This window comes from Mesorhizobium sp. ArgA1 (genome assembly GCF_053714375.1).
The window spans coordinates 225,564-455,164 of the sequence record NZ_JBSKBQ010000002.1; the positions used below are offsets into that span (position 1 = coordinate 225,564).

202 protein-coding genes, 2 pseudogenes and 1 riboswitch (2 of these 205 cut by a window edge) are annotated in these 229,601 nt (G+C 63.8%); of the genes and pseudogenes, 122 read left to right on the forward strand and 82 right to left on the reverse strand.

Annotated elements, in window-relative coordinates; translation table 11 throughout:
- Positions 1-551: the 5' portion of a methanethiol S-methyltransferase gene (gene mddA, locus ACWGTI_RS08430; RefSeq protein WP_454586678.1), read on the reverse strand. The gene continues 184 nt to the left of window position 1, outside the view; 551 of the gene's 735 nt are visible here — the first part of the coding sequence; the start codon lies at positions 549-551; its stop codon lies beyond the left edge, outside the window.
- Between the two features lie 185 nt (positions 552-736).
- Here mddA and ACWGTI_RS08435 point away from each other — a divergent pair, with 185 nt between their 5' ends.
- Positions 737-1,396, forward strand: a complete 660-nt coding sequence (locus tag ACWGTI_RS08435; RefSeq protein ID WP_454586679.1) for a TetR/AcrR family transcriptional regulator — start codon at positions 737-739, stop codon at positions 1,394-1,396.
- 6 nt (positions 1,397-1,402) lie between these two features.
- Here the strand turns inward: ACWGTI_RS08435 and ACWGTI_RS08440 are convergent, their stop codons facing one another.
- Both ACWGTI_RS08440 and ACWGTI_RS08445 read right to left on the reverse strand, forming a co-directional pair.
- Complete coding sequence (locus ACWGTI_RS08440) at positions 1,403-2,332, reverse strand: DnaJ C-terminal domain-containing protein (RefSeq protein WP_454586680.1); 930 nt, start codon at positions 2,330-2,332, stop codon at positions 1,403-1,405.
- 123 nt (positions 2,333-2,455) lie between these two features.
- Positions 2,456-2,917: an RT0821/Lpp0805 family surface protein gene (locus ACWGTI_RS08445; protein WP_454586681.1), complete on the reverse strand. Its 462-nt coding sequence runs from the start codon at positions 2,915-2,917 to the stop codon at positions 2,456-2,458.
- 40 nt (positions 2,918-2,957) lie between these two features.
- Here ACWGTI_RS08445 and pdxH point away from each other — a divergent pair, with 40 nt between their 5' ends.
- Positions 2,958-3,575: a pyridoxamine 5'-phosphate oxidase gene (pdxH, locus tag ACWGTI_RS08450; protein ID WP_454586682.1), complete on the forward strand. Its 618-nt coding sequence runs from the start codon at positions 2,958-2,960 to the stop codon at positions 3,573-3,575.
- Between the two features lie 9 nt (positions 3,576-3,584).
- Here pdxH and ACWGTI_RS08455 read toward each other — a convergent pair whose 3' ends face one another.
- Both ACWGTI_RS08455 and ACWGTI_RS08460 read right to left on the reverse strand, forming a co-directional pair.
- Positions 3,585-4,337 (reverse strand): crotonase/enoyl-CoA hydratase family protein, encoded by a 753-nt coding sequence (locus tag ACWGTI_RS08455; RefSeq protein ID WP_454586683.1) that lies wholly within the window; start codon positions 4,335-4,337, stop codon positions 3,585-3,587.
- Positions 4,338-4,370: 33 nt separating this feature from the next.
- Entirely contained in the window at positions 4,371-6,140 is a 1,770-nt protein-coding gene (locus tag ACWGTI_RS08460) for an acyl-CoA dehydrogenase family protein (protein WP_454586684.1), read from the reverse strand.
- 653 nt (positions 6,141-6,793) lie between these two features.
- Between ACWGTI_RS08460 and ACWGTI_RS08465 the strand changes: the two genes are divergently transcribed.
- Positions 6,794-7,906, forward strand: a complete 1,113-nt coding sequence (locus ACWGTI_RS08465; RefSeq protein WP_454586908.1) for a glycoside hydrolase family 25 protein — start codon at positions 6,794-6,796, stop codon at positions 7,904-7,906.
- A gap of 60 nt (positions 7,907-7,966) precedes the next feature.
- Here ACWGTI_RS08465 and purD read toward each other — a convergent pair whose 3' ends face one another.
- Positions 7,967-9,253, reverse strand: coding sequence for a phosphoribosylamine--glycine ligase (purD, locus tag ACWGTI_RS08470; RefSeq protein ID WP_454586685.1), 1,287 nt, complete (start codon positions 9,251-9,253; stop codon positions 7,967-7,969).
- A gap of 151 nt (positions 9,254-9,404) precedes the next feature.
- Entirely contained in the window at positions 9,405-10,199 is a 795-nt protein-coding gene (locus ACWGTI_RS08475) for a phytanoyl-CoA dioxygenase family protein (protein WP_454586686.1), read from the reverse strand.
- A 104-nt stretch (positions 10,200-10,303) separates the two neighbouring features.
- On the opposite strand from ACWGTI_RS08475, the gene ACWGTI_RS08480 reads away from it, so the two are divergent.
- Both ACWGTI_RS08480 and ubiA read left to right on the forward strand, forming a co-directional pair.
- Entirely contained in the window at positions 10,304-11,215 is a 912-nt protein-coding gene (locus tag ACWGTI_RS08480; protein ID WP_454586687.1) for a LysR family transcriptional regulator, read from the forward strand.
- A 51-nt stretch (positions 11,216-11,266) separates the two neighbouring features.
- Entirely contained in the window at positions 11,267-12,250 is a 984-nt protein-coding gene (gene ubiA / locus ACWGTI_RS08485; RefSeq protein WP_454586909.1) for a 4-hydroxybenzoate octaprenyltransferase, read from the forward strand.
- Between the two features lie 206 nt (positions 12,251-12,456).
- Here ubiA and ACWGTI_RS08490 read toward each other — a convergent pair whose 3' ends face one another.
- The 3 genes from ACWGTI_RS08490 to ACWGTI_RS08500 form a co-directional block, all read right to left on the reverse strand.
- Positions 12,457-13,023, reverse strand: coding sequence for a DUF6101 family protein (locus ACWGTI_RS08490; RefSeq protein WP_454586688.1), 567 nt, complete (start codon positions 13,021-13,023; stop codon positions 12,457-12,459).
- A 186-nt stretch (positions 13,024-13,209) separates the two neighbouring features.
- Entirely contained in the window at positions 13,210-14,640 is a 1,431-nt protein-coding gene (locus ACWGTI_RS08495; RefSeq protein ID WP_454586689.1) for an FAD-binding oxidoreductase, read from the reverse strand.
- A gap of 18 nt (positions 14,641-14,658) precedes the next feature.
- Positions 14,659-15,624: an L-threonylcarbamoyladenylate synthase gene (locus ACWGTI_RS08500; protein WP_454586690.1), complete on the reverse strand. Its 966-nt coding sequence runs from the start codon at positions 15,622-15,624 to the stop codon at positions 14,659-14,661.
- A gap of 174 nt (positions 15,625-15,798) precedes the next feature.
- Here ACWGTI_RS08500 and ACWGTI_RS08505 point away from each other — a divergent pair, with 174 nt between their 5' ends.
- Entirely contained in the window at positions 15,799-16,269 is a 471-nt protein-coding gene (locus tag ACWGTI_RS08505) for a hypothetical protein (RefSeq protein WP_454586691.1), read from the forward strand.
- A 120-nt stretch (positions 16,270-16,389) separates the two neighbouring features.
- Positions 16,390-16,782 (forward strand): hypothetical protein, encoded by a 393-nt coding sequence (locus tag ACWGTI_RS08510; RefSeq protein ID WP_454586692.1) that lies wholly within the window; start codon positions 16,390-16,392, stop codon positions 16,780-16,782.
- A 122-nt stretch (positions 16,783-16,904) separates the two neighbouring features.
- On the opposite strand, the gene ACWGTI_RS08515 is transcribed toward ACWGTI_RS08510, so the two are convergent.
- From ACWGTI_RS08515 to ACWGTI_RS08530, 4 genes are all read right to left on the reverse strand, one after another.
- The gene (locus ACWGTI_RS08515) at positions 16,905-17,240 is read right to left on the reverse strand and encodes an ATPase (RefSeq protein ID WP_454586693.1); all 336 of its coding nucleotides are present in this window, start codon (positions 17,238-17,240) and stop codon (positions 16,905-16,907) included.
- Positions 17,241-17,361: 121 nt separating this feature from the next.
- A complete protein-coding gene (gene glyS / locus ACWGTI_RS08520) occupies positions 17,362-19,803 on the reverse strand; it encodes a glycine--tRNA ligase subunit beta (protein ID WP_454586694.1) in 2,442 nt (813 codons plus the stop codon).
- 479 nt (positions 19,804-20,282) lie between these two features.
- Entirely contained in the window at positions 20,283-20,960 is a 678-nt protein-coding gene (locus ACWGTI_RS08525) for a DUF4328 domain-containing protein (protein ID WP_454586695.1), read from the reverse strand.
- 82 nt (positions 20,961-21,042) lie between these two features.
- Positions 21,043-21,963: a glycine--tRNA ligase subunit alpha gene (locus ACWGTI_RS08530; protein ID WP_454586910.1), complete on the reverse strand. Its 921-nt coding sequence runs from the start codon at positions 21,961-21,963 to the stop codon at positions 21,043-21,045.
- A 192-nt stretch (positions 21,964-22,155) separates the two neighbouring features.
- On the opposite strand from ACWGTI_RS08530, the pseudogene ACWGTI_RS08535 reads away from it, so the two are divergent.
- Positions 22,156-22,615, forward strand: a pseudogene (locus tag ACWGTI_RS08535) (N-acetyltransferase family protein).
- Between the two features lie 60 nt (positions 22,616-22,675).
- On the opposite strand, the gene ACWGTI_RS08540 reads toward ACWGTI_RS08535, so the two are convergent.
- The 5 genes from ACWGTI_RS08540 to ACWGTI_RS08560 form a co-directional block, all read right to left on the reverse strand.
- Positions 22,676-24,448 carry a tetratricopeptide repeat protein gene (locus ACWGTI_RS08540; protein WP_454586696.1) on the reverse strand — a complete coding sequence of 591 codons (1,773 nt, stop codon included), beginning with the start codon at positions 24,446-24,448 and terminating at the stop codon, positions 22,676-22,678.
- A 191-nt stretch (positions 24,449-24,639) separates the two neighbouring features.
- A complete protein-coding gene (locus ACWGTI_RS08545) occupies positions 24,640-25,056 on the reverse strand; it encodes a DUF1284 domain-containing protein (protein ID WP_454586697.1) in 417 nt (138 codons plus the stop codon).
- Positions 25,057-25,062: 6 nt separating this feature from the next.
- Positions 25,063-25,662, reverse strand: a complete 600-nt coding sequence (locus ACWGTI_RS08550; protein ID WP_454586698.1) for a biotin transporter BioY — start codon at positions 25,660-25,662, stop codon at positions 25,063-25,065.
- 152 nt (positions 25,663-25,814) lie between these two features.
- Entirely contained in the window at positions 25,815-26,483 is a 669-nt protein-coding gene (locus ACWGTI_RS08555; protein WP_454586699.1) for a GntR family transcriptional regulator, read from the reverse strand.
- A 76-nt stretch (positions 26,484-26,559) separates the two neighbouring features.
- Positions 26,560-27,576 (reverse strand): polyprenyl synthetase family protein, encoded by a 1,017-nt coding sequence (locus ACWGTI_RS08560; RefSeq protein ID WP_454573971.1) that lies wholly within the window; start codon positions 27,574-27,576, stop codon positions 26,560-26,562.
- Between the two features lie 200 nt (positions 27,577-27,776).
- Between ACWGTI_RS08560 and ACWGTI_RS08565 the strand changes: the two genes are divergently transcribed.
- The 7 genes from ACWGTI_RS08565 to ACWGTI_RS08595 all read left to right on the forward strand — a co-directional run bounded on the left by ACWGTI_RS08565 (position 27,777) and on the right by ACWGTI_RS08595 (position 32,055).
- Complete coding sequence (locus ACWGTI_RS08565; protein ID WP_454573744.1) at positions 27,777-28,001, forward strand: putative signal transducing protein; 225 nt, start codon at positions 27,777-27,779, stop codon at positions 27,999-28,001.
- Positions 28,001-28,798, forward strand: coding sequence for a tRNA1(Val) (adenine(37)-N6)-methyltransferase (locus ACWGTI_RS08570; RefSeq protein WP_454586700.1), 798 nt, complete (start codon positions 28,001-28,003; stop codon positions 28,796-28,798). Before ACWGTI_RS08565 ends, ACWGTI_RS08570 begins: the two co-directional genes overlap by 1 nt.
- A gap of 119 nt (positions 28,799-28,917) precedes the next feature.
- Positions 28,918-29,775 carry a S49 family peptidase gene (locus tag ACWGTI_RS08575; protein WP_454586701.1) on the forward strand — a complete coding sequence of 286 codons (858 nt, stop codon included), beginning with the start codon at positions 28,918-28,920 and terminating at the stop codon, positions 29,773-29,775.
- 83 nt (positions 29,776-29,858) lie between these two features.
- Complete coding sequence (locus ACWGTI_RS08580; RefSeq protein ID WP_454586702.1) at positions 29,859-30,044, forward strand: hypothetical protein; 186 nt, start codon at positions 29,859-29,861, stop codon at positions 30,042-30,044.
- 26 nt (positions 30,045-30,070) lie between these two features.
- Positions 30,071-30,961: a 4-(cytidine 5'-diphospho)-2-C-methyl-D-erythritol kinase gene (locus tag ACWGTI_RS08585; RefSeq protein ID WP_454586703.1), complete on the forward strand. Its 891-nt coding sequence runs from the start codon at positions 30,071-30,073 to the stop codon at positions 30,959-30,961.
- Positions 30,948-31,502, forward strand: a complete 555-nt coding sequence (gene moaB, locus ACWGTI_RS08590) for a molybdenum cofactor biosynthesis protein B (RefSeq protein WP_454586704.1) — start codon at positions 30,948-30,950, stop codon at positions 31,500-31,502. Before ACWGTI_RS08585 ends, moaB begins: the two co-directional genes overlap by 14 nt.
- Positions 31,503-31,626: 124 nt before the next feature.
- Positions 31,627-32,055 (forward strand): GFA family protein, encoded by a 429-nt coding sequence (locus tag ACWGTI_RS08595; RefSeq protein WP_454586705.1) that lies wholly within the window; start codon positions 31,627-31,629, stop codon positions 32,053-32,055.
- On the opposite strand, the gene ACWGTI_RS08600 is transcribed toward ACWGTI_RS08595, so the two are convergent.
- Entirely contained in the window at positions 32,045-33,019 is a 975-nt protein-coding gene (locus tag ACWGTI_RS08600) for a hypothetical protein (RefSeq protein WP_454586706.1), read from the reverse strand. The genes ACWGTI_RS08595 and ACWGTI_RS08600 overlap by 11 nt on opposite strands.
- Before the next feature lie 191 nt (positions 33,020-33,210).
- Positions 33,211-33,714, reverse strand: a complete 504-nt coding sequence (locus tag ACWGTI_RS08605) for a glycosyltransferase (RefSeq protein ID WP_454586911.1) — start codon at positions 33,712-33,714, stop codon at positions 33,211-33,213.
- A gap of 149 nt (positions 33,715-33,863) precedes the next feature.
- Here ACWGTI_RS08605 and ACWGTI_RS08610 point away from each other — a divergent pair, with 149 nt between their 5' ends.
- Together ACWGTI_RS08610 and ACWGTI_RS08615 are read left to right on the forward strand one after the other, a co-directional pair.
- Positions 33,864-35,018: a PA0069 family radical SAM protein gene (locus tag ACWGTI_RS08610; protein ID WP_352584514.1), complete on the forward strand. Its 1,155-nt coding sequence runs from the start codon at positions 33,864-33,866 to the stop codon at positions 35,016-35,018.
- 155 nt (positions 35,019-35,173) lie between these two features.
- The gene (locus ACWGTI_RS08615; protein ID WP_454586707.1) at positions 35,174-35,872 is read left to right on the forward strand and encodes a ribonuclease HII; all 699 of its coding nucleotides are present in this window, start codon (positions 35,174-35,176) and stop codon (positions 35,870-35,872) included.
- 223 nt (positions 35,873-36,095) lie between these two features.
- Here ACWGTI_RS08615 and ACWGTI_RS08620 read toward each other — a convergent pair whose 3' ends face one another.
- The 7 genes from ACWGTI_RS08620 to ACWGTI_RS08650 form a co-directional block, all read right to left on the reverse strand.
- On the reverse strand, positions 36,096-36,587 hold the full coding sequence (locus tag ACWGTI_RS08620) for a F0F1 ATP synthase subunit B (RefSeq protein WP_454573734.1): 492 nt from the start codon (positions 36,585-36,587) through the stop codon (positions 36,096-36,098).
- Between the two features lie 10 nt (positions 36,588-36,597).
- Complete coding sequence (locus ACWGTI_RS08625; RefSeq protein ID WP_454586708.1) at positions 36,598-37,197, reverse strand: F0F1 ATP synthase subunit B; 600 nt, start codon at positions 37,195-37,197, stop codon at positions 36,598-36,600.
- Between the two features lie 92 nt (positions 37,198-37,289).
- Positions 37,290-37,514 carry a F0F1 ATP synthase subunit C gene (locus tag ACWGTI_RS08630; RefSeq protein WP_006206606.1) on the reverse strand — a complete coding sequence of 75 codons (225 nt, stop codon included), beginning with the start codon at positions 37,512-37,514 and terminating at the stop codon, positions 37,290-37,292.
- A gap of 82 nt (positions 37,515-37,596) precedes the next feature.
- On the reverse strand, positions 37,597-38,355 hold the full coding sequence (locus ACWGTI_RS08635; protein ID WP_454573732.1) for a F0F1 ATP synthase subunit A: 759 nt from the start codon (positions 38,353-38,355) through the stop codon (positions 37,597-37,599).
- A 63-nt stretch (positions 38,356-38,418) separates the two neighbouring features.
- Positions 38,419-38,811 (reverse strand): AtpZ/AtpI family protein, encoded by a 393-nt coding sequence (locus ACWGTI_RS08640; RefSeq protein ID WP_454586709.1) that lies wholly within the window; start codon positions 38,809-38,811, stop codon positions 38,419-38,421.
- Positions 38,812-39,076: 265 nt separating this feature from the next.
- The gene (locus ACWGTI_RS08645; RefSeq protein ID WP_454586710.1) at positions 39,077-40,261 is read right to left on the reverse strand and encodes a cell wall hydrolase; all 1,185 of its coding nucleotides are present in this window, start codon (positions 40,259-40,261) and stop codon (positions 39,077-39,079) included.
- A gap of 138 nt (positions 40,262-40,399) precedes the next feature.
- Positions 40,400-41,698, reverse strand: coding sequence for an MFS transporter (locus tag ACWGTI_RS08650; protein ID WP_454586711.1), 1,299 nt, complete (start codon positions 41,696-41,698; stop codon positions 40,400-40,402).
- A 116-nt stretch (positions 41,699-41,814) separates the two neighbouring features.
- Between ACWGTI_RS08650 and ACWGTI_RS08655 the strand changes: the two genes are divergently transcribed.
- On the forward strand, positions 41,815-42,741 hold the full coding sequence (locus ACWGTI_RS08655) for a LysR substrate-binding domain-containing protein (RefSeq protein ID WP_454586712.1): 927 nt from the start codon (positions 41,815-41,817) through the stop codon (positions 42,739-42,741).
- A gap of 250 nt (positions 42,742-42,991) precedes the next feature.
- On the opposite strand, the gene der is transcribed toward ACWGTI_RS08655, so the two are convergent.
- Together der and ACWGTI_RS08665 are read right to left on the reverse strand one after the other, a co-directional pair.
- Positions 42,992-44,422, reverse strand: coding sequence for a ribosome biogenesis GTPase Der (gene der, locus ACWGTI_RS08660; RefSeq protein ID WP_454586713.1), 1,431 nt, complete (start codon positions 44,420-44,422; stop codon positions 42,992-42,994).
- A gap of 55 nt (positions 44,423-44,477) precedes the next feature.
- Positions 44,478-45,140 carry a tetratricopeptide repeat protein gene (locus tag ACWGTI_RS08665; RefSeq protein WP_454586714.1) on the reverse strand — a complete coding sequence of 221 codons (663 nt, stop codon included), beginning with the start codon at positions 45,138-45,140 and terminating at the stop codon, positions 44,478-44,480.
- 294 nt (positions 45,141-45,434) lie between these two features.
- Between ACWGTI_RS08665 and ACWGTI_RS08670 the strand changes: the two genes are divergently transcribed.
- The gene (locus ACWGTI_RS08670; RefSeq protein WP_454586715.1) at positions 45,435-46,439 is read left to right on the forward strand and encodes a polysaccharide deacetylase family protein; all 1,005 of its coding nucleotides are present in this window, start codon (positions 45,435-45,437) and stop codon (positions 46,437-46,439) included.
- A gap of 25 nt (positions 46,440-46,464) precedes the next feature.
- Here the strand turns inward: ACWGTI_RS08670 and sbmA are convergent, their stop codons facing one another.
- The 3 genes from sbmA to ACWGTI_RS08685 all read right to left on the reverse strand — a co-directional run bounded on the left by sbmA (position 46,465) and on the right by ACWGTI_RS08685 (position 49,301).
- Positions 46,465-47,727, reverse strand: a complete 1,263-nt coding sequence (gene sbmA, locus ACWGTI_RS08675) for a peptide antibiotic transporter SbmA (RefSeq protein ID WP_454586716.1) — start codon at positions 47,725-47,727, stop codon at positions 46,465-46,467.
- 121 nt (positions 47,728-47,848) lie between these two features.
- A complete protein-coding gene (locus ACWGTI_RS08680; RefSeq protein WP_454586717.1) occupies positions 47,849-49,006 on the reverse strand; it encodes a YbfB/YjiJ family MFS transporter in 1,158 nt (385 codons plus the stop codon).
- Positions 49,007-49,097: 91 nt separating this feature from the next.
- A complete protein-coding gene (locus ACWGTI_RS08685) occupies positions 49,098-49,301 on the reverse strand; it encodes a hypothetical protein (RefSeq protein ID WP_454586718.1) in 204 nt (67 codons plus the stop codon).
- Positions 49,302-49,395: 94 nt separating this feature from the next.
- On the opposite strand from ACWGTI_RS08685, the gene ACWGTI_RS08690 reads away from it, so the two are divergent.
- The 3 genes from ACWGTI_RS08690 (at position 49,396) to ACWGTI_RS08700 (ending at position 52,031) form a co-directional block, all read left to right on the forward strand.
- Positions 49,396-50,310: a LysR substrate-binding domain-containing protein gene (locus tag ACWGTI_RS08690; protein ID WP_454586719.1), complete on the forward strand. Its 915-nt coding sequence runs from the start codon at positions 49,396-49,398 to the stop codon at positions 50,308-50,310.
- Between the two features lie 86 nt (positions 50,311-50,396).
- Positions 50,397-51,653, forward strand: a complete 1,257-nt coding sequence (locus ACWGTI_RS08695) for an aminopeptidase (RefSeq protein ID WP_454586720.1) — start codon at positions 50,397-50,399, stop codon at positions 51,651-51,653.
- 24 nt (positions 51,654-51,677) lie between these two features.
- A complete protein-coding gene (locus ACWGTI_RS08700) occupies positions 51,678-52,031 on the forward strand; it encodes a DUF488 domain-containing protein (protein ID WP_454586721.1) in 354 nt (117 codons plus the stop codon).
- A 238-nt stretch (positions 52,032-52,269) separates the two neighbouring features.
- On the opposite strand, the gene ACWGTI_RS08705 is transcribed toward ACWGTI_RS08700, so the two are convergent.
- Positions 52,270-52,605 (reverse strand): ArsC family reductase, encoded by a 336-nt coding sequence (locus ACWGTI_RS08705; protein WP_454586722.1) that lies wholly within the window; start codon positions 52,603-52,605, stop codon positions 52,270-52,272.
- A gap of 169 nt (positions 52,606-52,774) precedes the next feature.
- Here ACWGTI_RS08705 and ACWGTI_RS08710 point away from each other — a divergent pair, with 169 nt between their 5' ends.
- Genes ACWGTI_RS08710 through ACWGTI_RS08720 form a run of 3 tightly spaced genes read left to right on the forward strand, consistent with a single transcriptional unit; the run spans position 52,775 to position 54,176 of the window.
- On the forward strand, positions 52,775-53,344 hold the full coding sequence (locus ACWGTI_RS08710) for a dihydrofolate reductase family protein (RefSeq protein WP_454586723.1): 570 nt from the start codon (positions 52,775-52,777) through the stop codon (positions 53,342-53,344).
- Positions 53,344-53,700 carry an ArsR/SmtB family transcription factor gene (locus tag ACWGTI_RS08715; protein ID WP_454586912.1) on the forward strand — a complete coding sequence of 119 codons (357 nt, stop codon included), beginning with the start codon at positions 53,344-53,346 and terminating at the stop codon, positions 53,698-53,700. Before ACWGTI_RS08710 ends, ACWGTI_RS08715 begins: the two co-directional genes overlap by 1 nt.
- Complete coding sequence (locus ACWGTI_RS08720; protein WP_454586724.1) at positions 53,697-54,176, forward strand: SRPBCC family protein; 480 nt, start codon at positions 53,697-53,699, stop codon at positions 54,174-54,176. Before ACWGTI_RS08715 ends, ACWGTI_RS08720 begins: the two co-directional genes overlap by 4 nt.
- Positions 54,177-54,273: 97 nt before the next feature.
- Here ACWGTI_RS08720 and ACWGTI_RS08725 read toward each other — a convergent pair whose 3' ends face one another.
- Positions 54,274-54,627: a SnoaL-like domain-containing protein gene (locus ACWGTI_RS08725; RefSeq protein ID WP_454586725.1), complete on the reverse strand. Its 354-nt coding sequence runs from the start codon at positions 54,625-54,627 to the stop codon at positions 54,274-54,276.
- Between the two features lie 188 nt (positions 54,628-54,815).
- On the opposite strand from ACWGTI_RS08725, the gene ACWGTI_RS08730 reads away from it, so the two are divergent.
- Positions 54,816-55,520, forward strand: a complete 705-nt coding sequence (locus tag ACWGTI_RS08730; RefSeq protein ID WP_454586726.1) for an SOS response-associated peptidase — start codon at positions 54,816-54,818, stop codon at positions 55,518-55,520.
- 464 nt (positions 55,521-55,984) lie between these two features.
- Here the strand turns inward: ACWGTI_RS08730 and ACWGTI_RS08735 are convergent, their stop codons facing one another.
- The 6 genes from ACWGTI_RS08735 to ACWGTI_RS08760 all read right to left on the reverse strand — a co-directional run bounded on the left by ACWGTI_RS08735 (position 55,985) and on the right by ACWGTI_RS08760 (position 62,039).
- Positions 55,985-57,064, reverse strand: a complete 1,080-nt coding sequence (locus tag ACWGTI_RS08735; RefSeq protein WP_454586727.1) for an ABC transporter ATP-binding protein — start codon at positions 57,062-57,064, stop codon at positions 55,985-55,987.
- A complete protein-coding gene (locus ACWGTI_RS08740; protein WP_454586728.1) occupies positions 57,054-57,662 on the reverse strand; it encodes a cupin domain-containing protein in 609 nt (202 codons plus the stop codon). The genes ACWGTI_RS08735 and ACWGTI_RS08740 overlap by 11 nt, the downstream gene beginning before the upstream one ends.
- Positions 57,663-57,835: 173 nt before the next feature.
- The gene (locus tag ACWGTI_RS08745) at positions 57,836-58,924 is read right to left on the reverse strand and encodes an ABC transporter substrate-binding protein (protein ID WP_454586729.1); all 1,089 of its coding nucleotides are present in this window, start codon (positions 58,922-58,924) and stop codon (positions 57,836-57,838) included.
- 26 nt (positions 58,925-58,950) lie between these two features.
- Entirely contained in the window at positions 58,951-59,775 is an 825-nt protein-coding gene (locus tag ACWGTI_RS08750; protein WP_454586730.1) for an ABC transporter permease, read from the reverse strand.
- Complete coding sequence (locus ACWGTI_RS08755; RefSeq protein ID WP_454586731.1) at positions 59,772-60,659, reverse strand: ABC transporter permease; 888 nt, start codon at positions 60,657-60,659, stop codon at positions 59,772-59,774. The genes ACWGTI_RS08750 and ACWGTI_RS08755 overlap by 4 nt, the downstream gene beginning before the upstream one ends.
- Before the next feature lie 96 nt (positions 60,660-60,755).
- Entirely contained in the window at positions 60,756-62,039 is a 1,284-nt protein-coding gene (locus ACWGTI_RS08760; protein ID WP_454586732.1) for an NAD(P)/FAD-dependent oxidoreductase, read from the reverse strand.
- A gap of 178 nt (positions 62,040-62,217) precedes the next feature.
- On the opposite strand from ACWGTI_RS08760, the gene ACWGTI_RS08765 reads away from it, so the two are divergent.
- From ACWGTI_RS08765 to ACWGTI_RS08785, 5 genes are all read left to right on the forward strand, one after another.
- The gene (locus ACWGTI_RS08765; protein ID WP_454586733.1) at positions 62,218-63,375 is read left to right on the forward strand and encodes a fumarylacetoacetate hydrolase family protein; all 1,158 of its coding nucleotides are present in this window, start codon (positions 62,218-62,220) and stop codon (positions 63,373-63,375) included.
- Positions 63,376-63,763: 388 nt separating this feature from the next.
- Positions 63,764-64,696 (forward strand): substrate-binding domain-containing protein, encoded by a 933-nt coding sequence (locus ACWGTI_RS08770; protein WP_112565674.1) that lies wholly within the window; start codon positions 63,764-63,766, stop codon positions 64,694-64,696.
- Positions 64,697-64,813: 117 nt separating this feature from the next.
- Positions 64,814-65,800 carry an ABC transporter permease gene (locus tag ACWGTI_RS08775; protein ID WP_454586734.1) on the forward strand — a complete coding sequence of 329 codons (987 nt, stop codon included), beginning with the start codon at positions 64,814-64,816 and terminating at the stop codon, positions 65,798-65,800.
- Between the two features lie 5 nt (positions 65,801-65,805).
- On the forward strand, positions 65,806-66,600 hold the full coding sequence (locus ACWGTI_RS08780; protein ID WP_112565680.1) for an ATP-binding cassette domain-containing protein: 795 nt from the start codon (positions 65,806-65,808) through the stop codon (positions 66,598-66,600).
- A 137-nt stretch (positions 66,601-66,737) separates the two neighbouring features.
- On the forward strand, positions 66,738-67,760 hold the full coding sequence (locus ACWGTI_RS08785) for a LacI family DNA-binding transcriptional regulator (RefSeq protein WP_454586735.1): 1,023 nt from the start codon (positions 66,738-66,740) through the stop codon (positions 67,758-67,760).
- A 360-nt stretch (positions 67,761-68,120) separates the two neighbouring features.
- Here ACWGTI_RS08785 and ACWGTI_RS08790 read toward each other — a convergent pair whose 3' ends face one another.
- The gene (locus ACWGTI_RS08790; RefSeq protein ID WP_454586736.1) at positions 68,121-68,702 is read right to left on the reverse strand and encodes a TetR/AcrR family transcriptional regulator; all 582 of its coding nucleotides are present in this window, start codon (positions 68,700-68,702) and stop codon (positions 68,121-68,123) included.
- Positions 68,703-68,944: 242 nt separating this feature from the next.
- Here ACWGTI_RS08790 and ACWGTI_RS08795 point away from each other — a divergent pair, with 242 nt between their 5' ends.
- The 4 genes from ACWGTI_RS08795 (at position 68,945) to ACWGTI_RS08810 (ending at position 74,118) form a co-directional block, all read left to right on the forward strand.
- Positions 68,945-69,205, forward strand: coding sequence for a hypothetical protein (locus ACWGTI_RS08795; RefSeq protein ID WP_454586737.1), 261 nt, complete (start codon positions 68,945-68,947; stop codon positions 69,203-69,205).
- On the forward strand, positions 69,190-72,399 hold the full coding sequence (locus ACWGTI_RS08800) for an efflux RND transporter permease subunit (RefSeq protein ID WP_454586738.1): 3,210 nt from the start codon (positions 69,190-69,192) through the stop codon (positions 72,397-72,399). Before ACWGTI_RS08795 ends, ACWGTI_RS08800 begins: the two co-directional genes overlap by 16 nt.
- A 14-nt stretch (positions 72,400-72,413) precedes the next feature.
- Positions 72,414-73,568 carry an efflux RND transporter periplasmic adaptor subunit gene (locus ACWGTI_RS08805; RefSeq protein ID WP_454586739.1) on the forward strand — a complete coding sequence of 385 codons (1,155 nt, stop codon included), beginning with the start codon at positions 72,414-72,416 and terminating at the stop codon, positions 73,566-73,568.
- Positions 73,569-73,749: 181 nt separating this feature from the next.
- On the forward strand, positions 73,750-74,118 hold the full coding sequence (locus ACWGTI_RS08810; protein WP_454586740.1) for a hypothetical protein: 369 nt from the start codon (positions 73,750-73,752) through the stop codon (positions 74,116-74,118).
- Between the two features lie 37 nt (positions 74,119-74,155).
- Here ACWGTI_RS08810 and ACWGTI_RS08815 read toward each other — a convergent pair whose 3' ends face one another.
- Positions 74,156-75,049, reverse strand: coding sequence for a LysR substrate-binding domain-containing protein (locus ACWGTI_RS08815; protein ID WP_454586741.1), 894 nt, complete (start codon positions 75,047-75,049; stop codon positions 74,156-74,158).
- Between the two features lie 100 nt (positions 75,050-75,149).
- Between ACWGTI_RS08815 and ACWGTI_RS08820 the strand changes: the two genes are divergently transcribed.
- The 8 genes from ACWGTI_RS08820 (at position 75,150) to ACWGTI_RS08855 (ending at position 84,930) form a co-directional block, all read left to right on the forward strand.
- Positions 75,150-75,938, forward strand: a complete 789-nt coding sequence (locus ACWGTI_RS08820) for a HalD/BesD family halogenase (RefSeq protein WP_454586742.1) — start codon at positions 75,150-75,152, stop codon at positions 75,936-75,938.
- 106 nt (positions 75,939-76,044) lie between these two features.
- Positions 76,045-76,737: a GntR family transcriptional regulator gene (locus tag ACWGTI_RS08825; protein ID WP_454586743.1), complete on the forward strand. Its 693-nt coding sequence runs from the start codon at positions 76,045-76,047 to the stop codon at positions 76,735-76,737.
- A gap of 34 nt (positions 76,738-76,771) precedes the next feature.
- Positions 76,772-77,881: a mandelate racemase/muconate lactonizing enzyme family protein gene (locus ACWGTI_RS08830; RefSeq protein ID WP_454586744.1), complete on the forward strand. Its 1,110-nt coding sequence runs from the start codon at positions 76,772-76,774 to the stop codon at positions 77,879-77,881.
- Positions 77,878-79,062, forward strand: a complete 1,185-nt coding sequence (locus tag ACWGTI_RS08835) for a mandelate racemase/muconate lactonizing enzyme family protein (protein ID WP_454586745.1) — start codon at positions 77,878-77,880, stop codon at positions 79,060-79,062. The genes ACWGTI_RS08830 and ACWGTI_RS08835 overlap by 4 nt, the downstream gene beginning before the upstream one ends.
- 312 nt (positions 79,063-79,374) lie before the next feature.
- Positions 79,375-81,039 (forward strand): ABC transporter substrate-binding protein, encoded by a 1,665-nt coding sequence (locus ACWGTI_RS08840; RefSeq protein ID WP_454586746.1) that lies wholly within the window; start codon positions 79,375-79,377, stop codon positions 81,037-81,039.
- A 69-nt stretch (positions 81,040-81,108) separates the two neighbouring features.
- A complete protein-coding gene (locus ACWGTI_RS08845; protein WP_454586913.1) occupies positions 81,109-82,062 on the forward strand; it encodes an ABC transporter permease in 954 nt (317 codons plus the stop codon).
- The gene (locus ACWGTI_RS08850; RefSeq protein WP_454586747.1) at positions 82,059-82,934 is read left to right on the forward strand and encodes an ABC transporter permease; all 876 of its coding nucleotides are present in this window, start codon (positions 82,059-82,061) and stop codon (positions 82,932-82,934) included. The genes ACWGTI_RS08845 and ACWGTI_RS08850 overlap by 4 nt, the downstream gene beginning before the upstream one ends.
- On the forward strand, positions 82,927-84,930 hold the full coding sequence (locus tag ACWGTI_RS08855; protein ID WP_454586748.1) for a dipeptide ABC transporter ATP-binding protein: 2,004 nt from the start codon (positions 82,927-82,929) through the stop codon (positions 84,928-84,930). The genes ACWGTI_RS08850 and ACWGTI_RS08855 overlap by 8 nt, the downstream gene beginning before the upstream one ends.
- 26 nt (positions 84,931-84,956) lie before the next feature.
- Here ACWGTI_RS08855 and ACWGTI_RS08860 read toward each other — a convergent pair whose 3' ends face one another.
- The gene (locus ACWGTI_RS08860; protein ID WP_454586749.1) at positions 84,957-85,865 is read right to left on the reverse strand and encodes a LysR family transcriptional regulator; all 909 of its coding nucleotides are present in this window, start codon (positions 85,863-85,865) and stop codon (positions 84,957-84,959) included.
- A gap of 115 nt (positions 85,866-85,980) precedes the next feature.
- Here ACWGTI_RS08860 and ACWGTI_RS08865 point away from each other — a divergent pair, with 115 nt between their 5' ends.
- The 4 genes from ACWGTI_RS08865 (at position 85,981) to ACWGTI_RS08880 (ending at position 91,782) form a co-directional block, all read left to right on the forward strand.
- A complete protein-coding gene (locus ACWGTI_RS08865; protein WP_454586750.1) occupies positions 85,981-87,636 on the forward strand; it encodes an ABC transporter substrate-binding protein in 1,656 nt (551 codons plus the stop codon).
- A 99-nt stretch (positions 87,637-87,735) separates the two neighbouring features.
- Positions 87,736-88,620, forward strand: a complete 885-nt coding sequence (locus tag ACWGTI_RS08870) for a DUF427 domain-containing protein (protein ID WP_454586751.1) — start codon at positions 87,736-87,738, stop codon at positions 88,618-88,620.
- A 332-nt stretch (positions 88,621-88,952) separates the two neighbouring features.
- On the forward strand, positions 88,953-90,275 hold the full coding sequence (locus ACWGTI_RS08875; protein ID WP_454586752.1) for an NAD(P)H-dependent oxidoreductase: 1,323 nt from the start codon (positions 88,953-88,955) through the stop codon (positions 90,273-90,275).
- A gap of 19 nt (positions 90,276-90,294) precedes the next feature.
- Positions 90,295-91,782, forward strand: coding sequence for a xylulokinase (locus ACWGTI_RS08880; RefSeq protein ID WP_454586753.1), 1,488 nt, complete (start codon positions 90,295-90,297; stop codon positions 91,780-91,782).
- A 194-nt stretch (positions 91,783-91,976) separates the two neighbouring features.
- Here ACWGTI_RS08880 and ACWGTI_RS08885 read toward each other — a convergent pair whose 3' ends face one another.
- Entirely contained in the window at positions 91,977-92,939 is a 963-nt protein-coding gene (locus ACWGTI_RS08885) for a sugar-binding transcriptional regulator (RefSeq protein ID WP_454586754.1), read from the reverse strand.
- Positions 92,940-93,187: 248 nt separating this feature from the next.
- On the opposite strand from ACWGTI_RS08885, the gene ACWGTI_RS08890 reads away from it, so the two are divergent.
- The 9 genes from ACWGTI_RS08890 (at position 93,188) to ACWGTI_RS08930 (ending at position 103,284) form a co-directional block, all read left to right on the forward strand.
- A complete protein-coding gene (locus ACWGTI_RS08890; protein WP_454586755.1) occupies positions 93,188-94,213 on the forward strand; it encodes an ABC transporter permease in 1,026 nt (341 codons plus the stop codon).
- Positions 94,214-94,349: 136 nt separating this feature from the next.
- A complete protein-coding gene (locus ACWGTI_RS08895) occupies positions 94,350-95,288 on the forward strand; it encodes a substrate-binding domain-containing protein (RefSeq protein ID WP_454573685.1) in 939 nt (312 codons plus the stop codon).
- Positions 95,289-95,317: 29 nt separating this feature from the next.
- A complete protein-coding gene (locus tag ACWGTI_RS08900; protein WP_454586756.1) occupies positions 95,318-96,826 on the forward strand; it encodes a sugar ABC transporter ATP-binding protein in 1,509 nt (502 codons plus the stop codon).
- A 110-nt stretch (positions 96,827-96,936) separates the two neighbouring features.
- The gene (locus ACWGTI_RS08905) at positions 96,937-97,701 is read left to right on the forward strand and encodes an SDR family oxidoreductase (RefSeq protein WP_454586757.1); all 765 of its coding nucleotides are present in this window, start codon (positions 96,937-96,939) and stop codon (positions 97,699-97,701) included.
- An 11-nt stretch (positions 97,702-97,712) separates the two neighbouring features.
- Positions 97,713-98,498, forward strand: coding sequence for an SDR family oxidoreductase (locus tag ACWGTI_RS08910; protein ID WP_454586758.1), 786 nt, complete (start codon positions 97,713-97,715; stop codon positions 98,496-98,498).
- A gap of 419 nt (positions 98,499-98,917) precedes the next feature.
- Positions 98,918-99,892 (forward strand): ABC transporter substrate-binding protein, encoded by a 975-nt coding sequence (locus ACWGTI_RS08915; RefSeq protein ID WP_454586759.1) that lies wholly within the window; start codon positions 98,918-98,920, stop codon positions 99,890-99,892.
- 71 nt (positions 99,893-99,963) lie between these two features.
- The gene (locus ACWGTI_RS08920) at positions 99,964-101,037 is read left to right on the forward strand and encodes a quaternary amine ABC transporter ATP-binding protein (protein ID WP_454586760.1); all 1,074 of its coding nucleotides are present in this window, start codon (positions 99,964-99,966) and stop codon (positions 101,035-101,037) included.
- Positions 101,034-103,013: an ABC transporter permease gene (locus tag ACWGTI_RS08925; protein WP_454586761.1), complete on the forward strand. Its 1,980-nt coding sequence runs from the start codon at positions 101,034-101,036 to the stop codon at positions 103,011-103,013. Before ACWGTI_RS08920 ends, ACWGTI_RS08925 begins: the two co-directional genes overlap by 4 nt.
- Positions 103,014-103,020: 7 nt before the next feature.
- Entirely contained in the window at positions 103,021-103,284 is a 264-nt protein-coding gene (locus tag ACWGTI_RS08930) for a hypothetical protein (RefSeq protein ID WP_454586762.1), read from the forward strand.
- Here ACWGTI_RS08930 and ACWGTI_RS08935 read toward each other — a convergent pair.
- Positions 103,251-104,609, reverse strand: a complete 1,359-nt coding sequence (locus ACWGTI_RS08935; protein ID WP_454586763.1) for an NAD(P)-binding domain-containing protein — start codon at positions 104,607-104,609, stop codon at positions 103,251-103,253. The genes ACWGTI_RS08930 and ACWGTI_RS08935 overlap by 34 nt on opposite strands.
- Positions 104,610-104,911: 302 nt before the next feature.
- On the opposite strand from ACWGTI_RS08935, the gene ACWGTI_RS08940 reads away from it, so the two are divergent.
- Positions 104,912-105,625, forward strand: a complete 714-nt coding sequence (locus ACWGTI_RS08940) for a helix-turn-helix domain-containing protein (RefSeq protein WP_454586764.1) — start codon at positions 104,912-104,914, stop codon at positions 105,623-105,625.
- A gap of 153 nt (positions 105,626-105,778) precedes the next feature.
- Here ACWGTI_RS08940 and ACWGTI_RS08945 read toward each other — a convergent pair whose 3' ends face one another.
- From ACWGTI_RS08945 to ACWGTI_RS08960, 4 genes are all read right to left on the reverse strand, one after another.
- A complete protein-coding gene (locus ACWGTI_RS08945; RefSeq protein ID WP_454586765.1) occupies positions 105,779-106,819 on the reverse strand; it encodes a heme-dependent oxidative N-demethylase family protein in 1,041 nt (346 codons plus the stop codon).
- Positions 106,820-106,910: 91 nt separating this feature from the next.
- Positions 106,911-107,876, reverse strand: coding sequence for a PDR/VanB family oxidoreductase (locus ACWGTI_RS08950; protein WP_454586766.1), 966 nt, complete (start codon positions 107,874-107,876; stop codon positions 106,911-106,913).
- Entirely contained in the window at positions 107,873-108,469 is a 597-nt protein-coding gene (locus ACWGTI_RS08955) for a dimethylamine monooxygenase subunit DmmA family protein (protein ID WP_454586767.1), read from the reverse strand. Before ACWGTI_RS08955 ends, ACWGTI_RS08950 begins: the two co-directional genes overlap by 4 nt.
- A 41-nt stretch (positions 108,470-108,510) precedes the next feature.
- A complete protein-coding gene (locus ACWGTI_RS08960; protein ID WP_454586768.1) occupies positions 108,511-109,644 on the reverse strand; it encodes an aminomethyltransferase family protein in 1,134 nt (377 codons plus the stop codon).
- A gap of 169 nt (positions 109,645-109,813) precedes the next feature.
- Between ACWGTI_RS08960 and ACWGTI_RS08965 the strand changes: the two genes are divergently transcribed.
- The 12 genes from ACWGTI_RS08965 to ACWGTI_RS09020 all read left to right on the forward strand — a co-directional run bounded on the left by ACWGTI_RS08965 (position 109,814) and on the right by ACWGTI_RS09020 (position 125,547).
- Positions 109,814-111,220, forward strand: coding sequence for an ammonium transporter (locus ACWGTI_RS08965; protein ID WP_454586769.1), 1,407 nt, complete (start codon positions 109,814-109,816; stop codon positions 111,218-111,220).
- A 15-nt stretch (positions 111,221-111,235) separates the two neighbouring features.
- The gene (locus tag ACWGTI_RS08970; protein ID WP_454586770.1) at positions 111,236-111,454 is read left to right on the forward strand and encodes a hypothetical protein; all 219 of its coding nucleotides are present in this window, start codon (positions 111,236-111,238) and stop codon (positions 111,452-111,454) included.
- Positions 111,455-111,593: 139 nt separating this feature from the next.
- A complete protein-coding gene (locus ACWGTI_RS08975; RefSeq protein WP_454586771.1) occupies positions 111,594-112,490 on the forward strand; it encodes a class II glutamine amidotransferase in 897 nt (298 codons plus the stop codon).
- Positions 112,491-112,494: 4 nt separating this feature from the next.
- Positions 112,495-113,223: a GltB/FmdC/FwdC-like GXGXG domain-containing protein gene (locus ACWGTI_RS08980; RefSeq protein WP_454586772.1), complete on the forward strand. Its 729-nt coding sequence runs from the start codon at positions 112,495-112,497 to the stop codon at positions 113,221-113,223.
- A 6-nt stretch (positions 113,224-113,229) separates the two neighbouring features.
- Complete coding sequence (locus ACWGTI_RS08985) at positions 113,230-114,558, forward strand: FMN-binding glutamate synthase family protein (RefSeq protein ID WP_454573664.1); 1,329 nt, start codon at positions 113,230-113,232, stop codon at positions 114,556-114,558.
- 36 nt (positions 114,559-114,594) lie between these two features.
- On the forward strand, positions 114,595-115,902 hold the full coding sequence (gene glnT, locus ACWGTI_RS08990) for a type III glutamate--ammonia ligase (RefSeq protein WP_454586773.1): 1,308 nt from the start codon (positions 114,595-114,597) through the stop codon (positions 115,900-115,902).
- A gap of 36 nt (positions 115,903-115,938) precedes the next feature.
- Positions 115,939-117,192: a sarcosine oxidase subunit beta family protein gene (locus tag ACWGTI_RS08995; RefSeq protein ID WP_454586774.1), complete on the forward strand. Its 1,254-nt coding sequence runs from the start codon at positions 115,939-115,941 to the stop codon at positions 117,190-117,192.
- Between the two features lie 10 nt (positions 117,193-117,202).
- Positions 117,203-117,478: a sarcosine oxidase subunit delta gene (locus tag ACWGTI_RS09000; protein WP_454586775.1), complete on the forward strand. Its 276-nt coding sequence runs from the start codon at positions 117,203-117,205 to the stop codon at positions 117,476-117,478.
- On the forward strand, positions 117,478-120,459 hold the full coding sequence (locus ACWGTI_RS09005) for a sarcosine oxidase subunit alpha (protein WP_454586776.1): 2,982 nt from the start codon (positions 117,478-117,480) through the stop codon (positions 120,457-120,459). The genes ACWGTI_RS09000 and ACWGTI_RS09005 overlap by 1 nt, the downstream gene beginning before the upstream one ends.
- Positions 120,452-121,075, forward strand: coding sequence for a sarcosine oxidase subunit gamma (locus tag ACWGTI_RS09010; protein WP_454586914.1), 624 nt, complete (start codon positions 120,452-120,454; stop codon positions 121,073-121,075). The genes ACWGTI_RS09005 and ACWGTI_RS09010 overlap by 8 nt, the downstream gene beginning before the upstream one ends.
- Positions 121,076-121,214: 139 nt before the next feature.
- A complete protein-coding gene (locus ACWGTI_RS09015) occupies positions 121,215-123,584 on the forward strand; it encodes a DUF1989 domain-containing protein (RefSeq protein ID WP_454586777.1) in 2,370 nt (789 codons plus the stop codon).
- A 253-nt stretch (positions 123,585-123,837) separates the two neighbouring features.
- Entirely contained in the window at positions 123,838-125,547 is a 1,710-nt protein-coding gene (locus ACWGTI_RS09020) for an APC family permease (protein ID WP_454586778.1), read from the forward strand.
- 59 nt (positions 125,548-125,606) lie between these two features.
- Here the strand turns inward: ACWGTI_RS09020 and ACWGTI_RS09025 are convergent, their stop codons facing one another.
- From ACWGTI_RS09025 to ACWGTI_RS09050, 6 genes are all read right to left on the reverse strand, one after another.
- The gene (locus tag ACWGTI_RS09025; RefSeq protein WP_454586779.1) at positions 125,607-126,962 is read right to left on the reverse strand and encodes an LLM class flavin-dependent oxidoreductase; all 1,356 of its coding nucleotides are present in this window, start codon (positions 126,960-126,962) and stop codon (positions 125,607-125,609) included.
- A 127-nt stretch (positions 126,963-127,089) separates the two neighbouring features.
- Positions 127,090-128,583 (reverse strand): aldehyde dehydrogenase family protein, encoded by a 1,494-nt coding sequence (locus ACWGTI_RS09030; RefSeq protein WP_454586780.1) that lies wholly within the window; start codon positions 128,581-128,583, stop codon positions 127,090-127,092.
- Positions 128,584-128,700: 117 nt separating this feature from the next.
- Entirely contained in the window at positions 128,701-131,841 is a 3,141-nt protein-coding gene (locus ACWGTI_RS09035) for an efflux RND transporter permease subunit (RefSeq protein ID WP_454586781.1), read from the reverse strand.
- Between the two features lie 251 nt (positions 131,842-132,092).
- Positions 132,093-133,232 (reverse strand): efflux RND transporter periplasmic adaptor subunit, encoded by a 1,140-nt coding sequence (locus ACWGTI_RS09040; RefSeq protein WP_454586782.1) that lies wholly within the window; start codon positions 133,230-133,232, stop codon positions 132,093-132,095.
- Positions 133,233-133,287: 55 nt separating this feature from the next.
- The gene (locus tag ACWGTI_RS09045) at positions 133,288-133,893 is read right to left on the reverse strand and encodes a TetR family transcriptional regulator (protein WP_454586783.1); all 606 of its coding nucleotides are present in this window, start codon (positions 133,891-133,893) and stop codon (positions 133,288-133,290) included.
- A gap of 250 nt (positions 133,894-134,143) precedes the next feature.
- Positions 134,144-135,784 (reverse strand): acyl-CoA synthetase, encoded by a 1,641-nt coding sequence (locus ACWGTI_RS09050; protein ID WP_454586784.1) that lies wholly within the window; start codon positions 135,782-135,784, stop codon positions 134,144-134,146.
- A 191-nt stretch (positions 135,785-135,975) separates the two neighbouring features.
- Here ACWGTI_RS09050 and ACWGTI_RS09055 point away from each other — a divergent pair, with 191 nt between their 5' ends.
- From ACWGTI_RS09055 to ACWGTI_RS09065, 3 genes are all read left to right on the forward strand, one after another.
- Positions 135,976-136,953, forward strand: coding sequence for a sugar-binding transcriptional regulator (locus tag ACWGTI_RS09055; protein WP_454586785.1), 978 nt, complete (start codon positions 135,976-135,978; stop codon positions 136,951-136,953).
- A gap of 96 nt (positions 136,954-137,049) precedes the next feature.
- Entirely contained in the window at positions 137,050-139,104 is a 2,055-nt protein-coding gene (locus ACWGTI_RS09060; RefSeq protein WP_454586786.1) for a bifunctional aldolase/short-chain dehydrogenase, read from the forward strand.
- A gap of 211 nt (positions 139,105-139,315) precedes the next feature.
- Positions 139,316-140,386, forward strand: coding sequence for a D-alanine--D-alanine ligase family protein (locus ACWGTI_RS09065; RefSeq protein ID WP_454586787.1), 1,071 nt, complete (start codon positions 139,316-139,318; stop codon positions 140,384-140,386).
- A gap of 52 nt (positions 140,387-140,438) precedes the next feature.
- Here the strand turns inward: ACWGTI_RS09065 and ACWGTI_RS09070 are convergent, their stop codons facing one another.
- The 3 genes from ACWGTI_RS09070 to ACWGTI_RS09080 all read right to left on the reverse strand — a co-directional run bounded on the left by ACWGTI_RS09070 (position 140,439) and on the right by ACWGTI_RS09080 (position 144,109).
- Entirely contained in the window at positions 140,439-141,488 is a 1,050-nt protein-coding gene (locus ACWGTI_RS09070; RefSeq protein ID WP_454586788.1) for a substrate-binding domain-containing protein, read from the reverse strand.
- A gap of 46 nt (positions 141,489-141,534) precedes the next feature.
- A complete protein-coding gene (locus ACWGTI_RS09075; RefSeq protein WP_454586789.1) occupies positions 141,535-142,530 on the reverse strand; it encodes an ABC transporter permease in 996 nt (331 codons plus the stop codon).
- A 67-nt stretch (positions 142,531-142,597) separates the two neighbouring features.
- Positions 142,598-144,109, reverse strand: a complete 1,512-nt coding sequence (locus ACWGTI_RS09080; RefSeq protein WP_454586790.1) for a sugar ABC transporter ATP-binding protein — start codon at positions 144,107-144,109, stop codon at positions 142,598-142,600.
- A 137-nt stretch (positions 144,110-144,246) separates the two neighbouring features.
- Here ACWGTI_RS09080 and mtnK point away from each other — a divergent pair, with 137 nt between their 5' ends.
- The 4 genes from mtnK (at position 144,247) to fba (ending at position 148,765) form a co-directional block, all read left to right on the forward strand.
- Complete coding sequence (mtnK, locus tag ACWGTI_RS09085) at positions 144,247-145,521, forward strand: S-methyl-5-thioribose kinase (RefSeq protein ID WP_454586791.1); 1,275 nt, start codon at positions 144,247-144,249, stop codon at positions 145,519-145,521.
- Positions 145,518-146,612: an S-methyl-5-thioribose-1-phosphate isomerase gene (gene mtnA, locus ACWGTI_RS09090; protein WP_454586792.1), complete on the forward strand. Its 1,095-nt coding sequence runs from the start codon at positions 145,518-145,520 to the stop codon at positions 146,610-146,612. The genes mtnK and mtnA overlap by 4 nt, the downstream gene beginning before the upstream one ends.
- 230 nt (positions 146,613-146,842) lie before the next feature.
- A riboswitch (FMN riboswitch) is annotated at positions 146,843-146,987 on the forward strand.
- Between the two features lie 77 nt (positions 146,988-147,064).
- Positions 147,065-147,538 carry a 6,7-dimethyl-8-ribityllumazine synthase gene (locus ACWGTI_RS09095; protein ID WP_454586793.1) on the forward strand — a complete coding sequence of 158 codons (474 nt, stop codon included), beginning with the start codon at positions 147,065-147,067 and terminating at the stop codon, positions 147,536-147,538.
- A 162-nt stretch (positions 147,539-147,700) separates the two neighbouring features.
- Positions 147,701-148,765 (forward strand): class II fructose-bisphosphate aldolase, encoded by a 1,065-nt coding sequence (gene fba / locus ACWGTI_RS09100; protein WP_023729260.1) that lies wholly within the window; start codon positions 147,701-147,703, stop codon positions 148,763-148,765.
- Between the two features lie 125 nt (positions 148,766-148,890).
- Here fba and ACWGTI_RS09105 read toward each other — a convergent pair whose 3' ends face one another.
- From ACWGTI_RS09105 to ACWGTI_RS09145, 9 genes and pseudogenes are all read right to left on the reverse strand, one after another.
- Complete coding sequence (locus ACWGTI_RS09105) at positions 148,891-150,231, reverse strand: amylo-alpha-1,6-glucosidase (RefSeq protein ID WP_454586794.1); 1,341 nt, start codon at positions 150,229-150,231, stop codon at positions 148,891-148,893.
- 22 nt (positions 150,232-150,253) lie between these two features.
- Positions 150,254-151,294 carry an ABC transporter ATP-binding protein gene (locus ACWGTI_RS09110; RefSeq protein WP_454586795.1) on the reverse strand — a complete coding sequence of 347 codons (1,041 nt, stop codon included), beginning with the start codon at positions 151,292-151,294 and terminating at the stop codon, positions 150,254-150,256.
- Positions 151,295-151,315: 21 nt separating this feature from the next.
- On the reverse strand, positions 151,316-152,161 hold the full coding sequence (locus ACWGTI_RS09115; RefSeq protein ID WP_454586796.1) for a carbohydrate ABC transporter permease: 846 nt from the start codon (positions 152,159-152,161) through the stop codon (positions 151,316-151,318).
- Positions 152,158-153,003, reverse strand: a complete 846-nt coding sequence (locus tag ACWGTI_RS09120) for a carbohydrate ABC transporter permease (RefSeq protein ID WP_454586797.1) — start codon at positions 153,001-153,003, stop codon at positions 152,158-152,160. Before ACWGTI_RS09120 ends, ACWGTI_RS09115 begins: the two co-directional genes overlap by 4 nt.
- A 73-nt stretch (positions 153,004-153,076) precedes the next feature.
- Positions 153,077-154,348, reverse strand: coding sequence for an ABC transporter substrate-binding protein (locus ACWGTI_RS09125; protein ID WP_454586798.1), 1,272 nt, complete (start codon positions 154,346-154,348; stop codon positions 153,077-153,079).
- 84 nt (positions 154,349-154,432) lie between these two features.
- A complete protein-coding gene (locus tag ACWGTI_RS09130; protein ID WP_454586799.1) occupies positions 154,433-155,482 on the reverse strand; it encodes a substrate-binding domain-containing protein in 1,050 nt (349 codons plus the stop codon).
- Positions 155,483-155,793: 311 nt separating this feature from the next.
- Positions 155,794-156,810, reverse strand: a complete 1,017-nt coding sequence (locus tag ACWGTI_RS09135; protein ID WP_454586800.1) for an isopenicillin N synthase family dioxygenase — start codon at positions 156,808-156,810, stop codon at positions 155,794-155,796.
- A gap of 145 nt (positions 156,811-156,955) precedes the next feature.
- Positions 156,956-157,108: pseudogene (locus tag ACWGTI_RS09140) on the reverse strand (ABC transporter permease); the annotation flags it as partial.
- 210 nt (positions 157,109-157,318) lie between these two features.
- Positions 157,319-158,002 carry an SDR family NAD(P)-dependent oxidoreductase gene (locus ACWGTI_RS09145; RefSeq protein ID WP_454586801.1) on the reverse strand — a complete coding sequence of 228 codons (684 nt, stop codon included), beginning with the start codon at positions 158,000-158,002 and terminating at the stop codon, positions 157,319-157,321.
- Between the two features lie 240 nt (positions 158,003-158,242).
- On the opposite strand from ACWGTI_RS09145, the gene ACWGTI_RS09150 reads away from it, so the two are divergent.
- Complete coding sequence (locus ACWGTI_RS09150; RefSeq protein ID WP_454586802.1) at positions 158,243-159,358, forward strand: anhydro-N-acetylmuramic acid kinase; 1,116 nt, start codon at positions 158,243-158,245, stop codon at positions 159,356-159,358.
- Here ACWGTI_RS09150 and ACWGTI_RS09155 read toward each other — a convergent pair.
- Both ACWGTI_RS09155 and ACWGTI_RS09160 read right to left on the reverse strand, forming a co-directional pair.
- On the reverse strand, positions 159,355-159,780 hold the full coding sequence (locus ACWGTI_RS09155; protein WP_454586803.1) for a GNAT family N-acetyltransferase: 426 nt from the start codon (positions 159,778-159,780) through the stop codon (positions 159,355-159,357). The two genes, ACWGTI_RS09150 and ACWGTI_RS09155, sit on opposite strands and share 4 nt — an antisense overlap.
- Positions 159,781-159,869: 89 nt before the next feature.
- On the reverse strand, positions 159,870-161,036 hold the full coding sequence (locus tag ACWGTI_RS09160) for an MFS transporter (RefSeq protein ID WP_454586804.1): 1,167 nt from the start codon (positions 161,034-161,036) through the stop codon (positions 159,870-159,872).
- Positions 161,037-161,084: 48 nt separating this feature from the next.
- On the opposite strand from ACWGTI_RS09160, the gene ACWGTI_RS09165 reads away from it, so the two are divergent.
- From ACWGTI_RS09165 to ACWGTI_RS09190, 6 genes are all read left to right on the forward strand, one after another.
- A complete protein-coding gene (locus ACWGTI_RS09165) occupies positions 161,085-161,624 on the forward strand; it encodes an Lrp/AsnC family transcriptional regulator (RefSeq protein ID WP_454586805.1) in 540 nt (179 codons plus the stop codon).
- 95 nt (positions 161,625-161,719) lie between these two features.
- Positions 161,720-163,132, forward strand: a complete 1,413-nt coding sequence (locus ACWGTI_RS09170; RefSeq protein ID WP_454586806.1) for an SWIM zinc finger family protein — start codon at positions 161,720-161,722, stop codon at positions 163,130-163,132.
- On the forward strand, positions 163,129-164,550 hold the full coding sequence (locus tag ACWGTI_RS09175; protein WP_454586807.1) for a DUF5691 domain-containing protein: 1,422 nt from the start codon (positions 163,129-163,131) through the stop codon (positions 164,548-164,550). The genes ACWGTI_RS09170 and ACWGTI_RS09175 overlap by 4 nt, the downstream gene beginning before the upstream one ends.
- Before the next feature lie 19 nt (positions 164,551-164,569).
- A complete protein-coding gene (locus ACWGTI_RS09180) occupies positions 164,570-165,649 on the forward strand; it encodes an ATP-binding protein (RefSeq protein WP_454573625.1) in 1,080 nt (359 codons plus the stop codon).
- A 4-nt stretch (positions 165,650-165,653) separates the two neighbouring features.
- Complete coding sequence (locus ACWGTI_RS09185) at positions 165,654-167,903, forward strand: DUF5682 family protein (RefSeq protein ID WP_454586808.1); 2,250 nt, start codon at positions 165,654-165,656, stop codon at positions 167,901-167,903.
- A 2-nt stretch (positions 167,904-167,905) separates the two neighbouring features.
- Positions 167,906-169,135 (forward strand): VWA domain-containing protein, encoded by a 1,230-nt coding sequence (locus tag ACWGTI_RS09190; protein ID WP_454586809.1) that lies wholly within the window; start codon positions 167,906-167,908, stop codon positions 169,133-169,135.
- 30 nt (positions 169,136-169,165) lie between these two features.
- Here ACWGTI_RS09190 and tssH read toward each other — a convergent pair whose 3' ends face one another.
- Positions 169,166-171,979, reverse strand: coding sequence for a type VI secretion system ATPase TssH (gene tssH / locus ACWGTI_RS09195; RefSeq protein ID WP_454586915.1), 2,814 nt, complete (start codon positions 171,977-171,979; stop codon positions 169,166-169,168).
- 325 nt (positions 171,980-172,304) lie between these two features.
- Between tssH and tssA the strand changes: the two genes are divergently transcribed.
- From tssA to ACWGTI_RS09280, 17 genes are read left to right on the forward strand one after another with little or no spacing between them, the layout of a single operon-like run.
- Complete coding sequence (gene tssA, locus ACWGTI_RS09200) at positions 172,305-173,483, forward strand: type VI secretion system protein TssA (protein WP_454586810.1); 1,179 nt, start codon at positions 172,305-172,307, stop codon at positions 173,481-173,483.
- 6 nt (positions 173,484-173,489) lie between these two features.
- Positions 173,490-174,029, forward strand: a complete 540-nt coding sequence (gene tssB, locus ACWGTI_RS09205; RefSeq protein WP_454573621.1) for a type VI secretion system contractile sheath small subunit — start codon at positions 173,490-173,492, stop codon at positions 174,027-174,029.
- A gap of 3 nt (positions 174,030-174,032) precedes the next feature.
- Entirely contained in the window at positions 174,033-175,541 is a 1,509-nt protein-coding gene (gene tssC, locus ACWGTI_RS09210; protein ID WP_454573620.1) for a type VI secretion system contractile sheath large subunit, read from the forward strand.
- 49 nt (positions 175,542-175,590) lie between these two features.
- A complete protein-coding gene (locus tag ACWGTI_RS09215) occupies positions 175,591-176,040 on the forward strand; it encodes an Hcp family type VI secretion system effector (RefSeq protein ID WP_023673716.1) in 450 nt (149 codons plus the stop codon).
- Positions 176,027-176,782 (forward strand): type VI secretion system baseplate subunit TssE, encoded by a 756-nt coding sequence (gene tssE, locus ACWGTI_RS09220; protein WP_454586916.1) that lies wholly within the window; start codon positions 176,027-176,029, stop codon positions 176,780-176,782. The genes ACWGTI_RS09215 and tssE overlap by 14 nt, the downstream gene beginning before the upstream one ends.
- Position 176,783: 1 nt before the next feature.
- Complete coding sequence (gene tssF / locus ACWGTI_RS09225) at positions 176,784-178,658, forward strand: type VI secretion system baseplate subunit TssF (RefSeq protein WP_454586811.1); 1,875 nt, start codon at positions 176,784-176,786, stop codon at positions 178,656-178,658.
- Complete coding sequence (tssG, locus tag ACWGTI_RS09230) at positions 178,622-179,665, forward strand: type VI secretion system baseplate subunit TssG (protein WP_454586812.1); 1,044 nt, start codon at positions 178,622-178,624, stop codon at positions 179,663-179,665. Before tssF ends, tssG begins: the two co-directional genes overlap by 37 nt.
- Positions 179,662-181,140 carry a type VI secretion system-associated FHA domain protein TagH gene (tagH, locus tag ACWGTI_RS09235; RefSeq protein ID WP_454586813.1) on the forward strand — a complete coding sequence of 493 codons (1,479 nt, stop codon included), beginning with the start codon at positions 179,662-179,664 and terminating at the stop codon, positions 181,138-181,140. The genes tssG and tagH (ACWGTI_RS09235) overlap by 4 nt, the downstream gene beginning before the upstream one ends.
- Before the next feature lie 3 nt (positions 181,141-181,143).
- A complete protein-coding gene (tssJ, locus tag ACWGTI_RS09240) occupies positions 181,144-181,596 on the forward strand; it encodes a type VI secretion system lipoprotein TssJ (protein ID WP_454586814.1) in 453 nt (150 codons plus the stop codon).
- A 58-nt stretch (positions 181,597-181,654) separates the two neighbouring features.
- Positions 181,655-182,989, forward strand: coding sequence for a type VI secretion system baseplate subunit TssK (gene tssK, locus ACWGTI_RS09245; RefSeq protein ID WP_454586815.1), 1,335 nt, complete (start codon positions 181,655-181,657; stop codon positions 182,987-182,989).
- A 4-nt stretch (positions 182,990-182,993) separates the two neighbouring features.
- A complete protein-coding gene (gene tssL, locus ACWGTI_RS09250) occupies positions 182,994-184,325 on the forward strand; it encodes a type VI secretion system protein TssL, long form (RefSeq protein ID WP_454586816.1) in 1,332 nt (443 codons plus the stop codon).
- 1 nt (position 184,326) lies between these two features.
- Positions 184,327-187,866 carry a type VI secretion system membrane subunit TssM gene (tssM, locus tag ACWGTI_RS09255; RefSeq protein ID WP_454586817.1) on the forward strand — a complete coding sequence of 1,180 codons (3,540 nt, stop codon included), beginning with the start codon at positions 184,327-184,329 and terminating at the stop codon, positions 187,864-187,866.
- Positions 187,848-188,393, forward strand: a complete 546-nt coding sequence (tagF, locus tag ACWGTI_RS09260; RefSeq protein WP_454586818.1) for a type VI secretion system-associated protein TagF — start codon at positions 187,848-187,850, stop codon at positions 188,391-188,393. Before tssM (ACWGTI_RS09255) ends, tagF begins: the two co-directional genes overlap by 19 nt.
- A complete protein-coding gene (locus ACWGTI_RS09265; protein ID WP_454586819.1) occupies positions 188,393-189,496 on the forward strand; it encodes a DUF2169 family type VI secretion system accessory protein in 1,104 nt (367 codons plus the stop codon). The genes tagF and ACWGTI_RS09265 overlap by 1 nt, the downstream gene beginning before the upstream one ends.
- Positions 189,493-190,515 carry a beta-ketoacyl synthase N-terminal-like domain-containing protein gene (locus tag ACWGTI_RS09270; RefSeq protein WP_454586820.1) on the forward strand — a complete coding sequence of 341 codons (1,023 nt, stop codon included), beginning with the start codon at positions 189,493-189,495 and terminating at the stop codon, positions 190,513-190,515. The genes ACWGTI_RS09265 and ACWGTI_RS09270 overlap by 4 nt, the downstream gene beginning before the upstream one ends.
- Complete coding sequence (locus ACWGTI_RS09275) at positions 190,515-191,483, forward strand: DUF4150 domain-containing protein (protein ID WP_454586917.1); 969 nt, start codon at positions 190,515-190,517, stop codon at positions 191,481-191,483. The genes ACWGTI_RS09270 and ACWGTI_RS09275 overlap by 1 nt, the downstream gene beginning before the upstream one ends.
- A 15-nt stretch (positions 191,484-191,498) precedes the next feature.
- Positions 191,499-192,344, forward strand: a complete 846-nt coding sequence (locus tag ACWGTI_RS09280; RefSeq protein ID WP_454586821.1) for a WD40/YVTN/BNR-like repeat-containing protein — start codon at positions 191,499-191,501, stop codon at positions 192,342-192,344.
- Between the two features lie 53 nt (positions 192,345-192,397).
- Here the strand turns inward: ACWGTI_RS09280 and ACWGTI_RS09285 are convergent, their stop codons facing one another.
- The 3 genes from ACWGTI_RS09285 to ACWGTI_RS09295 are packed head-to-tail and all read right to left on the reverse strand — an operon-like array spanning position 192,398 to position 195,504.
- Positions 192,398-192,736: a hypothetical protein gene (locus ACWGTI_RS09285; RefSeq protein ID WP_454586822.1), complete on the reverse strand. Its 339-nt coding sequence runs from the start codon at positions 192,734-192,736 to the stop codon at positions 192,398-192,400.
- Complete coding sequence (locus tag ACWGTI_RS09290; RefSeq protein ID WP_454586823.1) at positions 192,736-193,161, reverse strand: DUF6484 domain-containing protein; 426 nt, start codon at positions 193,159-193,161, stop codon at positions 192,736-192,738. Before ACWGTI_RS09290 ends, ACWGTI_RS09285 begins: the two co-directional genes overlap by 1 nt.
- A gap of 9 nt (positions 193,162-193,170) precedes the next feature.
- Positions 193,171-195,504 (reverse strand): type VI secretion system Vgr family protein, encoded by a 2,334-nt coding sequence (locus ACWGTI_RS09295; protein WP_454586824.1) that lies wholly within the window; start codon positions 195,502-195,504, stop codon positions 193,171-193,173.
- A 272-nt stretch (positions 195,505-195,776) separates the two neighbouring features.
- Here ACWGTI_RS09295 and tagH (ACWGTI_RS09300) point away from each other — a divergent pair, with 272 nt between their 5' ends.
- The 8 genes from tagH (ACWGTI_RS09300) to ACWGTI_RS09335 all read left to right on the forward strand — a co-directional run bounded on the left by tagH (ACWGTI_RS09300) (position 195,777) and on the right by ACWGTI_RS09335 (position 210,222).
- A complete protein-coding gene (gene tagH / locus ACWGTI_RS09300; RefSeq protein WP_454586825.1) occupies positions 195,777-196,802 on the forward strand; it encodes a type VI secretion system-associated FHA domain protein TagH in 1,026 nt (341 codons plus the stop codon).
- A 238-nt stretch (positions 196,803-197,040) separates the two neighbouring features.
- Complete coding sequence (gene tssL / locus ACWGTI_RS09305) at positions 197,041-198,612, forward strand: type VI secretion system protein TssL, long form (protein WP_454586826.1); 1,572 nt, start codon at positions 197,041-197,043, stop codon at positions 198,610-198,612.
- Positions 198,609-202,130, forward strand: coding sequence for a type VI secretion system membrane subunit TssM (tssM, locus tag ACWGTI_RS09310; RefSeq protein WP_454586827.1), 3,522 nt, complete (start codon positions 198,609-198,611; stop codon positions 202,128-202,130). Before tssL (ACWGTI_RS09305) ends, tssM (ACWGTI_RS09310) begins: the two co-directional genes overlap by 4 nt.
- A 156-nt stretch (positions 202,131-202,286) precedes the next feature.
- The gene (locus tag ACWGTI_RS09315) at positions 202,287-203,045 is read left to right on the forward strand and encodes a PP2C family protein-serine/threonine phosphatase (protein WP_454586828.1); all 759 of its coding nucleotides are present in this window, start codon (positions 202,287-202,289) and stop codon (positions 203,043-203,045) included.
- Positions 203,042-205,450: a protein kinase domain-containing protein gene (locus ACWGTI_RS09320; protein ID WP_454586829.1), complete on the forward strand. Its 2,409-nt coding sequence runs from the start codon at positions 203,042-203,044 to the stop codon at positions 205,448-205,450. Before ACWGTI_RS09315 ends, ACWGTI_RS09320 begins: the two co-directional genes overlap by 4 nt.
- Positions 205,451-205,461: 11 nt before the next feature.
- Positions 205,462-205,923, forward strand: a complete 462-nt coding sequence (locus ACWGTI_RS09325) for a DUF1036 domain-containing protein (RefSeq protein WP_436258713.1) — start codon at positions 205,462-205,464, stop codon at positions 205,921-205,923.
- Complete coding sequence (locus ACWGTI_RS09330; RefSeq protein WP_454586830.1) at positions 205,920-208,334, forward strand: M23 family metallopeptidase; 2,415 nt, start codon at positions 205,920-205,922, stop codon at positions 208,332-208,334. The genes ACWGTI_RS09325 and ACWGTI_RS09330 overlap by 4 nt, the downstream gene beginning before the upstream one ends.
- A gap of 274 nt (positions 208,335-208,608) precedes the next feature.
- Positions 208,609-210,222, forward strand: a complete 1,614-nt coding sequence (locus ACWGTI_RS09335) for a caspase family protein (protein ID WP_454586831.1) — start codon at positions 208,609-208,611, stop codon at positions 210,220-210,222.
- 96 nt (positions 210,223-210,318) lie between these two features.
- Here the strand turns inward: ACWGTI_RS09335 and ACWGTI_RS09340 are convergent, their stop codons facing one another.
- Complete coding sequence (locus ACWGTI_RS09340) at positions 210,319-210,855, reverse strand: OmpA family protein (protein WP_454586832.1); 537 nt, start codon at positions 210,853-210,855, stop codon at positions 210,319-210,321.
- 268 nt (positions 210,856-211,123) lie between these two features.
- On the opposite strand from ACWGTI_RS09340, the gene ACWGTI_RS09345 reads away from it, so the two are divergent.
- Positions 211,124-211,687 (forward strand): DUF6931 family protein, encoded by a 564-nt coding sequence (locus tag ACWGTI_RS09345; RefSeq protein ID WP_454586833.1) that lies wholly within the window; start codon positions 211,124-211,126, stop codon positions 211,685-211,687.
- Between the two features lie 33 nt (positions 211,688-211,720).
- Here the strand turns inward: ACWGTI_RS09345 and ACWGTI_RS09350 are convergent, their stop codons facing one another.
- Complete coding sequence (locus tag ACWGTI_RS09350) at positions 211,721-212,362, reverse strand: ThuA domain-containing protein (protein ID WP_454586834.1); 642 nt, start codon at positions 212,360-212,362, stop codon at positions 211,721-211,723.
- Positions 212,363-212,606: 244 nt separating this feature from the next.
- Between ACWGTI_RS09350 and ACWGTI_RS09355 the strand changes: the two genes are divergently transcribed.
- Positions 212,607-213,263: a YjbE family putative metal transport protein gene (locus ACWGTI_RS09355; protein WP_454586835.1), complete on the forward strand. Its 657-nt coding sequence runs from the start codon at positions 212,607-212,609 to the stop codon at positions 213,261-213,263.
- Positions 213,264-213,330: 67 nt separating this feature from the next.
- Here ACWGTI_RS09355 and ACWGTI_RS09360 read toward each other — a convergent pair whose 3' ends face one another.
- Positions 213,331-214,716, reverse strand: coding sequence for an FAD-binding oxidoreductase (locus ACWGTI_RS09360; protein WP_454586836.1), 1,386 nt, complete (start codon positions 214,714-214,716; stop codon positions 213,331-213,333).
- Positions 214,717-214,937: 221 nt separating this feature from the next.
- On the opposite strand from ACWGTI_RS09360, the gene ACWGTI_RS09365 reads away from it, so the two are divergent.
- Positions 214,938-215,978: a LacI family DNA-binding transcriptional regulator gene (locus tag ACWGTI_RS09365; protein ID WP_454586837.1), complete on the forward strand. Its 1,041-nt coding sequence runs from the start codon at positions 214,938-214,940 to the stop codon at positions 215,976-215,978.
- 9 nt (positions 215,979-215,987) lie between these two features.
- Here ACWGTI_RS09365 and ACWGTI_RS09370 read toward each other — a convergent pair whose 3' ends face one another.
- The gene (locus ACWGTI_RS09370; protein WP_454586838.1) at positions 215,988-217,136 is read right to left on the reverse strand and encodes a Gfo/Idh/MocA family protein; all 1,149 of its coding nucleotides are present in this window, start codon (positions 217,134-217,136) and stop codon (positions 215,988-215,990) included.
- A 266-nt stretch (positions 217,137-217,402) separates the two neighbouring features.
- Complete coding sequence (locus tag ACWGTI_RS09375; protein WP_454586839.1) at positions 217,403-218,164, reverse strand: DeoR/GlpR family DNA-binding transcription regulator; 762 nt, start codon at positions 218,162-218,164, stop codon at positions 217,403-217,405.
- Positions 218,165-218,326: 162 nt separating this feature from the next.
- On the opposite strand from ACWGTI_RS09375, the gene ACWGTI_RS09380 reads away from it, so the two are divergent.
- The 10 genes from ACWGTI_RS09380 to ACWGTI_RS09425 all read left to right on the forward strand — a co-directional run bounded on the left by ACWGTI_RS09380 (position 218,327) and on the right by ACWGTI_RS09425 (position 227,326).
- Complete coding sequence (locus tag ACWGTI_RS09380; protein WP_454586840.1) at positions 218,327-219,127, forward strand: aldolase; 801 nt, start codon at positions 218,327-218,329, stop codon at positions 219,125-219,127.
- 3 nt (positions 219,128-219,130) lie between these two features.
- Positions 219,131-220,081: a PfkB family carbohydrate kinase gene (locus tag ACWGTI_RS09385; protein ID WP_454586841.1), complete on the forward strand. Its 951-nt coding sequence runs from the start codon at positions 219,131-219,133 to the stop codon at positions 220,079-220,081.
- Positions 220,082-220,167: 86 nt separating this feature from the next.
- Positions 220,168-221,313: an ABC transporter ATP-binding protein gene (locus ACWGTI_RS09390; RefSeq protein WP_454586842.1), complete on the forward strand. Its 1,146-nt coding sequence runs from the start codon at positions 220,168-220,170 to the stop codon at positions 221,311-221,313.
- 107 nt (positions 221,314-221,420) lie between these two features.
- Positions 221,421-222,668 (forward strand): ABC transporter substrate-binding protein, encoded by a 1,248-nt coding sequence (locus ACWGTI_RS09395; RefSeq protein WP_454586843.1) that lies wholly within the window; start codon positions 221,421-221,423, stop codon positions 222,666-222,668.
- Positions 222,669-222,807: 139 nt separating this feature from the next.
- On the forward strand, positions 222,808-223,704 hold the full coding sequence (locus tag ACWGTI_RS09400) for a carbohydrate ABC transporter permease (protein WP_454586918.1): 897 nt from the start codon (positions 222,808-222,810) through the stop codon (positions 223,702-223,704).
- A gap of 5 nt (positions 223,705-223,709) precedes the next feature.
- A complete protein-coding gene (locus ACWGTI_RS09405; protein WP_454586844.1) occupies positions 223,710-224,552 on the forward strand; it encodes a carbohydrate ABC transporter permease in 843 nt (280 codons plus the stop codon).
- Positions 224,553-224,586: 34 nt separating this feature from the next.
- On the forward strand, positions 224,587-225,408 hold the full coding sequence (locus ACWGTI_RS09410; RefSeq protein WP_454586845.1) for a sugar phosphate isomerase/epimerase family protein: 822 nt from the start codon (positions 224,587-224,589) through the stop codon (positions 225,406-225,408).
- Between the two features lie 4 nt (positions 225,409-225,412).
- Positions 225,413-226,138, forward strand: coding sequence for a ribulose-phosphate 3-epimerase (locus ACWGTI_RS09415; RefSeq protein ID WP_454586846.1), 726 nt, complete (start codon positions 225,413-225,415; stop codon positions 226,136-226,138).
- Positions 226,138-227,166 (forward strand): ROK family protein, encoded by a 1,029-nt coding sequence (locus ACWGTI_RS09420; RefSeq protein ID WP_454586847.1) that lies wholly within the window; start codon positions 226,138-226,140, stop codon positions 227,164-227,166. Before ACWGTI_RS09415 ends, ACWGTI_RS09420 begins: the two co-directional genes overlap by 1 nt.
- The gene (locus tag ACWGTI_RS09425; protein ID WP_454586848.1) at positions 227,159-227,326 is read left to right on the forward strand and encodes a hypothetical protein; all 168 of its coding nucleotides are present in this window, start codon (positions 227,159-227,161) and stop codon (positions 227,324-227,326) included. Before ACWGTI_RS09420 ends, ACWGTI_RS09425 begins: the two co-directional genes overlap by 8 nt.
- A gap of 49 nt (positions 227,327-227,375) precedes the next feature.
- Here the strand turns inward: ACWGTI_RS09425 and ACWGTI_RS09430 are convergent, their stop codons facing one another.
- The 3 genes from ACWGTI_RS09430 to ACWGTI_RS09440 all read right to left on the reverse strand — a co-directional run bounded on the left by ACWGTI_RS09430 (position 227,376) and on the right by ACWGTI_RS09440 (position 228,912).
- The gene (locus tag ACWGTI_RS09430; RefSeq protein ID WP_454586849.1) at positions 227,376-227,567 is read right to left on the reverse strand and encodes a hypothetical protein; all 192 of its coding nucleotides are present in this window, start codon (positions 227,565-227,567) and stop codon (positions 227,376-227,378) included.
- Between the two features lie 65 nt (positions 227,568-227,632).
- Complete coding sequence (locus ACWGTI_RS09435) at positions 227,633-227,908, reverse strand: hypothetical protein (RefSeq protein ID WP_454586850.1); 276 nt, start codon at positions 227,906-227,908, stop codon at positions 227,633-227,635.
- 86 nt (positions 227,909-227,994) lie between these two features.
- On the reverse strand, positions 227,995-228,912 hold the full coding sequence (locus ACWGTI_RS09440; protein ID WP_454586851.1) for a LysR family transcriptional regulator: 918 nt from the start codon (positions 228,910-228,912) through the stop codon (positions 227,995-227,997).
- An 87-nt stretch (positions 228,913-228,999) separates the two neighbouring features.
- Here ACWGTI_RS09440 and ACWGTI_RS09445 point away from each other — a divergent pair, with 87 nt between their 5' ends.
- Positions 229,000-229,601 carry the 5' portion of a DsbA family protein gene (locus ACWGTI_RS09445; protein ID WP_454586852.1) on the forward strand. It continues 49 nt past the right edge of the window, so the window shows 602 of its 651 coding nt (coding positions 1-602); its start codon is at positions 229,000-229,002; its stop codon lies beyond the right edge, outside the window.

Below are 229,601 nucleotides of genomic sequence, written 5' to 3' on the forward strand. Positions count from 1 at the left end.
AGGAGAAAGCCGACATAGATCGGATGCCGGACCCATTTGTAGAAAAGCGGCGTCCTGAACACAGGTTCGGGCAATTTGCTCTTGCGCAAAGCCGCGAAAACCTGGCGCAGGCCGAACAGTTCGAAATGGTTGATCAGGTAGGTGCTGATCAGCAAGACAGCCCAGCCGAGCCAGAACACGCCATGGAGGACGGCGACCCAGAACGGGTTCTCGACCGTCCAGACGGGACCGGGGATCGGCCGCCATTGCCAGTAGAGCAAAAGCAGGATGAGGCTGGCCAAAAGCACATAGGTGCTGCGCTCGGCCACGTGCGGAACAATCCGCGTCCACCAGCGCTTGAACACCGGCCGCGCCATGATGCTGTGCTGGGCGGCGAAAAGGCCGAGCAGCAGTGCGTTGACGATGACGGCTTCGACCGGACTTCCCACGATCCCTGAATCAATCGATTTCGGCACGGCAATGTTGCCGACGAACCCGACCGCATAGAGAAACGAACCGAGAAATATCAGGTATGCGGCAACGCCGTAGATAAGGGTGATTACGCCCGCCATGACTGCCCCTCCATGCAAGCATCAGGATTCGGTCGGTCGACCGAATTCAGGGTCAAAAACCATAAATTTAATAGCGAGTCAACTTGATCGGTCGTTCGACCGAGATATGGTGGCGAGACGCCCGCCCCGGAAGGAGAGTTGATGATCCGCCCAGATTGTGCCGATTCCAGCGGCAGGCACACCGCATGACGGACGCTGTCAAAGCCGCCGCCAAAGCCGCCGTCACGGCCCAGAACAAGACAAAGCGCGACACGCGTGCCGAACTGATTTCGGCAGCCGAGCTGTGCCTCTATCGAGGCGGCTATGCCGACCTGTCGACGCGGCGGGTTGCCGAGATCGCCGGCGTTCCGCTGAGCCAGATCCACTATCATTTCGGCTCCAAGGAACGGCTGTTCCTGGCCCTGCTCGACCATCTGAACGAGGGGCTGTTAAAGCGGCAGGCGGAGACGTTTGCAGCACCGATGCCGCTGTGGCAGCGCTGGGAGCGCGCCTGCGATTTCCTCGATGATGATCTGGCGTCCGGCTATGTCCGGATCCTGCACGAGATGATCGCGGCAAGCCTGTCGAGCCCCGAAATCGCCAAGGCGGTGCGCCGCGACCTGCACGGCTGGTTCGAACTGCTGCAAGGGCTGGCGCAAGAGGCGGAGCGGCGGTTCGGCGGACTTGGACCATTTTCCGCCGCCGAGGTGACCAGCCTGGTCAGCGCCGCCTTCCTTGGCAGCGAGACGATGATCCTGCTCGAGATCGAGGGCCCGCACGTTCCGGTGCGGCAGGCGCTGCGCCGCTTCGGCGAAACCATCCGGCAGATGGAGGAAGCAGCGCCCGACGCCCAATTGGCGAAATGAAACGTGTCAGCCTTTGCGGGCGCGCATCAGCGCTTCGAGATCGCTGTCGCCACCTTCCGGCAGCATGATGCGGACATGGGCGTAGAGATCGCCGTGGCCGCCGGCCTTTTCGGGCAAGCCCCTGCCCTTCAGCCGCAGCACCTTGTCCGAGCTCGACCATGCCGGGACATTGACCGCCAGCCTACCGGTCGGCGTGTCGACCGGAACCTTGGCGCCCAGCACCGCATCGGCCAACGCGACCTCCAGATCGGCATGCAGGTCGCGACCCTCGATGCGGTAGCGCGGATGCCTGCGGATGTGGATCTTCACCAGCGCATCGCCCGGCTGTCCCGGTCCCTGCTCGCCCTGGCCCTTCAGCCGGATAGTCTGGCCGTCTTCGACATAGGCCGGCAGCCTGACCGCGATCTTGCGCCCGTCGGGGAACATCGCGGTCACCTTCTCGGCGGTCGCGGCCTCCTCGATGGACACGTCGAGCGTGACGTTGAGGTCGGCGGCCTGGACCGGCTGGCGGCGATCGCCTGTTCCGGCGCCGCGGGCACCCGAAAAGGCGTCACCGAAGATCTGGCTGAAGATGTCGCTGTTGCCATCGAACGGATCGCCGCCGGGACGGCCTGAACGGAATTCGAAGCGCGAGCCCCCGCCGCCCTGCTGGCGGCGGAAGCCGGCGAACGGATCGCCGCCACCGGCTGCGCCCTCGAAACCCTGGAATTTCGGCTTGCCGTCAGCGTCGATCTCGCCACGGTCGTAAGCGGCGCGCGTCTTCTCGTCGCCGACGACCTCATAGGCCTGGTTGGCGGCTGCAAACCGGTCCTTCGCCTTGGGATCATTCGGGTTCTGGTCCGGATGATGCTTCTTGGCGAGCTTGCGGTAGGCCGATTTTATGTCCTTGGCCGATGCGTTCTTGGCAACGCCCAGCACCTCATAGGGGTCGCGCATGCGTCCTGCCCTGGAAAAAGAGTGAATCCACGTTGTCCCTTATATGCGCTCGCATAGGAAGAAATTCCAGTGTTGCACAGCCATATTGACGGCTGAAATTGTGGCACCAGTAGTGGCTGAAAATCAGAGCGGTTTGAAGTCCTGCATGTGCCAGCCGCCGGCGCCGGCCATGCACAATTGCCCCTTGAACAAAGCGACGCCGTCGAAGCTTTCACGCGAGGCGGTAAAGCTGCGGCAGGTCTGGCCGTTGTCCTGCAGTTCGGCCAGTTCGGTGATGGAGCCGCGCGAACCGGTGTTGGCATTCGCCCAAGGCACGGCCTGGCCGCGAAGCTCCTCTATATCGGCCGAAGAGACCGCATTGCCGATGGTGGTCTGGTCGGAAGCGTTGTCGGCGTCGGCCGATATCGTTTGAGCCGGCGCGCTCGAGGTGACGATGGCACGATCTACTTCGGCTTTTTCCAGGCTGAAGCCGCCGGCGCCGCAGGCGGCAAGCGGCAAGGCGACGATCACGATCACGGCTTTCGATCTGGCCGAAGCGATAGCGCTCCATTGCCCGCTGTCAAAAGCTTGCGCGATACGCAACAATCGGCAACCCCCTGAGATTCGAGACAATTTGAGAAAAACTATGAGTGACACTGAGTTAACAAGTGGTGACTTTACCGAGGCCGCCGAGCCGTTCCGGCTCTTTGCCGCGTGGCTGGAGGACGCCACAAAGAGCGAAATCAACGACGCCAACGGCGTTGCGCTGGCAACCGTCGATGCCGACGGCATGCCGGATGTGCGTATGGTGCTGCTCAAGGGGTTCGATGAAAGCGGCTTTGTCTTCTACACGAATTTCGAGAGCGCCAAGGGCCGCGAGATTCTTGGCAGCATGAAGGCGGCTATGTGTTTCCATTGGAAATCGCTGCGCCGCCAGGTGCGCATACGCGGGCCGGTGGAGATCGTCAGCGACGCCGAGGCCGACGCCTATTACGCGACGCGGCCGCGCGGCAGCCGCATCGGCGCCTGGGCCTCGAAACAGTCGCGGCCGCTGGAAAGCCGCTTTGCGCTGGAGAAGGCGGTGGCCGAATACACGGCGCGCTATCCGATCGGCGACATCCCGCGGCCAAAGCACTGGTCGGGCTTCCGCATCGTGCCGCAGCAAATCGAGTTCTGGCATGACCGGCCATTCAGGCTGCATGACCGCCTGGTCTTTTCGCGCAACGCCGAAGGCGGCTGGGACAAGACGCGGCTCTATCCCTGAGCGGTGGGCTTAGCCCTTCTTGCGCGTCATGAAGGCGGTGAGCGCCACGCGCGCTTCATCGGACGTCAGCTGCTCAAAGAAATGCTCGCTCTCCACCTTGATGCGGGCGAGAAGCTCGTCGCGCGATCCGCGCATCAGGTCGCGGGCGATCTTCAGGGCCTGCGGCGGCTTGGCGGCGATTGCGCCGGCCGCTGCCAGCACTGCGGCTTCGAGAGCGCCTTCCTCGACCACTTCGTAGATCAGGCCGGCGGCCTTGGCGCGCTCGGCGGAAAAGCCTTCGCCGAGCCCGAGCAGCGCGAAGGCGCCCTGGCGGCCGAGGATGAGCGGCGCCAGCAGGCTGGAGCCGGCCTCCGGCACAAGGCCGAGATCGACGAAGGGGGCGCGGAACATCGTGCGCGGCGTGGCGAAGGTCAGGTCGCAATGCAAATTGAGCGTGGTGCCGATGCCGACGGCGATGCCGTCGACGCCCGACACCATCGGCTTTTCCGTCCTGGCCAGCGCCAGCAGGAAGTCCCAGACTTCCGTGCCGCCCTCGCCGCCGGTGGCGATGACCAGGAAGTCGGCGAGGTCGTTGCCGGCCGAGAAGGCGCCCGGCACGCCGAGGAAGACATGGACGCGGACCGCCGGATCGGCATCGCCTTCGGCCAACGCCTTGGACATTGTCGCGTACATGGCACGCGTCAGCGCGTTCTTCTTGTCCGGACGGTTCATGCGGATGATCTGAATGGCGCCCTGGCGCTCGACGAGGATATGGTCTGTCACGGTTTCTTCCCTGATGAACGTCAAGCTGAGTATTCAGGCTGAAATCAGTGTCTTGCCGGCGGCGGCGAGGCTCTCGGCGCCGTCGATGACGCGGTCCTTCAAGGCGCTGGCCTCGCCAAGCAGGTTTTCGGCGAAGAAGCGGCAGAGGGCGATACGGTTCTGCTCGGCAAGCCCGCCACGCGCCAGATAGGCGCCGCCGGCGGCAAGCGAGATCAGCCGGAGATAGGGCGTCGCACCGGCCTGCGCTTCGTCGAGGCGGCCGTCGGCCAGCAGCTTCTGCAGGAAACGTGTTGCTTCGGTGAGATCGTCGAAGGCCCGGTCGAGGGTCTCGGCGCTGCGGCCGAACCCCTGCAGGTTCGAGGTCCGCACTTCATCGGCGACGGCCTTCAGTTCGGCGATGTAGCCATGCACATGCTCGCCGCCGCCGAGCGGCAGTTTGCGCGCCACGAGGTCGATCGCCTGGATGCCGTTGGTGCCTTCATAGATCGGCGCAATCCGGGCGTCACGATAAAGGGCCGCGGCGCCGGTCTCCTCGATAAAACCCATGCCGCCATGGACCTGGACGCCGAGCGAAGCGACGTCGACGCCGACATCGGTGGAGAAGGCCTTGGCCAGCGGCGTCAGCAGATTGGCGCGGTCGCGCCAATGCAGTGCGTCCTCGCCTGTCGAGACACGCGCGAGGTCGATGGCGTGGGCGCAGGAGTAGGAGATGGCGCGCGCGATCTGGGTCAGCGCCTTCATGGTGAGAAGATTGCGCTGCACGTCGGGGTGGTGGACGATCGGCGCCATGCCGGCGCCGGAATAATTCGATGCCTTGCCCTGGCGGCGTTCATTGGCATAGGCGATCGCCTTTTGAGTCGCGGCTTCAGCCACCGCCACGCCCTGCATGCCGACGCAAAGCCTGGCGTTGTTCATCATGGTGAACATGCAGGCGAGCCCCTTGTTCTCCTCGCCGATCAGCCAGCCGATGGCGCCGGGCGTAGCGCCTCCAAAACCGTCGCCATAGATCATGGTGCAGGTCGGCGAGGCATGGATGCCGAGCTTGTGCTCCAGGCCCGAACAGAAGACGTCGTTGCGGACACCGAGCGAACCGTCATCATTGACCAGGAATTTCGGCACCAGAAACAGCGAAATGCCGCGCGTGCCGGCGGGCGCATCCGGCAACCGCGCCAGCACAAGATGGACGATGTTGTCGGTGAAATCGTGCTCGCCATAGGTGATGAAGATCTTCTGGCCGAAGATGCGATAGGTGCCGTCACCGGCGGGTTCCGCGCGGCTGCGTAGCGCCGCGAGATCGGACCCGGCCTGCGGCTCGGTGAGGTTCATCGTCCCCATCCATTCGCCGGATACGAGCTTGGCCAGATATTTGGCCTTGAGCGCTTCGGAGGCGTGCTTGTCGAGCGCCTCGACGGCGCCCATGGTCAGCGTCGGACCGATGCCGAAGGCCATGGCGGCGGAGTTCCACATTTCGAGTGCCGCGACGCCGAGCATGGTCGGCAGGCCCTGGCCGCCGAACTCTTCCGGCCCCGACAGCGCGTTCCAGCCGCCGTCGATCCAGCTGCGGTAAAGCGCTTTCCAGCCGGGCGGCGTGGTAACGGCGGCATCCTTCAGCACCGCCCCGTGCTCGTCGCCGATCTTGTAAAGCGGCGCCACCTCCTCGCTTGCGAAGCGGCCGGCCTCGGCCAGGATGGCATCGACAAGGTCTTCGCCGAGGTCGCCGAACGCGCCGCTGTCGAGCGCCGGCTTGAGGCGGGCGACATGCTTGAGCGTGAACGAAATGTCCTCGACCGGCGCCTTGTACATGCCGCTTTCTCCTCCGCTGCTCGCCCCTCGATCCTAGGACCCGGGACGACGCAAAACCATCCGCCTTTGGGCGGCCTCCGGCCTTCTTTTTACGTAAACGTCAAACTTTGTCACGCAGATTTTGCGACTGAACTTCGTCATCCACGGGCGGAGCGGAAGCGAAGCGGACGCGAAGACCCGAGGATCCATGCCGCGACCTCGCGCACAGGGTGCGAGGGCGCAGAATTCTGGGCCGTGGCAACGCTTCGAAGTCGCGGCATGGATTCTATGGTCTGCGCCGCGTCGCTTCGCTCCTTGCTTCGCCATGGAATGACGAAATCGCGAGGGCTTGGCCAATCTCCCCCCTCGTGGGGGAGATGCCCGGCAGGGCAGAGGGGGGCGCGAAGGAACGCCACCCTTGTTCATTTCCCAACCAATCCGAGGCAAGCGTCGCAACTGTGATCGATTGAGAAGGCGGAGGACAGCGCCCCCCTCTGTCCTGCCGGACATCTCCCCCACGAGGGGGGAGATCGGATTTCACGCCGCCTTCGCTAGTCACGACGAAAGCATTTCCTTAACCATAGCAGTTCACCATCGGTGTTTGGTCAGCGGGGACTCCCTGTTTGAAAACGCCGGCGCATCTTCTTCGCCGCTCAGCGCTCGCTCTCACGGCGATGATGGCGCTGGTATCGGCGGCAAAAGCCTCTGACTTCTCCGAGCCCTGGCGGGATGGCGACCGCGCGCTCGTCGTCGACGCCTATGAATACAATTCCATCGACTGGGGTGAACTTGCCACCGACAAGCGGATCGTCGGCTTCATCAACAAGGCCTCCGACGGGCTGCCGCCGCCCTATTTCTGCTATGGCGACGAGACCACGGTAAAACTCTGCAAGACGCTGTGGAAACGCTTTGCGGTGACGCGTGAGCTGTTCCAGACGCGCAAGGTGGTGGCCAAGGCGCTCGGCCTGAAATGGGGCGCCTATCACCTTGCTCGCCCCGGCAATCCGGTCGAGCAGGCGAACAATTTCATCGATTTCGCCGAACCCGCGCCGGACGATCTGGTGGCCCTCGACCTCGAAGGCAATGACCCAACACAATGGATGTCACTCGAGGATGCCGAGGAATTCGTCCGCCAGGTGCACCGGCGGCTCGGCCGTTTTCCGATACTCTACAGCAACGGCAAGACCGCACAGTATATCGCCGACAACCGCTATCAATATCGGCTCCTGTCGCGACTGCCGCTCTGGTATGCGCGCTACAAGCCCGACATCGACGTGCATTTTCCGATGGGCAACTGGAAGGGCTATGCGCTGTGGCAGTTTTCGGCGCAGGCCAATTGCGGCCGCCTGCGCTGCCCGTACCGTGTCGCCGGCACGCCCAACGACATCGATGTCAACGTTGCCCCGATGGATGCAGCCACGCTGCGCCAGCAATGGCCGTTCGGCGGCCTGGTCAATGTGCCGCCCGACTACCTCGCCTCGATCCCTGTGCCGGTTTCGCGCGAGGCGGGGCTGGCCGGCAAAGTCACCATCACCTACGCCGATGTGGCGACACCGCCGACAGTCGAGGAGATGGTGGCGGTGCTCGGCGCACGCTGGCAGACATTCCGCGCCGCCTTCCACATGCCGGTGGTCAAGACGGTGCCGCGCCGCCCGCACTTCGGCATTGCCGAGTATGTCGCCTGGAAGCGGACCGCGTATCGCTCGGAGGCTCTGCTCGAGGCCGCCTTCTCCCAGGCCGCCGACCCGGTCAGCACCGCTTCGACAGAACTCGTTCGCGAGCGCTGAAATCTTTTTGTTTCTGCGCAATTCCTCAGGGAAAGCGCTTCACACTTTTCCTGGAATTGCCTACCCGGCCGCGCTTGCCTTTTCCCGCGCCACCGCCTGCCAGCCTATGTCGCGGCGGCAAAAGCCTTGCGGCCAATCGATGCGGTCGAGCGCGGCGTAAGCGCGGCCCTGCGCTTCACCGACCGTCTTGCCGGACGCAGTGACGTTGAGCACGCGGCCGCCATTGGCAACCAGCGCGCCGCCATTGATGGCGGTGCCGGCATGGAAGATCTGGACGCCTTCACCAGCGGCTTCGTCCAGGCCGCGGATGACCGAACCTTTTTCCGGCGTGCCGGGATAGCCCCGAGCCGCCATCACCACGGTGAGCGCCGCCTCGTCGCGCCAGCGCACCGAGCTGTGCGCAAGCTGCCCGTCGACGGCGGCATTGAGCAGCACCAGGAGATCGTCCTTCAGCCGCATCATCAGCACCTGGCATTCGGGATCGCCGAAACGGGTGTTGTATTCGATCAGCTTCGGCCCTTTGTCGGTGATCATCAGGCCGGCGAAGAGAATGCCGGCGAAGGGCGCGCCAAGCTCGGCCATGCCGCGCATGGTCGGCTCGACGATTTCGCGCATGGTGCGCTCGATCATTTCAGGCGTCATCACCGGCGCCGGCGAATAGGCGCCCATGCCGCCGGTGTTGGGGCCGGTGTCGCCGTCGCCGACGCGTTTGTGGTCTTGCGCGGTACCGAAGGGAAGTGCCGTGGTGCCGTCGCACAGGCAGAAGAAGCTCGCCTCCTCGCCGGTCATGAATTCCTCGACCACCACCTCGGCGCCGGCCTCGCCAAAGGCGCCGTCGAAACAGGCGTCGAGCGCGGCCCGCGCCTCATCCAGCGTCATGGCGATGGTGACGCCCTTGCCGGCGGCAAGCCCATCGGCCTTGATGACGATCGGCGCACCGACCTTCTCGACATAGGCCTTGGCTGCGGCCAGATCGGTGAAGCGGCCATAGGCGGCGGTCGGGATATCGTATTTCGCGCAGAGGTCCTTGGTGAAACCTTTCGAGCCTTCGAGCCGTGCTGCCCGCTTCGACGGGCCGAAGACGCGGATGCCCTGATCGCGCAGATCATCGGCAATGCCGGCCACCAGCGGCCCTTCCGGCCCGACGACAACGAGGTCGATTGCGTTGTCCTTGCAGAAAGTGGCCACAGCGGCATGGTCGGCGATATCGAGCTTGATCAGTTCGGCCTCGCGGGCGATGCCCGGATTGCCGGGCGCGGCATAGAGCCTGGTCAACAGCGGCGAGGCCGTGATCTTCCAGGCCAGGGCATGTTCGCGGCCGCCGGAGCCGATCAACAAAACGCGCATGCCGATGTCCCTTGTCATTTCACGACAGGGACTGCGCTATTGCGCCGGGCGGCGCGGGTCAAGAGTTTTACCTTGCGCGACGCCGCTTGCGCACGGGAACGTCGCGCCGAGGGCACAACGTTCCCGGCCAGGCTCAGCTCTGGAAGGCGGCTTAGCTGCTGAAGACGACCGGGAACCAATCCTCGCGCAGTTTCTGGCCGGGCTTCATGTCATGGCCGGGATAGGGCGGTGAGGTGCGGCCGGGGCGCTCGACATAGCGCGCATCGTCGCCGACCCAGCGCAGCGACAGCGCCCGGCGCCGCGCCGCGGTCGGATTGCCGCGCGCGCCATGCGCCGTCCTGAAGTCGAACAATATGGCGTCGCCCGGCTCCATCTCCCATTCGAGCACCTTCAGCGACGGGTCGTTGTCGGGGTCGGGCACCGGCAGATAGTCACCGTCGCCGGCATAGAAATTGCTGTCGTCGAGCCAGCGCACCGGCAGGATCATCTTGTTCCATTTGTGCGAGCCGGCGATCAGCCGCAGCGTCGCTTCCTTGACCGGGTCGATCGGGATCCAGAAGCTGACGGTCTGCGTGCCATCGACGAAGTAATAAGGGATGTCCTGATGCCAGGGCGTCGGCTTCTGCGTACCCGGTTCCTTGACCAGCACATGGTCGTGGAAGAACTGGGCGCTGCGCGACTGCATTGCCGCCGCCGCCAGTTCGGCGGCCGGGGAATTGCGCACGACATCGACGAATTCGGGGATGCGCTCCCAGTTGCAGTAATCGTCGAAGAAACTGCCCTTGCCATTGGCGATGTCAGACGCCGTGGCGCTGCGGTTCTGCATGTTGCGCTCGATGCCGGCGGCGATGGTGCCGACCCAGTCCTTGAAGGCGCCGCGTATGCAGACGGCGCCGTCGCGCTGGTAGTCGGCAATCGCTGCGGCGTCGATATGTCTGGCGGCCATGTCATGTCTCCCCTGTTGGATGCCCGAAGTTGGATAACCGACTATCGCAGCCGCACAACATCACGTAAAATAATAACTTCTCATTCCGCTTATAGCTTTAACCTATGAACCTGACACTCACCCAATTGCGCTACCTCGTCGCCGTCGCCCGGCATGGCAGCGTCACCGCGGCCGCCCGGATGCTGAACGTCTCACAGCCGTCGATTTCGGTGGCGATCGACAATGTCGAAGCGACGCTCGGCCAGAAACTGTTCGTGCGCCAGCGCGGCAGCGGCATCGCGCTGACCTCGTTCGGCCGCAGCGCGGTGGCGAAGGCGAAGCAGGTGCTGGCCGAAGCGGACGAACTTGTTGGGCTCGGGATGCGCGATGCCGATGTCGGCGGCGAGCTGGTGCTCGGTTGTTTCGAGGATCTTGCGCCCTATTTCGCGCCGGCGCTGATCCGCACTTTTTCGCAACGCTGCCCGGCGGTCACTGTGGTCGTGCGCGACGAGACCTTCGAGACGCTGGGCCGCCGGCTCGGCGATTCCGCCATCGATCTCGGCCTGACCTACGATCTCGGCCTGCCCTCGCACTTCGCCCGCATCCTGCTGCATGAGCTGCGGCCGCATGCGCTTCTGCCGCAAGGCCACGCGTTGGCCAGCCAGGCGAGCGTCAGCCTGGCGGAGCTGGCGACCCATCCGCTTGTTACCACCGACCAGCCGCACAGCTGGCAGCATATGCTGGACCTGTTTCTGAGCCGCGGCCTGTCGCCGGTCTCGCAATCGACGACGAGTTCATTCGAACTGCAGCGCAGCATGGTCGCCAACGGCTTCGGCGTCGCGGTGAGTTACACAAGGCCCTGTGGCGACAGGAGTTATGACGGCCTGCCGCTGGTCTGCAAGCCGCTGTCGGATCCACTGCCGATGCAGCGCATCATCCTCACCCATGACACAAGCCAAAGGCTGTCGAAAGCCGCGCTGGCCTTCATCGAGGTGGCGAAGGAATGGTTTGCCAGCCACGATGTCTTCACCGCCTGAGCGACGATGCGGCCGCTTGACGGCGCTCGCTGCTGCTGCCACTCCAGCACGATGGAAACCATCCAGTCGAAAGCGGCCCAGGGCCGCGTCGCCGACGCGCCGAGCGGCCATTGGGTCTACAAGATATTGCCGCGCTGGCTGTGGCCCTATGCGCAGCTTGCGCGCTGGGACCGGCCGATCGGCTGGCAATTGCTGCTGTGGCCCTGCTGGTGGTCGGCAGCACTTGCCGCCAGCGCCTATCCCCACCCCACCGACCCGCTGCTGACGCTGCTGCCGGCGCCGTGGTTCTTGTTCCTGTTCTTTGTCGGCGCCGTCGCCATGCGCGGCGCCGGCTGCACCTACAACGACATTGTCGACCAGGACATCGACAACAAGGTCGAGCGGACGCGTTCGCGGCCGCTGCCGGCCGGCAAGGTGACGCGCCGCCAGGCCTGGGCGTTCCTGGTCATCCAGGCCTTGCTGGGCCTCGTCGTGCTGCTGCAGTTCAACGACTTCGCCATTCCGCTCGGCATCGTCTCTCTGGTGATCGTTGCCGTCTACCCCTTCATGAAGCGCTTCACCAACTGGCCGCAATTCGTCCTTGGGCTCGCCTTCTCCTGGGGCGCGCTGATGGGCTGGGCTGTCGAGTTCGGCGATCTCGATGGCCCGGCCATCATGCTCTATATCGGCTCGATCCTGTGGGTGATCGGCTACGACACCATCTACGCGCATCAGGACAAGGAAGACGACGCCATTGTCGGCGTGCGCTCGACGGCGCGGCTGTTCGGCGACAACACCAAGACCTGGCTGGTCGGGCTCTATGGCGGCACGCTGGTGTGCTTTGCCATCGCCTTCGCCTCGGCGCAGGCGCCGGTGGTGGCGCTGGCCGGGCTGATCGCCGCCGGTGCGCATATGGCGCGGCAGATAGCAGTTCTGGATATCGACGATCCCGATCAATGCCTGCGGCTGTTCAAATCGAACAACCAGGTCGGCTGGCTGATCTTCCTCGGCCTGATCGGCGGCGCGCTCTGGGTGGCGCTGAAGCCGCTGGTGTAGTGCCCTTCTCCCCGTTCACGGGGAGAAGGTGGCGGCAGCCGGATGAGGGGCAGCGCAAGCCTTCAAGGTGAGCTAAAATCCACTACAGCGACACCGCGCGGATTCGCGTTTTGAGGTGCTTAACCATTAGAGGCCAGCGCTGCCCCTCATTGTCCTGCCGGACATTTCTCCCCGTATAGGGACGGGGAGAAAGGGCGCTTCACAGCCTACTCTCTTGAAATAATCTCTTCGCCGTCGACGACCAGCCTCAGGCCCAAATCGCCGGCCCTGCGGCGGGCGAGGAAACGCGGGCGGCGCGTGGTCGAAACCCGGCCCTTGCGGCGATCCTTGGCCGGCAGCGCCTTGATGGCGGCGCCCAGCGATTCTTCGAGCGTGCGGGCAATACCGTCGGATTCGATCAGCAGCATCTGCAGCCGGTAAGCATCGGCCCAGGCGCGCCAGTCGGCGGCGACGTCGTCGAGATCGTCGGCCACCAGCAGTGGCACCGACAGCATCGGGTCATTGTGCAGGAGTTCCAGGGTTACCGTGACATTGCCTTCCGGATCCTCCAGCGCGCGGGCGGCGACGCCGCGAAACGCATTGGCGGGCAGCGCGATGATCGCCGGCAGGCCGCTCATCTCGAGCGTGCGCCGGATGACGGCGCCACGCTGGTCGATGGTGAAGGTAACGTCGCCATAATCGTCGCGCGTGGCATAGCTTACCACTTGCGGCAGGCGGAATGGGTCAAGACGCATGTTGCGCCCAGCCCAGACGGGCTTCAGTACACTGTTCATCTACTGCCTTCCTGTGTCTCTCCTGAGAGCCGCTTTCACGGATCCCACCGGGCCAGTTTTCCCAGCCTCGTTATGGCGAAACAGTAGCGCGGGCTTCTTACCTGCGCGCTTAAGAAAGTCGGTTAAATTTTGCTGATCTCGGTGGATGGTTATCGGAATGAGACCAGCCACAAGATGTTGAAAGGATTAGATAACCTTACCGGGATTCATGATGCCGGCCGGATCGAAGGCCGCCTTCACCCGGCGCATCAGTTCGATCGCCATTGGCGGCGCGGTGGCGATCAGTTCATCACGCTTCAATTGGCCGATGCCGTGTTCGGCCGAGATCGAGCCATGGAAGGAGCGCACGACATCGTGCACGGCATGGTTCATGGCGTGGTAGAGGCCGAGAAACGCTTCGTCGTCACCATCCTGCGGCCGGGAGATGTTGTAGTGGAGATTGCCGTCGCCCATGTGGCCGAAGCAGACGACGCGTGCTTGCGGGCTGACCGAGGCGACAGCCCCCGCAGCCTTGGCGATGAACGCAGGGATGGATGCCACCGGCACCGAAATATCATGCTTGATCGAGGCGCCTTCGGGCTTTTGCGAATCCGGCAGCACCTCACGGAAATTCCAGAACGCGTCGCCCTGCGCCAGGCTTGCCGCGATCACCGCATCGCCGACAATGTCTTGCTCGAGGCCCTCCGACAGCACTTCTTCGATCAGCCCTCTGGCGTCCTCAGCCGAACGGCCGGATGACACCTGCGTCAGCACATACCAGGGCCAGTCCTCGGCCAGCGGCCGGGTGACGCCCTGCGCGTGGCGCAACGTGAAATCATAAGGACGCTGGCCGATCAGTTCGAAGGCAGTGAGTGCCGCCCCTGCCCGGTCCATCGCCAGGCTGAACAACGAAAGGGCTGCTTCCGGCGACGACAGGCCGGCAAAGGCGACTTCGCGGCCCTTGGGCTTGGGAAACAGTTTCAGCACCGCGGCGGTGATGATGCCGAGCGTGCCTTCGGCGCCGACAAACAGGTTCTTCAGATCGTAGCCGGTGTTGTCCTTCTTCAGTTTGCGCAGATCGTCGAACACCTCGCCGGTCGGCAGCACCACTTCGACACCGAGGCAAAGTTCGCGCGCATTGCCATAGGCAAGCACGCCCGTGCCGCCCGCATTGGAGGACAGATTGCCGCCGATCTGGCAGGATCCTTGCGCGGCAAGCGACAGCGGAAAGAGCCGGTCGGCGGCATCGGCCGCTTCCTGCAGCGTCTGCAGGATGACGCCGGCTTCGACGGTCACCGTGTTGGAGAACACGTCGATCTCGCGGATACGGTTCAGCCGCGACAGCGACAGCACGATCTCGTGACCCGACGCGTCGGGCACCTGCGCGCCGACCAGCCCGGTATTGCCGCTCTGCGGTACGACCGGCGTTCCAGTCTCGCTCGCCAGCCGCATGATCCGGCTGACCTCGTCGACACTGCCGGGACGCAACACCAGTCCTGTCCTGCCGTGCCACAGCCCGCGCCGCTCGATGAGGTAAGGCGCGATATCGGCCTGGCCACGCAGCGCATATTTGTCGCCGACGATTGCGGCGAAGCGGTCGATGAGGGCGGGATCGAGATCGAAGGGCTGGTCGTTCATGGGCAGAAACTATGGCCCTCAGTCGAGCTTGTCACGGGGGGCGGCGGCGCGAAAGAGCCGATCGTTGATCGCCTCGCCCAGGCCTTCGAACGGGATCGGCTCGACGGCGATCGTCGCCGCGCCACTGCGGTCGAGCTCCTGCAAACAGGCGAACAGATTGCTTGCTGCTTCGCGCAGGTCGCCTGATGCGGACAGGTTGCGCAAGGCGACGGCCGCTTGCCAGCCTTCGGCGCGGTCACCGCCAAAGGCCAGCAAGGCCTCTCCTTTAGCCACGCTTTGCGCATTGAGCCGCACCGCGGCGCCGGGCGCATAGTGCGACGCCAGCATGCCTGGCGCCTCAATCCCGGTCGTCGCGCCGCGCAGCAACTCGGTGCCGACGGCGGCCTCGATGTCGGCCGCGGCAATGCCGCCCGGCCTCAGCAGCCGCACAGTGTCGCCTTCAACCTTGAGAATAGTCGATTCCAGTCCGACCGGGGTTGCGCCACCATCGACCACCAGCCGGATCTTGGCGCCGAGATCGGCCGCCACGGCTTGCGCCGTCGTGGCGCTGATCCTGCCCGAAGAGTTCGCGCTGGGCGCGGCCAGTGGCCGGCCGAGCCTGGCGATCAGCTCGCCGCCGAACCCCCTGGGCATGCGCAGCGCGATCGTATCCAGCCCGGCGGTGACCAGCGGATGGATGCCGTTGCCGGCTTGCTGCGGCAGCACCAGCGTCAGCGGCCCCGGCCAGAACGCCTGGACCAATCGTTCCGACAGCGGGTCGAAGGTGGCAATGCGCTCGGCCATCGCCAGATCGGCGACATGGGCGATCAGCGGGTTGAAGCGCGGCCGGCCCTTGGCTTCGAAGATGCGAGCGACGCCGACGCCATTGGTGGCGTCGCCGGCCAGTCCGTAGACGGTCTCCGTCGGGATGGCGACGACGTCGCCGCCCTCAAGCAGCGCCAGCGCCCGCTCCATCGCTTCGCCGACGGGTAGTATCTCAGCCACTCGCATCACCTCACAGGCGCCGGACCTAGTACGGCAGCGATTTTCGGGCAAGCCGGCGTTGGTGAATTATCAATGCCTAAAATGCTATGTTTCTCCGCAAGCCGGCATCAATCCACTGGGGTTAAGGCTTTCTGGGTCAAGGCTGGCGGCTTGTTGGGCAAGGGGATGGTTTCGATGTCGATGCGTATGCTTGGAGCGCTTGGTTTTACCCTGGCGGCGATGACCGGTGGGGCACAGGCCTCGTCGATCGTCTTTCTCGGCGTCTCGACCTCGACGCCATCGGTCATCAAGGTCGGCACACCCGAACCGATGAAGGTCGCGTCGTCGCCATCGATCGTCGCGCTCGGCGATGCCCAGCCCGACGTGACTTATGAGAATGTCGCGGCGATACCCGAGAAGCCCAGGCATGGCCAGGGCCCGATGATCATTCGCGGCGGCGTCGTCGGCGGCGCCTTCGCCGCGCCGGCTCCCGCCAAGGCGAACGCTGCGGCAGCACCGGCAGCTGAGACGAAGCCTGGAGCTGAGACCGCACCGGCCGGAACTGCTACGGCGTCGAATGGCAAGCCCGAGTCGCAGCCGGCTGCTGCGCCGCAGGCAGCGGCAACGCCACAGCAGCCGAGCCAGGGCGTCGGCAAAGCCGAGTAGGCCATTCAGCTTGACGCCGATCGACGCCCCGGCGCACGATCGGCTTGTCGGCGGCGACCTCAATTTCGCCCATCGGGTTTGGCATGAGCGCGCCGGGTTTCAACTGAGCAAGGGGGTCTCATGAACATGACGAAATCATTGACTGTTGCCGGCCTGTTGCTGGCGTCATTTCTGGGCATTGGCAGCGCGCAGGCCGGTGACGACATGCTGGGGTCCTACGTTGCGCGCATTTCCGATCGCGATCACCACGCCAGCGACGGCTACGAACTGAGCACCGCGGCACAGATGGTGCGGCAGGACCGCGCCAACTGGCACAAGTTCCACCGCCGCGACGCCGACGACCAGGGCGACGACTGGTTCCGCGGCAACGACGACCGCGCGTATCTGGAGCGCATGCTGAAGCGCGGCGGCGCCATGAGTTCCTCGACACGGAACGCCATCGTCAATGGCGAGCCGCTGATCCAGGTCGACGTCTATTCAGACAGCGTGCATGTGAGCATTTTGGAGGATTGACTTCGTCAACCTCGGGAGGACTGACAAAGTCAGCCTCTGGAGGACTGACGGAGTCAGTTCCGAACAAGAAAGGGCGGCGTGTGAACGCCGCCCTTTCTTGTTAATGTCAGTCGCCTGAAGGCTCAGGCCGCTTCTTCCTTGTCGTCGTCGTCCTCGTCGTCGGATTCCTCGGTTTCGTCAGCGCCGCCGGCTTCGGCCTTCACGCTGTCGTCGTCTTCATCTTCGTCTTCGTCGTCTTCCTCGTCCTCATCGTCGTCCGAAGAAGCGGTGGTTTCGGCACCTTCTTCCTCGCCCAATTCGTCGCTGTCTTCGTCATCGCCTTCCTCGTCATCCGACAGGTCGGCGGCCTCGACCGCCGCGGCGGCGGCATGGTCGAGACTATTTTCGGAAGCGGATTCGAGCGCCTCGGGAGTGCCCGAGGTTTCTTCTGTCACTTCGATGTCGTGAGCGGAATTCATGGAAGCCTCCGTGGGGGTTGGGAACATGTCCTTTTTGCCACGGAGAGATCATCGCCATATGACTGTAAGCCGGCTCGAACGGCTGGCGGCGGCGAAAATTTTCTGGGCTTTTCCCCGCCCCTTAGCCAGCTATCTTGGAAAAATCCGCGACCTGATCGGTGGCTGCGCGGATACGGGCGAGCAGCGCCAGACGGTTGGCGCGCACGGCCTGGTCCTCATCATTCACGAGAACACGTTCAAAGAATGAATCAACGGGTTCACGCAGCACGCTAAGCGCCAGCATGGCGGCGGAAAAGTCTTCCTTTTGAATCGCTTCGCCGGCTTGCTTCTCAGCCTGATTCACCGCGGCAAACAGCGACTTCTCGGCCTCCTCGCGAAATAGCGCCGGCTCAACAGTCGCGGCAATGGCCGTTTTCTTCTTCTCCTCGGCGGCCAGAATATTGGCCGCGCGCTTGGTGCCGGCGAGCAGGTTCTTGCCGTCCTCGGTGTCGAGGAAGGAGCCGAGCGCTTCGACGCGGCGCACGATTTGCAGGAGATCGTCCGACTTCGGCGTGATGACCGCATCGATGAGATCGTGGCGGGCGCCCTGATCGCGCAGATAGACCTTCAGACGGTCGTGGAAGAAGGCGAAAAGGTCAGCAATAAATGGCGACAGCGACGCCTCCAATTCCATCATGCGCTGACCGTCGAAGAACTCTCGTTCCTGGTCGGGAGAGCCAAAGGTCCTTGAACGTGCGTCGGCCAGCCCGCCCTTCAGCAAGTCGGAAATCAAGCTTGCTTCCGACAGCAGCTGACTTGTTCCCTTGTAATCGCGGATACGGGAATCGAGCATCGCGACAACACCGCGACTTTCCGCCCCTTCGCCCTGCTGTTCATAGGCGGCGAGTGCGGAGGAGACTGCCGCCGCAATGGCGGTGCCAAGCGAAAGCTTGAGCTTGTTTTCCAGAATGATTCTCACCACGCCCAGTGCAGCGCGGCGCAGCGCATAGGGATCCTTCGAACCGGTCGGCTTTTCATCTATTGCCCAGAAGCCGACCAGCGTATCAAGCTTGTCGGCCAGCGCTACGGCAATCGACACGGGATCGGTCGGCACACGGTCGGATGGGCCCTGCGGTTTGTAGTGTTCCTCGATGGCGGCGGCGACGGACGGATGCTCGCCCTGCAGCAGCGCATACTTGCGGCCCATGGCGCCTTGCAGTTCGGGAAACTCACCCACTGCTTCGGTGGTCAGATCAGCCTTCGCCAGCACAGAGGCCCGCCCGGCGCGCTCGCGCAGGTATTTCTGTTCGGCGTTGAGGGCGTCGGCGGACAGAAGCTTGCCGCCGAAGAATTTCGGCTGCTTCGACAAGCTGTCGGCGATCTCTTGCGCCAGCCGCTTGATCCGTTCCACCCGCTGGCCTTGCGTGCCGAGCTTGGCGTGGAAGGTGACGTTGAGATGGTCGAGGCGGGCCATGCGTTGGTCGAGCGGCTTTTTCAGATCGAGCCCGAACTTTTTCGCTGATGCCTCAAGCTCCACGAGGTCAGGCAGATCGCCCTGGTCGGTACGCCAGAAATAGAGCGCATCCGAGAGGCGCGCGCGCACCACCTTGCCGTTGCCATGCGCAATCTCCTTGCCGCCGTCCCTGGCCTCGATGTTGGCGGTGAGGATGAAGCGGTTGGAGAGGTTTTCGCCATCGCCTTGCGGCCGGGTGACAAAACATTTCTGGTTGGCGCGAATGGTCAGCCGGACCACTTCAGGCGGAATGGCAAGAAAGGCCTGCTCGAATTCGCCCATCAGCACCACTGGCCATTCGACAAGGCCCGACACTTCTTCCAGCAGCCCTTCGTCCTCGACCAGGTCGAGCCCGTTGGCGAAGGCAAGGTTGCGGGCATCGGCCAGGATGATCTCCTTGCGCCGGTCGCCATCGAGCACGACCTTGGCAGCTTCCAGCTTGGTCACGTAATCGTCGAAGCGGCGCACGGTGATTTCGCCGGGCGCCATGAAGCGATGGCCGTAGGTGAGGTTGCCGGAGCGAATGCCGTCGATCTCGAAATCGACCACCACCGGCTCCTCGGTCTCGGGGCCGAAGGTGCACAGGATCGTCTGCAGCGGCCGCACCCAGCGCAGCGAGCCGGGCTTGGCCGAAGCCGGCCCCCAGCGCATCGATGTCGGCCAGGGGAAGCTGCGGATGATGGCCGGCACCAGCTCGGCGATGATTGCTTCCGCCGCCCTGCCCGGCTTCGAAATATGCGCGACGTAGAAATCGCCCTTCTTCGGGTCGGAATGGACATGCGCCTCGGTAACCGAGGCAAGGCCTGCCTTGCGCAGAAAACCCTGCACAGCCTGTTCCGGCGCCGTCGTGGGCGGCCCCTTGATCTCCTCGTGGATGTCCTGCGAGCGCGCGGTCAGACCCCTGACGTCGAGCGCCAGGCGCCGCGGCGTCCAGTATTCGCGCGCCGCCTCATAGGTCAGACCCGCCTCGACCAGACCGTCGGTCAGCATCTTCCTGAGATCGCCCGCCGCCTTGCGCTGCATGCGCGCGGGGATTTCCTCGGAGCGAAGTTCCAGCAACAAATCCGGCATCAAAGTTTCTCCACCCGCATGCCGTTTTCCTGTTTGCGCGTCCTCGCGCCTCCGGCGCTGCGGTCGCACGGCTGGGCCGGGATTTCCTCGGAGCGAAGTTCTTGTAGCAGGTCAGGCATAGGTTCGGCTCGTGCGGGAGAATGGTCGCGCGGGGCATAGCAACTCGGCTGGCCGCTGTCACCCTTTCCAGAAATTTTGACCGTCCTGTCGGGACGGGCGGACCCCACCCGTCCTTGGATCAAAGATTTCCATGAACCAAACGCAGCGCTGAAGCGACCAACGCTCAGGCAGGGATCTATTGGCTGAACGACCATGAAAACGGCATCGAGACTCCTCCAGATACTCGCACTCAGCGCCTGTTTCGCCGCGCAGGTGCATGGCGCCTTCTCGATGCCGGGCGTGCGTCAGGCAATGCGCACGATGGCTGGGGCGAGCGGCCACAGCACGCCTGACGTAACCTACACCGTTTCCCTTTCCGCCTAGGCGGGATCCGGCTGCTCCTCCAGAGCTGCCGCCGGCTGGGCCGTCTGCCGTCGCGAAATATCCTTGACGACCTCCAGAAAGGCCAGGCTCAAGAACACGCTGACGACATCGGAGGCCATCATCGCCAGACTTGCATTCTGCAGTTCCGGGATTTGCTCTGCTTTCATGGTGAGCCGAAATGCGATCCGGTCGAAAATGTTGGAGGCGAGCCAGACGAACCACCAGATCGTCAATATGCCCGGCGCCGACTCTGTCTTCCAGCTTTTCGATCCGCCGCTTGCCCGCCAGATCTCAGCCATCGCCTGATAGGGCTTCCAGAGATTGGCGACGGGGATGAAATACCAGCCGATCGCCCAATTGGGCGTGAACTCCATATCCGTGGCGCCAAGCGCCCTGGCGTTCTTGTTGGCCAGCCTTATCCAGGCAAGAATGCTTATTCCCGCCACCAGCCAGAGAATGACCTGGATGATGCCGACAATCCTCTGCCTGTTGTCGCTCGAATCGGCGGCCGCCGAAACGTCGTAACCCAGGCTTCCAGTTCCGCTGCCGATGTCGACCAGAAGCTGGAACTCGAAATAGCCGGACACGACAGCGATGACATCGACCGCTATGAGGACCCACAAGATGCGGATCACCCAAGCGGTGCTTGCCGAGAAGTCCTTGAAGATGCTCACGTCAGCCCGCTCCTCATCCGCGCCCTGCACAAGCTAGACGCGCAAAGGCCGACGCTCAAGCGGACAGCACCTTATCGGTAGGTCAGGCCGCCAGTCCGCCGGCCTGGGTCATCAGGAACGCCTCGCCGCAGGCTTTCGCCAGATTGCGCACGCGCAGGATGTAGCTCTGTCGCTCGGTGACGGAAATCACGCCGCGCGCATCGAGCAGGTTGAACACATGGCTTGCCTTGATGCACTGGTCATAGGCCGGGAAGACCATGCGGTGCATCGGCAGATTGTCATTCGAGGCCGGGGCGCCGGCCGCGAGCAGCGCCTTGCATTCGGCTTCGGCATCCTCGAAATGCCTCAGCAGCATGGCGGTGTTGGCATATTCGAAATTGTGCCTGGAATATTCCTGCTCGGCCTGCAGGAAGACCTCGCCATAGGTAACCTTTTCGGCGCCTTCGCGGCCGTTGAAGTTCAAGTCGTAGACATTGTCGACGCCCTGCACATACATCGCCAGCCGCTCCAGGCCGTAGGTCAGTTCTCCCGCCACCGGCGCGCATTCGATGCCGCAGACCTGCTGGAAATAGGTGAACTGCGACACTTCCATGCCGTCGCACCAGCACTCCCAGCCGAGCCCCCAGGCGCCCAGCGTCGGGCTTGCCCAGTCGTCCTCGACGAAGCGGATATCATGCAGCAGCGGATCGACGCCGATCGCCTTGAGCGAGCCGAGATAGAGCTCCTGCAGGTTCGGCGGATTGGGCTTGAGGATCACCTGGTACTGGTAATAGTGCTGCAGCCGATTGGGGTTTTCGCCATAGCGGCCGTCTTTCGGCCGGCGCGAGGGCTGCACATAAGCGGCGTTCCAACCCCTGGGGCCAAGCGCGCGCAGCGTGGTTGCCGGATGAAAGGTGCCGGCGCCGACTTCCATGTCGTAGGGCTGCAAAATCACGCAGCCATAGGCGGCCCAGTAATTGTGCAGGGTCAGGATCAGCCCCTGGAACGAACGGCTGGGATGCATATGGTCTGTCGACACGGCGGCCTCGGAAGCGCAAAAATGAAGTCATTCCCTAGTTGCCGGGCCTGCAAGCGTCAAGGCAGCGCCTGCCGCACTGTGCCTTCAGAGGTTGAACGCATTGCTTCCGGCTGGCCCATTGCCGGACGGCGCTGAGCGCCATTTGCTCGGGCAAGTTCCAACGACAAAGGTTCCGCCATGCCCGCCCAGTCCATCGTGCGCCCCCTCACCCGGCAGGATTACGAGCAGTGGCTGCCGCTGTGGGACGGCTACAATGCGTTTTACGAGCGCTCCGGCCCGACGGCCCTGGCAGGCGAGATCACCGCAATGACCTGGTCGCGCTTCTTCGATGCCTACGAGCCGATGCATGCGCTGGTGGCCGAGAGCGAAGGCAAGCTTCTCGGCCTTGTCCATTTTCTCTACCACCGCACCACGACGGCGATTTCGCCGAACTGCTATCTGCAGGACCTTTTCACCACAGAAGCCGCGCGGCAAGGGTATCGGCCGGGCGCTGATCGAAGGCGTCTATGAGCGTGCGCAAGCTGCCGGGGCGGGCCGCGTCTACTGGCTGACGCATGAGACCAACCACACGGCGATGAAGCTTTACGACAAGATCGGCGACCGCTCGGGGTTTGTCGTCTACCGAAAGCTCTTTTGATGCTGTTCTGAAACGAAAACGGGGCTCAGCGAGCCCCGTTTCATCAGACGTATGGCCATTTCACCCTTTCGGCGCGGGCACGACAGGCTTGACCTTCGGGGTTTCCTGCGCGGTGTTGGATTCGATCGGCGGCAGGCCTTTCATCAGCTTCTGCTGCAAGGTGGCCAGCACATCGGGATCGGGCTTCAGGTCGCGCGCCTGGTTCCACTGGAAGGTGGCTTCGAGCTTGCGGCCGACGCGCCAGTAGGCATCGCCGAGATGGTCGTTGAGCACCGGATCTTCCGGCTTCAGCGACACGGCGCGCTCCATTTCGCGCACGGCGTCGTCGAACCGGCCCATGCGGAAATAGGCCCAGCCCAGCGAATCGACGATGTAGCCATCGCTCGGCCGCAGGTCGACGGCCTTCTGGATCATCGCCAGGCCTTCCTTGAGGTTCATGTTCATGTCGACCCAGGAATAGCCGAGATAGTTCAGCACCTGCGGCTGGTCGGGGAACAGTTCCAGCGCCTTGCGGAAGTTCGGCTCGGCCTTCGGCCATTCCTTCAGCCGCTCATAGGCGATGCCGCGCTGGTAGAAGATGTTCCAGTTGGCATTGGTCGGCGTCTTCAACACCGCGGCCGCCTTGTCGTATAGGGTGGCGGCGGAGCGGAAATCCTCCTTCGAGGCATAGACCCCGCCCAGCGCCAGATAGGCGCGCATGTCGTCGGGGTGGGCGTCGACGAAGGCCTTCAGATGGGTGATCGCCTCATCGTGACGGTTGAGATCGGCAAGGTTGAGGCCGAGCTGCAGGTCGGAAAGCTCCTTCAGCGGCGAGGAGGCTGGAATGCGGCGATAGAGCGCAATGGCGCCTTCGCCGTCCTTCAGCTGCTCCGCAACGGCGGCAAGCTGCACCAAAGCGGCGTCGCTGTCGGGCTTCAGCGCCAGCGCATATTGCAGATAGAGGCGCACGAACGGCTCGCCGCCGCCGCGATTGAGCGCGATGGCGAGGTCAAGCAGGATTTCGGACGCGCCTTCCGACGGGCTGGAGACAAAGGGCTCGATCTTGTCGCCCTTGCTGATCTTGTCGCGAAGCGCCTGGATGTCGAGCTTGCCTGGCGCGAAGGCCTCGGCCTTGTCGAGCACGTAGAGCGCCTTGTTCTTGTCGCCCTTGCGCGCCAGGAAAGAGGCATAGGCCTGGGCGTTGCGCATCCATGTCTCGGGCGCGGCACCGCCGGCCGTGGTGTCGGTCAGCGTCGCGTCGTAGAGCGCATCAGCCTTGTCCGACAGGCCTGCGGCATCGGCGATCAGCGCGCGGTGGAAGGACTTGAACAGGCCGAACCAGTCCGGCCCCTGCAGTTTGTCGATGGAGGCCATCGCCCCGGTTGGGTCGCCGGCGCCCTCTTGTGCCCAGCCGGACATGACGCCGGAAATCAGGCGATCGAGATCGGATTCGAGCGACAGCTTGAGCCAGTACTGCGCCTTGGTGAAATCCTTCTTGTGGAAGGAATCGACCGCCAGCGCCAGCCGCGAGAAGCGCTCGACATCGGGAACTTCCTTGAGCTTGTCGGCATAGACAAGCGATTCCTCGAAGCGCCCCTGCGCGATCAACGACAGCATCAGGCTTTGCTGCAGCGAGGTGTCGCCGGGATTGAAGGCCAGCGCCTGCTTGTAATAGGCGATGGCATTGTCGAGGTCGTTGTCGCCTTCGGCGATGCGGGCGGCGAGATAGGCGCCCGAGAAGGAGGTGATCTTGACCGGGTCGGCCGATTCCTTGGCGTAGGCGGGCAGCGGAGAAATCGCCATCCCTGCCACAATTGCCAGCCCCGCGAGCCAGCGCGCACGTCCTTGCCGCATCGTATCCCTTTCAGCCAGACACGACCCGCACACAGGCGGGACCGCCATAGACTCGATGTTTCCGGACAAAGCATGGCCTTTTTGGGGTCAGGCTTCAATCCGGGCCGAATTCACAATCGGGTCACCCGATTAACAAACCATGGCAACGCACGCACTGTCGGATCGGGATAATAGCAGATCAGGGTTGGGAGCTACAGCCTGACATCGCGATATCCGCCTGCCGCAACAATGGTGCACAGGCCTGCCCACTCGCAACCCTGGCAGGCCTCACGCGTCACACCGGCTGAAAAGGCCGCGCGCAAGCTGGCCAACGTTGCCGCGTCGAGGCCGAAGCAGGAACCGGCCCGGATCGGCCGGGCCAGCAGTTTGCCGACGTCGCGTGCCGCCAGCTCGTCCCGGCCGGCGGCGCTTTCGCCCAAACAATGGGATTCGGCCTCGCCGAGCATCGGCCGGCAGATGTCGTCCGGACCGGAGACGATCAGAACATCCTCGCCCCGGCCAAGACGTTTCGCGATCGCGTCATAATTGGCGACGAAGGCTGCGCTGTACCCTTTGCCGACATAGGTCAGCAGACAAAGCAGATGATGGGAGCGCAGCCTGACGGTCATCGGGTCTCAGGACGCAGTTGCGGCCGGTTCTGCCTTGTTGCCCGAAAGCAGCTTGAGTGTCGCGGCGCCGAGCGCCGACTTCAGCAAGCCGCCGACGACGAAGGGCAGGAAGCCGAAGGTGACGGCCTGTTCGAGGCCGATCATGACGGCGAGCCAGGCGGTGCCGAGAACCAGGCAGGCAAGGTTGCCGAGGATCATGGCGGCGAAGGCCAGCATTACCCGGTTGCCGTTCCAGCCGCGCTCGGCCAGCCAGCCGACGAGCGCGCCGACAAGCGGGAAGGCGAAGAGGTAGCCGGCGGTCGGGCCGGCAAAGTGCTGGATGCCGGCGGCGCCGCCCGATAGCACCGGGAAGCCCGCTGCGCCCTCGACGAGCCATGCGGCGATGGTGATGGCGCCAAGCCGCCAGCCATAGAGCGCGCCGATCAGCGTCACCGCGAAGGTCTGCATGGTTACCGGCACCGGCACCATCGGCACTTCGATGTAGGACGACAGCGCCAGAAACAGCGTGCCCAGGACGACGGCTCCGACCTGCCAGCCAAGCGAGCGGGTCTGCAGGCGCAACGGGCTGAAGGATGGCTTGGAGGGCGAAAAGGCGATGTCGGTCATGGCGGCTTCCCTGGTTGATTGTAAATTATAGATAATTTTGTTGTTCGATCTATTATCGAATCCATATTTGCGCAGAGATGGCAACCCCTCGCCCTGAAAAAGGCTTGGAGCCGACCGAAACAGCGATGATCGTAGGTCCATTTCTCGTGCAGCTAGCCGACGATGGCAAAGGCTTCGCGCATCTTGCCTGACGCGGTCTTGACCGGCTTCTGGCCGATCCACTGCACGTGCCGGCCAAGGGTGGCGGCGGCCGATTCGATGTTGCCTTGCCTAAGCGCGCTCAGGATCGCGCGGTGGTCCTGATCGGTGCGGATTTCCCATTCCGAGCGCCAGGCGGCGAACAGGAAGCGGGCGCTTGCCGCATGCAAATCGTCGATGGTCGCGATGAGCCGCGGCATGCCGCAGGGCGCCAGGATCAGCCGGTGGAAGGTGCGGTTGGCTTCCTCCCAGGAGCGGACATCGCGGGATTTGTCGCCGGCCTTTGTGGCTTCCTCGGCAAGGTTGAGAATGGCCGCCGTCAGATGCGGCGCGGCATGGCGGAGCGCCAGAACTTCAAGTGCCGCCCGCATTTCGGCAACTTCCCTGACCTCACCGAGATCGAAAGCGGCAACGCGCACGCCTCGCCTGGGCTCGCCGATCGCCAGCCCTTGCGCCTCGAGACGCCGGAAGGCCTCGCGCACCGGGACATGGCTGGCCTGGAACTCCTCGGCGATATGATCCTGCCGCAGCCGAGCCCCCGGTTCGATCGCGCCCGATATGATGCGGTCGGCCAGCACCTTGCTGATGCGCACGGCGATGGTGTCGTCTGCGGTCTTTGCCATGTTTTATAGATAATTTGACGCACGCCGCTTTGTCGAGACGGCCGCTGTGTGATTTCGCGGCAAGCGCGCTCGACGGTCAGTTCACCCGGCTGATGCAGAAATCGATGACGTCGATCAGTGCCGATTTCTGCGGCGTCGCTTCCAGCGGCGCCAGCGCGTCGCGGGCGATCTCGCCAAAATGGCGGGCGCGGCCGATGGTGTCGGCAATGGCGCCATGGCGGGTCATCAGGCCGATCGCCTTTTCCAGCCCGGCATCGTCGGTGACATTGTCCTCGATGGCGCGCTTCCAGAAGGTGCGTTCGGCCTTGGTGCCGCGCCGGTAGGCGAGGATGACCGGCAGCGTCACCTTGCCCTCGCGGAAATCGTCGCCGACATTTTTGCCCAGCTCCTGGCTGGAGCCACCATAATCCAGCGCGTCGTCGATAAGCTGGAAGGCAAGGCCGAGATTCATACCGTAGGAGCGCAATGCGGCGCGATCGTTGCGCGTCGCCAGCGCGATGACCGGACCAACCTCGGCGGCGGCCGAAAACAGCGCCGCGGTCTTGGCCTTGATGACGGCGAAATGCTCGTCCTCGGTGGTATCCAGGTTCTTGGCGGCGGCAAGCTGCATCACCTCGCCCTCGGCGATGATCGAGGCGGCGCTGGACAGGATGTCGAGCGCTTCCAGCGAGCCGACATCGACCATCATGCGAAACGCCTGGCCGAGCAGGAAATCGCCGACCAGCACGCTCGCCTGGTTGCCCCAGATCATGCGCGCGGTCTTCTTGCCGCGGCGCATGCCGCTCTCGTCGACGACATCGTCGTGGAGCAGCGTGGCGGTGTGCATGAATTCAACCGAGGTGGCGAGCTTGACGTGGCCCTCGCCGGAATAGCCGAACATCTGGGCGGCGGCGAGCGTCAGCATTGGCCTGAGCCTCTTGCCGCCCGACGAGATCAGATGGTTGGCGACCTCCGGGATCATCTCGACGTCGGAGCCGGCCTTGGACAGGATCAATTCGTTGACGCGGCCCATATCGGCGGATGTCAGGTCGATGAGATCCTTGATAGAAGCAGGTTCCCGCTTCCCGTTTTCGATGTTGAGAACGACACCCACCAACAAACACTCCCGTCTTGATCACGCGTGCGACGGCACCCTGGTCCCGCCACAGACTCTAGGGCGGCACATACGGGCACGGCAAGAGGCGAATTGGCGCGGCTTTGGTGACGGCATGTCAGCCCTTAGAGCCGCTCTACGCTTTTCGGCACCATGCCTCCAGCGTTTACATCAACGATACAACCTGCGAACTTCGTCCGATGATAGAACTCATCCGCACCAACGATGCCGTGATCATCTCTTTTGTCGAATCGCTGATGCGCGATGCCGGCATCGTCTTTTTCGTCGCCGACCAGAATATGAGTATTCTCGAAGGGTCGATCGGTCTTTTGCAAAAGCGCGTCATGGTCGATGCCGACCAGGCCGATCAGGCGCGGCGCATCCTGACCGACGCCGGGATTGCCAACGAAATCCGCCGAAAATAATGGCCGTGCCCGGCGCCGCCCCTGTCACCGATACGCCGGCCCACACGGTCGATGCCTTCCATCGCGGCCGCTTCTGGCTGGTGCAGCCCGCGACCGGCCACCGCGCCGGCATGGACGCCATGATGCTGGCAGCGGCTGTACCGTCAACCTTTGCCGGGCGGCTTGCCGATTTCGGCGCCGGCGCGGGTGCGGCGGGCCTGGCGGTCCTGTCGCGCTGCCCAGAGGCGCAGGTCGTGCTTGTCGAACGCTCGACCGAGATGGCAGGTTTCGCGGCAACCACGCTCGCCCATCCCGGCAATGCGCATCTCGGCAACCGCGCTTCTGTGCTGACAGCCGACGTTACACTGTCGGGCCGGGCGCGCACGCAGGCCGGCCTTGCCGATAATTCCTTCGACTTCGTCATCATGAACCCGCCCTTCAACGCCACCGAGGACCGAGCCACACCTGACCCGCTGCGCCGGCAAGCGCATGTCATGGAGGACGGGTTGTTCGAAAGCTGGATCCGAAGTGCGGCCGCCGTCGCCAAGCCGCGCGGCGGCCTGGTCGTCATCGCGCGGCCTGAACAGCTCCGCGATCTCCTCGATGCCTTGTCCGGCCGCTTCGGCGACACCGAGATGCTGGCCGTCCATCCACGCCCGCAAGCAGCCGCAATCCGCATTGTCGTGCGGGCGTCGCTCGGCGCGCGTGGAAAATTGTCGATCCGCCCGCCGCTGATGCTGCATGCCGAGACGGGCGATGGCCCGTCGGAGCGGACCGAGATGATCAACAACGGACTGGCGTCGCTGTTCGGCGATTGATTTTGGGCTGCCGGCGTGTCGCGAGCTACTGCACGCGACATGCATTCGCCCAAAACCGCGGCATTGCCGTTGGCCAGCAAATCCCTACATGCGTTGAAGCCACTGGAGACAGCCATATCGTGAAACGCCTTTTCAACCGCCTGCTGCCGAAATCCTGGCGTTCCAACGTCGTCACCATTCCGGTCATCAGGCTGCACGGCGCCATCATGGCCGGCGGCGGCCAGTTCCGGCCGACCCTGTCGCTCGCCTCCACGGCCGCTCTCATCGAAAAGGCATTCCTGTTCGACGCGCCGGCTGTCGCCATCTCCATCAATTCGCCGGGCGGTTCGCCGGTGCAGTCGCGGCTGATCTTCAAGCGCATCCGCGATCTCGCGGTCGAGAAGAACAAGAAGGTGCTGGTCTTCGTCGAGGATGTAGCGGCCTCGGGCGGCTACATGATCGCGGTTGCCGGCGACGAGATCTTTGCCGATCCATCCTCTATCGTCGGTTCGATCGGCGTGGTCTCTGCGTCGTTCGGTTTTCCCGAGCTGATGAAGAAGATCGGCGTTGAGCGCCGCGTCCACACCGCAGGCCAGAACAAGGCGGTGCTCGACCCGTTCAAGCCGGAGAAGAAGGACGACGTCGAGCGCCTGAAGGCGCTTCAGCTCGAGGTGCACGAGACATTCATCGACCTGGTCAAGGAGCGTCGCGGCTCGAAGCTGAAGGACGATCCGGACCTGTTCACCGGCCTGTTCTGGACCGGCAAGAAAGGGCTGGAGCTTGGCCTCGTCGATGCATTGAGCGACATGCGCACGGTGCTGAAGACCCGGTTCGGCGCGAAAACCCAGCTCAGGCTGGTCACCGCGCCGCGTGGCCTTTTCGGCCGCATCGGCTTGTTCGGCTCGAACTTTTCGGCGCCCGATATTGCTGCCGCCGCCGCCAGCGGCGTGATCGATGCGGCGGAAGAACGCGCAGTGTGGGCGCGCTTCGGGCTTTGAAAAACCAGGGAAAGCGTCTAGCATAACAATCTGTCTGACCCGACCCGGCCGCCTTTGCCGCCTTGCGAGGGAGGAGTTTTGAGATGCCGCAGATCATTTTCTTCGCAGTCGTCGGCGCCGCCGCTTATTTCGGCTACCGCACCTTCATCCGCGAAGCCGAGCGCGTGACCGCCAAGGTGCGGCGCACCGAAAAGCAGGCGGCCAACGGCACCAACGGCACGCTGGTCCAGGATCCGAAGACCGGCGAATACCGCCTGGCCAAGGACTGAGCATCATCCCGCTTGCAGCCGACACTGTGGATGCCGCAGCCCGGACATGGCTTGCGCCTGCCAAGATAAATCTGGCGCTGCATGTCACCGACAGGCGTGCCGACGGCTATCATCTACTTGAAAGCCTGGCCGTTTTCACTCGCTTCGGCGACAGGGTCGAGATCGAGCCTGCCGAGGCCGACCAATTCTCCGTGTCGGGCCGTTACGCGACGTCTGTGCCTATCGACGACAGCAATCTGGTGGTGAAGGCGCGCGAGGCGCTTCGCCGCGAAGCCGGCAAGCAGAGCACGCCGGTTGCCATCCGGCTGGAAAAGAACCTGCCGGTCGCCTCCGGCGTCGGCGGCGGTTCGAGCGATGCGGCGGGGGTGCTGCGCGGCCTTGTCCAGACCTGGGGTCTCGACGTCGGCGAAGCCGAACTGGCGCGGATTGGCCTCACGCTCGGTGCCGATGTGCCGATGTGTCTTGCGGCAAAACCGCTGGTCGCGCGCGGCGTTGGTGACGAGCTGTCGCTGCTGCCGGATTTTCCCGCACTCGCCTTGGTGCTGGTCAATCCCGGCGTCGCCGTCTCAACGCAGGACGTGTTCAACGCACTCGAGAAGCGCGACAACGAACCGCTGCCGCCGCTGCCTCGCAGCTTCGACTTCCATAGCGTCCGCAACTGGCTGGAGATCACCCGCAACGATCTTGAGGCACCGGCGCAGGCGATACAGCCACCCATCGGCAGGGCGCTTTCGCTGCTGAACAGAGCCGGGTCGGGCTTTTCGCGCATGTCGGGGTCCGGCGCGACATGCTTCGGGCTGTTCGAGACCGGCAATGTCGCCAAGCGCGCGGCGGCCGAGATCCGCAGCCGCGAACCGGACTGGTTTGTCGCGGCGACACGAAGCATCGCTTCGGAGGGAACCGATGGCCAGAATTGACGAGAGCCGCCCGTTCATTCCGGTGCGCATCGCGGTGCTTACGGTGTCCGATACGCGCAGCCTCGCCGACGACAAATCCGGCCAGACGCTGGCCGACCGCATCACCGAGGCCGGCCATATTCTGGCTGCCCGCGACATCGTCACCGACGACCGTGAGAAAATCCGCGCCAAGGTGCTGGGCTGGTCGCGCGACAAGGATATCGATGTCGTCATCACCACCGGTGGCACCGGGTTCACCGGCCGCGACGTGACGCCGGAGGCGCTGGAGCCGATCTTCGAAAAGCGCATGGATGGCTTTTCCGAAGTGTTTCATCGCATTTCCTACGACAAGATCGGGACGTCGACGGTGCAGAGCCGGGCGACCGGCGGCGTCGTCAACGCCACCTTCGTCTTCGTGCTTCCGGGTTCGCCCGGCGCCTGCAAGGATGCCTGGGACGGCATTTTGAAGCCACAGCTCGACTATCGCCACATGCCCTGCAACTTCGTCGAGATCATGCCGCGCCTGGACGAGCATTTACGGCGCGGCAAGGCCGGCTCGTAAACCAAGTGCCGGTCGCGCGCCGCCTATCTCAGGCCGAATGACGCCTGGACTTCTCGAAGGGTCATTTCCTGCAGGTCGCCAGGCGGGTAATCTGTCGCCAGGGTGCTTGAGACGGAAAGATGCCATGCGTGCGTACCGCGGCGGTTGCCATTGCGGCAACATCCACCTGACGTTTGAAACCGGGATCGACCCATCGCAGATGGAGATCCGCGCCTGCCAATGCGCGTTCTGCGTCCGGCATGGCTCGCGCGCTGCCGCCGATCCGCAGGGCCGATTGATCGTCACAGTCGAGACCGAGGCGCGGTTGCACCGATACCGGTTCGGATTGCGCACCGCCGACTATCTCATCTGCCGGGACTGCGGCGTCTATGTCGCGGCGGTGACCACCGATGGCGGCGACCCGAGGGCGATCGTCATCGTCAACGCGTTGGACGAACGGCCGCGGTTCAGCCGCGAGCCGGTCGCCATGGATTACGATGCCGAGAGCCGCGAGGGCCGCATGGCCCGGCGGCAGGCGCGTTGGATGCCGGTCGAGATCCGGATCAGCGGATGACCGGTTCGCCGTGGAAGCGGCGGCGCGAGGGCGGCGACACGCCGAAGCCGACTTCCATCATCAGCCGCGGCGTGAGTGACGGCACGGTGCCCATATGGAAGCCGAACGGATCTTCGACAAAGCCGAGACCTGCCTCGCCGGTCAACGTGACCGGGCTGTCGTCGCCATAGACCTTGAGCACCTCTTGCGCCGGATGGCCGACGAGCAGCGTCAGCTGGTGCTTGAGGCTGCGCCGCCTGTGGCTGCCTTTGACATAGACATGCGGACCAGTGCCGGCATCGCAGGGTTTCAGATAGAAGAAAAATTTCAGCATCCGCCAATCGTCGAGATCGAAATGGTATTTGCCGAGCGAGGCGAGGTTCTTGTCGGCATCGGAGGCCTCGCCGGTCGGAAAACTCCACCAGACGCGCGTCGTGATCAGCTTTGCCTGCCCGCCCAGATAGTGCTGGGCGATGTCGTGCAGCAGCGGATCGTTCTGGATCGCGAGTGCCGCGTTGCAGCCGAGGATGCGCTCGAAATAATGGCCACTGAGCAGGGAGCGGCCGAAACGCTTCTCGGCCTCGGCATGATCCCAGGGCATGAATTCGAGCCGGCGGTCGAAATTGCCGAAACACGGCGTGCTCTGTGCAAAGCTGGCGATCTCTTCATGGATTACCTGCGGCAGCACCAGGCCAGAGAACAACCCATCGGTACGCAGCGTTTCGACAATCGATTTGAGATCCACGCCTCTGAACATCGTAGCCCCGGCATTTTGCGCCGGGCGAGCGGCTTTGGCGCCCAGCCAGTGCAGCCTGCGCGCCGGCATGGTGCGGGCCAGCATGAACATCGGCAGCCAGGCCGGGTTCTCGCGCAGGTCGGACAGGTAGGTCGGAATGCGCGCGGCGATGCGGCGGAACAGGCTTCCGTTGCGGGCAATGGCCTCGAGGCTGGCGGTGCCGGATTTGTCAGGGGCGGAAAGGTTCATCAGGGTCCTCAGGTATGAGCGCGGCACCGACGAAATGTCGGCTGCTCACCGCCCAAGCATTACCCAAACCCAATTGTCCCGCATCAGGGGAATGTTATCCCCGCGTCAACTTTTGTGCAATGCACAATAACGACGAGCTAAAATAACAAGTTTGACATCGATCTCGCCCGCCGACGCGGGAGGACAAGACATCACTTGGCCGGAGCCAACCAGATTTCGGCGTCGAGCCGCCTGGTGGCGAGACCGCGCGCGAGGGCTTCGGCGCTGTGCGCGCTCTTCGACAGGGAAGCGGCCTGCCGCTTGCTGATGACCAGTCCGTCGGCCAGCGCTCGGTTTCCCTGGAACATCCGCGCCAGGAACGGCGTGCGGCTGCCGCGGGCGCGGGAAAAGCGCGCCGGCATGGTTTGCCGCGCCGTATGGGCGACAACGTCGTCGATCCAGCCCTCGACAAGCCGTGCGCCCGGTTCCAGCAACATCAGCCAGTCGCCCTTGGCCTGCCTGATCCCGGCGGCAATGCCGCCGGCGACGAAGTGGCAACCGGCATGATCGGCGACACGATGCGTCTGATCGGTCGAGCCGGTGTCGCAGACGATGACGTCGCGCACCACGCCCTCGACCGCGCCGCCGATCAGCGAGGCGAGCGTGCGGGCAAGGCCCTCTTCGTCATCATGGGTTTCGATGAGAACGCTGAGCATTTCAGCGCAATAGCGGAAAGCCTCGCGAAGCGCCAGTTTGGCATCGCGTGGCAAAAAAGTTCTTGCTTTGTTCTCCTCGGCAAAATAGGATTATTTTCATGAACAGAACGATTCGACAGCCAGCCGACAGTCCCTGGGAGAGGGCGAAAATGGAACATATCGTGCGTGCGGACATTGCAGCCTTCGGAGCAGGACGTGCCGAGATGGCCAATGCGATGATCGAACAGAGCGGCATGCGCGTCCGTCCGGACCGCAACCGCGGCCGTTCTGCCGGGATCAACCCGTCCGGCCGGTTCGAACCGGTCAGCCGGCATGTGTTCGACGATGGCTGGAATTCGCTGGAGGAACTGCCGCCGTTCAAGACCGAGGTTCAGGTCGAGAAGCCGCGCACGATCATCACCCGCAACGAATCGCCCGACATCTCCTTCGACCGCTCGATCAATCCGTATCGCGGCTGCGAGCATGGCTGCGTCTATTGTTTCGCCCGACCGACGCATTCCTTCATGGGCCTGTCGCCGGGGCTGGATTTCGAATCGAAGCTGTTTGCCAAGCCTGATGCGGCGCGGCTGCTCGACAAGGAACTGTCGAAGGACGGCTATCAGCCGCGTACCATCGCCATCGGCACCAACACCGATCCCTACCAGCCGATCGAAAAGCAGTACCGGATCATGCGCGAAATCCTCGAAGTGCTGGAGGCGCGCGGCCATCCGGTCGGCATCGTCACCAAATCCCATCTGGTGACGCGCGACATCGACATATTGTCGCGCATGGCCGAACGGGGCCTGGCCAAGGTGGCGCTGTCGGTGACGACGATGGACCGCATGCTTGCCAGAACCATGGAGCCGCGCGCATCGACGCCGACCAAGCGGCTGGAGGCAATAAGGCAACTTTCGGATGCCGGCATCCCGGCGTCGGTGATGGTGGCGCCGATCATCCCCGGGCTGACCGACCAGGAGATGGAGCGCATCCTCGATTCGGCGCGCGCTGCCGGCGCACGTGAAGCCGGTTATGTCATCCTGCGCCTGCCGCTGGAAGTGGCGCCGATATTCAAGGACTGGCTGCTGCGCCACTATCCTGATCGCTACCGGCATGTGATGTCGTTGATCCGTTCGATGCGCGATGGCAAGGATTACGATTCGGAATGGGGTAAGCGCATGAAAGGCGCCGGACCCTATGCCTGGCAGATCGGCCGACGCTTCGAGATCACCGCCAAGCGGCTCGGCCTCAACGCCGAACGGCGGACGCTGAGGACCGACCAGTTCGTCGCCGCCGCCAATGCGACCGAGCAGCTGATGTTGCTCTGAAGATACTTCTCCTGCCCGCCGTCTTCGGCCGGGCAGGAAACAAGAATCCCGTCCGGCCTGTCCCCCGGCCTGCAGACGGTGCCCTCCCGGTCTTGCCCCATTCGACCCTGGAGGGACTTGCGGAGAATCGGAGCCGATGCGAACCTCGCCGCACCATGGCTCGCGCGCGTTCCGATTCTCCGCTTCTTTTCGAAATCGTAGAGAAGCCCGACTTCTCCTTCGAGACGAAGGCGATGGCTGAAGGTCTGTGGCCGGTGGCGGGCATGGACGAGGCCGGCCGCGGTCCGCTGGCCGGGCCTGTGGTTGCGGCAGCCGTGATCCTCGACCCCGCCAACATTCCCGACGGGCTCGACGATTCCAAGCGGCTCAACCATTTGCAGCGCGAGGCGCTGTTCCTGAAAATCCTCGGCTCCGCGCTCGGCGTGTCGATGGCCTCGGTGAGCGCCGAAGGCATTGACGGCAGCAATATCCTCAAGGCCAGCCTGGAGGCGATGCGCCGCGCCCTTGCCGGCCTGCCCATCCAGGCAAAGCTGGCACTGGCCGATGGCCGCGACGTGCCGCCGGGTCTCCTCTGCGAAGGCCGCGCCTTGGTCAAGGGCGACCAGCGCTCGCAGTCGATCGCCGCCGCGTCGATTGTCGCCAAGGTGATGCGCGACCGCATGATGTGCGGCTGCGGCAGCCACCACGAGCGCTACGGGTTCGAGGTCCATATGGGCTACGCCACGGTCCGCCATCGTACCGCAATCGAGGCGCATGGGCCGGTGGCAAGGCTGCACCGCGCCTCATTTGCGCCGTTCCGGCTGGGCGGCGTTGAGATGGCCGAGGAGGAAGAGAGTTTCGTAGGCCTCGATTAATCTCCCCTTGAGGGGGAGATGGCCGGCAGGCAGAGGGAGTCGGTCCGACTGGACGCGACTTCCTTACTGCAGATGGAGGTTTGCGCTCCACGCGAGACGACCCCCTCTGTCGCCTTCGGCGACATCTCCCCCTCAAGGGGGGAGATTATCCGCGCCTCCTTCGCAAACAAAAAAAGCCGCCAGGTTGCCCGGGCGGCTTGATGTCTGCGACTGAAACAATCGCTCAGTTGAGCTTGGCCTTCACATCCTGCAACGCGGACTTGAAAAAATCCGCGCCGGCCTTGGCGTCGACCTTGGCCGCCAGCAGCGTGCGGGCTGCCTCCACGGCGATGTCAACGGCGCTGGCGCGCACCTCAGCGACCGCTTCGCGCTCGGCTTGGCCGATCTTCTGCTCGGCAAGCGCCGTGCGGCGGGTGACATAGTCCTCGGTTTTCTTGTGCGCTTCGGCGGCAAGCATCTCTGCCTCGCGCTTGGCAGCGGCGACAATTGCGGCGGCCTCCTGCTCGGCTTCCTTGCGCTTCTTCTGATATTGGCCGAGCAACTGCTGGGCCTCGTCGCGCAGCTTGCGGGCTTCATCGAGCTCGTTGCTGATCTTGGCGGCACGGGCGTCAAGCGCCTTGGCGATCACCCCCGGTACCTTGATGTAGACGGCTACGCCGAGGAAAATGACAAGGGCGACGGTGGCCCAAAGTGTAGCGAGCGATGTGGCGTCCATGATGTGCTCCTCAGCGGGCCACGGATTTGACGGCAGCCGCGATCTCGGCCTTGCTGGCCTTGCCGCCGACAAGCGCGTCGACGATTGCCGAAGCGGTGTCCTCGGCGATCGTGCCGACTTCCTTCATGGCCTTGGCCTTGATGGAAGCGATGCTGGCCTCGGCCTCGCCGAGCTTCTTGTCGAGCGCGGCCTCGACCTTCTTGCGGGCGGCCTCGGCTTCGGCCTTGGCCGCGTCGTTGGCCTGCTGGCCGATCGCGTTGGCGTTCGCCTTGGCTTGCGCCAGTTCCTGCTCGTAAGCAGCAACGGCAGCGTCAGCCTCGCCCTTCAGCTTTGCGGCCTGGTCGAGATCCTGCGTAATGCGATCGCTACGCACGTCGATAATGCCACCAAGGCGCGGCATCACCACCTTCTTCAGGAACAGGTAGAACAGCCCGAACGTGATCGCCAGCCACAGAAGCTGCGACGGGAACGTCGCCGGATCGAATGGCGGGAACGCGCCGTGCGCCTCGGCGGGCACGCCGGTGCCGGAATGCGTGTCGCCTTCCGTACCGGTGTTGGCGCCTTCGGTGGCGGGTGCGGACTCTTGCGCAAAGGCAGATGTCACGAACATGGACTATCCCCTGATATCAGGCATGGCCGCAGGAATGCGGCCAGCCAATTCTTCCCAATGCCTGTCCGACCAATAGCTGGCCGAAACAGGGCTCAGCCGAACAGGGCGAGAAGCGCGATGAGAAGCGAGAAAATGCCCAGAGCTTCGGTCACGGCGAAGCCGAAAATCAGGCGGCCGAACTGGCCATCGGCTGCCGACGGATTGCGCAGGGCGCCAGCCAGGTAGCTGCCGAAGATGTTGCCGAGGCCAATGCCCGCGCCGCCCATGCCCAGGCAAGCGATACCGGCGCCGATGTACTTTGCTGCTTCTGCGTCCATTTTAAAACTCCTTTGGATCTGTAATTCCGTTGCAATTCCATCCGGCGACCGATGCCGGAAACTCTTGGCCAGTGCCCGGGCGTCAGTGCCCGGGGTGCAGGGCGTCGTTCAGGTACATGCAGGTCAGCACGGCAAAGACGTAGGCCTGCAGGAAGGCGACCAGCAATTCCAGGGCGGTCAGTGCGACTGCCATGGCCAGCGGCAGCACCGAACCGGCGACGCCGACGGCGCCCAGCGCGCTCAGGCTGACGACGAAGCCCGAAAACACCTTCAGCGTGATGTGGCCGGCCAGCATGTTGGCGAACAGACGAACCGAGAGGCTGACCGGGCGCGACACGAAGGAAATCACTTCGATCAGCACCACCAGCGGCAGCAGGAAAACCGGAACGCCATGCGGCACGAACAGCTTCAGGAAGCCCAGACCGTGCTTCATGAAACCGTAGACAACCACGGTTCCGATCACCAGGGCTGCGAGGCCGAAGGTGACGATGATGTGGCTGGTGACGGTAAAGAAGTAGGGGAAAAGACCAAGCAGGTTGGCGACAAGAACGAACATGAACAGCGAGAACACGAAGGGGAAGAACTTCATGCCCTGCGTTCCCGCGGCGTCGCGCAGCATGTTGGAAACGAACTCATAGCCCATTTCCGAAACCGATTGCAGGCGCCCAGGAATAAGGCTGCGGCTCGAGGTCGAGAGGTAAAGAAACGCCGATGCGACGAGCACGGTCGCGACCATGAACAGAGCCGAATTGGTAAAGGACAGGTCATAGCCGCCGATGTTGATCGGAATCAGCTTGACGATATGGAACTGGTGGATCGGATCGACCTTGTCAGCAGCCATTTACATCCCCGTCAAAGCCACGAACGGCTTTAAGTGTTCTTGTGCGCCATTGGCGGCGCCAGTTCATTCTTTCGGATCGCGCGACTTCTCGCTTTTTCCGAATTCCGCCACAACCCCCGCCGAACGCAGGACATTGAGCACGCCGGCGCCAAAGCCCAGCAGCAAGCCGACGATCAGACCCCATGGCGAGGTTCCCGCCACGCGATCCAGAAACCAGCCAAGGCCCACACCCACAACTATCCCGGCGATGAACTCGCTGGACAGCTTGAGCGCCTGGCCATATCCGGCCGTCGCTTTCGCGCCGTCATTCCCCTCTAGCCGATCCGGCCGTCTTGTCGCAAGCGATGCTCCAAGCTCGCGCCGACGGCGCTCGAGGTCTTCATCGCGGATGTCGGGTTCGTGCTTGCTGCCGCGGCCGGTTTCTCCGGTTCCGTCTGGCCCGTTCTTGTCGGCCATCGTAACCCCCCTGCCCGGTCAGACCGTCACCGTCCGTCCGCTTCTAAAGTCGCCGGCAACATAGTTAGAGGGTTTGCGCCCGTCAAGCCACGGGCGGACCTTCAAAGCCATGTATTTTTTCTATTGAAATCAACCACTTGGAGAGGTGCGACATCGTGCCCGGCGCTATGGGGTCGGCACATGCCCCGAATCCATCCGGCGACCGGTGTCCGATTTCGGCGCCCTGGGGCTTTTGCGGCCCGTAACAGACGGCAGTCCGAAGGCCTCAGCTCCAGCCGCCGCCATAGGTGCGGTAGAAGATGTGCAAGCCGATCTTGGTCATCTTCTGCATGGTGCGGGCCCAACCCGGATGGACATAGTTGGCGTAGTAATGGGTCGATGAGCCGACTTCCGGAATGAAGATCTTGCCGGCGGTGACGGCCATGGCGACATCCTGCGCGGTCTTGTAGTGGTCGGGGCTCTCGATGCGCTTCTTGCGGCCGTCGCAGGCGAACGAGAACTGGCAGCGGTTCAGCCAGTTGTCGTTCTGGTAGACGACGCCGCAGATCGAGTTCGGATAGGCCGGGTTGCGGACGCGGTTTAGGATGACCTGGGCGACGGCGGCCTGGCCGCGCACGGATTCGCCGCGCGCCTCGAAATAGATGCCGTTGGCAAGGCAGGCCTGCTCCTTCCTGGAGAAGACGCTGGCCGGCAGCGGGTTCTGGATCCACGAGTGGTCGCCCTTGGCCATCGGCGGAATGAAGCGCCCATCGTTCGGCTCTTCGTCCTGCAGCAACGCCTCGAAGGGCGAGGCCTTGGCGTAGTCGGGTTCGGCCTGGGCATAGGCAGTGGCAAGAATGTCCGCCTTGTCATTGTTGACGAGGGCGATCAGCGCTGCCGGTACGCCGGGCTCGGGCTTCTTGTCCACACTGATATGGAAGGCCTGGGCGATCTGGATTTCCTTGCCCTTGATGCCGGGCTTGGCGAAGGCCAGTTTCAGGCCGCTATCCATGCTCGGCCGCAGCAGCGAGGAGGTGCGCTGGAAAATAGAGCCGGCATTGAAGTTCCTGGGCGGCGCCACCGGCGAGACCTGGATGATGCGGCCCTTCTTGTCGGAGCGCATTATGCGGTCCTCGTCGGGCGTAACGCCGGCGACATTGCCCTTGCCGCGAAACGAGACCTTGCCGACCCCGGGCAGGCGCACGCCCGAGCCCGAAAGCGAACCGGTGGTGACGGAATCGATGAAAGGCATTTCGGCTGCATGGACCGATCCGGCGACGGAGCGCTCGACATAAGAGTTCCAGCGGCTGCCCGACGCTTCGAGGCCGGAAATCAGGCTGCCCATGTCCTGGTAGGCAGTGACGGTCGGGAAGCCGATCCAGATGCCGAGCCCGATGACCAATGGCGATACGAAGGAACGTTTTTTCTCACTGGCGGCGGCGGCCAGCCGCTTCAAGACACGTCGATGCACGGGGGAACTCTCCAGAAACGCCACTGAGCCACTGGAGAGCCAAAGTGAAGCATTAACCTTGATGCGGGGTTAACGGCATCGATGGTGTCTTTTCGAACCGGCCCGAAACGGGACGCCTTTTGCGGGCCGGCCAAACCGTCAGTTCGGCCGTAGCAGGATCGGCCAGGCGATGAGCGCACAGAGCGCCCCGACCAGCCACACACCTGGCCACGACCAGATGAGCAGCAATGCCGGTATGGCCGTCGGCACCACGAAGAAGCCGATGAAGACGAAGCTGTTGGCGAGGCCGAGCGCGGTTCCGGCGCGGCTGGCGCCGGCAAGCGTGGCAAGCTCGGTGTAGGCGACGCCATGCCAGGCCGAGACCGAAATGCCGGCAACGACCAGCAGCACGGCGATTGCCGGCATCAGCGCGGTGTGCGGGGCCGGCATGGCGGCGGCCGCCAGGACCAGCAGGCCGAGAGCCGCGAAGCCAAACGCGCTCGTCATGCTGCAGAAACGCAGGAACCAGCGGCGGTTGCCGTGGCGGTCGGTGAAGCGGCCGCTCCAGACGCGCATCACCATGGCGCCGGTCTGGACGGCGGCAAGGCTGGCGCTGATCGTGAGCGTGCCCATGCCGGCGAAATCGTGCAGGAAGACGGAAGCGAAGGTGAGCACGGCGACCTGCGGAAAGCAGAGCAGGCCGATGGCGGTGGCGATGCGCCAGACCTCGACATTGCGCAGCGGCGCCGGACCTGCTGGCTTTGCCACGGCCGCGCTGCCGGCATCATCCAGGTCCGGCGGCTGGTGCGGCCAGCGCCAGGCAAACAGCGCCGAGACGGCATTCACAATTGCCAGCAGTCCGAAGACCGCCGCAAAGCCAAACGCCGACGCCAGCGATGGCAGGACCAGCGCGCCGAGCCCGCCGCCAAGCGGCACCGCCGTCTGCCTGATGCTCATGGCAAAGCCACGCTCGCCCTCATGGAACCAGGCCATGATGGCGCGGCCGCTGGAGCCGTTGACGCTGCCGCCGAGCAGGCCAGTGACCAGAAGGCACGCGGCCAGCACCGCAACGCCGGGCACATAAGTCGCCGACGGCACGATGAATACCGTCATGAGCACGAGCCACGCCGCCGTCGCGCCGAGGCCGGTCAACAGCACGCCGCGATCGCCCCAGCGGTCGGTGAGCAGACCCCAGGGCAGTTCGCTCAAGGCAACCCCTAACCCGAGAAGGCCGAGGGCCAGGCCTAGATTGCCGTTGGAGAGCTGATAGCCCGAACGCAGAAAAACCGCCGCCGCCGGTATGCCGGCGAAGGTGGCGGAGAAACTGGCATTGGCGGCAACGCCGATGCCAAGCACCTTCCAGCGATGATTGGCGCGAAATCGTTCAGCCTTCGAAGTGGCGGTGACGGCGGCTCGACCAGCCCGGCCTGGCTCACAATTTGCGTCGGCAATCGACATGGCGGAACTCCTGTTATGGCCCTTCCGGACCTTGACGCCCCGTCTCTACCGCCATAACTTCATCCTGAATATCGGGAAGTTTTTGACAATTGTTCCCGAAAATCAGGATTGTTGTGATGCGACGCATAACCTTCGACCTCGATGTCCTCAGAAGCTTCGTCACCGGCATGGAGTTGGGCAGCTTCGCCAAGGCCGCCGACCGGCTTGGACGCTCGACCTCGGCGGTCAGCGCGCAACTGAAAAAGCTGGAGGAGCAGGCGGCGACGCCGATCTTCCGCAAGTCGGGACGCGGCCTGGCGCTGACCGAAGCCGGCGAGACCATGCTGGGCTATGCGCGGCGGCTGCTCGAACTCAATGACGAGGCGGCCTCCGCCATCCATGATGTCGAGCTGGAAGGCTGGGTCAGGCTCGGCCTGCAGGAGGATTTCGGCGAGGCGGTGTTGCCGGAGGTGCTCGGGCGCTTCGCCCGGGCGCACCCCAAGGTCAAGATCGAGGCCAGGATCGGGCGCAGCTATGAACTTGCCGAGCGGATCACATCAGGCAATCTCGACATTGCGCTGGCCTGGGACAGCGGCCAGGCGCTGCCTTACGTCAGGCATGTCGGCGATGCGCAGTTGCGCTGGATCGGCCCGGCAAAGGCGATCGAGACCAGCCTGCGCGAGGGCGAGGCGCTGCCGCTGGTAGCGCTGGAAGCGCCCTGTCTGTTGCGCACGGTGACGACGGAAACGCTCGACCGCGCCGGCCTGCCGTGGCGGATGGTCTTCTCGAGCCCAAGCCTTGGCGGCATTTGGGCGGCTGTGGCGGCAGGCTTGGGACTGACGATCCGCACCGATGTCGGCCTGCCGGCCAATGTCAGGGCGATGGCGCCGCAGGTGCTGGGTTTGCCCGCGCTGCCGAAGCTGGCGTTGGTGCTGCACCAGAAGGATGCAGAACTGGAGCCGGTGCCGGCGCGGTTGGCGGATATATTGCTTCAGGCGGCGGTGGGAGCGCTGCAGGCATTGCCGGGTGCGCGGGAGAATGAGGGGCTGAGAGCGGTTGCTTAGGCAGCCGGAACAGGTATCCAGCGTCGCGTTCCGTCACACCCCCCTCTGCCCTACCGGGCATCTCCCCCGCAAGGGGGGAGATTGGATGTCGCCTTCGCTTTCGCCAAACGCTGACGTTGCAAAACAAGCGCCGTTGGTAAAGCTGCTGATCTCCCTCCTTGCGGGGGAGATGGCCGGCAGGCCAGAGGGGGGTGCTGTCCCGCCAACTTTGCAAAGGAACCTTCGGGCAAGGCGCACCGGGCCTGCCTCCTCAGCTGCGCTTCTTCGCCCTGCCCGCGAACGGATTGTCCGAAGTTCGCAGCGCAATCCTGATCGGCACGCCGGGCATGTCGAAGGCCTCGCGCAGGCTGTTGGAGAGATAGCGGACATAGGATTGCGGCATCGCATCGGGCCGCGAGCACTGGACGACAAAGCCAGGCGGCCGGGTCTTGGCCTGGGTGACATATTTGACTTTCAGGCGGCGGCCGGCGACGGCGGGCGGCGGGTGATGCGCCAATATGCTTTCCAGCCAGCGATTGAGCTTGCCGGTGGAAACACGGCTGTTCCAGACCTTGTGCGTCTTGATTACGGCATCCATCAGCTTGTCGAGGCCGCGGCCCGTCTCGGCGGAAACCGTCACCGCCTGGATGCCGCGCACCTGAGGCAGCAGCCGTCCGGTCTTTTCGCGCAACTCGGCCAGCAGTTCCTGCGGATTGTCGATCAGGTCCCATTTGTTGAAGGCGATGACCGGTGCCCTGCCCTCCCTGATGATCAGGTCGGCGATCTGCAGATCCTGCTTCTCGAAGGGAATGGTGGCGTCGAGCACTATGATGACGATCTCGGCAAAGCGAATGGCGCGCAGGCCGTCCTGCACCGACATCACTTCCAGCTTCTCGTGGATCCTGGCCTTGCGGCGCATGCCGGCAGTGTCGAACAGCTTCAGCCGCCGGCCATGCCAGTCCCAGTCGACGGAGATGGAATCGCGGGTGATGCCGGCTTCCGGGCCGGTCAACAGCCGCTCCTCGCCGATCAGTGCGTTGATCAGCGTCGACTTGCCGGCATTGGGGCGGCCGACCACGGCGATGCGCATCGGCTTGGTGTCGTCATAGGTTGCTTCAGCATCCGGATCGGTGATGTCCTCGCCGATCAGCACTTCGCTGGCGGCGATGTCGTCGGCCTCGTCTTCTTCCTCGCCGAAGGCGCGCTCCTCGCCAAGAGCGGCGATCACTGCGTCGCGCAGGTCGGGCAAGCCCTGGCCGTGCTCGGCCGAGACCGGGATCGGTTCGCCGAGGCCAAGCTCCCAGGCCTCCAGCATGCCACCCTGGGCGCCCTTGGCCTCGGCCTTGTTGGCGACAAGCACCACCGGCTTGCCGGACTTGCGCACGATTTCGGCAAAGGTGCGGTCGTCGGGCAGCAGGCCTGACTTGGCGTCGATGGTAAAGAAGATCAGGTCGGCTTCGCGGATGGCGATCTCGGTCTGCGCGCGCATGCGGCCGGGCAGCGTCGAGGCGGCCGCATCCTCGAAGCCGGCGGTATCTATGACGTCGAAATGCAGGTCGTAGAGTTTGGCCGCGTGGACGCGACGGTCGCGGGTGACGCCGGGCGTATCGTCGACAAGCGCCAGCTTCCTTCCGACCAGCCGGTTGAAAAGCGTCGATTTGCCGACATTGGGACGGCCGATAATGGCGACTTTGAAGCTCATCCGGCCCTCGTCATCCATGTCGCCCAAAACCGCAGCGCATTTTGGGCGGCGCGTATCATGAGGCGCCAGAGCCGCGGATCAGTTCCGACATCAGGGTCGCCCGCTGGCGCGCATTGCGCGGGGCGCCGTCATCGGCGGCGATCTGGTCGAAGAGTTTCAGCGCATCCTGGGTCTTGCCTTCCTTCCAGGCGGCAAGGCCGAGCGCTTCGCGCGCCGTGTGGCGCAGCGTGTTGTTGTCTGCGGTCAGCGCCTCGACGCGGCTGGAGACGTCGGCGAAAGAGCCGTGGTCGACCAGCAGCAGGGCGGCCCGCAGGCGCGCCATGTCGCGAATGCCCTGGGGAATAGCGGTGTCGGCGGCGACGCCATCGAAATCCGCGACGGCAGCAGTAAAGTCGCCCTTGTCGGCCTTGACGGTTGCCGCGCGCATGCGGGCGAGCAGCGGATAGGCGCCGTAGCCGTCCTTCTCAAGCTGCTGAAGTGCTGTCAGCGCATCGTCGGCCTTGCCGTCATTGGCAAGCTTCAGCGCCTGCGAGAAGGCATCGCCCGAGCGGTTGGCTCGGGTCTCGTCCCAATAGCGGTAGCCGACGAAGGCGGCGGTGCCGAGGACCACCAGGATGGCGATGCCAAGGATCGCCGGGCCGAAACGGTCCCACAGCGCCTGCGCCTGCTCGCGACGGATCTCTTCGTTGACTTCGCGGATAAAACTGTCGTCGGACATCAATCAAAACCATTGCTGCCCCACCAGGGGCGCTTCTTGAGCCCCGCGTTTTAGCGAAATTTTGTCGGCATGGAAGGGGCTGGCCAGGAAAATCGGCTAGTCACGGGGAAGCCGACCTGGAGCCTGTTCCTTCCCGACGGGGTCGGGATGGGGCTCCCTCTTTGTCTTTCAGCATGATCTTTTCCGAAAACCGGTCTCCACTTTTCGGGATCATGCTCTGTACGCCGACCGCACCCACGCCACATTTAGCCGGTAGCCGGCCTGGACCGCCTCCAGATCAAGCCCAGATTGCCGATGCCTCTTCTGTCCCGTGTTGTCGCGTTTTCCACAGCCGTGCTTGCCACGGCGGGCGCTGCTTTCGCCGACCCGCCGGCTGCACCTGCCCCGGCCAAGCCGAAGCAAATCGTCATCATCTCCTTCGACAGCGCCCGCGAGATTTCGCAATGGCAGCGCAGCCGGGCGCTGGCCAAGCGCACCGGCGCGCATTTCACCTACTTTCTGTCCTGCGTCTTCCTGCTGTCTCAGCAGACGCGCGCCGATTACACCGCGCCGGCCAAGTCCGCGGGCAAATCCAACATCGGCTTTGCCACCTCGAAACAGGAGGTCGCGGACCGCCTCGAACAGATTGGCCTCGCGGCCGCGGAGGGTCATGACATCGCCAGCCATGGCTGCGGCCATTTCGACGGCAAGGACTGGAGCAAGGCCGACTGGCTGAAGGAATTCGCCTCGTTCGCGCGCATTCTGGAGAACGCCTATTCGATCAACGGCATTACGCGCGAGCCCGCCGGCTGGCGCGACATTGCCCATGCCGTGACCGGTTTTCGCGCGCCCTATCTGTCGACCAGCAAAGGGCTCTATCAGGCCCTGCCTCAAGCCGGCTATCGCTATGATGCCAGCGGCGTCTCAAGCGGTCCGGTCGAGCCGCCGACCAGTGGCGGCCTCACCCGCTTTTCGCTGCCGCAGATCCCGGAAGGCCCAAGCGGCAGACCGGTGATCGCGATGGATTATAATCTCTATGTCCGCCATTCCGGCGGCTTCGAGCGGCCGAGCCAGGCCGCTGAATTCAGCGATCGGACCTACCAGGCGTTCCACGCCGCCTTTAACAGGCAATATCACGGCAAGCGGCTCCCGCTGGAGCTCGGCTTCCATTTCACGCTGATGAATGACGGCGCCTACTGGAACGCGCTGGAGCGCTTCGCCGGCGAGACATGCGTGAAGGCCGACGTCGAATGCATCAGTTTTCGCGATTATGTTGCGCGGCAGCGTAGCGGCGACAAGCAGGCGGCGGTGGGCGGCTGAGCCGCCCACTTCGTTGCACCCCAACTCAGGCCGGATCGGGTTCCTTTGCCTGGCGCTCGAGATAGCGTCGGTCGATGTCCGGCAACGGCTCGCCCTCTAGTGTCGCTTCGAAGGCGCGCAGACGCTTGTGCACTGACTGCAACTCGACGATGGTCGACCAGGAATTTAACAGGAATTGTAGCGAGTTCGTCACTTTGCCGAAGGCGTTCAATATCTGGTTCATTGCGCCGAGAGTGATCCTATGCGCCACGAAGGACGGACCCAAAATAAAGAACGAAAAAATATTATCGGCTTGCAAATATGTATATCTTACAACGTTAAAGTATATGTAATGAAAATATAGCCGGAAGTAATTCTTGCGTACATTGCTGAACAATTCAGCGGCGGTGCTCGGTTGCGCCCGATCAGCGTGATCCTCGCCGTAGACTAATTCTTTTCGATAGGCGGCCTCGACCCTCTGGTTGCGGAACTGAAGACCCGGCAGCTTCAGGCCGGCGACCATCACCGAAACTGTGCCGAACAAGCACCATCCGAGTGCGGCAATTACGAGGGGTTGGGGAACGGCGCCAATCACAGGCAATTCACTGATGTGGGATTGAAGCTGAATCATGACCGGCAGGAACGCTATAAGGGTCATGATCGATTCCACAAAGGTGGTGCCCAAATCTTCCATGATCTGCGAGAAGCGCATCGTGTCTTCTTGTATGCGCTGGGAGGCGCCCTCGATGTGGCGCAGCCTACTCCAGTTGGCCATGAAATAATTGTTCATTGCTGTGCGCCAGCGAAAGATCCAGTGGCTGACGATAAAGGCATTTATGACGCTGACATTCATGCCGATCAGCGCCAACCAAGCGAAAGTAGCCAACCTGGTGTAAAATTCTGCATTGGTCGATTCTATCGTTTTCGCCATCAGTCCCTGAATATAGTCAAAGAATGGACCATACCAGTTGTTGACGGCGACGCTGATCTGCACATTGAAATAGATGAGGAATAGGATAGAGGCCGCGACGAGGATGGACCAGTTCTGCCAAGCGTGTGGCGAATACCACCTCCAGAATGCATAGAAGGCCAGCACGCAGAAAACGAAGTAGAGATAAAACCAAAGGAACGGCTTCGACCCCAATGCGGCTATGCCGATAATGGGCGGTGCATCCGCCGCCGCTGGCGGCAGCCCGAAGACGGTGCCCAATTGCTCGCCACCAAAAAACCAGAACAGGACCGCTGCAAGGCTCCAGGCGGCGGCCGAGGTGAAAAAAAGCTTCGGCTGCGGAAAAAACGATACGAACACTGTGGCGGATTCCTCGGTCGATGCGCAAATCAGCGGCGTTGCGGTGGAGCGGGCATAAAGTCACACATTAGGTGGAAAGCAAATGCCCGTGCCCGATGCCCGGCATCGAGCAAGACCACAATCATGGCGATTTTGGCGCGGCCGACCAAGTGATCCCGGCCGAAACCAACAAAACAGCGGCAGCTACGATCGAGGCGAGGAAGAAGTTGCCCGACGCCTGCGCCAGCAGGCCGGCGACGATCGGGCCGACGATCTGGCCGATGCCGAAGGACGCGGTCATCACGGCGAAGATGCGGCGCGGCGCCCGCGGCACGAGTAGCCTTGCGGTCTGCAAGCCAAGCGCGGTGATGGCGATGAAGGTGCCTCCGAGCAGGACGCCTGCGAGCAATGGTCCGACGGTGCCACCCATGGCGACACTGGCGGTGACGCCGACCACCTCGACCAGGCAGCCCAAGGCATAGGCTGCGTAGAGTCCCATCTGCGCCGCTATCTTCTGCCAGAGCCAGACCGAGGGAAAACCGGCGAGGCCGGTGACCATCCAGACGGCGGCCTCGAAGACGCGGCCACCGCCGCCCTGGCGGACGATCGCGACCAGGAAGGTCGCCGTCACCACATAGCCGAAACCGAACAGGCCGTACGCGATGATTATCTTCATCAGCGACCGGTCCTTCGGCAGGGCCGGTTCGCGGCCGGCCGTGCCGGTGGCCGGCGCGGTGCCGCCGGCGAGCCGGGCTACGGCGGCAAGGCCGCAAGCCGAAATCACCGCCGACCAAAGCCACCCCGCCGGCCAGCCGGCATGCCCGGTGACCAGAACGGCCATCAGCGCCGAGGATGCCGCGATGCCGAGGCCAACGCCGCCGAAATGCAACGCCTGCAGGTCGCTGCGGTTGGCGGCAGTCAGATGACCGAAGACGATGCTGGCCATGAACACCATGACGAAGGCGCTGGCGAGACCGGCAAGAAAGCGGATGACGACGAAAGCCGTCATCGTATCGCTCAGCCCCATCAGCCCGGCCAGCACGGCACTGGCGGCAAGGCCGCCAAACATCAGCAGGCGTTCGCGCCCATGCGCCCACCCGCCGGCCGCCGCAAGCGCGCCGATGAGGTAGCCGAGATAGTTGGCCGACGCGATCCAGCCGGCATCGGCGGGCGACAGATGAAGCTCTTCCATCATGCCGGGCAGGATCGGCGTGTAGACGAAGCGGCCGATGCCCATGGCGACGGCCATGGCGATCATGCCGGCAAGAGCCAGGCGAAGGGGTGATGGCGCGGCGTTCATTGCAGCGCACCATAGATTTGACCGGCGTCGAAACAATCTGATTTGTGTTGGGCCAGCCGGCCACGCACGGCCAAAGCCTGCGGCTAACACTTCACCCGCAGTTGACCGCCCCGGTCTCATACGCGGTGCGGCGCGCCGTCAGCCGGAACGGTATGTCGCCGAGCTCGCGCTCCGACATGGTGTCGAGCACCGGATGCGACAGCGGATCGGCCACCCAGTTGACGACATCGCCGTCGGGACGCCGCCGCGTGTAGCCGGCGGCAAAGACTTTGAGCAATGATATGATGGTCACCATCCTCGCCTCCTCGGTCTGACTTCCCCGCTAAAATCTGCTCTGTCGGGCGGTCTTTCAATTGAGATTTCAGCCGCACCGGTTTAGAAAAACTGAAATGGCTATGCTGAACCGCGTCCATCTCAACGGCTTGCGCGCCGTCGAAACCGTCGCCCGCCTCGGCTCGCTCGCGGCAGCGGCGAGTGAGCTCAACGTTTCGGTCAGCGCCGTCAGCCAGCAGATCAACCGCACCGAAAAGCAGCTCGGACAGGCACTGTTCGATCGAACGGCAAGCGGGCTGGTGCTGACAGAATTCGGCGCAGTTTTTTCCGCCCGGCTCGGCGCCGGGTTCCGAGAGTTGGCGCAAGCGGTGGCGCTTGCCGACGAGGCGAATCAGTGCACGCTGGTGGTTTCGGTGGCGCCGGCCTTCGCCTCGAAATGGCTGTTGCCCCGGCTGTCACGTCACTTCGACCGGCATCCCAATGTGCTGCTGCGCATCGACGCGTCGGTACGGCTGGCCGATCTCGAGCGTTCCGATATCGACATTGCCATCCGGCTCGGCGACGGCAAATGGCCGGGCGGACGGGCAGAGCTGCTTCTGGCGCAGGAAGTGTTTCCGGTCTGCGCGCCTGATATCGCCAAGAAGCTGAAGTCGATCGGCGACCTCGCGCAGACCTGCGCCATCACCGACGAGCGGGCGATGATCACCTGGGAAAGCTGGTTTGCGGCTGCCGCGGTCGAGCCGGTCACCTTCCGCAAGGGCGCGCGCTTCACCGACCCGATGCTGTGCCTGGAATCGGCGATCGCCGGCCACGGCGTCATGCTCGGCTGGCAATTGCTGGCCGCCGATGCGCTGGCCGACGGCCGCCTGGTCGCGCCTTTCGGTGTGCGGGCACAGAGCGGTCTGGGCTACTGGCTGGTGACCTCGGCCACCAAGACCGAAAGCCGCAAGGTCCGCGATTTCAAGATCTGGATCCGCGAAGAGATCGCGGCGACCGTGGAGCAATTCAGGTCGCTCGATAGCGCTGCGTAAACGCCGGCTGTCGCGACGATGCTGGAAAGCACAGCCGCGCCGATCTATGTTGGAAGCATCACCCCCAGACCAAGGCAGGCAGGATCATGACCACACATTCGCGCGGCGTTTCCGCAACGATCGACCCGGTGAAGCTCGACAGGCTGGCGGAAGTCGCCATCAAGGTCGGGCTGCAGTTGCAGCCGGGGCAGGATCTGGTGCTGACCTCGTCGATCGCGGCGCTGCCGCTGACCAGGCGCATCGTCGAGCATGCTTACAAGGCCGGCGCCGGGCTGGTGACACCGATCTTCAATGATGACGAAATCACGCTGGCGCGCTTCCGCTACGGCGCGGATGCCGGCTTCGACCGCGCTGCCGGCTGGATGTATGAGGGCATGGCGAAAGCCTTCGCCGGCAATGCGGCGCGGCTTGCGGTGCGCGGCGAAAACCCGTCGCTGTTGTCGGCGCAGGATCCGGCCAAGGTGGCGCGCGCCAACAAGGCGAACTCGATGGCCTACCAGCCGGCGCTGGAAAAGATCACCGGCTTCGACATCAACTGGAACATCATCGCCTATCCCGATCTTGCCTGGGCAAAACAGGTTTTCCCCGGCGATGCCGACGACGTCGCGGTGGCGAAGCTCGCCGACGCCATCTTTTCGGCGTCGCGGGTCGATGTGGAAGACCCGATCGCAAACTGGACGGCGCATAATGCGGCGCTGCGCGGCCGCACCGAGTGGCTCAACGGCCATAATTTCCATGCGCTGCATTTCACCGGGCCGGGCACGGACCTCACCGTCGGGCTGGCCGACGGCCATGAATGGATGGGCGGCGCCTCGACCGCCAAGAACGGCATCACCTGCAACCCGAACATCCCGACCGAGGAAGTCTTCACCACGCCGCATGCACGGCGGGTGTCCGGCCATGTCTCCTCGACCAAGCCGCTTTCCTACCAGGGCACGCTGATCGACGATATTTCGGTGCGTTTCGAGGACGGCAGGATCGTCGAGGCCAAGGCCTCGAAGGGCGAGGATGTGCTGAAGAAGGTGCTCGACACTGACGAGGGTTCACGCCGTCTCGGCGAAGTGGCGCTGGTGCCGCATTCCTCACCGATCTCGGCCAGCGGCCTGTTGTTCTTCAACACGCTGTTCGACGAGAACGCCGCCTGCCACATCGCGCTCGGGCAGTGCTACTCAAAATGCTTCGTCGATGGCGCCTCGCTCAGCCAGGACGAGATCGCCCAGCGTGGCGGCAACAAGAGTTTCATCCACATTGACTGGATGATCGGCTCGGACAAGATCGACATTGATGGGGTCCACAAGGACGGCCGCAAGGTGCCGGTGATGCGCAAGGGCGAGTGGGCCTGACCGTTAGCGGTCAAAGGAGCCGCAATGGCCTTCGACATAGCGGTTAAACGCATCTACGAGCCGCCGGCGAAAGCTGACGGCCGGCGCGTGCTGGTCGACCGCATCTGGCCGCGCGGCGTCGCCAAGAAGGACGCCGCGTTGACACTATGGCTGAAGGAGATCGCGCCGAGCGATGAACTGCGCAAATGGTTCGGGCATGAGCCGGAGCGCTGGGCGGAATTTCGCGAGCGGTATCGGGCTGAACTGGATGCAAATGGCGAAGTGGTGGCGCAGTTGTGTGCCCTGTTCGGCGAAGGAAAGGTGACGCTGCTCTACGGCGCGCATGACGAAGTGCATAACAACGCCGTGGCGCTGGCGGGGTATCTCTTGAAGGACTGAAGCAAACAACGGCGTGCAAACGCTGGCGATTGGCGAAAGCCGCGGCGCCGTCCAATTTCCCCCCTTGCGGGGGAGATGCCTGGCAAGGCAGAGGGGGGTGCTGTCCCTCCGGCCTGACAACCAGCAGCCACATGCGCCGGAACAATCTGTCGAGGTTGGCGATCCGTCACACCCCCCTCTGGCCTGCCGGCCATCTCCCCCGCAAGGGGGGAGATTGGCTGTTTCAACGCCTCGCGCCCTACTTCACCGCCGCCTCATAAACATCAGCCTTGAACCCAACCAAAATCCGGTCCCCCACCTCCAGCACCGGCCGTTTTATCATGGTCGGGTTGGCCAGCATCAGCTTCTTGGCCTTCTTCTCGTCGAGACCTTGCTTGTCCTTGTCGGCCAGCTCGCGAAACGTCGTGCTGCCCTTGTTGAGCAACGGCTCCCATCCGACCTTGCCGACCCAGCCATCCAGCTTAGCTGCATCGATCCCTTCGGCCCGGTAATCATGGAACCGGTAAGGCACATCATGGCCCCCCAGCCACGTGCGTGCCTTCCTGATCGTGTCGCAGGTGGTGATGCCGTACATTGTGATGGTCAAAATGCGCTTCCCCTTGGGCTGACGGTCGTATCCGCCAGACAGCCTAAAACCGCCCTCCCCGCTTTGCCAGCATCGCGACCGCCACCAGCGCATTTTTAGGCTTGCCATTACTAAGGAATTTTCCTAAGTGTTGCAAAAAATCGGGAAAGGAAAAGTAATGGCGAGGATCGTTGTGTCGGAATTGATATCCATCGATGGCGTGACGGAAGCGCCGGGTGGTGAGCCGGGCTACCGCCACACCAACTGGGTCGGCAAGCGCCACGAGGCCGGCATGATCGAATACAAATTCCAGGAGGTGCTGGACCACGAAGCCCTGCTCATCGGCCGGGTGACCTATGAAAGCTTCGCCGGCAGTTGGCCGACCTACAAGGGCCCATTCGCCGACCGGATGAACGGCATGGCGAAATATGTCGTCTCCTCGACGCTGAAGAACCCGGCTTGGAACAACACGACCGTCCTGCAAGGCGAGCCGATGGACGCGATCCGCAAACTCAAATGGGAGACGAAGGGCGATATCGTGGTTGGCGGCAGCCGCATGCTGGTCAACGCGCTCAAGCAGCACGATCTCGTCGACGAATATCGGCTGATGGTGTTCCCCGTCATCCTCGGCAGCGGCGCGCAGCTTTTCGACAGGACGGAGGATGCGACCGACCTCAAGTTGGTCGACACCTGTACCTTCGGCAATGGGGCCGTGGTGCTCACCTATCACGTGGAGCGGGCATCGTGATGACCGGTCTGCAACCCACCACGCCAACCCTTCCGCCGATCGATGGCATCTTCCGCGCGCTGGCCGACCCGACGCGGCGGCGCGTGGTCGAGCGGCTGAACCGCAGCCCGGCCTCGGTCAGCGAACTGGCGCAGCCTTTCGAGATGGCGCTGCCGTCCTTCATCGAGCATCTCAAGGTGCTGGAAGGCTGCGGGCTGGTGCGATCGGAAAAGATCGGCCGTACCAGGACCTACCAGTTGGCGCCCGAGCCGCTACAGCTTGCCGAAAACTGGCTAACCGAACAGCGCACGCTTTGGGAGCGCCGCCTCGACCAGTTCGATGCCTATGTGATGAGCCTCAAGGAGCAGGAAAAGTGAGCTATCCCTTCAAGCTCGACCCCAGACTGGATCTGACCCTGGAGCGCAAGCTCGACGCGCCGCGCGAACTCTTGTGGCGAGCCATGACGGTGCCGGAGCATGTCAAGCAGTGGTTCACGCCAAAGCCCTGGCTGATCACTGATTGCGAGATCGATCTGCGGCCCGGCGGGCTGTTCCGCACACGCATGCAGTCGCCCGACGGCACAGAGATCAACGACCGCCGTTGCTGCTATCTCGACATCGTTGAGAACGAGCGGTTGGTGTGGACCGATGCGCTGCTGCCAGGCTATCGGCCATCAGGCGAGCCCTTTATCACGGCGGTCATTTCGCTCCAGTCGGACGGCAAAGGCACGCGCTACACGGCCACCGCCATCCACCGCGATGCCGCCACCCGCGACAACCATGAAGAGATGGGTTTCTTCGACGGCTGGGGCACGGTGGCCGATCAGCTGGCGCAGTATGTGAAGACGATTTGAGCTTTTTCACATGGCAGCCGGGACGTTGTCCCGGCCGCCTGATTTTTGGGCTATGCAGCGAAGTGAACTGGAAGCCGGGTCCGGCCTCATTAGCACCTCAATAGTAGAAGCGCTCTTCGGTGATCTTGCCGTTCTTGACCGTGTACACGCCAACCTCGTCCATGGTGACACGCTCGCCTGTCGCCTTGGGCGTTATGTCGAACTTGAAGCGCACGGCGAACTGGTCGCCGTTGACATAGGGGCCCTCGACCGAGCCGCCATGGACTTCATTGTTCGCTTGCCACCACTCGCCCTTTTGCCTGAGAGCCTCCTTGCCGCGGGCGATGGCCATTGGCCCCTCCATGGCTTCGAGGCTGACGATATCATCGGCATTGTATTTCTCACCAGCACCCAGGTGATCGCCCTGCTGGAGCAATTCGGTGAAATCCTTGGCAATATCCGCGATGGTCATGTGTGTTCCTCCTGTTCAGACTCACTCGAAGTAGGGAAGCGCTTGCCGGTCCGCCACAGTCAGGCAGCTAGATAGCTGACAGCGTGTGTCAGGACGATAGGTATAGCGCGGCTATGTGACGGCGATTTGGGCGGGCGCCGACGGCGACGCCGGTTGCAGACACAAGTCAAGTCCGCAATGCTAGGTGCATGTGCAACCTCTACAACATCACGACGACGCAAGAGGCGGTCCGCCAATTGACGCGCACACTGCGCGATATCAGCGGCAACCTTGAGCCGTCAGTCGACATCTATCCCAATCAGCCGGGCCTTGTCGTTCGCAACACGACGGACGGGGGGCGTGAGCTGGCGAAACTGCTTTGGGGTTTGCCAACGCCGCCTGAGCGCATGAAAGGCAAGGCCGACTACGGCACGACCAACGTTCGCAATCCGCAATATTCGCACTGGCAGCAGTATGTCGGCGTCGGGCACAGATGTGTGGTCCCGGTGACCAGCTTTGCCGAACCTAGCCCGACACCGAACGACAAAGACCCGGAAACAGGGATCCAGCGCAATTACTGGTTTGCCCGTGACGAAAGCCGACCGCTGTTTTTCTTCGGTGGTTTCTGGACGCCTTGGCAGGGCGTGCGAAGGGTCAAGGATGGTCCCGGCGATTTCGAGCTATACGCATTCATGACAACCAAGCCTAATGCCCTCATCGCGCCAATTCATGAGAAGGCCATGCCGGTGATCCTGACGACGCCGGAAGACACTGAGGCCTGGTTGACAGCTCCATGGTCAGAAGCACGGCATTTGCAGCGGACAGCGCCTGACGACGCTCTGATGATCGTCGACAAGCCGGCAACACAGATCAAATTTCCGCAGCAGTCGGCGGCTCAGGGGTCTTTGTTCTAGGTCGGCATGTCAGCCGCTATGCTCAATCTTCGTCCCGCCAGATCACCCGACGAACCATGCGGATTTCGACAAGGCGTCTAACACGAATTTTCAGACGTTCGGCTGCGCTAGGAAGGATGATGCCGGCGTCAAGCTCCCGACCTTTGCAGCGCTCGCACCGCATGTGCCGTTCCACGTCCCAAAAAGGTATATCTCCGACCAGCTTTGCGAGATCGCCGGGGAGATAGTGCCGCGTAATGTTGCAGTTCCGGCACCGGACTCGGACGAGCTGCCCGACTTCGTGTGCGAGGCACAAGGTCTGCACATTTCGGCGCGGTCGGCTGCTGAGTTCCGGCATCGGCCAAACTAGGAATGTATTCCTTGCCGAGTCAATTCCTACTTAGTTCCATGGTCTTTTTGTTCACAGCCGGCGGCTGCGGTCGACCGGTGACCAGGGTGGCGCCTTCAGGGCTGAGACGAGGAGATCAGCTGGCGAGCATAGGACAGTTGGCGCCACGGCGCAGACTGATATGCGCCATGTCGCCGACGCTGAACTGAAAACCCTGGCGTGGGGCGTCGATCACGATCGGTGCGCCTTTTTCGAGCTCGGCGTGCAGGCGCAAGGTGCGGCCGTGAAAGACGACCGAGTTGACACGCACGGGCGCTGTGCCGGCGGCGGCCTCGGTCGCCACCAGCAAATCTTCGGGACGCACGCCGATGGTGCGCATGGCGCCTTCGCCCGGCAGCTCGCCGGTTTCGGACGTCGCTTCCAGCGGCAGGCCACTGGCGGTGAACCGAAGCCGCGCGCCATCGCGGCCGACAAAGCGCGACTGCAAAAGGTTCATGGTGCCGATGAAGCTTGCCACGAATTTCGTCGCCGGACGGTCGTAGAGGGTGGCCGGCGGCGCGATCTGCTCGATGCGGCCCTTGTTCATGACGACGATACGGTCGGAGATCGACAGCGCTTCGGTCTGGTCGTGGGTGACCATGACGAAGGTGGTGCCGAGCCGCGACTGCAGCCGCTTCAGTTCGACCTGCATCTGTTCGCGCAGATGTGCGTCGAGCGCCGACAGCGGTTCGTCGAGCAACAGGACGCGCGGCTCGCAGACGATGGCGCGGGCAAGAGCGACACGCTGGCGCTGGCCGCCCGACAGTTCGGAAACGCGGGCACCGATCTTGTCGGCGAGGCCTACCATATCGAGCGCCTCTCCGACGCGTTTGGCTTGTTCGCTGCCCGAAAGCTTGCGCAGCGACAGGCCGAAGCCGACATTCTCAGTGACGTTCATATGCGGGAACAGCGCATAGTCCTGAAACACGGTGTTGACCGGCCTGTCGAAGGGCCTCAAGCCGGTGATGTCGCGGCCGTCGAGCAGCACCTTGCCGCTGGACGGGCTCTCGAAACCGGCAATGACGCGCAGGCTGGTGGTCTTGCCGCAGCCGGAGGGACCAAGCAGCGTGATGAACTCGCCGCTGATGATGTCGAGATCGACCGCGTCGAGCCCGACAATGCCGCCGGGAAAAACCTTCGAGACCGCCCGCAGCCGGACGAGAGGATCAGGCGCCATCGCGCACCTCGGACGGTTTCGTGGTGTTGACCCAGAGGATCTGGCAAGGCTCGGTGCCCGGATTGCGGAAGGCATGCAGAAGCGTGCTCTTGAAGGCAAAGGAGTCGCCGACCTTCAGCACATATCTTGTCGAATCCACCACCAGTTCGACCTCGCCCGACAGCACGTAGCCGAACTCGTGCCCGATATGCGCATAGGCCTCGGCGGTGCCGCCATCGGCTTCCACAGTTACAAGCAGACCCGTCAGCGTCGCGCCCGGCGGCGACAGCAGCGCCTTGGCAATGCCTTCGGACTTGACCGGTATCTGCCGCCTCTTGTCGGCGCGCACGCAATAGAGGTCGTTGCCGGCATCGTTGCCGTCGGTGATCAGCGCCGAAGGCTCGATGTCGAGGGCGGCGGCGAGCGGCCAGATCACCTTGACGCGCAGCGAAGACAAGCCGCGCTCAATCTGGCTCAGCGCCCCGATCGACACGCCGGCCTTGGACGCAAGCTCGGCCAGCGACAGATTGCGCTCCAGCCTGAGCGCCCGCACGCGCCGGCCGACGCGGATGTCGGCATCGTCCTTGGGTTTTGCGGCGGCTTCGTCGAGCATGTCCATCAGTTGGTCCTTGTTTCCCTTCCCTTCTCCCCTTGTGGGAGAAGGTGGATCGGCGCGATAGCGCCGAGACGGATGAGGGGTGTTCCAGGGAAAACCAGCGCCTCACTCCGCTGGAACACCCCTCATCCGTCGCCTTCGGCGACACCTTCTCCCACAAGGGGAGAAGGGGGAGCTTATCCCCCAGCCTTCACCTTCTCGAACATCTTCGCCACATCGTCGTTCTGCTTCATCGGGCCGGTGAAGATGGTCGACTTCAGCATCACTTCCGGATCGGACGGCAGTTGCAGCTTGTCCAGTTCGTCCTTCGCAACACCAGCAAAGGCTGTCGAGAGCGAGCTGCCATAGCCGTAGGACTGGATCAGGTACTTACCTGAGTCGGCATCCAACCGGCTGTTGATGAAGTCATAGGCGAGGTCGACGTTCTTGGCGTCCTTGAGCATGACGAAGCCGCAGGCCCAGGTCAGCATGCCCTCCTTCGGCTTCATGAACTCGACCGGCACGCCTTGCTTCTTCAGTGAGGTGGCCGACGCATTCCAGGTCATGGCGGCGACCAGCTGGCCGCTGGCCAGCGCCTGTTCGACCGAGGTCATGTCGGTGGTGTAGTTGGAGAGCAACGGACGCTGCTCGCGCAGTTTTTCCGCCACCTTGTCCATTTGCTCCGGCGTCATGTCGAATGGATTGACGCCGGCGAGCAGCGCGGCAACGATCGGGGTGTCGTGCACGGCATCGATCGTTGCCATGCGGCCGGCATATTGCTTGTCCCAAAGAAGATTCCAGCTCGCTTCCGGGTTCTTCACCAGATCGGTACGGTAGAGGATCGAGGTGTTGCCCCAATCCCACGGCACCATCCAGACCTTGCCGTCGCCGGCCTGGATGTCGGGCAGGTTCTTGAACACCGGGAAGATCGAATCCCAGTTCTTGATACGCTTGGTGTCGATCGGCTGCAGCAGGCCTTCCTTGTTCCAGCGTGCCACCTTGTCGTAGCAGGGATGCGCGATATCGGGGCGGAAGCCGGCCTTGACCTTGGTGAAGGCGTCGTCGTCATCGCCGAAGATCGAGGCCTCGACGCCATCGGGATGGGCTGTCAGGAAGCTCTTGTTGAAGTCGGGCAGTTCGTAGCCCGACCAGGTGAAATATTGCAGCTTGTCGGCGGCGAAGGCGACGGTCGACGACAGGACGATTGCAAGTGCGGCAAGCCCGGTGCGGGCTGTCTTTCCAGTGATCGATTTCAGCCCAGTAATTGATTTCACATTGTATGCCATTTCGGTTCTCCTCTCTTGATTATGGTTCAGGCTGGATTGGCGGGCGCGGGCCGACGGGCCGCATTAAGGCCGCGATGGCGCAGGATTTCGGCCAGGCCGGCGATGATGAAGGACACGGTGAGGATCGCTGTCCCCAGCGCCATCACGGTCGGCAGCGAGCGGGGGAAGCGCAGCTGGCTCCAGATGTAGAGCGGCAGCGTCGGCTCGGTGCCGGCGAGAAAGAAGACGACGATGAACTCGTCGAAGGAGATCAGGAATGCCAGCATGAAGGCCGAGATGATGGCCGGCAGCGCGAGCGGCAGCATCACCCGCCTGAACGTGGTCCAGTCGGAAGCGCCGAGATCGAGTGCGGCCTCGCGGATGGTTTTCGGGATGGCGGCAAAGCGGCTGCGCATGATCACCACCGTCGTCGGCAGCGCCACCAGTATGTGGCTGAGAACGATGGCGATGCGCGACGGGCCGAGGCCGATGAGATTGACGAGGATAAGCAGCGATATGCCGACGATAACGCCCGGGATCAGGATCGGCAGCCTGGAGATGGCGCTGATCGTGGCGGCCAGCGGCGAGCGGCCGTAGAGGTCCATATAGGACACGGTGATGCCGCAGAGCGTCGCGCCGGCAGCGGCCACAACGCCGATGACGAGGCTGTTCAAAAGCGCGCCGGACAGCGCCGGATTGCCATAGAGCGTGGCATACCATTCGAGCGTGAAGCCCTGCAGCGGAAACGCGGCCTGGATGGAGTTGTTGAACGAAAACAGCGGGATCAGCAGAACCGGCAGATAGAGAAAGACGAGATAGGCGATGACGTAGACGCCAAGCCAGCGACCGCCTTCGGTGCGCGCCCCGCTCATGTGCGGCTGCCGAATTTGCGGTCGGCGAAGCGCACGACCAGCACCACGCAGAGGATGACCAGCATCACGGCGACGGAGAGTGCGGCGCCGAACGGCCAGTCATTGGCCTTGCCGAATTGAGACTGGATCAGCGAGCCGATCATGGTGCTGGCGGGGCCGCCGACCATGGCCGGGGTGACATAGTCGCCGACCGTCGGCACGAAGACGACAAGGGCTGCCGCCAGCACGCCTGGCATCGAGTTCGGCAGCACAACGCGGCGAAACGCGGTGAAGGGTCTGGCGCCGAGGTCGGAAGCGGCTTCGAGCAGCGATTTCGGAATGGTGTCCAGCGCGACATAGATCGGCAGGATGGCGAAGGGCGCATAGGCATGCGCCAAAGTGACAACGACCGCAGCCGGCGTGTTGAGAAAGGCCAGGGTCGGCTCGGACCAGATGCCGCTTTCGATCAGCGCCGAGTTCAAGACGCCATTGTAGGCAAGCACGATCTTCCAGGCGAAGACGCGCAGAAGGTAGCTGGTCCAGAACGGCAGCGTCACCAGAAACAAAAGCAGGCCGCGGCGGCGGCCGGCATGGAAGGCGAGATAGTAGGCGACGGGATAGGCGGTGACGACGGTTGCGAGCGTCACCAGTCCGGCGATCACCAGCGAGCGCAGCGTCACCGTCCAGTAGAGCGGATCGGCGACCACGGTGATGAAATTGTCTGCCGTGAAACCGGCGCCGAGCAGCGAACCGTCATTGCCGCGAAGGGCGAGGAAGAGCACCAGGCCAAGGGCAAACAGGATCAGGAAGAACGTGACCAGCCCACCCGGCAGCAACATGGCGAAGCGGAAGCCTCGGGACGACGCGGACTCAGCCGGCGCTTCTGTTGCAACGATGGTCGACATCAAGCTGCTCAACGGAAATATGAAATCGATTTAGCTTTTTTCATATTCCTGAAACTGTCAAGCTAAATCCACCGGCGTTCAACGGCCGGATAAGGATCAGCGCTCGAAGGCATCCAGCATCCGGTACCAGGCGATGGTCGCGGCGACGCCGACCTGCCGGAAGGCGTGGAACGGGATCGGCCGGATCGGCGACAACGGGAACGGCAATTGGTTGGCATCGCCGTTCGCCACATAGCCCGCCATGCGTTTTCCCAACGCGCTCATCAGGCCGACACCCCTGCCCTGGCAGCCGACCACGGCGAGCAAGCCCTTTTCGGGCTCGTGGATGTGGGGGAGATGATCCGGCGTCATCGCCACGCGGCCGAACCAACGCTTTTCGATGGGGACCCCGGACAGCGCCGGATAGAGCCTTGTCAGCGCCCGCTCCAGATGCGCCCAGTCGGCCGGGCTAGTCGGCAGCGCCATGCGGCCGCGTCCGCCAAGCACCAGCCGGCTGTCGGCGCTCTTGCGATAGTAGACCAGGATGCGACGCGAGTCCGACACCGCTTGTCCCTCCGGCAGGATTGTCGCCGCAAGGTTGGACGACAGCGGCGCCGTCGCGATCTGGAAGGAGTGCAGCGGCACGATCGTCTCGGCGAGATCCGGCAGCAGCCCGCCGGTATATGCGTTGGTCGCCAGAACAACAGCCTTGGCCCGCACTTCGGTGCCGTTTTCTACCGAAACGCGCCACAAGCCGGCGTCCTTAGCGAGTTTCAGCACCTTATGTCGCTCGGCAATGCTGACGCCGGCAGCAGCGGCGATGCGCGCGAGTTCCGCCGTGTAGGCGAGCGGATCGATGATCCCGGCGCGGCGATCGAGCCAGCCGCCGAGATAACCTTGCGCGCCGGTCATCGCCGCGATCTCGCTTTGGCGCAGGAGCTGGACATCGGCGCCGCGCGCGCGCCATTGCCGATCCCGGTTCGCTGCTGCTTTCAAAGCGGTCTCGGTGTGCGCGGCCTGGATCCAGCCATTGCGCGTGAACGGCACCGCCAGCTTTTCGTCACGGATCAGGTCGAACACCGTATCCGCCGTCGAGGCGGCGAAATCGACCAATGCCTGGCCACGCTCGGGGCCGAAATGCTCGAGCAGCCATTCGGGATCGTATTTCAGGCCGGGAATGACCTGGCCGCCATTGAGACCCGAGGCACCCTGACCGATCTCGCCGCCCTCCAGCACCTGGACGCCGAGGCCAAGCCGCGCGGCATGCAAGGCCGTCGACAAGCCCATAAAACCGCCACCGACGATGACAACATCGACTGGCTTGCCGTTGGGAATCAGCGACTGGAATGCGGATGCGGTCTTTGGCTTTTGCCAGATCGGAATGGAGAATGGCGCGGGCAATGATTCACCTGGCGTAGGGCGGGAAATGAAAATTCTAGTAGTGATTTCATTTTTTTGAAAGAGCACGCTTCATGTCAGCACCGACAATTGGCTGCGCCACGGGATAGACCTTTGCCCGGAATCCGGTGAAAGTGCCGCGCCGTTCCGGCCAGTTCGACAATTCAAAGGACCGTAAGTCATGACGAACCCAACGCAGCTTCCCGCCGACGGGCTCTTCATCGGCCGCGCCAAGACAAGCGATGCCTCGCATCCGCTGGTGGTCACGGTGCGCGACGGTACGGTCTTCGACATCACCTCCGCCACCGCTCCGACCGTGCGCGACGTCTGCGAGATGAACGATCCGGCCGGCTATGTCAGATCTGCCAAGGGCAAAGCGATCGGCTCGCTCGACGCGATTGCCGCCAACAGTTTTCAGGCCACCCGCGATCCGGGCAAGCCCTATCTGGTCTCGCCCGTCGACCTACAGGCGGTGAAGGCGTCGGGCGTGACTTTCGTCGTCAGCCTGCTCGAAAGGGTCATCGAGGAGCAGGCGCGCGGCTCGGCCGAAAAGGCCGATGCCATCCGCGCCGACATCGCCGGGCTGATCGGCCACGATCTGTCGAAGCTCAAGCCAGGTTCGCCGGAAGCGATGGAGATCAAGGCCAAGCTGATCCAGCGTGGCGCCTGGTCGCAATATCTGGAAGTCGGCATCGGCCCCGATGCCGAGATCTTCACCAAATGCCAGCCGATGGCGTCCGTGGGCTTCGGCGCCGATGTCGGATTGCATCCGGTGTCTACCTGGAACAATCCGGAGCCGGAGATCGCGATGATCGCCGCCAGCACCGGCAGCATCGTCGGCGCCACCATCGGCAACGACGTCAATCTCAGGGATGTCGAAGGGCGCTCGGCGCTGCTGCTGGGCAAAGCCAAGGACAACAACGCCTCGGCGTCACTCGGTCCGTTCATCCGGCTGTTCGACGCAACCTTCTCCATCGACGACGTAAAGCAGGCCATCGTGCGCCTCAAGGTCGAGGGCGAGGACGGGTTTTCGCTGGAGGGCGCGAGTTCGATGGCCGAGATCAGCCGCTCGCCGGAAGAGCTGGTGGCGGCCGCCATGGGGCCGCACCACCAGTATCCGGATGGGCTGGCGCTTTATCTCGGCACCATGTTCGTGCCGTCGAAGGACCGCGGCGAAAAGGGCAAGGGGTTCACCCACAAGGTCGGCGACGTCGTCACCATCTCGTCGGAAAAATTCGGCGCGCTGGTCAATCGCGTGCTTCTGTCGCCCGATTGCCCGCACTGGACGTACGGCGCCAGCCATCTCATGCGCGATCTCGCCAAGGTCGGCCTTCTCTGATTATTTTGAGCGGCGTGACCCTGTTCGGCATCGAGGCCACATGGAGCCCCTCATGATCGGTGCCGTGATGCTACTTGCCCTGGCGCTCGACCGGTTAGTCAAGCTGCTGCGGAACCGCCGGGCCGCGCGCCTTCACGAAAATCTGCACGCCTGAGCTTCAGCACCGCCCGCCTGCCGGGAAATATCTCCACGAACTGATGCGATCTGATGGGATCGCTGATGGCGTGTTGCATCGCGCCACCATCCATTGGGCGGATGGAGGCTTGCCATCGGCCGGAAAAGAAGATGCTCTGAGCATCCGGGTCGGCGCTGGCAGGAGGATATGATCGGGCCATGGCCCGGATCATCGCCGGACGTGGAGGTCGTTTTCAACATGGGAGGAAAGCAAATGCTGACGAGGCTACGATTACTCGTGCTTGGCTTGATTGTGGCGCTGGCCATTCCGGCGGCGGCGCAAGCCAAGACGTTCTACTGGATTTCGCATGGCGGCCCGGCCGACCCGGTCTGGACCTACTTCCTGGCCGGCGCCAAGCAATGGGCGAAGGATACCGGCAACACCGTCAACACCTCGTTCCACAACGGCGACGTCGCCTCGCAGCAAGAAGCGGTACGCGCCGCGATCTCGGCCAAGGCCGACGGCATCGTCACCACCAGCCCCGATCCGGGCAGCCTGATCGAGATCGCCAAGGAGGCCAACACCGCCAAGATCCCGATCATCAATTTCAACACGCCAGATCCGAAGGCCAGCTTCAACGCCTATGTCGGCGGCGACAACGTCACCTTCGGCAAGCATTGGGCACAGTATCTGGTCGACAAGGGCCTGGTGAAGAAGGGCGACTTCGTCTGGATGCCGGTCGAAATCCCTGGCGCCACCTATGGCGTCCAGGAAGAGGAAGGCATCAAGAGCGTCTTCGAGCCGCTCGGGATCACTTATGAGATCACCGAAGCGACGCTCGACCAGGCCGAAGCCATCAACCGCATGGTCGACTACCTCACCGCCAACAAAGCCAAGGTCAAGGCGATCATCGGCCTTGGCGATCTGGTCACCGGCTCGATCAAGCGGGTGTTCGACCAGGCCGGCATCAAGCCGGGCGAAATCCCGGTCGTCGGCTGGGGCAACTCGCTCGACACCACCCAGGAAGTGCTGACCGGCTACGTCAATGCCGGCCAATGGCAGGACCCGCAGGCGACCAGCTACGTCGCACTGTCGCTCGCCAACATGGCTGCCTCCGGCATTCCTCCGGGCTTCAATGTCATCACCGGCGCGCTCTATGAAAAGGACACTGCGCAGGTCTACGACGACATCCTGTCCGGCAAGTAATCCAGACTTGGAAACAGTCGCGGCCGCATCGGCGGTCGCGACTATCCTGCCGTTCCGCCGAGCCTTCGCAGCCAATGCGCAGGGTCTCAGCCCTTCCCTTCCTGTCGTGGGTTATCAGTGGAAAACCGTTCGCTCATCCAACGCCTGATCGCGAGGCCGGAATTCGGGCCGTTCGTGCTGCTCATCGTCGAAATCGCAGTGTTCTGGAGCATCAACCACGATTTCCTGTCGCCGCAGAACATCTCCAACACGCTGGCCTTCACCGTCGAGCTCGGGCTGATCGCGCTGGCCATGACGCTGTTGATGACATCTGGCGAATTCGACCTTTCGGTCGGCTCGCTGTTCGGCTTTTCGCCGGTGCTAATGTGGACGCTGTTCAACAGCGGCCTGACCTCGCTGGAAGTCGGCTTCCTCGCCGCGCTGCTGGTCGCCGCTCTCATCGGCCTGGTCAATGGCTGGTTCGTCACGCAGCTCAAGATCCCGTCCTTCCTGGTGACGCTCGGGATGCTGCTGGTGGTGCGTGGCACGGCTTTGTTCGTCACCGACGGCTTTCCGCAACGCACCTGGAGCGCGGAAGGCAGCTGGCTTGCCGAAGCGCTGGTCGGCGATTTCTTCATCGGACCGTTCCGCATCTACATGTCGCTGTTCTGGTTCATCGCGGCGGCAGCGATCCTCGGCTACGTGCTGACGCAAAGCCGCACAGGCAACTGGATCCAGGCGGCAGGTGGCAACCCGAACGCCGCTCGCGCGCGCGGCGTCAACGTCAACGGCGTCAAGATCGGCCTGTTCATCCTGTCGTCGCTGATGGCTTCGCTCGCCGGCGTCATCTCCTCGCTGCGCACCTCAGCCGCCAACCCCAACAGCGGCACCGGCTACGAACTCGAAGTCATCGCCATGGTGGTGATCGGCGGCACCGCGCTGACCGGCGGCCGCGGCACCATCATCGGCACAGTGCTCGGCATCCTGATCCTGCGCGTCATGCGCAACGGCATCGTGCTGATCGGCGTGCCCGGTCTCGCCTATAACATCTTCATCGGCGCCATCATTCTCGGCATGATGGCGCTCCATTCATGGCTCGAACGCCGGCATCAGGCAGGGACTTGAGAACCATGGCTGAACCGCTCATCCGTATGACCAATATCAAGAAGTCCTACGGGCGCGTGCAAGCGCTCGAGGACGCCAATTTCCATGTCAACGAAAGGGAGATTGTCGGCCTGCTCGGCGACAATGGCGCCGGCAAATCCACACTGATCAAGGTGCTGTCGGGCGCGGTGCCACTGACCAGCGGCGACATCTTCATTCGCGGCAAGAAGGTCAATCTGCGCTCGACCAGCGACGCCATCGCGCAGGGCATCGAGACCATCTACCAGGACTCGGCGCTGGTGACGCAGCTGTCGATCGCGCGCAATCTGTTCCTCGGCCGCGAGCCCATCAAGCCACCGCGCTTCTTGAACCGCATGGATCAGGAGGCGATGAATGTGGTCGCCCGCGATCTGCTGAAGCAGGTCGGCATCTCCAAGAACATCCCGCCGACGACGCCGATCGGCTCGCTGTCGGGCGGCGAGCGGCAGGCGGTCGCCATCGCCCGCGCCATGCATTTCGACAGCGACCTGATCATACTCGACGAGCCGACCAACAATCTCGGCGTCGCCGAGACGCAAGGCGTGCTGAGCTTCGTGCGCAACGCGCGCGATTCCGGGCATTCCTGCATCTTCATCGCGCACAACATCCACCACGTCTTCCAGGTGGTCGACCGCATCGTCGTCATGCGCCGGGGCAAGGTGGTGGCCGACGACATCGACCCGAAGAAGACCACGGTCGCCGAGGTGGAGCGCATCATCACCGGCATGTCGGACAAGGAAATCCGCGACGCCATCGTTGAAGGCAAGCCATCGCACGGCTGAACCGTCTTCGCGCCGTCTGGCACGGAAACGCATCCGCTCTAACTCGTTGTGGAGCATGATCTTTCGGACAAAACGGTTCCCGTTTGTCCGACAAAACCGGTTCCCACTTTTCGGGATCATGCTCTATGACTGTGACCATGAAAGCCACCGTTTCGGACATAGCCAGGAGTTGCGGCCTGTCGACTGCGACCGTCGACCGGGTGCTGAACAACCGCGCCGGCGCAAGTGCGGCCAACCGGCAGCGGGTGATGGAGGCGGCCAAGCAGCTCGGCTATCTGCCCGTGGTCGACCAGGTGACGCTGCCGTCGCGGCCGGCGCATCTGGAATTCTTCCTGCCGCTCGGCGCCAACGGCTTCATGATCGACCTTGCCGGCCACATCGAGGACTATGCGGCGCGGCTGCCGCTGGTCGCCTCCTGCCGCATCCATAACCTTGCCGGCATCTCGCCCAACGCGCTCCAGGCGGCGATCGAAAATATCTCGCTGAAGGCGAACGGCGTCGGCGTCATCGCCGTCGACCATCCGCGAACGCGCAACATATTGCGCGATGTGGTCGAGGCCGGCATCCGGCTCGTCACGCTGGTCTCCGACGTTCCGGCAGCGCCACGTTCGGCCTATGTCGGCATCGACAACCGCGTCGCCGGGCGCACGGCGGCGCTGTTGATGGGGCGCTTCCTCAGCGGCCGCCAGGGTCATCTGGCGATGGTTGTCGGATCACGCTCCTATCGCGGGCACGAGGAACGCGAAATGGGCTTCCGTTCGGTGCTGGCAGAGGAGTTTCCCAACCTGACCGTCACCAGCGCCGTCGAGATCAATGATGAGCCGGAGGGCAGCTATGCGGCGACGATCCAGGCGCTGCACAACGAGCCGGACCTGCTCGGCATCTACTGCGTCGGCGCTGGACGCTCAGGTGTGGCCCGCGCCCTGCTTGAAGTCAGGCCAAAGAAGAAGCCGGTGTTCATCTGTCACGACCTGACGAAGGAAACGCGCGGCTATCTCGTCGACGACCTCGCCGATGTCGTCATCGACCAGAATGCGCGGCTGATTGCCGAGCAATCGGTAATCCGCCTGCTCGGCTCGATCGCGTCTTCCGCGCCCTATCTGACGAAGAAGTTCATCGAGCCGCGGCTGATCTTCAAGGAAAATGTGCCGGTGCAGTGAATTTGCGCCGTGGCGGCTTGTCTATTTGTCCGACAAGTCGGGGTAGCTGCCGCAAATCTGCACAGCAGCTATGCATCTTTTATAGTTGCCGAATCATTAAGCAACTCGTACGTATTGGTGGTCGGCCATCTACTCCTCCCAGATGCGATGCCGGCGTTGAGTGCGGTGCACCTCCTCCCGCGCCGTATTCGAAATCAAGCCCGCTGCCACCTCCTCCCGGCAGCGGGCTTTTTCTTTCCCAAATGAATTTGAAGCCGCCGAGCAAGGTCTCGACAAACGGCCGGGCTGCTCACCCGGATGGCCAGCGGCGATGCGGATCGCTGCTGCGCATATGGGAGCAGCGCCCGAAAATTCTGGCCGTCAGTGCGCCCGGAAAGAGCTGATCAGGCTTTCCGCCATACGCACGAACTGCGCGCTGGGGCCTTCGGCGCCCATCGCCTGCACGCTGACGCGCGCGCCTTCGAACAGCAGCGACAACGTATCGGCGAGAAGCTCGGCCTGACCGATGCCGGCATCGCGGCACAGCGCAACGAGACGATCGCGCTGGGCGCCCTTGAGTTCCTTGATCACACTTCTCGCCGGATGGTCCAGCTCAGTCAGTTCAACGGCGGCGTTGGCCATGTCGCAGCCGCGGCTGTCAGCGGTAAGCATGCCGGCGACCTTGTGAACCCAGGCATGCAGTTGCGCCAGCTTGTCGCCGGGATGCTCAGCCTCGAACTCGTCCCAAATCGCCGCGCCCTTGGCGGCCGAGGCGCGCAGGCACTGGACGATCAATTCGTCCTTGGACTCGAAATGACGGTAGAGCGTCATCTTGTTGGTGCCGGCGGCTTCCGTGATGGCGTCGACGCCGACGCCCTTGATGCCATGCTTGTGAAACATGTCCTGCGCCGTTTCCAGGATTCGATCCCGAGGGCGCACACGATCCGTAGTGCCGTCTGCCATCGCAGTCTCCTTGTCTCCCTAAAAATTCGGTTCACCTCTTGACTAGGGTGTTACCGGTCTGTAACTATCCAGATGTTACTTACTGGTAACACCTATGTCGGCTTCCGTCAATAACAAGGCCGTGAACTGGTCCTGCCAGACCAGGATGGGTGAAAAACTGAAAATCATGCGGCTCCGGCCGGTGAAGTGATGAAAACGGTTCGCGATCATTCGATGCGAATCGCTGGAATGGAGACGCTCCAATGTCGCAGCGCAAGGATTTGACCATCGATGAAGCCATCCGGGATCCGATGATCCGGCTGGTGATGAAGGCGGACCGCGTCAACCCGCGCGCCTTCGAAGCGATGCTGAGGACGGTAGCCGATGAGCAAGGCCTCAGCGGCCCGGCGCCCTCTTCGTACTTTTTGCAGGACCCGGGCTCAGTGCGCAGCCGGCGGCTGGCTCGGTCCGCCCATTCTTTTCAAGAGGCCCATTCGTTTAAAGAGGCATGCGTGTCGTGGTAAACTTTTTCATCCATCGCCCGATCTTCGCCTCGGCGATCGCCATCATCATGGTGCTCGCCGGGACGATTTGTTATTTCCTTTTGCCGGTCTCGCAGTTTCCCGACATCACGCCGCCGCAGGTTGTGGTCAGCGCGCATTATCCGGGCGCCAGTGCGCAAGTGGTCGCCGATACGGTGACGACGCCGCTGGAGCAGCAGATCAACGGCGTCGAAGGCATGACCTACATGTCGTCGTCGAGCTCCAATGACGGCTCCTCGACCATCACCATCACTTTCGATGTCGGTTATCCCCTGAGCACCGCTGCGGTCGACGTGCAGAACCGCGTCTCGCAGGCCGCCTCGTCGCTGCCGGCAATCGTCAACCAGGGCGGCGTGACGATCAAGAAGCAGAACCCGAACTTCGTTCTCATCGTCAACCTGACCTCGCCGGACAATTCGGTTGACCCGGTGGCGCTGTCGAACCTTGCCTATCTGCAGATCGTCGATCCGTTGAAGCGGCTGCAAGGCGTCGGCGACGTGCAGATCTTCGGCGAGCGGCGCTATTCGATGCGCGTCTGGCTCGACCCGGACAAGCTCGCCAATCTCGGCATCACCGCTGTCGACGTCCAGAACGCCATCTCGGAACAGAACGTCCAGGTGGCGGCCGGCAAGATCGGTCAGTCGCCGGCGCCCGCCGGGACCGCCTTCGAAATGCAGGTCAACGCCGTCGGCCGCCTGAGCGACCCGAAGGAATTCGGCGACATCGTCGTGCGCGCCAATACGGACACCGGTTCGCTGGTGCGGCTGCGCGACGTCGCCCGCATCGAACTCGGAGCGCTGCAATATTCATCGTCGGCCTTCTTCGGGAAGGACCCGACCGTGGTGCTCGCCGTCTACCAGATGCCCGGCTCCAACGCGCTCGATCTGCAGCAGCGCGTCAAGGACAAGATGCAGGAGTTGTCGGCCCGTTTCCCCAAGGGCGTTTCCTATGCCATGCACTACGACACGACGCGCTTCGTTTCGGCCTCGATGCATGACGTTCTGATCACGCTCGGCGAAGCGCTGTTGCTGGTCGTGGCCGTGGTGTTCATCTTCCTGCAAAGCTGGCGCACGACGATCATCCCTACCATCGCCATTCCGGTGTCGCTGGTGGCGACGATGGTCGTCATGGAGATGCTTGGCTTCTCGCTCAACATGCTCTCTCTGCTCGGCATGGTGCTGGCCATCGGCCTCGTCGTCGACGACGCCATCGTGGTGGTGGAAAATGTCGAACGACAATTGGAGGCCGGGCTGAAACCGCTGGCGGCGACCAAGGCCGCCATGGCCGAGGTCACCGGACCAATCATCGCCACCACCGCGGTGCTGATGGCCGTCTTCGTGCCGGTCGCCTTTATTCCCGGCGTCTCCGGCAAGCTCTACAACCAGTTCGCGCTGACGGTGGCGATCTCGGTCGGCATCTCGGCCTTCAACTCGCTGACGCTCAGCCCGGCGCTGAGCGCCGCCTTCCTGCGCCATCGCGGCGAGACGCAGTTCGCGCCGTTCCGCTGGTTCAACACGGGCTTCGACAAGCTGTCACATGCCTATGCCCACGGTGTGCGCATCCTCATCCGGCTGCGCTGGATCATGCTCGGCCTGTTCGCCGCCGGACTGGTCGCCACCTACTTCGTCTGGCAGAAGCTGCCGTCGACCTTCCTTCCAGTGGAAGACCAGGGCTACTTCTTCGTTGTCATCCAGCTGCCTGACGGCGCGTCGCTGGAACGCACCGACGCGGTGGCGCAGAAGGCGCGCGACATATTGCAGGCGACGCCCGGCGTCGACATTGTCGGCTCGATCAGCGGTCTGAACTTCCTGACCAGTGCGGCGCAGTCGAACTCGGCCGTCGAGTTCGCCATCCTGAAGCCCTGGGAAGAGCGCGGCCCCGACCAGAGCGCATCGAAGCTCGTCGCCGACGTGCGCGGCAAGCTGATGCAGATTCCCGAAGCATTCGCGCTGTCCTTCGATCCGCCTTCGATCCCGGGTATCGGCACCACGGGCGGCTTCGAATTCGTCGTCGAGGATCTTACCGGGCGCGGCAGCCAAGCCCTCAACGATGCGACGCAGGCCGTCATCGCCGAGGCGCGCAAGCAGCCGGAAATCAATCCGCAGCAGTTGTTCTCGCCCTTCTCGACCTCGACGCCGCAGTTCAACTACGACCTCGACCGCAGCAAGGCCAAACTGCTCGGCCTCAACCTGCCCGATGTCTTCAACACGCTGCAAATCTATCTCGGCTCGCTCTACGTCAACGATTTCAACCTGTTCGGCCGCACCTTCCGGGTGACCATCCAGGCCGACAAGGATGCACGCGCGGGTGCGGCCGATATTTCGCGGCTCTATGTGCGCAATGCGTCCGGGGGCATGGTGCCGCTCTCGACGCTGGGCAAGCTGGTGCCGTTTGTCGGCCCGGAAACCGTGCCGCACTACAACAACAACGCCTCGGCCACGATCAATGGCGGCGCTGCCCCCGGCTTCTCGTCAGGCCAGGCAGTGGCCGCGATGGAACGGGCCGCTGCCACCGCTCTGCCCAGGGATTTCGGTTTCGAATGGACCGGCATCACCTTCCAGGAGCTCAAGGCAGGATCGATCGCGTCGGTCGTCTTCGGCCTTGCCATCGTCTTCGTCTTCCTGATCCTGGCGATGCAGTATGAAAGCTGGGCGATGCCGTTCATGGTGCTGCTGGCGGTGCCACTGGCCCTGTTCGGCGCCTTCGCAGCCCTGTTCCTGCGTGGCATGCAGATCGACGTCTACTCGCAGATCGGCTTCGTCATGTTGATTGGTCTGGCGGCCAAGAACGCGATCCTGATCGTCGAGTTCGCAAGGCGACGGCGCGAGGAAGGCTTGAGCATTGTCGACGCCGCGATGGAAGCCGCGCGGCTTCGGCTGCGGCCGATCCTGATGACGGCCTTCGCCTTCATCCTCGGCGTGCTGCCGCTGATGTTTGCGACAGGTGCGGGTGCTGCAAGCCGGCAGTCGATCGGCACCACCGTCTTCGGCGGCATGGTCGCAGCCACAATCCTGTCGCTGGTGTTCGTGCCGGTCTTCTACGCGGTGATCGAACAGCTGCGCGAACGCCGCGAGCGCAGCGAACCTGCCGCACAGGACCAGGACCATGGTGACCAGGACAATAATGAACCGACTGCCGAACCAGCGCCCGTGCGACTGGCCGAAGCAGCCGAATAGAATTGGAGACAAAAATGCGTAAATGGAAAATTGCTTTGGGAACGGCCGTCGCCCTGGGGGCGATCTCGGTGGCAAGCGTTCATCTCCTCGACATGGCCAATCTCAGCCTCAATGCCGGAACGGCGGCAGCGACGCCGGCGCCAGAGGCATTCGTGATGCCGGTGCCGGTGGCAAGCGTGGTCAAGAAGACGATCCCGATCTATCTCGACTACGCCGCCCGCATCGAGCCGATCCGCAGCGTCACCTTGCAGGCCCGCGTGCCCGGTTATCTCGAGGAACAGACGGCTGAGGACGGCGCGGACGTGCGCAAAGGCGACCTGCTCTACAAGATCTCGCCTGACGACTTCCGGGCGGCGCTCGACCAGGCCAAGGCCGAGGTCCAGCGCGACCAGGCGACGCTCGACTATGCACGTTCCAATCTCGGCCGCGGCTCCGAGCTCGCCAAGAGCGGCTACCTCGCCAAGGATGGGTTCGACCAGCGCACCAGCACCTTGCGCCAGGCCGAGGCCTCGCTTGCCGTCAACCAGGCCGCGGTGCGGACGGCCGAGCTCAATTTGAGCTATGCCGAAATCCACGCCCCGTTCGCCGGCCGCGTCGGACGCAACCAGGCTTCGGTCGGCACGCTGGTCAGCGTCGCCGGCACGGTGCTGAACACGCTGGTGCAGCTCGACCCGATCTACGTCACCTTCAATCCGAGCGAGACCGATCTGGCCGAGATCGAGCAGGCCCGCGCGGCCGGCCCGATCGAGGTCGAGGTGCTGCTGCCTGGCCAGACCGAAGCCAGCCAGAAGGGCGAACTCACCTTCATCGACAACACGGTCGACCACTCGACCGGCACGATCACGGCGCGCGCCACCATCGGCAATGCGAAATTCTCGCTGCTGCCGGGCCAGTATGTGCGCGTTCGGCTGCATATCAAGCAGCTGCCCGACGCGCTGATGGTGCCGCAGGTGGCGCTGGGTTCGAGCCAGCTCGGCAAATATGTCTATGTCGTCGGCAAGGGCAACACGGTCGACCAGCGGATCGTGTCGCTTGGCGCGACCAGTGGCGACCTCGTAGCCGTCCTCAGCGGCGTTGCCGAAGGCGACCAGGTGATAACGGGCAATCTGCAGAAGATCGGACCAGGAATGCCGATCTCGCCCTTGCCCCAGGAAAAACCGGCCAGCTGATAACCCCCATCGGCCCCGGTTCTGTGACGCCCTCGGCGCCCACGCCGAGGGCGTCGTTTTGCTAAGCTGCACCTGTCGCAATATCGAGCTTGGCAACAATGCCCTCTGGCTGACGCGGCGTTCATAGCGATAGTATCGTCGAAGAGCATCCTCCTATCGGCACACCGACGAAAGAAGGCCCATGGCAGCAAGCACGACGGCTTTGTACATCGATTGCACTGGCCTGACGGTCTATATGACACGCGACGCCTTGCGGAAACTGGCCGATGAGTTGTCAAGGATAAGCGAGGCACCACCTCAAGAGTGTTTTGAGGTACATGTGCGAAGCGCTTTTTCTGAATTTGATGAGAATGACAATTATTCAAGCCCGGCTTTGAGGTCTGGCGACGGACTGGCTGCCATGATCGAGGGGATGCATGCCGGGGCTGTCAAAGATGCAATCGAAAGAGGCGAAGAATCGGCCGAGGCCCTGCCTTCTCCGTTCGAGCTGACTTTCATGCATGTCAGCCCAGAGGCGGTCGAGAAAGTGGCAACGCAGCCTGACGACTAGGCGGTTGCCGATTGAAACGCCCCGGCAAAGGCGGACGTCACGGTGGTGTTTTGCCAAGCAGCGCGAGTAATCCGGCGATATCGGCGCGTTCTGCCTTCGCCGGCAGCATGAAGGCGCAATAGGGCTGACCGAGCCGCACGGAGACCTGTGAGAGCGCGATCAGGCGGCCGGCTTTCAGATCGGCGCTCGCCATCGTCTTCTGGCCAAGCGCGACCCCCAGCCCCAGCCTCGCCGACGATATCGCCAGGCTGGACAGGCCGACACGGCGGCCATGCGAGGGGTCGGGCGCGCGGTTGCCGCCGACGGCAGCGAACCAGTCCGCCCAGCTTGGATGCGAGGCGTAGTTGGGACCCCAGTTGGTGTGGATGAACTGGCTCTCATGCATATCCGCCAGGACGTCGCCGTGGCGCTTGAGGAAATCGGGCGACGCGACCGGCAGCACCTCGTCATGTACCAAACGCACCATCCGCAGCGCCGGATAGTGATAGTCGCCATAGGAGATGCGCAGGTCGATGTTCTGGCGCACGACATCGACCGGATCGTCCTCGACGCGGATGTCGATGGCCATTTGCGGGAAGCCGTTGAGCAGTTCCGCCAGCCGGGGTGCCAGCCACAATTCGGCCAGCGAGAACGGTACGCTGACGACGAGACGGGGCCGCACACCACCTTCCAGCATGCGCCGGCCGACCGCCGCTATGTCGCCCAATGCCTTCGCCGTCTGCGGGTAGATGGCATGGCCGGCATCGGTGAGCGTGATGCGGTTGCCGTTGCGCACGAAAAGCTGCTTGCCGAACCAGCTTTCAAGATTGCGTATCTGCTGGCTGACGGCGGCGGACGAGACGCCGAGTTCAGTGGCGGCGAGCGTGAAGGAGCCGGCGCGCGCGGCGACCTCGAAGGCCCGCACGGCGTTCAAAGGCGGGAGCTTTTCCATACCGCTTCCTCAATTTTTTCTTGTGCAATCCTAATAATTTTCCGCGTTGAGAGAAAGATTTCTTTGTCGTCTTCTGGCTTCGAAACCGGAGCATTTGACGATGAAAGACATTCTCGATCTCGACCGCTACCCGCTCGACCGCGAAGGCAGCCCTGGATGGCAGCGCCTGGTGGACAGTTCCGTCGCCGCGCTGGAGGCCGACGGCATGTTCAACCTCGAAGGGTTCTTGCGGCCCGGCGTGGCCGAGAAGGCGGTTCAGCAAATCCAGCCGGTGATGGCGGCGCGCTCGCACGTGCACAAGCGCATGCACAACATCTATTTCAAGCCGGACCTTCCCGAACTCGCTCCGGATCACCCTGCCCTGCGCAAGGTCGAGACCATCAGCCACACCGTCTGCGCCGACCAGATCCCCGGCAGCACGGTGCTTGCCATCTATGAATACGAGCCGCTGCTGCGTTTCCTGGCGGCGGCGATGGGCAAGAGCCGGCTGCACGTCATGCAGGATCCGCTGGCGCGCACCAATGTCATGGCCTATCGCGCCGGCGAAGCGCTGAACTGGCATTTCGACCGTTCGGAATTCACCACCACGCTGTTGCTGCAGGCGCCGGAACGGGGTGGCGATTTTGAATACCGCACCGATCTGCGGTCGGACGACAACCCCAACTACGATGGCGTTGCAAAGCTGCTCGAAGGACGCGATCCCGAGGCGAAGATCCTGCGCCTGAAGCCAGGTACGCTGAATGTCTTTCGCGGCAAGAACACCGCGCATCGCGTCACCACAGTGCAGGGCGAGCGCGAGCGGATGATCGCGGTGTTTTCCTACTATGAGAAACCAGGCGTAATGTTCAGCCCCGAAGAGCGGGTCGGCTTCTACGGCCGGGCGGCCTGAGCCGGGAGGCCAGCACACATCCGGCTTCCAAAATTCCCGCAACTGCCTCTTGTAGGATTGTCGACAATCTGCTTGTCTTATTCCCGGCTTTCACTGGAGTGGCGACATGGCCAAGCTGGATTTCAGTCCGATCGCGGATACGACACGCCGCGCCGAGATCGTCGCGCTGCTCAGGCGAGCGATCCTGACCGGCCAACTCGAACCCGGCCAGAAACTCAACGAACTCAGGATCGCCGAGCAGATGCGGGTCAGCCGCGCGCCCTTGCGCGAGGCGATGCGCGAGCTGGTGCAGGAAGGCATCCTCACCAGCATCCCCTATGCCGGCACGTTCGTCATCGACGTCACTGCCAAGGACATTGACGACGCCTACTCGCTGAACAAGGTGCTCGACGAGTTCGCCATCGAGCGCACCTGGAAGCTGCGCGACCAGCGCTTCTTCGACGAGCTCGACCGCCGCCACGAAGCGGTGAAGCAGGCGACGCGCGCGCGCGACACCACGCGCCAGATCGAGACCGCGCTGCAACTGCACGGGCTGATTTATGAATGGGCCGACAATTCGGTGCTTCTGGAGACATGGCAGCGGCTGACTAGCCGGCTGCAAATGTATTTCGCCCTGCACCAGCAGGCGCGCAAGGAAGCAGTGCCCGCCGAAGATGTCCACGAGACCTATGTGCGGCTGCTGAAGGGCGCCGACATGCGCGCCGCCCAGCGCCATGCGCGCGAACATATCGACCTCGATTTCGAGGAACTGCTTGCCTATGCGCGCGGCCTCGAAAAGCGCGGATCGAAGGGCGCCTGACCCCCTTACCAGCAAAAGACAACGGACAGACAAAGTGCAGATCAAAACCATCAAGGCCTATCATGTCGTGCAGCCCTTCGTGGACGGGCCATACCGCATGTCCAAGGGGCGGGTTGCCGACTGTTTCGACGCGGTGATCGTCGCCATCACCTCCGACAGCGGTGTGACCGGCTGGGGCGAGATGGCGCCGCTCGGCAATTTTTATTCGGCCGCGTTTCCAACGGGTACGCGCGCGGGCGTTCCGGAGATCGCGCCGCATCTGATCGGCCAGGATCCGCGTGGGCTGGCCGGCATCGGCCGGCTGATGGATACGGTGTTCAAGGGCCACCCTTACATCAAGTCGGCGCTCGACATGGCCTGCTGGGACCTGGCCGCGCGCGCCGCCGACGTGCCGCTGGTGACCATGCTTGGCGGCCGCGAAAGCGATATGGCCGAGACCTACCGCGTCGTCACCCATGGCACGCTCGACCAGATGGCGGCGCTAGCCAAAAGGATCATCGCGGAGGGCTGCCGCCGTGTGCAGGTCAAGGTCGGCGGCAATGTGCATGATGACATCGAACGCGTCGGCACGGTCGCAGCCGCGGTGCCGAAAGGCACCGTCATTTTCTGCGACGCCAATGCCGGCTGGACATCCTATCAGGCGCGGCAGTTTGCCGACGCCACGCGCGGCATCGACTACACGTTCGAGCAGCCCTGCACATCGATCGAAGAGAACATGGCGGTGCGCCGCATGCTGGACAAGCCGATGGTGCTGGACGAGAGCGTCATTTCGCTGGAGGCGATGCTGGAGATTCATCGCCTGGGCGCGGCCGACGGGCTAACGCTGAAAATCTCGCGGCTGGGCGGCGTGACCAGGACAAGGCAGATCCGCGACGTCGCCGTCGACCTCGGCTTCATGATCACCGTCGAGGACACCGGCGGCGCCGAGATCGACACGGCGGCGATGGCGCATCTGTCGCTGTCGACGCCGGCTGAGCGCCGGCTGCATGCCATCGCCTTCCATGAATGGGTCACGGTGCGCACAGCCAGAAACGCTCCGCCGGTCACCGGCAGCCATATGGGCATTCCCGACGGGCCCGGCCTCGGCATCGATGTCGACCCGAGCCTGCTCGGCGACCCCTTCTTCGAGATCGGCTCAAGATGAAGATCAAGCGCATCAAGGCAACGCCGATCAACTATCGTCTGGAAGCGCCCTACGTCTGGGTGTTCGGCGAACTCGACGGGTTCTCGCCGACCATCGTCGAGGTTGAGACCGAGGACGGGCTGGTCGGCATCGGCGAAGCGCCGACGCCAGGCGCCGCAGCGATCATCAACGATGTGCTGGCGCCACGACTTGTCGGCCGCGACGCCTTCGACATTGCCAGCGCCGAGGAGGTCTGCCTGCCCTTCTGGAGCGGCGTTCAGTCGGTCAACGACCGCACCCGCATCATGGCCTTCGGCGCCATCGAGGTGGCGCTGTGGGACCTGCGCGGCAAGGCGTGGAAGCAGCCGCTCTACCAATTGCTCGGCGGCGCTGTGCGCAAGGACATTCCCTTCACCGACTATTTTTCGCTGCGTGGCGATGGTGCAGAAGTGAAGGGTGAGAAGACGCCCGAAGAAGTCGCCGACTATTGCGTCGAACTCAACGAGCGCTTCGGCACCACCTTCTTCGAAGGCAAGTTCTCGACGCATGATCCGAAACTCTCGCTGAAGATGGTCGAGCTAATCCGCAAGAAGCTCGGCGACGACGTGATGATCCGCATCGATTCCAACCAGGCCTATTCGCTGGCCACGGCGCGCCAGCTAGTACGGCCGCTGGAAGAGCTTGGCGTGCGCAACTGGGAAGACCCGGTGGCGAGCATCGAAGAGATGCGCGAGCTGCGCCGTCACACCTCCATCCCGTTCTCGACCCACAATATCGACATTGCCCGCGCCATGGAGCTGAAGGTGCCGGACGCCTTCGTCGGCAACCCGACCGCGCATGGCGGCATCGGCCGCATGCAGCGCTTCGTCGGCGCCTGCGAGCACGCCGGCATCGACTACTGGTGCTACAGCGGCGACACCGGCGTCGGCAGCGCAGTCTACCTGCATCTGTGCGCGGCGCTCGGCTGGATCCGCGAGCCCAACCAGTCGCTGTTTCGCATGCAGCCGATGGACATCATCGAGCAAGGGCCGTTTTCGCCCCGGAATAACGTCGTGGCCGTGCCGGAAGGCCACGGCCTCGGCGTGACGCTGTCGCAGGACAGGCTCGCCGCCTGCCATCGCGACTTCGTCGAGAACGGGCCATGCAACAAATACCACGATCCGGAAAAGCCCGGCACCTATCGCCGGCTGCCGCTGAGCTGAGCGGGTTTCGGTTCGGAATTTGCGTCAAAACAACGAGGAGTGATCACACAAGCCGACAAGAGACGGATACAACAACAGAAGCCTGGGGCTCGTGGCAACGATCACAAGCGCGCGGGACGGACGGGTAAAAAGCAGATGCCTCGCAAAGTCCGGCCCGTCCTCATAATGGACCGGATGGAGCGCGGAAAATCGCATGCTACAGTCCCGGCCGAGAGACATTGTTGACGCCCGGACAAGGAGAAACTCCACGGAATTTCGTCAGCCACAAACACACCAACCAACTACAAAAACACAGGGGAAAGGGTAGAACCCATGATCAAGAATTACCGCCTTCTCGACCTCATCCGGCGCCAGCGCACGCCGCTCGAAAACCACCTGATCGACGGGCTGGTTGATGGCCGCGTCAGCCGCCGCGAGTTCATCCGCCACGGCAGCCTGCTCGGCCTGTCGCTGCCGCTGCTCGGCGGCATCACCACGGCAGCCGGGCTCAGTGGCATGCCCTCGCTTGCCCGCGCTCAAGGCGCGCCCGGGGCCACCATCCGGGTCGCCAGCAGCGTGCCGGCCGCGGCGATCGATCCGGTGACCATTGCCGACGCCGGCGGCCTGCTGGTGATGCAGCAAGTGGCCGAATTCCTCTGCGTCGACGGCCCCGACCTGGTGCTGCAGCCGGCGCTGGCCGAAAGCTGGAAGCCGAACGCCGACGGCACGGTGTGGACGTTCACGCTGCGCAAGGGCGTGAAATTCCACTCGGGCGGCGAGATGAAGGCCGAGGACGTGGTGGCCAGCATCGACCGCCTTGCCGATCCGGCGAATTCCTCCAACGCGCTGTCGGTGTTCAATGGTATCCTGAAGAAGGGCGCCTCGAAGAAGGTCGACGACTACACCGTCGAATTCCATCTCGACGCGCCGAACGGCAACTTCCCCTACATGCTGTCGTCGGACAATTACAACGCCGTTATCGTGCCGGCGACCTACAAGGGCGACTACGAAAAGAGTTTTGACGGCACCGGCCCGTTCAAGATCGAAAAATACACACCGAAGGTCGGCGCTTCCTTCGTCCGCAACGAAAATTATTGGGGGCCGAAGGCGCTGCCGGAGCGCACCGAGTTCACCTTCTTTGCCGACATGCAGCCGATGATCCTGGCGCTGCAAGGCGGCCAGGTCGACATCATCAACCAGATGCCGGTGCTGTCAGGTGTGGCGCTGCTCAACGATCCGAACGTCGACATCATCAGCCTGAAGTCGTCGGCGCATCAGCAGCTGCATATGCACTGCGATGAGGGCCCGACGAAGGACGCCCGCGTGCGCCGCGCCATCGCGCTCTGCCTCGACCGCGAGAAGCTCGCCGCCGGCCTGATGAAGGGACGCTCCGCACTGGGCAATGACAGCCCGTTCGCCGCCGTCTACCCCTCGACCGACACCAGCGTGCCGCAGCGCAAGCAGGACATCGCCCAGGCCAAGCAGCTGATGGAAGCCGCGGGCGTCGGCCAGGGCTTCAAGATGACGCTCACCACCGAGCGCTATCTGGAGATCCCGGAATACGCCCAGCTCGTCCAGAACTGGGTCAAGGAGATCGGCATCGAGCTCGAGCTCAACATTCTCGACCAGGGCGCCTATTATGGCGATGCCGTGTTCGGCAAATCGAACTGGCTGGATTCGGCGATGGGCATCACCGATTACGGCCACCGCGGCGTGCCGAATGTGTATCTGGCGGCACCGCTGAAGAGCGAAGGCACCTGGAACGCTGCGCACTTCAAGAACAAGGACTATGACGCGCTGGCGACCAGCTACATCGCCGCCCTCGACCTTGAGGCGCAGAAGGCTGACGCCGGCAAGATCCAGAAACTGCTGCTCGAGGAAACGCCCGTCATCTTCGGTTATTTCTACGACTATCTGACGGCGACGGCGAAAGGCGTGACCGGCGTACAGCCGACGGCGATGTCGCAGCTGTTCCTCGACAAGGCATCGAAGGCCTAAGGGAAGGGAAAGCCTATCCTCTAACGGCCAGCTCCCGCATGGGAGCTGGCTAGCCAAGGAGTCTCAGCCATCCTAGCCTTCCTCCTCCGGCGTGTGTCGCTGTCGCTCGTCACGCTGTTCCTGCTCTCGATCATGGTGTTTCTGGGCGGCCAAGTGCTGCCCGGCAATGTCGGGCGCGCCATACTGGGGCCGTTCGCCGACCAGCGCGCCGTCGATGCGCTCAACCACACGCTCGGCGTCGACCGCCCGCTGCTCACCCAGTATGCCAGCTGGATCTGGAATTTCATCCAGGGCGACATGGGCACGTCCTACATCTTCCGTTCACCGGTGGCGCCGTTCGTGCTGGATGCGCTCGTCAATTCGATGAAGCTCGCCGCGGTCGCGTTCGTCCTGGTGGTGCCGATCGGGATCCTCGGCGGCGTGATTGCCGCGCTCAACCTCAACCGGCCGCTCGACCGCATCATCAGCCTCGGCGGCCTTTCGGTGACGGTGCTGCCGGAGTTCGTCACCGGCATCATCCTGATCCTGATCTTCGGTGTGTGGCTCCGCTGGCTGCCGATCTCGGCGGCATGGCCGAAGGGCGCCGGCTTCTTTACCCAGCTCTACTATTTGATCCTGCCGTCGCTGCCGCTGTTTCTGGTGCTGTTCGGCTACATCGCCCGCATGGCGCGCTCCGGCATGATCGAGGCACTCGATTCCGACTATACGCGCACGGCGGTGCTCAAGGGCCTGCCGTGGCGAACGGTGATCTGGCGGCATGTTCTGCGCAACGCGCTGCTGCCGACCATCACCGTCATCGCGACCCAGACCGGCTATCTCATCGGCGGCCTCGTCGTCATCGAGACGCTGTTCCGCTACCAGGGCATCGGCTCGCTGATCTTCACCGCCGCGCGCGGCAAGGATTTCCCGATCCTCGAAGCCGGCATCCTGACCATCGGCATCGTCTATGCGGTGGCTACCCTTGCTGCCGACTTTCTCTATTCCGTGCTCAATCCGCGAATACGGCTGGGGACAGACCAATGAGTACGACCGAAACCCTCCCGTCGACCGACACTGCCGCCCCGCGCGGCCCATGGGCCGAAGTGTTCTTCTCGCTGTTGCGGTCGCCGACTTTCCTCGTCGGCCTCGGCATCGTGCTGTTCTGGGTCGCCTGCGCCTTGTTCGGCGAGCACTTCGCGCCCTATGACCCGCTTGCCGACGACATCATCAACGCGCTGGCGCCGCCTTCGGGCGAGCACTGGTTCGGCACCGACCAGATAGGCCGCGACGTCTTCTCGCGTGTCATCGTCGGCTCGCGCGATATCCTGACGGTTGCGCCGCTGGCGACGCTGCTGGCGACCGTGGCCGGCACCGCGCTCGGCCTCTTCACCGGCTATTTCCGGGGTATTGTCGACGACATCGTCAGCCGTATCCTCGAAGCCTTCATGGCTATTCCCGTGGTCATCGTCGCACTGTTGGCAATCGTCGCGCTCGGCACCTCCAAGGCAACGGTGATCGTCGTCATCGGCCTGAGCTTCGCGCCGATCATTGCGCGGACCGTGCGCTCGGCCGTGCTTGCCGAACGTGAGCTCGACTATGTGGCCGCAGCGCAGCTCAGGCATGAGAGCGCATTCCATACGATGTTCGTCGAGATCCTGCCCAACGTCATTCCGCCGATCCTGGTCGAGACCACCGTGCGGCTCGGCTATGCGATCTTTGCCGTCGCCACGCTCTCCTTCATGGGCTTCGGCATCCAGCCGCCCTCGCCCGACTGGGGTCTGTCGATCTCCTCGAATTACGGCATGATCGGCGGCGGCTTCTGGTGGACGGTGCTGTTCGATGCGCTGGCCATCGCCTCGCTGGTGATCGGCGTCAACCTTGCGGCCGACGGTGTCCAGGGGGCGCTCAATGACTGAGACCAACGCTCTGGAACTCCACGACCTCTCCGTCGCCTACCGCGTCAACGGCCGCAACCGGGCGGTGCTGCGCAATCTCAGCCTCAACATCAAACAGGGCGAGGCCTACGGGCTGGTCGGCGAATCCGGCTGCGGCAAATCCACGGTGGCGCTCACCGTCGTGCGCTATCTCCCGCGCAACGGCTCCATCACTGGCGGCGCGATTTCGCTCGACGGCCAGGATGTGATGAAGCTCGATGCTGAGGCGCTCAGGCGCGCCCGCGCCGACAGCGTGTCGATGGTCTATCAGGACCCGGGCAAGGCGCTGAACCCGTCGCTGCGCATCGGCCGCCAGCTGACCGAGATTTTCGAGCTTGGCGGCGTCACCGGACAGGCGGCGGAAGACCGCGCCATCGCCATGCTGAACCGGGTGCGCATTTCCGATCCGAAGAGCGTCATGCAGCGCTATCCGCACCAGCTTTCGGGCGGCATGCAGCAGCGCGTGGCGATTGCCATGGCGCTGGCCAACGATCCGACGATGCTGATCCTCGACGAGCCGACGACCGGCCTCGACGCCACGGTGGAAGCCGAGGTGCTCGACCTGATCGCACAGCTCAGGCAAGAACTGTCGGCCTCGATCCTGTTCATCAGCCACAACCTCGCCGTCGTTTCCAACATGTGCGACCGGGTCGGCGTGCTCTATGCCGGCATGCTGGTCGAGGAAGGGCCGACGGAGAGCGTGTTCAGCGATCCGCGCCATCCCTACACCGTGGCCTTGCTGCGCTGCTTGCCGCGCGGCGGCCAGCGCAAGGACCATGGCCGGCTCGACACCATACCGGGCTTCCTGCCCGGCATCGGCGCCACCATCAAGGGCTGCGCCTTCGCCGATCGCTGCGCGCTCGCCACCGACCGCTGCCGCACCGAATTGCCGCCGCTCTACGATCTCGGTGGAAGACTGTCGCGATGCCACTATCACGAACAGGCGCAGGCGCTGCCCCGCGCGACGCCGAGCGATGTCACGGCCCCTGCCCGCAAGGAGGCTCCGGCTGTTCTGCGCGTCGACGGACTGAACAAAACCTATGCCAGCCATGGCCATGCGCTGCGGGCGGTGAAGGATGTCTCGGTCAGCCTGCGGCCCGGCGAGACGCTCGGCCTTGTCGGCGAATCCGGCAGCGGCAAGACCACCTTCGCGCGGCTGCTGCTCGGCCTCGTGCCCCCTGATGAAGGCGGCATGATCGAACTCGAAGGCAAGCGGCTGGCGCCCAGCCTCGGCAGCCGCAGTGACGACCAGATCAAGGCGATGCAGATCGTCTTCCAGAATCCGGATTCCGCCCTCAACCGCTCGCATTCGATCCGCCACCTGATCAGCCGGGCGTTGAAGCGGCTGGCCGGCCTGAAGGGTGCTGCACTGCAGGCCAGGCTTGAAGAGCTTGTGCGCTCGGTGCGGCTGACCGACCGGCATCTGGCCGTCAAGCCGCGCCAGCTGTCGGGCGGGCTGAAGCAGCGCGTCGCCATTGCGCGCGCCTTTGCCGGCGAGCCTCGCATCGTCGTCTGTGACGAGCCGACCTCGGCCCTCGACGTCTCGGTGCAGGCGGCGATCCTCAATCTCCTTGCCGACCTGCAGTCGAAGGAAGATGTCAGCTACATCTTCATCTCGCACGACCTTGGCGTGGTGCGTTACCTCTCCGACAAGATCGCCGTGCTCTATCTCGGCCGCATCATGGAACTGGGGCCGTCCGAGAATGTCTTTGCCGGGCCGCACCACCCCTATACGGAAGCGCTGCTGTCGGCGGTGCCCAAGCTCGACCAGGCGGAGACGTCGCGCATCCGCCTCGATGGCGAAATCCCGAGCGCCACCAACCCGCCGACGGGCTGCGTCTTCCACACGCGCTGCCCGCGCAAGATCGGCGCGATCTGCGAGGAACGGGAGCCGCCGCTCAGCGAAGCCCAGCCCGGCCATTCGATCCGCTGCCATATTCCCTATGCGGAGCTGGCAAGGCTGCAGGCGCCTAGCTAAGCAGCCAGTGCCAGCCTGAGGGCTGGTTAACCCCGATAACCCTCCGCCATGCTGAAGACGCGATCACCTTCGGCAAAGCCCTCGCCCGGCGTCCAGTCATTGGCCAGCGCGCGCAATCCATCGAGCGCGACGTTGAGGGTGTCCGACGAAAGCGGGTTGGCGGGATAGGCGAGATAGATCGGCCGCTGGAAAACCGGCGCGTCCTCGATGCGCCGCATCTCGCCGCGCTCGATATGACCGCTGACGGCGCTGAGCGGCAGATAGGCCGCCGCCTGCTGCGACAAGACATGCTGCAGCCCGATGAAGACCAGTCCTGCCGAGATGGCCGGCTTGACCATGCCGGCAAAGGCGCGGTCGTGCTCGATACGGTATTCCAGCCCCCAGTCCATGAAGATGTAATTCTCGGTCCAGGGCCTGGTCTGCGCGGCATGCTGGACAAGAACCACCTGGTCGACCGCAAGCGTTTCATAGACGACGCCGGGATGCGGCCTGGGCAGATAAAGGATGCAGATGTCGAGCAGCCCTTCGGCCAACTGGTCGATCGTCTGGTCGGGGAATGAGCCTTCCAGCCTCAGCGCCACATTTGGCCGCCTTTCGCGCATCCAGGCGATCCAGGACGAGGTAATGCGGTCCCACAGATAGGCGGGAGCAGTGAGCCGCAGCAGCGTCTCATAGCCATCGGGAACGGCGATGTCCTGCCGCGACTGCTCCCAGGTGCGGGTGATGGTGGAGGCGTGCGGCAGGAACTGGCGGCCGGCCGGTGTCAACGTGACGCCATCGCGGTCGCGCACGAAAAGGCGGCGCCCCAGCTGCTCCTCCAGACCCCTGATCCGCGCGCTGACGGTGGACTGGGCGAGGTTCAGCCGGCTGGCGGCGACGGTGAAGCTGCCATGGGTGGCAACCTCGAGAAAACTGCGCAGATTTTCGGTGTCCATGATTTGGCTCCGCCATCGAAAGTTTCGATGGCCCCCATCAAAAAATATCGCTTTCCGGCCGAGGTCAACAGTGACCTATTTGGCAAAGCCCCCACAAACCCTAGGGAAGTCCGCCATGCCCAGGCTTTTCCGCACCAACGATACAGCCCGCAAGCATTTAAGCGCCATCGAAAATTCCGCTGTCGACGAGTTGCTGGCCGGCCGCATCGGCCGGCGCGATTTCCTCAGGCACGGTAGTTTGCTCGGCCTGTCGCTGCCATTCCTCGGCGGCATCGTTGCGGCGGCCGGCTACGGCACACAGCCGGCCCGCGCCGAGGGCAAGCCCGGCGGCACGGTGCGCGCCGGTATTGCTACGCCGGGCGGTGCTATCGATCCCGTCACCTACTATGACAGCGGCAGCTACCAGCTGGTGTTCCAGACCGCCGAATTTCTCTGTGTCATCCAGCCGGACCTGACGCTGAAGCCGGTGCTGGCGGAAAGCTGGTCGCCGAACGAAGACGGCAGCGTGTGGACCTTCAAGCTGCGCAAGGGCGTGAAATTCCACAATGGCGAGGAGTTCAAAGCCGACGACGTCGTTGCCACTTTCGACCGGTTGGCCGATCCGGCCGGCGCGTCCAACGCGCTGTCGGTGTTCAAGGGCTTGCTGTCGAAGGGCGGCACGCTGAAGGTCGACGACCACACCGTCGCTTTCCATCTCGATGCGCCCAACGGCAGCTTTCCATATTCGGTGTCGATCGACAATTACAACGCCGTCATCCTGCCGGCGAGCTACAAGGGCGACTACGAAAAGACCTTCGAAGGCACCGGCCCGTTCCGGCTGGAGAGCTACACGCCGAAGGTCGGCGCTACCTTAGTGCGCAATCCTGATTATTGGGGCGAGAAGGCGCTGCCCGACCGGCTCGAATTCAAATTCTATGGCGACGTGCAGCCGCGCATCCTGGCGCTGCAGGCCGGCGAAGTCGACCTGCTCGACGCCGTCCCGCTCGATGTCAGCCAGGTGGTGGTGAACAGCCCCGATATCACGGTTCTGCGCGTTGCCTCCACCGCGCATCGCCAGCTGCATATGCGCTGCGATATGGCGCCGTTCACCGACAAGCGCGTGCGCCAGGCGCTGGCGCTCTGCATCGACCGCGCCAAGCTGGTCGACGGGCTGTGCCGCGGCATGGCGGCGACCGGCAACGACAGCCCGTTCGCGCCGGCCTTCCCGGCCACCGACAAGTCGATCCCGCAGCGTGCGCAGGACATCGCCAAGGCCAAGCAGTTGACGGAAGCTGCGGGGCTCGGCGGCGGCTTCGACATCACGCTGACGACGCTGCGCTATTCCGACATTCCCGGCTATGCGCAACTGTTCCAGAATTTTGCAAAGGAGATCGGCGCGCGCATCGCGCTCAACATCGAGGACCAGGACAAATATTACGGCAAGGCGGTGTTCGGCCAGTCGGACTGGCTGGACAGTCCGCTCGGCATCACCGACTACGCGCATCGCAGCGTGCCGAATGTCTTCTTGAAGAGCCCGCTGGTCAGCGACGGGCCGTGGAATGCGGCACATTTCAAGAACCCGGCCTATGACGGCATGGTCACCTCCTACCTGAAGGCGCTCGACATCGGCGCGCAGCGCAGTGCGGCGTCCGACATCCAGAAGCTGCTGCTCGACGAGACGCCGGTCATCTTCAGCTATTTCCCTGACCTTCTGGTGCCGGTGCGCAAGAATGTCAGCGGCCTGCCGCCGATTGCCGCCGGCCTGCTGCTCGATCGCGTATCCCTGGGGTAGAGAATCCGGGCCGAAGGCTGCGCCGGCAAAAGGCGGAAACGTCTTTTGCCGCGAGACCTTCGGTCCGGTCAGACCCCGATCCATTCCTAGGTGCAGGCCATGCGCCAACGTCAGGCCACGAAAGACAAGAAACGGGAGACTACCATTCGCAAGCCTCATTTGCGCGGTCGCGGACCGCATTTTCCGGTACTCGACCAGATCGTCCAGTACGAGTCCGAGCCAGGCTATGTCGCCTTCACCATGCCGACGCTGAAACGGCTGCGGGTGCAAGTCGGTTCGATGACCGTCGCCGACACCACCAGGGCGCTGGTGTTCTACGAGAGCGATCATCTCCCGGTCTATTATTTTCCGATCGAGGATGTGCGCGAGGAGTTCCTGCTGCCCTCGAAGACGACGACGGAGGACCCATACAAGGGTACCGCCACCTTCTACTCGCTCAACACCGGCATCACCCTGGTCGAGGATGGAGCCTGGCGCTATCTCGATCCGGCCAAGGGCTGCCCGCCGATTGCAGGCTACATGTCGTTCGTGTGGAGCAAGATGGGCCACTGGTTCGAGGAGGACGAAGAGATCTTCGTCCACGCCCGCGATCCGTTCCGCCGGGTCGACTGCCTGCCCTCGTCGCGGCGGGTGCAGGTTATCCTCGACGGCGAGCAGGTGGCTGATTCACGCCGCGGCGTGTTCCTGTTCGAGACCGGCCATCCGGTACGCCACTATCTGCCGATCGCCGACACCAGGCTCGATATGTTCGCGCCCAGCCGCTACATCTCGCGCTGCCCCTACAAGGGCATCTCCAACTACTATCACGTGACGACCGCCACCAAGCGGCACGAAAACCTGGTCTGGTACTATCCCGAACCGGTGCACGAGGCCGAGCGCATCAAGGGCCTGGTGTGCTTCCACCACGAGCTGGTCGACAAGATTTTGGTCGACGGGGTGGAGATTTCGAAGGAAGCCACGGCGGCTTCCAGCGGGTATTTCTGAGGCGGCAACGGACGCGAGAGCGCAAAGGCGTCCTCGTCGCGATCCTTCACACCCCCTCTGTCCTGCCGGACATCTCCCCCCGCAAGGGGCTAGATTAGCCGTCGCGTCGACTTTCGTTTTTTTGACATTGCAGGAGCGAGCGGAGCGCCGGTGCTGCCGATCTCCCCCCTTGCGGGAGATGTCCGGCAGGACAGAGGGGGCGCTGTCCCGCCAACTTTCAAACGGTTCTCCTGCCAGCCCTCTTTTCCCGGTTGAAATATTTTTCAAATGGAAATAGGAATGTTCAAAATGATGGTTTGACGCAGCAGTGCGTCACGACTGGAGGAAGCGATATGGCCCATCCGCAATTTGCAGCGGAACTTCTGCAGCGCGCTGAAGCCCAGGGGCCTATCACCATCGGCCTGGCCGGCGCCGGGCAGATGGGCACCGACATCGTCGTCCAGGTCGCGTTGATGCCGGGCATGCGGATCGGTGCCATTTCAGAGGTACGGCCACAAGCGGCGATCGATGCCGCACTGCTGGCCGGCCATGACCGCTCCGACATCGTCCAGGCGGCGAATGCCTCGGCCATCGACCGCGCCATCGAGGCCGGCAAGATCGCTGTCACCGAGGATCTGCACGCGCTGGCCGCGGCCGGCCGTATCGACGTCATCATCGACGCCACCGGCAATCCCAACATCGGCACGCTGTTTGCGCTTGAAGTGATGAAGAACGGCAAGCACATCGTCATGCTCAATGTCGAGGCCGACATCACCATCGGGCGTTTCCTGAAGGAGGAAGCCCGCAAGGCCGGCGTCGTCTACACGGGTGCCGCCGGCGACGAGCCTGCATGCACGCTTGAGATCATCGGCTTCGCCCGCAGCCTCGGCTTCAACATCATCGCCGCCGGCAAGGGCAAGAACAACCCTCTGAAGTTCGACGCCATGCCGGCCGACTACGCCAAGGAGGCGGCCGAGCGCAACATGAATGCGCGCATGCTGGTCGAGTTCGTCGACGGCTCCAAGACCGCGATCGAGATGGTGGCGATCGCCAATGCCACCGGGCTGGTTCCCGACGTGCCGGGCATGCATGGCCCGACCGCGACGCTGGAGGAACTGGCCAGCGTACTTTGCCCACGCGAGGATGGCGGCGTGCTGCACCGCAAGGGCGTGGTCGACTATTCCATCGGCAAGGGCGTGGCGCCCGGCGTGTTCTGCGTCATCGAGACCAGGCATCCGCGCGTGATGGAGCGCATGATCGACCTCAAGGTCGGCAAGGGACCCTATTTCACGATCTTCCGGCCTTACCACCTGACCAGCCTGGAAGTGCCGCTGTCGGCGGCGCGCGCCGTTGTCTACAAGCGCGCCGACATGGAGCCGCTCGACCATCCGGTGGCCGAGGCGGTGGCGGTGGCCAAGAGCGATCTCGGCGCCGGGCAATCGCTCGGCATGATCGGCGAGACCGACTATCGCGGTTTCGCCATGACCTGGGAGGACGCGCGCGCCAAGGGTGCGCTGCCGCTGGGGCTTGCCGAACGGGCCAAGGTGGTCAAGCCGGTGAAGACCGGCGACTTCCTCACCTATGAAAATTGTGTACCCGACGATTCGATGGTGATAACGCAGATCCGCCGCCGTCTCGACCAGTCGGACGGACGGTTCGTGACCAACGCCGCCTGAACCTTCGGGATCTCCTCTGATGGACGATGTCGTTATCGGGATCGACGCCTCGACGACGGCGGTGAAGGCGATTGCCTTCACCCGCGACGGCGCGGAGTTGTTCCAGGCACGCGAAACCTATCCGCTTTCAAACCCGAAGCCCGGCCATTTCGAGCAGGATGCGGAACATTGGTGGGCTGCCCTTGTCGGCGCGCTGAAGCAGGTCACGACCAAGGTCGGCGCCGGGCGTGTGGCGGCGATTGCCATCGCCCATCAACGCGAGAGCTTCACGCTGATCGATGATGCCGGCAAACCGCTCATTCCGGCGATCCTGTGGCTTGACGAGCGCGCCCGGCCGCAGGTCGCGAGGCTGTCGGCCGAGCTCGGCCGCGAGGCGATCCGCGATTGGAGCGGCAAGCCGCCGGATCCAACGCCGGCGCTCTACGCCATCGCGTGGCTGGCGGAGCACCAGCCGCAGGTTCTGGCCAAGGCGGCCGCTTTGGTTGACGTCCACGGCTTCTTCGTCCACCGGCTGACCGGACGCCTCGTCACCAGCGCGGCAAGTGCCGACCCGCTTGGGCTGATCGACGTCGCGACAGGCGAATGGCGCCCCGAGCTCATCGCAGCTGCGGGACTCAAGCCCGAGCAGTTGCCGGCGCTGGTCGGTCCAGGCGAGCTCTGCGGCGGGCTTGCCGAAGGCATTGCGCAGTCGACCGGCCTGAAGCCCGGCACGCCAATCGTCGCCGGTGCCGGCGACGGCCAGGCTATGGGCCTCGGCATGGGTGTCTATGGCGCCGGCAAGAGCTATCTCTCGCTCGGCTCCGGCGTCGTCAGCGGCTGCTATTCCGGTACGGTCACCACTTCGGACGCGTTTCGCACGTTGGTCTCGCCGACCGGTTCCGGCTTCATGCTGGAGACCGTGCTGCGCTCCGGCATGCAACTGGTCGACTGGATCGTGCGCACCACCGGCGCGGCGTCCGCAGCGGAACTGGAGAAGCTTGCGGTCGACGTCGGCGCCGGCAGCGACGGGCTGCTGGTCATGCCCTATTGGGCCGGCGTGATGAGCCCCTATTGGGATGGCGCGGCGCGAGGCGCTGTCGTCGGCCTGTCGCTCAACCATGAGCCCAGGCATCTCTTCCGCGCGACGCTGGAAGGCATCGCTTTCGAGCAGGCCATCGCCAGCGAGGCGATGGAAGTCGCGAGCGGTGGCACATCGGCGGAAATGATTGCAGCCGGCGGCGGCACCAATTCGGCGCTGCTGATGAAGATCATGGCCAGCGTGCTCGAGCGGCCGCTTTTCGTGTCGCCGGTCAATGAGGCGGCGGCACTCGGCGCGGCCATGCTGGCGGCGTCGGCGATCGGCTGGTTTGCCTCGCCGGAAGAGGCGGCCAAGGCGATGACGGCAGCACCGACCCGGCGTGTCGATCCGGTCGTGGATCTGGTCCCGGCTTACCGGGCGCGCAAGGCGATCTACCGCGACCTCTATCACGCGACGCGCGACATCCATGCGCGGTTGGGTGAGGTCTGAGACGTCGGCGGGACAGCGCCCCCCTCTGTCTGCCGGACATCTCCCCCACGAGGGGGGAGATCAGCAGCTTCGGCGCCTCGCTCACCTCTACAACGATGAAGATTGGCGAAAGCAGAGGAGCGTACAATCTCCCCCCTTGTGGGGGAGATGGCCGGTAGGCCAGAGGGGGGCGCGAAGGATCGCGACCTCTGAAATCAACGCCCAAGCAGGCCCTTGGCCGCATCCTCGTCCGTGATCAGCACCGAAACCTTGGTGCCCGCCAGCGCCGCGCGCATGACAGGCACCTTCTCCTGCCCGCCTGAAACCAGTATGATGCTCGGAATGTCGGACAGGTCCTGCAGCGGATAGGCGCAGACGCGGCGGTTGACCTCATGATCGACCGGGCGGCCCTCGGCATCGATGAAATGGCAGAGCAGGTCGCCGACCGCGCCGGCCGCCTGCAGCTCCTCCAGTTCGCTCGGCTTGATGAAGCCATAATTGGCGATCGGGCTGTCGTTGGAGAACGAGCCGACGCTGAGCACGGCGATGTTGGCCCGGCGCGCGCGGAAGACGACATCCTGGACGCTGCGCTGGCTCATGAAGGCGTCGCGCTGCTCCGACCTGTCGGCATAGACCGGCACCGGCAGGAGAAAACATTCGGCGCCGATCTTTTCGGCGAACTCCCAGGCGCTTTCGGTCGGGTTGAGCGGCTGCGCATGGGTGAGGCCGCCGAGCATCGAAACGACCGTGGTTCTGGCGATCGGCCGCCTCGGCAATTCGTTGATGGCGAATTTCAGCGTTCGGCCCCAGCCCAGCGCAATGACATCGCCGGCATTGACGTTGTCGGCGAGATAGGCGGCGGCGGCATGGCCGATCATCAGTGGCGCGTTGCTGCGGTCGGCGGCCGACGGCACCACGACGGCTTGGCTGAGGCCGAAACGCTGCTTCAAGCTTTCCTCAAGCTGCACGCATTCGACGACACTGTCTCGAATGCGGAACTGGACAATGCCCTCCTCGCGGGCGGCCGAGAGGATGCGGTGGACCTTGATCCGGCCGACGCCGAGGATTTCCGAAATGCGCTCCTGCGTCAGGCCCTCGACATAATAGTGCCAGGCGGCGCGGGCCTTCAGCTCGGCATCGGGGAAGCGCGAGGCCTTCTCGTTTTCGACGGTCGCCATGCTCGTGCCCTCCCGCGGCAGATTTTCGGAAATCTTTTCCGCAAAGCGCCGCCCCCCTGGCCTTCCCTAGGACAAACCGCCCTGTGGCGCAAACCGTCGCCGAGTGGCGCAACGGCTCTTGACAATTTTCTAATGAACAGTTTAGCTGAACAAAATTGCATATCAAAGATAAATTGTTCACAGGGAGGATGCCTGGTGAACAAGAGCGGACGGCAGGCCATCGCCGTTTCGCTGACGGAGGAGACGAAGTGGCCGTGAGCAATGATGCAAGCGACTCGAAAGCTGGCGAGTTGAAAGCCGCGACCGGCGCGCAAGGCGCGACCAGCGCGAAGCTTTCGGCGCTGTTCGCCGGAACCATGGGGCCGCTGATCGGGCTGGCGCTTTTGTGCCTGGCGCTGACCCTGACCACCGACACATTCCTCACCGTGCGCAACATCCTCAACGTGCTCGACCAGATCACCGTGCTCGGCATCATGGCGATCGGCATGACGCTGGTCATCCTGATCGGCGGCATCGATCTCTCGGTCGGCTCGGTGCTGGCGCTGGCCGCCATGGTGATGGGCTTCGTCGCCCACCCCGATTATCTCAATCTCGGCCTTGCAGCCGGCGTCGTCGCAGCACTGGTCGTCGCCGGCCTTTGCGGACTGGTCTCGGGCTTGCTGGTGACCGTCACCCGGCTGCCGCCCTTCATTGCCACGCTGGCGATGATGTCGGTGGCGCGCGGTCTTGCCAACATGATCACCGACGGCTCGCAGATCGTCGGCTTCCCCGACTGGTTCACCAACCTGTCGATCATCCGCCATTTCGGCTTCCTGTCGGTCACCGTCGGGCTGATGATGGTGCTGGCGATCATCTTCGCCATCTTCCTCAACTACCGCGCCACCGGCCGCAGCCTTTACGCCATCGGCGGCAGCGCCGAGGTTGCGCGGCTCTCCGGCATTCCGGTGAAGTCGCTGACCAACTGGGTCTACGCGATCTGCAGCGTGCTCGCCGGGCTTGCCGGCATCGTGCTCGCCGCAAGGCTCGATTCCGTGCAACCGAGCTCCGGCCTCGGCTATGAGCTCGACACCATTGCCGCGGTGGTGATCGGCGGCGCCAGCCTGTCGGGCGGCGTCGGCTCGATCGGCGGCACGGCCATCGGCGTGCTCATCATCGGCGTGCTGCGCAACGGGCTCAATCTGCTCGGCGTCTCGCCCTTCATCCAGCAGGTGGTGATCGGCGTGGTGATCGCGCTGGCGGTCGCCACCGACACCTGGCGTCGGCGACGGCAGTGAGGAGCGAGCCGCAACAGGAATTCGCCCGGAGTGTCCGGGCGATAGACGGATCGGTCGATCCGAGACTGGGAGTGTTCGGCCAAGGGCGCCATGGGGTGCGTCGGCTGAACGGATTTGAACATCAACGGAGGAATACATGCTGACCAAACGTTCATTGCTGCTTGCCGCTGCCGCCGTCATACCGCTGCTTGGCCTGACCGAGATGGCCTCGGCCAAGGAGGCCAAGAAGCTCGGACTGGCTGTCGCCAACCTGCAGGCCGACTTCTTCAACCAGATCAAGCAATCCGTCGAAGCCTACGGCAAGGAGAAGGGCATCGAGATCGTCACCGTCGACGCCAAGGGCGATTCGGCGACGCAGGTCAGCCAGGTGCAGGATCTGATCACGCAGAACATCGATGCGCTGATCTACATCCCGGCCGGCGCTACCGCCGCCACCGTGCCGACCAAGACCGCCAAGGCTGCCAGCATTCCGGTGGTCAATGTCGACCGCAACGCCGACGGCGCGCCGGGCGACACCTTCATCGCCACCAACAGCGTCGCCTCGGCCCAGGCGGTGTGCGACTACATCGCCAAGCAGGCCGGCGGCAAAGGCGAGCTGATCATCATCCACGGCCAGAAGGGCACGACACCGGAAGTCGACCGCTCCAAGGGCTGCGGCGAAGCGCTCAAGGGCTACCCCGACATCAAGGTGGTCGGCGAATTGTGGAGCGAAGGCTGGCACCAGGACGAAGGCTTCAAGCTGACGCAGGATCTGCTGCAGTCGCATCCCGACGTGTCGATCGTCATTGGCCAGGCCGACGCGCTGGCGCTGGGCGCAGCACAGGCGGTCAAGGTCGCCAATCCCGGCCACAAGGTCTGGGTCGCCGGCTTCGACGGCGACGTTGCAGCGCTGAAAGCGCTGAAGGACGGCGTGTTCGACGTCACCGCGACGCAGCAGACGCAAGGCATGGGCAGGCTCGCCGTCGATGCGGCGATCAAGCTGGTGGCCGGCGAAAGCATTCCAGCCGAACAGCTGCAGGACGCGACGCTGACCACCAAGGACAATGTCGAGCAGTTCATCGCCAAGCATCCGTAACCTGCGGCACCGCGTAAGAGAGCGCCACGATGTCCCCAGAACCTCGCCGCAGCGAAAGCCCGCATAGCGGGCTGTTCGTCAACGGCCTGTGCAAGAGCTACGGACCGGTCCAGGTCCTGGCTGATGCGAGCTTCGAGGTGCGACCGGGCGAGGTCGTGGCGCTGCTCGGCGAGAACGGCGCCGGCAAGTCGACGGTGTCGAACATCATCGCCGGCTCGACCAGGCCCGATGCCGGCTCGATCATCTGGCGGGGGAAGCCTTATTCCCCCGCCTCCCCAGCGGCGGCAATCGATGCCGGCGTCGGCATGATCCACCAGGAACTGAAGCTGCTGCCAGACCTGTCGGTGGCGGAAAATGTCTATGTCGGACGCCTGCCGATGCGCGGCGGCCGCATCGACCGCGCCGAGATGAACGCCAAGGCCTCGGCGCAATTGAAGCGGCTCGGCCTCGACGTCGCGCCGGAACGCAAGGTGCGCACGCTGCGCATCGCCGCGCAGCAACAGGTCGAGATCGCCAAGGCGCTGACGCTGAACGCCGAGTTGCTGATCTTCGACGAGCCGACCGCAGCGCTTGGCGGCGAGGAAACGGAGCTTCTGTTCCAGCAGATCCGCAAACTCAAAGCCGAAGGCATGTCCTTCATCTACATCAGCCACCGCCTCGACGAAATCGCGCAGATTGCCGACCGCGTGGTGGTGATGCGCGACGGCCGCATCGTCGCCCGCCACGAGCGCGCCGACATTCCCGTGCGCACCGTGGTGGAGCAGATGGTCGGCCGCTCGGTCGAGCGGATGTTTCCGCATCTGTCGCCGCCGCGCGAGGAAACGCTGCTCGAGGTCGAGAACCTGTCCTCGCCGGAGAAGAGCTTCAACAATGTCTCCTTCTCGGTCAAAGCAGGCGAGATCCTCGGCATTGCCGGGCTGATCGGCGCCGGCCGCACCGAACTTGTGCGGGCGATCGCCGGCGCCGATCCGATCTCGTCGGGCTCGGTGCGGGTCGCCGGCCAAGCCGTGCACCTCAGTGGCCCGGCGGCAGCGATCAAGGCCGGCGTCGTGCTGGTGCCTGAAGACCGCAAGGCGCAAGGCGTGGTGCTGGACCAGACCATCGGCGAGAATCTGGCGTTCGGCAATTTCGACCATGTCGCGCCGAAGGGCTGGGTGTTTCCCAAGGCGGTGCAGAAATTCGCCGAGGCCGGCATCGCAAGGCTCGGCGTCAAGGGCAAGCCGAACCAGGCGGTGTCAAAACTGTCCGGCGGCAACCAGCAAAAGGTGATCATCGCCAAATGGGTGTCCCGGCCGCCAAAGGTGTTCATCCTCGACGAGCCGACTCGCGGCATCGATGTCGGCGCGCGTGCCGCGATCTATGACGTGATCGCCGACCTCGCCCGCTCCGGCATGGCGGTGGTGGTGGTCAGCTCCGACCTCGAAGAGGTGCTGGGGCTGTCGCACCGCGTGCTGGTGCTGAGCCGTGGCCGCCAGCGGGGCATTCTCGACCGCAATAAAGCAAGCAATGTCGCCGTGATGGAACTCGCCACAAGCTGAGCGCGGCAGATGGGAACAAAGCGCAACAGGTGATACCCTCCCAAGCACCGGACCGCGCGGGGCGCCAGCTTAAGAGTTGGCGCCCCTTCATTTCAGGGAGAGGGGAAGACATGACACTATTCGATCTCAGCGGCGACGTGGCGCTGGTGACAGGTGCGGGCAGCGGCATCGGCCAAGCGATCGCCGTCGGGCTCGCCGAAGCCGGCGCCGACATTGCCTGTTTCGGCCATGCCTCGAATGGCGGGCTGGAAGAGACCGCGCACAAGATCACGGCACTCGGCCGCAAGACGCTGGTGCTGACCGGCACGGTGACGTCGGAGGACGACCTCGCAGCCGCGGTCGCGCGCACGGAGAAGGAACTCGGCGCGCTAACCATCGCCGTCAACAATGCCGGCATCGCCGGCGCCGAACCTGCCGAGACGTTGCCGCTGGAAAAATGGCAGAAGATCTACGACGTCAATGTCAGCGGCGTGTTCCTGTCCTGCCAGGCCGAGGCGCGCGCCATGCTTGCCCGCCGCAAGGGGTCGATCGTCAACATCGCTTCGATGTCCGGCTCGATCGTCAATCGCGGACTGACCCAGGCGCATTACAATTCGTCAAAAGCCGCTGTCATCCACATGTCGAAGAGCCTCGCCATGGAATGGGCCGATCGCGGCCTGCGCGTCAATGTGGTGAGCCCCGGCTACACGCTGACGCCGATGAACAAGCGGCCGGAAGTTGCCGAACAGATAAAAATCTTCAAGCGCGACACGCCGATGGGACGCATGGCGACGCCGGAAGAGATGGTCGGCCCGACGGTGTTCCTGGCAAGCCGCGCCGCGAGTTTCGTTACCGGCATCGACCTGATTGTCGATGGCGGCTTTGTCTGCTGGTAGGAGAACAAGAAGTGCAGAAGCGTTTTGAAGGCAAGACGGCGGTGATCACCGGCGCGAGCGGCGGCATCGGCGCGGCGATGGCGAAGCGCTTTGTCGAAGAAGGCGCGGCGGTCGTGGTCAGCGCCATCGATGCCCGCGTCGAGGAGGTTGCCGCCGGCCTGAAGGCGGCGGGCGCCAAGGTCGCGTCGATGCGTATGGACGTGACCAAAAAGGACGAGGTCGCCGCCCTCTACGATCTCGCCGAAAGGGAGTTCGGCCGGGTCGACATTTCGGTGCAGAATGCCGGCGTCATCACCATTGCCCGGATCGAAGCAATGACCGAGGCCGAGTGGGACAAGGTGATGGCGGTCAACACCAAGGGCGTGTTCCTGTGTTGCCAGGAGGCGATCGCGCGGATCCGCAAGCATGGCGATGGCGGCCGCCTGATCAACACGGCCTCAGGCCAGGCGCGGCAGGGTTTTATCTACACGCCGCATTACGCGGCGTCGAAGTTCGGCGTCGTCGGCATCACCCAGAGCCTGGCCAAGGAAGTGGCCAAGGAGAAGATCACCGTCAACGCCATCTGCCCCGGCATCATCGACACCGACATGTGGGCCTACAACGACGCCGCCTGGGGCAAGCTGATGGGCGACTACAAGCCCGGCGAGCTGATGGCCGAATGGGTAAAGAACATCCCGATGGGCCGCGCCGGCAGCGGCGAGGACGTCTCCGGCCTGGTCAGCTTCCTCGCCAGCAACGACGCCACGTACATCACCGGCCAGACCATCAATGTCGATGGCGGCCTTATAATGTCGTGAAGTCAGCTCTGGCGGTTGACAATCGAGCAGTCTGAAATTTGGTGGTGCACATGGCATCAGCCGTTGCGCCGCATGAACGTTGGTATATATAATTTCATCCTATGAAACGGCCTTGGTGGGGATGGGGCTCGCCGGCCGAGATCATGGGACCTTGATGGCTCGCACGTCTCAGAGCGCCGCCGGAGTGGCGATCGATCCGTTGACGATTGCTCGCGCAGCAATTCATGCGGCGCCATGACTCGGGCGCATCCAGCACCGAACCACCACCAGATTGAGCACCATTTCGCCTGCGCCGGTCGCGGCTGCAAGGCAATGATGCGAACGAGCTTGCGCAACGACCCGCCTTTCCAACACAATCAAGAAAAGACGCAAGAAGGGAACGACTAAGAATTTCCACATGGTTTGACAGGAGAACAAGCATGTCATTTCGCAGTGTGATTTCGAACCTATCAATGGGAGCCTTCGCACTTGCCGCGGCAAGCGCGCTTGCATCACCGGCCTACGCAGCGGCACCTGAATCCAACGACCCGATCAAGATCGCGCTGTTCGACTGGACCAGCGTCAACCTCAACGCCAAGATCCTTGGCGGCATCCTCGAAAAACTCGGTTACACTGTCGAATATCCGACCGCCGACTATCTCTCCAGCCTGACCACGGGCCTGACCAATGGCGATCTCGATGTCGGCCTCGAATTCTGGGACACGACGGCTGGCGAAGCCATGAAGGCTTCTGATGCCACCGGCCAAACCGAACGGCTCGGCAAGCTCGGACCGAAGGCCAAGGAGGAATGGTGGTTCCCCGAATATATGAAGGAGAAATGCCCGGGCCTGCCCAACTGGGAAGCGCTGAAGGACCCGAAATGCGCCGAGGCGTTCTCGACGGCGGAGACGGCGCCGAAGGGCCGCTATCTCGGCGGCCCGGTAACCTGGGAAGGCTTTGACGACGAGCGCGTCGAAGCGCTGAAGCTGCCCTTCACCGTCATCCATGCCGGCACCGACGCGGCGATGTTCGCCGAGCTCGACTCGGCCTATCAGCGCAAGGCGCCGATCATGCTGTGGATCTATTCGCCGCACTGGGCGCCGGCCAAGTACAAGGGCGAGTGGGTGCAATTCCCGGAATACACGCCCGAGTGCTACACCGATCCGAAATGGGGCACCAATCCCGATGCCAAATATGATTGCGGCAAGCCGCATGGCGAGATCTGGAAATACTCCTGGTCCGGCATGAAGGACAAATGGCCGGTCGCCTACAAGGTGGCCAAGGCCTACACGGTCGACACCGACGAACTCAACAAGATGAGCGGCGAGATCGACCTCGGGGGCAAGACGCCGGAAGACGTCGCCGCCGCCTGGATCGCCGCGCACGAAGCCGACTGGAAAGCCTGGGCGCAGTGATCGTTCCGACTGGAGGCCAGACCCGGCCGTAACGGCCGGGTCTATATCCCCATTTCCAGAAGGACCATTGGATGACGGAAGCGACTGAACCGCAGGCGGCTGGCACGGTAAAGGATGCGCGGCCGATAAAACTTGCCTGCCGCAATGTCTGGAAGCTGTTCGGATCGAACGCGGCCAGTTTCATCCGCGAGCGCGACGGCAAGGCCGGCATGGCCGAAATCGCCGCCGCCGGGCTGGTCGGCGCTGTGCGCGCCGTCGACCTTGAAATTCGCCAGGGCGAGATTTTTATCATCATGGGCCTGTCGGGCTCCGGCAAATCGACGCTGGTGCGCTGCATGTCGCGGCTGGTCGAACCGACGCACGGCAAGATCGAGTTCGAAGGCAAGGACCTGCTGAAAATTTCCGATGCGGCTCTGATCGAGCTCCGGCGCCATCGCATGGGCATGGTGTTCCAGAACTTTGCCCTGCTGCCGCATCTCAACGTGCTGGACAACATTGCTTTCCCCCTGAGCATTCAGGGACAGGACCGGCCGACACGCGAAACGCGTGCGCGCGAGGTGATCGAGCTGGTCGGCCTGCGCGGCCGCGAGCATTTCTATCCGCGCGAATTGTCCGGCGGCCAGCAGCAGCGCGTCGGCATTGCCCGCAGTCTCGCGACCAAGCCGGAGATCTGGTTCCTCGATGAGCCATTCTCGGCGCTCGACCCGCTGATCCGCCGCGAGATGCAGGACGAATTGATGCGGCTGCAGACCATGCTGCACAAGACCATCGTCTTCATCACCCATGATTTCGACGAGGCCATCAGGCTGGCCGACCGCATCGCCATCATGAAGGACGGCGAGGTCATCCAGATCGGCACACCGGAGCAATTGGTGGTCAATCCGGCGACCGACTATGTCGCCGAGTTCACCCGCGACGTCGACCGCGCCAAGGTGATTTCGGCGCGCAGCCTGATGCGCGCCTGCGATGGTTCGGAGCATGGCGGGACGGTTTCGCCGGAGTCCAAGATCGCCAGCTTCTCGGCCAGCATCGTCGCCTCAGGAAAACCGTTCGCGGTGGTCAACGGCACCGGCAAGCCGATCGGCGAGGTGACGCCACAAGCCGTCATCGGGCTGCTGGCCGGCCTGGACAGGGCCGGCGCATGACTGTGACGGCAAGCGCCAGCGAAGCGAGGCCACCGGCTCAGCGTTGGCTGCTGGTATGGGTACTTGCGCTCGCCGCCGTGCTGGTGGTGTTCCTGCTGGAGGACAGGCTGCCCTGGGCCGTCAACTATCCGGCCGAGGCGGTCGTCCCGGTTGCCGATTGGGTCAGCGCGCTGATGCGCTGGATCAAGTCGAACTTTTCGTGGCTGACCCGCTCGATCACCGCAGTGCTCGGTGTTCCCCTCGATTTCGCGCTCGATCTGCTCGCCAAGAATTTCAAAATCGGCCACGGCGCCGGGGCCTTCACTTTGCCGCGCCTGTCCTGGGTGGGCGTCTGCGCTGCCGCCTTCATCGCCGGGCATGCTGCAGGGGATCGAAAGCTCGGCATGCTGGTCGGCGGCTGTTTCCTCTACATCGCGCTGTTCGGCCAGTGGACCAGCGCCATGCTGACGCTGGCGCTGATTTCCATCGCCGTGCCGTTCTGCATTGTGACGGGCCTGTTCGCCGGCATCTGGGCCTGGCGCAAGCCTTGGGCCGAACGGCTCATCGTCTCCCCTGCCCTCGATTTGATGCAGACCATCCCGACCTTTGCCTACCTGATCCCGATGCTGCTCCTGTTCGGCAACAGTCCGGTGTCGGCGATGATCGCCACCGCCATTTTCGCCACGCCGCCAATGGTGCGGGCGACGATGCTCGGCCTGTCACGCGTGCCGTCCGAGATCGACGATTTCAGTGAGGTGGCCGGCTGCACGGCGCGGCAGAAATTGTGGCGTGTGCTGCTGCCCTCAGCGCGGCCGACGCTGATGGTCGGCGTCAACCAGGTCATCATGCTGGCGCTCAACATGGTGATCATCGCCTCGATGATCGGCGCCGGCGGGCTTGGCTACGATGTGTTGCTGGCACTGCGCGCGCTCAAGGTCGGCGAGGCGATGGAGGCCGGCCTTGCCATTGTCGCGCTTGCCATCGCACTTGACCGGCTAAGCCAGGCCATCGCGCACAAGCAGGCGAAGGGGCAAGCACATCAGGCGGTGAGCCCGGTCTTCTGGCGGCGCTATCCCCATCTGACGATGGCCGTCGCCATCCTGATCGTCACCATGCTGCTCAGCCTGTACGTGCCGGCCTTCGCGGCGGTGCCGAAGGCAATCACCTTCACCACTGCGCCATTGTGGAAGGCGGCGGTGAACTGGGTGACGATCAATTTCTTCGACGTGATCGAAGCGTTTCGCGTCGCGCTGATCCTCAATGTGCTGAACCCACTGCGCGCCTTCTGCGAAGGCTTTCCGTGGCTGGGCGCGGTGGCTCTGCTCGGTCTTGCCGGCTATCAGCTAGGCGGCCTGCGTCTCGCTGCCCTAGTCGCCGCGCTGACCGCCTTCTGTGCCGTTACCGGCCTGTGGGAAAAGACCATGGCGACGGTCTATCTCTGCGGCATCTCGGCCTTCATCGCTTGCCTGATCGGCATCCCGATCGGGCTTGCGACCGCGCGCAGCGACCGCTTTGAAAAGATCGTCACGCCCATCATCGACACGCTGCAGGTGCTGCCGTCCTTCTGCTTCATCATTCCGGTGGTGATGTTGTTCCGGGTGGGCGACGTCACCGCCATGATCGCGACGATCGCCTTTGCCGTGGTGCCGGCGATCCGCTACACCAATCACGGCATCCGGCAGGTGCCGCCGGCGTTGATCGAGGCGGCGAAGGTTTCCGGCTGCACGCCGCGCCAGACCTTCTTTCGCGTGCAATTGCCGCTGGCGCTTCCCGAAATCATGCTCGGCGTCAACCAGACCATCCTGATGGCGCTGGCGATGATCATCATCTGCGCCATGGTCGGCACGCGCGATCTCGGCCAGGAGGTGTTCATCGCGCTGTCCAAGGCTGATTCCGGCCGCGGCGTCGTCGCAGGCCTGGCGATAGCCTTCATCGGCATCGTCGCCGACCGGCTGTTCAACGCCTGGACGGCGAAGGCACGGGCAAGACTGGGATAGTGATCGAATGTCCGATCCGGGCGAACCGCCTTTTGCCGTTCTCGTTTTCGACATGGCCAAGACCGGCGAACCGGACGGTGAACAGTTGATTTCCGGTTTCGCCACGCTGGATGCGGCAACATCCTATGCCATCGCGCGGGTGCGCGCCTCGGTCGAGGAACTGCGCAAGCCCGGCATCGCAGCCGCGGAGCTTCGGAGACCGAAGCAGCTCCGGATTATCCAACGGATTGAACCGACCTACTCCGCCGCGACGCCTTTCACCTCGAGATAGCTCTCCATCGAATCGTCCAGTGCCTGTAGCCACGGCGTGTGGTGCAGCGGCGCCATGGTGCCGGTCATCAGCGAGCGGTAGGCATGGTCGCGGAAGCTCATAATGTCTTCGCCCTTGTGGTGCTCCCACTCCATGAAAGTCTGGTTGACCGCCTCGACGTCGAAGCCGGGATAGTCGGTCTGGTCCATCAGCTCCTTGGTGTAGTCGCCCTGGAACCAGATCATCTGCTCGGCGTCTTCGAGCGTCTCCTCACGGGCTCGCCACTTCGCGCCATGCTCGGCCATCGCCTGCACCGACGGCAGCTTGATACGGCCCATGATGACGTCGCGGGCGAACCAGGCCTGCGCGTCGAACATGTTGAAGGTGTAGAACTGGTCCTGCATGCCGATATATGACAGTTTCGGGTTCTTCTCCCAGACGACGCCCTCATAGAGGTCGAGTGGCCACATGCGGTTGGCGGTCTTGAGTTTCAGGTCGTCGGTGAGGAAGGGGAAGGAATGCAGATAGCCGGTGCACAGGATGATGGCGTCGACATCCTTGGTGGTGCCGTCCTTGAAGTGGGCGGTCTTGCCGACGACCTTCTGCAGCAACGGCACTTCCTTCCAGTTCTCCGGCCATTTGAAGCCCATCGGCTTGGAGCGGTAGCTGGAGGTGATCGATTTGGCGCCGTATTTGTAGCATTGCGAGCCGATATCCTCGGCCGAATAGGAGCGGCCGATGATCAATATGTCCTTGCCCTTGAACTCCATCGCGTCACGGAAATCATGGCTGTGCAGGATGCGGCCGTTGAAGGTGGAAAAACCTTCGAAATAGGGAACGTTGGGCACCGAGAAGTGGCCGGAGGCGACGACGACATTGTCGAACTCTTCGGAATAGGTGACGTCGTTGGTGCGGTCATGCGCGGTGACGGTGAATTTCTTCGTCACGTCCGAGAAGGTCACCATGCGCACCGGGCTGTTGAAGCGCACCCATTTGCGCAGCCCCGATTTCTCGACGCGGCCCTTGATGTAATCCCACAAAACGGCGCGTGGCGGATAGGAGCCGATCGGACGGCCGAAATGCTCCTCGAATGTGTAGTCGGCAAATTCCAGGCATTCCTTCGGTCCGTTCGACCAGAGGTAGCGGTACATCGAGCCGTGCACAGGATCGCCATGCTCGTCGAGGCCGGTGCGCCAGGTGTAGTTCCACAGGCCGCCCCAGTCCGACTGCTTTTCGAAGCAGACAATTTCAGGAATGGCGGCGCCCTTGTCTTCGGCCGATTTGAAGGCCCTGAGCTGGGCAAGGCCGGACGGTCCGGCTCCAATGACGGCAACGCGAGTGTTCATGGCAGGCCTCCCGGTCTCATTTCAACTTTGACGCAATTCCAGTGGGAAAACCGTTTCATGCTTTTCCCAGGATTGCTCTTACGAAACAAATTTCACTCACAGTGACACTAATTGCCCCTTCGATGCTGTCAACAGGCCTTGTGGTGAAACCGCGTTTCGTCCCGGTGGATTTTCCGCAAAAAACCGATGACAGCGCAAATCCGGAGCCGGCACCATTCGACTTAAGGGGCTTGCTGTCCTATATCGGCAGCGAATATGTTCACCTTGAGTGAAATAAATCGGCGATTCTTGGGAGCGGCGACATGGCGAAGACAGCATCCGATCTCAAGTCCGGAGCAGCTCCGGCCAAGGCAAAGCCGCTGACGAAGGCCGCTGACGGGCGCACCATCCGCACGCCACTGACGCAGAACCCGCACGCCATTCGCGACACGCGCGAAAAGGTACTGGAGGTGGCGATCGGCCGCGAGGTGCGCGCATTCCGCAAGAAGCTCGGCATCACCGTCGCCGATCTGGCGGTAGCCACCGACATCTCGCTGGGCATGCTGTCGAAGATCGAGAACGGCATCACCTCGCCGTCGCTGACGACGCTGCAGGCGCTGTCGCGTGCGCTCGGCGTTCCCGTAACCGCCTTCTTCCGCCGCTTCGAGGAGGAGCGCAGCGCCGTCTTCGTCAAGGCCGGCGAAGGCCTCGATGTCGAGCGCCGCGGCACGCGCGCCGGCCACCAGTACAATCTGCTCGGACATATCGGTTCCAACACCAGCGGTGTCGTCGTCGAGCCCTATCTCATCACGCTGACCGAGGATTCGGATGTGTTTCCGACCTTCCAGCATGAGGGCATGGAGTTCCTCTATATGCTGGAAGGCGAAGTGGTTTACCGGCATGGCAGCAACCTCTATCCGATGAAGCCGGGCGACAGCCTGTTCTTCGACGCGGATGCACCGCACGGACCGGAGCAGCTGACAAAACTGCCGATGCGCTATCTGTCGATTATCTGCTATCCGCAGAGCGCGGGCTGAGGCACTTGGTTCCTCGCCCCACGTAGTGGGGAGAGGTGGCTCGGCGAAGCCGAGACGGAGAGGGGAGCGCCCTACGAAGGCCCCCTCTCCGTCCGCTTCGCGGACACCTCTCCCCCGCCTCTGGCAGGGGCGAGGAACCCAAGTCTTTGGAGGTCAATCTGGCCCGAACCCAGGGCTGGTCGCACTCCCATCATCGAGCTTCGACAGCCACTCGACCAGGGTCGGCCGATACCGAGTCAGGCCCTTATAGGTCGCGAGTTCCTCCGGCAGGTCGCGGATGACCCGGTGCAGGCGGCGGGCCCATTTCGGTTGCGTCACCAGTTCGTCCATCTTGATCAGGTAGCAGCGGATCGGGAAGACGATGCCGTTGGAACGCGGCAGGCGCCAGAAGCTTTGCAGCTCGACGCGCAGATGCACCTTGTCGCCGACATTCTCCGGCGTCACCGTGGTCCGGTCCGGACCCCATTTGTGATAATTTTCCGGGCTGGTGTCGAGACGCGGATTGATGGTCATCGTCCAGTTGAGACGCCGCGCCGGCTTGCCCTGCTGGATGTTGGTGAGGAATTTCAGCGCCCGGACGAAAATCCCCTTCTCATGCGCCAATGGCACCGGCGCGTGCCACTCGAAGAAGTTCATGCCGATGTCGAAATCGAGCGACCAGTCGGCCTGGGTGGTGACCATGCCGGCATCCATCCACAGATTACCGTCGCGCTGGTCGAGGATGCAGAAATCGCCCTGGCTCTGGCGGGTGATGTATTCCATCGGCCCGTAGGGCAGCGTCGAGGTGTCGCCGAAGGTGAAGGTGTCGTCGATGCCGAGCGGCCGGTTGATCCAGCGCCAGCGATCGCCATCACGGGTCAGCGTGAAATGTTCGGGATAGCCCAGCGCCTGCTGCTCCATCAAAAGTTCGAGCAGATCCCAGCCGGCCAACGTCATGTGCGGCAGCGACTGACAACGCAGCGGGTCCTCGGCCAGCACCAAAGCGCGGTCCTGCATCTCGGCGACATAGTGCTCGTCGACGTCGATCAGGTTTTCCAGCACGCTGCCCTTGGGACCCACGACATGCGGCTCGATGTTGACCGCATACATGTAGCTGTCTTCGTGGAACGGAAACGGAAACCGCCTGATGTGTTCCGGACTGTTCTTGAAGGTGAAATCGTCGCGGAACGTTTCCTTGCGAAAGGTGATGCCCATGATTTCCTCCTAGAGCGGGATGCCCGCTCTATCTCTTTGTTTTAGCCGCATTTCTGCGACGCCAAGTGTACCCACTTGGCTGCAAAATGCTTTACCGCTCCAGCACCAGCGACTTGCCCTCGAAGCGCGACACGCACGGCATGATCTTGCAGCCGGAGCGATGGTCTTCCTCGCTCAGCCAGTGGTCGTTGTGGATGAACTTGCCGTCATACGAGATGACGTTGGTCTCGCACTGGCCGCAGACACCGCCGCGGCAGAGATAGGGCGGATCGACGCCGGCGGCCTCGATCGCTTCGAGCAGGCTCTGCTGCTCGCCGACGCGGATGGTCTTGCCGCTGACGGCAAGTGTGACGTCGAAAGGCAGGCCGGGTTGCGGCGCCGCGAAATGCTCGTAATGCACGGTCTCCGGCGGCCAGCCGAGGCTTGCCGCACGGTCGCGCACCCAGTTGATCATGCCGGCCGGGCCGCAGACATAGAGATGCGTGCCGAGCGGCTGCGACGACAACAGCCGGTCGAGTTCGATGCGCTGGTCGAGGTCGTCGTGATAGAGCCGGATGCGGCGGCCATAGCGCTCCTGCAGCACGTCGGCATAGGTGCCGAGCGAAGCTGTGCGGCAGGTGTAGTGCAGTTCGAAATTGCCACCGGACCCGGCGAGCTGCGCGGTCTGCGCCATGAATGGCGTGATGCCGATGCCGCCGGCCAGCATCAGATGCTTCTTTGCCCTGAGGTCGAGCGAGAACAGATTGACGGGATAGCTGACCACCATCTCCAGCCCCGGCTTGACCGACCGGTGCATGAACAGCGAGCCGCCGCGGCCGACATCGTCGCGGCGCACCGAGATGGTGTATTCGCGGGTGTCGAGCGGCGAACCCATCAGTGAATAGGGATTGAGCCTGGTGAGTTCGCCATCGCGCATCTCGACCACGACATGGGCGCCGCCGGAAAAAGTCGGCAACAGTTCGCCGTCGCGGCGGCGGAAATGGAAGCGGGTAACGAGGTCGTTGACCGGGACGACATCGCTGACCACAACATCGAGCTTGGTGGTGCCGGTGCTCATGGGAAGGCCTCCTCCATGGGAGGAATTTCCGAGCGGTCCTCGGCATTGATGCACACGCCCTGGAACGCGGCGAGGCGCCGGGAATAATGATCGCGCACCAGGAGCAGCAGGCCGCAATGCGCACAGGTCGCCGGCTGCGTCGTCACATTTTCGGTGATGCCCTTGCAGTGGACACACTGCATGCGCCGCGCTAGCGAGCCGCGGTGTTCGGTCTGCATCGACGTGTGGTCGATGCCGGCTTCGAGCGCCACCTGCATGGCCTGGCCGATCAGCCCTTCGGTGCCGGCGAGGTAGAGGCGCAGGCCCATATGGGCGTTGGCCAGCGTCTGCTTCAACCGCGGCAACAGGCTGGCGAAGGACGGTGCGACGTGAAATTGCGCCGGCTTCAGCGCTTCGAGGGCTGCGACATGCTTGCCGCCCGGACCTGGAATGAAGACGATCTCGGCCCCGTCGAAGAAGCCGGGCGGCGCCGTATTTGCCGTCTCGACGATCGCCAGCGCGCCTTCCGCATCGGCGATAAACAGATGATGTTTGCCGGGTTGCGGAGACAGGGTTCCGTAAATGGGTCGGCTGATGATCGTCTTGGCTGCCATTCTCTCTTTGTGCCCTAAAATCCCTCGCTCTCGATTATGCCTCAGCCTTTCGCCGTGCGCTTGGTCTTCTTGGGATCGTCGAAGGGCAGCGGCTGCGCCGTCGCCTTGATCGATCCGCTCTTGTTGCGGATCTCGAGCTTGGTGTCCTTGACCGCGCAGTCGACGTCGAGGCGGGCGATGCCCATCGATTTCTTGACCAGCGGCGAATACATGGCGCAGGTAACCACGCCGACCTTTTTGCCGTCGCGATAGACCGGCGCGCCCTCGTCGGCCGGCTCGTTGCCGTCGAGCAGAACGCCATAGATCTTGAAGCGTTCCTTGCCCTTCAGCCGATAATGCTCCTCGGCGCCGCGGAAGCCGGTTTTGCCGGGGCTGACGGTGAAGTCGAGGCCCAGCTCCCACAGCGTGTCGCCGGGGCCTTCATTCTCGAACGGATATTTCTGCGAATTGTCGTAAGGATAGAAGAGCAAATAGCTTTCGACGCGCAGCATATCGAGCGTGGTGAAGCGACAAGGAATGATGCCGGCGCTCTTGCCCTCGTCGAGGATCCTGTCCCAGATCGTGCCCGCATCCTGGCCGCGGCAGAAGATCTCGTAGCCGCGCTCGCCGGTATAGCCGGTGCGCGAGATCATCACCGGAAAGCCGAAAAGCTGCGTCTGCATGTGATGGAAATAGTTGAGGTCGCGGATGCCCGGCACATGCTTTGAGAGATAGTCGACCGCCGTCGGCCCTTGCAGCGACAGGTCGTGCAGGTTGTCGTCGAAGCGCAGCGAGACGTCGCGGCCGACCGAGGCGCGCTGCAGTTCCTCATGGCCGGTGCCCGAACCGTGCACCACCATCCAGGCGTTCGGCCCGGTGCGGTAGAGGATACAGTCGTCGGTGAATCTGCCGGCCTCGTTCAGCATGCAGGCATAGGCCGACTTGCCGGGATAGATCTTTTCGACGTCGCGCGTTGTGGCGAGATCGATCAGATGTGAGGCATGCGGCCCGGTAATGTGGACCTTCTTCAGGCCAGAGACATCCATCAGCCCGGCCTTGGTGCGGATGGCGGTGTATTCCTCGTCGGCATCCTTGTCGTAGGTCCAGGCGGTGCCCATGCCGCTCCAGTCTTCGAGCTTCGAGCCGAGCGCGCGATGGCGATCCGCCAGGGTCGAAAATCTCCAGGATGCCGTCATGGGCCTGCCTTTCTTGTGCACAATTTTCAACGTTTCGTCGCTCTAGTAGCCCTAGGGACAGCGCGACGCCCCACGCCATATTGACTCAAAACTGCAAAAGCGCGCAATACTAAGATGCAAAAAGTTTTACTGGGAGGCAAGGAATTCAACTGAGCAGAGGGGACATAGAATGGAAGGGAATCTGAACGCTCTAACGACCATTTTCACGGAATTTTATTACTGGGTGACCATCGTCATGATGTTCCTCATCCACGTCGGTTTCTGCACATATGAAGTCGGCGTGTCGCGCCGGCGCAATCACCTGAAAACGCTTATGAAGAACGCGATGGCGATCCCGCTGGTCACCGTCACCTTCTATTTTTTCGGATGGTGGATCTACTTCGCCTTCCCGAACGGACCTGGCTTCGTTTCCGGCGGGCTGATCACGGCGCATTTCGCCGAGCCATGGAACCCGCTGATGGCTACCCATCTCTCCGGGGTCAATCCGGGCGAAACGAACGTGACGCCTGCCGACGCCCTGATCTGGCATCGGCTCAATGGCGTCTTTTGGGGGGCGTTCCTGCTGTTTTCCATCACCACCGCGTCGATCATCTCGGGCTCGATCATAGAACGCGCGCGCTCGGGTGCTTTCTGGATCGTCGCCGTGCTGATCGGCTCCGTGCTGTGGATCGTCGACGCCGCGTGGGGCTGGCACCCGCAGGGCTGGATGGTGAAGCTGTGGGGCTATCATGACGCCTATGCCTCGGGCGTCGTGCATGCGATCGCCGGCGGCGCGGCGCTTGCCTTCCTGATCGTGCTCGGGCCACGCATCGGCAAATTCAGGCCCGACGGCACGCCGCGCGACATCCCGCCCCACAATGTGTGGCTGGTGACGATCGGCCTGTTCCTGATCTACACCGGCTTCTGGGGCTTCTATGCCGCCTGCAACATTCCGCTGATAAGCCCGGCCACGATTGCCGGCCAGATCACCGGAGACACCTGGACGGCGACCAATATCTATCTGGCGCCGACCTCGCTCTCGGCAATCACCTTCAACTTCCTGATGTCGCTGTCGGGCGGAATGATGGGCGGCTACATCATCTCGAAAGGCGATCCCTACTGGACGTTTTCGATGGGACTTTGCGGGGTCATCTCCGCTTCGGCCGGCAATGACCTCTACCATCCGATCCAGGCAATGCTGATTGGCGCGATCGTACCGGCCATCTGCTACAAGCTGCACTATTTCGTCGAACGCCGCTTCAAAATCGACGATGCGGTGGGCGCCGTCGCGGTGCACGGATATGGCGGATTCCTCGGCGTCGTGGTCGCGGGCTTCATGCTGTGGGGACAGCCGTCATCGCCCTATGAAGGCTTCGCGCATATCAACCCGCTCGGCAACTTCGCCGGTGCGGTGCTGATGTTCGCGCTCGGTTTCGTGCCCACCTTGGTCGTGTGCAAGATCCTGAACAGCGTGAACCTGCTACGCGTGCCGGCGAAGGTCGAACTCGAAGGTGTCGACTTCGCCCTCAACCATGCATTCGAGGCGTCGGTCCGTGAAGTCGCCGCCGCCGAAAAAGCCATGATCAAGCAATCCTAGGGACAGGAGACTCGGATGTCGACCAATGGAATGGAAAGCTGGGCCGTCGACCTCAAGGATGTCGGCGCAATCTACCCGTTTCAGGGCTCCGAAGTCCTGATGGTGATCATCGGTCTCATCTTCTGGATCGGCTGGCATGTAATCCAGACGCGCCATGAGAATGCGGAAATCGAGGCCGACATGGCTGCCGACCGCAGCGGTGATGAAACCAGGGAGGCAATCGACCGCTACTGAGGCCATCATCCCTTCGCCTGGCGCCTCCGCGCGCCAGGCGACTTGTTTGTGATGAAAAAAACTTTCATGTAAGTTGAACTTCGTCCGTTAAGCTGGTAGCACCGAAATCCTATCCATCTTCGTTTCCCCGGAGGCTGACATGTGTGGAATCGTCGGACTGTTTTTGAAGGACAAGTCGCTTGAGCCGCAGCTCGGCTCGATGCTGTCGCAGATGCTGATCTCGCTCAGCGATCGCGGCCCCGACAGCGCCGGCATCGCCATCTATGGCGCGACGTCCAGGAACGAGGCCAAGATCACCATCCAGTCGGCCAAGCCCGATCGCGATTTCCGCGGCCTCGACGCTGAGCTTGCAAAGGCCATCGGGGCGCCGGTGAGCATTGCGGTGAAGTCGACGCATGCCGTGCTCAGGACCGCGCCCCACAAGGTCGACACCGCCCGCGAAGCGCTGCAGTCGATCCGGCCTGATGTGCGCATCATGGGCGCCGGCGAAGCGGTGGAGATCTACAAGGAAGTCGGCCTGCCGGAAGCCGTGGTCGATCGGTTCGACGTCCGCTCGATGACCGGCACGCATGGCATCGGCCATACCCGCATGGCGACGGAATCGGCCGTCACCACCATGGGCGCGCATCCGTTCTCGACCGGCGCCGACCAGTGCCTGGTGCACAATGGTTCGCTGTCCAACCACAACAATGTGCGGCGCGAACTGCGGCGCGAAGGCATGACCTTCGAGACCGAGAACGACACCGAGGTCGCCGCCGCCTACCTCTCCTCGCAGATGGCGCATGGCAAGAATCTCGGTGAAGCGCTGGAAGGCACGCTGTCGGACCTCGACGGCTTCTTCACCTTCGTCGTCGGCACCAAGAACGGTTTCGGCGTGGTGCGCGATCCGATCGCCTGCAAGCCCGCCGTCATGGCCGAGACCGACCAGTATGTCGCCTTCGGCTCGGAATATCGCGCGCTGACCAAGCTGCCCGGCATAGACAATGCGAGGGTCTGGGAACCGGAACCCGCAACCGTCTATTTCTGGGAGCATTGAGCCCATGCCGGCAACCAAACTTTCGAAGGTGGCGCAAGACCACGCCTCCAGGGTCTTCGATCTCGATGTGTCGTCTCTGCGCGAGCTCAACCAGGCGCTGCACAATCTGACGCCCGGTTCCAATGAGACAGCGTGGGAAGTGCTGCACCCGAAGGGTAGCCATTCGGTCGCCGTCGGCGTCGACCAGCCGGTCAGCATCGATGTACGCGGCAGCGTCGGATATTATTGTGCCGGCATGAATGACGGCGCCGCGATCACCGTGCACGGCTCGGCCGGCCCCGGGGTCGGCGAGAACATGATGTCGGGCTCGATAGTGATCAAGGGCGACGCCAGCCAGTATGCCGGCGCCACCGGCAAGGGTGGGCTGCTGGTCATCGAAGGCAATGCCTCGTCGCGCTGCGGTATTTCGATGAAAGGCATCGATATCGTCGTGCACGGCAATATCGGCCACATGTCGGCCTTCATGGCGCAATCGGGCAATCTGGTGGTGCTGGGTGATGCCGGCGACGCACTGGGCGATTCCATCTACGAGGCGCGGCTGTTCGTGCGCGGCAAGGTCGAGAGCCTTGGCGCCGACTGCATCGCCAAGGAGATGCGGCCCGAGCATATCGAACTCCTGCAGGGCCTGCTCGACCGCGCTGGCGTGACTGGGGTCAAGCCGTCGGAGTTCAAGCGCTACGGCTCGGCGCGCACGCTCTACAATTTCAATATCGACAACGCCGACGCGTATTGAGGCAGCATGACCTACAAGAATCCGCCGACGACGCCGCGCAAATCCGCGACTTTCGACGACTACACGCTTTCCGAGATCCGCCGCGCCGCAGCGACCGGCATTTATGACATCAGAGGCGCCGGCGCCAAACGCAAGCTGCCGCATTTCGACGATCTTCTGTTCCTCGGCGCCTCGATCTCGCGCTATCCGCTCGAAGGCTACCGCGAGCGCTGCGACACGTCAGTCGTGCTGGGCTCGCGCCATGCCAAGAAGCCGATCGAACTGAAAATCCCGATCACGGTCGCCGGCATGAGCTTCGGCTCGCTCTCCGGCCCCGCCAAGGAAGCGCTCGGCCGCGGCGCGACGCTCTCCGGCACCTCGACCACCACCGGCGACGGCGGCATGACCGAGGAGGAGCGCGGACATTCCCAGACGCTGGTCTATCAGTACCTGCCGTCGCGCTACGGCATGAACCCGCGTGACCTGCGCCGCGCCGATGCGATCGAAGTGGTTGTCGGCCAGGGCGCCAAGCCCGGTGGCGGCGGCATGCTGCTCGGCCAGAAGATTTCCGACCGCGTCGCCGAAATGCGCACGCTGCCGAAGGGCATCGACCAGCGCTCGGCCTCGCGTCATCCCGACTGGACCGGACCGGACGATCTCGAGATCAAGATCCTCGAACTGCGCGAAATCACCGACTGGGAAAAGCCGATCTACGTCAAGGTCGGCGGCGCCCGCCCCTATTATGACACTGCGCTCGCGGTCAAGGCGGGTGCCGATGTCGTCGTCGTCGACGGCATGCAGGGCGGCACCGCGGCGACGCAGGAAGTGTTCATCGAAAATGTCGGCCAGCCGACGCTTGCCTGCATCAGGCCGGCGGTGCAGGCGCTGCAGGATCTCGGCATGCACCGCAAGGTACAGCTGATCGTGTCGGGCGGCATCCGCAACGGGGCCGATGTCGCCAAGGCGCTGGCGCTCGGCGTCGACGCGGTGTCGATCGGCACGGCGGCGCTGGTTGCGCTCGGCGACAACGATCCGCGCTGGGAGGCGGAGTACAATGCGCTCGGCACCACCGCCGGCGCCTATGACGACTGGCATGAGGGCCGCGACCCCGCGGGCATCACCACGCAGGACCCCGAGCTGATGAAGCGGGTCGATCCGATCGCCGCCGGACGGCGGCTGGCCAATTACCTGAAGGTGATGACGCTCGAGGCCCAAACGATTGCCCGCGCGTGCGGCAAAAACAGCCTGCACAATCTCGAGCCCGAGGATCTCGTCGCGCTCACCATCGAAGCCGCCGCCATGGCCGGCGTGCCGCTTGCCGGCACCAACTGGATACCGGGGAAGAACGGCTTCTGACAAAGACTACCCAGATCACATAAGCGAGGAACTATAATGGGGAACGATCTCGCCGCATTCGCCAAAGAGAACGGCGTCAAATATTTCATGATTTCCTACACCGACCTGTTCGGTGGCCAGCGTGCCAAGCTGGTGCCGGCACAGGCGATCGCCGACATGCAGAAGGACGGCGCCGGCTTTGCCGGTTTCGCCACCTGGCTGGACCTGACGCCGGCGCATCCCGATATGCTCGCGGTGCCGGACCCGGACTCGGCCATCCAGTTGCCGTGGAAGCGCGATGTCGCCTGGGTCGCCGCCAATTGCATCATGGACGACAAGGAAGTCGAGCAGGCGCCGCGCAACACGTTGAGGCGGCTGATTGCCGAAGCGGCCACCGACGGCATGCACGTCAAGACCGGCGTCGAGGCCGAGTTCTTCCTGATCTCGCCGGACGGCAGCGTCATCTCCGACAAATACGATACGGCCTCGAAACCCTGCTACGACCAGCAGGCGGTGATGCGCCGCTACGATGTCATCGCCGAGATCTGCGACCACATGCTGGCGCTGGGATGGGGCCCCTACCAGAACGACCACGAGGACGCCAACGGCCAGTTCGAGATGAACTGGGCCTTCGACGATGTGCTGGCGACCGCCGACAAGCATTCTTTCTTCAAGTTCATGGTCAAGTCCGTCGCCGAAAAGCACGGGCTGCGCGCGACCTTCATGCCAAAACCCTTCCAGGGCCTGACCGGCAATGGCTGCCATGCCCATATTTCGGTGTGGGACAAGGCAGGCAAGACCAACGTCTTTGCCGACAATTCCATGGACCTCGGCCTGTCGGCCAAGGGCAGGAACTTCCTCGGCGGCATCATGAAGCATGCCTCGGCGCTTGCCGCGATCACCAACCCGACGGTCAATTCCTACAAGCGCATCAACGCACCGCGCACCATTTCGGGCGCCACCTGGGCGCCGAACACGGTGACCTGGACCGGCAACAACCGCACCCATATGGTGCGCGTACCCGGCCCCGGCCGCTTCGAACTACGCCTGCCGGATGGCGCCGCCAACCCCTATCTCTTGCAAGCGGTGATCATCGCGGCCGGCCTCGATGGCATCCGCTCCAAGGCCGATCCCGGCAAGCGCTACGACATCGACATGTACCAGCATGGCCATACGGTGAAGGGCGCGCCGAAGCTACCGCTCAACCTGCTCGACGCGCTGCGCGAATACGACAAGGACAAATCGCTCAAGGCGGCGCTGGGTGAGGAATTCTCGTCGGCTTACCTAAAGCTGAAGCACCAGGAATGGAATTCCTATGCTTCGCACTTCACGCAATGGGAGCGCGACCACACGCTGGACATCTGATGTCCGGCGTGGGGCGAGCGGCCTCGGAATGACCTGATGAAATATTCGATCTTCTCGCTCGCCCGCGCCGCCCGTTCCGGCCACAAGAACTGGCAGCGCACCTGGCGCGACGCCAGCCCGAAAGATCACTATGATGTGGTGATCATCGGCGGCGGCGGCCACGGGCTCGCCGCCGCCTGGTTTCTCGCCAGCGAGTTCGGCATCAAGAATGTCGCCGTGCTGGAAAAGGGCTGGATCGGCTCCGGCAATGCCGGCCGCAACACCACCATCATCCGCTCCAATTACGGCCTGCCCGGCAATACCGGCTTCTACGAATTGTCGATGAAGCTGTGGGAGCGGATGGAGCAGGACCTCAACTACAATTCGATGGTCAGCCAGCGCGGCATCGTCAATCTCTACCATTCCGACGCGCAGCGCGACGCCTATGCAAGGCGGGGCAACACCATGCGCATCAACGGCATCGATGCCGAGCTGCTCGATCAGGCGGGGCTTCGCAAAATGATGCCGTTCCTGAATTTCGAGAACGCACGCTTTCCCGTGCAGGGCGGCCTGTTGCAGCGCCGTGCCGGCACGGCGCGCCACGACGCGGTGGTCTGGGGCTATGCCCATGCCGCGAGCGAACTTGGCGTCGACATCATCCAGAATTGCGAAGTCACCGGCTTCGTGCGTGACGGCAACGGCAAGGTGACCGGCGTCGAGACCTCACGCGGCAAGATCGGCGCCGGCAAGGTCGGGATGGCGGTTGCCGGTTCTTCCTCGCGCGTCGCTTCGATGGCGGGCCTGCGCTTGCCGATCGAAAGCCACGTCCTGCAAGCCTTCGTCTCCGAGGCGATCAAACCGCTCATCCCCGGTGTCATGACTTTCGGCGCCGGCCATTTCTATGTCAGCCAGTCGGACAAGGGGGGGCTGGTCTTCGGCGGCGACATTGACGGCTACAATTCCTACGCCCAGCGCGGCAACATGCCGGTGATGGAAGATGTCTGCGAAGGCGGCATGGCGCTGATCCCGATGATCGGACGCGTGCGGCTTTTGCGCCAATGGGGCGGCATCATGGACATGTCGATGGACGGCTCGCCGATCATCGACAAGACGCCGGTCGACGGGCTCTACCTCAACGCCGGCTGGTGTTATGGCGGCTTCAAGGCGACGCCGGGCTCGGGCTTTGTCTTTGCCCATCTGCTGGCGCGCGATGAGACGCACAAGGAAGCCGCACGGTTCCGCCTCGACCGCTTCCAGCGCGGCGCCATGATCGACGAAAAGGGCGTGGGCGCCCAACCGAACCTGCACTGAGGGCGGCGAGATGCGGATTGTCTGTCCTTTCTGCGGCGAACGTGAACTCGGCGAGTTCACCTATCTCGGCGACGCCAAGCCACAACGGCCGGCGGCGGGAGCCGGCGAGGATGCCGTCTACGATTATGTCTATCTGCGCGACAACATCGCCGGCGTGATGAGCGAGAACTGGTACCATGGCGGCGGCTGCCGCTCCTGGCTGAAGGTCACCCGCAACACGCTGACGCATGAGATTTCGGCGGTTGAGCCGGCTGCAGGCGCTGGTGCTGCAAAGGTTGGCGCGTGATGGCCGGCGCGCAGACAAACCGGCTGGACAATGGCGGGCTCATCGACCGCTCGGCGCCGCTCAACTTCCGCTTCGACGGCAAGACTTTCCAAGGCTTCCAGGGCGACACGCTGGCATCGGCGCTGGTCGCCAACGGCGTCAAGCTGGTCGGGCGCTCGTTCAAGTACCACCGCCCGCGCGGCATTCTCACCGCCGGTTCGGAAGAGCCCAACGCGCTGGTCGAACTGCGCACCGGAGCACGGCGCGAGGCCAACACCAAGGCGACGACGGCGGAGCTCTATGATGGGCTCGAAGCTGCCAGCCAGAACCGCTGGCCGTCGCTCAACTTCGACGTGATGTCGGTGAACCAGCTGTTCGCGCCGATCTTCGTCGCCGGCTTCTACTACAAGACCTTCATGTGGCCGGCGAAATTCTGGGAGATGATCTACGAGCCGGCGATCCGCCGCGCCGCCGGTCTCGGCCGCGCGGCGGTCACCCCCGATCCCGATCACTACGACAAGGCCTGGGCGCATTGCGATGTGGTGATCGCCGGCTCCGGTCCGGCCGGTCTCGCGGCAGCTCTGGCCGCCGGCCGCAGCGGCGCCCGCGTCATCCTGTGCGAAGAGGATTTTGTCCCCGGCGGCCGCCTGCTGTCGGATGGCGGCACGATCGAAGGGCTGCCGGCAGCGGAGTGGCTGGCGCGCACGCTGGCCGAGCTAGGCTCGATGCCGGATGTGCGCATCATGACGCGCACGACTTTGTTCGGCGTCTATGACGGCGGCACCTATGGCGCGATCGAACGCGTCAACGACCATCTGCCGACGCCGCCCGAGCACCAGGTGCGGCAGCGGCTGTGGCGGATCGTGGCCAAGCGCTGCGTCGTCGCGGCTGGCGCGATCGAGCGTCCCATCGTCTTCGCCGGCAACGACACGCCCGGCGTGATGATGGCATCCGCCATGCGGACCTATGTCTCACGCTATGCCGCCACGCCGGCAAAGCGCATCGCGCTGTTCACCAACAATGAGGATGGCTGGCGCACGGTCGAGACCGCACTCGCTGCCGGCCTGCAGATCGCCGCGGTGATCGACGCGCGCAGTGACGTCTCGCCCGCCCATCGCTCGCTCGCCTCCAAAAACGGCTTCACCGTGCTGCATGGCGCTGTCAGCGGCGTCGACGGCGGCAAGGACGGGGTGCGCAAGATTTCGGTGTCGCTGACCGGAGGCGCGCGGGCCGAGGTCGAGGCCGATGCGCTCGCAATGTCGGGCGGCTGGAACCCGGCGGTCGGGCTCACCTCCTACCATCGCGGCCGACCGAAATGGCGCGACGATATCGCGGCGTTTGTGCCGGACGGCGCGCCTCCCGGCATGGTCGCTGCAGGTGCGGCCAACGGCGCCTTCGGGCTCGGCGCCTGCCTGAACCAAGGTTTTGCCGCCGGCGCCGCGGCCGCGCGTGACGCGGGACGCACCGCCAACGCGGGCTCCGCACCTGTCGCTAATGACGAGGCGTTCTCGCTGACGCCGCTCTGGCATGTCGCCGGCAAGGGAAAAGCCTTTGTCGACCAGCAGCATGACGTCACGGCGTCCGACATCGAGCTGGCGCAGCGCGAGGGCTTTGAATCGGTCGAGCATCTGAAGCGCTACACGACGCTCGGCATGGCGACCGATCAGGGCAAGACCTCCAACGTCACCGGCCTTGCCATCATGGCGGCGGTATCAGGAAAATCCATTCCCGAGACCGGCACGACCATCTACCGCCCGCCATACGTGCCCGTTGCCATCGGCGCCTTTGCCGGCCACCATCGCGACGAGAATTTTCATGCGACGCGGCTGACGCCCTCGCATCACTGGGCCGCCGAACAGGGTGCGATCTTCGTCGACACCGGCCTGTGGAAGCGCGCGCAATGGTATCCGCGCGCCGGCGAAAAGGACTGGCTGGAATCCGTCACCCGCGAGGTCAGGGCAGTGCGCTCGGGCGTCGGCTTCTGCGACGTCTCGACGCTCGGCAAGATCGACGTGCATGGCCCGGATGCCGCCGCCTTCCTCGACCGCGTCTACATCAACACCTTCTCCAGTCTCGCCGTCGGCAAGGCCCGCTACGGGCTGATGCTGCGCGAGGACGGCCTGGTCTATGATGACGGCACCACCTCGCGGCTGGCCGAAGACCATTATTTCCTCACCACCACCACCGCCAAGGCCGGGCTGGTGATGCAACACCTCGAATTCTGCCGGCAGGTGCTGTTTCCCGAACTCGACGTGCAGTTGACCTCGGTCTCCGACCAGTGGGCGCAATTCTCCATCGCCGGACCGAAGACACGTGACCTGCTGAAGGAAATCGTCGACCCGGCCGAAGACCTCACCAACGAAGGTTTCCCCTTCATGGGCGCGCGCGAAGTCGCGCTGCGCGGTGGCATCAAGGCGCGGCTGTTCCGCATCTCGTTCTCCGGCGAGATGGCGTTCGAGATTTCGGTGCCGGCGCGCTATGGCGAGGCGATGGCGCGCAATCTAATGATTGCCGGCAAGCCATTCGGCGTGACGCCCTACGGCACTGAAGCTTTGGGCGTCATGCGCATCGAAAAGGGCCATGTCGCCGGACCGGAACTGAGCGGCACGACGACTGCGGCCGATCTCGGTCTCGGCAAGATGATGTCGACCAAGAAGGATTTCATCGGCCGCGTCATGGCCGGCCGCGAGGCGCTGGTGGCGCCGGACCGGCAGGTCGTGGTCGGCATCAAGCCGGTCGACAAGGCGCGGCGGCTGCGCTCCGGCGCGCATATCATCCCGAAGGGGCAGACGCCCGGGCCGGACAACGACCAGGGCTACGTCACCTCGGTCTGCTTCTCGCCGACGCTCGACCAGTGGATCGGGCTCGGCCTTGTCGAACGCGGCCGCGAGCGCATCGGCGAGATCGTCCATGCGCACGATCCGCTTCGCGGCGAGGATTACGATGTCGAACTCTGCAATCCCGTCTTCTACGATCCGGATGGAGGGCGCCAGCGTGGCTGAGTTTTCCTGGGATGTTCGTAGCCCAATCGACCGGGCTCTTGTTGTCGGGCCTTACGGTGCGCAAGGCGATGCCGGCGTGTCGCTGATCGAGATCCGCAATTTCGACCTGGTGCAGGTGATGGCGCGGCGTGGCAAGGCGGCTGACATGGCCGGGGCCGCGAAGGCGCGCTTCGGTGTGGCGGCTCCAGACACGCCTGAGGCTGTGCAGACACCGGATGCGACGCTGATATGGTCGGGACCCGATCAGTTCTTCGTGCTGTCGAAGGGCGGCAAGCACACGACTGAAGCACTCGCCCAGGCGTTTGCATCTTCTGCGTCGCTGTCGGACCAATCGCATGCGCGCGTGCTGATCAGTATTTCGGGCACCAAGGCGCGGACGATGCTGGCCAAGCTGTCGTCGATTGATTTGCATCCGGACGTGTTCCCCGTTGGTGCTGCGGCGGCAACGTCAATGGACCACACCAGCGTCACGCTCTGGCGCGGCGGAGATCGCGATGGGCAGGCGGTGTTCAATCTGCTTGTGTTCGCGACTTTCGCGGAGAGCTTGTGGCATACGATACTCGACTCGGCAGCGGAGTATGGCGTGACGATCGCGCATTCCGAGGCGTTGGCGTAAAGGCGCGCCCTTCCCTTCTCCCCCTGTGGGAGAAGGGAAGAAGCGCGCTTCACCTTGCCAAACGCGATCCCCCTGCTATTCTCCCTGCTAAAATAATTTTACACACAGGCAAACTTGTTTCTCGAACCGCAAGGCTGAAATGAGCCAGTCGCCCTACCCCACAGTGACAGCCGGACCGCCCAGGCCAAGCCTCATCCTGAGGCCCGGCCAGATCGCGCTGCCACCGGGCATGGAGCGCTACACGATCCAGGGCAATGGCGCGGTGCTGATCGACGTTGAGGCCGGCGATATGATCACCGTGCGCAATGTCGAGGGCGGCCAGGCTTGCGAATTGCTGGCCTGGGACAGCAGCGGCGCGACCGATCCCGGCATCCTCGGCGAAAAATCCAACAGCAATGCCGCAGGGATCAGGGCGCTGTTGGCCGAGGGTGACGACAGCCTCGCTTCCGTGCGCCGCGGCCTCGAACGCCGGCGGGTGCAACTTGATCAGCCCAAGGCGATGCGCGTGTTCGGCGGCGCGACGCCTGCCGGCACGGAACAGGCGTTCACCGTCGCGCGCGACGGCGGCTTGCTGATTGCGGCGCCCGGCGGACCGATGCTGGTCGATGGCCATGACACAGCGACGCCGCTCACCGTCATCGTGCGCCGCGCCACGATCCGCCTGAAATCGAAGTCGCAGCTCGGCGACCCGCTCGCCGATCCGGTGCTCGACCTGCGCGTCCATTCGGCGACGGCGGAGTCCTACTTCGTCAAGGCTGGCGACTATTTGCAGATCATCGACGTCGACGGCCGCCAGTGCACCGACTTCCAGTGCTTCTCGGCGCGCAAGCTGGACAAGGGGCTCGATCATCCGCTCGACGTGACGACGACGCGCACGCTGATGGGATCGAGCTATCCGATGCCAGGCCTGCATTCGAAATATTACGACCAGGACATGGAGCCGCTGGTCGAGGTGGTGCAGGACACGTGCGGCCGGCACGACGCTTTCGCACTCGCGTGTGCGGCCAAATATTACGACGACATCGGCTATCCCGGCCACACCAACTGCTCGGAGAACTTTAATCGCGCGCTTTCAGACAAGGGCGTCAATGCCCGCGCCGGCTGGATGGCAATCAACTTTTTCTTCAACACGGCGATCGATGCCCATGGCGTGATGGTGTCGGACGAGCCATGGTCGCGAGCCGGCGACTATGTGCTGCTCAGGGCGCTGACCGACATCGTCTGTGTCTCCTCCGCCTGCCCCGACGACACGACGCCCGCCAATGGCTGGGATCTCACCGACATCCATGTGCGCACCTATTCCGGCCAGCACAAATTCTCGCGCGCGATCGCCAGACGCATGACGCCCGATTCGGAACCCAAAATGACCCGAGAGACCGCTTTCCATTCGAGCTTTGCCAAGCACACCCGCAATTTCGCCGAGTACAGGGGCTATTGGCTCGCCAATTCCTTCGCCAAGGAGGGGCCGATCGCCGAATACTGGGCTTGCCGGCAGGACGCCGTCATCATGGACCTGTCGCCGCTGCGCAAGTTCGAGGTCACCGGGCCGGATTCCGAAGCGCTGCTGCAATACACGCTGACCCGCGACGTCAAGAAACTCGGCGTCGGCCAGGTCGTCTATTCCGCCATGTGCTACGAGCATGGCGGCATGATCGACGACGGCACGCTGCTGCGGCTCGGCAAGGACAATTTCCGCTGGGTCGGCGGCGACGATCTGTCCGGCGAATGGCTGCGCGAGACGGCGAAGAAACTTGGCCTCAACGTGCTGGTGCGCTCATCCACCGACCAGATGCACAATGTCGCCGTGCAAGGGCCGAGGAGCCGCGACATTTTGCGAGAAGTGATCTGGACCTCGCCGTTGCAACCCTCGATCGACGAGCTCGAATGGTTCCGCTTTGCCGTCGCGCGCATCGGCGGCGGCAACGGCATCCCGGTGGTGGTCTCGCGCACCGGCTATACAGGCGAGCTTGGCTACGAGATCTGGTGCCATCCGCGCGACGCCGAGAAAGTCTTCGACGCCATCTGGGAAGCCGGCCAGCCGCATGGGCTGAAGCCGATGGGCCTGCAGGCGCTCGACATGGTCCGCATCGAGGCCGGGCTGATCTTCGCCGGTTACGAGTTTTCCGACCAGACCGATCCGTTCGAGGCCGGCATCGGCTTCACCGTGCCCTTGAAGACCAAGACCGACGACTTCATCGGCCGCGAGGCGCTGATCCGGCGCAAGGAACACGCGCAGCACAAACTGGTCGGGCTCGACATAGACAGCAATGCTGCTGTCGGCCACGGCGATTGCGTCCATGTCGGCCGTGCCCAGATCGGTGTCGTCACCTCGGGCATGCGCTCGCCGGTGCTGAACAAGAACATTGCGCTGGCCAGGCTCGACGTCACCCATGCGGCCATTGGCACCGAGGTCGAGATCGGCAAGCTCGACGGCCATGCCAAGCGGCTGCCCGCGAAGGTGGTGGCCTTCGCCCACTACGATCCGCAAAAGACCAAGCCACGCTCCTGAACGCCCCTTCAGGATCGAACAAAACTGCTTCGCCGGCTGTTACCGGCGGCCCCTCCGATCCATGTTTCGCAAGCGTGATGTGCATGACATCACAAATCGCTTGACGTGAAAGCGCGCCGGATCAATCTTCACTGTTAAGAAAAAAATACGACTGAGTGGAAACACCGATGTCGCGGCAATGATGGGTCGGGGAGAAGCTTCGCGACAGTCGAGGCACCGCCGGCAGGGAACAGAAAAAGGGGAATTCATTGATATGAGCACGATAAGCACGGCCCTTGAGCAGCCTGCCGACAGCAAGCTGCTGAGACACATCGACTGGCGCGGCGCCTTCTGGGTGGCGAGCGGCGTTCCGGCCCTGGTCCTGTTTTCGATCGGCGGCATTGCCGGCACGACCGGAACGCTGGCCTTCCTGATCTGGACGGTGTCCATGATCATGGGCTTCCTGCAATCCTTCACTTATGCCGAGATCGCCGGCCTGTTCCCGAACAAGTCGGGCGGCGCCTCGATCTATGGCGCCACCGCCTGGCTGCGCTATTCGAAATTCATCGCGCCGCTGTCGGTGTGGTGCAACTGGTTCGCCTGGTCGCCGGTGCTGTCGCTCGGCTGCTCGATCGCCGCCGCCTATATCCTCAACGCGTTGGCGCCGGTGCCGCTGTTCACTGAGGCGTCGCCGGATGTCGTTGCCTATATCGCGGCGCATGCCGGAACGGCACCTGCCGACGCCATCGCCGCGGTGACCGCGGCGGCCACGCCGGCAATCCGCAACTGGACGCTGTTCAGCCACACACTGGGTCCTGTCTCCTTCACCCTCAACGCAACCTTCTTCATCGGCGCGGTGCTGATGCTGATCATCTTCTCGATCCAGCATCGCGGCATTCTGGGCACCGCCAATGTGCAGAAGTACATCGGCCTGCTGGTCATCATCCCGATGCTGATCGTCGGCGTCGTGCCGATCGTCACCGGCCAGATCAACTGGGCGAACTTTTCGCCGCTGGTGCCGCTGGCCGCAGCCTACGCGCCCGAGCCCGGCTCGTGGAACATTCCCGGCTGGACGCTTGTGCTCGGCGGCATGTTCATCGCCGCATGGTCGACCTACGGCTTCGAAACGGCCGTCTGCTACACCTCGGAGTTCAAGAACCCAGGCACCGACACCTTCAAGGCGATCTTTTATTCCGGCCTGCTCTGCATGCTTTTGTTCATCCTGGTTCCCTTCACCTTCCAGGGCGTGCTCGGCCTCAACGGCATGCTGGCGACGCCGATCGTCGACGGCTCGGGCGTTGCGGACGCACTGGCCGGCATGGTCGGCGGCGGCGCGCTGATCCACAGCCTGCTGGTGATGCTGATGATCCTGGCTCTGGTGCTGTGCATCATGACGGCAATGGCCGGTTCGTCGCGCACGCTCTACCAGGGTTCGGTCGACGGCTGGCTGCCGCGTTATCTCAGCCACGTCAACGAACATGGCGCGCCGACGCGGGCGATGTGGACGGACCTCATCTTCAACCTGATCGTGCTGGCCATCGCTTCGGCCGACGCGACGAGCTTCTTCTTCATCCTCGCCGTGTCGAACTGCGGCTACATCATCTTCAACTTCCTCAACCTCAATGCCGGCTGGATCCACCGCATCGACAACGGCCATATCAAGAGACCTTGGAAGGCGCCAGGCTGGCTGCTCGGGCTGGGCGCCATCTTCGCCTATGTCAACGCCATCTTCATGGGCGCCGGCGCCAAGGTGTGGAACCCGATGGCGCTGTGGGCCGGGCTGATCACGGCAGCCCTGATCATCCCGGTGTTCTGCTACCGGCATTACGTCCAGGACAAGGGCAAGTTCCCCGACCACATGCTGGCCGACCTCGGCATGGCGGGCGCCGACCTCTCGGTCAAAAAGGCCGGCATGCTGCCCTATCTGACGCTGGTCGCCGGCGTGGTGGTGATGCTGCTCGCCAACTGGTACTTCGTCATCTGAAAATGACGGCGGCTTGAAAGGAATGGGCGCGCCTCGGCGCGCCCTTTCGTGCTGAGAGGTCAGCCGGTCTTGCGGATGGCCGCTTCGGAGCCTTCGAAGAACCGGTTCGGCGGCCGCTTCAGGCCAAGATTCTCACGCAAGGTCGTGCCCTCATATTCGCGCCGGAAAAGGCCTCGCCGCTGCAATTCGGGCACCACCTTCTCGGCGAAGTCGTCGAGACCGGCCGGCAAATAGGGGAACATGATGTTGAAGCCGTCGGACCCCTCGGCGAGCAGCCATTCCTCCATCTCGTCGGCGATGTCCTTCGGGGTGCCGACAAAGGCAAGGCCGGAATAGCCGCCAAGCCGCTGCGCCAATTGCCGGACCGTCAGGTTCTCCTTGCGCGCCAGTTCGATGACCCGCTCGCGGCTGCTCTTCGAAGCGTTGGTCTCCGGGATTTCGGGCAAGGGCGCGTCGGGATCGAAGCCGGATGCGTCATGGCCAAGCGCGATCGACAGCGAGGCGATGCCGCTCTCGCAATAGACCAGGCTGTCGAGCTTCGCCCGCTTGGCCCGCGCTTCCTCTACGCTGTCGCCGACGATGACGAAGGCGCCGGGCAAGATCTTGATGTCGTCGCGCGATCGGCCGAGTTTTTGCGCCCGGCCCTTCACATCGGCAAAGAAGCGCTGCCCCGCGGCAAGATCGCTATGGGCGGCGAAAATAACCTCCGCGGTTTCGGCCGCCAGTTGCCGTCCCGCCTCGGATGCGCCGGCCTGGACAATGACCGGCCAGCCTTGCACCGGCCGGGCGATGTTGAGCGGGCCGCGGACCGAGAGGTGTTCGCCCTTGTGGTCCAGCACATGCATCTTGGCGGGATCGAAATAGAGCCCGCTTTCGGCGTTGCGGATGAAGGCATCGTCGGCAAAGCTGTCCCACAGGCCGGTCACCACATCGTAGAATTCCCGCGCCCGGTGATAGCGCTCGTCGTGCTCGACATGATCGTCGAGGCCGAAGTTCAGCGCGGCGTCGGGGTTGGACGTTGTGACGATGTTCCAGCCCGCGCGCCCGCCGCTGATGTGGTCGAGCGAGGCGAAGCGGCGGGCGATGTGATAGGGCGCGTCGAAGGTCGTCGATGCGGTGGCGACCAGCCCGATATGGTCGGTAACGGCGGCCAGCGCCGACAGCAGCGTGAACGGCTCGAAGGAGGTCACCGTGTGGCTGCGCCGCAGCGCCTCGATCGGCATGTTGAGCACGGCCAGGTGGTCGGCCATGAAGAAGGCGTCGAACTTCGCCGCCTCCAATGTCTGCGCGAAACGCTTCAGATGCGCGAAGTTGAAATTCGCGTCTGGATAGGCGCCGGGGTAGCGCCAGGCGCCGGTGTGAAGACTGACCGGGCGCATGAAGGCGCCGAGCCGCAATTGTTTTTTGTCTGCCATGGATGGTCACCTGAGGTGGATGAGCTCTATCGCTCCGATATCAGCAGGATCGGACGGCTTTGCCGTCCTGGAAAGGAATCCTGTTTTGCAAAACCCTTGCCGTGGAGCATTTCCTACGGGCGGCCGTTCAATCTATCTTGATGAACACGCCCTTGGTGTTGAGATATTCGCCGAGATGCTCGGCGCCGCCCTCGCGGCCGTAGCCGCTCATCTTGTAGCCGCCGAAGGGCACCGCCGGATCGATGGCGTGGTAGGTGTTGACCCAGACCGAGCCGGCGCGGATCTTTCGCGACAGCTGGTGCGCCTTGGCGACGTTCTGGGTGAAGACCCCGGCGGCAAGACCGTAGGGCGTGTTGTTGGCGCGCTCGACCGCTTCGTCCAGCGTGTCGAAGGGCAGCGCCGAGATGACCGGACCGAAGATTTCCTCGCGCGCGATCTTCATGTCGTCGGAGACGCCGGCAAACACGGTCGGCGCGACGAAATTGCCGGCGGCGAGCGCGCCCTCCGTGAGGCGGGTACCGCCAGTGACCAGCTTTGCGCCCTCGGCCGCGCCGGCTTCGAGATAACCGGTCACGCGTTCGAGCTGCCGCAGCGAAACCAGCGGGCCGATCTCGGTCGCCGGGTCGATGCCGTCACCGATCCTCAGCCCCTCGGCGTAAGCGGCGAGCCGCGCGACGAACTCGTCATGGATGGAGCGCTCGACGAACAGACGCGAGCCGGCAATGCAGATCTGGCCGGAATTGGCGAACACCGACATCGCCGCCACCGGGACGGCCTTGTCGAGATCGGCATCGGCGCAGACGATGACCGGCGACTTGCCGCCGAGCTCCAGTGAGACGCGCTTCAGATTGCCGGCCGAGGCTCGGACGATCGACTGGCCGGTCGCGGTCGAGCCGGTGAAGACGATCTTGTCGACGCCCATATGTTCGGCAAGTGGGGCACCCGCCTCGGCGCCGGTACCGGTGACGATGTTGACGACACCGGCCGGCACGCCGGCCTCGTTCATGATGTCGGCTATCAACAGCGGCGTCAGCGGCGCCTCTTCCGACGGTTTCAAGACGATGGTGCAGCCGGTCGCGAGCGCCGGGCCGATCTTCCAGACCGAGGCCGCGGTGGGGGCGTTCCACGGAATGATGGCGCCGACGACGCCGACCGGCTCCTTGCGGGTGAAGGAGACGATTTCGCCCGGCAGCGAATTGTCGATGGTCTCCCCGTGCAGTGCGGTGGCCATGCCGGCATAATAGCGCAGCATGCCGATGACGCGGTTGCGATTGGCGCGGGTGCGCACGATCGGCATGCCCATGTCCGTCGTGTCGGAGCGACTGATCTCTTCCCAGTGCTTTTCGAAGAGGTCGGCAATTTTCAGCAGCAGCACCTGCCGCTCATAGGGTTTCAACCGGCTCCACGGCCCGTCGAAGGCTTTTCGGGCGGCAGCGACGGCGAGCTCGATGTCCTGCCGGTCGCCGCGCGGCACGGTAGCGATGACCGCGCCGGTTGCCGGATTGCGGGTTTCCATTGTAAGCCCCGAGCGGGCATCGACCCAGGCGCCGTCGATGAACATCTGCCGATGGCGCCGGTCGATCGGCAGGCGCAGGGCGATCGGGGTCTGGGCCAGGGTCATGATCATCCTCCACGCGACAAATGGGGCATCATGGCCGCCGGAACGCCACAACGCCGCACGTCAAACGTACGGCGTTGTAGCATTTTTCCCAGGGCGCATCCTATGCGCCAGCGGCTGTTACTCGGCGGCCAGGGCCAGTTGCGGCCTGTCATTGTCCTGAACCGCCTCGCCCGCCGGCTCCTTGGCCTTCTTCGGCTCGCGGCCGAAGAACAGCGCATAGCCTGCCGGCAGCACCAGGATGGTGAGCACGGTGGCAACCAGGATGCCGCCCATCATGGCGTAGGCGAGCGGCCCCCAGAACACGGCGCGCGAGATCGGGATCAGCGCCAGCACCGCCGTCATCGCCGTCAGCACGATCGGCCGGAAACGACGCACGGCCGAGCCGATGATCGCCTCCGATCGATCCATACCCCTGGCGATGTCCTGGTCGATCTGGTCGACCAGGATGATCGAGTTGCGCATGATGATGCCGAGCAGCGCGATGACGCCGAGGATGGCAACGAAGCCGAACGGCGCGCCGCTGATCAACAGAGCTGCTGCAGCGCCGATGATGCCGAGCGGGCCGGTGGCCAGCACCAGCATCGCCTTGCCGAAATGCTGCAGCTGGATCATCAGCAACACGACGATGACCGCCAGCATGACCGGCGCCTTGGCGGCTATCGAGGCTTGGCTTTCGGCCGAATCCTCGGCACCGCCCTGGATCTCGATCTTGTAGCCGGGCGCGAGACCGGCGCGCATGCCCTGCATGTCGTTGTAGAGTTTGGTGACGACATCGTTCGACTGGACGCCGTCCGGCAGCGTGGCGCGCACCGAGATGGTCGGCAGACGGTCGCGCCGCCATTCGACACCCTGCTCGAGCACCGGCACCACCTTGGCGACCTGCGAGAGCGGGACGAAGCCGCCGAAATCGGTCGGGATATAGACCGAGTCGACCGAGGACAGCAGGTTGCGGCTGGCGTCCGGTTCGCGGGCGACGATGGATACGGTCTCCTCGCCGTCGCGGAAGTCGTCCAGCGACGCGCCGGACATCGATGCCTGCAGCATCTGGCGGATGCGCTGCGAGGTAACGCCGAGCGCCCGGGCGCGGTCCTGGTCGATGACCAGCTTCATCGCCGGCACCGGCTCCAGCCAGTCGTCGTGAACGGCGCCGAGCAGCGGATTTTCAGCGAATTTCGCCTTCACCTGATCGGCGATGCGGCGCACTTCCTGGCGGTCCGGACCCATGACGCGCATCTGCACCGGCCAGCCGGTCGGCGGACCGAGGAACAGGCGATCGACTTTGGAACGGATCGACGGGAAATCCTGCGCCAGGATGGAGCGCAGCTTAAGGATCAACCGCTCGCGCGCCGGCTCGTCATTGGCCATCACCAAGAGCTGGGCATAGTTCGGGTTGCGCAATTGCTGGTCGAGCGGCAGGAAGAAGCGCGGCGCGCCCTCGCCGATATAGGTGGCGATGAAACGCTTGTCCTTGTCGTCCATCATCCTGGCTTCCAGCGCCTTGGCCTGCGTCTCGACCTCCTTGATCGAGGTTCCCTCAGGCAGCCAGAGATCGACCAGGATTTCGGGACGCGAGGATTGCGGGAAGAAGTTCTGCGGGATGAACTGGAACGCCCACAGGCTGGTGGCGAATGTCACCAGTGTCATCACCAGCACGATGATGCGATGGCGCACCGCCCAGCCGACCGTGGCGCGCAGTCGGCGGTAGAAGCCGGTGTCGAAGGCATCGTGATGATTGCCGGCATGTTTGCGCTGCTTGAGGATCATGTAGCCCAGCCACGGCGTGAAATAGACGGCGACGAACCAGGACACGACCAGCGCGATGCCGACGACGTAGAACAGCGTGCGCACATATTCGCCGGCCGTGGAGGCGGCGAAGCCGACCGGGATGAAGCCGGCGGTGGTGATCAGCGTGCCGGTCAGCATCGGGAAGGCGGTCGAGGAATAGGCGAAGCTCGCCGCTTCGATCTTGACCAGCCCCTCCTCCAGCTTGCGCTCCATCATCTCGACGACGATCATGGCGTCGTCGACGAGCAGGCCGAGCGCGATGATCAAGGCGCCAAGCGAAATGCGCTGCAGGTCGATGCCGAGTTCGTACATGATGGCGAAGGTGGCGGCCAGCACCAGCGGAATGGCGATGGCGATGACCAGGCCGGAGCGCCAGCCGATCGACAGCAGCGAGACGGCCAGCACGATCAGCAGCGCCTCGCCCAGCGCCTCCATGAACTCCTTCACCGCATCGCGCACGACTTCCGGTTGGTCGGAGATCTGGTCGACGGAAACGCCATAGGGCAGCGCCTCTTCGAAGCGCTTGTAGGTCGCCTCGACATCCTTGCCGACATCGGTGACGTTGAAGCCCTTGGCCATGACGACGCCGACCTGGACGCTTTCGTGGCCGTTGAAGCGGTATTTGCGCTCATAGGGATCCTCGAGGCCGGAGGACACGGTGGCGATGTCGCCGAGACGCGTCACCTGGCCGCCGGCGCGCAGGCGCAATTCCCTGATGTCGGCTGCCTTGGTGACATCGCCCTCGACCGAGATGCGCACCGAGCGCAGGCCGGTGTCGACCGAGCCTGCCGGATCGACATTGTTCTGGCCCTTGATGGCGTTCTGCAGGTCGGTGAGCGTCAGGCCGCGTTCGGCCAGCGCCTTGGACGAGATGTCGATATAGATCTTCTCCGGCTGATCGCCGATGATGACGGCCTTCTCGACGCCCGGCGTCGTCAGCAGCATGTCGCGCGCCTGGATGGCGAACTTCTTCAGCTCGGGATAGGAGTAGCCGTCGCCGCTGATCGAGTGCAGCGTAATGAAAGTGTCGCCGAACTCGTCGTTGAAATAGGGGCCGAGCAGGCCTTGCGGCAGGTCGCCCGAGATGTCGCCGACCTTCTTCCGCACCTGGTAGAAGGCGTCCTTCACCTCAGCTGCATCGGCGTCGCCCTTGACCTGAACGGTGATGATGGCGCTGCCGGCGCGGGTGTAGGAACGGACGAAATCGAGATGCGGCGTTTCCTGCAGCTTGCGCTCGATCTTGTTGACGACCTGATCCTCCATCTCCTGGATCGAGGAGCCCGGCCAGATCGCCTGGACGACCATGACGCGGAAGGTGAAATCGGGGTCTTCCTTCTGGCCCATGCGCATCAAGCCGAGCCCGCCGGCAATGATGATCAGACCGAACAGGAAGCGGGCGATCGAGGGATGGCCGATGGCCCAGCGCGAAAGATTGAAAGGCCGCTTTTCACTGCTGTCGTTGGTGGTGGTCATCGGCGTCAGTCCAATTCGTTGATCGTGAGCGCACGCCCTCGGCATGCGGTCCGGGGAATTCCGATGCTGGCTTCCGGGCGGCGAGGCTTTCCGAGCGGGAGAGACCCTCATCGCGGTGGGACGCGTGGATCGATGCGGGGGAACTCGACCTTGGCGTCTCGACCATCGGGCACTCGCCGCCCGGAAACCTTGAATGCTTCGCCAGCCCTCTTCGCCGAAGCGACGATCAAGCCGGCTTCATGCGCCTGCCGTCAGCGCAGGGCCTTTGCGGCGTCGCCTTCCGCGGAGGCGGCCTGCACCGCATCGCCGTTCAGCTTGACCTTGAGATTCTCGGTCATGAACTGGGTGCCGGCGGCAACGACGACATCACCCGGCTTGAGCCCGTCGGCGACACTGACGCCGTCGGCGGTAAACTCCGCAACCTTGACCGGGCGCTCGTGCACCGTCTCGCCGGCGCGGTCGACGGTCCAGACGATCTTTTGGCCATCCTTTTCCGCCAGCGCGCTGAGCGGGATCGATACCATCTCCTGCTTCTTGGCCACCGAAGCCTCGATGTTGGCGGTCATGCCGAGCAGCACGCGCGGATCGTCGGGCAGCGAGACACGCACGGCAAAGGTGCGCGACTGCTGGTCGGCGCTGCCGGCCACTTCGCGGACCTTGCCGGAGAGCTTCAGCGCATCGTCGGACCAGAAGCTGGCGGTGACATCCTTGCCTGGCTTGAAGGCGGCGATGTCCATTTCGGGAACCGCGATCAAGACTTCCTTTTCGCCGTCGACGGCAACCGTCATCACTGGCGTTCCGGCACCGACCACCTGACCGACATCGGCGGAGACCGCAGTCACGATGCCGTTCTCGCTCGCCTTGAGATCGGTATAGACGACCTGGTTCTGCGCCTGTGAAAGGGTCGAACGGGCGGCATCGCGCGTCGCCACGGCCTGGTTGTAGCTCAACGTCGCCTGCTCGAGCTGCGACTTCGAGGTGAAGTTCTTGGCAAAAAGCTGCTCGGCGCGCTTGCGGGACAGATCGACCGTCTCGACTTGTCGCTCGGCGGCATCGAGGCTGGCCTTGGCGCTCTTGACCGAAAGCTCGTAGTCGGTGGAATCGATGCGGGCGAGCACATCTCCCGATGTCACATGCTGGCCGATATCGACCAGGCGCTGGGTTACCTTGCCCGAGATGCGAAAGCCGAGATTCATTTCGGTACGGGCGCGCACCGAGCCGGAATAGGCGAGTTCGCGGCTGTTTTCGGCCTGGCCGATCTCGACCACCTTGACCGGACGGATGATGTCTTGGACTTCGGTCTTCTCCTGGCTGCAGGCGGCGAGCCCGAGCGTGGCGACGACCAGGCTGGCAGCCGGCAGCTTGCGGAGGATGGAACTGGACAAAGACACTTTCGTACTCCCGACTGGAGATGAACGGTCGACACCGGCGCCCGGCGGGCGGCGGTTATTTCAGGGCCTTGATTGCGTAATCGATGAGGTCGTCGGGCATCGCCCGATTGGTCTTGGCAAGGCACTGCGCCACCATTTGCGGGTGGCACAGAATGACGGTGGCGGCGCCGAAGCAGCGCGATGCGATGACCGGATCCTGTTCCCGGAACTCGCCGGCCTCGATGCCTTCGCGGATCACCTCGGCAAACAGGTCGTGGATAGAATCGACATGCTTGTCGATGACGCCCCAGTCACGCTCAAGCGCGACGATGACCATCTCGTGCACCTTCTGGTCGTCGAGCATGACTTCCATGGTCATTTTGTACTGCGCATGGATATAACGGCGCAGCCGCTCCTCGGCGCCGATCGGCAGATGCATGATCTCGTAGGCCATCCTGTAGCTGGCGCCGAGCATGCGGCCGCAGACGGCCTGGTGGATTTCAACCTTGGAGGCGAAGAAACGGTAGATGTTGGCCGGCGACATACCGAGTTCGCGGGCGATATCGGCAACATTGGTTTTGCCGTAACCATAGTGGCGGAACAGGCGCTCGGCGCAGTCGAGAATACGGGTGACATTCTCCTGGCGGGCGGCGTCGACCATGATGCTCGCGGCTTCGGACATGGCTCTTTCGTTTGACTAGTGACGAATTTCAACTTTCGTCACTCGTAAATCGAAAGAGAAGGAGTGTCAATGCAGATTCGACGTACGCGTATAATTGGTGACAGATGGTGACAGGGGTGGGCGTGAGCCAGGAGCGCAAGCAAGGTCGTCTTTCGGCGTGGCGATCCTTCCCACCCCCTCTGTCCTGCCGGACAGTCCGGCAGGACAGAGGGGGGTGGGCAGGAACTCGACTTAGCGCATTTGACCGAGCCTACTTCCCCCTCGCCATCTCCCTCAACCGGAACTTCTGGATCTTCCCCGTCGACGTCTTCGGAATCTCGGCAAAAATCACCGCCTTTGGCACCTTGAACCGCGCGAGCAGCCCTCGGCAGTGATCGATGATCTCGGCTTCGCTCGCCGCCTTGCCCGGCTTCAGCTCGACATAGGCGACCGGCACCTCGCCCCATTTATCGTCCGCCCTGGCCACCACGCCGCAGGAGGCGACGGCCGGGTGCTTGTAGAGCGCGTCCTCAACCTCGATCGACGAAATATTCTCTCCGCCGGAGATGATGATGTCCTTGGAGCGGTCCTTGAGCTGGATGTAGCCGTCGGGATGCATCACGCCGAGGTCGCCGGAATGGAACCAGCCGCCGGCAAAGGCCTCGTCGGTTGCCTTCCTGTTCTTCAGATAGCCCTTCATGACGATGTTGCCGCGGAACATGACCTCGCCGATGGTCTCGCCATCGGCCGGCGTTTCTTGCATCGTCTCGGGGTCCATCACCGTCAGGCCTTCGAGTGCGGCATAGCGCACGCCTTGCCTGGCCTTCTTCTGCGCCTTCGATCCCTTGTCGAGATCGTCCCACGCGCCATGCCATTCATTGACCACCGCCGGACCGTAGGTCTCGGTCAGACCATAGAGATGGGTGACGGCAAAGCCGGCATCGGCCATGCCCGACAGCACGGCTTCCGGCGGCGGCGCGGCTGCGGTGTTGAAGGTGACTGTCTGCGGGAAGTGGCGCTTGTCCTCTTCCCTGGCGTTGATCAGCACCGACATGACGACGGGTGCGCCGCACAGATGGGTGACGCCATGGTCGGCGATAGCGTCGTAGATCGGCTTCGGCCGCACCCAGCGCAGGCAAACATGGGTTCCTGCCTGGACGGCCAGCGTCCACGGAAAACACCAGCCGTTGCAGTGGAACATCGGCAGCGTCCAGAGATAGACGGCGTGCTTGGCCATGCCGGCGTGGATGGTGTTGGTGTAGGCCATCAGGGCAGCGCCGCGATGGTGGTAGACGACACCTTTCGGGTTGCCGGTGGTGCCGGAGGTGTAGTTGAGCGAGATCGCGTCCCACTCGTCGTCGGGCATCGACCAGGAAAAATCCGCGTCGCCACCGGCGACGAAATCCTCATAGTCGAGCGCGCCGATGCGCTCACCCTTCGGATAGGGCGCATCAGGGGCATAGTCGGGATCGTCATAGTCGATGACCAGGGGCTTCACTTTCGCCAGCGCCAGCGCCTGTTTGACGACGCCGGAGAATTCGCGGTCGACGATCAGCACTTTGGTCTCGGCATGGTCGAGCTGGAAGGCGATAACGGCGGCGTCGAGGCGGGTGTTGAGCGAATGCAGCACCGCCTTGGTCATCGGCACAGCGAAATGCGCCTCCAGCATCGGCGGCGTGTTGGACAGCATGACGGTGACGGTGTCGCCCTTGCCGATGCCGCGCTTCGACAGCGCCGAGGCGAGCTTGAGCGAGCGTTGCCAAAAGGTGCGATAGTCTATGCGCTGGTTGCCATGGATGATGGCGACATGGTCGGGATAGGTCCTTGCCGCTCGCTCCAGATAGGTGAGCGGCGTCAGTGGCTGGTCGTTGGCAGCGTTCTTGCCGAGATCCTGATCGTAGGGATTGCCCATCCCGCTCCTCCCCGAATTTTCTTTTGTTGAGAAGTTCTAACCACAGGTTCCGGCCACGTCACCATCAGCGAATCCCGACCAGGCACATTTGGCGCAATGATTGTCCAGATTCGGCAGGCAGAAGGTATCGTGTACCCATGCCAGTTTGACTTTTGTCGAGAGCCGTGAATAATGTCAGCCGAGGAGACGGCATGGCGATCCGACCGGCAGAACAGCTAATCCATAAGGCCGCGTGGCTCTATTATGCCCATGGCCTGCGCCAGGACCAGGTCGCAAGCCAGCTTAACATTTCCCGCGCGTCGGTGGCTATGTATCTGCGCAAGGCGCGCGAGACCGGCATCGTCAATATTTCGACCTCGACGCAGCTGTTCACCGACGATGTGCTGGCGCGCCAGCTCGAGGATGCGCTGAAGCTCGATGCGGTGTGGATCGCGCCGGAGAACGACTATGTTCTCGATCCGTCGTCCGACATTGCGGTGCTGGCGGCGAGCGTCTTTCTGGAACTGGTGAAGAAAGGCGACCGTATCGGCGTCGCCTGGGGCCGCACCGTCTACACAATCGCCGACATCATGTCCTATGCCGACCTGCAGGACGTCACCGTGGTGCAGCTGTGCGGCAATCTCGGCGCGCCCTATTCCTATCGGCCCGACCAGTGCACGATGGAGATCGCGCGGCGGCTCAACGCCAAGGGGCTGAATTTCTACGCGCCGCTGGTGCTGACGACGGAATTGCTGGCGCTCGGGCTGCGCGCCGAACCGGTGATCCGCGAGCAATTGTCGGATATCAGCAACTGCGATCTCGCGCTCTATTCAGTCGGCACCGTCGACGCCGACAGCCATGTCGTCAAATGTGGCGCGTTGAGCGCCGGCGAGATGGGGGTGTTGCGCGAGGCGGGCGCCGCCGGCGTCATCGCCGGCCAGATCATCGATGCCGCCGGCAAGGCGCTCGACTGCAGCTACAACCGCCGCGTCATCTCGGCCTCGCTCGCGTCGCTACGCCAGATCGAAAAACGCCTGATGGTGGTGCAGGAGGACAGCAAGTTCGAGCCGCTGCTGGCGGCACTCGCAGGCGGTTTGTGCACGCATCTGGTCGTGGGCGCCAGCATGGCGCGGCGGCTGCTCGACCATGCCGGTGCGGGGGCCGCAGCGGCAGCGAAAAAGGCTTCCTGAGAAACGAAATCCTTGCAGCCGGCGCATTGTCATCAAGGCGTCGCGGCATTCCTGTTCACACCAACACAACAAAGACAGCAAAGCGGACATAGCGACATGAAGAACCTTTGGAATGATGGCGACGCGGAAAGACTGGTTGCCGACTATGCGAAAAAGGGCGTTGCCCGCGACCTCGCGCTGCGCGTCTACACGACCCGGCTGCTCGGCGGCGAGCCGCGGCTGGTTCTGCATGGTGGCGGCAACACCTCCTGCAAGACCAAGGCGACCGATCTCGTCGGCGACGAGTGGGACGTGCTGTGCGTCAAGGGCAGCGGCTGGGACATGGGCGTCATCGAGCCGCAGGGCCTGCCGGCGGTGAAGATGGCCGCGCTGCTCAAGGCGCGCGCGCTGGACAGCCTCGCCGATGAGGACATGGTGGCGCTGCAGCGGGCAAACCTCATCGACCCCGCCTCGCCCAACCCGTCGGTGGAGACGCTGCTGCACGCCTTCCTGCCGCACAAATTCGTCGATCACACCCATTCGACGGCGATCCTCGCCATCGTCGACCAGGCGGACAGCAAGGCGCTGATCAAGACCGTGTTCGGCGACAGAATGGGTTATGTCCCCTACATCAAGCCAGGCTTCGACCTCGCCAAAGTGGCGGCCGATGTCTACGACGCCGATCCTGATGTCGAAGGCCTGATCCTCGACAAGCATGGCATCTTCACCTTCGGCGATGATGCCAGGCAGGCCTATGACCGAATGATCCACTTTGTGAATGTCGCGGAAGACTATGTCGCCAAGCACGGCAAGCCGCAGCCGGCCAAGGCCGCGCTGCCGGCCAAGCTTGCGACACCAGCCTCCATCGCACCGACACTGCGCGGCGCAGTCGCCGTGTCGCGCGGCGAAGGCCGCTTCGACCGCATGATCAGCGACTTCCGCACCTCGGACGCCATCGTCGACTTCATCAACTCGGCCGGGATTGCCGACTACGCCGCGCGCGGCGTCTCGACACCTGACCTGTCGATCCGCATCAAGACCGGGCCGATGGCGGTGCCGGCGCCGGACGCCGACAAGGCCGGCGACTACAAGGCAATCATCAAGAGCCATGTCGACGCCTTCGCCAAGGATTACCGCGCCTATTTCGACACCAATGATGCGCTGGACGACGTCAAGCGCACCATGCTCGATCCGATGCCGCGGCTGACGCTGGTGCCGGGCCTCGGCATGTTCGGCCATGGCCGGACGCTGAAGGATGCGAAAATCGCCTCGGATGTCGGGGAGATGTGGATCGAGGCGGTGCGCGGCGCCGAGGCCGTGGGCAGCTTCCATCCGCTGTCCAAGGCCGACCTGTTCCCGCTCGAATACTGGTCGCTGGAACAGGCCAAGCTTGCGTCCAACAAGCCGAAGCCGCTGACCGGCCAGGTGGTGCTGATCACCGGCGGCGCCGGCGCCATCGGTGCCGCAACGGCCAAGCTGTTTGCCGCCAATGGCGCGCATGCGGTCGTCGTCGATCTCGACGCGACAAAGGCGGCCGAGGCCGCGAAGGCCGCCGGCAACAATTCGATCGGCGTCGGCGCCGACATCACCAACCCGGCCGAAATGCGCGCTGCCTTCGACAAGGCTGTCGCCGTCTATGGCGGCGTCGACATCCTGGTCTCCAACGCAGGGGCCGCCTGGGAGGGCCGCATCGGCGAACTCGACGATGCTCTGCTGCGCAAGAGTTTCGAGCTCAACTTCTTCGCTCATCAGTCGGCGGCGCAGAACGCGGTGCGCATCATGCTGGAACAAGGCACTGGCGGCGCACTGCTCTTCAACACCTCCAAGCAGGCAGTCAATCCCGGGCCGAAATTCGGCGCCTATGGCGTGCCGAAGGCGGCAACGCTGTTCCTGTCCCGGCAATATGCGCTCGATTACGGCGCGTATGGCATCCGCTCCAATGCGGTCAATGCCGACCGTATTCGCTCCGGCTTGTTGACCGACGCCATGATCGCCAGCCGCTCCGGCGCGCGCGGCGTGTCGGAGAAGGAATACATGTCCGGCAATCTGCTCGGGCAGGAAGTGACGGCCGATGACGTCGCGCAAGCCTTCCTGCACCATGCGCTGGCCGAGCGCACCACCGCCGATGTCACCACGGTGGACGGCGGCAACATCGCGGCGGCGCTGCGCTGAACATAGACCTGGAGCGGTTCATCGTTTCACCAAAACGGCGAACCGCTCCCGGTCTTGACAGACTCCAGGCGTAAAGCCGCTTTCGCACTCGTGCTGAAAAACTGCTCGAACCGGTCAAAATCCCACTCAAATGCTTCGCTTATTGCTCGACCAGTTTAGGGGACGCGATGTGTTTCGCGCGCGCCAACCCTGATCCTTGGTGGAGTTCTCGATGGCAGTGAAAAGACTTCGTATCGGCGTGCTCTTCGGCGGGCGTTCCGCCGAACATGAGGTTTCGCTGCTTTCGGCAACCAATGTCATGCGTGCGCTGGATCCGGCGAAATACGATGCCGTTCCGGTCTTCGTCACCCGTGAGGGGCAATGGCTGCTGAGCAGCTTCGAGGATGGTGCGCCGGCGACGCCGTCAGACGGAACGCAGCTTTGCCTGGTGCCGGGCGGGCACGGGCGGATGCTGGCGATCCCCGCCAGGGGTGCGCCGCACGACCTGCTCGCCATCGATATATTGTTTCCAGTGCTGCACGGCCTGTATGGCGAGGACGGCGCTGTGCAAGGGCTGGCCGAGGTGGCGCGCGTGCCGCTCGCCGGCTGCGGCATCCTGGGTTCAGCGGCCGCACTCGACAAGGATGTCGCCAAGCGGTTGCTGAGGGCAGCAGGGCTGCCTGTCGCGCGCTCGGTGACGATCGAGGATGGTGCGGCACCCTCTCTGGCGGTGCTGGAAGGCCAGCTTGGCCTGCCGATCTTCATCAAGCCGGCGCGGCAGGGCTCGTCGGTTGGCGTAGCAAAGGTCAATGGCAGCCAGGAATTCGAGCGAGCGCTGGCAGAGGCCTTCCTACACGATCGCAAACTGCTGGCGGAGGAATTCGTTCGCGGCCGCGAGATTGAATTCAGCGTGCTGGAGAGTACCGATGGCGAGCTCTTCGTTTCGCGGCCGGGCGAGATCGTGCCGGCGGAAAGCCACGGCTTCTACGACTACAATGCCAAATACATAGACGAGAATGGCGCCGCATTGGTGGTGCCGGCGCAGCTGCCGCCGGAGGTCGAAGCCGCCATGCGCGACACGGCCGCAAAGACGTTCAGAGCCGTCAGTTGCGATGCGATGGCGCGCGTCGACTTCTTCCTGATGCCGGACATGACATTCGTGGTCAACGAGCTCAACACCATCCCTGGCTTCACCGACATCAGCATGTACGCCAAGGCGATGGCGGCAAGCGGCGTCAGCTATCGGGAGGTCATCGACCGGCTGGTGGAACATGGGCTGGCACGCGCCGGCCGGTCGGGCTGACAAACAAAAAGAGCGGCCCGCGAGCCGCTCTTCTTCCGATAGTATACCCGACTTACTTCGCGTTCGGGTTCGGCATCCAGGCTGGCATGGCGACATCGGCATGGGCGAATTGCGGCAGCTTGGCCGACAGGTCTTCCATGTTCTTGATGTCCTTGTCGATCAGGTCCTTCTGGGTGATTAGCGTCGGCGGCACGATGACGTTGTGGCCGGGATCTTCACCGGCGAGCAGTTGCGCCAACGCCCGCACCGAGACCTGGCCGACGACGGCCGGGTTGGTGGCGGCGGTCGCTGCCCAGGCACTATCGGTCTCGCGCATCGCGGCGATGTCCGAGGTCGAAATGTCGGCGGAGTAGATCTTGATCTTCTTGTTCAGCCCTGCCTCGTCGACGGCGATCTTCACACCCTTGGCGAATTCGTCATAGGGCGCGAACATCACATTGATATCGGGATGCGCCTGCAGCACCGAGCGCGCCTGGTTGGCGACCGAGTTGGCGATCGGATTGTCGAGCGTGCCGAACATCGCGACTTCCTTGATGCCGGCATACTTCTTCTTCACGTCGACCCAGGTCTCGTTGCGGCGGTCGAGCGGCGCGATTCCGGCGACATAGACATAGCCTGCATTCCAGCTTTCGCCATTATCTTTAACGGCCTGTTCGAGCGCCAGACGCGCCAGGTCTTTGTCGGACTGCTCGATCTGCGGGATTTTCGGGTTTTCGACATTGACGTCGAAGGCCACCACCTTGATGCCGGCGTCGACCGCGCGCTGGGCGGCGTCCTTCATCGATTCCGTCAGGCCGTGCTGGATGATGATGCCCTGCACGCCGAGCGCGATGGCCTGGTCGACCATGTCGGACTGCAGCGCCGCATCCTGGCGGCTGTCGAGCACGCGCAGATCGATGCCGAGCGCCTTCGACTGGGCCTCGACGCCCGAGAGATAGGCCTGGAAGAAATCGCCGGTCGAGAGATAGCGCACCAGCGCGATCTTGACGCCGGGCTTGTCGAACGGCGCCGGCTTGTCGGCGGCAAATGCCCCCGGCATCAGCATTGTTGCGCCGGCCAGTCCGAGCGCGACCTTCCCCAAAAGTCGTCTTGTGATGTTCACGTTTTTTCCTCCACTTGTTGAACCCAGAACTGTTCCGGCAGCCGTTCTATCTCCTGCCCCGGCCGGAAAGGGCGAAGGTGAAGACAAGGGCGACGACCAGAACCACGCCCTTGACGAAATCCTGCGTGTAGTAAGGCGCATTCATCATTGTCAGGCCTTGCAGCAGGATGCCGACGAACAGCGCGCCGACGGCAGTGCCAAAGGCGTTCGGCTTGGCGGCGCCGAGCACCGCGTAGCCGATCAGCGCCGCGGCGACCGCATCGAGCAGCAGATTATTACCCGAGGCGATGTCGCCGCGTCCAAGCCGTGCCGCGAGCAAAATGCCGCCAATCGAGGCAAAAACTCCTGAAATGACGTAGGCCCAGATTTTGTATGCCTTGACAGGCGCGCCGGCGAGTTCAGCGGCGCGCTCATTGGAGCCGACGGCATACATCATGCGGCCGAAACGCGTGTATTCGAGGAAGAACCAGATCAGCACGGCAAGCACGATGAGCACGACCACCGAGACCGGGATGAGGTTCGGGATGAAGAAGTCGAAGCGGTGACGGCCGAGCGCCAGGAAGGCGTCGGAGAATTTGCCGTTGGCGACCGAACCATTCGGCATGGTCATGCCGGTGGCGATCGAGCGGCCTTCGGTCGGGATGCGCTGCAGGCCGACGAGCAGGAACATCATGCCGAGTGTCGCCAGCAGATCCGGCACGCGCATATAGACGATCAGCCACCCGTTGATGAGGCCTACGAGCACGCCGATGAGGATGCAGGCGAGAACGGCGACGAACGCGTTCTGCTCCAGCACGACCATGGCATAGGACGCCGCCATCATCGCAGAAGTCGCGACCGAGCCGATCGACAGGTCGAAGCCGCCGACGACCAGCGTGGCAGTGACGCCGAGCGCCAGCACGCCGGTAATGGCGACCGATTGAAAGATGAAGACGGCACTTTGCGGCGAGACGAACCCATCGGCGGCGACGGCGAAATACGCGATCAACCCGAATAACAGTACGATGAACCCATAGCGGATGGCGTAGTCGCGCAGTGTCATTCAGCGCCCGCCATTTCCAATAGAACTCAAACCCATGCGCTCCATTCCAATTCTCGTCGTTCTTTGCTCACGCCGCGCTGTGCAGCGGCCCGCCGGCGACTTCTGCCAGCAGGCGGTCGAGATCGACATCGGCGTTGCGGTGTCCGCCGACGATGGTCTGCTCCGACATCACCAGGATGCGGTCGGCCGTCTCCAGCGCCTCGTCGAGTTCGGTGACGAACAACAGCGTGGCGCGGCCATTGGCGCTGGCCCTCAGCTTGGCAGCGATGTCGCGCCTGGCCGAGATGTCGACGCCCTGGAACGGCTCGTCGAGAATGAACAATCTGGCTGCCTGCGCCATCCAGCGCGCGACCATCACCTTCTGCTGGTTGCCGCCCGACAGCGTGGTCATTTCGTCCTTCTCGGAGCGGCAGACGATGCCGAGATCTTCGATCTGGCGGCGGGCAGTCGCGCGTTCGAGGCCGCGCTTGAGCACGGCAAAACGCGACATGCGCTTGTGGAAGGGAAGGCTGATGTTTTCCTGGATGTTGAAACCGCCGACAATGCCGTTTTCGCCACGGTCCTTGGCAACCAGGAACACGCCGGCGGCAACGGCTTCACCCGTCGATGCAGGCGCATACGGCTTGCCGTTCAAAGCCATCGTGCCGGCAAGTGGTTTGCGCACGCCGAACAGCGTTTCGGCCAGCGCGGTCTTGCCGACGCCGACGAGACCGGTGACGGCAACCACCTCGCCGTCGCCAAGCGTCAGCGAGATCGGCCGGGCGCCTGGCGCGATGCGCAGGCCTGTGATGGTCAGGATCGGCTTGGCAGCGCTTTTGGCTTCGATGCGGTCGAGGTGGATCTTGCGGCCGAGCATTGCGTTGACCGCGCCCTCATAGTCGAGCGGCTTCTGCTCGAAGACGCCCGAGATGACGCCGTCGCGCATCGAGACGATGCGGTCGGCAAGCCGCCTGATGTCTGACATGCGGTGCGAGATGTAGAGAATGGCGACGCCTTGCTGGCGCAGCCGGTCGAGAAGGGCGAACAGCCGGTCGGCCTCGGCGCTGGACAGGGACGAAGTCGGCTCGTCGAGGATCAGCACTTTCGGCTGGTGCGCCATGGCGCGCGCGATTGCTACCATCTGGCGGTCGGCTAGCGACAGGTCGCTGACCCGCGCCCTGAGGTCGATGGTCAGCCCCATGCGGTCGGCGACCGCCCTCGCCTCTCGCCGCACGCGGCCAGGATTGAACAGGAACGACGCGCCCTTGCCGCTCAGCCGGTCGAGGGTCAGGTTGGTGGCGACATCGAGATCGGCGACAACGCCGTCATTTATGTTTTGATGGACGGTGACGACGCCGGCGCGGATCGCCTCGGCTGGTGTGCTCGGCGCGAAGCTGTCCCCGGCGAGGCTCATCGTGCCGCCGGCATGGTCGTAGACGCCGCTGATGATTTTCACGAGGGTGGACTTGCCGGCGCCGTTGGCGCCCATCAGCACGGTGATCTCACCGGCATGCAATTCGACCGAGACGCCGCCAAGCACCTCGATATGGCCAAAGGACTTCCTTAAGCCGTCCACGCGGAACACGGCATCATTGCCCATTCGTTCCTCCCTGACGATGACGCTATGGGCTATGTCGTCAATTGTCAACTCGATTGACAATTGCCAGACAGCTTCCTAGCTTGGCCCCGCCGCCATCGCTCCACTATGATCGGAATGAACAAGCGGGAGGGAGAGGAATGACTGGAAAATTGCCGTTCGAAGCACTGTCGGTCGAGACGCTTGCTACGCGCCTCGGCGCCAACGAAGCGCTTTGCTCAAAGATCGGCAAAGACACCAGCGCCTGGAAGGTGCGCGAGGTCGGCGACGGCAATCTGAACCTCGTCTTCATCGTCGAAGGCGCGTCGGGTGCTGCCGTCGTCAAACAGGCCTTGCCCTATGTCCGCCTGGTCGGCGACAGCTGGCCGCTGCCGCTGAAACGCTCCTTCTTCGAATTCCATGCGCTGACAAGGCAAGAGGCGCGCGCGCCCCGCTCGGTGCCGGCGATCTACCATTTCGACGAGGGTCAGGCGCTGATCATCATGGAGTATCTGGCGCCGCCGCACATCATCCTGCGCCGCGCCCTGATCGACGGCCGCCAGCTGCCCAACATTGCGCGCGACATCGGCCTGTTCATGGCCCGCACTTTATTTCGCGGCTCCGATTTCTCCATGCCGACCAAGGACCGCAAGGCGGACCTGGCGCTGTTCGCTGACAATGTCGAGCTCTGCGGCATCACCGAGGACCTGGTGTTTTCCGACCCCTATTTCGACGCCAAGCTAAACCGGCATACCTCGCCGCAACTTGACGGCCTAGTCGCCGAGCTGCGCGCCGACCGCGACCTCAAGGTCGAAGCGCAGCGGCTGAAGCACATCTTCGCCGCCAATGCCGAGACGCTGCTGCATGGCGACCTGCACTCCGGCTCGATCATGGTCACGGACGCCGAGACAAGGATGATCGATCCGGAGTTCGCCTTCTACGGTCCGATGGCCTTCGACGTCGGCATGCTGCTCGCCAATTTCTGGATGTCCTTCTTCTCGCAGCGCGGCCATGAGCAGCAGGGCAAGCGCGACGCCATGCGTGCCTATCTGCTCGGGGTGACGAACGAGACGTGGTCGGTGTTCCGCGCCGAGTTTTCGCATCTATGGCGCACCGAGCGCACCGGCATGCTCTACCAGAAGAGCCTTTTCGAGGATCAGGGGGACATTCTCGCCTCGGAGCAGGCGCTCGACCATGTGCTGCACCAGATCTGGACCGACCTCCTGGGCTTTGCCGGCATCGAGGTACATCGGCGCATTCTCGGCCTCGCCCACAATGCTGATTTCGAGACCATCGACGACGAGGATCTGCGCGCCTCTTGCGAGGCCAAGGCGTTGAAATTCGGCCGCCAAATCGCCGTCAACCGGCGCCAGATCCACAGCATCGACGAGGTCAACAATCTGGCCACGCTGATCGAACGGGAGAGCAGGATTTGAACGTCGGCGAGCGCCATTACCGCACCATCTGGCTGAGCGACGACAAGCGCGCGGTCGAGATCATCGACCAGCGCTGGCTTCCGCATGAGTTCCGCGTGGAAAGGATAGGCACGGTCGACGGCATCGCCACCGCCATCCGCGACATGTGGGTGCGCGGCGCTCCGCTGATCGGCGTCACCGCCGCCTATGGCGTCGCCATCCAGATGGCGGACGACCCGTCGGACGCAGCGCTCGACGCGGTGTGGGAGACGCTGCACAAGACGCGGCCGACAGCGATCAACCTGCGCTGGGCGCTGGACGAGATGCGCCGCTTCCTCAAGCCGCTCGCACCGGCGCAACGCGCTGAGGCCGCCTACAAGCGGGCCGCGGAGATCGCCGACGAGGATGTGGGCTTAAACCGCGCCATCGGCGAGAGCGGCCTGAAAATCATCAAGGAGATCGCTGCGCGCAAAAAGCCGGGCGAGCCGGTCAACATCCTCACCCATTGCAATGCCGGCTGGCTGGCGACCGTCGACTATGGCACCGCGACCTCGCCGATCTATCTGGCTGTCGAGGCCGGCATCCCGGTCCACGTCTATGTCGACGAAACCAGGCCGCGCAACCAGGGGGCCCAACTGACCGCCTGGGAGATGGCCGGCCACGGCGTGCCGCACACGCTGATCGTCGACAACGCCGGCGGCCATCTGATGCAGCATGGCGGGGTCGACATGGTGCTCGTCGGCACCGACCGCACCACAGCCAATGGCGATGTCTGCAACAAGATCGGCACCTACCTCAAGGCGCTCGCCGCCGCCGACAATGATGTTCCCTTCTATGTCGCCCTGCCCTCGCCGACCATCGACTGGACGGTGGGTGACGGGCTGGCCGAGATTCCGATCGAGGAACGGTCGGGTGATGAGGTGTCGCTGGTCTGGGGGAAGACGGCGGATGGGAAGATTGCGCAGGTGCGGGTGTCGCCGGATGCGACGCCTGCTGCGAACCCGGCTTTTGACGTGACGCCGGCGCGGCTGGTGACCGGGCTGATCACCGAGCGCGGAGTGGCCAAGGCGTCGCGTGAAGGGTTGAAGGCGATGTTTCCCGAGCGCGGGTAATCTCCCCCCTCGTGGGGGAGATGGCCGGCAGGCCAGAGGGGGGCGCTGTCCCACCAACATGTCGGCACCTGGATTGGCCCGCCAACTTTTCCTAATCCGATGGCTCACGAATGAGATAGGCCGCGATCCTTCGCGCCCCCCTCTGCCCTGCCGGCATCTCCCCCACGAGGGGGGAGATTGGCTAGTCGCCAATTGACAGCACCTTCCCACCCCTCCATATCTCCCTCCGTTAATGTTCTCAGGGCGGGGTGAAAGTCCCCACCGGCGGTAAGGGTTTCGTCCCAAGCCCGCGAGCGCCTCCTGGCAACAGGAGGGTCAGCAGATCCGGTGCAATTCCGGAGCCGACGGTCACAGTCCGGATGGAAGAGAACGAAACGGAAGACGGACCGCTCGCGCGGGCCGGATTTCGTATCGTGCGTCCTGATTCTGGTTCGAAACGGAAGGATGGACCCATGAATCAGCATACCCCAAAAGACTATGAAACCACCCGCATCGCCGTCATTCGCGCGCGCTGGCATGCCGATATCGTCGACCAGTGCGTGCAGGCCTTCGAGGCGGAACTCAGCACGCTCGGCGGCGGGCGCTTCGCCGTCGATGTGTTCGACGTACCGGGCGCCTACGAAATCCCGCTGCATGCCAAGACGCTGGCTGCGACCGGCCGCTACGCCGCGATCCTCGGTACCGCCTTCGTCGTCAATGGCGGCATCTATCGCCATGACTTCGTGGCCGGCGCGGTGCTCGACGGCATGATGAATGTGCAGCTGTCGACCGGCGTGCCGGTGCTGTCGGCGGTGCTGACGCCGCACAATTATCACGACAGCGCCGAGCATCACCGCTTCTTCTTCGAGCACTTCACCGTCAAGGGCAAGGAAGCGGCCAATGCCTGCGCGCAGATCCTGGCCGCGAGGGCGTCGATCGCCGCCTGACCCATCGAAATGCCCGGATTTCAGCCCTGCAACAAGAATTGCGGCCCAAGCGGCCGCTGAAGGTTGCGGTTGGTCTGAAATTTGGCCAGAAGCATCAGGGGCCGACCGGCAACCGGCCGGCCCGCGACGTTGCGCTTGAAACCAGATACGGGAGACTATTGGGTGGCTCGCATAACACTGAGACAATTGCTCGACCACGCCGCCGAATACGGCTACGGCGTACCCGCCTTCAACATGAACAATATGGAACAGGGCCTCGCCATCATGGAGGCGGCCGAGGAGACCAAGTCGCCGGTCATCCTGCAGGCAAGCCGCGGCGCCCGCGCCTACGCCAATGACGTGGTGCTGGCCAAGCTGATCGACGCGCTGGTCGAAATCCACCCCGACATCCCGGTCTGCATGCATCTCGACCACGGCAACAACGAAGCCACCTGCGTCACCGCGATCCAGTACGGCTTCACCTCGGTGATGATGGACGGCTCGCTGAAGGAAGACGGCAAGACGCCGGCCGACTATGCCTATAATTCCGGCATCACCCGGCGCGTCGTCGACATGGCGCATTGGGGCGGTGTCTCGGTCGAAGGCGAAATCGGCGTGCTCGGCTCGCTGGAGAGCGGCGGCGGCGAGCAGGAAGACGGCCACGGCGTCGAAGGCGCCATCAGCCATGACCAGCTTTTGACCGATCCGGTGCAGGCGGTGGAGTTCGTCAAGGACACGCATGTCGATGCGCTTGCGGTGGCCATGGGCACCAGCCACGGCGCCTACAAATTCTCGCGCAAGCCGGACGGTGCCGTGCTGGCGATGAACGTCATCGAGGAGATCCATCGCCGCCTGCCCAACATGCATCTGGTCATGCACGGCTCGTCCTCGGTGCCGGAGGACCTGCAGGAGATCATCAACAAGTATGGCGGCCAGATGAAGCCGACCTGGGGCGTGCCGGTGGAAGAGATCCAGCGGGGCATCAAGCACGGCGTGCGCAAGATCAACATCGACACCGACAACCGCATGGCGCTGACCGGCGCCATCCGCAAGGTGCTGACCGAGAACCCCTCCGAGTTCGATCCGCGCAAATATCTGACCCCGGCCATGGCAGCTATGCGCAAGCTCTGCAAGGAGCGCTTCGAGCAGTTCGGCACCGCTGGAAACGCGCAGAAGATCAAGCCGCTGCCGGTTGCCGAGATGGCCAAGCGGTATAAGTCGGGGAGCCTTGATCCGAAGTTCGGGTGAGGTGACGCGTCCTTCCCTTCCCCCCTTGTGGGGGAAGGTGGCCTCGCGAAGCGAGGTCGGATGAGGGGTGTTCCAGCGGTGTGAGACGTTGGTGTTCCCTGGAACACCCCTCATCCGTCTCGGCGCTATCGCGCCGATCCACCTTCTCCCACAAGGGGAGAAGGCAAGAGAGGTGGCGCTCGCAAAAACTCGATCACCATCGCCGCCGTCCAGGTGAAGCGGCCGCCGCCGAGCGGTTCGCCGGTGAGCGGATCGTAGTACTCGGCAAAGCCGCTCTCGCCGATCAGGTCGAGGCTGGACCGGGTGATGCGCCGGGCGGCTTCGGCGTGGCCGGCAACAGCGAGGCCGTCGGCGATCATGTAGTTGACCACCAGCCAGACCGGGCCGCGCCAGTAGCGCTTGGCGTCGAGCCGCGGATCATCGGGATCGTGTGACGGCAGGACGTAGCGCGCTCTGCCGGCAAGACGCTCGACGCGTGCCGCGAGCGCCGCCGCGCGAGGTTCTGGAATTGCCGCAAAGGCGGCCAAAATGCCGCCAACCGAGGCGCTGTCGATCAGTTTTCCGGTGACGCGGTCGAGACAGAGATATTGGCCGTGCGCCTCGCTCCACAGCCGCTCCATTGCCGCCAAACCCTTTTTGGCACGGGCGCGGTTGGCTTCCGCTATCTTCGGTTCGCCGAGCGCCTCGGCGAGATCGGCAAGATCGGCGCAGGCACGGATCAAGATGGCGTTGAAGCCAGGATCGACGACCTGGAACGGCGAGGCGTCATGCAGCCTGGCATTGTCCCAGCCGAGTGCGCGAAAATGCTGTAGCAGCCAGAGATAGCGGTCGTACTGATCTTTCGTCGGGCGATGCGCCGGATCGGCGTGCAGCGTGTCACGGCGTGTATAGGGCTCGATGCCTTCGGTCGGCACGCGCTCGAAGGCATCGTCCCAGTCGATCGAATTGTCGCGGCCGGATTCCCAGGGATGGATGATGGCGACCAGTCCTTCGCCCTTGGGGTCGCGGTTTTCGTAGAACCAGCGGTGCCAGGCATCGATCTTCGGCAGCAACGCGCGGGCCCGCTTGGCCGCCAGTTTCCTGTCCCTGGCGCGGTCGAACAGGCGGCGCACGGCAAAGCCGGCGACGGCAGGCTGGGTGATGCCGGAGGTGGCGGTCGGGCGGTTGGTTTGCCAGACATCTGGCCCGGGAAAATAGCCGTCGTTCCAGACATGGAAGATGATGTGCGGCACCATGCCGTCCGGCCATTGATGGGCGAACAAAGTGTCGATCTCGGTCCAGGCGCGCTCCTCGTCGTAATGAGCGAGACCAAGCGCGGTCAGGCAGGAATCCCAGTTCCACTGGAAGGGATAGAGGCCTTTGGTCGGGATGGTGTAGGCGCCCTGGTCGTTTTCCCTGAGCACCTCGACGGCGCGGGCGATGGTTTCGTCGACGGCTAGAGAAGTCATGCCAGCAAGTGAAGTCATGGAAGGCATTCGTCTTTCTGGTTCAAACGGCGTTGGTGGTTTCGGGATCGAACCAGCGGATGCGGTCGGGTTTGGGCGCCAGGCGCAGCTGCTCGCCGACCTTGACGCTGGCATTCGATTCCAGGATGGCGCGGAACAGGCCGCCCTCGACATCGCAAGTGACCAGCGTGTGCGGCCCAAGCGGCTCGATGATGCGCACGGTGGCGTGCAGGCCCTCGCTGCCGGCATCGACGTCTTCGGGGCGGATGGCGAATTCGATTTTCTCCCTGTCCGATTTCGGACCGGGCAATGTCAGCCCGGCGACGATCCAGCTGCCGTTTGCGGCCTTGGTCGCCGGGATGAAGTTCATCGGCGGGTTGCCGATGAAGGAGCCGACAAAGCGGGCGGCCGGGTTGCGGTAAACCTCGACCGGTGAAGCCGCCTGGACGATGCGGCCCTGATGCATGACGGCGATGCGGTCGGCGAGGCTCATCGCCTCGACCTGGTCGTGGGTGACATAGATGGTGGTGGTCTTCGACGCCGCCAGCACGCCCTTGAGTTCGGCGCGCATTTCGAGCCTGAGCAGCGCGTCTAGGTTCGACAGCGGCTCATCCATCAGGATGACGTCGGGCTCCATGGCGAGCGCGCGGGCGACCGCGACTCGCTGGCGCTGGCCGCCGGACAGCTGGCCTGAGTAACGCTTCAACAGCTGCTCGATATGCATGAGTTCCGCGGTGCGGTTGACGCGGCGCTCGACGTCGGCCTGCGGCAGCTTCCTCATGCGCAGGCCGAAGGCAATGTTTTCGAACACGGTCAGATGCGGGAAGACGGCGTAATTCTGGAACACCATGGCGATGCCGCGCTCGCGCGGCGGCAGGTGGTCGACGCGGCGGCCACCGATCCAGACCTCGCCCTGGCTCGGTGTCTCCAGTCCGGCGACGATGCGCAGCAGCGTGGTCTTGCCGCAGCCGGAAGCGCCGAGCAGCACCATAAATTCCTGGTCGGCGATGCTGAGATCGACCTGATGCAAAGCGGTGAAGCCGCCGAAGCGCTTGGCGACGCCCTTGATCGCGATCTCAGCCATGAGCCTTCTCCGTATCGCGTGTCATCGGTTGGCGATCCCCCACATGGCGAACAGATATTTGCGGACGGCGAAGATGAAGATCAGCGCCGGCACGACCAGAGCCGCGCCACCGGCGAATTTGAGATAGAGCGGCGACTCGCCGAGGCTCTGCAAAAGGAACGCGGTCAGCGTGCGGTTCTCGATGGTGAGCACGGCGGCGGCGAACACCTCGTTCCAGGAGATGGTGAAGGCGAATACGGCCGACGCGGCGATGCCGGGCAATGCCAGCGGCAGGATCACCTTGCGAAAGGCCTGCCATCGCGTGCAGCCGAGCGTCCAGGCGGCCTCCTCCAGTTCGACCGGAATGCCGGAGAACAGCGAGAAGGTGATCAGGACCGCAAATGGCAGCGCCAGCGTGGTGTGGACCAGCGCCAGGCCGATCGCGGTGTCGTCGAGGCCGGTGCGGATGAACATCACCGCCAGCGGCAATGCCAACAGCGGCAGCGGGAAAGCCCGCGTCATCAGCACCAGGAAACGGAACGTGCCCTTGCCCGGAAAATCGAAACGCGACAGCGCGTAGCCGGCCGGCGCGCCGAAGCCGATCGCGAAGATCATCGTCAGCGTGGCGACGAGAACCGAGTTCCACAACGCTTTGGCGACACCGGCGAAATTGACGAAGAAAGACAGACTGCCGAGATCGAAGGCGGGGAAGAAACGCTTGGGGAACGCAGTCACCTGATCCGGCGACGACAGAGCGTTGACGATCAGGAGATAGATCGGCAGCAGTACCCAGACGCTGAGCAGAATGGCCGTGGCGACAAGCAGCCAGTCGCCGGCCTTGCGGGCATCGGTGTTCGCGGCTGTTGGGGCTTGCGTGACCGCACTCATATGCGCGCCTCTTTGGGCACACGCAGCACCCTGAGGAAGAACAGCGTGAAGCCGATCGAGATGGCGAGGATGAGCAGCGCCGAGGCGGCGGCGACATTGCGATCCTGCAAGGTGAATTGCCAGTTGTAGGTTTCGCCCATCAGCACCGGCAGGTTGGTGCCGCCGAGGGCTGCGACCACGGCGAAGACCTCGAAGGCGAGGATGACGCGCAGGATGATCGCCGTTTGCAGGCTGGGGCGCAGCAGCGGCAGCGTGATGCGTACGAATCGCTTCCACGGCCCGGCGCCGAACACTTCGGCCGCCTCATAATACTCCTTCGGGATCAGCCCCATGCCGGCGACGAGGATGACCATCATGATGGCGGTGGCGCGCCAGATCTCGGCCAGCGCCACGGCAATGAAGATGGTGAGCTTGCTCTGGTAGCCGAGGAACATGATCGGCCTGTCGACGACGCCGAGATGGGAGAGCAAAGTGTTGAGGAAGCCGGACTGGTCGAAGATGGCAAGCCAGATCAGGCCGGCGGCGAGATCGGAAATGCCGAGCGGAATGGCGAAGATATAAAGCGCTGCACTGCGCCCGGTCTCCAGCCGCGACACCACTGACGCCATCAGCAGCGCCATGACGAGCTGGATCGGCACGACGATGGCTGCCAGCAGCAGCGTGTTGCGTACGGTGACCGGGAACTTCCAGCTACCGGCCATGGTGCGGAAATTGTCGAGGGTGAAGGCGCCGTCGCGGGTCACCGCCTCGAAGGCGACCAACACGAACGGGTAGAGGAAGAAGACGCACAGGAACAGGGTCGCCGGCATCAGCAGCAGATAGGGCAGAGCCTTCCCATGCATGGTGTTGTCCTTACGATGCTGCGGTCAGGGCGCCCGGAGTGCAACAAACTCCGGACGCCCCCTTGGGAGGATTCTAGTCGACCGGGCAGGCGCCCGTGGATGGCTTGTCCGGCGCCCAGCAGGGCGCCTTGGCCTGGTCGATGATCGCCTTGAGTGCCGCCGCCTGCTCTTCGAGCACGCCATGCACGTCCTCGCCGCCGAGCACTATGCGCTCGAAGGAGTCAGTGTAGACCTGGTTGAACTTGCCGCCGAGATCGCCAAGCCCCATCGGCAGCAGCGCCGGCAGCGCGTCGGGCGCGCCGGTCATGGTGGCGATCGCCGGGCCGAAAGCCTTGACCGAGGCCGGCATGTCATCGGGCAGCTTGACGTCGACGACCGGAAAGAAATTGGTCGCTTTCAGCGTCGCGATCTGCGTCTCCGGTTTCAACATATAGGCGACCAGAGCCTTGGCCTTGTCGACATCCGGTGAGGTTTTTGGAATGGCGACACCGGCCACCACCGGCATGAAGCCGCGGCCGGCCGGACCCGCAGGCGCCGGGAAGGCGACGAACTCGTCCGGCTTCTGGTTGAAGGCATCGGCGAGCCGCGCGACATGGTCGAACGCCACCCAGACTTCTCCCGACAGCAGCGGCTCCTGCATGAAGGCATAGTTCGTCGAGTTCGGGTTGGTGTACTGCCACAACTCCTTGAACTTGTTCCAGGCGGTCTCGGCCTCCGGCGAGCGGAACTTGGTCACCATCGAACCGGTGTAGGACGGGTAGAGAAACCCTTCGAAGAAGCGGTGCTTCAGCCCTTTCGGACCAGCGGGAAAACCGAATTTCGGCGAACCGGTTTTCTCGGCGATGTTCTTCGACCATTCGATCAGCTGATCATAAGTGATGGTGTTGAGGTCGGTGCCGGCGGGCAGATATTGCAGCGCCTGCTTGTTGGCGGCCATCAGATAGGTCGCCTGCATCCAGGGCAAGTATTTCTGCTCGCCGGTGCCGAGCATGCCCAGCTTCTTGTAGGCCTCGTTGACCTTGACGCCGCCGACATCGACAGCGGAGAGATCGACAAGATTGGCGCCGACGGTGGAGAAGTCGCCATGCAGGCCGCCAAGCAAACCGATGGTGCCGGTGCCGGCCTGCAGTTCGGCCTGCAGGCGGGTGAGCCAGGGGCCGTCCTCGGCGACCTGGTAGTCGACGGCGCCATCAAAGCCTTTCAGCACCTCGTCGCGCATCTTCTGGGTTTCTTCGACCGGACGCGCCTGCGTCGACCAGAACAGTACCTGCTGCGCCTGCGCGCCGCCCGCGGCGAGCGACAGCGCCAGTGCGGCGCCCGCCAATGTCCTCAACATTCTCACCATTGTCTTCCTCCCTGGATATGCGCCGTCGTTGCGGCGTCAGCTTCTTGTCTTTGTTTCGTGCATGTCGTCGTCCCAAAACCGAGGTCACTTTTGGGCGACATGCACTGGTGCGGGTCCGTGGCTCGCCCGCGGCACCAGCGTCGGCCGAATCAACCGCGTCAGCGGTGCGGCAGGCTTTTCGGCGATAACGGTGAGCAGCATGTCGGCGATCTCGCGTGCGCACTGGCGGATCGAGGCGTCGAAAGTGGTGAGGCCTGGCGGCGCATAGGCCGAGGCGACGACATTGTCGAAGCCGATGACCGAGAGATCGCGCGGCACGCTGAGGCCGGCGCGCGCCGCCTCCTCCATCACTGTCAGCGCCAGTTCGTCGAACAAGGCGATGATAGCGGTTGGCCGCTCGGGCTGCTGCAGCATGCGATTGACCGCCTGGATGCGGGCGCCGCGGTCGAAGCGCGGCGCCGTCGCCACGTCAAGGCGCACGGATGGATCGCCGCGGCGGCCGATGGCGGCAGCGAGGCCGTCCTGCCGCAGATGCCGGAAGGTCATCGGCTCGGAAATCGTCACCAGGCCGAAATGGCGGTGACCGAGATCGTAGAGCATGTCAAAGGCCTCACCGAAGGCATGCGCGCCATCGGTGTCGAGCCAGTTGTAGGCAAAGTCGCCATCGAGCAGCCGGCCATGGGCGACGAAGGGAAAGCCGCGCTGGCGCAGATAGACGAGCCGCTCGTCGACCTCGGCGATGCGGGTGACGACGACGCCGTCGGCGCGTCCGGACTCGACGACATGGCGCAGCACCGACAGTTCGGAATGGCCAAGCGCGGCGGTGGCAAGGATGAGGTCGGCGCCATGCGACACCAGCCCTTCGCCAAGCCCGGTGACGAACTCGCCGAGGAAGGAATCGACCAGGTTCGGGCCTCTGACCGGCAGCACCAGACCGACAAAGCCGCTGCGGCCGGAGACAAGCGTTCGCGCCGCGGTGTTGGGGACGTAGCCGGCCTGGCGCGCGGCGTGCGCGACACGCTCGCGGGTCTTCAGCGCGATCTGCTCGTGCCCCGCAAGCGCCCGCGACACCGTCGTGATCGACAGGTCGAGGCTCGCCGCAAGCTCCTTCAGCGTGGTGACGCGCGTTGACAATCGTTCCTCCCGGACGAGCAGTCGAAACGTTTGTAATACCCTCCGAGAAAATTGCAAACGTTTTAAATCATGCCTGAGACGGAACGACGGCTATCTCGTGAATCGGCGGACTCTTGGATAAAAAAGGCCGGGCGCGAAAGCGGCCCGGCCAAAAAGAAGGTCAAGAACCTTCAGAGGGGAACACCGTCCAGCGGAATGGGAGGAAACCGCCGAACGATATTTGTTATATGGGCGTCTCAATTGCGGTTTGCGACGAACGGCGTTCTAAAAGAGCCCTGAATCCAGAAATTCCGTTCCTCCCTTCGACAGACTTAAGCCGACGCGCCGGTCTCCAACAGATCGGCATAGTGCCGGCGCGCCACGTCGGGATGGGAGCGCAGCCGGCTTTTCAGCACATTGGTGCCGACATTGCGAAACAGCGGATTGTCGGGATCGCTGGCTGGCCCGCGCGCCTCGGCCGCCAACTCCTCGGGCAGGTCGAGCAGCGGGATCGTCGCATCGAGACGGGCGCTGAAGAAGAACGGAACCGAAATCCGCTCGACACCGGCCGGCGGTGTCAGCACGCGGTGGACAGTTGCCCTGAGATAGCCGTTCGAGGCCAGTTCGAGCAGTTCGCCGATGTTGACCACCAGCGTGTCTGGCAACGGATCGACATTCACCCAGCTGCCATCATATTCGACCTGCAGCCCCTTGTTTTCGTCCTGCAGTAAAAGGGTCAGGAAGCCGCCATCCTTGTGCGCGCCGACGCCCTGGTCGTCGCCGGTGGCATCGCGGCCGGGGTAGCGCACGATCTTCATGCGATGGTTGGGCTCGCCCCGGTAGATCGGATCGAAGGCGTCCTCGGCCTGGTCCAGCGACAAGGCGAAAGCCCTGAGCAGCCGGATCGCCACGGCGGTTGCCTTGGCCTGCCAGGCCAGCAGCGCCGGCTTCAGTTCGGGCAGTGCCGCCGGCCAATGGTTCGGGCCTTGCAGCCGCGTCCAGGCGGGCACGCCGGGGCCTTGCGCGATGGCGGGGCGTTCGACGCCAATGTCGAGCTGTTCGCGCCAGTCGGCCTTGCCCTTGGTCAGCTCGCCGCCGGCGCGAGTATAGCCGCGGAACTGCGATGACTTGACCATTTCGATGACCAGCTTGTCGGCTTCCGGCAGAGCGAAGAACCGGCGCGAGGCGACGAGCACCTCCGCCGTATCGGCGGCCGATATGCCGTGGCCGGTCAAATAGAAGAAGCCGACGTCGCGCGCGGCCGTACGCAGGTCGAACAGAAACGTTCGTCGCTCGGAAGCGCCCTGTTCGAGACGGCTGAGATCGAGCACGGGTACGATCCTGGGCATGGTCAAGCTCCTTGTTTGCCGGCCCCGCTGTCACGGTGGCACGCAGACTGGTCCAATCAAAGCAATGCGCAATCCAATCTCGAGGCGATTGAAGAACGCCGGCGCTGATTTTTGCAGCCTGCGGGCAAATAATGTTCGGGGATGCTCATGCGCGGCGGTCCAGCCTGGCAACCAGACGGTCGCCGACCCACTGGATGCCGCAGACGAGGATGATCAGCACGATGACCACGGCGACCATGACCGACGTCTCGAAGCGCTGGTAGCCATAGCGGATGGCGAGATCGCCAAGCCCACCGGCATATGGTGGTGTTTTCGAGAACCGGAGCGGAGTGGACATAAGTCCATGAGCACCACATGACCCCGAAAATCGAAATCGATTTTCGGAAAGGATCATGCGCAAAATCAAAGTGCTACAGCGTCCTTTGCGCGTCCAAAAGGACTCGCGGCGCTGTAGTAGCGCAGAAAACGCCATCAGATGGCCGCCGGAGTAGAATTTCCAAACGGTCTCTCAGAACGTCTCGACAAAGGGCCGCAACTCGACCTCGAAGCTCCAGGCGCTGCGATGCTGGCGATGGGTCGCGAGATAGGTTTCGGCGATCGCGTCCGGCGACAGGTGGCTATCCGGCCTCTCGGGCGTCCGCCCCGCTGCCGCGATCTGGCCGTCGATGATGAAATGCGCGACATGGATGTTTTTCGGACCAAGCTCGCGCGCCATGGATTGCGCCAGGCCGCGCAGGCCGAATTTCGGCATGGCAAAGCCGGCCGAATTTGGAAAGCCCTTGATGCTGGCGGAGGCGCCGGTGAACAGGATCGAGCCGGAACCGCGCGCAAGCAGCCGCCGCGCTGCCTGCTGGCCGACCAGGAAGCCGCCATAGGCGCCGACCAGCAGCGCCTGCTTGACGGCATCGGGATCGACCTCGGCGATCGGGCCGCGTGTGCGGCCGCTGGCGTTGAACACGGCAAGCGCGAGCGGCCCTTGTTTGTCGGCAGCTTCGAACAGGCTGGCGACGGAGGCCAGATCGGCGACGTCGGTTTCGACGGCCAGCGCGCCGGTCTCTTCGACCAGCGCTGCCAGCTTGGCCGTGTTGCGGGCGGCCAGCACGACGCGATAGCCCTCTTTGGTGAGAAGACGCGCCAACGAGGCGCTCAGGCCTGCGCCCGCGCCGGCGATCACTGCAACTTCGGATGCCATGTCATTCTCCCTGACGATTCTGCGTATAGACGTTCGGCCCGATGCCGGCGTCGCTTGTCACATAGCTGGCGTCTCGAGCGGCAGGAGACAAGAACGGCGTTGCTCGATTTTCGCCGTTCGGTGAAAAACGCTGCCGGCAAGTTCGAAGCATTGGCGTCGGCCGAGGTCTTGCCTGGCGGGCCAATCCGTCCGACAGGTGATTCCTGTTGGAATCGCAACGGTGTCGCAAGGGAATCGACCATGGAACCAATCTGGGCCGTTGGCCTGATGACCGGCACCGTGCTTGACGGCAACATTGACGTCGCGCTGATCAAGACCGATGGCGAGCGCATCGCCGATTTCGGCACCTATACGCTGGCCCCCTACCCCGCAGCGATCCGCGTCTTGCTGGAGGAGACGCTGCGCCAGGCCCGGGTGTGGAATTTCGACGGGCCGGAGCCGGCGATCTTTGCCGAAGCCGAGGCGGTGCTGACGCGCGCGCAGTCGGCTGCGGTGAAAGATCTCGTCGAAAGCTACGGGCTGACCATGGCCGATATCGGCGTCGTCGGCTTCCACGGCCAGACCGTGCTGCATCGCGCCCCGCAGCCAGGACGGCGCGGCGATACACGCCAGCTAGGCGACGGCGAGCTGATGCATACCATCCTGGGCGCAAAGGTCGCCTACGACTTCCGCTCGGCCGATGTACGCGCCGGCGGCCAAGGTGCGCCGCTGGCGGCCGCCTATCACGCCGCGCTGTTGAAGGAGGCCGATGCCAGTGGCGATACCGCCGTGCTCAATCTCGGCGGTGTCGGCAACATCACCTGGTGGGACGGCAAGGACACCATCATCGCCTTCGATACTGGCCCGGCCAACGCGCCGCTCAATGATTTCATCAAGGCGAAGGGTCTCGGTGAGATGGACCGTGACGGCGCGCTGGGTGCGGCCGGGACGGTCGATGAGGCGAGATTGGCCAGATTGCTTGAGCACCCTTATCTGACCAAGCCCTACCCGAAATCGCTCGACCGTTTCGACTTCACCGCTGATATGGCTGACGGGCTTGGCGTCGAGGACGGCGCGGCGACGCTGACGGCCTTCACCGTCTCGGCCGTCGGCAAGGCGCTCGACCTGTTGCCGCGCCGGCCGAAGCGGCTGGCGGTCAGCGGCGGCGGCCGGCACAATCCGACGATGATGGCGATGCTTGGCCGCCGCGCCGGCGTCGAGGTGGTGCAAGCCGAAACGCTGGGCTGGAAGGGCGATGCGGTCGAAGCCGAATGCTTTGCCTTCCTCGCGGTGCGCGTTTTGCGCGGCTTGCCGATTTCGTTCCCGAGCACCACGGGTGCGCCGCGCCCGTTGCAAGGCGGGCGGCTGGCAGGTTAAGCGACCAGCTTCTTCTGCAGGAAGACGCGGCTGCGTCCCATCGGAAAATCCGGCAGCGTGCCGAAGGGCCGATAACCCTGCCGCTCATAGACCTTGGCCGCGATGGGATTGAACGTATCGATCCAGGCGTTCCGGCACCCGCGCGCCACTGCCTCGCGCTCGGCCGCGTCCAGCATGTCGCTGGCTATATGCCGGCCGCGCAGGCGTTCGTCGACCCACAGCCACTGCACATAGAGCCAGCCCCAGGCGGTGTAGCCCGAAATGCCGGCGACCACAGCGCCGTCCTCGTCGCGCACGAAGACGGCGATCTGCTTGCGGCCGGACGTGCCGACATCGCTGTCATTGAACGCCGCCAGCCGTTCGGCCAGGAAGGCGAGGTCCTTGGCCAAGGGCTCGGCGGTGGTCTCAAGCGTCGTTTTCATCCCGATACGGCTCGCATGGTGAACCGAACCTCTAGCGAAGGACGTGACAGGGACGCAAGCCTTGCCGCAGACGCTTACGATTGGATGGCCTATGGCGAACGCCAACTCCCCGCCGCGGCTGCAACCAGCATCAGCAAGGCGGCGACGATGGCGCAGGCGGCAAAGCCGATTGTCGAATAAAGCGGCCCGAAGCTGGTGGTGCCGATAAAGACGGCGAGATAGGTCACCGAGCTGTTCAGGCCCATGATGGTGCCGCGGCGCGACGGATCGAGCGCGGTGAGGCGCATCACCAGCACGTTCAGGCCGAAGTGATTGGCAAGGCCCCATATGGCGATCATGGCCAGGATCAACGCGAAATTGCTGCTTGCCAGCGCAATCGCGACATAGACGACGGCGACCAGCAGATAGGCGAAAGGCATGACGCGCCGCGCGCCGATGCGGTCGATGACGCCATCGAGAAAGGCTGCCGTGCCGAAGCCGGCGCCATAGGCGAGCGCGGCGAGCGCGTTGGCGCTGACAGGCTCACCGAGATCCTGATGCAGATGATCGCCGAGATAGCCGTAGACGCCGTAAAAAGCAGTCATGAAGGCGGTGCAGGCGATGAGCAGCGGCACGATGCCGGGAATGGCCAGCGCACCGAACGGCGTCGGCGCCGGGCCGCTCTTCCTGACGTCACTGAGCGAGGTCATCGACAAGGCAGCGAGCGCAATGCCTGAAAGCACCGCGACGGCGGCGAAGACGGCGCGCCAGTGCACAAGGTCGGCAAGCACGGCCGACAGCGAGACGCCGGCCACCATGGACACTGTCCAGCCGGTCAGCACGACGCCGATCGTGCCGCTTTCGCGGCCGGGCGGCGCGATCGCCGCCGCACTGGCATAGATTGCCGGCATGGCAACGCCGGCGGCGATGCCGGCGATCGCCTGCGCCACGACCAGCGCGAGCACCGTCGGCGCCACCGCGCTGGCGAGAAGTGCCGCCGCCAGCAACAGCAGCGCGCCCTGCAGCATGCGGCGGGCGCCGACGCCGTCGATGTAGCGGGCAAGAAACAGCGCGCTGGCCGAGGTGCCGAGACCGAAGGCAGCCGACGCAGCCATCACGGCCGGCACGCTGGTGCCGAAGGAAGCTGCAACGGCCGGGGCGATCGGACCCAGGACCAGCGAGTTCGAGCCGATGACGGCAATGCAGCCGGTCAGGAGATAGGCCAGCGCGGGGATCGGCTGGTGAAGGGATGATGCTGCTTGATGCGTGTTCGTCATCGAGGCATAATGACCGAACTAAATTCCGCGACAACAAGGAATTCCGGTATGGATGAAGAAACAGATGGCATTCCGCTGAACAAGCCTGCGGCCCGGGAGCTCGATGCTACCGACCGAAAAATATTAGGCGTGCTGGTCGACGATGCCACGATCAGCTACGCCGAGCTCGGCGAGCGGGTCTGCCTGTCGCCGCCGGCGGCGCATGAACGGGTGAAGCGGCTACGGCGCAGCGGCGCCATTCGCGGCACGGCTGTCATCATCGACCCCAACGCAGTCAAGAAACCGCTGCTCGCCTTCGTGCATGTCGACACCACGGGCTGGGGCAAGACGCCGGAGCTGATGGCGGTTTCCCAATACCCGGAAGTCGAGGAGATCCATTCGGTTGCCGGCGACACCTGCATGCTGCTCAAGGTCCGCACCGAGGACACGAGGGCGCTCGAAGGGTTGTTGGCACGGCTCTACGAGACGCCCGGCGTCACCTCGACGCGGAGCTATGTGGTGCTGTCGACCTATCTCGAACGGCCGGTGCAACCCGACATCACCATGCAATGGCCGACGCCCCGGCACATGGCCAGACCGCTGTACTGACCGGCGCTTTTGAAGTCTTGCCGGGGCCGCAACAATCCTTCACAAACGGCATCCTATTCTGATGCCAGGCATGATTGGGGTACGAGAGGCGCGGCTTGGAATTCGACCTGAAAACCATCGAGGCGCTGGCCCCCGATCAGGCGTCGCTGAGCGCCGCCTCGAAGCTGACCAAGCGCTCGAACTGGCCGCGGCTGGAAAAGAACGAGCAGCAGGCGCTGATCTGGGGGGAATGCCAGGGTTCCGGCTCCAACCCTTATCGCACCGTGGTCGACACTGGCGACCACGGCTACAAATGCACCTGCCCGTCGCGAAAATTTCCGTGCAAGCACACGCTGGCGCTGATGTGGATCGCCGCCACCGCGCCGGCCAGTTTTACATCAGCCGAATCGACGCCGGACTGGGTGAATGACTGGCTTGGCCGGCGTCGAAAGACGACGCCACAGTCGGCTGGCGCAAAGCCGGGCGCCGCAGCCGGCGCGTCCGGCAAGAGCATCGGCGAGGCCTCGCAGCCCGACGAAGACACTGGAATCGAGGACGCTGCCGCAGCAGAGCGCCGCGAGGCGGCGCAGCGCAAGCGGGCGGAAGACACGCGAACAGCCGTGGCAGGCGCGCTGGACGAACTCGACCAGTGGATCGCCGATCAGTTGCGGCTCGGCCTCTCCGCCTTTGCCGATGCCAGCAGCGAGCGCTGCCGCCGCATCGCCGCGCGGCTGGTCGACATGAAGGCAACCGCGCTTGCCGGACGCATCGACGAGATACCGGCGCGGCTGCTTTCGCTGCGCAGCGAGGAACGGCCCGATGCGGTGATCCGCGAGCTTGGCAAGCTGGTGCTGCTGGCCAAGGCCTGGCGCTCGGCGCCCGACGATCCCGAATTGAAGCGGCTGGTGTCGACGTCCGAAACCCGTGACCAGGTGCTGGCCAATCCCGAGGCGAAACAGGTCGACAGCCATTGGGAGGTCATCGGCGAGAAGATCGAGACCCGCCGCGACGGCCTTGTCAGCCATTCGACATGGCTGCTCGATCTGAAAAGTCCAATGCCGCAGTTTGCGCTGCTGCTCGATTTCTTTCCCGCCTCGGCCGGCCGCCGCTCGGCGGCGTTCACGCCCGGCGACCGGTTCGATGCAAGGCTGGTGTTCTATCCGTCGCGCCAGCCACTGCGCGCGCTGGTTGCGGAGCGCAAGGGCGATGTCGCGTCCGGCGCCTGGCCAGATTTCGTCCTAAGCGCCATCCAGGATCCACTCGCGGCCCATGCATCGCAACAGGACGCCGCGCCTTGGTCCACGGATAGCCCGCTGATGCTGCCGGCAGGCGCGATCCTGCTCGATGAGCGCGGCGCGGCCTGGTGGCAAGCGGCGCACGACCCGCAAGGCATCGCTCTGCCGGTCGCCGGAACTGTCGATCAGACGGTGCTTGGTCTCGACCTCGCGGCCACGGCAGCACTGTGGAACGGCGCGCGGCTCGAACTGCTCGCCGCGCAAAGCGGCTTCGGGAGGCTCGATCTGTCATGAACGAGCTCGAACAGACCGGCCTGGCGACGATGCGCGACTGCTGGATCACCGGTGGAACCACATTCGATCTGGCGCCAACCGCGTGGAAGGAAATCGCCGACGGTGCAAGCCCTGACGAACGCGAGCGACGGCTGCTGGCGATCGCCGCGCAGGCGCTCGATGTCGGCTTGCGGCCGGCCGCGCCGAAGACGCTCAAGCGGCGTCCGCCGCTGCCGAGGCTTGGCTTGCCGCTGCTGCCGGAGCGGCTGCGGCCACTGTTGCGGGCTGCCCTGAAGAACGCCGCCGATGCGCGGCGCAAGTCGCGCGTCGCGACACTTGTCGCCAGCTGCGGCTACGTGCTCCACCCGATGGACTGGATGCCTGCTGCATCAGACCAGAACAGCCCCGACATCTATGCGCCCTGGATCGACTGGCAAGCCAGCTTGGAGGGGCTGAAAATTACCCCGCAGGAGCAGCTGACGGTGCAGAACTGGGATGACTTCTACCCCGCCGCGCGTCGCAGCGCACTGGCCGAGATGCGCCGCCGCGACCCGGCTGCGGCCCGCGGGCTGATCGAAGCCAAGGCGCCGGGCGAGCCGGCAGAGGTCCGGCTGGCCCTGATCGAACTCATGCATTTCGGCCTCACGCCAGAGGACGCGCCGTTCCTGAAAAGCCTGGCCACCGACCGCTCCGGCAAGGTGCAGGAGCTGGCGGGCCGGCTGCTGGCAAGGCTGGGCGAGCACACCGGCGATGGCGGAACCGACGATCCTGTTGCCGAACTCGCCGCCTTTATCGCAGAAGGCAAATCCGGTTTCATCCGCCGCCGCACAACCTATACGCCGGCAAAGCTGAAGTCGCCGGCGCAGGAAAATCGTCGCATCGAATTGTTTGCCAGCTGTTACCTGGTCGACCTTGCCGCGCGCTTCGGCAAGACGGAGTCCGATTTTATCGACGCATGGCAATTCGGTGTCGATGACAAAGTGGATCTGTGGCTCGTTCGGATGGTCGCCGCATCCGGCAGCGATGCCACGATCGCGCTTTTGACGGATACGCTGATGGCCGAAGGCGGCAAGCTGGTGTTTCTCGTGTTCCATCTCATGTTGCGTCTGGACAGCGGCAGGAAGCGCACCCTGGTCAGGCAGATCCTGAAAGACGCGCAAAACCTTGAAGCGCTCAACCTGGTCGAAGGCGCCGAGGCAGGCTGGGTTGAATGGCGCGACCTGACAAATGGCAAGGCGCTGTCGGTACTGCGTGCCAAGGTTGCGGGAAATGACGAACCCGCAAAGCGAAGCGCGGACCATGCCCTGGAAACGATAGGCTTCCTTGCCACAGCGGCGACGGCGGAACGATTGATCGGCGACATTGTCGCGGCCGGCATGCCGCCGGCGGCGGCTTCACTTGCTTTGCTGCGCCTCAACGCGGCCCTCACCAACACATGACAATCCGGAGTACAGCACAATGAACGCAGTCATCCGCCTCCCCGTCGAGCAGGCTTATGCGTCCGAACTGCAAGCGCTGGCACGCAATGATGATCGGCAAAAACCTGCAGGCTGGAGCCTATCGCCAAAGGCCGTGCTGACCTATCTCTTGGGTGGCAAGGCAAGCGACGGCACCGTGATATCGCCGAAATATGTCGGCCGCCGCCGGCTGATGGAAACGGCAGTGGCGACACTCGCCACCGATCGCGCACTGCTTTTGCTCGGCGTTCCCGGCACCGCGAAATCCTGGGTGTCGGAACATCTCGCAGCCGCCATCATGGGCAATTCGACGCTGATCGTGCAGTGCACGGCCGGCACCGACGAGAACCAGATCCGCTATGGATGGAACTATGCGCAGCTGTTGGCCAAGGGGCCGAGCCAGGAAGCGCTGGTGCCGACGCCGCTCTACCGCGCCATGGAGAGCGGCAAGCTGTGCCGGCTGGAGGAACTGACGCGCATGGGCTCCGATGTGCAGGACACGCTGATCACCGTGCTGTCGGAAAAGATGATGCCGATCCCGGAGCTCAACACCTCGATCTATGCCCAGCGCGGCTTCAACATCATCGCCACGGCCAACAACCGCGACAAGGGCGTCAACGAACTCTCCTCGGCGCTGAAGCGCCGCTTCAATGTGGTGGTGCTGCCGCTGCCCGAGGACATGGCCGAAGAGGTGGCGATCGTCGCCAAGCGGGTCGACGAGATGGCCGGCGGGCTTGACCTGCCGGTGCCGAAGAATGTCGGCGAGGAGATCGCCCGCGTGCTGACCATTTTCCGCGAGCTGCGCTCCGGCGCAACCGCCGACGGCAAGGTGACGCTGAAGACGCCTTCGGGCTCGCTGTCGACCGCCGAGGCGATCGCCACCATGGTCGGCGGCCTCAGCCAGGCGGCGTGGTTTGACAATGGCAAACTTGGCGCCGAAGGCCTGGCGGCCAGCCTTGTCGGCGCCATCGTCAAGGACCCAGTGCAGGACAAGGTGGTGCTGGAGGAATATCTCGAGACAGTGCTCAAGAAGCGGCCCGACTATGCCGGCTATTACGCGGCGTTGAACGCGGCGATCTGACACCATGGGCGACGTCGCCGTTTTCGGCATCCGCCATCACGGGCCGGGCTCCGCCGACAGCCTGGTGCAGGCGCTGCGGGATTTGCAGCCGGTCGCGGTGCTGATCGAAGGGCCGAGCGACGCGTCGGCCCTGCTGCCCCTGCTGGCGCGTCCGGAAATGCAGCCGCCGGTGGCGCTGCTTTGCTATCCCGAAGACGATCCGGCCGCGACCAGTTTCTGGCCTTTCGCCGAGTTTTCGCCTGAGTATCAGGCGGCGGTGTGGGCGGTGGAGAACAAGGCGGCGTTGCGGTTCATCGACCTGCCGTCATCGGCGCGGTTCACGGCGTCGGCGGCCGACGCCGACAAGACTGAAGAGGATAGCGAGGCCGAGCCCAAAGACGAAACCACCAAGGATGACGAGCCTGCATCGCATCGTGACCCCATCGGCACGCTGGCGCAGGCCGCCGGCTATGAGGATGGCGAAAGCTGGTGGGCCGACATTATCGAGCAGAACCCTGAGCCGGGTCCGATCTTCGCGGCCATCGCCGATGCGATGACGACACTGCGCGATGGCGAAGGCGCAATCGCGCCGTTCGAGGCAAAGCGTGAGGCGCATATGCGGCTCGAAATCGCTGCGGCGCGCAAGGAGTTCGACGGACCGATCGCCGTCGTCTGCGGCGCCTGGCACGTGCCGGCTTTGCAGGCCGCGCACACGCAGAAGAACGACCACGCGCTGATCAAGGGAATTGCCCGGCGCAAGAGCACCATGACATGGGCGCCGTGGACGGGACCGCGCCTGGCGCTGGGCTATGGCTATGGCGCCGGCGTCGTCGCACCCGGCTGGTGCAAACATCTGTGGCGCACGCGCGATCGGCGCGATGCCGCGACGCTATGGCTGGCGATGATTGCAGCGGTGCTGCGGGCGAAGGGCCATCTGGTCTCGACGGCGTCGCTGATCGAGGCCGAGCGCCTTGCCCGCACACTTGCCGCCATTCGCGAGCGGCCGAAACCCGGTTTCGAGGAATTGCGCGACGCGGCAATCGCGGCGCTGTTCAATGGCGAAGCGGTGCTGTGGGCGCTGGTCGAGGCCGAGCTGCTGCTGGGTGCCGATGTCGGCGAGATTCCGCCCGACACGCCGCTGGCGCCGCTGATCGAGGATTTGCAGCGCAATCAGAAGGCGGCGCGGCTGAAGCCGGAGGCGCTGGAGCGCGAACTGTCCGTCGATTTGCGCAGCGAAAGCGGGCTGTTTCGCTCGACCTTGCTGCACCGGCTGAACGTGCTCGGTGTGCAGTGGGGCAGGCTGGCCGATGCCGGGCGCAGCCGTGGCACGTTTCGCGAAAAATGGACGCTCGCCTGGGAGCCGGAATATGCCGTGCGCCTGGTCGAGAATCTGATCTATGGTCCGACCATCGAAAAGGCCGCCAACGGCCGCCTGGTCCAGATGCTCGGCGCGGCCGCCAGCCTCGACACGCTGGCGGCACTTGTCCAGAGTGCCATCACGGCCGATCTGTCGGAGGCCGCGAGCGCTGGCCTTGCGGCGCTCGAGGCGCGCGCGGCGCACAGCAGCGAATGCCTGGAGATGCTGGCCTCGGTGCCGCCGCTTGCCGACATCATCCGCTATGGCGAAGCGCGCAAGACCGAAACCAACCGGCTGTCCGGTTTGTTGGAACGGCTGATCGTCGAAGGCGCGATCGCGCTGCCCTATGCGGTGCGCGACCTGGACGAGCAGGCCGCCACGACACTGGTCGGCGCGGTGCGCAAGGCCGACACGGCGATCCGCCTGGTCGAGCCCGGCGAAGACGTGCTCGACGCCTGGCGCAACGGGCTGACGGGCGTGCTGGAGGGGCAGCGTTCGACAGCGCTGCTCGCCGGCTGCGCCGCGCATCTACTCTACGAAGCCGGCCAGCTGTCGGCGGAGGATGCCGCCGGACTGCTTGGGCGCCGGCTGTCGCCGGGGACTCCGGTGACACAGGCGGCGGGTTTCTTCGAAGGTTTCTTCAGCACCGCTGGCCAGCGGCTGATCTATGATGAGGGCCTGCGCGGCGCTGTCGATGCGTGGCTGAAATCCCTCGACGAGGATGCCTTCATCGAGCATCTGCCGCTGCTGCGCCGCGTCTTCTCCAATCTGGACAGCATGGAGCGCCGGCGGCTGATCGAAGCCGTGCTCGGCCGCACCGCCAGGCTGCCGGCCGGGCTGATGCCGGCGCCGGATGGTGGCGAGGCCTGGCGCCGGCATATGGAGAAGCTTAGGCCCTTGCTGGCGGGCGGAGTATGACGATGGTCGACGATGAAAACGCGGAAGGCTCGGCCACTGTATCCGCCGATGGCGGACGCGAGCGCCGCTGGCGGCTGGCCATCGGCGCCGATGACGAGGCCTCGTCAGCCCTTTCCAGCGACGACAAAAAACTGTCGTCGGCGCTCGATGCGCTTTACGGCGACGGCGCCAATGCCGATGCCGACCCGCGCAAGCGGCGCGGCGGGCTCGGCCGCTCGGCGCCGCGCGTGGCGCAATGGATGGGCGATATCAGATCGTTCTTTCCGGCGCAGGTCGTCCAGATCGTCCAGAAGGATGCCTTCGAACGGCTGAACCTGAAGCAGATGCTGATGGAGCCGGAATTCCTCAAGGCGATCGAGGCGGACGTCAATCTCGTCGCCGACCTGATTTCGCTGCGCTCGGTGATGCCGGCCAAGACCAAGGACATTGCCCGCAGCATCATCGCCGATATCGTCGCCAAGCTGATGCGGCGGCTGGAGCAGAAGACCGCCGAAGCGATCCGTGGCGCGCTCGACCGCTCGCGGCGCACCAACCGCCCGCGTCAGCGCGACATAGACTGGCCGCGCACCATCTCGGCCAATCTTCGCCATTACCAGCCCGAGCACAAAACCATCGTGCCGGAAAAACTCGTCGGCTTCATGCGCAAGCAGCGCCGGCTGGTCGATCTCGACGAGGTGGTTCTGTGCGTCGACCAGTCCGGATCGATGGCGAGTTCGGTGATCTATGCCTCGATCTTCGCCGCCGTGATGGCATCGCTGCCGGTGGTGCGCACCAAGCTCGTCTGTTTCGACACCGCCATCGTCGACCTGACCGAGGAGCTCAGCGACCCCGTCGAAGTGCTGTTCGGAGTGCAGCTTGGCGGCGGCACCGACATCAACCAGGCGGTCGGCTATTGCGCAGACCGCATCGAGCGGCCGACCAAATCCCACTTCGTGCTGATCACCGACCTCTATGAGGGCGGCAACGGCCAGGAATTGCTGCGGCGGCTGGCGGCGCTGGTGCGATCCGGCGTCAATGTCGTTGTGTTGCTGGCGCTGACCGATCAGGGGCGGCCGGGCTACGATCCGGCGATGTCGGCCTCGGTCGCGGCACTTGGCATTCCGGTCTTTGCCTGCACGCCGGACCTGTTCCCGGACATGATGGCCGCAGCGTTGCGGCGTGAGGATATCGGCGCATGGGCGGCGGGCGCCGACATCAAGCTGATCCGAGCCGAGACGGAGACGCCGCAATAAGAGCGGTCGCAGGCTCGAGGTCAGTCAGGCCTATTCGAACGAATAGGCAAAGCCGTCGGCGGAAGCGCTGACCGTTACCTTGGTCATCTTCTCGCCGTCGAGCGATCGGTTCAGCACGCCGCGGCTGAGTTCCGGCAGCAGTGTGTTGGTGAGGATGGCGTCGATCATGCGACCGCCGGATTCGATTTCGGTGCAGCGCGCCTTGACCAGATCCATGACGCCGTCGCCGATCACCAGTTCGGCATCGTGGCTGGCGCGCAGCCGCCGGGCGATTTTGCCGAACTGATGGCGGGTGATGGCCTCGATCATCGAATCCGAGAGCGGGTAGTAGGGTATGGTCACGACGCGGCCGAGGAAGGCTGCCGGAAAGACCTTCAGCAGCGGGGCGCGCAGGGCTGCGTCGAGGCCGTCGAGCCCTGCCCTGACCGTGCCTTTGCCGGTCCGCTCCATGATCACTTCGGAACCGACATTGGATGTCAGCAGGATCAGCGTGTTCTTGAAGTCGATGCGCCGGCCTTCGCTGTCGTCCATCATGCCCTTGTCGAAGACCTGAAAGAAGATTTCGTGCACGTCGGGATGCGCCTTCTCGACCTCGTCGAGCAGGATCACCGAATAGGGTTTTCTGCGCACGGCCTCGGTCAGGATGCCACCCTTGCCGTAGCCGACATAGCCGGGCGGTGCGCCCTTGAGCGTCGAGACCGTGTGCGCCTCCTGGAACTCCGACATGTTGATCGAGATCAGGTTCTGCTCGCCGCCATAGAGCGTTTCGGCGAGTGCCAGCGCTGTCTCGGTCTTGCCGACGCCGGACGGGCCGCAGAGCAGGAACACGCCGACCGGCTTTTCCGGCGCGCCGAGCCCGGCGCGGCTGGTCTGCACGCGTTTGGCGATCATCTCCATCGCGTGGTCCTGGCCGACAACGCGTTCGGACAACGTTTCGGCGAGCTTGAGCGCCTTCTCGGTCTGGCTGGACAGCATCCGTCCCGTCGGAATGCCGGTCCAGTCCTGGACCACGGCTGCGACCGCATTGCGGTCGACGGACGGCAGGATCAGCGGCGTCTCGCCTTGTGCTGTGGCAAGCTCGGCCATGAGCTCGCGCAGCCTTGCGAGATCGGCGGCTGGATCCGTGGCTGCCGCTTCAGCGCCCGCGGTCGCCGCGGCCTTGGCTTTGACCGCCTTGGCTTTGGGCTTTTCCGTCTTCGCCGTTTCAGCCTTGGGCGGCTCGGTCTTCGGCACCTTGGTCTTTTCCGCGTCCGGCGCTGCCGTTTCGGCGTCGTCCTCAGTGGTCGCTACCTCATCGAGCGGCACGCCTTCGCCGCGCAACCTGGCGCGCAATTCGAGGATTTCCGCGACCAGCGCCTTTTCGCGCTCCCAGCGCTTCTCGGCGGCGGCAAGCGTCGTCTCGGTCTCAGTAAGCCCGGCATCGACCCGCGCCTGGCGCTCGGCCACTTCGATGCCGATCGCGGCCTCGCGGCCGATGATGCCGCTTTCGACCTCCAGCGCCTGGCGGCGGCGCAATATGTCCTCGACCTCGGCCGGCGTCGCATGCTGCGAGACCGCGACCCTGGCGCAAGCGGTGTCGAGCAGGCTCACAGCCTTGTCGGGCAATTGACGCGCCGGGATGTAACGATGCGAGAGGCCGACCGCGGCCTCGATCGCCTCGTCGAGGATCTGCACCTCATGGTGCTGTTCGAGAACACCGGCGACGCCGCGCAGCATAACCACGGCCACCGCTTCCGACGGCTCCTCGATCTTCACCACCTGGAAACGACGGGTAAGCGCCGGATCCTTTTCGATGTGCTGTTTGTATTCGGCCCAGGTGGTTGCGGCGATGGTGCGCAGTTCGCCGCGCGCCAGAGCCGGCTTCAGGAGATTGGCCGCGTCGCCGGTTCCTGCCGCACCGCCGGCGCCGATCAAGGTGTGCGCCTCGTCAATGAACAGGATCACCGGCGTTTCGGAGGATTGAACCTCGTCGATGACCGCCTTCAAGCGCTTTTCGAACTCGCCCTTGACGCTGGCGCCGGCCTGCATCAGGCCGACATCGAGCATGCGCACGCTGATGCCTTGCAGTGGTGGCGGCACATCGCCCTGGGCGATGCGTAGGGCAAACCCCTCGACCACGGCGGTCTTGCCGACGCCGGCCTCGCCGGTCAGGATCGGGTTGTTCTGCCGACGCCGCATCAGGATATCGATGATCTGCCGGATTTCCGGGTCGCGGCCGACGACCGGATCGATCTTGCCGTCATGGGCGCGCTGGGTCAGGTCGGTGGCGTATTTGGCCAGTGCGGAGTCCCCGCCCGGAGCCCGCCGTGGCGTCTCGGCGGCGGGAGTTGCCGCAGCCGCAGCGCCAGCTTCGAGCGAACCCTCCACCACTTCCGCAAAGCGGGCGATGACTGCGTCGGCGTCGATCTTGTCGAACTCGGCGCTGATCTTCGCCAGCAGGCCTTCCAGCACCGGCGTCTTCAGGCAGGCGAGGACGATATGGGCGCTGCGGACTTCATCGGCCTTGAACTGCAGCCCGGCTAGGCTCCAGGCCTCCTGGATGGCATGAAAGATATGGTCGGAAAACTCCTCGATCGAGGTGGCGCCGTAGGGCAGCTTGTCAACGGCACGGCTCATGTCGCCGGCCAGCTTGCCCATATCAACGTCGGCATCGGCCAGGATCATCTGAACGTCGCTGCGTTCCGAAAGCACCAGTTGCTCGATGAAGTGGACAAGTTCAACATAAGGGTTGCCGCGAAGCTTCGCCGCTGCAGCAGCTGCGCCGAAGGCCCGCTTGCCGGTCGGATTCAGCTTGTCGATCAGTTCCTTGCGTTTGAAGCTCTGCGACGACCGGCGCTGTTCCATCGAACCTGCTCCTGCAATCTGCCCGTCGACAGCCTGCCACATAAGCAGCCGCTTGACAAAGCGCGACATTCAGCCGGCCGCTTCCCTTTGTGGAAAGTCCCGCGCCACCAAATGCAGACAACCACGAACTTTTCCAATTCTATGCGATGCGTTTCACATACGGGGTTGGGCAAGCAAGCCATAAATTGCGGCATTCGAGATGCAGTTGCACTGGCTCGCGTTAGCGCCCGTTAACTTTTGAGCGGTTTGCCGAATTGTGGTAGGGTGCAACCGTGTGCTAACGTTGGGTCACGTACGGTTTTAGAGCCGGTCGCTGGGGGTAGCTGTGATCGATCTCGCACTCTGGCTTGCTCCGTTGGACGGTGAAAATCCGTCGGGCGAAGACTTGCGCAACGACCCTGCTTTTCACGAGCTCGAGCGGCTTACCGAGCCGCAGGTCAAGGTTGTCCATGACGGACGCAACAAGCCAGCCGCGCAATCGACCATTCCCGTCGATTGGGCAGCCGTGCTTGGCAAGGCGGAGGAGCTGCGTGCGCATGGCCGCGACCTGCGCCTGCTTGTCACCGTCACGCGCGCACTCGCCAATGAAGAAGGGCTCGCCGGGCTGGCGCAGGGCCTGACGCTGATAGCGCGGACCTTGGAGACGCATTGGGAGACGATGCACCCGGCGCTGCGGCCCGGCGGTCAACCGCGTGAGGCCGCCTTGCGCCGTCTCAACGCACTGGCCGATTTGCAGAATGGCCAGGACGGCTTGCTGGCGAATCTCAGGGAGATGGTTTTCTTCGCCCCGCGCCCCTTCGGGCCGATCAGCGGACGCGATCTCGAACAGGGCGCGCTCGACGATCGTGTCATGCTTCAGGAAGCGGCGTCGGGATTGAATGCCGCCGAGAAGGCAGCGCTGGTCAGCGCGCATGGGCAGCTCCTGAACCGGGTGAGCAACGGTTGTGCCGCACAACTGGATCAGGCCGGTGAAGAGATGACGGCGCTTGTCGCCGGGGCGCACGCCGCCATTGAGGCGCTCGACGCTGTCGACACGGCGCTGAATGCCCGTCTTGAAGGCAGCGGCGCCGCCGTCCCGGAATTAAAGCGGTTTCTGCAGCGTTTGCTTACGACGCTGGAGCGCAATGCGGCGGACGAGCCGGCGACGCCGGCCGCCACGAACGACGCAGCCAGCCCGGCGCCCGCCTCGGCGAGCCCGGCAAAACCGGCCAGAAACGGTCATGGAGCCGAGACGATGGCAAGCTACGCGGAGCCAGGTGCGGGCCTCCCCGACAGGATTTCCTCGCGCGACGATGTGGTGAAGTGCCTCGATCTTGTGGTGGCGTTCTACGACCGCACCGAGCCGTCGAGCCCGATCCCGCATCTCGCCCGCCGGGTGCGCCGGATGGTGCACATGGATTTTGTTGAACTGATGGAAGATCTCGCCCCGTCGGGGCTGAAGGAATTCCGGCTGCTCGCCGGCGTTCCCGACGCCAAGAAGACTGCCCAGAAGGATGAAAGGTAGCAACACATGCCAGCCGAAAGCAAAGCGAAGGTCATCGAGCGAAATCGCGCCCCGCGCGTGCAGATCGCCTACGATGTCGAAACCTACGGCAGCCCGACGACGATCGAACTGCCGTTCGTCATGGGCGTGATGGCCGACCTGTCGGGCGCATCGCAGACCAGGGAAGCTGCAAAGTCGGTGCTCGACCGTTCCTTTGTCGAGACCGATGCCAACCGCTTCCCCAAATTCATGGAAGCGCTAGGCCCCAGGGTCAAGGCGCGGGTGAAGAACACCCTGCCGCAGGCCGAAGGCCAGGAGCGCGACGAAGAGCTCGCGCTCGACCTGACCTTCACCAAGATGGGCGATTTCGCCCCTGACAAAATCGCCGAACAGGTTCCGCAGCTGGCCGAGATCCTCAAGATGCGGCGCCAACTCGAGGAGTTGCTCGGCTTCATGGACGGTCGCGTCGATGCCGAAAAGCGCATCGCCCAGCTGCTGAACAATCAGCCGCTGCTTCAACAGATCGCCAGCCAGGCGATGTCTGACGACGACAAGGGCGAGGAATAGATCATGGCCGAACAGCAAAAGACCGCAGCATCCGTCGCCGAGGCCGAGGCCGTCGATCTCGGCGAATTCAGCCAACTGCTGGAAAAGGACTTCAAGGTCAAGAAGGACGACAGCGAGAAGCTGCAGCAGCTGGTGCGCAACCTGGCGCTGGCGGCGCAGTCGCGCTCCGAGACGACGACGATTTCGTCGAACTCGATCAAGTCGATCAAGTCGCTGATCGCCGGCATCGACAAGATGCTGACGACGCAGGTCAACGAAATCCTTCACGCGCCGGAAGTGCGGGAGATGGAAGGCACATGGCGCGGCCTTTGGTACCTCATCAACAACACCGAGACGGATGCGAAGCATCTCAAGATCCGGGTGATGAACATCTCCAAGGAGCAATTGGCCGACACGCTTGAAGACTATGAAGGCCAGATGTGGGACCAGAGCCCGATCTTCAAGAAAGTCTACACGGACGAGTATTCGATGCTCGGCGGCGAGCCGATCGGCTGCATCGTTGGCGCCTACGAGTTTTCGAACCATCCGCGCGACGTCGGCCTGCTGCGCAACATCTCCGGCGTCTGCGCTTCGGCGCACACGCCGTTCATCGCCGCCGCCTCGCCGCGGCTGTTCCGCATGGACAGCTGGCAGGAACTGCCCAACCCGCAGGATCTGCAGATGATCGTCAACAATCCGGCCTATGCCTCGTGGCAGTCGCTGCGCGAGAGCGAGGACGCCCGCTATATTGGCCTCACAATGCCGCGCGTGCTGGCGCGGCTGCCCTATGGATCCGAGACCGTTCCGGTCAAGGGCTTCTCCTTCGAGGAGGAAGTGCAGGGCGACCACAACAAATATGTCTGGATGAACGCCGCCTTCCCGATGGGCGTCAACATCAACCGCAGCCACAAGCTCTATGGCTGGGGCACCCAGATCCGCGGTGTCGAGAATGGCGGCACGGTGCTCAACCTGCCGGTGCATGCTTTCCCCACCGACGACGGGTCGATCGCGATGAAATGTCCGACGGAGGTCGCCATCGACGACCGGCGCGAGGCTGAACTGGCCAAGCTCGGCCTGATGCCGATCCTGCACCGCAAGAACACCGATCTGGCGGCCTTCATCGGCGCCCACTCGCTGCAGGATGACGAGACGCGGGCCGGACGCCTGGTCGATCCCGACGCCCAGTCCAACGAGCGGCTCTCCGCCAACCTGCCCTATCTGTTCCCGGTTTCCCGCTTCGCGCACTACCTCAAAGCCATTGCGCGCGACAAGATCGGCTCGTTCAAGGAACGCAGCGACATGCAGATCTGGTTGACCGAATGGATCAACCGGTACGTGCTGGCCAATCCGGCCTTCGCCGACGACAAGGCGCGCGCCAAGCGTCCGCTTGCCGCCGCCGAGGTGCAGGTCGACAGCGTGGAGGGCCGGCCGGGCTACTACAACGCCCGCTTCTATCTGCGCCCGCACTACCAGCTGGAAGGCATCAATGCTTCGCTCAGGCTGGTGTCGGAATTGCCGTCCGTGAAGACCTGATTACAGCAACCAAACCTTTTGAAAGCGGTGGAGAACGACAATGCCCACAATGAAAATCGACGGTTTTCTGAAAGTTCCGGACATCAAAGGCCCCAGCACACGCGACGGCCACGACGACGAGATCGAAATCCATGGCGTCGACTACAAGATGGTTGCGCCCTATGACCCGAATTCGCTCTCGCGCCGCGGCCGGGTGTCGATGGGCATGATCAAGTTCACCAAGCACTATGACAAGGCTTCGCCCTACCTGGCGAAGGCCCTGTTCGAGAACAAGGCGTTGGATGAAGTGAAGTTCTCGGCCCGGCGGACCATCGACGGCGAGAGCAAGGACTATCTGGTGGTGACGCTCACCGATGCCTCGATCATGGAATACGACATGTCGCAGGCAGACGATGAGGCCGACCTGATCCAGGAGGAGGTCTCCTTCGCCTACAAGAAGATCAAGTTTGTCTATGACGACAATGACGAAGCCGAAATGGATGTCTATGTCGGCAAGTGAGGGGCGGGCAAAGCGCCCTGCCGCGGACAAGGCACAGGCGGGCGGTTCACGGGCCAAGCGCGAGGCGGTCCAGCCTTCGCTATGGGACCGCCTGGTCAACGACCTGCCGGGCCTGAGCTCGGAAATAGACGGGCTCAGGCAGGCTCTCCTCGACGAGCTTGGCGGGGAGCGTGTGGACGAGCTTTTGGCGGACGGTGCAAGGCGCATCGACGCTGACGAGACGCTGAACCCGGACCAGAAGCGCCGGCTGCATCGGCTGGCGTTTCAGAACCGGCATCGCGGCGAACTGGAAAGCCGCGGCATCGTCGTATCGCCCGATGTGCTGCGCGAGGCCGTGCGGCGCGACATCGAAGCGCTGTTCAACACCGAGCGCTTCGAGTCCGCGCCGCTCCTGTCCGATCTCGAGGCCGAGCAGATGACCGACAGTCCGACATCGCTGGCCGACTTTCCCGAGGTGCGCCGCAGCGTCGTCAATTATGGCGTGCCGTCCTTCTCCGGCCGTTCGTCGCGCGATTTCGACCGCGATGTTCTGGCACGCGAGATCCGCGCCGTGCTCGCCACCTTCGAGCCGCGGCTGAAGGAGAGCGCGACGAAAGTGTCGGTCAACCTTGGCGACAAGACCGGCTTGAAGATCGAGATCGACGCCGTGCTGATCATGACGCCGACGCCTGAGCGCATGCGCCTGCGCACGACGATCAATCTCGACAACGGCCTGGCGCGCACCGAGTTCAGGGAAGCCTGAGATGGACCGGGTCTTCGTAGAATATTACGAGGAGGAGCTGTCGCACATACGCGGGCTGGCGGCGGAGTTCGCCGACATGCATCCGGCGGTCGCCCGCAATCTGTCGCTGGATACGGTGCCGTGTCCGGACCCCTATGTCGAGCGCTTGCTCGACGGCGTCGCCTTCCTCGCCGCGCGCACGCGGCTGAAGGTGGATGCCGAGCGCTCGCGGTTTTCGCGCAGCATCCTCGACGTGCTTTATCCCGATCTCGTCACGCCGGCGCCGGCGACCGCCATGGTGGTGCTGAAGCCCGGCCAGCAGGTGCAGACGATGCTTGCCGGCCATGTCGTCAAGCGCGGCACGCGGCTGGTCTCCAGCCTGCAGGCCGGCCTGTCGACACGCTGCACCTTCACCACCGCGCAGGACATGACGCTGTTTCCGATCGCGATCAGTTCGGTCGGCTATTTCCAGGATCGCAGCGCATTGGCGGCCGCAGGTATCGGCCCGATCGGCGGCAAGGGCGGCGAAGCCGCACTGCGCATTACGCTGGCACGGACCGGAAAGGGCAAGCTTGACGAACTGGCGCTCGACCGGCTCGACTTCTATTTCGCCAACCGCACCAAGGCGCCGTTGATCTTCGACGCCATTTTCGGCGTCTGCTCCGGTCTCGGCGCGCGCGCCGAGGGCAAGGCCAATCCATTGTCACCGCTACCGGCGCCGGAGATGGTGGGCATCGCCGACGCCGAAGCGCTGATGCCGCGCACGCGGCCGACCTTCGAAGGCTACCGCCTGCTGCGCGAATATTTCATGATGCCCGAGCGCTTCCACTATGCGCGCGTCACTGGCCTGCTTCCGGTCGTGCGCAAATGCCAGGCCGGGCTCGAAATCGTCTTCCTGTTCCGCCGTCCCGTGCCCGAGCTTGCCGATTTGACGCCGGCGGATTTCGATCTTTTCGCAACGCCGATCATCAATCTCTTCGAGCGCGAGTGCAACGTCATCGAGCTCGACCAGCGCAAGACGCGGCAGGTACTACATGCCGACCGCACGCGGGCGCGCGACTTTGAAATCTACCGCGTCATCCGCGTCGAGGACGCCGATGCGGAAGGGCCGGATGCCGAGATACCGGAGCTCTTCAGCCTCGGGCAAAACCGCGGCAGCGGCTGGGTATACTCGACCGAACGACGTCCACGCCGACCGACCGAGGACGAACGGCGCCAGGGCGTGACGCGGACCTCCTATGCCGGCGACGATGTCTTCCTGGCGATCTCACGCCCGGTCCACAGCCAAGCCAACCGGCCGCTCAAGCGCGTCGACATCATGGCACTTTGCACCAATCGCGACCTGGCCATCCTCGACGACACGCCGACGCTGACGCTGGAAGCCGGCGACCCAGTGGAATCGGTCAGGCTGCTCGGCGCGCTGCGTTCGCCGCAGCCGGCGATCCCGGCAGCGCTGCCGGCCGGCGCCGACGGCGAGTCGCGCGCCGACGACCTGGCCTGGCGGCTGGTGTCGCAGCTGGCGCTCAACTTCCTCAGCCTGGCCAAGGAAGGACGCGGCGTCGATCCGCTGCATGCGCTGCTCGATCTCTATGCCGAACGCGGCGATCCCGGGCTCGCCCGCAATGTGCGCTCGATCGTGCGCATCGACTCACGCGCGGTGATCGAAAGGCTGGCGATCGAAGGGCCGATGTGTTTTGGGCGCGGCACCGAGGTGACGCTGCATGTCGACCAGTCGGTACTGGCTGGCCAGAGCACGCTGCTGCTGTCTGGCCTGCTGTCGCGGCTGTTTGCCCGCCATGCCGGGATTAACGGGTTCGTGCGCACCCGCACGCGGTTGCTCCAGAAACAGGAGGATGTGCCATGGCCGATGACGCCCGGCAATCGCTACCTGATCTAGAGCGCGCCGCAACCCTGTCCGAGAGTTTCGACTTCTTCGAACTGCTGCGCCGGCTGGAACGGCAAGGCGGACTGTTCGGCCATTCCGGCCGGCCGGATCGGGAGCCGGCAAGGCTCGGCCAGAATGTGCGCCTGTCCTTCGCGGTGCAGGATGTGGTCGATTTCCGCGAGCCGACCGACAAGTCGCCGGCTCGCGTCACGGTCAACAATCTCGGCCTGCTCGGGCCTGAAGGGCCGATGCCGCTGCATCTGACACGCTGGGTGCTCGATCGTCTGTCGCAGCGCTGGTATGCGGGTGCGGAGGCCCGGCAGACGAGCGACACGACCTTCGTCGATTTCGTCAACATCCTGCAGCACAGGATGATCGCGCTATACTACCGCGCCTGGGCGGATGCGCATCCGGCAGTGCAGGTCGAACGCGGCGTCGGCGGCCGCGTCCGCTCGATGCTGGAAGCGATGGCCGGCATCGGGCTGCCGGGCACGCAGGACGCCGAACTCGACGCTGTCAAGCTTCGCCAGGCCGCCTCGCTCGCTAGTCAGGTCGACGGCCCCGAGCGGTTGACGCTGTTCCTGGCCGAAGCCTTCAAGGTGCCGGTGGTGCTGAAGGAATTCGTCGCCGCCTGGATGACCATCCCCAAGGCTCTGCAGACGCGGCTTGCCGGCAGCTATGCCACGCTCGGCCGCAGCGCCACCATCGGCCCGCGCAGCTTCAGCCGGCAAAGCCGGATCGAACTGCGCATCGGCGCGCTTAGCTATGTCGACTACAAGGCCTTCCTGCCGGGCGGCGAGCGGCTGAAGCTGTTGAAGCAGGCGGTGCGCGACCTGATCGGCGAGACCATCGATGTCGATCTCAGGATCGTGCTTGCGGCGAAAGCTGTGCCGCCGGCGAAGCTCGGAACCGTCCAGCTTGCCCGCACCACCTGGCTGGCACGGCAGGTCGAAAAGGGGGATGCCGACGACATGCGGCTGCGGACCATTGTCGGCTGGCGGGAAGAGGTGGCGGCATGAGCCTGCTGCTGACGCTCGAACAGGGACCACGCGCGCAAGTCACGCGGCAGGCGCGGCTTGACGAGGGTGAGCTGGTGATCGGCCGCAGCGCCGACGCCGACTGGCAGATCAACGATCCCGACATGTTCGTCTCGCGCGCCCACTGCAAGATCACCAGCAAGCAGGGTGGCTATTTCGTCACCGACACCTCCAGCAGCGGGTTGTTCATCGACGATGCCGCCAGCCCGCTCGGGGCGGGAAATACCGCGCGCCTGCTGAGCGGCATGCGGCTGCGGCTGGGCGACTATGTGGTGTGGGTCGATTTGCAGGCGGCGAAGACCGAGGCGCCTGCCTCCAGGCCTTCGATGCCGGATGCCAGACCGGCAGCGTCGCGGGCACCGGTCAGCCTCGGCGGCGACGATTTCTTTTCGTCCACGACGGAAGAGGAGCCGGGCCGGCCACGCCCTGCCGACCTGCCCGATCCGTTCGAAAAGCCGGTGCCCGGCGCGTTCGCGCGTGCGCGGTCCGATGAACGCAGCTCGCAGGCTTTCGACGATCCATTCAGCCTCGACCCGGTAGCGACGCCGGCGCCAGAGCCCACGGACAGAAACGGCGCCAAGTCATCGTTCGACGATCCCTTCGGCCTCGACGCCGCTCCGCTGTCGAGAGAGCTGAGCAGATCCAGTTCCGAGAAGCCGCCGGCCTTTGATGACGGCTTTGGTTTTGGCCCTGTCGAGTCCCCCAGCGTTGACGCCGGCGTGACGGATAAAAGTGCGATCCCCTCGCCGGCTCCCTCTCCGGCGCCCTGGGATCTGCCGATCCGCGCGGCAGAGCCACCGCCATCGCAGCCACCGCCAGCCCGGTCCCCACCGCCGCCTCGCAGTCCTGTCCGGCAAGCTGCAGCGCGGCCGTCGGCCGGACAGGCGGACGCGGAATTGCGCGCCGCCTTCCTGCGCGGGATGGGCATGGACGAGGCCGATTTTCGCGGCAACGATCCGGTGGCCGATATGGAGAAGTTCGGCCGCGAATACCGGCTGATGATGGAAGGGCTGATGCAGCTTTTGCGCAAGCGCGCCGAAGAGAAGGGCAACGCCCGTGTCGCCCAAACCGTGGTTGGCGCATCCGAGGTCAACCCGCTCAAATTCCTGCCCTCGGTCGACGATGCGCTGGTGACCATCCTGGCCGAGCGCAGCCCCGGTTTCCTCGGCGCCGAAGCGGCGATCAAGGATGCGGTTCGCGATCTGGCGCAGCATCACGTCCGCGCCTGGCGCGGCGTACAGGGCGCGCTCAAGCGCATGATCGATCGCTTCGATCCGGCGGCGATCGAGCAGGAACTGAAGTCGAGTTCGCCAATCGGCAATCTGCTGACCGGCGGGCGCGGCGCCAAGCTCTGGGAACTGTACCAGAAACGCCACCGTGAAATCGCTCACAGCGCCGAGACGCGTTTTCTGGGCGAAATCGGCGCTGATTTTAGGGACGCATATGAGGAGGACTGAGACATGATCGACAGACGCGAATTCATTCTGGCCATCGGGGCTACGGGACTGCTGACGGCTTGCCAGAGCGGCCCGCCGAAACCTTCCGTCATAACGGTCAACCTCGCCGGCGGCGCCGGCATGAACCCGGGACCGGGCGGCGGCGACAGGCCGGTGACCGTAATGATCCTGCGCCTGAAGAGCACCGGCGCCTTCAATTCGGCCGATTACTTCGCCCTGCAGGGCGGCGCGGGCTCCGCCCTTGGCGGAGATCTCATCGGCTCCGACACGATTTCGGTCGGGCCGGGCAAGACCGCGTCGAAGACGATCACGGTCGAACCTGAAGTGGCCGCACTCGGCTTCGTCGCGCTGATCCGGGAACCCGGCGGACGCAACTGGCGCACGACCAAGTCGGTGTCACCTGGATCGAAGTTCACCGTTAATGTGACGCTCGGCAGCGGCGGCATTTCCGCCTAGCGGCGAAAGGTCCGCCAAGCCGCGCCAGGGTGATGAGCAGGAAGCAGAGAGTGCCGGCATGAGCGATGCAAACAGGGTGCTGTGGTCGGAGGGGCTTTTCCTTCGTACCCAGCATTTCCAGCAACAGGACCGCTTCTTCGAGGCGACGGTGCGCGGCGCCTTGCAGGCCGGGCATCTGCATACGTTCGGCTTTCGGACGCTGACGCTCGACCAGGCTCAGCTCGATGCCGGCCAGATCTCGGTGCTTTCGGCGCGCGGCATCTTTCCCGACGGGACGCCGTTTTCGATCCCCGAGACGATGGATGCACCGCGGCCGCTGGCGGTGACGCCGGAGATGGGCGCAGGACCGGTGCTGATCGCGCTGCCGCTCGAACCGCCCGGCGGCGTCGGTTTCGACCCGGCGCACGCCGAACCATCGGGCGCGCGCTATCGTGGCCGGATCGTGTCGGTGCGCGATGCCGTGCATGGTGGCTCCGACCCCGAGGAAATCGAGATCGCAAGGCCGCAGGCGCTGTTGCTGGCGCCGGGCACGGCCGTCGGCGGCTACACCGCGCTACCGGTGGGCGAACTCAAGGGCGTGCGCGCCGATGGCGGTGTGGCGCTCGACGACAACTTCCTGCCCCCGACCTTAGTCATCGGCGCGGCCTCCTGGTATAGCCGCTTGCTGCAGGAAGTCGTCACCGGCCTCGACCAGATCGCCGAGGCGCATGGCAAGATGGTGCTGGGCGGTCCGGGACGCAGCGTCGAGGATCTCCTGATCCTCAACCTGGTCAACGCCGCCCGACCGCGGCTGGCCCACATGCTGGCGCAGGACGTTTTCCATCCAGCCGAGGTCTATATGGAGCTTGCCGGTCTTGCCGGCTCGATGGCGACCTACGGCTCAAGTGCAAGGCGGCTGGGCGAACTGCCGGTCTACGACCACATGGCGCCGGGCCCGGCCTATTCTGCGCTGGCCGACGCTCTGCGCTCGCTGATCCTCAGCCTGCGCTATATCGAGCCGAAGTCCCGCGCCCTGCCCGTTATGCGCCATGCCACCAATGTGTGGAAGATCCGCATCGACAATCCAAAACTTCTGGTGGCGAGCCGGATCGTGGTGCGGATCGGCTCCGAACTGTCGGAGGATGCCTTGCGCAAGATTTTCGTCAACCAGGCGACCGTCGGCTCGGCCAGCGAATTCGAAGGGCTGTGGAAGTCGCGCCTGCCCGGCATTCCGCTGAAGCCACTGCATTCGCAGCCGCGCGAAATTCCCTATGACGGCGACCGGCTTTGCCTCGAACTCGACCAGAAAAGCGAGCACTGGGCCTCGCTTCTCGAAGCGCCCGGTTTTGTGATCGGCGTTTCGGGCGTGCTGCCCAGCGAACCGCAGGTCGACTGTTACTCGGTCAACAGGTGAGATGATGAGCAGGGACGATCCATTCGGACTGTCCGAGGATCGGGAGCGCACGCGCATCCGCCTGAGCGGCGCGCCGACGCCGCGCGCCATGCCGCTGCCGGCGTCGGGTGTGACCGCGAAGCGCTCCGCGCGCGCGCACCCGAACGTGCTCGTCAATGCGTTCTCGCCGCTGCTCGAATTTGCGCCCGAACTGGAAAACGCTCAGCCGCCGGAGAACCCGGAAGCGCTGCGCACAAGGCTTCTCGACGAACTCGTGCGCTGCCGCGACGCCACCATGGCGCAAGGCTCGTCGCTGGAGCGCGCCGACCAGGCCGCCTGGCTGGTTGCTGCCCTGCTCGACGATCTGGCGCTGAACACGCCGTGGGGCGGCGCCAGCGCATGGCCGCGCCAGCCTTTAGTGGTGATGTTGCGCGGCGACGTCGATGCCGGTGCGCAGTTCTTCGCCCGCCTCGAGGATCTCGAGCGCCATCCCAACCGCGACCGCGAAATGCTGGAGCTGCAGTATCACTGCATGGCGCTCGGCTTCCGCGGAAAATACCGCGTGCCCGGCCGCTCCGGCGACCGTTCGCTCAATGCCGTTCGCGTGGCGGCGGCGCGCTTCCTGCGTGACAGCGATGCCGAAGGGGCGCCGCTGTCGCCGAACTGGAAGGGCGTGATCGCGTCCGACGAACCGCAGCGCTTCATCGTGCCGATCTGGGTGATGGCGGTGGCCGCCGCGGTCATCGCGACCGCCATCCATATTGGCCTGTCGATGGGGCTGAGCAGCCAGGCGGTCGAGCTTTCGACGCTGGTGCGCGCGCTGCCGCCGCCGACGCGGGCTGATGTCACGCGCGCGGCCCCCAAGGCCGACGCGCCGCCGCCCCTGCCGGTTGCCGTCGACTACGCGCTGCTGCCGGAATTCCAGAAGGCAGCGCCGGCGGAAACGAGCAGGGCGCTGAGCGGCACGGAGAGCGTCTCGCTGGCCAAGCTCGTTATCCAGGCTTCCAGTCCCGAGCTCTTCCAATCGTCGCGTCCAACCCTCACCCAGGGCTACGAGCCTTTGATCGCGTCCATCGCCAAGGTGATCCTGGACAACAAGGACCTGATCGGGAAGATCACCGTCGTCGGCCATACCGACAATGTGCGCCTGCAACGATCCAACCCGCTTGCCAGCAATCAGCGCCTGTCGGAAGCGCGCGCCGAAACCATAGCCGAGCTTCTGGTGCAGGCCGGCGTGCCGAAGGAGAGCATATCTTCCGAGGGCCGCGCCGAGAGCGATCCGGTGGCCGACAATTCCACGCGGGAAGGCCGTGCGCTCAACCGCCGCGTCGAAGTGCTGGTCGAGAAGAGGCTGTGACATGTTCATCCTGCGCTTCCTCTGGGCGGTCCTGACTTCGCGTTTCCTGTGGACGCTGATCGGTCTGGCGCTGCTGTCGCTGATCATCTGGGTGTTCGGCCCGATCGTGCGTGTCGGCGACTATGTGCCGATGGCGTCGGAGACGGTGCGCATCGTCATCATCGCGCTTCTGGTGATCTTCTGGCTGATCTGGCTGATCGTTGCGCAGCGCCGGGCGATCCGCGCCAACCGCATGTTCGTTGCCGAGATTGCAGCACCCGTCGAGGAGAAGCGGCTCAGCCCGGGCGAAGAGAATGTTGCCGCTGTCGGCGCCAAATTCCAGGACGTCATGGTCGAGCTGAAGCGCCGCAAACTCGGCGGCCGCAAATTCCTGCGCGAGATGCCGTGGTATGTGATCGTCGGCCCGCCGGCGACCGGCAAGACGACGGCCTTGCGCCAGTCCGGCCTCAACTTTCCGATCGACCTCACCGACGATCTGCAAGGCATCGGCGGCACGCGCAACTGCGACTGGTTCTTCTCCGAAAACGCGGTGATGATCGACACCGCCGGCCGCTACGTCCAGCAGGAGAGCCAGCCCGATGTCGATGCCGCCGAATGGCTGGGCTTCCTCGACCTGTTGAAGAAGCATCGCGGCCGCCGTGCGCTCAATGGCGTCATCGTCGCGCTTGGAATCGATGCGCTTTCCGAAGGCGACGAAGCCGTCAAGGCGCATGGCCGCAAGATCCGCAGGCGACTGGCCGAGCTCGAGGAGCGGCTGGAAATCCGCCTGCCGGTCTATCTCATGCTGACCAAGGCCGATCTCATCAGAGGCTTCGAGGCCTTCTTCGGCGGCCTGTCGACACAGGCGCGCGAACAGGTGTGGGGGACGACCTTCCCGCTCGACGCGCGCGTCGACGCCAGGACGATCGCGGGCGAAATCTCGACGCTTTCGAGGGAGCTGGAGAAGCGGCTGGTGCCGCGGCTGGAAGATGAGGACAAGCTCACTGAGCGGGCCGAGATCTTCCGCTTCCCGGCGCAGTTGCAAAGCCTTTCCGAGCCGATCCAGGTGCTGGTAGAGGCGATGTTCGGCGAGAGCCGCTACGAGGAAGCCGCCTGGCTGCGCGGCCTCTATCTGACGTCGGCGACCCAGGAAGGCGCGCCGATCGACCGGTTGACCGCAGCGCTCGCTTCGTCCTTCGGCCTGCCAGCGCGGCGCTCGATGCCGGCGCAGCGCTTTGAGAAGCGCAGCTTCTTCCTCAAGAACCTTCTGACCGAGGTGATCTTCAAGGAGGCCGGGCTCGGCACGTTCGATCCGCTGGCACAGCGCCGCCGCAGCTGGGTCTGGCGCGGCGCCGCAGCCGCCTGCGCGGCGGCCGCCATCCTGGCCGGCTCGCTGTTCACCTGGTCCTACTATGACAACCGCAATGCGATTGCCGCCCAGGCCGGCCAGTTCGAGGCACTGCAGGCGCCGCTGACCTCGGCCGCAGCGACGCCCACCTCGGTGCAGCAGCCGGCGATGGATGTTGCCCTCAACGCCATGGATGAGGTCGCCAATGCCAGGACCGCGCCTCCCGACAAGGCGCAAGATCTGCTCGGGCCATCGGCCTCCGCCGAGATGATGCGGGCGCAGACCGACACCTACGATCACGCTTTGCGCAATGTGCTGGAGCCGCGCATGGTGGCGCTGCTTGAAGCAACCATGTGGCGGCAGATCCGCGATCCGGACTTCATGCTGGGCGCGCTGAAGACCTATCGCATGATGACCGGCCTGTCGCAGATGGATTCGGATTTCGTCCAGAATTGGTGGGTGAACGACCTGCCCGAATTCGCACCGGCCGCGCCCTTCCCGACCGCCGATGCCGAAGAGCATCAGCTGGCCGCGATCCGCCGCATGGCGGTCGACGACAGCTACATCGCGCCCGACCAGGCGCTGGTCACCGAAGCGCTGAAAACGGTCTGCACCATCTCGCTGCCGGCGCGCGCCTACAAGCAGCTGCTGGCCGATCCGGCGGTGGCCGGATTGAAGGAATGGATCCCCGCCAATTTCGCCGGCCCGAACGGCGCCAAGGTGTTCTCGCGACGCTCCGACAAGACGCTGCGCGTCGGCATATCGGGCGCCTTCACCTATGACGGTTTCCATGATGCGATCCTCGACCGGGTCGAGGACGTCGCCGCCCAGGCGGCACTCGACCGCGCGGTGTTTGCCGGCGGCTGCTCGGAGAATTCCGAGACCTCGGTGTCGGCGCTGTCGGAGGACATCCTCAAACTCTACTACGACGACTATATCGCGCAGTGGGACAGCTTCCTGCGCGACATGCGGCTGGCGCCGCTCAGCGACCTCAACATTGCCAGCGAGAACCTGAAGGATCTTTCCAGCGCCGATTCCGCTTTGAAGCGGCTGCTGACGGCGGTGGTCCAGGAGGTCGACCTCACCCGCTCGGACGAGGCGCCGGCGACAGACGACAAGGCGGCGGCGAAAGGCGGTTCGAAACTGCTGGGCAAGCTCGGCAAGCTGGGCAAGATCGTCAAGACCGGCGCAAAGCTGCTGCCGCGCGCCGGCTCGGCCAGCGAAGTCGACCTGACCGGCACGCTGGTGGCCGAACATTTCAAGCCGCTCAAGAGCACGATTGCCGAGGTCGATGGCCAGCCGCCGGCGCTCGATGCCGCTGTGGTGGCGCTGACGGCGCTGTCCAATGTGCTGCAGACGGTCACCGCCAACCCCGACCCGCAGGACGCGATCAAGAAACAGGGGGGCCTGGCAGAGCTGACCGGCGCCGTCGCGCGCCAGGCGCAGATCCTGCCCGACCCGGTCAACACCTGGCTGAGCGGCATTGCCGGCGACACCAGCGGGCTGACGCAGAAGGCCGTGGCCTCCGAGCTCAACGCCATCTGGCGTGCCGACATCCTGCCCTTCTGCCAGGCTGCGCTCAACGACCGCTATCCGTTCAGCCCCGACAGCGCGGTCGATGTGAATGTCAAGGATTTCGCCCGCCTGTTCGGGCCGGCCGGAATGATCGACGCGTTCATAAACGATCACCTGATCGGCTATGTCGACACCTCGGCGCAGCCGTGGAAATGGCGCGCCGATTTCGGCCTTGACCCGTCAGCACTTGCCGCCTTCGAGCAGGCGCGGCGCATTCGCGACGATCTCTTCCCGGGTGGTCAAGGTCCGGTGATGGCGTTCACACTCGAGCCGACGGACCTGTCGCCCAACGTCACTCGCGTCACGCTCAATCTCGACGGCCAGAACCTGGTCTATTTCAACAATGCGACGCGGCCGCAGCCGATGACGTGGCCCGGCAAGGACGGCACCGGCGTCATCTCGCTCGCCTTCCAGCCGATCGACGGCTCGCCCGAAATCATGCTCAACGAGACCGGCAGCTGGGCGTGGCTGAGAATGCTGCGCGGCGGCCGCTTCACCGGCACGTCGCTGTCCGACGTCTACAGCCTACGACTGGGGACGAAAGGCGTGTACGCCGACTTCAAGCTCAAGGCGGCGAGCGTCGAAAATCCCTACAACCTCCAGATGTTCAAGAAATTCTCATGTCCGCCGCAGATCTGATCCTGCCCGGCTTCTACGGCAAAATGCCCGCCACCGGCGATTTCGTGACGCGGCGGTTGACGGGCGAGTTCGTGCGCCTGTGGGACCGCTGGCTGGCGCAGCATCTGGTGCCGATGTTCGACCAGGACACCTGGCCGCCCGCCACGGCGCTGCGGTTCCTCGCCGGCCCGAATTCCTTCGGCGCATCATCAGCTGGCATCATCCTGCAAAGCGCCGACAAGGTCGGCCGGAAATTCCCCTTGAGCGTCGTTGCGCAAATGCCTGAAGCGCCTGCCATGCTGACGCATGCCGAAGCCTGGTTTGCCGGGATCGAGGAGGCCGCCACCGCCGGCCAGCACGGCGAACTGACACCCGACGAACTGGACGCAGCTTTGGCGGCACTGCCGATGCCGTCGGTCGAGCCGGGCGAGGAGCTGATCGCCGACATGGTGATCTGGACCCGTCATTCCGACATTTTCGACATCGATCCGCAATCGCCGCAAGCGACGCTGGAGACAATCCTCGCCGGCAGTTGGGAGACGAGTTGATGCAGATCTGGAACCAGATGGGTTATCCGCACGAATTCACAATGGGAATGGACAAGGCCGGCCATGAATGGATCGTCGTGGTGGTCAAGGGTACGTTCGACTTTCCTACGACGTCTGGCGGACCGGTGCGCAAATCCGCTGAGCAGGCGCCGCTTGTCTTTGCCGACACCCAGACGGGCGAGCCTGGATATTCGGCCACGCTATGGGAGACCGATTTCGCCTTCCGCAAGCCGCGTTGTGATGTGATCGCCAACGGCTGTGCTTACGCACCGAACGGCAGACCGACCGAGCGTGTGTCGGTCGGCATCAAGGTGGGCAACTGGTCGAAACTCTTCGAGGTAGTGGGCACACGTGAATGGCGCGCCATCGGCCCGGTCTTTACCACCACGTCGCCGCAACCTTTCCTGAAACTGCCTATCTCCTACGACGTCGCCTGGGGTGGTGTCGACAGGCTGGATCCGGAGGACAAGCTCCCCGGCAGCTATAAGTACAACCCGGTCGGCACCGGTTGGTCGCGGGCTAAAAACCAACGCCTCATTCCCGGCTTGCGGCTGCCGAACACGCAAGCTGTTGGCGAAGAGATCCGCTCGCCGTTTGGCGACTACAAGCCGATGAGTTTCGGGCCAATGGGCCGGGGCTGGCCCGGCCGTATCGAATATGCCGGCACCTATGACGACAACTGGACCGCCAACATCTTTCCATTTCTGCCAGCGGACTTCGACGAACGCTATTTCCAGATGGCACCGCCCGACCAGCAGATCGATCTGCCGCGAGGCAACGAAGAGGTGCAGTTGGTCAATCTGACACCTGAGGGCCGGATGAGCTTCAGGTTGCCTGACACAGCGCTGCCGATGACGCTGTTCAAGGGTGGCGAGAAATCATTCGAGGGCAAGATTCAAGCCGACACAATTCTTTTCGATCCGGAGAACCGGCGCTTCTCGCTGGTTTGGCGGATGTCGCAGCGTATTCACAAAACCATCCTCGACTTCAACGAATGCTGGGTTGGGCCACCCACGCAATCCATGCTGCGGGCGCGCGCAACGGGACGCGCCTATATCCGCGCCAATGGGACGGCGCCAGAAGAGGAGGTCGAAGACGCATGAGCACTGCGATCGACATTGCTTCGATCGGCATGGTGACCGCCGTCGGCCTTGACGCGCCGTCTGCATGCGCTGCAATGAGGGCGCGGCTTGACGGCTTCCAGGAAACACGTTTCGTCGGACCGGCCGGAGGGTGGTTGATCGGCGCCCCTGTCCCGCTGCCTCGCAACTGGATCGGCGAGAAGCGCATCGCCCACCTTGCCGCCGGCGCTATCTGCGAGGCCTTCGAGGCCATTCCGCAGGCGCGCGGCCAGACCGCATTGATCCTGTGCCTTGCCGAGGAGGATCGGCCCGGACGGCCGGTGCGAGATAACTCTGCCTTGCTCCGCCGCATTGCCGAGATCGTCGAAATCGAGCCTCATGCACGCTCCCGCATCGTCGCGCATGGCCGTCCATCAGGACATGTCGCGCTCGATCAGGCACGCAAGATGATCACGTCCGGCGAAGCACCCTACGTCATTATCGCCGGCGTCGACAGCTACCTGACAGCGCCTGCGATCGCACATTATCTGAACAAGAGCCGTTTGCTCGCGTCTGACAACCCAAACGGCTTCATTCCCGGCGAAGCCGCCGCTGCCGTGCTATGCACGCGGCCGGAGCGGGGTGGGTTTCGGCTTTTCGGTCTTGGCCTGTCGCATGAGCCGGCATCGATCTACAACGCACGAGACCTGCCGTTGCGCGGGGACGGCATGACTGCCGCCTATCGCACGGCCTTCGGTGAAACCGGCATCGAGATGAACCGACTCGGGTATCGCATTTCCGATCTCATCGGTGAGCAATACTGGTTCAAGCAAAGCGCGCTGGCCAGCCTGCGCCTGTTGCGAGGTCGTCACGACTTTCAGGACATCTGGTCGCCTGGAGAATCGCTCGGCAATGTTGGCGCGGCCGCTGGTCCGCTGATGATCGGCATGGCGTGGACAGCGGCACGAAAGGGCTATGCTGCCGGCAACCCGGTACTCATCGAGGCTTCCAATGATGCCGGTGCCTGCGGAGCGGCCGTGCTTGCAGTGAGGGCCGCGTGATGACGGTCTATGCGAACGGTCTTGAGGTTGCCTGCAAGGCGCAGTCCAACAAGGTGATCGCCGCCTTTCCAGATGTTTGCTTCACACCACCGGAGAATCCTGCGACGCCGCCCGGTGTGCCTATTCCCTACCCCTCCTTCGGCCTCGATTCCGACACCGACAATGGCACCGGCACGGTCAAGATCGGTGGCGAGAATATTACCCAGAAAAACAAGTCGTACTACACCAAGACCACCGGCACGGAGGCCGGCTGCGCCGCAAAGAAGGGCGTGATCACATCGAAGAACACAGGCAAGGAATATGCGGTCGCCTGGTCGAGCGACGTGAAGGCAGACGGCGAACCGGTCAGCCGCATGACCGACATCTCGACCAACAATCATGCCTCACCGACCGGCAACGCGCCGCCTTGGCCAAAGGTCGGCAAATTGACCGTCGGAGGGGTGGATTGCGCCACCATTCTGGCGAATGTCGGCATGAAGGTTCATGCCTACAAACATGCGGACAAGGAATGTACCTCAAGCCAGCAGTCTGATCACATCCTTCAAAATGCGTGCTTCCAGAACTCGCGCGGCGGCCAAGCAATCGGCACCGTGCCAGACTACAAGATAGGTGACGCACCCTGTGTGTGTCTTGACGACAAGACCACCCGCGGTACGGAACACGGCGAGAAAACCGCTGCCCAGGGCGAATGGTCAAAGAACCAGCGAGCGACGGGCAAGAACCCTACCTACAAGGAAGTTCGCGAGGGCAATCTGAATGCCATGAAGAAGGCCAAGGCGCCTCACATGGATGACGGGCCCGATGGCAAAGAACATCCCGCCGTCACTTGTTTGCGCATGATATGCGACGCCTTCTACAAGGGCATGATGGATGGCGACGATGAAAAGGCCAAGGACAGCACCCAGTGCCGCGCACCGGCAACCGGAGCATTCAAGCAGCAGGCCACGGTTACTAGCGGTCCAGTTTGACGAAGGATAAGGACTATGGGCGAATATTCGGTAAGCTGCGATGGCGTCGCGCTCGACAACGACGGTGTGATCTACAGCATCGCGGTTTATAGTGATGGAGAAGGGTTCAACTCATATGTTTACCGGGCCTCCGATGTTGCCGATCGCGCGGCTCCCAATGTCCAAACAGAGTTGCTTGACGTCCAGGTTTGGCTAACCTCGATCTGGCGTTCGGAAACGGGTTCGCTGTACGTCACCGATGCCGACGGCAACGTACGAAGATACGACGGCGCAGGATGGACGGTGTCGCCGGTTTCCGCGCATGCACTGACATGCATTTGGGGCCTGTCGGATACCGACGTCTATGCGGCGGGCGACGAAGGTGTCGTCTACCGCTGGGATGGAGCCGCGTGGTCCAACTTCAGCCCGCCCTTGGGAAGTGTCATCTTCTCGATTCGCGGAGCGTCGGCGCGCAATCTGTACGCTTGCGGAGCGAACGCTCTGCTTTGGCACTATGATGGGACGTGGACGCAGATCGGATTGCCGACCAACCAGCGACTCCTTGGCCTTCTGGTACTCACCGCCAACGACGTTCTGGTCTGCGGACCGGGTGGAGTGCTTTTCCGCGGAGCCGATACAAATTGGAACGACGTGTCTCAACCTGGCCACGATTTCCATTCGTTGGCCAACTATCGCGAGATCATATATCTGTCTGGAGGGGGTGAAGGCGTATTTCGCTTCGACGGCACCGCCGTCACAAACATCAAGAACACCATCACATCCTACAGACTCGTCTCCAATTCCAGCTATCTGGCCAGTGCCGGAGATACGGTGGCGGCCCGCTTCGACGGTCAAGGCTGGTTTGGCGCCCGCTACAGCTGAATGCCAGTGGGTTCAAAACCGATGTTTTACGCGTCCGCAGGTTGAATCAAAGGTCATCGCCGCTCCGCCGCCTCCAGATAGGCTCTGACCTTGTCTATATCCAGATCCGCTATTCTTGGCGTTTCCGCTACAGAAAGCATCCGCATCACGAACAGCTCTCCCGCCTCCGGAAATTCCGCGTAGAGTTCTTCGGCAATCTTACGTCCGGCAACCCCCGCGACCCGCAGCCCATCGAGATGTGCCTCAAGCCGCTCTACCAAGCGGGCCAGGCGCTCCTCGTCCATATCAGGGTTTTCATCCGGGTGGAGCAAATTGTAATCATATACCGTCCACAGGAATGCCGCCATCTCGGCGTGTTGGCGGACGATTTCACGGAGAATGGGCGCGGGCATCAGTTCAGATTGACCGAGCCGCCGCGGATGCGGTTGGCAGCGCTGGCGTGGCTTGTCAGATAGGTGCCGCGGATCGTGATGCGGCCATCCTTTTCCATGACGATCGTGGCCTTGCCGCAGCGCAACTCGAGGCGTTGGTTCGCGACAATTCGCACCTGTTCACTGTCACGAACAATCTGCGGAGCATTTGACTTGCGTGCGGGATCAACAATCCGGCCGACAATAAGTGGCCGCCCCGGATCACCATCCTGAAAGAGAAGGGCCACTTCGGCGCCGATCATATCCGACGTGAGTTCAGCAAGGCTTCGGGCTGAAACAGCAGTTTCCTGCGGATTGCCTGGAAAGACCACGAGAGGCGAATCCTCTCCGAAGCCCAAAAAAATACCAATCACAACTCCTTCAATCCGCTTCTTTGTAGTTGTCATCGCAAGTCCTCAGTTCTGTTTTATCTCCGAACCCTTCATCGTGATATCACTGGAGGCTTTGACGTTGATCTTGCCCGAACCTTTGACGGTGATATCCTTGCCTTCGATCGAAATCGTACCATCCTTTTTCATCGCGATCGCCGCCGAGCCGCATTTGATGACGATGGAGTCGCCCGCTTCGATCACGAGATCCTTGCCGATCTTGATGGCGCCGTCTTCCCCCACTTGGACAAGGCTGCCCTTGGCGATCTTGAGCGCGCGCGAACCGCCGACCTCGGTCGCATCATCATTGGTGATCTTGGCGCTGCGCCCCTTGCCTATCTCCGAAGCCTGCCCCCCGCCGATCTTGAAACTCTGATCAGCGCCGATCTGGACACTCTGGCTGGCCGAAATCTTCCAAATGTCGGCAGCGCCGATGCTGTGAGACTGCGCCGCGCCTACCGTGACCGACCGCGTCGCGCCGATTGTATTTGCTTGCGGGCCACCCACGGTTCGGGTCTCCGACGCTCCGACACTGTCGACCCGCGCGGCGCCCACGCTGATCGTCTGCACCGCGCCAACCGTTTGTGTATGCGCAATACCGATCGTCTCCGTGGAGTTCGAGCCGATGCCGATCGTCTCGTTCGACCCGACCGTCAGTGACCGGTTCGTCCCCACCGTCTCGGTGTCGTTGTTGCCGATATTTGTGGTCTGGTCGACGCCGACCTTGACCGTCTTGTTGTTGCCGACGTCTTCGTCGAGGTTATGGCCGACGGAGTGCTTGGCGTCGTGGTCGATGCGGTCGGACTGGTCGTGCTGCACCGTCTTGTTGCGGTCGTGCTTGATCAGAAGGTGGTGGTCCTTCTGCGCCTGGAAATTGACCAGTTCGGAGCCGGCCTTGTCTTCGAACATCAGCTCGTTGTAGCCGCCACCGCCCTTCGACGAATTGGACTTCCAGCCCGACTGCGTGGCGTTGCCGGGAAGCCCGTAGGGCGGCATCTGCGAGGCGTTGTAGACCCGGCCGGTGATGATCGGCAGGTCCGGGTTGCCTTCGATGAAATCGACGATCACTTCCTGGCCGATGCGCGGGATCTGGATGAAGCCCCAGCCGCTGCCGGCCCAGGTCTGCGACACCCGCACGAAGCAGGAGCTCTTCTGGTCCTTCTTGCCGAGGCGATCCCAGTGGAACTGCACTTTCACGCGGGCATATTTGTCGGTGAAGATCTCCTCGCCGGAGGGGCCAACCACAGTCGCGGTCTGCGGCCCGCGCATGATCGGGCGGTGCGTAATCCTCGGCGGCCGATAGGGCACCGAGGTTGGCGCGAGGCCAAGCACCACCTTGAAATTCTCACCGTCGGTGTCGACGCCGGCGCGATAGCCCGGATCGAACAGCCGGTATTCGGCGCTGACCACCAGATATTCCTTGTTCTGGTCGTCGCGCGGAAAGCCGTCGAGCTTGAAGGTGCAGCCGGAAAACAGGCCGCGCACGGTGCCGACGGCGGCAATGCGCATGTGTGGCGCCTGGATTTCCTCGCGCCTGATCGCCGCCAGGCTGTCGCCGCGGCCGACTTCCAGATGGGCGCCGGGGTGGCGGTAGTTCTCGCCTGCGGCCTGCTTGTGGCCGAAGGGCTGCGCCGACTTCGCCATCAGGTCAGCGGCGGGCTTCTCGAAATCGTAGTCGGTGTGGGCATAGGCGCCGGGGCGCACCGCACTGCCTGGAATCCATTCGGTGATGTATTCGACGTCGCGGCGTGAGCCCTGTCCTTCGAACTGATAGAGCACCGTCTCGTAGCCCGGCGCCGGCTTCAGCTTGCTCATGGCGTCGGCCAGGATCAGTTTGTGCTCGCCCTCGGCGTGCTCGAAGAAGTACATTATGCCTTCGTGCTCGAGCAGCCGCTGCACGAAATCGAGATCGCTCTCATCGTACTGCACGCAATATTCGCGCGGCGGATAGGAGCCCTGCAGGCGCTTCTCGAACTTGGCGATGCCGCCATATTTGGAGAATATCTCCTCGACGATCTCGACGGCGGTCTTGTCCTGGAAGATGCGGCAGTCGGTGGTATTGCCGAGGAACCACAGCCACGGCCTGACGACCGCCTCGTAATAGGCCAGCCGATCCTCGATGCGGGTGAGACGAAACTCGGCGATAAGGCCGCTGAACCAGCGCTTGGGATCGGACTCGCCTTCGATCGAAACGACGCCGCCCAGCATCTTCAGCGGATCGATATCCGCATTGGTGCTGACAAACCCCACGGTGTAGGCAAGACAGCGGCTGATCTCGTCGCGGCCGACGAGATGCGTGAAGGTCAACAGCTCGGCGCCGACCGGCGTCTGCACAAGTGCGGCGCGTTGTTCACTCGGCATGGGTCGTGCCCCTCCTGGACGCTAGTGTGGCAGGTTCGAAGCCCTTCTTGTGTTAACGACCTCACGTTCAGGGACATTTGGCAACTTGCCACCCCAGGCCGTGTTGAGCCTACCACATGTTCTGTGGCAGACCAAAGAGGACGAGCGGCAGTCAGGTCCTGTTTGCGCCGCTGTCGCCAGTGTGAAACGCCGCTCTCCCGCAGTGCCCGCAAGCTGCTAGACTGTGGCGCATCGGATCAATGGGAACGTCAGCGGTCGACAGGCCATATCGCATGTTCATCAGTCTGCAGATCAGCAATGTCGATGTCTTGCCCGCAGGGCTGCCGTCCGGCTACGCATCGCGCGACCGCGGCTTCGAGATCGGGCGCGAGAACTGCGCCTGGACCTTGCCCGATCCGGACAAGTTCATCTCCGGCCGGCACTGCGAGATCCGCTACGAAGGCGGTGCTTTCTTTCTCTACGACGTCTCGCGCAACGGCACTTTCGTCAATGGGTCGAGCCAGCGGTTGACCGGCCCGCACCGGCTCGCGCAAGGTGACCGGCTCCGGATCGGTCGCTATACCGTGGCGGTATCGATCGATGACGGGAACGCCGCCTTCGGTGGCCATGGTTCGACGCAACGGCAGATGCCCGTAGTCGGATCCTTTCCGGACCATGTCACGGCACCGCGCTCGCCGACCGCGCCATCCGCATCGGGCTCCAGCCGGCCACAGCAGGCCGACGAGATCCTGCGCGCGATTGCCGCCGGCGCCGGCATTCCGCCGGAAGTGCTCCTGCTGCGCCAGCCGCATGAGGTGGCCGGCGAAATCGGCGCCGTATTGCGGATCGTCGTTGACGAACTGGTGCTGCTGTTGAAGGCGCGCGCCGCCGCGAAGGTCCTGGCCAAGACCAGCGATCGAACGATGATCAACGCCGCCGACAACAATCCACTGAAATTCGTGCCCGGGACGGACGAAATCCTCGACATCATGTTTGCCCGCCGCAGGGCCGGCTATCTCGACGCCAGACACAGCATCGAAGACGCCTTCCACGACCTCAAGACGCATGAATTCGCCACCTTCGCCGCCATGCAGGCGGCGCTGGCGCGGTTGCTCGACGATTTGTCACCCGAGGCGATCGCCAAGAAACTGCCGCCGTCCTCCTTTGCCTCGAAGAAGACGCGCGCCTGGGACGCGCTGGTCGCGACCTGGCGGGCCAAGGAGGAAGCGCACGAGAACGGCCTGCTCGACATATTCCTCACCTATTTCAGCGAAGCCTATGCCAAGGCCGCCAAACAGAAACCGCCAGGCAAGAGCTGACCTCGCCAGCCATGAGGCCGATGCGGGCACCGGCTGGCGACCAAAATTGCGCCGGGTTTCAATCGGAACCTTCTGAGACTACGATCACATACGACAATTGAGCACGCGGGTACGGTTGATCGACCTCGGGGGTCTGCGGCAGATGTCATGTCACGGCGAGATAGCGTCCTGTGGTCCACGTTCGCGCGGCCATGGCGCCGTGCGTCGCGTGACGCGCGCGTAGAGGCAGGGACCGGCGATGAGTTCGAAGGACGATCCTTTCGATCCGGCCGGCAAGACCGTCATCCGCCCTAGCCGCCCCAATCCCGGCCGCCCCAATCCCGACCGCCCCAATCCCGGCCGCCCCAATCCCGGCCGCAAGCAAAAGACGGTTCTCGCCCGCGATGCGCCGGCGCCCGACAGCACCGTGATTGCGCCTGCCGGCATCCCGGAGCCGACGGTTTTCGATCCCAACGCCGGCCGCCAGCCGCCAGCACAGGCCGACGTCACGGGGACCGTGATCTATCAAGGCGCGCCTTTCACTGAGGCATCTGCCGATCCGTCGTTTCCGGCCGCAGCGGTGGGGAAAACGCCGTGGGATGCGCTGCTCGGCGCCAGCGACGGCATCGACTATGGAACGGCCAACCCGATCGTCGCCGCCGCGGCGCCCCTGCTGATGCTGCTTGGGCACCTGCGGCTGGTGGCCGTTGAAAGACAGGCCCAGCCGCTGGCGGGGCATGTCGCCGACCTGATCGAGGATTTCGACCGCAAGATCGCCCGGACCGATACTTCGGAAGAGGATGCGCGCATCGCCAGCTATGTGCTTTGCGAAACCGCCGACGACATCATCGCCAACCTGCCCGGCTCCGGCCGGGAGATGTGGGCGCAGCACAGCATGCTGGAGCGCTTCTTCCAGGTCAAACCCACCGGCGCCGGCTTCTTCCAGGCGCTGAATACGGTGCTGGCGACGCCCGAGCCGCACCGCAACCTCCTCGAACTGATGCATGTCTGCATGTCGCTCGGCTTCGAAGGCCAGTATCGCGGCCAGGCGCGCGAGGGCCTGGAGCGTGTCCGCCGCGACGTCTACGAGACGCTGGCCTATTTCCGCGTCCCCGGTGACGACGACATCTCGCCGCGCTGGCGAGGCCTGGCGCTGACGTCGGCGCAAGGCTCCAGGCGAATTCCACTCTGGGCCATCGCCGCAGCGACGGCGGCGGTTTTGACAGCAGCCTTTTTCACGCTGCGGGTTCTCATCACCAATGACGGCGAGGCCGTTGCGAGAGAATTGCTGGCGCTCAATCCGGCGACGCCGGTCACCATCGAGCGTGCCGCCTTCGTGCCGCTGACCGAGGAGGTGAAAGTCGTCGCAGCACCAACGACGATTGCGCAGGTCGACCGCATCCGCGCCGCCCTGGGCAAGGAGATCGAAGCTGGCGGCGTCAGCGTCGGCACCAAGGGCGATTTCATCGTCGTGGAAATCAGCAATGCCTTGCTGTTCCAGTCCGGTCGAGCCGACGTCAAAGCCGAATTCGAACCGGTCGCCATCAGCATCGCGGCCGCTCTCAATGCCGAGCGCGGGCCGATCCGGATCGTCGGCCACACCGACAACGTCAAGCCGAAGAAGACCAGTGCCTTCAAGTCGAATTTCGACCTCTCCGTTGCCCGGGCGCAAGCGGTCGAAAAGATGATCGCGGCGCATTTCAGCGATCCGTCGCGGACAAAGGTCGAGGGCAAGGGCGAGGACGAGCCGATTGCCGACAATGCAACACCGGAGGGCCGCGCCAAAAACCGCCGTGTCGATGTGATGATCCCGCGGGAGGAGACGCTGTGACCGGCTGGCTGCTGCGCATCTTCAGCACGCTCGCGCTCGCCGGCTTTGCCGCCGCGGTCTGGTTCGCCGGCCCCTTGATCCGCTTCGACGGCGCCCGGCCTCTGGACCCCGTCTGGCTGCGCGCAGTGATCATCGTCGTTGTCGTTGGAACGGCGGTGGTCATCTATGCAGTCAGGTTCTGGCGAAAGCGCAAGGCGCAGAAGGCGCTGGAAGCCGCCATGGCCAGCGCAGAGGATGACGGCAGCGACGCAAAGCTGCTGGAAGCCCGCATGAGCGAAGCGGTTGCCACGCTCAGGCAGTCGAGCGGCAGGCGCAACTTCCTCTACGAAGTGCCCTGGTACATCGTCATCGGCCCGCCGGGTGCCGGCAAGACCACCGCGCTGGTCAATTCCGGGTTGAACTTTCCGCTTGCCGGGTCGGGCCAGGCGCAGCCGGTGGCAGGCGTTGGCGGCACGCGCAATTGCGACTGGTGGTTCACCGACGAGGCGGTGCTGATCGACACGGCCGGGCGCTACACCACGCAGGACTCGCATGCTGGAACCGACAGCAAAAGCTGGCTCGCCTTCCTGTCGCTGCTCAAGCGGCATCGGACGCGACAGCCAATCAATGGCGTCATCCTGGCGATCAGCCTTGCCGACCTGATGGCGGACGGCGGGCAGGCCGCCCATGTCGCCGAGATTCGCAGTCGCCTGCAGGAAATCCATGCGGTCCTGAAGGTCCGCTTTCCGGTCTATGTGCTTTTCACCAAAGCCGACCTGGTCTCGGGATTCATGGAGACTTTCGGTGGTTTCGATGAAGCACGCCGGCGCCAGGTCTGGGGCGCAACCTTCCAGACCGCCGAGCGCGGCCTGAACATGGTCGGCGAGGCCCCGGCCGAGTTCGACGCGCTGGTGAAGCGCCTGAGCGAGGAGATGAGCGAGCGGCTGCAGGCTGAGAGCGACCCCGTCGCCCGTATCGCCATTTTCGGCTTCGCCGCGCAGCTCGGCGCACTGAAGGGCCGGATCGTGAATTTCCTCGATGGCGTCTTCGAGCCGACGCGAAAGCAGCTGAACGCGCCTTTGCGCGGTCTCTATTTTTCCTCAGGCACGCAAGAAGGCACGCCGATCGACCAGCTGCTCGGCAGCATCGGCCGCAGTTTCGGCAAAAATGCCCAGGCGCATCTTTCCGGCACCGGCAAGAGCTTCTTCCTGCATGATCTGTTGAGCCGCGTCATTTTCGCGGAGTCCGGTTGGGTGTCCTATGACAAGGCAGCCGACAGGCGGGCTACGATCGTCCGCTATGCCGGCCTGGCGACGATCGTGGCCATAGCGATCGCCGGGCTTTGGGTCCTCGGCCTGAGCTTCGCGGCCAACAAGTCGCTGATTGCCGCCACCAGCCAGGCAGCCGGCCAATATCGCCAGACCGCCGCCCTGCTGCTCGCAAGCACGACGGTCTCCGATGCGGACCTCGAAACCGTCATCGGCGCGCTCGATGCGCTGCGCAGCCTGCCGGCCGGCTATGACGCGAAAGACCAGCCGACGCCGGCCAAGGCGACGTTCGGCCTCAGCCAGCGTGAGCGTATCCTGTCCGCCTCGGAGACCGCCTACCGGCAGGGGCTGGAGCGGATGTTCCGCTCGCGCCTGCTGTTCCAGCTCGAACGCACGATCGAGGCCAGGATGGCCGATCCGATGGCGCTGTACGAGCCGTCGAAGATCTACCTGATGCTGGGCGGCAAGGCGCCAAAAGTGGATGACGAGCTGGTCGTCACCTGGCTGAAGCGGGACTGGGAACAGAACCGCTACCCCGGCGCGCACAATCGTGACGGGCGGGCGCAACTGGAGAAGCATCTGCGCGCCATGCTGGCGCTCGACGACGACCAGGATCCCTCGTTCGAGCTCAACCGTTCGCTGGTCGAATCCGCCCAGCGCTCGCTCGGCCGCATGACGCTGGCCGACCGCGCCACCGCGCTCATCCAGTCGGCCACCTATGCGGCGGAACTCGGCGACTTTTCGGTGACCTCACAAGCCGGTGCGGAGGCGCCGGTGCTGTTCGAACGCAATGACGGAAACGATCTCGCCGGCCTTCGCGTCCCCGGTCTCTACACACATGCCGGCTTCGACTTCTATCTGGCGCAGCTCGCCAAGGTGGCGCAGGCGCTGGTCGATGACCAGTGGGTGATCGGCAGTGGCGGCGAGCAAGGCGGTTTCGACCAGGAATTGCTCAAGCTCGGCCCCGAGCTTCTCGATCGCTATGGCAAGGGTTTTGCCGGGGCGTGGAACGAGGTGCTCGACAGGTTGAAGTTCAAGGCAATGGCCGCCGACAAGCCGCAATATCTGGCGCTGTCCGCAGCCGGTTCGCCGACCTCGCCGCTGATGCAGCTGTTCGAGGCGATCGCGCGCGAAACAGCTTTGACGCAAGAGCGCAATCCGGCCGCGCCTTCCCAGGACAGCGACCAGGAAGCCGCCGCGCGGGCCAAGGGCCTCGCCCGCATCGGCATCGAGCTCGCGGCGCGAAAGTCGCAGAGCCGGGCCGGGACCGCATTTGTGAGCACGCAGAGCCAGGATCCCGGCGCCAATATCGAAGCCCAGTTCCGGTCTTTTCAGGCTTTGGTGACCGGTGCGCCCGGCCGCCGGCCGCTCGATGCCCTGACCCAGAATTTCCGCGAAATCTATCAAAGCGTGCGGCTGGCCGCCGATGTCCCCGCGCAGACGGACCAGGCCAACGCCAATCTGCAGCTGCAGATCTCGACGCTGCGCGCCAATGCCTCGCGGCTGCCGAAGGCACTGGCCAGGATGGTGAGTGCGGCGGCGGATGATTTCGAGGGCACCGTCGCCGAAACATCGACCACGCATCTCAACGAAATGCTGGAAGAGACAGTCGGACGTCCGTGCGAAGAGGTGATTGCCGGACGCTTTCCATTCGCCCCTGCCGGCACTGACGATGTCGCCATGGCGGATTTTGCCAGATTGTTTTCTCCGGGCGGTGTTCTGGACCGGTTCTTCGCGCAGAACCTGGCGTCGCTGGTCGACATGAGCGGCCAGGACTGGGACTGGAAACAGGATACCAAGTTCGGCCGCAATCTGGCGAAATCGACGCTCAGGAACTTCCAGCTTGCGGCGCAAATCCGCGCCGCCTTCTTTCCGCTTGGTGGTCCAACGCCGTCGATCAACATCACCTTCACGCCGCTGTCGTTGCATGGCGATGCCGACATGGCGCTGCTCAACATCGATGGCCAGGTGCTGCAGGCAACCCAGGCCGGCAACACGCCGGGCCTGATCCCGTGGCCGGGCAAGACCGGCTCGGCCAGTCTCAGCCTGACGCCGGAGCTGCCGGGGCGCGAGTCCGCAATCAAATTCGACGGCCCCTGGGCGTTGAAACGATTGCTGGACAAGGGACAGGTCACCGCCAATGGCGACAGTCTCGAAGCGCGTTTCGTCATCGGCGGGCGCGATGTCGCCTATACGATCAAGACCGGGGAGGACGGCAACCCATTCACGCTGCCGGCACTTTCCGCCTTCAGCTGTCCCAAGGCTTTCTGAGGGGGATTGCATGGCAGGATCGGCGATTGCGGGGCGCAGAGACAGCCGCGGCACCCCACCGTCCGCCATCAGCGGCTTAGATTTCGATACTCTAATGGATGGGCCTGTGGCAGACTGGCGAGGCGCGTCAGCCAAGGCGTTGCGGAGGGTAGGCAAGTGAGCGGTGCCGCCTTTGAGAGCTACGGCGTGAGCCACAAGGGCTGCGTACGCGACCACAATGAAGACAGCTATCTGGTCGAGCCGCAGATCGGCCTCTGGGTGGTTGCCGACGGCATGGGTGGGCATGAGGCCGGAGAGGTGGCCTCGGCAAGCATCGTCGAGCATCTGGCAACGATCGGCATCGCCAGTTCGGCACCGGATCTGCGCGCGCGTTTCGAGGACCGGCTGAACCGGGCCCACGCCGAGATCCGCCGGATTTCACGCTCGCGCGGCGTGACAATCGGTTCCACCGTTGCGGCACTGCTGGCCATGGACGGCAGGTTCGCCTGCCTGTGGTCGGGCGACAGCCGCGTCTATCTTGTGCGCGACGCCGCGATCTCGCAGATTTCGCGCGACCACACGGAGGTCCAGGAACTCCTCGACAGCGGCGCGATCAGCGCCGCCGAAGCCGAGAACTGGCCGCGGCGCAACGTCATTACACGCGCCATCGGCGTCAACGACGAGATCGCCATCGACTTCCAGCAGGGAGAGACCCTTGCCGGCGACATTTTCATCCTCAGCACGGACGGGCTGACGGCGCATGTCAGCGATGCTGAGATTGCGGCCGCGGCGCTCTCGGCAGCACCACAGGCTGCCTGCGAAAAGCTGCTTTCCATGGTGCTTGAGCGCGGCGGCACCGACAACGTCACCATCGTGCTGGTCAAGATCGGAGACAAGGGCAACGGCCTGTCCCGTGCAGGAGGCCACGACCGATGAGCTCCGACGACAAGACTCGGCTATTGCCCAATATGGCGGATACCAGCGTCGGCACGCAGCTCAGCGGCATCTACGAGCTCGACGAACGCATCGCGTCGGGCGGCATGGGCGAAGTCTATCGCGGCCACAACATCCAGACCGGCGATCACGTCGCGATCAAGATCGTGCTGCCGGAATTCGCCCGGGACCAGACGATCCTGTCGCTGTTTCGCAAGGAAGCCTCGATCCTCAACCATCTGTCGCATGACGCTGTCGTACGCTACCACGTCTTCACTATCGATCCCGGCATAGGGCGGCCCTATCTGGCGATGGAATTCGTCGACGGCCAGTCGCTCTACGACGTCATGCGCGGCGGCGCGATGGCAACGCAGGATGTGCGCAAACTGTGCCACCGGCTGGCGTCGGGCCTGAGCGCGGTGCACCAGGCCGGCGCCATCCACCGTGACCTCTCGCCAGACAACATCATCCTGCCGGGCGGCCGGGTCGAGCGCGCCAAGATCATCGATTTCGGCATTGCGCGATCGGCGGCAGTCGGCGGCGAGACGCTGATCGGCGGCAAGTTCGCCGGAAAATACAACTATGTCTCCCCAGAGCAGCTCGGGCTCTATGGCGGCGAGGTCAGCGAACAGTCCGACATCTACAGCCTGGGGCTGGTGCTGGCGGCGGCGCTGCTCGGCAAGCCGATCGACATGGGCGGCTCGCAATACGAGATCGTCGAAAAACGGCGGACCGTGCCTGATCTCTCCGGCATCGATGCCGATTTCAGGGACATCGTCGAAGCGATGCTGCAACCCGACCCGAATGATCGACCGGCCAGCATGGCCGAAATCGCCCGGTTGACGCGCGACGACAGCGACGCGACCTTGCCGCCGGCCTCGCTTGCGCCCCGGCCGGGCCTGCCGCGAACCGGGCAGACCGCCGGGCCGGGCTCGAAGATCGAGGGTTCGCAGACGCAAGGACTCAGCGCGGCCCCCGCAAGCGGCACGGCATCGCCAGCCTTCGTGCCGCACGTGCGCCCGGCGCATCTATCGCAACCGAAACCGGTTGCTGAAACGCCCAGGCGAGCAACCGCGCCGCCGAAGCCTGCTACAGGCCGAAGCCTGACGATCGCGGCGCTAGCGGCGGTTGTCGTGGCATCGCTGGGAGGACTCTATGCATCGGGTATCGTGGGATTCGGGGACCGGCCTCCCGTTACCGATACCGGCAAAACACCGCCGCTCCAACCCGAACTGACAAAGCCGATCGTCGCCGACAGGCCCGCTCCGGACACTGCGCCGGCGGAAGAGCCAAAGCCGCGACCAGCAGAGACTCCGGCTGAAGATCAAGCCAAAGCGCCGGTCCAGCCGCAGCCGACGCCACCAGTCGCGTCAAGCACTGCAGCCCCGCAGCCAGCCGAACCAACCGACAAGACCGTTGCGCTGCAACCGCCATCCCGCCCGTCACAGCCCGATGCCGCGAAGAACCCCGAGCCTGTCAGCCCGCCGGTAGAGCCCAAGGCGATAGCGCCGGAGCCGACCACGCAAATACCCGAACCAACGGCCGAGGCGCCCAAACCCCTAGCACCGACGCCGGGACCCACCGCTCAAGCGCTCGAGCCCAAGGCGCCCGAGCCCAAGGCGCAGGCGCCAGAGCCGACCGCACAGGCGCCGGAACCAATCGTGGAGCCCAAGGCAAGCCAGCCCGATATTGCCAGCGGTGAGCAGGCCGACAAGCCGGCAGAGCCCGACATTGCCATGAATGTGCCCAAACCGGAGGTGCCGCCGACCGCGGATGCGGCCGCGGAGCGGGTCACCTGGGTACGAGGCTTCAATGGTGGGGACTGTTTTTATGCGACGGTGACATCGGCCACCGAGAAGGGCGTCGCGATCGAGGGCTTCAGCACGTCGGTGCCGCCTTTCGAACAGTTGCTTGGGGAATTCCAGGCCAAGTTCCATGTCGAGCCGGACATCAGCGTTCGCCTCATCCAGACGCCGCAATGCGGGATCACCGACTTCCTGCGTTTCATGGGGGCAAGCACGGCCGACAGACCGCAGCTGGTGCTCGACCAGACATCGGTGCCGGACGGTTCGCCGATCGACGGCACGCTGGTGACGCATGGCGGGTTGGTGTCGAGTGTGATCCTGATCGACCACAGGGGCATCGCCTTCAACCTCGACGACCGGGTTGTCGCACAAGCCGACAAGGCGACCTTCAGCATCCCGATCGCGCTCGGCGCCGCCGACAAGGCCGCAGGCAAGGCGCTGCCGCAGATCATCATGGTGATCACCGGTCCCGATGAAATCAAGGCCGCGGATTTCTCGACGCCGACGCCGGCCTCGGTGCTGTTGCCCAGGATCCTCGACGAGATCGGCGCCAGGACCTCGGCATTTTCGGCGACCGCCAAATATTTCCGCCTCGGCGGGTAGCACGGACGCCGATGCAACGCCGTCGCCGTGATCCCGTCCTGCTTGCCCTGAATGCGCGCGCGAAGCTTGCCGCGATTGCGCTTGCGACGCTCTTGCTGGCGCTGCTTTCCACCGGGCAAGCGCGCGCCGAATTCACCGTCTGCAACCAGACGCTCGACGTCGTCAATCTCGCCGTCGGCCAGAAGGTCGACGATGCCGACCAGACCGATGGCTGGTGGACCATCGGCGCCAATCAATGCGTCAACGTCATCCGTGAGGAGCTGACCAACCGCTACATCTATATCTACGCCACGGATGTCTTCGGCCACGCCATCCTGGCAGGCTCCACCGAGATGTGCATCGAGCGGCGGCGGTTCTCGATCCGCGGTATTACTGAATGCTGGCAGCGCGGCCATATCGCCGCGAAGTTTCTCGAAGTCGACACGCAGGAACAGGTGCGCTGGACCTTCTTCCTGACCGGAAGCGCGCCGTGACGCACAGCATCGACACCAGCTTCAAGGCAAAGAAGCAGGCGCGGGCGGCGCTGCGCAGGCGCAGGATCTGGCTCGGGCTGGCTGCTGGCCTGGCGACAATTGTCCTTGCCGCGATCGCCACCGGTTTCTATCTCACCGCCGACTACTGGTCGTTTGGCGACGAAGACGAAGAGCTGCACGCCGTCGAAGGCTCGGACGACGTGCCGGCTGATGCATCGGTCTATGTGCCCGCCATCATCGATCTTGCCGGCGACCCGATGTGGATCACGCTGGCGCCCGATGCCAGCGGGGCAACCAAGGGCCGGGCGATGCCGCGCCCGGCGGAGCTCGACCAGGCCGGCATTTCGCCTCAGATCGAAGTGCTGTCCGACGTGATGCTCAGCGCCAGCGAAAAATTCATGACGACCATCCCGTCGACGCAGGAGGATTTCGCCTTCTTCCAGGCACAGCGGAAGACCGCGGCGGCGCCACCCGCCGAACCCAACGATCCGCAGAATGATCTGCAGAACGATCTTCAACCCTCGCCCGGCGCGGACGAAGCTCCAGCGGCTCCCGGCCCGGCTCCTGATTCGCAGGCCGCTCCCGGTGCCTCGGCGGCAGCTGATGACCCGGAAGCCGGCTGGGGCGAGACCATCGATGAGGGCGAAGCGGCACTTCCCACCTTTCAGAAGACAGCGGTCGAGAACAACACCAGCGTTGCCGTCGTCACCTCGGAATACCAGCGCTTCGAGGCGACAGAGGACACGTTCGTCAAGATCCTGAACGACCGCAGCCTGGACAGCGTTGCGCTCGATGCGCATTTTTCCGCTGAGGACGCAATGCTTGCCGGCGAAGCGCTGAAGGCGCTGTTCAACCGCGACGGCCTGGAGCCGGGCTATGTCGTAGCCATGCGCGGCTTCCGGCCGACGCGCGAGACCACGACGATGTCGCTGATGCAGGTCTCGATCTATGCCAAGAACGTCTTTGTCGGCACGCTGACGCGCAATGCCGCCGGCGCCTTCGTGTCGGGTGTCGACCCCTGGGTGCGCGAGGACCTGTTCAACTATTCGGGCGCCGAGACCGAAGGCACGCACAAAAGGCAGTACCGCCTGCTCGACGCGATTTATTCGACGGCGGCGCGCAACAATGTGCCGACCGGCATCATCGGCGAAGCCATCATGTATCTGTCGCGCGGACAGGATCTGGACGCCTTTGCCAGCGAGGACCAGCGCCTGGTGCTGATCTATTCGCAGACGCCGCGCGGCAAGAACGATACCGACGGACGTGTGCTTTATGTCGGCGTGCAGGGCACAGAGAAGAACCTCGACTGTTTCGTCTTCCAGCAGAGGGACGGCCAGTTTGCCTGCGTGTCCGGCGACGATCAGGTGCGCTCGCTGACGGTGACCAATGGCATGGTGACGCCTGTCAGCGGCGTGATGACCTCGACCTTCGGGCCGCGCAAGCACCCAATCCTGGGCGTGGTCCGCATCCACAAAGGCGTCGATTGGGCGGCCCCGGTAGGTACGCCGATCGCCGCGGCCTTCGACGGCGAAATCATCTTCCAGGGCGATGGCGGCGGCTACGGCAATGTGGTCAAGATCGCGCATGCCGGCGGACGCGAGACGCGCTATGCGCACATGTCGAAATTCGCCATTGCCAGCGGCGTCGGCACCAAGGTGAAGGCCGGCGACATCATCGGCTATATCGGCACCACCGGACTGTCGACCGGGCCGCATCTGCATTTCGAGCTCTACCTGAACGGCGCGGCGATCGACCCGCTTGGCACGGTGACTTCCGTGAGTGCCGCGGTGGTGGAGACAGGCGGGAGCGGCGACGTCGCCGTCGAAACGCTGACCGACCGTATCGTTCATGTCGAATCGGGCGGCAGCGCGCGGGCGAAGAACCCGCTGTCTTCGGCAACCGGCGCCGGCCAGTTCATATCCAAGACCTGGATCCGGATGATGAACACCTATCGTCCCGAACTTGCGCGCTCGCTGTCGACCGCCGACCTTTTGGCGCTGCGCTACGACGCCACCATCTCGCGCGAGATGGTGCGCAATCTGGCAAGAGAAGGCGAAGCCTATCTCAGGGCGCGCGGCCACCAGATCACCGCCGGCCGGCTCTATCTCTGCCATTTCCTCGGCATGGAAGGCGCGCATCAGGTGCTGGCGGCGCCGGGATCGGCGCAATTGAGCGCGGTGCTCGGCTCGGCCGTCATCCAGGCCAACCCTTTCCTCACAGGCAAGACCGCCAGCTACGTCGTCGACTGGGCGGAACGCAAAATGGGCCGCAAGTTGCCCACGCCGGCGACGTCCGATGCAGGCCAGCAGACGACGACGGAAGTCCGCCAGACATCGCCGGAGTTCGAAAAATACAAGCAGGCCATCACGGCGCTGGTCGGCTCGCTCCAGAACGGCCTTGAGCCTGGCTAGCCGTAGTTTCAGCGGATGGCCGCCTGGTTTCGCCGCGCCGATTGGTTTTGAGGCCGGCAAATGATATATTAGCGGATATTTGCAAAGGTTTTTTGGGCCTGTTGTGAACCAAAACTGTGGCTGGGATCACATACGCCCAGGAGCCATTTTGGCAGAAGCGACACAGTCGCTGTTGGAATTAAGCATGCGCAGACATCAATAACGCGCCCCATTGGGGCGGAGGGCTGATCCTATGAAAGCGTTTGCCGTCCTTTTGAGCGGATTTTTTCTGTTAATGCTGACCGCGCTTGGCACCGTCCAGGCTGCAGCGCCGGATGCCGGGGCGCCTGGCGCCAAACGCGTCGCGCTGGTCATCGGCAACAGCAAATACGTCCATGCCGTCGAGTTGCCCAATCCGGCCAATGACGCGCACCTTATCGCATCGACGCTGCGCAATGCAGGCTTCGAGGTGATCGAGGGCGTCGACCAGGACAATGCCGGCATGCACAGCCTGATCAGCAAGTTCACCGAGCAATCCTACGACGCCGACCTGGCCGTCATCTTCTATGCCGGTCACGGCATGCAGGTGGATGGCAAGAACTTCTTGATCCCGGTCGACGCCGAGTTGACATCGCCGGCCTATCTCAAGACCCGAACCGTCCAGATCGACGACTTCATGGCCGCGTTGCCGCCCGACCCGGCGGTCGGCGTCATCATCCTCGATGCCTGCCGCGACAATCCGCTGGCACGCACGCTGGCGGCCGCGATGCCGAAGAGCCGCTCGACCGCGCTGGGCACCGGCCTGGCACCGATCGATCCGAAGTCGGAAGGCGTTGGAACCGGCGGCATCCTGATTGCCTATGCCACCGACCCCGGCGCCATCGCCTTTGACGGCAACGGCGTCGACAGCCCCTACTCGACGGCGCTCGCCAGGCACCTGACCGAACCCGGCGTCGAGATCCAGAGCGCGCTGACCCGGGTGCGCGGCGAAGTGGCCGAGACCACCCAAGGCCGCCAGCGGCCATGGCACAACGCATCGCTGGGCCGCGAGGTTTTCCTCGGCAAGGCCGCGGCGCAAGCCGTGCCGGAGGCAAAGCCTGCCGCCGACGCCGCGAACGCTGCGGCGGCGCCCGCCCCTGCCCCCGTCGCCAGCGAACCGCCCGCGTGGGAAGTCGAGCAGCGCCTGTGGGACGAGGCCTCGAAGCGCAACACCGCGCCATTCTACGAAGCCTATCTCGAGCAATTCCCGAATGGCCGCTTCGCCACGGTGGCGCGGCTCAACATTGACGCATTGAAGGATCCGAAGGCCCAGGAACGGGAAGTCGCAGCGCTTGATGCTGCCGAAGCGAATCCCGGCTCTGCCGTGCGCACCTCGGTCGGCATTTCGGACGACATGAAGAAGGTGCTCGGCACCGAGGCGACGGAGAACGCGATCGGTCTCGATCGCCAGGGCCGCATCGACCTGCAATTGCGCGTCGAAGCGCTGGGCAATGAGCTAGGCCGCGTCGACGGCAACATCGGCGCCAAGACCCGGCAAGCGATCGGCGACTGGCAAGAGGAGAATGGGCTGCCGCCGACCACTTTCCTGACGCGGGAGCAGCTGGCGTTCCTGGAGGTCCAGACCGACCCGATGATGGAGGCCGTGCGCGCCAAATATGAGGCCGACCAGTCCGGCTTGAACAAAAAACAGGTGGTGCAGAAGGCACGCACGCTGCAGCCGGTGGCGGAGAAGCCGCGCAAGAAGCAGTACGCCCAGAAACCACGCCGGCAACAGCAGTTCGTGCAGAAAAGACGCAACCGCGAGGTCGTGCGCGAGGAAGGCCCGCCGCCGCAGGACAACAATGATTTCCTGACCAAGGCGCTGATTTTCGGCACCGGCGTAGCGGTCGGCGGCGTCCTCAAGAACTGATCGATCACATCAAACAGCAACAACACCGCGTGTCCGTTGGACGCGCGGTGTTGCCGTTAGAGGGAGGTGTGCTGTCGAAGGACGCAGCCAGCGAAGCTACTGCGCCTTGATCCGCATCTCGACCCGGCGATTGACGGGGTCGTAGGGGTCAGAATTGCGCGGATTGGCCTCGCCCAGCCCGACCGCCGTGATGCGGGCGGATTCGATGCCGTTGGATTCCAGGAAAGCCGTCACCGATTGCGCTCTGCGCTGCGACAGGCCCTCATTGTAGTTCGCCGAGCCGGACGCGTCGGTATAGCCTTCGACGACAAAGGACAGCTTGCTCAGCCGGTCGTCCTTCAGCGCCTTGGCGAACTCGTCGAGTTCGCTGCGCGCCTTGGCATCGAGCTCGGAGGAATCCAGGCTGAAATTGATCAGCATATCGAGGCCGGTCTTCTCCGGTGGCTTGTCTTTCTGGCTGGTCTTGCTCTTGCACTCATCCTCGGTGCCGACGCAAATCCCGCGCGCCGCGCCGTGATCGATCGCGCCGGCAAAAAACTTCACAATGTCTTCCGATTTCTGAAGTGGGTCGGCATAAGCGTGCGTCGAAAAAAGCACGGCCGCCAACGCTAAGACTGAAATGCCCCGCTGCATAACGGTTACTCCTGCTCTGAGCGTCCGATGTCACCAAAGCCCGATCCGCCAAGACGGCCAGGCTCCAGTTTCCGTTTGACCCTGCATCCCTCTCTCCGAAAGCCGGCTTCGCCTTTTTTCGGAGTCGTGGGTCTGATTGTGGAATATACCAAAGCGCGGCGCGTTTGTCTGTGAACAACGTCATGGACATGTGGCGGTCGACAGGCTTGACCCGCGGCTCGCAGGCGAGTTGAGTGATAGCTGCTCTTGGGGGAGGACAACAGCAGCGATGGTCAATGGGCTTCGATTCCAGACCGCACGCGATCTCTTCGCCGCAAACAGCGCCGTTGCCCGGGACATGACGGCTGTTCCCACCGACCAGCCCTCGCTCGAGTTCTGCCGCCGGCTGATGGCCGGGCGCATCCCCGAGGAAGCGATCACCTTTTGCGCCTATCTCCTGCCCGACCGGGCAGCGATCTGGTGGGGCCATGAGTGCCTGGGGCATCTGACCGAACTGCTCGAAGAGCAGGATCTCGAAACTCTGGCGCTGGTACAGGACTGGGTCGGCGAACCCAGCAATGCAAGCCGCCGGGCCGCTGTCGCCGGTGTAGCGATGGCGCGGCAGCACACGCCGGCCGGCTGGATCGCGCTGGCGGTGCAACGGCATGTCAATGGCGCGGCCGATCAGACCAAAGGGTCGAGGCTGCGGCCGCTGCCCGCCGCCCACGCCGTCAACGCCGGCATTCTGGCCGGACTGGCGCGGGTTGCGGTGGCCGATCGGTTCTCGGTGCTCACCGCCTTTGTCGAAATGGGCATCCATCTGGCCGAAACCGAAGCGCTGCGCAAAGCGTGATTGCAAGATTGCAGTCGCAAGCGCCGTCGAGGCCTAGCGGCTGGCCCACAACGCGCCGCGCTCGAAGATGGTGCGCATTTGCGGCACGGAAAACTCATCCGCCGTGTGGCCGAGCGAGCTGAAGAAGACGCGGCCCTTGCCGTATCGGCGCTTCCAGACCACGGGCATGACGACGCCGTCGATGAAGTCGAGATGATCGCCGGAGAACGTCGTCGTCGCCAGCACCTCGTTGCTCGGGTCGACATGCATGTAATACTGCTCGGAACGGTAGGCGAAGCCGTCGATGCCCCGCACGATCGGGTCATCGCTGGTGATGTCGACACGGTAGTCGATGATATCGCCGGGATGGGCGACCCATTGGCCGCCGGTCATGAACTGATAGTTCGGCTCGTTGCGGAAACTGTCGCCCATGGTGCCGTGAAACCCGGCAAGGCCGGATCCACCGCTGACGGCGGCGACGAGGTTCTGCAGCTCCGGCTTTTCGATCGTCGCCATGGTGATCATTGGGACGATCAGATCGACGGCCGACAGCTGCGGATCGGCGAGCGCGGAGGTGCCCTGCTCTATCCGCACGTCGAAGCGGTGCCCGGTCAATATCTCGCTGACGACTGAGGCGCTGCGCGCCGGCGTGTGGCCTTCCCAGCCGCCCCAGAAAATCAGTGCCGTCTTGCCCATATCAGTCTCTCCTTCGGTCGGCGACATTGATAGGCAAGCGGAACGCCTTTGTCTTCCCTTTCCGGGGGCCATTTGTTGCCGGCAAGCCGAACGATTGGGGATGAATCCGGTGGACGAGGAACGATTGGCCGCGCCTGGCGTCTTGTTTCGATGCAGGACTGCACTCAAATCTGTCTTTGCGGCCGGGTAGATGTCCGCCCGATCGCCACGACCGACCGGAACACCTCTCCGGAGAGCCTGCCCCATGAGCTTCGATCAGACAACTGTCGCCGCCTATCTGGAAGTCATCACCATCAACCTCGTCCTGTCGGGCGACAACGTGGTGGTGATCGGCATGGCGGCCGCGGGCCTGGCAAAGGCTTTGCGCCAGAAGGCGATCATCGCCGGCATAGCCGCGGCCGCGGTGATCCGCGTCGTCTTTGCCGTGATCGCCGTTCAGCTTCTGGAAATCCCCGGGATCATGCTGGTCGGCGGCCTGCTCTTGTTCTGGGTGTGCTGGAACATGTTCCAGGAATTGCGCTCGGTCGGTGACAGTGAGGACGATGGCGATGCAGGCGACACTGCCGCTACCGCGCATGCGGCGGCGCGGCCGGCCAAGGCGCTGCGTACGGCAATCCTGCAGATCGTCGTCGCCGATGTTTCCATGTCGCTGGACAATGTGCTCGCCGTAGCGGGTGCCGCCGCGCATGACATGAACGCGCTGGTCTTCGGTCTCATCCTCTCGGTGGTGCTGATGGCGGTCGCCTCGACGCTGGTGGCGGCACTGCTTGCCAAATATCGCTGGATCGGCTGGCTCGGCCTGGCGATCATCGTCTATGTCGCCGGCAACATGACGCTGGACGGCGTCGAGCAGCTGAGAACGGTCGACTACCACGCGCTGCTTTCGCCAACTGCGAGCTAAAGCAATTCCAGGAAAAGTATGCAGCGGTTTTCCGTCCGGAATTGCGGCAAAACATGCCTCGTAGCATTCAAGCGATGTCGAAAATCCGCCCGGGGTTGAGGATGTTGTGCGGATCGAACGCCGCCTTGAGGCGGCGCATCGCCGATATCTCGGCGTCGCTGCGCACGAGGCCCAGCCATTTCTTCTTGTCGAGGCCGATGCCGTGTTCGGCCGAGACAGAGCCGCCGCATGCGGCCACGCCGCGATAGATGATCTCATAGGCGGCGGCCGGTTCCCTGGTGTCGACCTGATAGTGCAGATTGCCGTCGCCGAGATGGCCGAAGACGTAGATCTCGGCGCTGCCGTCCTTAGCGCGGATCGCCGCTTCGGCGTCGCCCAGGAAAGCCGCCATCGTCGCCAGCGGAATGGAGATATCGACGCCGATCAGGCCCTCGATCGCAAACAGGAAGCGGTTGGCCTCTTCCCGTACGTCCCAGAGCGCTCGAAACTCGCGTGGCGACTGCGAGACGACCACGTCGTCGACGATGCCGTCCTCGACGGCGTGCATCAGCACTGAAGCGAAACGCTCGCCGTCCAGCTCGGCTTGATTGCCCTGGATCTCGGCCAGGACATAAACCGGCGCGCCGGCAGGCAGCGGCGCCGGCGCGGCCATGCCGGCTATCATGGCGCCGTAGAGCGGCGAAAAATTCACCTCATAGGCCGAGAGCAAGGGACCGAGCCGCTGCTTGAGCAGCCCGAGCAGCGCGATAGCCGCCTCCAGCGAACCAAGCGCGCAGAAAGCTGCGACCTCGGTGGCGGGCTTCGGATGCAGGCGCAGGCAGGCGCGCGTGACGACGCCCAGCGTGCCTTCGCTACCGATGAACAGCTGGCTGAGATCGTATCCCGAATTATTCTTGGCCAAGCCGCGCAGCGAGGTCAGGATCGAGCCGTCGGCAAGCACCGCCTCCAGTCCCAGAACCTGGGCGCGGTACATGCCGTAGCGCAGCACGCGGATGCCGCCGGCATTGGTGGCGATGTTGCCGCCGACCGTTGCCGTGCCGCGCGCGCCGATGTCGACGCCGAACATCAGGCCGGCCGCATTGGCTGCTTCCTGCACCATCTGCAGCGGCACGCCAGCCTCTGCGATGATGGTTGCCGCCGCGCGGTCAGGCGCTTCGACTGCGGTCATGCGCTCCAGCGACAGAACCGCTTCGCCCGGCTGCACGCGCGCGGCGCCGGCCAGCCCGGTGCGGCCGCCATGGACGACCAGCTTCTGGCCAAGGCCGCTGCAAACGCGCAGGATTTCGGCCACCTCGGCGGCGCTGCGCGGACGCAAGACCAGTTCGGGCCGGCCCCCGCCCTTGCCGGCGAGATCGTCGCCATAGCGCGGATCGACCGCATCGCCGGTGACAACAGCGGCGGCGTCGAGCCGCTGATAAAGCTGGGAAAGAAGCTGATCGATCTGTTGTGTCATGTTTCCCAGATATTTGGCTTGCTCGCTGCGGTCGAGACTTTGATGCGGGACAATTTTCGCGTCAATTGAATAAATTTACGCACGGTATAATTTGTCATTGCGCGTTGAAACCACTGAAGTTTCCTGTAAATTTCGTCTTGAAGGTTGCGTGGCGTCGCGCCGGCTGCAGGACCGTGGGCAGCGATGACCAAGGTTCTGGCGCCTGCCAGACGAGGGATCGAATGACGAAGCACAAGACGATGGAGGATTTCGCCCGCTCCTGCGGCGTCTCCAGGCCGACGCTGTCGAAATATTTCGACGACCCGACCAGCGTCAAACCGGCAACGCGCAAGCGCATCGAGGAGGCGCTGCGCTCGTCCGATTACCAGCCCAATCTGTTTGCCCGCAACCTCAATCGCAAGCGCACCCGCAGCATCGGCATCCTCGTGCCGACGGTGGCCGATCCCTTTTACTCCGAAATGGTCAGCCGCATCGAGCTCAGGCTGCGCGACGAGGGCTACTGGCCCATCGTCATTTCCTCACACGGTTCACGCGAGCTCGAAGTCGAGGCGACGCGCACCATCCTGTCGCTGAAAGTCTCAGGCGCGCTGATCGCGCCGCTTGGCTTGCGCTCGGACCGCCGCGCGCTGGAGAAGCTGACGCAGACAATGCCGATCGTCTATTTCGACACCTATCTCGAAGGCGGCGCACCCTTCGTCGGCAACAACAACGCCCAGAGTGTCTCGACCATCGTCGACTATCTCTGCCGCTCCGGCGACGCGCCGGTCTATTTCGATATCCCGCACGTCAACCACAATTCGCAAGAGCGGCTGAACAGCTATGTCGGCGCCATGCAGCGGCTGGGCCAGGAGCCGGTGGTGATCGGCAACACAAGCGACTACACATGGGATTTCGAGCGCATTGGCTACGAGCAGATGGAACAGATGCTTGGGGCTGGCGGCCTGCCGGGCAAGACCGTGGGTCTGCCCGGCAAGACCATACTGTGCGCCAACGACCGCCTGGCCTTCGGCGTGATGGCGGCAGCCTTCGCGCAGGGCAAGAAGGTCGGCCGCAAGGCGGACTGCGACCTGCGCGTCGCCGCCCATGACGACCATCCGCTGAGCCGCTACACCTGCCCCGCTCTGACCACCATCGCGCAGGATTTTGCCGCCATGGCGGGGCGCAGTGTCGAGACGCTGCTCGCTTTGCTAAATGAGGACACAGCGAGCGTCGCGCCTAAAGTCAGCCTCGACGCCGCCCTGGTGATGCGTCAGTCAGCTTGAACATTTCCATCAGGCAAGCAGGCTTGCCGCTTCGTCCTCGCCAAGCAGCGGCGGCTGGTCGACCGTGCCGTTGACGGCTACCGAGCCCCGGCTTTCGCCCGAAGCCAGGATTGCCTCCATGACCTCCAGCACATGCAACGCGAGTTCGCCCGAGGCGCGCGGCTTTCGTCGCGTGCTCAGCGCGCGCGACAGATCGGCGACGCCGAGCATGCGGTAATTGGCGCGGTCGGGCGCGGCATAGGGCCAATTGCGGGCGCCGTAGAGTTCGCTTTCGCTGGCGAAATCGGCCCAGCCGGCGCCACGTTCCGACAGCGAGACGGTCCCGCCAAACGTGTCGGGATCAGGCAGCCTGAGCGAACCTTCGGTACCGTGCAGTTCGATCGGATGGTTGGAGTGTCTGAACACATCCCACGAGGCGCCGAAGGTGACGGTGGCGCCGGAACGGAATTCGAGCAGCGACAATATGTTGGTGGGCGTACCGACCTTGAACGTCGTGTTCTTGAACGGACCGTCGGCAGTGATCAGCCTCTCCTCCTGGCCGCGCGTCGCCATCGCCATGACGCGGTCCACCGGCCCGAGCAGATTGACCAGCATGGTCAGGTAATAGGGGCCCATGTCGAACACCGGACCGCCGCCCGGCTGATAATAGAATTGCGGATTGGGGTGCCAGTGCTCCATACCGCGTCCCATCATGAAGGCGGTGCCGGTAACTGGTTTACCAATGGCGCCGTCATCCATCAGCCGCCGCGCCCGCCGGCCGGCAGCACCCAAGAACGTGTCCGGCGCCGAGCCGATCAGCAGCCCGCGCTGCGCCGCCTCGGCGACAAGGCGGCGGCCGTCCCCGGCCGATGTCGCCAGCGGCTTTTCAGTGAAGACGTGCTTGCCCGCCGAAAGCGCTGAAAACGAAATGTCGAAATGCGCCGCCGGAATGGTCAGGTTCAGCACGAGTTCGATGTCGGGGTCGGCGAGAAGCGCGTCGACGCCGAGCGCGCGGATGCCATATTCCCTGGCACGGAGCTCAGCCATGTCGGCCGAAATGTCGGCGCAGGCACGCAGTTCGACGCCGCCGAACAGGGCAGCATTGCGCAGATAGGTCATCGAAATGTTGCCGCAGCCGATGACGCCGATGCCGAGCTTTGTCTTTGATTTTCCGTGCATTTTAAATCGTACCTCCCAGCGCGGTTGGCATGGCTGAACCGTTGTCCCGGCAACGGATCACATTTGAAAGCCGCTATACAGCATTTTAAATCTTGACGCGCGTAAAATTTTTATAGAGCTTATGAAAACGCTGGCGCGAAATCGGGAGGCTGCCAGTCTCGGGAGGAGAAGATGACAGACATGAAAAATCGGCCGGGCGCCGACGCCAATCCCGTGGGTCACGGGCGCTTTGGATCTTTGCCGCGCGGTCAGGGATCGCGACGGGTTCAGGCATAGATCACCTTGGCGACGGTCCTATCGAGCTGGCTGCGTATCGGGCCGGACAGCCCATCGTCGGTGATCACCACATCGACGCTCGACAGCGAAAAAGCCTTGGAGGTTCCGCTGACACCCCATTTGCTCGAATCCGCAAGGAGGACAACGCGCCGGGCCATGCGCACGAGGTTTCGTTTCGTTCGCGCCATGTCTTCGTTCACGTCGACCACGTCCAGTGAGGAGTCGATCGCATGCGCTCCAACGAAGACCTGATGCGCCACCAGGCCGCCGAGAGCCGTGTCGGCATCGGTGATCAGCGTGCTCACCGTGTCTGGATAGACCCGGCCTCCGATCATGTGAACGTCGAGCCCGGGCCGATGCATCAGGTGCTGGACGATATTCATTGCCGTGGCCGCGACCACGACATTGCTGAGCGGCGGTAGCTGCATGGCAAGCTGCATCAAGGTCGAGCCGCCGTCGAAGATGACCGACTGGTTGTCCTCGAAGAGATCCACCGCTGCCAGGGCGATGCGTTTCTTTGCCTCGATGTTGGTTTGCATTCGCCGGGCGAACGCAGCCGTGGTCGAATCCGTGGTCCGGGTCACCGCGCCTCCGCGGGTCTTGGTCAGCAGTCCCTTGCGATCCAGTATCTCGAGGTCGGAGCGCACCGTGACTTCCGACACGCCAAAATCGTCCGACAGGTCCTTGATGCGAACCTGTCCGCTGCGTTGCACCTCGCCCAGGATCGATTGGCGTCTCTGCTCTGACAACATTGCCCTGTCCTTGCCTCCATGCGCCAGGCGATCGCCCTGGCCTCGGCTCACTCTACCAAAAATACGCAAATTCGAAAGCTTTCGAAAGATTGCTTTTGTGGTTTCTTTCGCAAACACTGGGTTTGAGATTTCGAAACCAATCGATTGGAGAATTTTGCAGTCATGAGCCTCGGAACCAAGGTGCGCCTTGCGCGCCTCTTCTCACATCCATCGGGGAACCTTTTTGGCGGTGCGGTCGACCACTTCGTCGGCTATGGCGACGTGCGAAAAGGCGGCCTTGCCGACCTGCCGGGCGCGCTTGCGCGTGTCATGGCGGGCAAACCCGACTATGTCAGCATTCAGCCCGGCACCGCGCGCCATCTGTGGCCGCAATATGCGGGCCAAGCTTCTCTGGTGATCCAGGCGGGCTGCTTCACCCCGGACGATCGCATCAGTGAGTTGATTGCAACGCCCGAGGATGCGGTACGCGCGGGGGCCGATGCGCTGGCGGTGGCCATTCCTGTGCGCGGCGCGACCGAGGGTAAGTACATACGCTGGCTGACCGATTCCGTGAATGCGGCGGCCCGCTACGGCATGCCGGTGGTGGCGCATATCTACCCTCGCGATTTCACCGACGGAGCAAAAATCGTCTTCACCCCCGACGAGATCGCCTATGCGGCGCGCATCGGCTACGAGTCCGGCGTCGACGTGATCAAGATCGGCTACACAGGCGATTTCGAGTCGTTCCGTGAGACCGTTCGAACCTGCCCGGTGCCGGTCGTGATCGCCGGTGGTCCGAAGACCGACACGCTGCTCGGCGCGCTTCAGCAAACGGCGGACGCCATCCGTGCCGGCGCGCGCGGCGCCGTGGTGGGCCGCAATCTCTGGGGGCATGGCGATCCGGAGAAGGCGGCGCTTGCCTTTCGAGGCGTCATCCATGACGGCCTTTCGGCGCAGGACGCGCTGGCGAAGGCGGGTGCCTGAACGATGCCCACCGTCCCTTCAATCCTCGGCTTCGGAGCTATCGCGATCGACGACATCGTCTATGTCGATCAGCCGTTGTCGGCGGGCAAGGGGAAGGTTCTGCAAAGTGCCCGTGCTTTCGGGGGAAATGTGGCGACGGCGCTGGCCGCCGTCGTGCGGCTCGGCGGAAGCGCCGGGTTCGTCGGATGGCTGGGCAGTGCCGCCGACGACGCCGTGCTGTGCGATCTCGTTGCGAGCGGCGTTGAAATCGCGTTCGCGCCGCGCCACGCCGATGCGCGCCCGGTGCGCTCGCGGATCACCGTCGGCTCGGACGGGGAACGGTTCATCGCGTATGACGACGATGCAATGCTGGGTACCGCGCCGGACTTTCCGGACGATATCCTCAGCCGCGCGACCGTCCTGATCGTCGATAGCTACGCGATCCGGTCACTGGATGTCGTGGCTCGGGCTCGCGATCTCGGCCTTGCGATCCTCGGCGATATCGAATGGACCGGCGGCCTAGCCACGGAGCGGCTGATCGCGCTTTGCGACCATCTCATTCTTCCACTCGGCTTTGCGCGGACTGCCACGGGCCGCCGATCGCCGGCCGAGATACTCGATGCATTGTGGTTGCCGTCGCGGTCCGCCGTGGTTCTGACGGACGGCGGCAGGGGTGTCTATTATCGCGGACGCGACGAGACAGGGCTCTGGCACCTGCCTCCGCACCGGGTTGCCGTCGTCGACTCGACCGGCGCCGGTGACTGCTTTCATGGCGCCTATGCCCATGCGTTGACGCGCGGAGCCGACACCGCAGGCCGGGTGGCATTCGCGGCCGGGGCCGCGGCTCTTTCGATAACGGGACGGGGCGGGCGCGAGGCGCTTCCGACCGACGACCAGGTCACCGAACTCCTGGCATCAGCGAACGCTCCGTCGGCAGTCGAGCTGAAATATGCGCAGCTTGATACCGGAACATAACCTGAACTATCCGAGGAAATATCGCAAGTGAACACAGCCGAGAATAGTAAGAAAAAACAGCGGCTTAGACTTGTGGAGGGAGGAAGATGGCAGAAGTCATTCTTGAAAATATATGCAAGACCTACGGGAACAATTTTCGCGCAATCGACCAATTGAACCTATCGGTCGAGGACGGTGAGTTCTTGATTCTCGTCGGGCCGTCCGGCTGCGGTAAATCCACCGCGTTGCGAATGATCGCGGGATTGGAGGATATTTCCAGCGGCAGCCTTCGGATCGGCGGAATCGACGTCGTCGACATGCCGCCCAAGGACCGCGACATCGCGATGGTCTTCCAGAGCTACGCGCTCTACCCGCATATGACGGTCTTCGAAAATATCGCCTTTTCGATGCGGCTGGCAGGCAAGCCGAAAGCCGAGCGCAAGAAGCGCGTGGACGAGATCGCCAAAACCCTTCAGCTGACGTCCCTGCTGGACAGCAAGCCCGCGAACCTTTCAGGCGGACAGCGTCAACGGGTTGCCATGGGCCGCGCCATGGTGCGCGAGCCGGCCGCCTTTCTCATGGACGAACCGCTTTCCAATCTGGACGCGAAACTGCGCGTTCAAATGCGCGCCGAAATCACCAGCCTGCAAAAGCAGCTCGGTGTCACGACCATATATGTGACCCACGACCAGATCGAAGCGATGACGATGGGGGACAGGGTCGCGGTGTTGAAAGGCGGCGTGCTGCAGCAGGTCGACACACCCAAGAGGCTCTATGAATCGCCGGTGAACGCCTTCGTTGCCGGCTTCATCGGCTCTCCTTCGATGAACCTTTTCGAGGCGACCCTGACCGGCGACGAACTGATGTCGGGCACCTTCGCCATCCGGCTGCAGGATGCGGCGTTCGTCAGCCGGTCCGGCTTGCGCTCGTATGAGGGGCGCAAGGTCGTGTTCGGTATCCGACCGGAGGATCTTTATGACAGCAGCCTCGAATCCGGCCGCAAGTATCAGACGATACCGGCAAAGGTGACTTCGATCGAAGAGCTCGGCTCTGAACAGATCGTCCATCTGAACATCGACGCGGTCCGGGTGGACTCCGGCGATCCGGACGCTGTGGACGATTTTGGCCTGGCATCGAACGCGGTGGCGAGGTTCGAGCCGATCAGCGCAGTCCGCTCCGGCTCGGAAATCCGGTTGGCCGTGGATGATGCCAAGTTCCATTTCTTCGATCCCGAGACGCATCTGGCGATCTGAAGATCGGTGGAAGACCGCAGGCGAGAGCGAGGCGCCTGCGAAGAAGACTTCTGAATAACCAGACGATCGGCAGCATTGTGCGGTCGATCTTAAAGAAGGAGGAGAACATGACGTTTCGTATAAAACCCACGATGCTGAAAATGGCAGCAGCCGCATGGTTGCTTGGCGCAACCGGCGCCATGGCGGACACGACGCTGGAATTCACGCAATGGTGGGAGCCAGAATTGCCGGCCGGCTCGCTCAGGGCAATCATGGATGACTTCGAGGCCGCAAACCCCGGAATCAAGGTGACGCTGGTCAGCGGCCCCTACGCGACCACGCGAGACCAGATCTCGGTGGGCGCTGCAACGGGGACGCTCAGCGATGTCGTCGGTCTCGATGGCGCCTGGGTGAACAATCTGAACGCGCAGGGTGCGCTGGCCGACATGAACCCGATGATGGATGCGGGCAAGTTCGATAAAGCCCAAGTCGCCGATATCATCAAGGTGGACGGCAAGGCTGTCATGTTTCCCGTGGCTTCGTTCGTCTATCCGGTCTTCGTGAATCTGGACCTCGCTGCCCAGGCCGGCGTGACCAAGCTACCGTCCACCCGCGCGGAATTTCTCGAAGCCGCCAAGAAGATGACCCATGCCGACAAGAACCAGTATGGCTGGGTGCTACCCCTGTCGCTGCAGTCCCCCGGCGGAGTCCAGAACGATCTGATGTCGTGGGTCTGGGCATCGGGCCAATCGATGATGGCGAACGGCAAGCCCGACCTCGAAGGCAAACCGGTGGTGGATATGCTCACCTTCGTCAAATCGCTCAATGACGCCGGCACCATCTCGCCCGGCATCGCCACCAAGACCGAACAGGAAAAGGTCGAGGAATTCGTCAACGACCGCGTCGGGATGATGATCGACTCGCTCGCGCATGTGAACCTCATCCGCAAGCGCAATCCCAAACTGAACTTCGACCTCATCCCGGTCCCGGTCGTGGAAAACTATACCGGCAAGCGCGGCCTTCCCTACGCCTCCTGGGGCATCGGCATCTCTGCTGGCTCGAAACATCAGGAGGAGGCCTGGAAACTCGTCCAATATTTGATGAGTGAAAAGGTGAACGCCAAGCTCGTATCGCTCGCAAACGCCTTCCCGGGCAACGTCAACGCCAAGCCCGACTTCGTGACGTCCGACAAGGCCTTCGGCAAGGCTTTCGAAATCTTCAAGACTGGCTATCTCGCCAACGAGTTCACGGGCCTGCCTGTGGCCGAAGACCTGATGACCCAGTTCGACGTGCAGGCTCAAAAGATGCTTGCCGGTGAGCAAATGCCGCAGGAGGCGGCCGCAGCCGCGCAAAAGGGCTGGATGGCAAAATTCTGATCGGCCTGTTTACCGTTTGCTATCTTCGGCCGGGTGGCCTGACTTCGGGCAGGCCACCCGGCAACAACGGATCGGCAATTTGAGATGGCCCTGTTTTTGAAGCTCACCTTCTCTTGAAGGCTTATCCATGGTTGGCAACATGACCCGGCAGAAGCGCTCTCACCATAGACTGAAACGAGCGATCGCACCCTATCTCTATTTGTCGCCCTCGCTCGTCATCATCGGCCTTCTGATGTTGCTGCCCATGGTGACGGTGATTGGCTACTCGTTCCAGAACAGCGCGGTTCTGCGTCGTGACCCATCCTTTGCCGGGCTGAAACACTACCAGGCCATCTTCGACGATCCGGTGTTCTGGGCCTCGCTGTGGCACACGCTCTACTTCACATGCATGAGTGTCGTTTTCCACATGACCATTGGCATGGTCTTCGCACTCATGCTGAACAGCGACCGCATCAATCCGACGCTGCGCAACATTCTGCGGGTGCTCTACATACTGCCCTGGCTGTTCACGGCGGTGATCATCGCCGTGATCTGGCGTCTCCTGCTTGAGCCGAACGGTGTCGTGAACAGCATTCTCATGCAGGTGGGCATTATTGGCTCCAAGGTCGAGTGGTTTTCCTCGCCCGAGACCGCGCTGCACGCCGTCACCTTCGCCAATATCTGGGCGGGCTATCCGCTTTTCATGGTCAGCCTGCTCGCAGGCCTGCAGGGCATTCCCAAGGATTTCTACGAGGCCGCCGATATCGACGGGGCGAAGGCCTACCAGAAGCTGATCTTCATCACCATCCCGCAGTTGATGCCGATCATCATCAGCATCTCGCTGCTCGACTTCATCTGGACCATGCAGGTCTTTCCATTGATCTGGATCACGACCGGCGGCGGCCCGATCTACGCGACCGAAGTCCTCAGCACCTACACCTACAAGCTGGCGTTTTCGAGCTACAACCTGTCGCAGGCGTCGGCGAGCGCCGTGGTCATCCTGCTGATCTCTCTTGGCCTGACGCTGTTCTACATCCGCTATCAAAGGGCCCGGTAGTCACCATGAGGAAAAGGCACACACCGAAAGACAGGCTGATCACCGTCGCCCTCCATGTCGCGCTTGCCGCAGGGCTCTTTTTCGCGGCCTTCCCGATCTACTGGATGCTCAGCAGCTCGTTCAAGTCGAATACCGAAATCTTTGCCCTGCCACCAACCATCCTGCCGAAGTCCTTCACGCTGGAAGCCTATGCAGCCATTCTTGGCGACCCGGTAAAGCTGCGCTTCTTCTTCAACAGCTACTTCGTGGCGGGAGCGGTGACCGTGCTGACTGTGCTGATTGCCTTGCTGGCGGCCTATGGGTTCAGCCGCTTCAACTTCCGCGGCAAGGGAAGCCTGAACACACTCATCATCAGCACGCAGACGATACCGCCGATCACGCTTCTGATCCCCTTCTTCGGGCTTGTCGTCTCATATGGCATCTTCGACACCTATGTCGCACTGATCCTGACTTACCTGGTGTTTACGCTGCCTTACGCGATCCTGCTGATGACCGGATATCTGAACACCTTGCCCCGCGATCTCGATGAAGCGGTGGCGGTCGACGGCGGCACCAGTTGGACAGCGCTTTGGCGGGTGATCGTCCCGATTTCACTGCCTGGCATCGTGGCGACGTCGGTCTACACATTCCTGTTGTGCTGGAACGAGTTTCTTTTTGCGCTGACGCTGACGAAGTCGACGTCCATGCGAACCGTCCCGATCGGCATCCAGCTGTTGATGGGGCAGCACGCCTTCGAATGGAACCAGATGATGGCGATGAGCGTGCTCGGCTCGCTACCGCTCTTGGTTATCTACCTCGTTGCCCAGAGGTTCTTCCTCGCCGGCATGACCGCGGGCTCGGTCAAGTAGGATGTTCCACGGAGCAGTATCAAGGAATGAAAGGATGATCGTGAAAGACCTGAAAGTCGGTTGCCAGACCTTTACCTGGGAAATGCTCGGAGACCGTTTTGCCGGCGGTCCCGACGATCTGTTGAAGGCGATCGCCGATGGCGGCTACGCCGGCATCGAGATCACCGACACGATGATCGGCCGCTATGCCGGCAAGCCGGCCGAGTTCGCCGTCGCGCTGAAATCATCCGGGCTGACGCTGGTGTCCTTCGCCTTCGGCTCGAAGAGCGGGTTTACGCTGCAGGATCAGATCGGCGCCGACCTCGAGACAGCGAAACGCTGGATCGATTTCGCCGCCGCATTTCCCGGCGCGCTGGTGTCGATGGGCTCGGCTACCGTCGTCTCGGACGGCCCGCGCGACGACAAGTTCGCCATCTCCGCCGAGGTCTACAACAGAGCCGGCGAGATCGGCCGCAAGGCAGGTGTCCAGGTCGCCGTGCATCCGAGCTCGCATCACAACACGCTGCTGTTCGACCGCGCCGACTACGACCGCTTCTTTGGCCTGATCGACGCCTCGCTGGTCGGCTGGGTGCCTGATACCGGCCACATCTTGCGCGGCGGTCAGGACATGGCCGACACGCTCACCACCTATCGTGACCGCATCCGCTATGTGCACCTGAAGGATGTCGATGCCAGCGGCACCTGGGCGATGCTCGGCAAGGGCGTCTGCGATACGGCGAAGGTAATCGAGGTCGCCAGCGCCGCACCCAACTTCAACGGCTGGCTGGTGCTGGAGGAGGAATCCGAGACCGCGGCCGCCGATCCGGCCAAAGCAGTCAAGACCAACCGCCAGACCATGCGCGGCTACGGAGCCTGAGACGATGACAACGAGCAAATCCCTGTCCGGCCCTGCCGCAATCGCGGCCTTGCCGCGCAACCGGCTGATCGGCGAATTCTCGCTGTGGTCGGCTGACCTCGCCAATATGGAGCGCGACCTCAAACGCATCGAAGCCCATGCCGACATGCACCATATCGATGTCGCCGACGCCCGCTTCACTCCTGGCTTCCTGTTCTTTCCGGATCTGGTGGCGCGCATCGCAAAGCTGACGGCGAAGCCCATTCATGTGCATCTGATGGTCGAGGCCGAGATGGTCGAGGCGCAGACGCGGCAATTCATCGAGGCCGGCGCCGATTTGATCAGCGTGCACGCCGAAAACGGCGAGGCCGGCCTGCGCGCCGTGCAGCTGGCGCATGAACTCGGCGCAGAGGCCGGCGTGGTCCTGCGGCTGGAAACGCCGGTTGCGGCAGTCGCGCCCTTCCTGCCGGAGGTGGCGTTCGTGACGCTGCTTGGCACCTCGATCGGCGTCAAGGGCCAGAGCCTGTCGGAGCAGGCGTGCCCGCGCCTGATCGAGGCGCGCGCGCTGATGCGCAAAGCCGGCCGTGAAGCCGACATCGTGCTTGCCGCCGATGGTGGCATCCGTCACGAGACCGTGCCGCTGCTGCGCGCCGCAGGTGCGGAAACCGTGGTGCTGGGATCGCTCGCCTTCGGCGACCCCGACCTTGCCCAGCGCATGGCCTGGTTGGGCGGGCTGGAGGTTGCCGCCTGATGAGCAAGCTTGCGCTCGCCTTCGATCTCGGCGGCACGGCGCTGCGCGGCGCGCTGGTCGAAAGCGATGGCCGTATTGTAGCTCATGCCTCGGCGCCGACGCTTGCCGGCGCGGGCTCGGAGGCGGTGATCGGCCAGATCATCGCGCTCGCCGGCGATCTCATGGCGCAGCAGCCGCAGGCCGAAATTGCCGGCATCGGCGTCGGCGCGCCCGGCCCGCTCGACCCCAAGGCGGGGATCGTGATTGCGCCGCCGACGCTGGCCGGCTGGCACGACGTGCCGCTGATCGACATTCTGGGGCAGCATTTCGGCCTGCCGGTGCGGCTGGAGAACGACGCCAATGCGGCAGCGCTCGGCGAATGGCGCTTCGGTGCCGGACGCGGCAGCGGATCGCTGGTGTTCGTCACCGTGTCGACCGGTATTGGCGGCGGCGTCGTCGCCGACGGCCACATCTATCACGGCAGGCGCGGACTGGCGGCCGAGATCGGCCACATGACCATCACGGGCGAAGGCGACCGCTGCTTTTGCGGCGCCATCGGCTGCTTCGAGGCTGTTGCTTCGGGAACCGCGCTCGGACGTCGCGCCACGCGGCTGACCGCGCCGGGCGACGGCTCGCTGCTGCGGCGCCTGTCGAATGACGGCGACGTCTCTGCCAGGCATGTCGTCGACGCCGCGCGGGCCGCCGACGCCGACGCTCTCGACCTGATGGAGGCGGAAGCCAGATGGCTGGGCATAGGTTTCACCAATCTCTTGCACCTCTATTCGCCTGATCTGATCGTGATGGGCGGCGGCTTGTCCAACGGTTTCGACCTGCTGGCGCCGTCGATCGCGGCGGTCGTCCAGCAGCGGGCGATGCCGGCCTACCGCGACGTTCCGATCGTGCAGGCCGAGCTTGGCGACCGCGCCGGGCTGATCGGCGCTGCCAGCCTGATCCTGTGGGAAGGCGAACCGGGTTTGCCACTGGCGATGGCGCAGGACGACACGGACAGCGGCGCGACCGCCGATGCCAGGGAGGCAAGCCATGGCTGAGCTCAAATTGCGCGGCGCGCGCAAATCCTATGGTAGCGCTTTGCGCTCCCGTGGGCTGGATGCTTACTCATCTGCGCTCCAGGCAGAGTACTTTCGGATCATCTGCCGCTTGTCTTCCGACGAGCCCAAAGGAGATTCTCTTCGAGATAGCCTTGCCTGATGGGACTGGCGAAGGCCTCTATAAGCTGGGAGTAGCGATAGTCGAAGAGCTAGTCGAGCTTGCGTCGCTGTTGCCGCAAGAAGTCTTCGACTTCCCACATCTCGGACGGCGTCGTCGCTGCGCCGACCTTGCTTTTCAGATCGGCTATCGTCTTGTCGAGCGCCACCTTCAGTGCCGCATCATAGGCGCTGCGGGCGACCTTCTTTTCAGACGAAGACCAGTGTTGATCGGCGAAAGTCATCGAAATATCCCACCAGGGTAACTAGCGTTGCAGGCCAAAGGCGGAAGACACCGCCGTCGTCGCGCCTACTTCCCGCAATGGTGGTCGTTGATCTTGTTCAACGCATTCGCGTCCGGGCCGATCCGGTCATAGGAGCAGGGGCCGGCCGCCGTGGTGATCAGCATCTTGTCATAGTAACGCGGGCCGCCGAACAGGGCGTAGAGGAGGTCGCGATGGGCGGGAACGTAGCGTTCTGGTTCCGGCTGACGATGACGATGCTTTTCCTTGGCGATGGCCGTTGTGGCCAGGCTGCAGCCCACAGCGAGAACGAGCGCGCAGGTCGCGAACATCTTGGTGGTCATCGGCAATACCCTTCTGACGGTTCAAAAGCGCAGCATATCCAAAAGCGCTGGGCGAACAAAGGTTCCCTGCTTCGGCGTCGCCAACATCACCCCGAGACAGCGTTGCGCGCGCGCTTTCTTTCAGCCGCCACCAGCAGGTCGACAAAGGCGCGCACCTTGGCCGGTCTGAAGCGCGCCGGCGGAAAGACGGCATGAATGCCGCCGGACGGCAAGGTCCAATCCGCGAACACCCGCACCAGCCGGCCCCGCGCGATGTCGTCGGCGACGCTGTAGTCGGGGAAGATGCCGAGCCCGATGCCGGCCAGCACGCAGGACAGCACGCCCGGTGTCTTGTCGCAGCTGACTACCGGATTGAGCTCGGCCAGCACCGTTTCTTCGCCCTTCGAAAACAGCCACTGGCCGACGCCGCGCAATTGCGCATTGGCGACCCAGGGCAGTGACTTCGCCAGCCTGGGGCTGGCATCCTTCGGCAGCCTGGTGGCGAGGTCCGGGCTGGCGACGACGAATTGCTGCAGGCTGCCCAACCGCCGCGCCAGATTGCTGGAATCGGCCAGCCATCCGACGCGGATGCCGAGGTCGATCTGCTCGTCGACCAGATTGCTGACAGCGTCGTCGAAGATCGTCTCGACCCGCATTTTCGGATACTTTCGGAGATAGGCGGCGATGGTCGGCGCCACGACCTTCTCGCCATAGTCCAGCGGCGCCGTCAGCCGCAGCATCCCGCTTGGCTTCAAGGCGCTCTGCGAGATGTCGCCATAGGCGGCTTCGGCCTCGCGCAGGATGATGGCTGCCCGGTCATAGAACAGGCGCCCCTCTTCCGTCGGCGCAACGCGCCTTGTCGTGCGCCGCAGCAGCGTCGCGCCCAACTCCTGCTCGAGCTTGCCGACCTGATGACTGACCACAGCCTTGGCGACATCGAGCCGGTCTGCTGCCGCCGTGAACGAGCCTGTCTCGACCACGGTGGTGAAGTAGACGAGTCGGTTGAGGTTCAGAAGCTCGGTCATGACCTAATTGTCCGATCTGATCAGACAGTCTGTACGATTGATCGCTATTTTTCGCAAGCCGCTTGCCTGCCATTTATCCGGCAACCAATGAGGCTTGCCGTGACCGACGCAAATGTGACCTATCTTTTCGATCCGCTCTGCGGCTGGTGCTATGGCGCCACGCCGATGCTGGACAGGCTGGCCGACAGCGGCATTGCACTCGAGCTTGTGCCGACCGGGCTGTTTTCCGGCGCGGGCGCACGGCCGCTGGATGCAGGCTTTGCCGCCCATGCCTGGTCGAACGACCAGCGCATCGAGAGGCTGAGCGGACAGCGTTTCACCCAGGCCTATCTCGACAAAGTGCTCAATGTCAGCGGCACCTTGCTCGATTCCAGCGCCGCCACGCTCGGCATTGTTGCGGCAGGTCTCGACGAGCCGCGCCGGCGGCTGGCCGCGCTCAAGGGGATCCAGCGCGCCCGCTACGTCGATGGCCGCGACATCGTCACAACGGACGGCGTCGCCGCGGTGCTGACTGATGCCGGGATGAGCGATGCAGCCACGCTACTGAAGGCGCCGACCGACGCATTGATGACGTCGTATCGCGATCTTGAAGGGCGCGGCCGGTCGCTGTTCCAGCGGCTCAACGCCAATGGCGTGCCGGCGCTCGCGGTGATCCGCCAGGCAACGCCCCGCCTGATCGGCGCCAACGC

Excerpts from the sequence above, each read along its gene's own strand:
- ACWGTI_RS09190 (WP_454586809.1), top strand. The coding sequence starts at position 167,906 with ATGGTCGACGATGAAAACGCGGAAGGCTCGGCCACTGTATCCGCCGAT.
- ACWGTI_RS09215 (WP_023673716.1), top strand. The coding sequence starts at position 175,591 with ATGAAAATCGACGGTTTTCTGAAAGTTCCGGACATCAAAGGCCCCAGC.
- ACWGTI_RS08490 (WP_454586688.1), bottom strand. The coding sequence starts at position 13,023 with ATGAACAGTGTACTGAAGCCCGTCTGGGCTGGGCGCAACATGCGTCTT.
- ACWGTI_RS08860 (WP_454586749.1), bottom strand. The coding sequence starts at position 85,865 with ATGGACACCGAAAATCTGCGCAGTTTTCTCGAGGTTGCCACCCATGGC.
- ACWGTI_RS09325 (WP_436258713.1), top strand. The coding sequence starts at position 205,462 with ATGCAACGCCGTCGCCGTGATCCCGTCCTGCTTGCCCTGAATGCGCGC.
- ACWGTI_RS08610 (WP_352584514.1), top strand. The coding sequence starts at position 33,864 with ATGGAACATATCGTGCGTGCGGACATTGCAGCCTTCGGAGCAGGACGT.
- ACWGTI_RS08715 (WP_454586912.1), top strand. The coding sequence starts at position 53,344 with ATGACCGGTCTGCAACCCACCACGCCAACCCTTCCGCCGATCGATGGC.
- ACWGTI_RS09055 (WP_454586785.1), top strand. The coding sequence starts at position 135,976 with ATGGCGATCCGACCGGCAGAACAGCTAATCCATAAGGCCGCGTGGCTC.
- ACWGTI_RS08565 (WP_454573744.1), top strand. The coding sequence starts at position 27,777 with ATGATAGAACTCATCCGCACCAACGATGCCGTGATCATCTCTTTTGTC.
- ACWGTI_RS08960 (WP_454586768.1), bottom strand. The coding sequence starts at position 109,644 with ATGACGGCATCCTGGAGATTTTCGACCCTGGCGGATCGCCATCGCGCG.
- ACWGTI_RS08730 (WP_454586726.1), top strand. The coding sequence starts at position 54,816 with ATGTGCAACCTCTACAACATCACGACGACGCAAGAGGCGGTCCGCCAA.
- ACWGTI_RS08970 (WP_454586770.1), top strand. The coding sequence starts at position 111,236 with ATGTCGACCAATGGAATGGAAAGCTGGGCCGTCGACCTCAAGGATGTC.
- glyS (WP_454586694.1), bottom strand. The coding sequence starts at position 19,803 with ATGCCGGATTTGTTGCTGGAACTTCGCTCCGAGGAAATCCCCGCGCGC.
- ACWGTI_RS09355 (WP_454586835.1), top strand. The coding sequence starts at position 212,607 with ATGAGCTTCGATCAGACAACTGTCGCCGCCTATCTGGAAGTCATCACC.
- ACWGTI_RS08545 (WP_454586697.1), bottom strand. The coding sequence starts at position 25,056 with ATGACCGTCAGGCTGCGCTCCCATCATCTGCTTTGTCTGCTGACCTAT.
- ACWGTI_RS08740 (WP_454586728.1), bottom strand. The coding sequence starts at position 57,662 with ATGGACATGCTCGACGAAGCCGCCGCAAAACCCAAGGACGATGCCGAC.
- ACWGTI_RS08530 (WP_454586910.1), bottom strand. The coding sequence starts at position 21,963 with ATGCATCCCAGCCGTTCGTTCCAGGGGCTGATCCTGACCCTGCACAAT.
- moaB (WP_454586704.1), top strand. The coding sequence starts at position 30,948 with ATGGCCAGAATTGACGAGAGCCGCCCGTTCATTCCGGTGCGCATCGCG.
- ACWGTI_RS08550 (WP_454586698.1), bottom strand. The coding sequence starts at position 25,662 with ATGACCGACATCGCCTTTTCGCCCTCCAAGCCATCCTTCAGCCCGTTG.
- ACWGTI_RS08475 (WP_454586686.1), bottom strand. The coding sequence starts at position 10,199 with ATGGCCGCCAGACATATCGACGCCGCAGCGATTGCCGACTACCAGCGC.
- tssF (WP_454586811.1), top strand. The coding sequence starts at position 176,784 with ATGGACCGGGTCTTCGTAGAATATTACGAGGAGGAGCTGTCGCACATA.
- ACWGTI_RS08950 (WP_454586766.1), bottom strand. The coding sequence starts at position 107,876 with ATGAGCACCGGCACCACCAAGCTCGATGTTGTGGTCAGCGATGTCGTC.
- ACWGTI_RS08515 (WP_454586693.1), bottom strand. The coding sequence starts at position 17,240 with ATGAATTCCGCTCACGACATCGAAGTGACAGAAGAAACCTCGGGCACT.
- ACWGTI_RS08865 (WP_454586750.1), top strand. The coding sequence starts at position 85,981 with ATGCCCAGGCTTTTCCGCACCAACGATACAGCCCGCAAGCATTTAAGC.
- ACWGTI_RS09405 (WP_454586844.1), top strand. The coding sequence starts at position 223,710 with ATGAGGAAAAGGCACACACCGAAAGACAGGCTGATCACCGTCGCCCTC.
- ACWGTI_RS08690 (WP_454586719.1), top strand. The coding sequence starts at position 49,396 with ATGGCTATGCTGAACCGCGTCCATCTCAACGGCTTGCGCGCCGTCGAA.
- ACWGTI_RS08580 (WP_454586702.1), top strand. The coding sequence starts at position 29,859 with ATGCCGCAGATCATTTTCTTCGCAGTCGTCGGCGCCGCCGCTTATTTC.
- ACWGTI_RS09345 (WP_454586833.1), top strand. The coding sequence starts at position 211,124 with ATGGTCAATGGGCTTCGATTCCAGACCGCACGCGATCTCTTCGCCGCA.
- ACWGTI_RS08555 (WP_454586699.1), bottom strand. The coding sequence starts at position 26,483 with ATGGCAAAGACCGCAGACGACACCATCGCCGTGCGCATCAGCAAGGTG.
- ACWGTI_RS09400 (WP_454586918.1), top strand. The coding sequence starts at position 222,808 with ATGACCCGGCAGAAGCGCTCTCACCATAGACTGAAACGAGCGATCGCA.
- ACWGTI_RS08875 (WP_454586752.1), top strand. The coding sequence starts at position 88,953 with ATGGCCCATCCGCAATTTGCAGCGGAACTTCTGCAGCGCGCTGAAGCC.
- ACWGTI_RS09080 (WP_454586790.1), bottom strand. The coding sequence starts at position 144,109 with ATGGGCAATGATGCCGTGTTCCGCGTGGACGGCTTAAGGAAGTCCTTT.
- ACWGTI_RS08805 (WP_454586739.1), top strand. The coding sequence starts at position 72,414 with ATGCGTAAATGGAAAATTGCTTTGGGAACGGCCGTCGCCCTGGGGGCG.
- ACWGTI_RS08930 (WP_454586762.1), top strand. The coding sequence starts at position 103,021 with ATGTCCGATCCGGGCGAACCGCCTTTTGCCGTTCTCGTTTTCGACATG.
- ACWGTI_RS08595 (WP_454586705.1), top strand. The coding sequence starts at position 31,627 with ATGCGTGCGTACCGCGGCGGTTGCCATTGCGGCAACATCCACCTGACG.
- ACWGTI_RS09150 (WP_454586802.1), top strand. The coding sequence starts at position 158,243 with ATGGAACCAATCTGGGCCGTTGGCCTGATGACCGGCACCGTGCTTGAC.
- ACWGTI_RS08605 (WP_454586911.1), bottom strand. The coding sequence starts at position 33,714 with ATGCTCAGCGTTCTCATCGAAACCCATGATGACGAAGAGGGCCTTGCC.
- ACWGTI_RS08980 (WP_454586772.1), top strand. The coding sequence starts at position 112,495 with ATGCCGGCAACCAAACTTTCGAAGGTGGCGCAAGACCACGCCTCCAGG.
- tssE (WP_454586916.1), top strand. The coding sequence starts at position 176,027 with ATGTCGGCAAGTGAGGGGCGGGCAAAGCGCCCTGCCGCGGACAAGGCA.
- tssL (WP_454586816.1), top strand. The coding sequence starts at position 182,994 with ATGAGCAGGGACGATCCATTCGGACTGTCCGAGGATCGGGAGCGCACG.
- ACWGTI_RS08705 (WP_454586722.1), bottom strand. The coding sequence starts at position 52,605 with ATGTACGGCATCACCACCTGCGACACGATCAGGAAGGCACGCACGTGG.
- pdxH (WP_454586682.1), top strand. The coding sequence starts at position 2,958 with ATGAGTGACACTGAGTTAACAAGTGGTGACTTTACCGAGGCCGCCGAG.
- ACWGTI_RS09265 (WP_454586819.1), top strand. The coding sequence starts at position 188,393 with ATGCAGATCTGGAACCAGATGGGTTATCCGCACGAATTCACAATGGGA.
- tagH (WP_454586825.1), top strand. The coding sequence starts at position 195,777 with ATGTTCATCAGTCTGCAGATCAGCAATGTCGATGTCTTGCCCGCAGGG.
- ACWGTI_RS09075 (WP_454586789.1), bottom strand. The coding sequence starts at position 142,530 with ATGACACTGCGCGACTACGCCATCCGCTATGGGTTCATCGTACTGTTA.
- ACWGTI_RS08625 (WP_454586708.1), bottom strand. The coding sequence starts at position 37,197 with ATGTTCGTGACATCTGCCTTTGCGCAAGAGTCCGCACCCGCCACCGAA.
- ACWGTI_RS09015 (WP_454586777.1), top strand. The coding sequence starts at position 121,215 with ATGAGCCAGTCGCCCTACCCCACAGTGACAGCCGGACCGCCCAGGCCA.
- ACWGTI_RS09005 (WP_454586776.1), top strand. The coding sequence starts at position 117,478 with ATGGCCGGCGCGCAGACAAACCGGCTGGACAATGGCGGGCTCATCGAC.
- ACWGTI_RS09035 (WP_454586781.1), bottom strand. The coding sequence starts at position 131,841 with ATGACCACCACCAACGACAGCAGTGAAAAGCGGCCTTTCAATCTTTCG.
- der (WP_454586713.1), bottom strand. The coding sequence starts at position 44,422 with ATGAGCTTCAAAGTCGCCATTATCGGCCGTCCCAATGTCGGCAAATCG.
- ACWGTI_RS08670 (WP_454586715.1), top strand. The coding sequence starts at position 45,435 with ATGCCTCTTCTGTCCCGTGTTGTCGCGTTTTCCACAGCCGTGCTTGCC.
- ACWGTI_RS08505 (WP_454586691.1), top strand. The coding sequence starts at position 15,799 with ATGTCGATGCGTATGCTTGGAGCGCTTGGTTTTACCCTGGCGGCGATG.
- ACWGTI_RS08665 (WP_454586714.1), bottom strand. The coding sequence starts at position 45,140 with ATGTCCGACGACAGTTTTATCCGCGAAGTCAACGAAGAGATCCGTCGC.
- ACWGTI_RS09050 (WP_454586784.1), bottom strand. The coding sequence starts at position 135,784 with ATGGGCAATCCCTACGATCAGGATCTCGGCAAGAACGCTGCCAACGAC.
- ACWGTI_RS08915 (WP_454586759.1), top strand. The coding sequence starts at position 98,918 with ATGTCATTTCGCAGTGTGATTTCGAACCTATCAATGGGAGCCTTCGCA.
- ACWGTI_RS09135 (WP_454586800.1), bottom strand. The coding sequence starts at position 156,810 with ATGCCCAGGATCGTACCCGTGCTCGATCTCAGCCGTCTCGAACAGGGC.
- ACWGTI_RS09045 (WP_454586783.1), bottom strand. The coding sequence starts at position 133,893 with ATGTCCGAAGCCGCGAGCATCATGGTCGACGCCGCCCGCCAGGAGAAT.
- ACWGTI_RS08480 (WP_454586687.1), top strand. The coding sequence starts at position 10,304 with ATGAACCTGACACTCACCCAATTGCGCTACCTCGTCGCCGTCGCCCGG.
- ACWGTI_RS08780 (WP_112565680.1), top strand. The coding sequence starts at position 65,806 with ATGGCTGAACCGCTCATCCGTATGACCAATATCAAGAAGTCCTACGGG.
- mtnK (WP_454586791.1), top strand. The coding sequence starts at position 144,247 with ATGACTGGAAAATTGCCGTTCGAAGCACTGTCGGTCGAGACGCTTGCT.
- ACWGTI_RS09115 (WP_454586796.1), bottom strand. The coding sequence starts at position 152,161 with ATGAGTGCGGTCACGCAAGCCCCAACAGCCGCGAACACCGATGCCCGC.
- ACWGTI_RS08640 (WP_454586709.1), bottom strand. The coding sequence starts at position 38,811 with ATGGCCGACAAGAACGGGCCAGACGGAACCGGAGAAACCGGCCGCGGC.
- ACWGTI_RS08735 (WP_454586727.1), bottom strand. The coding sequence starts at position 57,064 with ATGGCGCCTGATCCTCTCGTCCGGCTGCGGGCGGTCTCGAAGGTTTTT.
- ACWGTI_RS08850 (WP_454586747.1), top strand. The coding sequence starts at position 82,059 with ATGAGTACGACCGAAACCCTCCCGTCGACCGACACTGCCGCCCCGCGC.
- ACWGTI_RS09440 (WP_454586851.1), bottom strand. The coding sequence starts at position 228,912 with ATGACCGAGCTTCTGAACCTCAACCGACTCGTCTACTTCACCACCGTG.
- ACWGTI_RS09410 (WP_454586845.1), top strand. The coding sequence starts at position 224,587 with ATGATCGTGAAAGACCTGAAAGTCGGTTGCCAGACCTTTACCTGGGAA.
- ACWGTI_RS08785 (WP_454586735.1), top strand. The coding sequence starts at position 66,738 with ATGAAAGCCACCGTTTCGGACATAGCCAGGAGTTGCGGCCTGTCGACT.
- ACWGTI_RS08695 (WP_454586720.1), top strand. The coding sequence starts at position 50,397 with ATGACCACACATTCGCGCGGCGTTTCCGCAACGATCGACCCGGTGAAG.
- ACWGTI_RS09175 (WP_454586807.1), top strand. The coding sequence starts at position 163,129 with ATGAACGAGCTCGAACAGACCGGCCTGGCGACGATGCGCGACTGCTGG.
- ACWGTI_RS09340 (WP_454586832.1), bottom strand. The coding sequence starts at position 210,855 with ATGCAGCGGGGCATTTCAGTCTTAGCGTTGGCGGCCGTGCTTTTTTCG.
- ACWGTI_RS09335 (WP_454586831.1), top strand. The coding sequence starts at position 208,609 with ATGCTGACCGCGCTTGGCACCGTCCAGGCTGCAGCGCCGGATGCCGGG.
- ACWGTI_RS09360 (WP_454586836.1), bottom strand. The coding sequence starts at position 214,716 with ATGACACAACAGATCGATCAGCTTCTTTCCCAGCTTTATCAGCGGCTC.
- ACWGTI_RS09155 (WP_454586803.1), bottom strand. The coding sequence starts at position 159,780 with ATGAAAACGACGCTTGAGACCACCGCCGAGCCCTTGGCCAAGGACCTC.
- tagF (WP_454586818.1), top strand. The coding sequence starts at position 187,848 with ATGTCCGCCGCAGATCTGATCCTGCCCGGCTTCTACGGCAAAATGCCC.
- ACWGTI_RS08920 (WP_454586760.1), top strand. The coding sequence starts at position 99,964 with ATGACGGAAGCGACTGAACCGCAGGCGGCTGGCACGGTAAAGGATGCG.
- tssJ (WP_454586814.1), top strand. The coding sequence starts at position 181,144 with ATGATCGACAGACGCGAATTCATTCTGGCCATCGGGGCTACGGGACTG.
- ACWGTI_RS09180 (WP_454573625.1), top strand. The coding sequence starts at position 164,570 with ATGAACGCAGTCATCCGCCTCCCCGTCGAGCAGGCTTATGCGTCCGAA.
- ACWGTI_RS09280 (WP_454586821.1), top strand. The coding sequence starts at position 191,499 with ATGGGCGAATATTCGGTAAGCTGCGATGGCGTCGCGCTCGACAACGAC.
- ACWGTI_RS09385 (WP_454586841.1), top strand. The coding sequence starts at position 219,131 with ATGCCCACCGTCCCTTCAATCCTCGGCTTCGGAGCTATCGCGATCGAC.
- ACWGTI_RS08795 (WP_454586737.1), top strand. The coding sequence starts at position 68,945 with ATGTCGCAGCGCAAGGATTTGACCATCGATGAAGCCATCCGGGATCCG.
- tssC (WP_454573620.1), top strand. The coding sequence starts at position 174,033 with ATGGCCGAACAGCAAAAGACCGCAGCATCCGTCGCCGAGGCCGAGGCC.
- ACWGTI_RS09425 (WP_454586848.1), top strand. The coding sequence starts at position 227,159 with ATGGCTGAGCTCAAATTGCGCGGCGCGCGCAAATCCTATGGTAGCGCT.
- ACWGTI_RS08750 (WP_454586730.1), bottom strand. The coding sequence starts at position 59,775 with ATGAGCGGGGCGCGCACCGAAGGCGGTCGCTGGCTTGGCGTCTACGTC.
- ACWGTI_RS08680 (WP_454586717.1), bottom strand. The coding sequence starts at position 49,006 with ATGAACGCCGCGCCATCACCCCTTCGCCTGGCTCTTGCCGGCATGATC.
- ACWGTI_RS08945 (WP_454586765.1), bottom strand. The coding sequence starts at position 106,819 with ATGGGCATCACCTTTCGCAAGGAAACGTTCCGCGACGATTTCACCTTC.
- ACWGTI_RS08880 (WP_454586753.1), top strand. The coding sequence starts at position 90,295 with ATGGACGATGTCGTTATCGGGATCGACGCCTCGACGACGGCGGTGAAG.
- ACWGTI_RS09380 (WP_454586840.1), top strand. The coding sequence starts at position 218,327 with ATGAGCCTCGGAACCAAGGTGCGCCTTGCGCGCCTCTTCTCACATCCA.
- ACWGTI_RS08815 (WP_454586741.1), bottom strand. The coding sequence starts at position 75,049 with ATGGAAAAGCTCCCGCCTTTGAACGCCGTGCGGGCCTTCGAGGTCGCC.
- ACWGTI_RS08995 (WP_454586774.1), top strand. The coding sequence starts at position 115,939 with ATGAAATATTCGATCTTCTCGCTCGCCCGCGCCGCCCGTTCCGGCCAC.
- ACWGTI_RS09060 (WP_454586786.1), top strand. The coding sequence starts at position 137,050 with ATGAAGAACCTTTGGAATGATGGCGACGCGGAAAGACTGGTTGCCGAC.
- ACWGTI_RS08820 (WP_454586742.1), top strand. The coding sequence starts at position 75,150 with ATGAAAGACATTCTCGATCTCGACCGCTACCCGCTCGACCGCGAAGGC.
- ACWGTI_RS08905 (WP_454586757.1), top strand. The coding sequence starts at position 96,937 with ATGACACTATTCGATCTCAGCGGCGACGTGGCGCTGGTGACAGGTGCG.
- ACWGTI_RS08685 (WP_454586718.1), bottom strand. The coding sequence starts at position 49,301 with ATGGTGACCATCATATCATTGCTCAAAGTCTTTGCCGCCGGCTACACG.
- ACWGTI_RS08700 (WP_454586721.1), top strand. The coding sequence starts at position 51,678 with ATGGCCTTCGACATAGCGGTTAAACGCATCTACGAGCCGCCGGCGAAA.
- tssK (WP_454586815.1), top strand. The coding sequence starts at position 181,655 with ATGAGCGATGCAAACAGGGTGCTGTGGTCGGAGGGGCTTTTCCTTCGT.
- ACWGTI_RS09290 (WP_454586823.1), bottom strand. The coding sequence starts at position 193,161 with ATGACAACTACAAAGAAGCGGATTGAAGGAGTTGTGATTGGTATTTTT.
- ACWGTI_RS08835 (WP_454586745.1), top strand. The coding sequence starts at position 77,878 with ATGAAGATCAAGCGCATCAAGGCAACGCCGATCAACTATCGTCTGGAA.
- ACWGTI_RS08825 (WP_454586743.1), top strand. The coding sequence starts at position 76,045 with ATGGCCAAGCTGGATTTCAGTCCGATCGCGGATACGACACGCCGCGCC.
- ACWGTI_RS09125 (WP_454586798.1), bottom strand. The coding sequence starts at position 154,348 with ATGGTGAGAATGTTGAGGACATTGGCGGGCGCCGCACTGGCGCTGTCG.
- ACWGTI_RS09030 (WP_454586780.1), bottom strand. The coding sequence starts at position 128,583 with ATGACCCTGGCCCAGACCCCGATCGCCCTGCGCCTGCCGATCGACCGG.
- ACWGTI_RS08460 (WP_454586684.1), bottom strand. The coding sequence starts at position 6,140 with ATGTACAAGGCGCCGGTCGAGGACATTTCGTTCACGCTCAAGCATGTC.
- ACWGTI_RS08965 (WP_454586769.1), top strand. The coding sequence starts at position 109,814 with ATGGAAGGGAATCTGAACGCTCTAACGACCATTTTCACGGAATTTTAT.
- ACWGTI_RS08810 (WP_454586740.1), top strand. The coding sequence starts at position 73,750 with ATGGCAGCAAGCACGACGGCTTTGTACATCGATTGCACTGGCCTGACG.
- ACWGTI_RS09295 (WP_454586824.1), bottom strand. The coding sequence starts at position 195,504 with ATGCCGAGTGAACAACGCGCCGCACTTGTGCAGACGCCGGTCGGCGCC.
- ACWGTI_RS09375 (WP_454586839.1), bottom strand. The coding sequence starts at position 218,164 with ATGTTGTCAGAGCAGAGACGCCAATCGATCCTGGGCGAGGTGCAACGC.
- ACWGTI_RS08510 (WP_454586692.1), top strand. The coding sequence starts at position 16,390 with ATGAACATGACGAAATCATTGACTGTTGCCGGCCTGTTGCTGGCGTCA.
- ACWGTI_RS09105 (WP_454586794.1), bottom strand. The coding sequence starts at position 150,231 with ATGACTTCACTTGCTGGCATGACTTCTCTAGCCGTCGACGAAACCATC.
- ACWGTI_RS08765 (WP_454586733.1), top strand. The coding sequence starts at position 62,218 with ATGACGAACCCAACGCAGCTTCCCGCCGACGGGCTCTTCATCGGCCGC.
- ACWGTI_RS08925 (WP_454586761.1), top strand. The coding sequence starts at position 101,034 with ATGACTGTGACGGCAAGCGCCAGCGAAGCGAGGCCACCGGCTCAGCGT.
- ACWGTI_RS09415 (WP_454586846.1), top strand. The coding sequence starts at position 225,413 with ATGACAACGAGCAAATCCCTGTCCGGCCCTGCCGCAATCGCGGCCTTG.
- ACWGTI_RS09435 (WP_454586850.1), bottom strand. The coding sequence starts at position 227,908 with ATGACCACCAAGATGTTCGCGACCTGCGCGCTCGTTCTCGCTGTGGGC.
- ACWGTI_RS08620 (WP_454573734.1), bottom strand. The coding sequence starts at position 36,587 with ATGGACGCCACATCGCTCGCTACACTTTGGGCCACCGTCGCCCTTGTC.
- ACWGTI_RS08885 (WP_454586754.1), bottom strand. The coding sequence starts at position 92,939 with ATGGCGACCGTCGAAAACGAGAAGGCCTCGCGCTTCCCCGATGCCGAG.
- ACWGTI_RS08435 (WP_454586679.1), top strand. The coding sequence starts at position 737 with ATGACGGACGCTGTCAAAGCCGCCGCCAAAGCCGCCGTCACGGCCCAG.
- ACWGTI_RS08985 (WP_454573664.1), top strand. The coding sequence starts at position 113,230 with ATGACCTACAAGAATCCGCCGACGACGCCGCGCAAATCCGCGACTTTC.
- ACWGTI_RS08710 (WP_454586723.1), top strand. The coding sequence starts at position 52,775 with ATGGCGAGGATCGTTGTGTCGGAATTGATATCCATCGATGGCGTGACG.
- tagH (WP_454586813.1), top strand. The coding sequence starts at position 179,662 with ATGAGCCTGCTGCTGACGCTCGAACAGGGACCACGCGCGCAAGTCACG.
- ACWGTI_RS08495 (WP_454586689.1), bottom strand. The coding sequence starts at position 14,640 with ATGAACGACCAGCCCTTCGATCTCGATCCCGCCCTCATCGACCGCTTC.
- ACWGTI_RS09420 (WP_454586847.1), top strand. The coding sequence starts at position 226,138 with ATGAGCAAGCTTGCGCTCGCCTTCGATCTCGGCGGCACGGCGCTGCGC.
- ubiA (WP_454586909.1), top strand. The coding sequence starts at position 11,267 with ATGGAAACCATCCAGTCGAAAGCGGCCCAGGGCCGCGTCGCCGACGCG.
- ACWGTI_RS09110 (WP_454586795.1), bottom strand. The coding sequence starts at position 151,294 with ATGGCTGAGATCGCGATCAAGGGCGTCGCCAAGCGCTTCGGCGGCTTC.
- ACWGTI_RS08465 (WP_454586908.1), top strand. The coding sequence starts at position 6,794 with ATGATGGCGCTGGTATCGGCGGCAAAAGCCTCTGACTTCTCCGAGCCC.
- tssH (WP_454586915.1), bottom strand. The coding sequence starts at position 171,979 with ATGGAACAGCGCCGGTCGTCGCAGAGCTTCAAACGCAAGGAACTGATC.
- ACWGTI_RS08570 (WP_454586700.1), top strand. The coding sequence starts at position 28,001 with ATGGCCGTGCCCGGCGCCGCCCCTGTCACCGATACGCCGGCCCACACG.
- ACWGTI_RS09065 (WP_454586787.1), top strand. The coding sequence starts at position 139,316 with ATGGCAGTGAAAAGACTTCGTATCGGCGTGCTCTTCGGCGGGCGTTCC.
- ACWGTI_RS08770 (WP_112565674.1), top strand. The coding sequence starts at position 63,764 with ATGCTGACGAGGCTACGATTACTCGTGCTTGGCTTGATTGTGGCGCTG.
- ACWGTI_RS08955 (WP_454586767.1), bottom strand. The coding sequence starts at position 108,469 with ATGGCAGCCAAGACGATCATCAGCCGACCCATTTACGGAACCCTGTCT.
- ACWGTI_RS08790 (WP_454586736.1), bottom strand. The coding sequence starts at position 68,702 with ATGGCAGACGGCACTACGGATCGTGTGCGCCCTCGGGATCGAATCCTG.
- ACWGTI_RS09395 (WP_454586843.1), top strand. The coding sequence starts at position 221,421 with ATGACGTTTCGTATAAAACCCACGATGCTGAAAATGGCAGCAGCCGCA.
- ACWGTI_RS08870 (WP_454586751.1), top strand. The coding sequence starts at position 87,736 with ATGCGCCAACGTCAGGCCACGAAAGACAAGAAACGGGAGACTACCATT.
- tssG (WP_454586812.1), top strand. The coding sequence starts at position 178,622 with ATGGCCGATGACGCCCGGCAATCGCTACCTGATCTAGAGCGCGCCGCA.
- ACWGTI_RS09350 (WP_454586834.1), bottom strand. The coding sequence starts at position 212,362 with ATGGGCAAGACGGCACTGATTTTCTGGGGCGGCTGGGAAGGCCACACG.
- tssM (WP_454586817.1), top strand. The coding sequence starts at position 184,327 with ATGTTCATCCTGCGCTTCCTCTGGGCGGTCCTGACTTCGCGTTTCCTG.
- ACWGTI_RS09095 (WP_454586793.1), top strand. The coding sequence starts at position 147,065 with ATGAATCAGCATACCCCAAAAGACTATGAAACCACCCGCATCGCCGTC.
- ACWGTI_RS09270 (WP_454586820.1), top strand. The coding sequence starts at position 189,493 with ATGAGCACTGCGATCGACATTGCTTCGATCGGCATGGTGACCGCCGTC.
- ACWGTI_RS08855 (WP_454586748.1), top strand. The coding sequence starts at position 82,927 with ATGACTGAGACCAACGCTCTGGAACTCCACGACCTCTCCGTCGCCTAC.
- ACWGTI_RS09145 (WP_454586801.1), bottom strand. The coding sequence starts at position 158,002 with ATGGCATCCGAAGTTGCAGTGATCGCCGGCGCGGGCGCAGGCCTGAGC.
- ACWGTI_RS08755 (WP_454586731.1), bottom strand. The coding sequence starts at position 60,659 with ATGTCGACCATCGTTGCAACAGAAGCGCCGGCTGAGTCCGCGTCGTCC.
- ACWGTI_RS09025 (WP_454586779.1), bottom strand. The coding sequence starts at position 126,962 with ATGGCAGACAAAAAACAATTGCGGCTCGGCGCCTTCATGCGCCCGGTC.
- ACWGTI_RS09275 (WP_454586917.1), top strand. The coding sequence starts at position 190,515 with ATGACGGTCTATGCGAACGGTCTTGAGGTTGCCTGCAAGGCGCAGTCC.
- ACWGTI_RS08440 (WP_454586680.1), bottom strand. The coding sequence starts at position 2,332 with ATGCGCGACCCCTATGAGGTGCTGGGCGTTGCCAAGAACGCATCGGCC.
- ACWGTI_RS08840 (WP_454586746.1), top strand. The coding sequence starts at position 79,375 with ATGATCAAGAATTACCGCCTTCTCGACCTCATCCGGCGCCAGCGCACG.
- ACWGTI_RS08655 (WP_454586712.1), top strand. The coding sequence starts at position 41,815 with ATGCGACGCATAACCTTCGACCTCGATGTCCTCAGAAGCTTCGTCACC.
- ACWGTI_RS09020 (WP_454586778.1), top strand. The coding sequence starts at position 123,838 with ATGAGCACGATAAGCACGGCCCTTGAGCAGCCTGCCGACAGCAAGCTG.
- ACWGTI_RS08800 (WP_454586738.1), top strand. The coding sequence starts at position 69,190 with ATGCGTGTCGTGGTAAACTTTTTCATCCATCGCCCGATCTTCGCCTCG.
- ACWGTI_RS08745 (WP_454586729.1), bottom strand. The coding sequence starts at position 58,924 with ATGGCATACAATGTGAAATCAATTACTGGGCTGAAATCGATCACTGGA.
- ACWGTI_RS09185 (WP_454586808.1), top strand. The coding sequence starts at position 165,654 with ATGGGCGACGTCGCCGTTTTCGGCATCCGCCATCACGGGCCGGGCTCC.
- ACWGTI_RS09430 (WP_454586849.1), bottom strand. The coding sequence starts at position 227,567 with ATGACTTTCGCCGATCAACACTGGTCTTCGTCTGAAAAGAAGGTCGCC.
- ACWGTI_RS08635 (WP_454573732.1), bottom strand. The coding sequence starts at position 38,355 with ATGGCTGCTGACAAGGTCGATCCGATCCACCAGTTCCATATCGTCAAG.
- ACWGTI_RS08900 (WP_454586756.1), top strand. The coding sequence starts at position 95,318 with ATGTCCCCAGAACCTCGCCGCAGCGAAAGCCCGCATAGCGGGCTGTTC.
- ACWGTI_RS09390 (WP_454586842.1), top strand. The coding sequence starts at position 220,168 with ATGGCAGAAGTCATTCTTGAAAATATATGCAAGACCTACGGGAACAAT.
- ACWGTI_RS08940 (WP_454586764.1), top strand. The coding sequence starts at position 104,912 with ATGGCGAAGACAGCATCCGATCTCAAGTCCGGAGCAGCTCCGGCCAAG.
- tssB (WP_454573621.1), top strand. The coding sequence starts at position 173,490 with ATGCCAGCCGAAAGCAAAGCGAAGGTCATCGAGCGAAATCGCGCCCCG.
- purD (WP_454586685.1), bottom strand. The coding sequence starts at position 9,253 with ATGCGCGTTTTGTTGATCGGCTCCGGCGGCCGCGAACATGCCCTGGCC.
- ACWGTI_RS09120 (WP_454586797.1), bottom strand. The coding sequence starts at position 153,003 with ATGCATGGGAAGGCTCTGCCCTATCTGCTGCTGATGCCGGCGACCCTG.
- ACWGTI_RS08630 (WP_006206606.1), bottom strand. The coding sequence starts at position 37,514 with ATGGACGCAGAAGCAGCAAAGTACATCGGCGCCGGTATCGCTTGCCTG.
- ACWGTI_RS08895 (WP_454573685.1), top strand. The coding sequence starts at position 94,350 with ATGCTGACCAAACGTTCATTGCTGCTTGCCGCTGCCGCCGTCATACCG.
- ACWGTI_RS09160 (WP_454586804.1), bottom strand. The coding sequence starts at position 161,036 with ATGACGAACACGCATCAAGCAGCATCATCCCTTCACCAGCCGATCCCC.
- ACWGTI_RS08615 (WP_454586707.1), top strand. The coding sequence starts at position 35,174 with ATGGCTCGCGCGCGTTCCGATTCTCCGCTTCTTTTCGAAATCGTAGAG.
- ACWGTI_RS08725 (WP_454586725.1), bottom strand. The coding sequence starts at position 54,627 with ATGACCATCGCGGATATTGCCAAGGATTTCACCGAATTGCTCCAGCAG.
- glnT (WP_454586773.1), top strand. The coding sequence starts at position 114,595 with ATGGGGAACGATCTCGCCGCATTCGCCAAAGAGAACGGCGTCAAATAT.
- ACWGTI_RS08600 (WP_454586706.1), bottom strand. The coding sequence starts at position 33,019 with ATGAACCTTTCCGCCCCTGACAAATCCGGCACCGCCAGCCTCGAGGCC.
- ACWGTI_RS08935 (WP_454586763.1), bottom strand. The coding sequence starts at position 104,609 with ATGAACACTCGCGTTGCCGTCATTGGAGCCGGACCGTCCGGCCTTGCC.
- ACWGTI_RS09165 (WP_454586805.1), top strand. The coding sequence starts at position 161,085 with ATGGATGAAGAAACAGATGGCATTCCGCTGAACAAGCCTGCGGCCCGG.
- ACWGTI_RS09285 (WP_454586822.1), bottom strand. The coding sequence starts at position 192,736 with ATGCCCGCGCCCATTCTCCGTGAAATCGTCCGCCAACACGCCGAGATG.
- ACWGTI_RS08540 (WP_454586696.1), bottom strand. The coding sequence starts at position 24,448 with ATGCGGCAAGGACGTGCGCGCTGGCTCGCGGGGCTGGCAATTGTGGCA.
- ACWGTI_RS08975 (WP_454586771.1), top strand. The coding sequence starts at position 111,594 with ATGTGTGGAATCGTCGGACTGTTTTTGAAGGACAAGTCGCTTGAGCCG.
- ACWGTI_RS08650 (WP_454586711.1), bottom strand. The coding sequence starts at position 41,698 with ATGTCGATTGCCGACGCAAATTGTGAGCCAGGCCGGGCTGGTCGAGCC.
- tssL (WP_454586826.1), top strand. The coding sequence starts at position 197,041 with ATGAGTTCGAAGGACGATCCTTTCGATCCGGCCGGCAAGACCGTCATC.
- ACWGTI_RS09365 (WP_454586837.1), top strand. The coding sequence starts at position 214,938 with ATGACGAAGCACAAGACGATGGAGGATTTCGCCCGCTCCTGCGGCGTC.
- ACWGTI_RS09370 (WP_454586838.1), bottom strand. The coding sequence starts at position 217,136 with ATGCACGGAAAATCAAAGACAAAGCTCGGCATCGGCGTCATCGGCTGC.
- ACWGTI_RS09000 (WP_454586775.1), top strand. The coding sequence starts at position 117,203 with ATGCGGATTGTCTGTCCTTTCTGCGGCGAACGTGAACTCGGCGAGTTC.
- ACWGTI_RS09320 (WP_454586829.1), top strand. The coding sequence starts at position 203,042 with ATGAGCTCCGACGACAAGACTCGGCTATTGCCCAATATGGCGGATACC.